The 169,417-nt window shown below is 70.0% G+C and carries 172 protein-coding genes, 4 tRNA genes, 4 pseudogenes and 1 riboswitch (1 of these 181 running past the window's edge); of the genes and pseudogenes, 133 read left to right on the plus strand and 47 right to left on the minus strand.

Going from position 1 to position 169,417, the window contains the following annotated elements; all coding sequences use genetic code 11:
- The 4 genes from mqnE to AQI88_RS10045 form a co-directional block, all read left to right on the plus strand.
- Positions 1-377 carry the end of an aminofutalosine synthase MqnE gene (gene mqnE, locus AQI88_RS10030; RefSeq protein ID WP_066995368.1) on the plus strand. It extends 787 nt beyond the left edge of the window, so the window shows 377 of its 1,164 coding nt (coding positions 788-1,164); its start codon lies beyond the left edge, outside the window; the stop codon is at positions 375-377.
- A gap of 4 nt (positions 378-381) precedes the next feature.
- Positions 382-906, plus strand: a complete 525-nt coding sequence (locus AQI88_RS10035; protein WP_066995370.1) for a GNAT family N-acetyltransferase — start codon at positions 382-384, stop codon at positions 904-906.
- Between the two features lie 75 nt (positions 907-981).
- Positions 982-1,281, plus strand: a complete 300-nt coding sequence (locus AQI88_RS10040; protein ID WP_066995371.1) for a DUF4229 domain-containing protein — start codon at positions 982-984, stop codon at positions 1,279-1,281.
- Positions 1,282-1,307: 26 nt separating this feature from the next.
- Positions 1,308-1,958 (plus strand): TetR/AcrR family transcriptional regulator, encoded by a 651-nt coding sequence (locus tag AQI88_RS10045; protein WP_066995372.1) that lies wholly within the window; start codon positions 1,308-1,310, stop codon positions 1,956-1,958.
- 161 nt (positions 1,959-2,119) lie between these two features.
- Here AQI88_RS10045 and AQI88_RS10050 read toward each other — a convergent pair whose 3' ends face one another.
- Complete coding sequence (locus AQI88_RS10050) at positions 2,120-2,986, minus strand: MaoC family dehydratase (protein WP_066995378.1); 867 nt, start codon at positions 2,984-2,986, stop codon at positions 2,120-2,122.
- Positions 2,987-3,237: 251 nt separating this feature from the next.
- Between AQI88_RS10050 and AQI88_RS10055 the strand changes: the two genes are divergently transcribed.
- From AQI88_RS10055 to AQI88_RS10075, 5 genes are all read left to right on the plus strand, one after another.
- Positions 3,238-5,196: an AMP-dependent synthetase/ligase gene (locus AQI88_RS10055; protein WP_079057498.1), complete on the plus strand. Its 1,959-nt coding sequence runs from the start codon at positions 3,238-3,240 to the stop codon at positions 5,194-5,196.
- A gap of 139 nt (positions 5,197-5,335) precedes the next feature.
- Positions 5,336-6,295 carry a LysR family transcriptional regulator gene (locus AQI88_RS10060; RefSeq protein WP_066995383.1) on the plus strand — a complete coding sequence of 320 codons (960 nt, stop codon included), beginning with the start codon at positions 5,336-5,338 and terminating at the stop codon, positions 6,293-6,295.
- Between the two features lie 195 nt (positions 6,296-6,490).
- A complete protein-coding gene (locus tag AQI88_RS10065; RefSeq protein WP_066995386.1) occupies positions 6,491-7,309 on the plus strand; it encodes an ATP-grasp domain-containing protein in 819 nt (272 codons plus the stop codon).
- Between the two features lie 112 nt (positions 7,310-7,421).
- Positions 7,422-8,216 carry an AfsR/SARP family transcriptional regulator gene (locus AQI88_RS10070; RefSeq protein ID WP_066995387.1) on the plus strand — a complete coding sequence of 265 codons (795 nt, stop codon included), beginning with the start codon at positions 7,422-7,424 and terminating at the stop codon, positions 8,214-8,216.
- 140 nt (positions 8,217-8,356) lie between these two features.
- Complete coding sequence (locus AQI88_RS10075) at positions 8,357-11,404, plus strand: AfsR/SARP family transcriptional regulator (RefSeq protein WP_317933601.1); 3,048 nt, start codon at positions 8,357-8,359, stop codon at positions 11,402-11,404.
- 118 nt (positions 11,405-11,522) lie between these two features.
- Here the strand turns inward: AQI88_RS10075 and AQI88_RS47025 are convergent, their stop codons facing one another.
- The 4 genes and pseudogenes from AQI88_RS47025 to AQI88_RS10095 form a co-directional block, all read right to left on the minus strand.
- Positions 11,523-11,726: a hypothetical protein gene (locus AQI88_RS47025; protein ID WP_066995389.1), complete on the minus strand. Its 204-nt coding sequence runs from the start codon at positions 11,724-11,726 to the stop codon at positions 11,523-11,525.
- Positions 11,727-11,897: 171 nt separating this feature from the next.
- Positions 11,898-12,216 (minus strand): annotated as a pseudogene (locus AQI88_RS47030) (class I SAM-dependent methyltransferase); the annotation flags it as partial.
- Positions 12,217-12,389: 173 nt separating this feature from the next.
- Positions 12,390-12,704 carry an AzlD domain-containing protein gene (locus AQI88_RS10090; protein ID WP_066995394.1) on the minus strand — a complete coding sequence of 105 codons (315 nt, stop codon included), beginning with the start codon at positions 12,702-12,704 and terminating at the stop codon, positions 12,390-12,392.
- Positions 12,701-13,387 carry an AzlC family ABC transporter permease gene (locus tag AQI88_RS10095; protein WP_066995396.1) on the minus strand — a complete coding sequence of 229 codons (687 nt, stop codon included), beginning with the start codon at positions 13,385-13,387 and terminating at the stop codon, positions 12,701-12,703. The genes AQI88_RS10090 and AQI88_RS10095 overlap by 4 nt, the downstream gene beginning before the upstream one ends.
- A gap of 68 nt (positions 13,388-13,455) precedes the next feature.
- Here AQI88_RS10095 and AQI88_RS10100 point away from each other — a divergent pair, with 68 nt between their 5' ends.
- Positions 13,456-14,019, plus strand: coding sequence for a helix-turn-helix domain-containing protein (locus tag AQI88_RS10100; RefSeq protein WP_066995398.1), 564 nt, complete (start codon positions 13,456-13,458; stop codon positions 14,017-14,019).
- 93 nt (positions 14,020-14,112) lie between these two features.
- On the opposite strand, the gene AQI88_RS10105 is transcribed toward AQI88_RS10100, so the two are convergent.
- Positions 14,113-14,316, minus strand: coding sequence for a cold-shock protein (locus AQI88_RS10105; protein WP_003992177.1), 204 nt, complete (start codon positions 14,314-14,316; stop codon positions 14,113-14,115).
- 286 nt (positions 14,317-14,602) lie between these two features.
- On the opposite strand from AQI88_RS10105, the gene AQI88_RS10110 reads away from it, so the two are divergent.
- Genes AQI88_RS10110 through AQI88_RS10125 form a run of 4 tightly spaced genes read left to right on the plus strand, consistent with a single transcriptional unit; the run spans position 14,603 to position 18,480 of the window.
- Complete coding sequence (locus AQI88_RS10110; protein ID WP_066995401.1) at positions 14,603-15,451, plus strand: menaquinone biosynthetic enzyme MqnA/MqnD family protein; 849 nt, start codon at positions 14,603-14,605, stop codon at positions 15,449-15,451.
- Between the two features lie 56 nt (positions 15,452-15,507).
- Positions 15,508-17,436, plus strand: a complete 1,929-nt coding sequence (locus AQI88_RS10115; RefSeq protein WP_066996081.1) for a serine/threonine-protein kinase — start codon at positions 15,508-15,510, stop codon at positions 17,434-17,436.
- Positions 17,437-17,449: 13 nt separating this feature from the next.
- Entirely contained in the window at positions 17,450-17,713 is a 264-nt protein-coding gene (locus AQI88_RS10120) for a hypothetical protein (RefSeq protein WP_066995404.1), read from the plus strand.
- A 41-nt stretch (positions 17,714-17,754) separates the two neighbouring features.
- Complete coding sequence (locus AQI88_RS10125; protein WP_066995407.1) at positions 17,755-18,480, plus strand: prepilin peptidase; 726 nt, start codon at positions 17,755-17,757, stop codon at positions 18,478-18,480.
- A gap of 116 nt (positions 18,481-18,596) precedes the next feature.
- On the opposite strand, the gene AQI88_RS45870 is transcribed toward AQI88_RS10125, so the two are convergent.
- Positions 18,597-19,553: a hypothetical protein gene (locus AQI88_RS45870; RefSeq protein WP_159050330.1), complete on the minus strand. Its 957-nt coding sequence runs from the start codon at positions 19,551-19,553 to the stop codon at positions 18,597-18,599.
- A 487-nt stretch (positions 19,554-20,040) separates the two neighbouring features.
- Between AQI88_RS45870 and AQI88_RS10140 the strand changes: the two genes are divergently transcribed.
- The 3 genes from AQI88_RS10140 to AQI88_RS10150 all read left to right on the plus strand — a co-directional run bounded on the left by AQI88_RS10140 (position 20,041) and on the right by AQI88_RS10150 (position 24,685).
- Complete coding sequence (locus AQI88_RS10140) at positions 20,041-22,800, plus strand: WD40 repeat domain-containing protein (RefSeq protein WP_066995414.1); 2,760 nt, start codon at positions 20,041-20,043, stop codon at positions 22,798-22,800.
- A gap of 78 nt (positions 22,801-22,878) precedes the next feature.
- Positions 22,879-24,078, plus strand: coding sequence for a cyclic dehypoxanthinyl futalosine synthase (gene mqnC, locus AQI88_RS10145; RefSeq protein ID WP_066995416.1), 1,200 nt, complete (start codon positions 22,879-22,881; stop codon positions 24,076-24,078).
- Between the two features lie 7 nt (positions 24,079-24,085).
- On the plus strand, positions 24,086-24,685 hold the full coding sequence (locus AQI88_RS10150; protein WP_066995418.1) for an imidazolonepropionase-like domain-containing protein: 600 nt from the start codon (positions 24,086-24,088) through the stop codon (positions 24,683-24,685).
- Between the two features lie 136 nt (positions 24,686-24,821).
- Here AQI88_RS10150 and AQI88_RS42890 read toward each other — a convergent pair.
- Positions 24,822-25,330: pseudogene (locus AQI88_RS42890) on the minus strand (hydrolase); the annotation flags it as partial.
- A 173-nt stretch (positions 25,331-25,503) separates the two neighbouring features.
- Between AQI88_RS42890 and AQI88_RS10155 the strand changes: the two are divergent.
- Both AQI88_RS10155 and AQI88_RS10160 read left to right on the plus strand, forming a co-directional pair.
- Positions 25,504-25,803, plus strand: a pseudogene (locus AQI88_RS10155) (acyltransferase family protein); the annotation flags it as partial.
- A complete protein-coding gene (locus AQI88_RS10160) occupies positions 25,800-26,495 on the plus strand; it encodes a demethylmenaquinone methyltransferase (protein WP_066995434.1) in 696 nt (231 codons plus the stop codon). The pseudogene AQI88_RS10155 and the gene AQI88_RS10160, both read left to right, overlap by 4 nt.
- Before the next feature lie 24 nt (positions 26,496-26,519).
- On the opposite strand, the gene AQI88_RS10165 is transcribed toward AQI88_RS10160, so the two are convergent.
- Together AQI88_RS10165 and AQI88_RS10170 are read right to left on the minus strand one after the other, a co-directional pair.
- The gene (locus AQI88_RS10165) at positions 26,520-26,828 is read right to left on the minus strand and encodes a PASTA domain-containing protein (protein WP_079057500.1); all 309 of its coding nucleotides are present in this window, start codon (positions 26,826-26,828) and stop codon (positions 26,520-26,522) included.
- Positions 26,829-26,947: 119 nt separating this feature from the next.
- Positions 26,948-27,454, minus strand: coding sequence for a GNAT family N-acetyltransferase (locus AQI88_RS10170; RefSeq protein ID WP_066995440.1), 507 nt, complete (start codon positions 27,452-27,454; stop codon positions 26,948-26,950).
- A gap of 46 nt (positions 27,455-27,500) precedes the next feature.
- Between AQI88_RS10170 and AQI88_RS10175 the strand changes: the two genes are divergently transcribed.
- Complete coding sequence (locus AQI88_RS10175; protein WP_066995444.1) at positions 27,501-28,835, plus strand: geranylgeranyl reductase family protein; 1,335 nt, start codon at positions 27,501-27,503, stop codon at positions 28,833-28,835.
- Positions 28,836-28,842: 7 nt separating this feature from the next.
- On the opposite strand, the gene def is transcribed toward AQI88_RS10175, so the two are convergent.
- Together def and AQI88_RS10185 are read right to left on the minus strand one after the other, a co-directional pair.
- The gene (def, locus tag AQI88_RS10180; protein ID WP_066995447.1) at positions 28,843-29,469 is read right to left on the minus strand and encodes a peptide deformylase; all 627 of its coding nucleotides are present in this window, start codon (positions 29,467-29,469) and stop codon (positions 28,843-28,845) included.
- Between the two features lie 128 nt (positions 29,470-29,597).
- Positions 29,598-30,419, minus strand: coding sequence for a C40 family peptidase (locus AQI88_RS10185; RefSeq protein WP_107118521.1), 822 nt, complete (start codon positions 30,417-30,419; stop codon positions 29,598-29,600).
- A 744-nt stretch (positions 30,420-31,163) separates the two neighbouring features.
- On the opposite strand from AQI88_RS10185, the gene AQI88_RS10190 reads away from it, so the two are divergent.
- The 14 genes from AQI88_RS10190 to nuoN are packed head-to-tail and all read left to right on the plus strand — an operon-like array spanning position 31,164 to position 47,132.
- Positions 31,164-31,523: an NADH-quinone oxidoreductase subunit A gene (locus AQI88_RS10190; RefSeq protein WP_003992243.1), complete on the plus strand. Its 360-nt coding sequence runs from the start codon at positions 31,164-31,166 to the stop codon at positions 31,521-31,523.
- A 15-nt stretch (positions 31,524-31,538) separates the two neighbouring features.
- On the plus strand, positions 31,539-32,093 hold the full coding sequence (locus AQI88_RS10195; RefSeq protein WP_062151585.1) for a NuoB/complex I 20 kDa subunit family protein: 555 nt from the start codon (positions 31,539-31,541) through the stop codon (positions 32,091-32,093).
- Complete coding sequence (locus tag AQI88_RS10200; RefSeq protein WP_066995450.1) at positions 32,090-32,833, plus strand: NADH-quinone oxidoreductase subunit C; 744 nt, start codon at positions 32,090-32,092, stop codon at positions 32,831-32,833. The genes AQI88_RS10195 and AQI88_RS10200 overlap by 4 nt, the downstream gene beginning before the upstream one ends.
- Positions 32,830-34,170, plus strand: a complete 1,341-nt coding sequence (locus tag AQI88_RS10205) for an NADH-quinone oxidoreductase subunit D (protein ID WP_066995453.1) — start codon at positions 32,830-32,832, stop codon at positions 34,168-34,170. The genes AQI88_RS10200 and AQI88_RS10205 overlap by 4 nt, the downstream gene beginning before the upstream one ends.
- Positions 34,167-35,039 carry an NADH-quinone oxidoreductase subunit NuoE gene (gene nuoE, locus AQI88_RS10210; protein WP_066995462.1) on the plus strand — a complete coding sequence of 291 codons (873 nt, stop codon included), beginning with the start codon at positions 34,167-34,169 and terminating at the stop codon, positions 35,037-35,039. The genes AQI88_RS10205 and nuoE overlap by 4 nt, the downstream gene beginning before the upstream one ends.
- Positions 35,036-36,385, plus strand: a complete 1,350-nt coding sequence (nuoF, locus tag AQI88_RS10215; RefSeq protein ID WP_107118522.1) for an NADH-quinone oxidoreductase subunit NuoF — start codon at positions 35,036-35,038, stop codon at positions 36,383-36,385. Before nuoE ends, nuoF begins: the two co-directional genes overlap by 4 nt.
- The gene (locus AQI88_RS10220) at positions 36,382-38,886 is read left to right on the plus strand and encodes an NADH-quinone oxidoreductase subunit G (protein ID WP_066995468.1); all 2,505 of its coding nucleotides are present in this window, start codon (positions 36,382-36,384) and stop codon (positions 38,884-38,886) included. The genes nuoF and AQI88_RS10220 overlap by 4 nt, the downstream gene beginning before the upstream one ends.
- Positions 38,883-40,247: an NADH-quinone oxidoreductase subunit NuoH gene (gene nuoH, locus AQI88_RS10225; RefSeq protein WP_066995471.1), complete on the plus strand. Its 1,365-nt coding sequence runs from the start codon at positions 38,883-38,885 to the stop codon at positions 40,245-40,247. Before AQI88_RS10220 ends, nuoH begins: the two co-directional genes overlap by 4 nt.
- The gene (gene nuoI / locus AQI88_RS10230) at positions 40,240-40,863 is read left to right on the plus strand and encodes an NADH-quinone oxidoreductase subunit NuoI (RefSeq protein WP_066995474.1); all 624 of its coding nucleotides are present in this window, start codon (positions 40,240-40,242) and stop codon (positions 40,861-40,863) included. The genes nuoH and nuoI overlap by 8 nt, the downstream gene beginning before the upstream one ends.
- Positions 40,860-41,702 (plus strand): NADH-quinone oxidoreductase subunit J, encoded by an 843-nt coding sequence (locus tag AQI88_RS10235; protein WP_066995476.1) that lies wholly within the window; start codon positions 40,860-40,862, stop codon positions 41,700-41,702. The genes nuoI and AQI88_RS10235 overlap by 4 nt, the downstream gene beginning before the upstream one ends.
- Positions 41,699-41,998: an NADH-quinone oxidoreductase subunit NuoK gene (nuoK, locus tag AQI88_RS10240; protein ID WP_066995480.1), complete on the plus strand. Its 300-nt coding sequence runs from the start codon at positions 41,699-41,701 to the stop codon at positions 41,996-41,998. The genes AQI88_RS10235 and nuoK (AQI88_RS10240) overlap by 4 nt, the downstream gene beginning before the upstream one ends.
- Positions 41,999-42,013: 15 nt before the next feature.
- A complete protein-coding gene (gene nuoL, locus AQI88_RS10245) occupies positions 42,014-43,909 on the plus strand; it encodes an NADH-quinone oxidoreductase subunit L (RefSeq protein WP_066995482.1) in 1,896 nt (631 codons plus the stop codon).
- Between the two features lie 5 nt (positions 43,910-43,914).
- Positions 43,915-45,486 (plus strand): NADH-quinone oxidoreductase subunit M, encoded by a 1,572-nt coding sequence (locus AQI88_RS10250; protein ID WP_066995483.1) that lies wholly within the window; start codon positions 43,915-43,917, stop codon positions 45,484-45,486.
- Positions 45,483-47,132, plus strand: a complete 1,650-nt coding sequence (gene nuoN, locus AQI88_RS10255) for an NADH-quinone oxidoreductase subunit NuoN (RefSeq protein ID WP_066995487.1) — start codon at positions 45,483-45,485, stop codon at positions 47,130-47,132. The genes AQI88_RS10250 and nuoN overlap by 4 nt, the downstream gene beginning before the upstream one ends.
- A 61-nt stretch (positions 47,133-47,193) precedes the next feature.
- Here the strand turns inward: nuoN and AQI88_RS10260 are convergent, their stop codons facing one another.
- Entirely contained in the window at positions 47,194-47,757 is a 564-nt protein-coding gene (locus AQI88_RS10260) for a hypothetical protein (protein ID WP_066995490.1), read from the minus strand.
- 340 nt (positions 47,758-48,097) lie between these two features.
- Here AQI88_RS10260 and recQ point away from each other — a divergent pair, with 340 nt between their 5' ends.
- On the plus strand, positions 48,098-50,119 hold the full coding sequence (gene recQ, locus AQI88_RS10265; RefSeq protein WP_066995493.1) for a DNA helicase RecQ: 2,022 nt from the start codon (positions 48,098-48,100) through the stop codon (positions 50,117-50,119).
- Between the two features lie 63 nt (positions 50,120-50,182).
- Here recQ and AQI88_RS10270 read toward each other — a convergent pair whose 3' ends face one another.
- From AQI88_RS10270 to fahA, 10 genes are all read right to left on the minus strand, one after another.
- Positions 50,183-52,966, minus strand: a complete 2,784-nt coding sequence (locus tag AQI88_RS10270) for a fumarate reductase/succinate dehydrogenase flavoprotein subunit (RefSeq protein WP_066995496.1) — start codon at positions 52,964-52,966, stop codon at positions 50,183-50,185.
- A gap of 11 nt (positions 52,967-52,977) precedes the next feature.
- Entirely contained in the window at positions 52,978-53,775 is a 798-nt protein-coding gene (locus AQI88_RS10275) for an ABC transporter ATP-binding protein (protein WP_079057502.1), read from the minus strand.
- Positions 53,759-54,685 carry an ABC transporter permease gene (locus AQI88_RS10280; protein ID WP_066995499.1) on the minus strand — a complete coding sequence of 309 codons (927 nt, stop codon included), beginning with the start codon at positions 54,683-54,685 and terminating at the stop codon, positions 53,759-53,761. The genes AQI88_RS10275 and AQI88_RS10280 overlap by 17 nt, the downstream gene beginning before the upstream one ends.
- Positions 54,682-56,025 (minus strand): ABC transporter substrate-binding protein, encoded by a 1,344-nt coding sequence (locus AQI88_RS10285; protein WP_066995502.1) that lies wholly within the window; start codon positions 56,023-56,025, stop codon positions 54,682-54,684. Before AQI88_RS10285 ends, AQI88_RS10280 begins: the two co-directional genes overlap by 4 nt.
- Positions 56,026-56,039: 14 nt before the next feature.
- The gene (locus AQI88_RS10290; RefSeq protein ID WP_066995505.1) at positions 56,040-56,267 is read right to left on the minus strand and encodes a 4Fe-4S dicluster domain-containing protein; all 228 of its coding nucleotides are present in this window, start codon (positions 56,265-56,267) and stop codon (positions 56,040-56,042) included.
- 50 nt (positions 56,268-56,317) lie between these two features.
- Entirely contained in the window at positions 56,318-57,109 is a 792-nt protein-coding gene (locus tag AQI88_RS10295; protein ID WP_066995509.1) for a GntR family transcriptional regulator, read from the minus strand.
- Positions 57,110-57,262: 153 nt separating this feature from the next.
- A complete protein-coding gene (locus AQI88_RS10300; protein ID WP_066995511.1) occupies positions 57,263-58,201 on the minus strand; it encodes a M56 family metallopeptidase in 939 nt (312 codons plus the stop codon).
- Between the two features lie 197 nt (positions 58,202-58,398).
- Positions 58,399-58,776, minus strand: a complete 378-nt coding sequence (locus AQI88_RS10305) for a GntR family transcriptional regulator (RefSeq protein WP_066996090.1) — start codon at positions 58,774-58,776, stop codon at positions 58,399-58,401.
- On the minus strand, positions 58,773-59,552 hold the full coding sequence (locus tag AQI88_RS10310; protein ID WP_066995513.1) for a hypothetical protein: 780 nt from the start codon (positions 59,550-59,552) through the stop codon (positions 58,773-58,775). The genes AQI88_RS10305 and AQI88_RS10310 overlap by 4 nt, the downstream gene beginning before the upstream one ends.
- 111 nt (positions 59,553-59,663) lie before the next feature.
- Positions 59,664-60,881 (minus strand): fumarylacetoacetase, encoded by a 1,218-nt coding sequence (fahA, locus tag AQI88_RS10315; protein ID WP_066995515.1) that lies wholly within the window; start codon positions 60,879-60,881, stop codon positions 59,664-59,666.
- Between the two features lie 271 nt (positions 60,882-61,152).
- On the opposite strand from fahA, the gene AQI88_RS10320 reads away from it, so the two are divergent.
- The 4 genes from AQI88_RS10320 (at position 61,153) to AQI88_RS10335 (ending at position 65,495) form a co-directional block, all read left to right on the plus strand.
- The gene (locus AQI88_RS10320) at positions 61,153-62,403 is read left to right on the plus strand and encodes a carboxylate--amine ligase (RefSeq protein WP_066996093.1); all 1,251 of its coding nucleotides are present in this window, start codon (positions 61,153-61,155) and stop codon (positions 62,401-62,403) included.
- A 45-nt stretch (positions 62,404-62,448) separates the two neighbouring features.
- Positions 62,449-63,651, plus strand: a complete 1,203-nt coding sequence (locus AQI88_RS10325) for an FAD-dependent oxidoreductase (protein WP_066995516.1) — start codon at positions 62,449-62,451, stop codon at positions 63,649-63,651.
- Positions 63,652-64,156: 505 nt separating this feature from the next.
- Positions 64,157-64,618 carry a carboxymuconolactone decarboxylase family protein gene (locus AQI88_RS10330; RefSeq protein WP_066995519.1) on the plus strand — a complete coding sequence of 154 codons (462 nt, stop codon included), beginning with the start codon at positions 64,157-64,159 and terminating at the stop codon, positions 64,616-64,618.
- Between the two features lie 64 nt (positions 64,619-64,682).
- The gene (locus AQI88_RS10335) at positions 64,683-65,495 is read left to right on the plus strand and encodes a Cof-type HAD-IIB family hydrolase (RefSeq protein WP_066995520.1); all 813 of its coding nucleotides are present in this window, start codon (positions 64,683-64,685) and stop codon (positions 65,493-65,495) included.
- A gap of 35 nt (positions 65,496-65,530) precedes the next feature.
- On the opposite strand, the gene AQI88_RS10340 is transcribed toward AQI88_RS10335, so the two are convergent.
- A complete protein-coding gene (locus AQI88_RS10340) occupies positions 65,531-66,019 on the minus strand; it encodes a transglycosylase SLT domain-containing protein (protein ID WP_066995521.1) in 489 nt (162 codons plus the stop codon).
- Positions 66,020-66,022: 3 nt separating this feature from the next.
- Positions 66,023-66,219, minus strand: a riboswitch (cyclic di-AMP (ydaO/yuaA leader).
- A gap of 528 nt (positions 66,220-66,747) precedes the next feature.
- On the opposite strand from AQI88_RS10340, the gene AQI88_RS10345 reads away from it, so the two are divergent.
- The 4 genes from AQI88_RS10345 (at position 66,748) to AQI88_RS10360 (ending at position 71,154) form a co-directional block, all read left to right on the plus strand.
- Positions 66,748-67,758, plus strand: coding sequence for a polyprenyl synthetase family protein (locus tag AQI88_RS10345; RefSeq protein WP_066995522.1), 1,011 nt, complete (start codon positions 66,748-66,750; stop codon positions 67,756-67,758).
- A gap of 247 nt (positions 67,759-68,005) precedes the next feature.
- On the plus strand, positions 68,006-69,205 hold the full coding sequence (locus AQI88_RS10350) for a LolA family protein (protein ID WP_066995523.1): 1,200 nt from the start codon (positions 68,006-68,008) through the stop codon (positions 69,203-69,205).
- Between the two features lie 79 nt (positions 69,206-69,284).
- A complete protein-coding gene (locus AQI88_RS10355; protein ID WP_066995526.1) occupies positions 69,285-70,283 on the plus strand; it encodes an ABC transporter ATP-binding protein in 999 nt (332 codons plus the stop codon).
- Positions 70,270-71,154 (plus strand): ABC transporter permease, encoded by an 885-nt coding sequence (locus AQI88_RS10360; RefSeq protein WP_066995528.1) that lies wholly within the window; start codon positions 70,270-70,272, stop codon positions 71,152-71,154. The genes AQI88_RS10355 and AQI88_RS10360 overlap by 14 nt, the downstream gene beginning before the upstream one ends.
- A gap of 42 nt (positions 71,155-71,196) precedes the next feature.
- Here AQI88_RS10360 and AQI88_RS10365 read toward each other — a convergent pair whose 3' ends face one another.
- Complete coding sequence (locus AQI88_RS10365) at positions 71,197-71,784, minus strand: flavodoxin family protein (protein WP_066995530.1); 588 nt, start codon at positions 71,782-71,784, stop codon at positions 71,197-71,199.
- Positions 71,785-71,979: 195 nt separating this feature from the next.
- Between AQI88_RS10365 and AQI88_RS10370 the strand changes: the two genes are divergently transcribed.
- A complete protein-coding gene (locus AQI88_RS10370) occupies positions 71,980-73,077 on the plus strand; it encodes a hypothetical protein (protein ID WP_244184098.1) in 1,098 nt (365 codons plus the stop codon).
- A gap of 23 nt (positions 73,078-73,100) precedes the next feature.
- Here the strand turns inward: AQI88_RS10370 and AQI88_RS10375 are convergent, their stop codons facing one another.
- The 3 genes from AQI88_RS10375 to AQI88_RS10385 all read right to left on the minus strand — a co-directional run bounded on the left by AQI88_RS10375 (position 73,101) and on the right by AQI88_RS10385 (position 75,552).
- A complete protein-coding gene (locus AQI88_RS10375) occupies positions 73,101-73,568 on the minus strand; it encodes a VOC family protein (protein ID WP_066995533.1) in 468 nt (155 codons plus the stop codon).
- A gap of 42 nt (positions 73,569-73,610) precedes the next feature.
- A complete protein-coding gene (gene rarD / locus AQI88_RS10380; protein ID WP_066995536.1) occupies positions 73,611-74,561 on the minus strand; it encodes an EamA family transporter RarD in 951 nt (316 codons plus the stop codon).
- A 136-nt stretch (positions 74,562-74,697) separates the two neighbouring features.
- Positions 74,698-75,552, minus strand: coding sequence for an SDR family oxidoreductase (locus AQI88_RS10385; RefSeq protein ID WP_066995539.1), 855 nt, complete (start codon positions 75,550-75,552; stop codon positions 74,698-74,700).
- 93 nt (positions 75,553-75,645) lie between these two features.
- Between AQI88_RS10385 and AQI88_RS10390 the strand changes: the two genes are divergently transcribed.
- Entirely contained in the window at positions 75,646-76,056 is a 411-nt protein-coding gene (locus AQI88_RS10390) for a winged helix-turn-helix transcriptional regulator (RefSeq protein ID WP_066995542.1), read from the plus strand.
- A 16-nt stretch (positions 76,057-76,072) separates the two neighbouring features.
- On the opposite strand, the gene AQI88_RS10395 is transcribed toward AQI88_RS10390, so the two are convergent.
- The 5 genes from AQI88_RS10395 to AQI88_RS10415 form a co-directional block, all read right to left on the minus strand.
- Positions 76,073-77,134 (minus strand): 2-oxoacid:ferredoxin oxidoreductase subunit beta, encoded by a 1,062-nt coding sequence (locus tag AQI88_RS10395; RefSeq protein ID WP_066995545.1) that lies wholly within the window; start codon positions 77,132-77,134, stop codon positions 76,073-76,075.
- On the minus strand, positions 77,127-79,055 hold the full coding sequence (locus AQI88_RS10400; RefSeq protein ID WP_066995547.1) for a 2-oxoacid:acceptor oxidoreductase subunit alpha: 1,929 nt from the start codon (positions 79,053-79,055) through the stop codon (positions 77,127-77,129). The genes AQI88_RS10395 and AQI88_RS10400 overlap by 8 nt, the downstream gene beginning before the upstream one ends.
- 293 nt (positions 79,056-79,348) lie before the next feature.
- The gene (locus AQI88_RS10405) at positions 79,349-80,008 is read right to left on the minus strand and encodes a LuxR C-terminal-related transcriptional regulator (RefSeq protein ID WP_279616537.1); all 660 of its coding nucleotides are present in this window, start codon (positions 80,006-80,008) and stop codon (positions 79,349-79,351) included.
- 153 nt (positions 80,009-80,161) lie between these two features.
- On the minus strand, positions 80,162-81,526 hold the full coding sequence (locus AQI88_RS10410) for a sensor histidine kinase (protein WP_066996102.1): 1,365 nt from the start codon (positions 81,524-81,526) through the stop codon (positions 80,162-80,164).
- A 188-nt stretch (positions 81,527-81,714) separates the two neighbouring features.
- Complete coding sequence (locus tag AQI88_RS10415) at positions 81,715-82,896, minus strand: sensor histidine kinase (RefSeq protein ID WP_066995549.1); 1,182 nt, start codon at positions 82,894-82,896, stop codon at positions 81,715-81,717.
- A 220-nt stretch (positions 82,897-83,116) separates the two neighbouring features.
- Between AQI88_RS10415 and AQI88_RS10420 the strand changes: the two genes are divergently transcribed.
- The 12 genes from AQI88_RS10420 to AQI88_RS10475 all read left to right on the plus strand — a co-directional run bounded on the left by AQI88_RS10420 (position 83,117) and on the right by AQI88_RS10475 (position 94,426).
- Positions 83,117-83,533, plus strand: coding sequence for an NADH-quinone oxidoreductase subunit A (locus tag AQI88_RS10420; RefSeq protein ID WP_066995551.1), 417 nt, complete (start codon positions 83,117-83,119; stop codon positions 83,531-83,533).
- Entirely contained in the window at positions 83,524-84,129 is a 606-nt protein-coding gene (locus AQI88_RS10425) for an NADH-quinone oxidoreductase subunit B (RefSeq protein ID WP_066995552.1), read from the plus strand. The genes AQI88_RS10420 and AQI88_RS10425 overlap by 10 nt, the downstream gene beginning before the upstream one ends.
- Positions 84,126-85,349, plus strand: coding sequence for an NADH-quinone oxidoreductase subunit C (locus tag AQI88_RS10430; protein WP_066995554.1), 1,224 nt, complete (start codon positions 84,126-84,128; stop codon positions 85,347-85,349). The genes AQI88_RS10425 and AQI88_RS10430 overlap by 4 nt, the downstream gene beginning before the upstream one ends.
- Positions 85,346-86,314: a complex I subunit 1/NuoH family protein gene (locus AQI88_RS10435; RefSeq protein WP_066995556.1), complete on the plus strand. Its 969-nt coding sequence runs from the start codon at positions 85,346-85,348 to the stop codon at positions 86,312-86,314. Before AQI88_RS10430 ends, AQI88_RS10435 begins: the two co-directional genes overlap by 4 nt.
- Positions 86,314-86,865, plus strand: a complete 552-nt coding sequence (locus tag AQI88_RS10440) for a NuoI/complex I 23 kDa subunit family protein (RefSeq protein ID WP_066995562.1) — start codon at positions 86,314-86,316, stop codon at positions 86,863-86,865. Before AQI88_RS10435 ends, AQI88_RS10440 begins: the two co-directional genes overlap by 1 nt.
- Complete coding sequence (locus AQI88_RS10445; protein ID WP_066995564.1) at positions 86,862-87,473, plus strand: NADH-quinone oxidoreductase subunit J family protein; 612 nt, start codon at positions 86,862-86,864, stop codon at positions 87,471-87,473. The genes AQI88_RS10440 and AQI88_RS10445 overlap by 4 nt, the downstream gene beginning before the upstream one ends.
- Positions 87,473-87,847, plus strand: coding sequence for an NADH-quinone oxidoreductase subunit NuoK (gene nuoK, locus AQI88_RS10450; protein WP_066995567.1), 375 nt, complete (start codon positions 87,473-87,475; stop codon positions 87,845-87,847). Before AQI88_RS10445 ends, nuoK (AQI88_RS10450) begins: the two co-directional genes overlap by 1 nt.
- Entirely contained in the window at positions 87,844-89,838 is a 1,995-nt protein-coding gene (locus AQI88_RS10455; protein WP_066995570.1) for an NADH-quinone oxidoreductase subunit 5 family protein, read from the plus strand. Before nuoK (AQI88_RS10450) ends, AQI88_RS10455 begins: the two co-directional genes overlap by 4 nt.
- A 6-nt stretch (positions 89,839-89,844) precedes the next feature.
- Positions 89,845-91,419 carry an NADH-quinone oxidoreductase subunit M gene (locus AQI88_RS10460; RefSeq protein ID WP_066995572.1) on the plus strand — a complete coding sequence of 525 codons (1,575 nt, stop codon included), beginning with the start codon at positions 89,845-89,847 and terminating at the stop codon, positions 91,417-91,419.
- Positions 91,416-92,939 (plus strand): NADH-quinone oxidoreductase subunit N, encoded by a 1,524-nt coding sequence (locus tag AQI88_RS10465; RefSeq protein WP_066995574.1) that lies wholly within the window; start codon positions 91,416-91,418, stop codon positions 92,937-92,939. Before AQI88_RS10460 ends, AQI88_RS10465 begins: the two co-directional genes overlap by 4 nt.
- 234 nt (positions 92,940-93,173) lie before the next feature.
- Entirely contained in the window at positions 93,174-94,037 is an 864-nt protein-coding gene (htpX, locus tag AQI88_RS10470) for a zinc metalloprotease HtpX (RefSeq protein WP_066995577.1), read from the plus strand.
- Complete coding sequence (locus AQI88_RS10475; protein ID WP_066995583.1) at positions 94,034-94,426, plus strand: YccF domain-containing protein; 393 nt, start codon at positions 94,034-94,036, stop codon at positions 94,424-94,426. Before htpX ends, AQI88_RS10475 begins: the two co-directional genes overlap by 4 nt.
- Before the next feature lie 14 nt (positions 94,427-94,440).
- Here AQI88_RS10475 and AQI88_RS10480 read toward each other — a convergent pair whose 3' ends face one another.
- Complete coding sequence (locus tag AQI88_RS10480) at positions 94,441-95,709, minus strand: APC family permease (RefSeq protein WP_066995586.1); 1,269 nt, start codon at positions 95,707-95,709, stop codon at positions 94,441-94,443.
- Between the two features lie 155 nt (positions 95,710-95,864).
- Between AQI88_RS10480 and AQI88_RS10485 the strand changes: the two genes are divergently transcribed.
- Positions 95,865-96,131, plus strand: coding sequence for a GlsB/YeaQ/YmgE family stress response membrane protein (locus AQI88_RS10485; RefSeq protein WP_066995588.1), 267 nt, complete (start codon positions 95,865-95,867; stop codon positions 96,129-96,131).
- 70 nt (positions 96,132-96,201) lie between these two features.
- Here the strand turns inward: AQI88_RS10485 and AQI88_RS10490 are convergent, their stop codons facing one another.
- A complete protein-coding gene (locus AQI88_RS10490; RefSeq protein WP_066995592.1) occupies positions 96,202-96,690 on the minus strand; it encodes a YajQ family cyclic di-GMP-binding protein in 489 nt (162 codons plus the stop codon).
- A gap of 213 nt (positions 96,691-96,903) precedes the next feature.
- Here AQI88_RS10490 and AQI88_RS10495 point away from each other — a divergent pair.
- Both AQI88_RS10495 and AQI88_RS10500 read left to right on the plus strand, forming a co-directional pair.
- Positions 96,904-96,985 (plus strand) — tRNA-Tyr (locus AQI88_RS10495).
- 88 nt (positions 96,986-97,073) lie between these two features.
- A complete protein-coding gene (locus AQI88_RS10500; protein ID WP_066995595.1) occupies positions 97,074-97,286 on the plus strand; it encodes a hypothetical protein in 213 nt (70 codons plus the stop codon).
- A gap of 24 nt (positions 97,287-97,310) precedes the next feature.
- Here the strand turns inward: AQI88_RS10500 and AQI88_RS10505 are convergent, their stop codons facing one another.
- Both AQI88_RS10505 and AQI88_RS10510 read right to left on the minus strand, forming a co-directional pair.
- Entirely contained in the window at positions 97,311-97,967 is a 657-nt protein-coding gene (locus tag AQI88_RS10505; RefSeq protein ID WP_066996105.1) for an NAD(P)H-binding protein, read from the minus strand.
- 329 nt (positions 97,968-98,296) lie between these two features.
- Positions 98,297-99,565, minus strand: coding sequence for an amidohydrolase family protein (locus AQI88_RS10510; RefSeq protein WP_066995598.1), 1,269 nt, complete (start codon positions 99,563-99,565; stop codon positions 98,297-98,299).
- Positions 99,566-99,970: 405 nt separating this feature from the next.
- On the opposite strand from AQI88_RS10510, the gene AQI88_RS10515 reads away from it, so the two are divergent.
- The 8 genes from AQI88_RS10515 to AQI88_RS10550 all read left to right on the plus strand — a co-directional run bounded on the left by AQI88_RS10515 (position 99,971) and on the right by AQI88_RS10550 (position 104,867).
- A tRNA-Thr gene (locus AQI88_RS10515) sits at positions 99,971-100,043 on the plus strand.
- Positions 100,044-100,089: 46 nt separating this feature from the next.
- Positions 100,090-100,162 (plus strand) — tRNA-Met (locus tag AQI88_RS10520).
- A 91-nt stretch (positions 100,163-100,253) separates the two neighbouring features.
- Positions 100,254-100,418, plus strand: a complete 165-nt coding sequence (gene rpmG, locus AQI88_RS10525; protein WP_003948671.1) for a 50S ribosomal protein L33 — start codon at positions 100,254-100,256, stop codon at positions 100,416-100,418.
- Positions 100,419-100,542: 124 nt separating this feature from the next.
- On the plus strand, positions 100,543-100,995 hold the full coding sequence (locus AQI88_RS10530; protein ID WP_066995609.1) for a MaoC family dehydratase N-terminal domain-containing protein: 453 nt from the start codon (positions 100,543-100,545) through the stop codon (positions 100,993-100,995).
- 7 nt (positions 100,996-101,002) lie between these two features.
- On the plus strand, positions 101,003-101,431 hold the full coding sequence (locus AQI88_RS10535) for a MaoC family dehydratase (protein ID WP_066995612.1): 429 nt from the start codon (positions 101,003-101,005) through the stop codon (positions 101,429-101,431).
- Between the two features lie 138 nt (positions 101,432-101,569).
- Positions 101,570-102,139, plus strand: coding sequence for a TetR/AcrR family transcriptional regulator (locus AQI88_RS10540; protein ID WP_208615755.1), 570 nt, complete (start codon positions 101,570-101,572; stop codon positions 102,137-102,139).
- Between the two features lie 93 nt (positions 102,140-102,232).
- Complete coding sequence (locus tag AQI88_RS10545) at positions 102,233-103,669, plus strand: DHA2 family efflux MFS transporter permease subunit (RefSeq protein WP_066995615.1); 1,437 nt, start codon at positions 102,233-102,235, stop codon at positions 103,667-103,669.
- A 142-nt stretch (positions 103,670-103,811) separates the two neighbouring features.
- Complete coding sequence (locus tag AQI88_RS10550; RefSeq protein ID WP_066995623.1) at positions 103,812-104,867, plus strand: UDP-N-acetylmuramate dehydrogenase; 1,056 nt, start codon at positions 103,812-103,814, stop codon at positions 104,865-104,867.
- Between the two features lie 10 nt (positions 104,868-104,877).
- Here AQI88_RS10550 and AQI88_RS10555 read toward each other — a convergent pair whose 3' ends face one another.
- A complete protein-coding gene (locus AQI88_RS10555) occupies positions 104,878-105,510 on the minus strand; it encodes an NAD(P)-dependent oxidoreductase (protein ID WP_066995629.1) in 633 nt (210 codons plus the stop codon).
- 103 nt (positions 105,511-105,613) lie between these two features.
- Between AQI88_RS10555 and AQI88_RS10560 the strand changes: the two genes are divergently transcribed.
- Together AQI88_RS10560 and AQI88_RS10565 are read left to right on the plus strand one after the other, a co-directional pair.
- Positions 105,614-106,249, plus strand: a complete 636-nt coding sequence (locus AQI88_RS10560; RefSeq protein ID WP_066995632.1) for a TetR/AcrR family transcriptional regulator — start codon at positions 105,614-105,616, stop codon at positions 106,247-106,249.
- An 18-nt stretch (positions 106,250-106,267) separates the two neighbouring features.
- A complete protein-coding gene (locus AQI88_RS10565; RefSeq protein WP_066995635.1) occupies positions 106,268-106,972 on the plus strand; it encodes a hypothetical protein in 705 nt (234 codons plus the stop codon).
- Here the strand turns inward: AQI88_RS10565 and AQI88_RS10570 are convergent.
- Together AQI88_RS10570 and AQI88_RS10575 are read right to left on the minus strand one after the other, a co-directional pair.
- Positions 106,917-107,957, minus strand: a complete 1,041-nt coding sequence (locus tag AQI88_RS10570) for an adenosine deaminase (protein WP_066995639.1) — start codon at positions 107,955-107,957, stop codon at positions 106,917-106,919. The genes AQI88_RS10565 and AQI88_RS10570 overlap by 56 nt on opposite strands.
- 143 nt (positions 107,958-108,100) lie before the next feature.
- On the minus strand, positions 108,101-109,327 hold the full coding sequence (locus AQI88_RS10575; protein ID WP_066995642.1) for a pyridoxal phosphate-dependent aminotransferase: 1,227 nt from the start codon (positions 109,325-109,327) through the stop codon (positions 108,101-108,103).
- Positions 109,328-109,587: 260 nt separating this feature from the next.
- On the opposite strand from AQI88_RS10575, the gene AQI88_RS10580 reads away from it, so the two are divergent.
- The 11 genes from AQI88_RS10580 to AQI88_RS10630 all read left to right on the plus strand — a co-directional run bounded on the left by AQI88_RS10580 (position 109,588) and on the right by AQI88_RS10630 (position 123,937).
- A tRNA-Trp gene (locus AQI88_RS10580) sits at positions 109,588-109,660 on the plus strand.
- A 107-nt stretch (positions 109,661-109,767) separates the two neighbouring features.
- Positions 109,768-110,055, plus strand: a complete 288-nt coding sequence (gene secE, locus AQI88_RS10585) for a preprotein translocase subunit SecE (protein WP_066995645.1) — start codon at positions 109,768-109,770, stop codon at positions 110,053-110,055.
- 80 nt (positions 110,056-110,135) lie between these two features.
- Positions 110,136-111,011 carry a transcription termination/antitermination protein NusG gene (gene nusG, locus AQI88_RS10590; RefSeq protein ID WP_066995647.1) on the plus strand — a complete coding sequence of 292 codons (876 nt, stop codon included), beginning with the start codon at positions 110,136-110,138 and terminating at the stop codon, positions 111,009-111,011.
- 367 nt (positions 111,012-111,378) lie between these two features.
- On the plus strand, positions 111,379-111,813 hold the full coding sequence (gene rplK, locus AQI88_RS10595; RefSeq protein WP_031167035.1) for a 50S ribosomal protein L11: 435 nt from the start codon (positions 111,379-111,381) through the stop codon (positions 111,811-111,813).
- Between the two features lie 100 nt (positions 111,814-111,913).
- The gene (gene rplA / locus AQI88_RS10600) at positions 111,914-112,639 is read left to right on the plus strand and encodes a 50S ribosomal protein L1 (RefSeq protein WP_066995649.1); all 726 of its coding nucleotides are present in this window, start codon (positions 111,914-111,916) and stop codon (positions 112,637-112,639) included.
- Between the two features lie 160 nt (positions 112,640-112,799).
- Entirely contained in the window at positions 112,800-113,711 is a 912-nt protein-coding gene (locus tag AQI88_RS10605; RefSeq protein ID WP_066995651.1) for an SCO4651 family lipoprotein, read from the plus strand.
- Between the two features lie 314 nt (positions 113,712-114,025).
- Complete coding sequence (rplJ, locus tag AQI88_RS10610) at positions 114,026-114,556, plus strand: 50S ribosomal protein L10 (protein ID WP_066995653.1); 531 nt, start codon at positions 114,026-114,028, stop codon at positions 114,554-114,556.
- A gap of 116 nt (positions 114,557-114,672) precedes the next feature.
- Positions 114,673-115,056, plus strand: coding sequence for a 50S ribosomal protein L7/L12 (rplL, locus tag AQI88_RS10615; protein ID WP_066995656.1), 384 nt, complete (start codon positions 114,673-114,675; stop codon positions 115,054-115,056).
- Positions 115,057-115,627: 571 nt separating this feature from the next.
- Positions 115,628-119,113, plus strand: a complete 3,486-nt coding sequence (gene rpoB / locus AQI88_RS10620; protein ID WP_066995658.1) for a DNA-directed RNA polymerase subunit beta — start codon at positions 115,628-115,630, stop codon at positions 119,111-119,113.
- A gap of 97 nt (positions 119,114-119,210) precedes the next feature.
- Entirely contained in the window at positions 119,211-123,110 is a 3,900-nt protein-coding gene (locus tag AQI88_RS10625; protein WP_066995662.1) for a DNA-directed RNA polymerase subunit beta', read from the plus strand.
- A 173-nt stretch (positions 123,111-123,283) separates the two neighbouring features.
- The gene (locus AQI88_RS10630) at positions 123,284-123,937 is read left to right on the plus strand and encodes a hypothetical protein (RefSeq protein ID WP_159050331.1); all 654 of its coding nucleotides are present in this window, start codon (positions 123,284-123,286) and stop codon (positions 123,935-123,937) included.
- Positions 123,938-123,953: 16 nt separating this feature from the next.
- Here the strand turns inward: AQI88_RS10630 and AQI88_RS10635 are convergent, their stop codons facing one another.
- Positions 123,954-124,883: a hypothetical protein gene (locus tag AQI88_RS10635; RefSeq protein ID WP_066995668.1), complete on the minus strand. Its 930-nt coding sequence runs from the start codon at positions 124,881-124,883 to the stop codon at positions 123,954-123,956.
- A gap of 395 nt (positions 124,884-125,278) precedes the next feature.
- Here AQI88_RS10635 and rpsL point away from each other — a divergent pair, with 395 nt between their 5' ends.
- From rpsL to pqqE, 12 genes are all read left to right on the plus strand, one after another.
- Positions 125,279-125,650 (plus strand): 30S ribosomal protein S12, encoded by a 372-nt coding sequence (gene rpsL, locus AQI88_RS10640; RefSeq protein WP_003948652.1) that lies wholly within the window; start codon positions 125,279-125,281, stop codon positions 125,648-125,650.
- A 2-nt stretch (positions 125,651-125,652) separates the two neighbouring features.
- Entirely contained in the window at positions 125,653-126,123 is a 471-nt protein-coding gene (gene rpsG, locus AQI88_RS10645; RefSeq protein WP_003992340.1) for a 30S ribosomal protein S7, read from the plus strand.
- A 39-nt stretch (positions 126,124-126,162) separates the two neighbouring features.
- Positions 126,163-128,289 (plus strand): elongation factor G, encoded by a 2,127-nt coding sequence (gene fusA, locus AQI88_RS10650; protein WP_066995671.1) that lies wholly within the window; start codon positions 126,163-126,165, stop codon positions 128,287-128,289.
- 154 nt (positions 128,290-128,443) lie between these two features.
- A complete protein-coding gene (tuf, locus tag AQI88_RS10655) occupies positions 128,444-129,637 on the plus strand; it encodes an elongation factor Tu (RefSeq protein WP_066995674.1) in 1,194 nt (397 codons plus the stop codon).
- A gap of 200 nt (positions 129,638-129,837) precedes the next feature.
- Positions 129,838-132,855 carry a glycosyl hydrolase 115 family protein gene (locus AQI88_RS10660; protein WP_066995677.1) on the plus strand — a complete coding sequence of 1,006 codons (3,018 nt, stop codon included), beginning with the start codon at positions 129,838-129,840 and terminating at the stop codon, positions 132,853-132,855.
- Between the two features lie 51 nt (positions 132,856-132,906).
- Positions 132,907-133,401 (plus strand): serine/arginine repetitive matrix protein 2, encoded by a 495-nt coding sequence (locus tag AQI88_RS10665; protein WP_159050332.1) that lies wholly within the window; start codon positions 132,907-132,909, stop codon positions 133,399-133,401.
- Between the two features lie 347 nt (positions 133,402-133,748).
- Positions 133,749-134,864 (plus strand): PQQ-dependent sugar dehydrogenase, encoded by a 1,116-nt coding sequence (locus AQI88_RS10670; RefSeq protein WP_208615756.1) that lies wholly within the window; start codon positions 133,749-133,751, stop codon positions 134,862-134,864.
- A gap of 27 nt (positions 134,865-134,891) precedes the next feature.
- Complete coding sequence (gene pqqA, locus AQI88_RS10675; protein ID WP_066995683.1) at positions 134,892-135,032, plus strand: pyrroloquinoline quinone precursor peptide PqqA; 141 nt, start codon at positions 134,892-134,894, stop codon at positions 135,030-135,032.
- 8 nt (positions 135,033-135,040) lie between these two features.
- On the plus strand, positions 135,041-135,988 hold the full coding sequence (gene pqqB, locus AQI88_RS10680) for a pyrroloquinoline quinone biosynthesis protein PqqB (RefSeq protein WP_066995686.1): 948 nt from the start codon (positions 135,041-135,043) through the stop codon (positions 135,986-135,988).
- On the plus strand, positions 135,985-136,707 hold the full coding sequence (gene pqqC, locus AQI88_RS10685) for a pyrroloquinoline-quinone synthase PqqC (RefSeq protein ID WP_066995689.1): 723 nt from the start codon (positions 135,985-135,987) through the stop codon (positions 136,705-136,707). The genes pqqB and pqqC overlap by 4 nt, the downstream gene beginning before the upstream one ends.
- Complete coding sequence (pqqD, locus tag AQI88_RS10690) at positions 136,704-136,976, plus strand: pyrroloquinoline quinone biosynthesis peptide chaperone PqqD (protein ID WP_066995692.1); 273 nt, start codon at positions 136,704-136,706, stop codon at positions 136,974-136,976. The genes pqqC and pqqD overlap by 4 nt, the downstream gene beginning before the upstream one ends.
- Positions 136,973-138,100 carry a pyrroloquinoline quinone biosynthesis protein PqqE gene (pqqE, locus tag AQI88_RS10695; protein ID WP_066995695.1) on the plus strand — a complete coding sequence of 376 codons (1,128 nt, stop codon included), beginning with the start codon at positions 136,973-136,975 and terminating at the stop codon, positions 138,098-138,100. Before pqqD ends, pqqE begins: the two co-directional genes overlap by 4 nt.
- Here pqqE and AQI88_RS47590 read toward each other — a convergent pair.
- Positions 138,069-138,328 (minus strand): annotated as a pseudogene (locus AQI88_RS47590) (ATP-binding protein); the annotation flags it as partial. The gene pqqE and the pseudogene AQI88_RS47590 sit on opposite strands and share 32 nt — an antisense overlap.
- 149 nt (positions 138,329-138,477) lie before the next feature.
- Between AQI88_RS47590 and AQI88_RS10700 the strand changes: the two are divergent.
- The 32 genes from AQI88_RS10700 to truA all read left to right on the plus strand — a co-directional run bounded on the left by AQI88_RS10700 (position 138,478) and on the right by truA (position 156,399).
- A complete protein-coding gene (locus tag AQI88_RS10700; protein ID WP_066995698.1) occupies positions 138,478-138,735 on the plus strand; it encodes a helix-turn-helix domain-containing protein in 258 nt (85 codons plus the stop codon).
- 485 nt (positions 138,736-139,220) lie between these two features.
- Entirely contained in the window at positions 139,221-139,529 is a 309-nt protein-coding gene (gene rpsJ, locus AQI88_RS10705) for a 30S ribosomal protein S10 (protein ID WP_003948644.1), read from the plus strand.
- 17 nt (positions 139,530-139,546) lie between these two features.
- The gene (gene rplC / locus AQI88_RS10710; RefSeq protein WP_020135811.1) at positions 139,547-140,191 is read left to right on the plus strand and encodes a 50S ribosomal protein L3; all 645 of its coding nucleotides are present in this window, start codon (positions 139,547-139,549) and stop codon (positions 140,189-140,191) included.
- An 8-nt stretch (positions 140,192-140,199) separates the two neighbouring features.
- Positions 140,200-140,856, plus strand: a complete 657-nt coding sequence (gene rplD, locus AQI88_RS10715) for a 50S ribosomal protein L4 (protein ID WP_066995701.1) — start codon at positions 140,200-140,202, stop codon at positions 140,854-140,856.
- Complete coding sequence (gene rplW / locus AQI88_RS10720) at positions 140,856-141,275, plus strand: 50S ribosomal protein L23 (RefSeq protein WP_066995705.1); 420 nt, start codon at positions 140,856-140,858, stop codon at positions 141,273-141,275. Before rplD ends, rplW begins: the two co-directional genes overlap by 1 nt.
- 40 nt (positions 141,276-141,315) lie before the next feature.
- On the plus strand, positions 141,316-142,152 hold the full coding sequence (rplB, locus tag AQI88_RS10725) for a 50S ribosomal protein L2 (protein WP_066995708.1): 837 nt from the start codon (positions 141,316-141,318) through the stop codon (positions 142,150-142,152).
- A gap of 12 nt (positions 142,153-142,164) precedes the next feature.
- Positions 142,165-142,446, plus strand: a complete 282-nt coding sequence (gene rpsS / locus AQI88_RS10730; RefSeq protein ID WP_030619138.1) for a 30S ribosomal protein S19 — start codon at positions 142,165-142,167, stop codon at positions 142,444-142,446.
- Between the two features lie 42 nt (positions 142,447-142,488).
- The gene (gene rplV / locus AQI88_RS10735; protein WP_003974262.1) at positions 142,489-142,836 is read left to right on the plus strand and encodes a 50S ribosomal protein L22; all 348 of its coding nucleotides are present in this window, start codon (positions 142,489-142,491) and stop codon (positions 142,834-142,836) included.
- Positions 142,836-143,657, plus strand: coding sequence for a 30S ribosomal protein S3 (rpsC, locus tag AQI88_RS10740; RefSeq protein WP_066995710.1), 822 nt, complete (start codon positions 142,836-142,838; stop codon positions 143,655-143,657). Before rplV ends, rpsC begins: the two co-directional genes overlap by 1 nt.
- Positions 143,658-143,662: 5 nt before the next feature.
- Positions 143,663-144,082, plus strand: a complete 420-nt coding sequence (rplP, locus tag AQI88_RS10745) for a 50S ribosomal protein L16 (protein ID WP_007443989.1) — start codon at positions 143,663-143,665, stop codon at positions 144,080-144,082.
- Positions 144,082-144,306 carry a 50S ribosomal protein L29 gene (gene rpmC, locus AQI88_RS10750; protein ID WP_055632347.1) on the plus strand — a complete coding sequence of 75 codons (225 nt, stop codon included), beginning with the start codon at positions 144,082-144,084 and terminating at the stop codon, positions 144,304-144,306. The genes rplP and rpmC overlap by 1 nt, the downstream gene beginning before the upstream one ends.
- Positions 144,306-144,590, plus strand: a complete 285-nt coding sequence (rpsQ, locus tag AQI88_RS10755) for a 30S ribosomal protein S17 (RefSeq protein ID WP_004984524.1) — start codon at positions 144,306-144,308, stop codon at positions 144,588-144,590. The genes rpmC and rpsQ overlap by 1 nt, the downstream gene beginning before the upstream one ends.
- 99 nt (positions 144,591-144,689) lie before the next feature.
- A complete protein-coding gene (gene rplN / locus AQI88_RS10760; RefSeq protein WP_003998823.1) occupies positions 144,690-145,058 on the plus strand; it encodes a 50S ribosomal protein L14 in 369 nt (122 codons plus the stop codon).
- A 2-nt stretch (positions 145,059-145,060) separates the two neighbouring features.
- Positions 145,061-145,384 (plus strand): 50S ribosomal protein L24, encoded by a 324-nt coding sequence (gene rplX, locus AQI88_RS10765; protein WP_033272457.1) that lies wholly within the window; start codon positions 145,061-145,063, stop codon positions 145,382-145,384.
- A complete protein-coding gene (gene rplE / locus AQI88_RS10770; protein WP_066995712.1) occupies positions 145,384-145,941 on the plus strand; it encodes a 50S ribosomal protein L5 in 558 nt (185 codons plus the stop codon). Before rplX ends, rplE begins: the two co-directional genes overlap by 1 nt.
- 5 nt (positions 145,942-145,946) lie before the next feature.
- The gene (locus tag AQI88_RS10775) at positions 145,947-146,132 is read left to right on the plus strand and encodes a type Z 30S ribosomal protein S14 (protein WP_003948630.1); all 186 of its coding nucleotides are present in this window, start codon (positions 145,947-145,949) and stop codon (positions 146,130-146,132) included.
- Between the two features lie 212 nt (positions 146,133-146,344).
- Positions 146,345-146,743: a 30S ribosomal protein S8 gene (rpsH, locus tag AQI88_RS10780; RefSeq protein WP_007384075.1), complete on the plus strand. Its 399-nt coding sequence runs from the start codon at positions 146,345-146,347 to the stop codon at positions 146,741-146,743.
- A 24-nt stretch (positions 146,744-146,767) separates the two neighbouring features.
- Positions 146,768-147,307, plus strand: a complete 540-nt coding sequence (gene rplF, locus AQI88_RS10785; RefSeq protein WP_066995714.1) for a 50S ribosomal protein L6 — start codon at positions 146,768-146,770, stop codon at positions 147,305-147,307.
- A 3-nt stretch (positions 147,308-147,310) separates the two neighbouring features.
- Positions 147,311-147,694: a 50S ribosomal protein L18 gene (gene rplR / locus AQI88_RS10790; RefSeq protein ID WP_066995715.1), complete on the plus strand. Its 384-nt coding sequence runs from the start codon at positions 147,311-147,313 to the stop codon at positions 147,692-147,694.
- A gap of 39 nt (positions 147,695-147,733) precedes the next feature.
- Positions 147,734-148,339 carry a 30S ribosomal protein S5 gene (gene rpsE / locus AQI88_RS10795; protein ID WP_003998815.1) on the plus strand — a complete coding sequence of 202 codons (606 nt, stop codon included), beginning with the start codon at positions 147,734-147,736 and terminating at the stop codon, positions 148,337-148,339.
- A complete protein-coding gene (gene rpmD / locus AQI88_RS10800; protein WP_003974250.1) occupies positions 148,339-148,521 on the plus strand; it encodes a 50S ribosomal protein L30 in 183 nt (60 codons plus the stop codon). Before rpsE ends, rpmD begins: the two co-directional genes overlap by 1 nt.
- A gap of 2 nt (positions 148,522-148,523) precedes the next feature.
- Positions 148,524-148,979, plus strand: a complete 456-nt coding sequence (gene rplO / locus AQI88_RS10805) for a 50S ribosomal protein L15 (protein ID WP_023547373.1) — start codon at positions 148,524-148,526, stop codon at positions 148,977-148,979.
- A 187-nt stretch (positions 148,980-149,166) separates the two neighbouring features.
- On the plus strand, positions 149,167-150,480 hold the full coding sequence (secY, locus tag AQI88_RS10810; protein WP_066995717.1) for a preprotein translocase subunit SecY: 1,314 nt from the start codon (positions 149,167-149,169) through the stop codon (positions 150,478-150,480).
- Entirely contained in the window at positions 150,480-151,145 is a 666-nt protein-coding gene (locus tag AQI88_RS10815) for an adenylate kinase (protein WP_066995719.1), read from the plus strand. The genes secY and AQI88_RS10815 overlap by 1 nt, the downstream gene beginning before the upstream one ends.
- Positions 151,146-151,244: 99 nt before the next feature.
- Positions 151,245-152,081, plus strand: coding sequence for a type I methionyl aminopeptidase (gene map, locus AQI88_RS10820; protein WP_066995721.1), 837 nt, complete (start codon positions 151,245-151,247; stop codon positions 152,079-152,081).
- 163 nt (positions 152,082-152,244) lie between these two features.
- Positions 152,245-152,466, plus strand: a complete 222-nt coding sequence (infA, locus tag AQI88_RS10825) for a translation initiation factor IF-1 (protein ID WP_003948620.1) — start codon at positions 152,245-152,247, stop codon at positions 152,464-152,466.
- Positions 152,467-152,526: 60 nt separating this feature from the next.
- Positions 152,527-152,640 (plus strand): 50S ribosomal protein L36, encoded by a 114-nt coding sequence (rpmJ, locus tag AQI88_RS10830; RefSeq protein WP_003998809.1) that lies wholly within the window; start codon positions 152,527-152,529, stop codon positions 152,638-152,640.
- A gap of 191 nt (positions 152,641-152,831) precedes the next feature.
- Complete coding sequence (gene rpsM / locus AQI88_RS10835; protein WP_031167100.1) at positions 152,832-153,212, plus strand: 30S ribosomal protein S13; 381 nt, start codon at positions 152,832-152,834, stop codon at positions 153,210-153,212.
- A gap of 66 nt (positions 153,213-153,278) precedes the next feature.
- Positions 153,279-153,683: a 30S ribosomal protein S11 gene (gene rpsK / locus AQI88_RS10840; RefSeq protein WP_003956432.1), complete on the plus strand. Its 405-nt coding sequence runs from the start codon at positions 153,279-153,281 to the stop codon at positions 153,681-153,683.
- Between the two features lie 143 nt (positions 153,684-153,826).
- Positions 153,827-154,849 (plus strand): DNA-directed RNA polymerase subunit alpha, encoded by a 1,023-nt coding sequence (locus tag AQI88_RS10845; RefSeq protein ID WP_003966937.1) that lies wholly within the window; start codon positions 153,827-153,829, stop codon positions 154,847-154,849.
- 85 nt (positions 154,850-154,934) lie between these two features.
- Positions 154,935-155,420, plus strand: coding sequence for a 50S ribosomal protein L17 (gene rplQ / locus AQI88_RS10850; protein ID WP_066995724.1), 486 nt, complete (start codon positions 154,935-154,937; stop codon positions 155,418-155,420).
- Between the two features lie 124 nt (positions 155,421-155,544).
- Entirely contained in the window at positions 155,545-156,399 is an 855-nt protein-coding gene (gene truA, locus AQI88_RS10855) for a tRNA pseudouridine(38-40) synthase TruA (protein ID WP_066995727.1), read from the plus strand.
- Between the two features lie 3 nt (positions 156,400-156,402).
- Here truA and AQI88_RS10860 read toward each other — a convergent pair whose 3' ends face one another.
- The gene (locus AQI88_RS10860; protein WP_066995730.1) at positions 156,403-157,278 is read right to left on the minus strand and encodes a hypothetical protein; all 876 of its coding nucleotides are present in this window, start codon (positions 157,276-157,278) and stop codon (positions 156,403-156,405) included.
- Between the two features lie 298 nt (positions 157,279-157,576).
- Here AQI88_RS10860 and rplM point away from each other — a divergent pair, with 298 nt between their 5' ends.
- From rplM to AQI88_RS10880, 4 genes are all read left to right on the plus strand, one after another.
- A complete protein-coding gene (gene rplM / locus AQI88_RS10865; protein ID WP_037680366.1) occupies positions 157,577-158,020 on the plus strand; it encodes a 50S ribosomal protein L13 in 444 nt (147 codons plus the stop codon).
- A 42-nt stretch (positions 158,021-158,062) separates the two neighbouring features.
- Positions 158,063-158,584 (plus strand): 30S ribosomal protein S9, encoded by a 522-nt coding sequence (gene rpsI / locus AQI88_RS10870; RefSeq protein WP_066995736.1) that lies wholly within the window; start codon positions 158,063-158,065, stop codon positions 158,582-158,584.
- A gap of 179 nt (positions 158,585-158,763) precedes the next feature.
- Positions 158,764-160,122, plus strand: a complete 1,359-nt coding sequence (gene glmM, locus AQI88_RS10875; protein ID WP_066995739.1) for a phosphoglucosamine mutase — start codon at positions 158,764-158,766, stop codon at positions 160,120-160,122.
- A 132-nt stretch (positions 160,123-160,254) separates the two neighbouring features.
- Positions 160,255-160,788 (plus strand): hypothetical protein, encoded by a 534-nt coding sequence (locus tag AQI88_RS10880; RefSeq protein WP_159050333.1) that lies wholly within the window; start codon positions 160,255-160,257, stop codon positions 160,786-160,788.
- Here the strand turns inward: AQI88_RS10880 and AQI88_RS10885 are convergent.
- The gene (locus tag AQI88_RS10885) at positions 160,785-161,732 is read right to left on the minus strand and encodes a DUF389 domain-containing protein (RefSeq protein WP_066995746.1); all 948 of its coding nucleotides are present in this window, start codon (positions 161,730-161,732) and stop codon (positions 160,785-160,787) included. The genes AQI88_RS10880 and AQI88_RS10885 overlap by 4 nt on opposite strands.
- Positions 161,733-161,767: 35 nt before the next feature.
- Positions 161,768-162,736 (minus strand): type I pantothenate kinase, encoded by a 969-nt coding sequence (gene coaA, locus AQI88_RS10890; protein ID WP_066995748.1) that lies wholly within the window; start codon positions 162,734-162,736, stop codon positions 161,768-161,770.
- Between the two features lie 176 nt (positions 162,737-162,912).
- Here coaA and glmS point away from each other — a divergent pair, with 176 nt between their 5' ends.
- From glmS to AQI88_RS10910, 4 genes are all read left to right on the plus strand, one after another.
- Positions 162,913-164,760 (plus strand): glutamine--fructose-6-phosphate transaminase (isomerizing), encoded by a 1,848-nt coding sequence (glmS, locus tag AQI88_RS10895; protein WP_066995751.1) that lies wholly within the window; start codon positions 162,913-162,915, stop codon positions 164,758-164,760.
- Positions 164,761-164,835: 75 nt separating this feature from the next.
- Positions 164,836-165,540, plus strand: coding sequence for a nucleotidyltransferase domain-containing protein (locus tag AQI88_RS10900; protein WP_066995754.1), 705 nt, complete (start codon positions 164,836-164,838; stop codon positions 165,538-165,540).
- 81 nt (positions 165,541-165,621) lie between these two features.
- Positions 165,622-165,993, plus strand: a complete 372-nt coding sequence (locus AQI88_RS10905) for a holo-ACP synthase (protein WP_066995757.1) — start codon at positions 165,622-165,624, stop codon at positions 165,991-165,993.
- A gap of 46 nt (positions 165,994-166,039) precedes the next feature.
- A complete protein-coding gene (locus AQI88_RS10910; RefSeq protein WP_079057505.1) occupies positions 166,040-167,470 on the plus strand; it encodes an NAD(P)H-hydrate dehydratase in 1,431 nt (476 codons plus the stop codon).
- A 10-nt stretch (positions 167,471-167,480) separates the two neighbouring features.
- On the opposite strand, the gene AQI88_RS10915 is transcribed toward AQI88_RS10910, so the two are convergent.
- Entirely contained in the window at positions 167,481-168,125 is a 645-nt protein-coding gene (locus tag AQI88_RS10915; RefSeq protein WP_066995760.1) for a response regulator transcription factor, read from the minus strand.
- Positions 168,077-169,300, minus strand: a complete 1,224-nt coding sequence (locus tag AQI88_RS10920) for a sensor histidine kinase (RefSeq protein WP_244184099.1) — start codon at positions 169,298-169,300, stop codon at positions 168,077-168,079. The genes AQI88_RS10915 and AQI88_RS10920 overlap by 49 nt, the downstream gene beginning before the upstream one ends.
- Between the last annotated feature and the right edge of the window lie 117 nt (positions 169,301-169,417).

The following is a 169,417-nucleotide window of genomic DNA, read 5'->3' on the forward strand; positions in this document are numbered from 1 at the left end:
AGGTGCGTAACCGCCTTCAGGCGCGCACCCAGATGGCGACCGGCGCCGAGGCGCTGAAGACCTTCGCCGTCTCCCGTCTCCTCTTCGACAACGTCCCGCACGTGAAGGTCTTCTGGGTGATGCACGGCGTGCAGACCGCCCAGCTCGCCCTCCAGCACGGCGCCGACGACATGGACGGCTCGGTCGTCGAGTACAAGATCACGCACGACGCGGACAACTACGGCACCCCGAACAAGCTGACCCGTGAGGACCTGCTGGACCTGATCCGCGACGCCGGCTTCCGTCCGGTGGAGCGCAACACCCGCTACGAGATCATCCGCGAGTACGACGGCCCGGACCCGCTGCGCCGGGAGTCGCCGCAGCCGATGCGGGTGTGAGCCGGTGACGTTGTCGTTCGAGCTGGACCCGGCGGTTTCGCCTGCCCTCAGGGACGACGTGCTCACGCTGTGGGCGGACGTGTCGAACGCGGGCGGCTCGGTCGGCTTCGTGCCGCCGGTGACCGCGGACGAGATACGCCCCGAGCTGGTGAAGCACCTCGTCGCGATGGCCGAGGGCCGCACCCGGCTGCTCGTCGGCCGGGACGGTACGGGAGCGGTCGCGGCAACCGCGTTCCTCACGTACAACACGCACCCGCTGATGAGGCACTGGGTGTGGCTGTACACGGTGATGGTGCATCCCCGGCACCAGGGCAAGGGGTACGGGCGCGACCTGCTGGAGGCGGCCGCGGACGCCGCCCGCGCCCTCGAAGGAATCGAGGCCGTACGGCTCACCTGCCGGGGCGGCCTCGGCCTGGAACGGTTCTACGGCTCCTGCGGGTACAAGGAGGTCGGGCGGATACCCGAGGCGATCCGGGTCGCGTCCGGCGACGACCGGGACGAGATCTTCATGCTGCTCCCCCTGGCCTGACCCCCGTACAAGATCGGGGCCGCACCGTGCTTCACTGGACGGTGCCCCCTTTTGGAATCGGAAGACTGGATTGAGATGCTTCGCTACACGCTGATGCGCCTCGGCATCTTCGCCGGCTGCCTCGTCGTCGTCTGGGGAGCCGTCTACTCCGGCATCTTCCCGCGCGGCTTCGGCGACTCCAACTTCCTGTGGGTGCTCCTGCTCTCGCTGGTGCTCTCGGCGCCGATCAGCTGGGTGGTGCTGCGCAAGGAGCGGGACCGGGCCTCCGTGCAGATCGTCGGCAAGGTCGACCGGATGAAGGCCAACCTGGAGGCCAACCGCAGCCACGAGGACGCGGTCGACGACACCGCCCGGGCGCAGGGGCAGCCTTCCTGACCCAGGGCCCAACTAGGCTTTGCCCCATGGGTGCCGTGAAGACCAAACGGATGCCGAGGGCGGTCCGTGAGCAGCAGATGCTCGACGCTGCCGTACAGATCTTCGGCCGGCGCGGCTACATGGCTGCCTCGATGGACGAGATAGCGGAACTCGCGGGCGTCTCCAAACCGTTGGTCTACCTGTACCTCAACTCGAAGGAAGACCTCTTCACGGCCTGCATCCGCCGTGAGGCCACCGCCCTCACCGAGGCCGTCCGCGCCGGAGTCCGCCCCGGTCTGCCGGCCGACCGCCAGCTGTGGGACGGGCTCCAGGCCTTCTTCGCGCACACCGCCGAGCACCCCGACGGCTGGTCCGTGCTGCACCTCCAGGCCCGCACCCACGGCGAGACCTTCGCCGCCGAGGTCACGGCGATGCGCGAGGAGATCGTCGCGTTCGTCACCCAGCTGATCGCGGTCACGGCCCGTGAGGCGCACCGTGATCCCGACCTTCCCGAGCGCGAGGTCGCCGGGCTTGCGGTGGCGCTGGTCGGCGCTGCGGAGTCGCTGGCCGCTTGGGCCAACGCGACACCTGGAGTCACGGCACGGCAGGCGGCGGCCACACTGATGAACTTCGCGTGGGCGGGGTTGGGCAATCTGATGGAGGGCCGGCACTGGACTCCGTCGGCGGGGGAGGCCTAGCGCCGTTCGGGTGCCTCGCCGTCGCCCGGTGCGGGTAGTTCGTGGCTGGTCGCGCAGTTCCCCGCACCCCTTGACCAAGCTGCAGCTTGCCTACCCAAGTGGGCGGGGGGAACTGCGCGAACAACTCCCACGTACCCGCACCCGGCGACGGCGAGGCACCCCTACGGCGCCTGGCCCGGCAGCCGCTGGACCTCTCCGGACACGTGCAGCCGCCCCCCGTTCCCCCGCAGCTCGAAACGGCCGGTGCCATCCGCGCCGTACCTCACCGTCCCCGGCAACAGCACCGGCGCCCGGAACTCGGCCCGCACCACGGCGGAGCCGCTCGTGCCGTGGGCGGCCAGGCAGCGGGCCACGGTCCACATGCCGTGCGCGATGGCGCGCGGGAAGCCGAACAGGCGGGCGGTGAGGGGGTGCAGGTGGATGGGGTTGCGGTCGCCGGAGGCGGCGCCGTACCGGCGGCCGACGTCCTGGGCGATCCGCCACTCGGCCACGGGAGGCAGCGGGGCCGGCTCTGCTGCGCGGGGCTCACGGGGCCCCTCGGTCCGGTGCCGGGCGAGATAGGTGCTCCGCGACTCCCATACGGCGTCCCCGCCCGCCCGCAGCTCCGTGACCACGGTGGCTTCGGTGCCGCGCCGGTGCGGGGCCAGCCCCTCGATGTGCACGGCCAGTTCGTACTCGCCGGTGGCCGGCAGACCGGAGCGGCGGACGATCTCGATCGAGGTGTGGACCAGGCCGAGCAGCGGCAGCGGGAAGTCCCGGCCGCTCATCAGACGCATGGCCAGCGGAAAGCCGAGGACGTGCGGGTAGGTGACGGGCAGCGCGTCCTCGCCCGCGGCCGTGCCGGTGGCGAAGCCGCACACCCGCTCGTAGGCGGCCAGCCGGTCCAGGTCCACGCGCAGGCCGGGCAGTACCAGGCGGGTGCGCGGGAAGTCCGCCTGCGGGGACGGGCGCTTGAAGGGGGAACGCAGGGCACCGCGGGCCAGCAGCGGGGCCAGCGCGGGGGCGCAGGCCAGGGTGACGGCGGTCATGTCCAACTCCCACGGTCCTAAGTCCTTACTCTGGAGTAAGGTTACCGGGGGTAATGCCATGTGCCCACCCGGCCGCCGAAGTTGAACGGATGTCACGAAATTTCCGAGGCTGCACACCCCTGGCCCCGGACCACCCCCGAACCCGCACAAGCTCCCCACAGCGGCCCCGTACGATCACCTGCCTAACCGCCGGTAACCCCTTTCCATGGCCCACCGCCGGTGAACACCTCGGCCCACGAGGTACGTACGTCATGCAGCAAGCAGTTCGCCGCTGCACGCCCCAGGAGCCGCCCGTGTCCACTGCTCATGTAGTCCACCCCACCGACTACGACGGCGTCCCGGTCCTCGTGGAGCCCGAGATCCGGCGGCTGGACGGCGCCGTACGGGAGGCGTACGTCCCGCCGTTCGCGCCGCCCGTGCGGCACGGCTCGCTCGCGGACCTGCCGTTCGACAACGCCGAGACGGCCCCGGGTGCCGTCGTGCTCAGCCGCAGACTCGCCGACGGCCGCTGGACGGACGTGACGGCGGCGGACTTCGCCGAGCAGGTGCTCGCGGTCGCGAAGGGGCTGATCGCGGAGGGCCTGGTGCCGGGTGACCGGATCGCCGTGATGGCCCGGACGACGTACGAGTGGACGCTCCTCGACTTCGCCGCCTGGGCGGCCGGCCTGGTCACGGTCCCCGTCTACCCCACCTCCTCGGTCTTCCAGACCCGCTGGATCCTGCACGACTCCGGCGCGGTGGCCCTGGTCACGGAGACCGCCGGCCAGGCCGCCGCGATCGGCCCCGAGCTGGAGCGCATGCCGGACCTCAGGCACCTGTGGGTGATGGAGAAGGGGCATGTGGAGCGGTTGGGGGAGCTGGGCGCCCAGGTGCCCGACGGGGAAGTGGGCGTGCGCCGGGGCATGCTGGGGCCCGACACCCTCGCCACCCTCATCTACACGTCCGGCACGACCGGCCGCCCCAAGGGCTGCGCCCTCTCGCACGGCAACTTCTTCGCCGAGGTCGACAACGCCATCGAACTCCTCTACCCGATCTTCAAGGCGAAGTCGGGCGAAGAGGTGTCGGTGCTGCTCTTCCTGCCGATGTCCCACGTCTTCGGGCGGATGGTGGCGATCGCCTGTGTGCGGGCCCGGGTGCGGCTCGGGCACGCGCCCAGCCTGAAGGCGGAGGACCTGCTGCCCGACCTGGCCGCCTTCAAGCCGACCTGTCTGCTGACCATCCCGTACATGCTGGAGAAAGTCTTCAACTCCGCGCGCGCGAAAGCGGAGGCGGGCGGCCGGGTGTCCGTCTTCGACCGGGCGACCACGGTGGCCGTACGGTACGGGGAGGCGCTGGAGGCCCGGCAGACCGGCACCGGCGGCGGCCCCGGCCGGGCCCTGAAGACGGCCCGTTCCTTCTACGACCCGCTCGTCTACCGGCGCATCCGCACCGCCATGGGCGGCAAGGTCAAGCACGCCATCTGCGGCGGCTCACCGCTCGGCCGGCGCCTGGCCGCGTTCTATGCCGGTGCGGGCATCGAGATCTTCGAGGGGTACGGCCTGACCGAGACCACCGCCGCCTCGACCGTGACCCCGCCGCTCAAGCCCCGCCTCGGCACGGTCGGCTGGCCGATGCCCGGCACCCGGGTGCGGATCGCCGCCGACGGGGAGATCCTGATCGCGGGCGACCACGTCCTGCGCGGCTACTGGGACCCGCAGGCGGGCGGAGTCGTCCCCGCGACCCGGGACGGCTGGCTGCCCACCGGCGACCTCGGCGAGCTGGACGACGAGGGCTATCTGACCATCACCGGCCGCAAGAAGGAGCTGCTGATCACCGCGGGCGGCAAGTCGGTGGCGCCGGCCCCGCTGGAGAACTGGCTGCGCCAGCATCCGCTGATCTCCCAGTGCATGCTCGTCGGCGACGGGCGGCCGTACGTCGCCGCCCTCATCACCCTCGACCCCGACGGCATCACCCACTGGCGCCAGATGAACGGCAAGCATCCGGTGCCGCCGGAACTCCTCGTCGGCGACCCGGAGTTGGAGGCCGTGCTGCAACGGGCGCTGGACGAGGCCAACAAGCTGGTGTCCCGGCCCGAGTCCATCCGCCGCTTCGCCGTCCTGCCCGTCGACTTCACCGAGGAGGCGGGCCATCTGACGCCCTCGATGAAGCTGCGGCGCGAGCAGATCATGCGGGACTTCGCACGCGAGGTGGAGAGCCTCTACGACAGCTGAGACGGTCGGCACCCGCTCCTCGCGCGCGGAGCGGGTTGCCGCCTGGGTCGGCCGTGTCCCGGTACCGATCCTCATACGGCCTTTACGGCTAGTCAATCCTTGGGTTTCCTCAGCAAACCCAAGTGTTAGCTTGGAGGTTGTGACTCTCGATGACCTCCGCGTGTTCGTCGCCGTGTGCCGGGCGGGCAGCCTCAGTTCCGTCGCACGGGAGGTGGGCTGCACCCAGTCCGCGGTCAGCCAGCACGTCAAACGGCTGGAGCGGGAGACCGGCGTGGCCCTGCTCGAGCGGCTGCCCCGCGGGGTGGTCCCCACCCGGGCCGGCCGCATACTGGAGGCGGCGGCCGCCGAGGGAATCTCCGGCCTGGACCTGGCCGTACGGCAGCTCCGCGACCTCCGCGACGGCCACAGCGGGTACGTCCGCGTCGCCACCGGCGCCACCACCGTCCGGCACTTCATGTCCGACGCCGTCGTCACCTTCCGGCGCCGCCACCCCCAGGTCAACCTCGAATTCAGGACCGTCAGTTCGGGACGCGGCAGCTTCGACGCGCTCACCGACGGCACCCTGGACCTCGCATGGATCACGCTCGGCCCTCAGGTGCGCGGCATCGAGCAGCGGGCCGTGGTCGAGCTGCCCTGGGTGCTCGCCGTCCACGCCGACGACCCGCTGGCCGCCCGCCCCCGCCTGGATGCGGCCGACCTGGCCGACGTACGGCTCATCCGGCTGCCGCCGAACTCCGCCTCCGCGGCCCATCTGGACGCCGCCTGCGCCGACTCGGGCGTCCGGTTCGCCTACGACACCAGCGTCGCCGACTGGGACACCGCCCTGCTGCTGGCCGAGCTGGGGGCGGGACGGGCCGTCGTCCCCGCCGTACCGGGGCTGCCCGTACCCGGCGAGGGCGCGCTCAGGCTCGTACCGCTGCCGGGTCTGCGGCCGCTGCCGGTCGGCTGGGCGGTGCGCCGCTGGGACGCGCTCAGCCCGCCGGCCCGGGCCTTCGCGGACACCGTTGTCGAACGTTGCGGCCGGCCCGGCAGCAAACCGCCCCTGTCCGGCGAAGCAGCCGGACAGCAGGGCAAACCGGCTGTTCTGTCTTTGCTGTGAATCCGCCCGCGGCAAGTGACGGAGAGCGGGTAGCGTACGTGGGTGACGATCCACTCGTGTCCATGGTTTGTCACGCACGCGGAAGAAGTGAACGTCTTGGGTCAACGCCCTCGGGAACCGGCCGGGATCGGATCGGTAACGCCCACTCGTAGCCTGCCTTTCCACCCTCGCCGACTCCGTCCCCCGAGCAGAGGCATGAAAGAAGACAACGACGTCCGCCGGATCTTCCTGCTGAACCCGGACCCGCGCCTCGTCCGCGAGGCCGCGCTCGCGGGTGTCCAAGTGCGCTCCGTCCGGGTCGACGTGACGGACGAGTCGGCGCTGCGCGTACCGCTCGCCCAGGCCGCCGAGGCCGGGCTGTGCGTCAACCCCGCCCGCGCCCTCAGGGTGCTGTCCGATCCGGCGGCCGTACAGCGCCTGGTCCGTGACAACCGCCTGTCCCCGGGCGGCACCGAGGCGGCGCCCGGCGATCTGCGGCTGACCGTGGAGACGCTGAGCGTGCACGGCATGCACCAGGCCGTCGGCATCACCGCCCGGATGCCCTACGGCCTGCTCCACCCCGCCCCGCTCACGGACGACACCGCCGCCGAGGTGCGCGCGGTGGTGACCGCGCTGCTGGACCTGGCCGGATACCAGTACGGGCCGGCCCACGCGGAGGTCACCCTCACCCCGGGCGGGCCGGTGATCACCGGCTGCCGGGCGGGTCTCGGGGACGACCCGGTGCCGGAACTGCTCAAGGCGGCCGGCGGGTTCGACCTGGCGGCCGGAGCCATCGAGGTACTGGCCGGACGGCTGGTCCACGCGGCCCGGCCGAATCGGTTCGCCGCCGCGGCCGTGCTGGCCCCGCCCTGGCTGCTGGAGACCGCCGAGGTGGGCGTCCTGCCGCACGTCCGGTTCGTCGCGCCGCCCGAGGCACCGCGCCCCGGGCACTTCGTCGTACACGCCGACTCGCCCGAGGTGGCGGCCCGGCGGGTGGCCTCCCTGCGCACGCTGGTCGTCGGCGACGACCGCTGACCGCCGGCCGGGAACGGATCGGGAACGATTCGGTACGGGACGACCGCACTGTTGATACGTCGCCGGGAGAAGGACGACGACGCCAGCGACATCAACGGGAGGCGGAGTCAGGATGCTGAAGTTCTCGATCCTCGGGGCACTGCAGATCCGTACCGTGTCCGGTCCTGCGGAGATCTCCGGTGACCTGCAGCGCACCCTGGTGCAGGCCCTGCTGATCAGCGAGGGCCAGCCGGTCTCCGGAGAGAGCCTGGTCGAGGAGATGTGGGGCGACGCCGTCCCCGACAACCAGGCCAACGCCCTGCAGGCACACGTCAGCCGGCTGCGCCGCAAACTGCGCGGCCTGGAGCCGGGCCGCGCGGACTCCAGGGTGACCATGCACCCCTCCGGCTACCGGCTGACCGTGGCGGAGGGCGAGCTGGACGCCGAGGAGTTCGTCCGGACCGTACGGCAGGCCGAGGCGGCCTCCCCCGGGGACGCGGCCCGCACCGCGCGGCTGCTCGGCGAGGCCCTGGCGCTGTGGCGCGGTCCGGTCTTCGGCGGGTTCGCGGCGGGCACCCTGTGCCAGCTGGCGGGCGCCCGCTACGAGGAGTACCGGATGCGGGCCATGGAGCTGCGCTTCGACGCCGAACTGCGGCTCGGCCGGCACGCCGCCGTCCTCGCGGAACTGGCCGAGGCACACACCAACCACCCCCTGCGGGAGCGGTTCTGCGAGCAGCTGATGGTCGCCCTGTACTGCTCGGGACGGCAGGCCGACGCCCTCGACGTCTTCCGCCGGATGCGCCGCCATCTCGACGACGAGCTCGGTATCCAGCCATCTCCGGCGCTGCGCCAAGTGGAAAACGCCATCCTGTGCCACGACCCGGCCCTGGCAGGTGATGTGCGATCTACGCTGCTACAGCTCGCGTAACCATGGTTAGCTGTGTGCGCGGACGACACGCACCACGGGTAACGTGAAGTCGCCTTCCCGTGTGGCTCGTTCGGGTACAACCTAGGATTGGCCCGAATATCTTCGGGCTGGGCTGGGCAACGGGGCGGGGGGACGGGTTTGTGGAGTCGGCGGCATCCGGTCTGCCTGTCGTACGGTTCAACATCCTCGGCTCGCTGGAAGGCTGGCATGGCGAGCGACGGCTGAGACTCGGCAGCCCGACCCAGGAACGCGTGCTGGTCACGCTGTTACTGGAGCCGGGACGCATGGTCCCGATGACCCGGCTGGTGGCCGCCGCCTGGGACGACGAGCCACCGCAGACCGCCGGCCACCAGATCCGCAAGGCCGTCGCCGCGCTGCGCACCCGCATCCCGGGCGGCTCCTCGCTGATCGTCACCGACGGCGCCGGATACCGGGCCGTGCCGGTGGACGACCAGCTGGACCTCCACGAGTTCACCCGGCGCTCGCAGGAGGCCCGGCAGGCGGTGGCCGCCGGGCAGACGGCCGAGGCGGTCGGGCATCTGCGGGCCTGTCTGGACCTGTGGCGGGGCCCGGTCATGGCCGGCACCGGCGGCGCGGTGATCTCCGCGGCCTCCGCGGCCCTAGAGGAACGGCACATGGCGGTCGCCGAGCAGTACTTCGAGCTCCAGCTCGAACTCGGCCAGTCCGGCGAACTCATCGGTCCTCTACGCGAGTTGATCACGGCGCACCCGCTGCGGGAGACCCTGCGCGGACGCCTGATGCTCGCCCTGTACCGGGCGGGCCGGCAGGCGGAGGCGCTGGAGGAGTTCGGCCGGGTGCGCGAACTGCTCGTGGAGGAGCTGGGCATCGACCCGGGCGCCGAGCTGACCCGGCTGTACGAGGCCATCCTGCGCGACAGCCCCGAGGTGGCCCCGCGCGTGCCGCAGTCCGTGGCCGACCGCGCCGCCCTCCTCGTACCGGCGCCCCTCGACCGGCCGTCCGAGACCGACCCGGCACCCTGCACCCTGCCCTACGACCTGCCGGACTTCACCGGCCGGGACGCGGAGCTGGCCCGGCTGCTGGAGGTGGGCCGGGACCCGGCCGGCGGCAGCACCCGGATCGTCGGCGTGGACGGCATGGGCGGCAGCGGCAAGACCGCCCTCGCCGTGCACGCCGCCCATCTGCTCGCGCCCGACTACCCCGACGGCCAGCTCTTCGTCGACCTGCGCGGATTCAGCCCCGGCGAGAAGGCGCAGGAGCCGAGTGTCGTGCTGCACTCCCTGCTGCGCACCCTCGGCGTCCCGGACGACCGGATACCGGACGACCTGGAACGACGCACCACCCTCTGGCGAACCGTTTCGGCTCAGCGGAAGCTCCTGCTGCTCCTCGACAACGCCGCCGACGTCGCCCAGGTACGGCCGCTGCTGCCCGCCTCCGAGGACTGCCTGGCGATCCTCACCGGCCGGGTCCGCATGCTCGAACTCGACTGCGCCGAGTGGCTCTCCCTCGGCCTGCTCTCCGCCGACGACAGCACCACGCTGCTCACCCGGATGCTCGGCGTCGACCGCACCGCGGCCGAACCCCAGGCCGTCGACCACCTGGCCCGGCTGTGCTGCGGCCTGCCGCTCGCCCTGCGCATCACCACCGCGCGGCTGCGCAACCGGCCCCGCTGGACCGTGCAGTACCTGGTCGACCGGCTCGCCGACGAGACCCGGCGGCTACGGGAACTGAGCGCCGGGGAACGCAGCGTCGAGGCCACGCTCCGGCTGTCGTACCAGGCGATGGAGGAGGACCAGCGCGCGGCGTTCCGGCTGCTTGGTCTGCATCCGGGGAGTGCGATCGATGCCCATTCGGCTGCGGCGCTGCTCGGCACCGATGTCCATGACGCCGAGGATCTCCTGGAACAACTGCTCGACGCGCATCTGCTGGAAATGCATGAGGCGGGGCTGTACGGGATCCATGACCTGGTGCGCACCTACGCGATGAGCGTGCGGGAGGCCGAGGACGACGAGGAGGGGGCGGTCGGGCGGCTGGTCTCGTATTACACACTGGCCGCTGACCATGCCTGCGACGTGCTCTTCCCTGGTCGCGAGCGCTTCGGTGATCCGTCCGAGTGGGTTGCGTCCGAACTGCCCCGGCTGGACGGGGACGATCAGGCGCTGCGCTGGTTCGACCGGGAACACGAGGCGTTGCTCGGGGTCGTCGCGCAGGCGGGCGCCCAGGGCCTGCACCGCTCCGCCGCGCTGCTTGCCCGCGACATGCTGTTCTACCTGGACCTGCGAGGCCACTACGAGGAGTTCCGGGTGGTCGGCCGCATCGGCGTCGACGCCTGTCGGCAGATTGGCGACCAGACGCTGCTGGGCGTCAGCCTGGGCAACCTCGCCGTGGCCCACTGGTGGCTCGGCGACTTCCAGGACGGGATCGCGACTGCCCAGGAGGCCCTGGAGCTGGCTTCCGCCAACGATCGACGGGGCGAGGCGATGTGCACCGACGTGCTCGGCCTGCTGCACGGGGCGCTCGGCAACTTCGAGGAGGCCCGCAGATACCTGGACCAAGGGATAGCTCTGCACCGGGAGCTGGGCACGCCTCGGGCGGAGGCGCAGGCGCTGACCAACCTCAGCACCGTGGAGACATGGGCGGGCCATTACGCCGAGGCTGCCCGGTATGCGGCCAGGGCTACCGAGCTGAACCGGCGCCTGGGCGAGCGCAGCAACGAGATCTCTTCGCTGACCTGGCTTGCGCTGGCCCACCTCGGCACCGGCGAGGACGAGCGGGCGCGCGCCTGTCTCGCCCAGGCCCTCGAACTGTGCGACGAGTCCCGGAAACCCGCGAACGTGGCCTTCGCCCTCGCCCACTGGGCGCGGGTCTGCCAGCGCCTCGGCGAAGTGCGCTCGGCCGTCGAACACGCCGAGCGCGCCCTGGACCTGGTCTCCACCGAGGGCACGGCCCTGCGCCAGGCGTCCGTGGTGAACGTGGTCGGCCTTGTCCACCTGCATCGCGGTGCACCCGACCGGGCCATGGAACTACACCGCCATGCCCATGAGTTGGCCTCCCGCCTCGGGTACCGCTTCGAAACCGCCCGCGCCCTGCACGGCATGGCGGCGGCGGCGCAGGTACTGGGTGACGAACCGACGGCGCGTCAGCACCGACAGGCAGCGGAAGCGCTGTACGACGCGATGGAGGTGACGGAGGCGGGGCGGTGTCTGTAGGCACAGGCTCTGCGGGCGGCGGTACTTGCAGGAGCCGACGGTCATGAAGAACGGCACCGGTAGGGCGCAAGCCCTTGACCGGTGCCGTCGATGTCGCGGTGTGCGAGATGCGGCGCGGTCAGCCGCGGACTTCGCGGGGGCCGCGCTCGTCCGCCAGGACCGCCCCGGAGTGCACCTGGTGGCCCGACACGTCGGAGGTGACGCGCACCAGGGCATCCTGCACTCCGCTAGCCGGAACGGCCGCCGCCGTGCCGAGTGCCAGGACACCGGCGCCGGTGAGCGCGGCCAGAACCGTCTTCGTACGCAGTGCGATGGTGCGCATGTGTGAACCCCCAGGAAGAGACGGATCGTGCTCCGGTCGCCGGGCCCCTCCCCGACGCCGCAACCGATGCTCCGGGGAAGCGGTCCCCATGCCGTCCCCACCGGTTACCGGACCGGGGCGGTCCCCCGGTACTCCTGCTTTCAACCGCTGTTGCGGCTCCTGGGGCCGGGCGGGCTTCAGGGCGAACAGGAAGGCCTGGGGGACCGATTCGCCGAGGTGGCCGTCGGGTCCGCGCACCGTGCGGGAGCCGAGCGTGAACCCGGCGTCCGTGAGCAGCTCGGCCATGTGCTCGGGGCGGCGCCGGTCCCCGGCCTTGGAAGTCGAGCAGGAGATGGCTGCCGGGGGCCAGGACCCGGTGGAACTCGGCGAAGAGCGCGGGCAGCCGGTCCACCGGGGTGTGGCTGGCGGAGTACCAGGAGACGACGCCGGCCAGCTCGCCGTCGGCGAGGGGGAGGTCCAGCATGGAGCCGTGCTCGAAGCGCAGCCGAGGTCGGCCACCGTCCCGCGTACGCCGACCGGTTCGGCGTACGCGGCGAGCAGGGCCAGGTCCTGGGGCAGCGACCGTAGCCGGGGGTACTGACAGCCGTGGCGGCCGCTTTCCGGCTGACAGGGGCGGGTGATGGGTGGGCATAGGCCGGGGGTCCAGGGGGCGGAGCCCCCTGGTTACGCCACTCCGGCCAGCCGCAGCACCGCCGTCGTCGCGGCAGCGCCCAGCACCACCACCGCGAACGGCGCCCGCCGCCACGCCAGGACACCGCCCACCAGCACCCCGGCCGGGCGGGCCCACCCCGCGAAGCCCCCGCCCTCGGTCAGCGCGCCCGTGGCCAGCAGGGCGACGAGCAGGACGACCGCCCCCGCCGACGCCAGCTCCTGCACCCGGGCCGGGACCGTCACCCGGCCGTGCAGCAGCGGGCCCACCAGCCGGAAGGCGTACGTGCCGACCGCCAGGGCCAGGATCACCGCGACCGTGGCGTTCATACGGCGGCCCCCTGCGGGCGGCGGTGCAGGACCAGCCCGGCCAGCGCGAGCAGCACCGGTACCCCGGCCGGTACCGCGGGTGTCGCGGCCAGGGCCAGGGCGCCGCCGAGCAGCGCGCACCGGAGCAGCGTCGCGTCCGCGCGGACGGCGGGGAGCACCAGGGCCACGAGGACGGCGGGGAAGGCCGCGTCGAGGCCGTAGCGGGCGGTGTCGCCCAGGGCGCTCCCGGCGAGCGCTCCGGCCAGGACGCCGGTGTTCCACACGGCGAACAGGCCGATCCCGGAGATCCAGAACGCCCTGCGGCGCCGTACCGGGTCGCTCTGGGCGAGGGCGAAGGCGACCGTTTCGTCGGTGACGAGATGCGCGCCCAGGAAACGGGTCGCTCGACCGGTATCGAGGAGGTCCGCCACCGCCAGGCCGAAGGCCGCCGTCCGGGTGTTGAGGAGCAGCCCGGTGGCCGCGGCGGCGAGCGGCCCACCCCCGGCGAGCAGCACGCCGACCGCGCTGAACTGGGCCGATCCGGCGTACACCACCAGCGACATCACCACCGGCACCCACACCGGCAGCCCGCCGGCGACGGAGACCGCGCCGAAGGAGACGCCGACGATCCCGCTGGCCAGCCAGACCAGAGAGCTGTCGCGGACGAGTGAGCGGGTATCGGGTGTTCGGAGAAGCGAACGCATGTTTTTTATAATGGACAGCAGGCATTCTGTCCGTCAAGGCGAACGATCGTACCGATGGAGCGAACGGCATGACCGAGACCCCCGCCCGGCTCCCGCTGGAGTGGATCGCCGCGTCCCTGAAGCGCGAGCGCACCCGCACCGGGCTGTCCCTGTCCGAGCTGGCCAAGCGCGCCGGGATCGCGAAGTCCACGCTGTCCCAGCTGGAAGCGGCGAGCGGGAATCCGAGCATGGAGACGATCTGGGCGCTGGCGGTGGCCCTCGGGGTGCCCTTCAGTGCGCTCGTGGAGCCGCCCACGTCCGCCGTCCAGGTGATCCGGGCCGGCGAGGGGCCCACGGTGCACTCCGAGCAGTCCAGCTATCTGGCCTCGCTGCTGTCTGCGAGCCCGCCGGGCGCACGGAGGGACATCTATTACGTCTGGCTGGAACCCGGGTCCGTCCGGGATTCCGAACCGCACATTCCCGGGACCACGGAGCACATCGTGGTTGCCGAGGGGAGGGTGAAGGCGGGGCCGCGCGGGGAAGCGGTCGAGCTGGGACCCGGGGATTACCTGTCGTATCGCGGGGACGTGCCGCACGCGTACGAGGCGCTCGCCGCCGGAACGAAGTTCGTGCTGATCATGCAGCACATGTGAACGGGGAATGAACGGAAAAAGGCAGGAGCCCCGTCGCCGGATGGCGTGGGGCTCCTTGGGTACTGCACTCAGGTTCTGCGATCAGGCAGAGATTCAGACGGGGGTGACGTTCTCCGCCTGCGGACCCTTCGGGCCCTGCGTCACGTCGAAGCTCACCTGCTGGTTCTCCTCAAGGGAGCGGAAGCCGGAGGCGTTGATCGCGGAGTAGTGAACGAAGACGTCGGGGCCGCCGCCCTCCTGGGCGATGAAGCCAAAGCCCTTTTCGGCGTTGAACCACTTAACGGTTCCGGTAGCCATAAGCCCTCCTTGGGCTCAAAAGGGTTGCCCTGCTCCAGAACCTGCACGTGCGAAACGGTGCTGCACAACTGCATTCGTCTGAAAACGACGAGAGCCCGCGGTTACATGCTCCGCAGGCTCTGTACTGCAAGGGAAACCAAACTGCAACTTGCGGCGAGCCTAGCACGAGGGCAGCCGAAAGCAATAGAGGTCAAGATCACGTCACCCGAATGTTTGAATCTTCGGAGAGGCGGCTTGACGTGGGGTCGGTCCCAGCACCGTACAACAAGGGGTCTAGTCTCGCGATGTGGACAATTCCCGCACCCGGCCGCGCGTCGGTCACATCCAGTTCCTGAACTGCCTGCCCCTCTACTGGGGGCTCGCGAGAACCGGCACGCTCCTCGACTTCGAGCTGACCAAGGACACCCCGGACAAGCTCAACGAGTTGCTGGTGCAGGGTGAACTCGACATCGCGCCCATCACCCTGGTCGAGTTCCTGAAGCACGCCGACGACCTGGTCGCCTTCCCGGACATCGCCGTCGGCTGCGACGGCCCGGTGATGTCCTGCGTGATCGTCTCTCAGGTCCCGCTCGACCGGCTGGACGGCGCCCGGGTCGCCCTCGGCTCGACCTCGCGCACCTCGGTCCGCCTCGCCCAGCTGCTGCTGGCCGAGCGGTACGGCGTGCAGCCCGACTACTACACCTGCCCGCCCGACCTCGGCCTGATGATGCAGGAGGCGGAGGCCGCCGTCCTCATCGGCGACGCGGCGCTGCGGGCCAACCTGCACTACGGGCCCAAGCTCGGCCTGGACGTGCACGACCTGGGCGCGATGTGGAAGGAGTGGACGGGCCTGCCGTTCGTCTTCGCGGTGTGGGCGGCCCGGCGGGACTACCTGGAGCGCGAGCCGCTGCTCACCCGGCAGGTCCACGAGGCCTTCCTCTCCTCCCGAGACCTCTCCCTGGAGGAGGTCGCCAAGGTTGCCGAGCAGGCGTCCCGTTGGGAGGCCTTCGACCAGCAGGTTCTGGAGCAGTACTTCACGACGCTCGACTTCCGCTTCGCCGGGCCGCAGCTGGCGGCGGTCGCCGAGTTCGCGCGCCGGGTCGGCCCGACCACCGGGTTCCCGGCGGATGTGAAGGTGGATCTGCTCCAGCCCTAGTCACTACGCTTCCGGGCAGTGAGGCGTACCGGGGGACCGGGGGAGGGGTGGACGCCATGCAGCCGCTCGGAGCCGATGAACCGGCCGCCGTCGGGCCCTACCGGCTGCTCGGCCGGCTCGGCTCCGGCGGCATGGGCCGGGTCTACCTGGGGCGCAGCGCGGGCGGCCGTACGGTCGCGGTGAAGATCGTGCACCCGCACTTCGCGCTGGACGAGGAGTTCCGGGCCCGTTTCCGGCGGGAGGTCGAGGCCGCCCGCCGGGTCGGCGGCGCCTGGACCGCGCCCGTCCTCGACGCGGACCCGGAGGCCGCCGTGCCCTGGGTCGCCACGGCCTATGCGGCCGGACCCTCCCTCACCGCGGCCGTCGGGGACGGCGGCCCGCTGCCCCCGCACACCGTACGGGCGCTGGGCGCGGGCCTCGCCGAGGCGCTGGCGGCGGTGCACGAGCTGGGCCTGGTCCACCGGGACGTGAAGCCCTCCAACATCCTGCTGACGCTGGACGGCCCGCTCCTCATCGACTTCGGCATCGCCCGCGCCACGGACGGCACGGCATCCCTGACCTCGACCGGCGTCTCCGTCGGCTCGCCCGGCTACATGTCCCCCGAGCAGATCCTCGGCAAGGGCGTCACCGGCGCGGCCGACGTCTTCTCCCTCGGCGCGGTGCTGGCCTACGCGGCGACCGGTGAGCCCCCCTTCCCCAGCGACTCCTCGGCCGCGCTGCTCTACAAGGTCGTCCACGAGGAGCCCGAACTGGGGCACCTCACGGGTGAGTTGCGCCAGGCGGCGGCCGCCTGCCTGGCCAAGGACCCGGCCGCCCGCCCGGCCCCCGCCGAACTGGCCCGCCGGCTCGCCCCCGAGGGCGCCGCCCGTCTGGTCGCCGGCGGCTGGCTGCCGGGCGCGCTGGTGGAGCAGGTCAGCCGCGGCGCCGTACACCTGCTCAACCTGGAGACGACGGAGACGGCACCCTCCGGACTGGTGGAGTTCAGCAGCCCTGCGGTGGGCGGGGATGCGCGGGAGGCCGCAGCGGTCGCGGGGGAGTCCGGGGCGGTTTCGGGAGAGTTCGGGGCTGTTCCGGGAGAGTTCGGACCGGCTCCGGTCATGACTCCGCCTGGCGGGCTGGGCTTTCCGGCGGGGGTTTCTCCGGCCGTGCCGTCCGGGACTCCGGCCGTGCCGTCCGGGACTCCGGCCGTGCCGTCCGGGACTCCGGCCGTGCCGTCCGGGACTCCGGCCGTGCCGTCCGGGACTCCGGCCGTGCCGTCCGGGACTCCGGCCGTGCCGTCCGGGGCTCCGGCGGTGGAGGCGGCTGTCGTGCCCGGACCGCGGGATGCTGCGCCGGCTCCCGGCAAGGTCAGTGTCAGCGTGGCCGCGACCTCCGCGCCGGGGGAGAACGGGCGTGGGCGGCGAGTGAGTTGCACCGTGGCGCTGGCCGTGGCGGGGGCGCTGGCCGGTGGGGTGGTGGGGCTCGGGGCCCTGCTGCGGCCCTGGGCCGGTGGTGCCGACGACACGGCGGGCAGCGCCCCGTCCGCCTCCCACACGGCCGAGGCGACACCGCCCGGCGACGCCTACTCGCAGGAGCCGGGCAACCCGGCGGCCGGCGACACCCCGGCCCCCAGTGCGAGCGGCGGCACGGCGGCCGCTATCCCGGCCCGCTACCTCGGCACCTGGGAGGGCCAGGCCACCGGACTCGGCGGCAGCCTGCCCATGGGCACCTTCCGGCTCACCGTCCACCAGGCGGGCGTAGGCGAGGAACTGGGCCGGCTCACCCAGACCGACCAGCTCGGCGCCACCTGCACCGACATCCTCACCCTGAAGAAGGTGACCAAGACGCGCATCGTGGCGACGTCGACGGGCGCCAAGAACAACCACCCCGGCTGCGACCCCACACCACACCCGGTGGAGTTGACCCCGACCGGCGACGACCTGGCGTACACATCGGACAGTTCGGCGGAAGGGAACCCGGTCTCGCGGATGTCGAAGGTGGACTAGGGGCATCTGGGCCGTGAACGCCAAGGACGGCAAGCGGATCTGGCTCTGCGAGGAGGGCAACCGTGCGACGAGGGACTCGTTCCTGAAGGCCGGGACGACGCTGTACGCGGCCGCCGGCGCGCTGGGCGGCGGCATCGCCCTGGAGGCCAGGACCGGCAAGGTCCGCTGGACCTGGGTCGACAACACGGACGCCACCGACAACTGGCAGATCGCCCTGTCGGGCAACCGGCTGCTGGTGACCGGCGGCCAGGAGGTCTACGCGATGCCGGCCGTTTGAGACCGGCCTCACCCCTCGGCCTCACTCCCTAGGATCTCCCCATGAGTACGGGCGTGTTGGTCCTCGTCGCCGCGCTGTGGGGAGCGGCGGCAGGTGCGCTGCTGCCCCGCGCCGCCTATCGCTTCGCCGTCCCGGAGGAGGAGCCGTGGCGGGAGCGGTGTGCGGACGGGCATCCGATCCGCGGGTGGCTCGGACGGGCCCGCTGCGGGCAGTGCGCGCGGACGTCGTACACCGCGTCTGCTGTCCTCGCCACCGCCACCGCCCTCACCTGCGCCGCCCTCGCCGTCGCCACCGGCACCCGGCCCGAGCTGGGTGTCTGGCTCCTGCTCGCGCCGGTCGGGGTGCTGCTGGCAGCCGTGGACTTCCGGGTGCAGCGGCTGCCCGACCCGCTGACCCTGCCGCTCGCGGCCGCCGCCCTCGGCCTGCTGGGCCTCGTCACGCTGCTGCCCGAGCACGCCGGTGACTGGCCGACCGCGCTGTACGGCGCCCTCGCGCTCGGCGGCGGCTATTACGTGCTGTGGCTGATCAACCCGGGCGGCATGGGCTTCGGCGACGTGAAGCTGGCGCTCGGCATGGGCGCCGTCCTCGGCTGGTACGGCTGGCCGACGGTCGTGCTCGGCGCCTTCGCCGGCTTCCTCCTGGGGGCGGTGTACGGCGGTGTGCTCGTCGTCGTACGGCGGGCCGGGCGCAAGACGGCGATCGCGTTCGGGCCGTTCCTGATCGCGGGAGCGTTCCTGGGGCTCCTGGCGGGGGCGTACGCGGCGTAGTTCGGCCGGAAGTTCGACCGTTCGCCCGGCACGGTGCTTGTGCCTCACCCGCGCGGATCGCGATGCTGGTGCGGGAAAGCCGCAGTGGGCGCGATCGGGGGAGAGCCGCAGTGGGCTTACGCAAGATCGAGCAGGTCGTATCCCGGTACCACCCCGGCTTCGATGTGCGGGCCCTGCACCTGGGGCTGGGACGGGACGGGAACGTCTATCTGGTCAGCGGCGGCCGGCCCGAAGGCCGCGCGCTCAGGCTGCGGCCGGACGGTTCGCAGCAGCGCTTCGCCCGGGCCGGGTACTCGGCGCTGGCCGTCACGGCCGACGCGGCCGGGGTGATCGCGATCGCGGAGGCCCACTTCCCGCACCGGGTCGTCTTCTACGACGCCGACTTCGAAGAGCTCGGCCACTACGACGACTTCACGGCCGACAACACGGTCGGCTACTACGCGCCAGGGGCCGTCGAGGCCGCCGAGTCCGGCTCGTTCTACGCCATCGACCAGAACGTGCGACGGGTGCTCAGGCTGAACCCCGGCGGCCTGGAGCGGGAGATCCTCCTCACTGGGCTTCCGGACGCGGCCGTCCCGGCGGGCAACCCCGTCGGCCTGCGGGTGTCCGAGAGGGCCGGGCTGCTCTACACCGCCTGGCCGTCGGCCGAAGGACCCCTGTCCGGGTTCGTCTGCGCCACCGATCTCGACGGACGGCACCGCTGGAGCAAGGAGGTCAAGGCCTCCGGCACCGCATTCGCCGGTTTCGACGTGTCCGAGGACGGCCACCTCCATGTGATCCTCGCCGGCCACGGCAAGCAGAAACTGGCGATCTACGAACCCACGCAGGGGCAGGACGTGACGGGCGACTTCACGCTCGCGCTGCCCGATGACGAGTACGTGGTGCAGGGGCTGCGGCTCCAGGGCGACAGGTACTACGTGAAGCGGGACGACCCCCGGTATCTGTTCGAGGTGTACGACCGCACCAGCGGGGCACGCCTCGACCCGGTGGCCGCCGATGTCGAGCTGCTGGCCGTCCAGTACGACTCGGACGTGTGGACCGCGGGCGAGCGGATGCCGCTGAGCGTCACCCACACCCCGGGCAGGTGGGCGGACCGGCCGCGGTTCCGGGTCTGGCTGCGCCCGCTCGGCGTGCCGGAGCCCGTCGAACTCCCGCTGTCCGGCGGCGCGGTCACCCCGCCCGCCGACGCCCGGGGGCTGTACCACCTACGGGTCTCGACGGACGTCGAGGGACGGCTGTCCGAGTACGTCGTGGACGGCATCGTGGAGATCCGCCCGCCCGGGGCCGACCAAGGCTCGCTGTCCCTGATGAGCTGCCGGATCGCCCACGACGACAAGGGCAATCCCAAGCCGCCGGTCAACCTCAACCGCCTCCACTACGGCCGGGGCGAGCCGGTCACCGTCGCGGTCGCGGCGCGCGTGGCCCCGGGGGTGGCGCTGCCGGGTGCCGTACGGGTCATGCTGACGCGGGACGGTGCCGAGGTCCGGGACTGGAGCGTGCCCCTGGACGCCGGGGGCGGCGGGCAACTGCGGCCCTCCGCTGCCCCCGGGCAAGGTCCCGGTGTACGCCGACGCCACCTGCCACCCGGAGCACCTCGCCGCGTTCCACCCGCTGGGCGTCGCCTTCGACCACGTCAACCCCACGCTGGAACGGGCCCTGCAGAACGACGACACCGCCTACTACCGCCTGCGCCGCGTCTTCCTCGCGCAGGGCGCCGCCGTCGGCGAAGCCCTGCGCGCCGTCACCCCGGTCGCCGAGTGCGACAACCCCGAGGTCCTGCTCAGCGAATGGACGGCCAAGAACATCACGTACATCTGGGCCGTCAACAACACCATGCCCGACTGGGAGCCGGACCTCGCCTGGCGGGTGGGGCTGCTGTGCGCCCAGCGCCTGCCCGTCCAGGCCAGGCTGAAGGTGCGGCTGCCCGCGCTGCACCAGGTCGTCGACGTGCTCAACGGCAAGCCGGTCTCCCTGCTCGGCGGCGCCTTCACCGCGGATCTGCGCACCGTGCCCGCGCGCCTCTACGCGATCGTCCCGCTCCTGCACGCCCCGCTGCCGTCCGCCTCCGAGGAGGGGTTCGGCCCGCACGTACGGGACATCGCGGTCTCGGCGGACGGCCGTACGGCCGCGCTCAACACCTTCAACTGGGACCACAACCTCTACGGCCTCGACCTCGCCACCGGCAGGACCCGCTGGCGCCGGCGCCTCGGTCACCACTTCGCCTACGCCCCCACGGCCCGCCCCGGCGGCTTCGCCGCACAGGGCTACGACCTGCACGCCCCCGAGGGCTACCACCTCTACCTGCTGGATTCCGCCGGGCGGCCGCAGCGCCGGTTCGCCCTGTTCGGCCTGCCCAAGAAGGCCACCGACTGGTCGAAGAGCGAGTGGGGCCACGACTACGGCCTGAACAACTTCGCGGTGGCGCCCGGCGGTTCCTGGATCGCCACCTCCGGCGACCTGGGCCTCGCGGTGTGGGACGGCGAGGGACACGAGAAGTGGGCGCACGCGTGGTGGGCGGACAACCGCCGCACCCCGCTCCGGCTGCTCGCCCTGGACGACGACACCCTGATCACCTTCGCCGACAACACCGTCACCGGCCTCTCGGCGACGGACGGCACCACCCTGTGGACCATCCCCACCGCCGTGGGAGCGAGCTTCGGCGGGGCCTTCGGCGGCGGGGTCGTCAGCGGGGACCGCCGTACGGCCGTGATCGCGTCGGAGGCCGACGGCGGGCGGGTGTACGTGATCCGGGGCGGCACTCTCGTCCACACGATCCCCACGGCGGCCAGTGAGGTGTCCGTCTCCGCCGACGGGTCGTTCCTCGCGGTCACCACCGGCAACCAATTACGGGCCTTCGACACCGAGGGCGGGCTGCTGTGGACGTACACCGGGGACGACCTGCTGCGCCGCCCGCGCGTCTCGCCCGACGGCACCCGGGTCGCCGTCGGCAGCGAACTCGGCACCCTGTCCGTGCTGGAGCGAGACGGCACCCCGCTGTCCGCCGTCGACCTGCGCGCACTCCCGGTGTCCGCCTGGCTGCCGGGCGGCGACCTGCTCGTGGCCACCTGGATGGGCACGGTGATCCGCTACGGCGCCGATCTCGAGGAGCGCTGGCGGACCCGGCTGATCCCGGACGAGCCGGACAGCAGGACCAAACTGCTGGCGCCGGATCCGGTGCCGGCGGTACGCAGGACGGATTGGGGCAACGCCCGCGAACAGCCCTACCCGCTGACCCCCAACCTTCTGGCGGACATCCACGCCTTCTTCACCATGAGGATGGTCGATCCGGACTATGACATGGGCCCGGAACCGGAGCAGGGTTTCGCGCTCCTGACCGACGGCAGCGCGGACCCACCACCTGTGCCGTGGCTGAACTGGACGCTCCTGAGCAGCCTGGGCAGCGGCGGCTCGAACCACCGGTTCGTGTTCACCGTGGACACGTTCCGCAGCCGGCTGGAGCTGACCGCCGTCACGATCGCCGAGGACCCCGCGCACCCCGCGTCATGGATGCGTGACGTCCTGCTCCAGTGGTGGGACACCCGGGCGGGCGTCTGGCGCGACGGCCCGATGTTGCTGTCCGACCGGGCCCTGCACAGCCATGACATCGAACCGCCCCTCGCGTCGTCACGCTTCCGGTTCGTCACGACCGGCGGCGGCACCTGGCCGCAGGGCAATCTCCGGCTCGGTGAACTCGTCTTCCACGGCAGGGTGCTGGGCAACTCCCACCGGGACGTGGTGGACGGCAACGGGCTCGCCGTCCTCTTCGACGACCGCGAGGACGACGTACAGGACCTCCTGCTCGGCGGCCGGGGCGTCGACATCCAGCAGGGCGGCGCGTACTCCGGCACCAGGTGCCTGAGGGTGTCCGGACCGCTGCCGGGCGCCCAGTACCCGGCCTTCCGCGGCCTCTTCTTCCATGAGGCGATGCACGACTGGGAATTCGAGGTCGCTCAGGAGCCGAGCCGTCCGGGCCAGTACCGCTACCTCCAGTTCGCCTGGAAGGCGCTCGGTCCCGGGACCAGCGGGATCGGCCTGCGGCTCGGGGCCGCCTCGCCGCTGGACGGCAACGGCCGGGTCTTCGGCGTGAACGCCGGGACCTCCCACTGGCCGGCCAGCACCCTGTTGACCGAGCACGGCATCGAGGAGTTCCCCGTCGACTGGCGGTGCGTGCGCCTGGACCTGTGGACGCTGGGCGGCGGCCTGACGAAGATCACCCAGCTCGCCGTGCGCACGGACGGCGGCGGCGCCCTCTTCGACCAGATCGTCCTCGGCCGCACCGAGGCCGACCTGCCGCAGCCGCTCCCGCACCCGGAGGCGTGATCCGGCTCCGCGGCGGCGAACGCGCTGGCGTAGGCTGGTTCAGTCCGTCCACAACCCTTGACGAAAGGGACGCCACCGGTGACCGAGAAGGCCGACCTCCAGTCTGTCCTCGACCGTGCCGCAGGGGGCGGACGCATCACGCCCGAGGAGGCGCTCGTCCTCTACCGCGACGCCCCGCTGCACGCGCTGGGCGCCGCCGCCGACGCCGTACGCCGCCGCAAGTACGCCGGCATCGAGCACATCGCGACGTACATCATCGAGCGCAACATCAACTACACGAACGTGTGCGTCACGGCGTGCAAGTTCTGCGCCTTCTACGCGGCCCCCAAGGACACCGCCAAGGGCTGGACCCGCGACCTCGACGACATCCTGCGCCGCTGCGCGGAGACCGTGGAGCTGGGCGGCACCCAGATCATGTTCCAGGGCGGCCACCACCCGGACTACGGCGTCGAGTACTACGAGAAGCACTTCAAGGCCATCAAGGACGCCTACCCCCAGCTGGTCATCCACTCCCTCGGCGCCTCCGAGGTCGAGCACATGGCCCGGATCTCCGGCGTGTCGGTCGAGGAGGCCATCACCCGTATCCACGAGGCGGGCCTCGACTCCTTCGCGGGCGCCGGCGCGGAACTCCTCCCCGAGCGCCCCCGCAAGGCCATCGCGCCCCTGAAGGAGTCCGGCGAGCGCTGGCTGGAGATCATGGAGGCCGCGCACAAGCTGGGCGTGGAGTCGACGTCCACGATGCTCATGGGCACGGGCGAGACCAACGCCGAGCGCATCGAGCACCTGCGCATGATCCGGGACGTGCAGGACCGCACGGGCGGCTTCCGCGCCTTCATCCCGTACACCTACCAGCCCGAGAACAACCACCTGAAGGGCCGCACCCAGGCCACCCTCTTCGAGTACCTGCGGATGATCGCGATCGCCCGCCTCTTCCTGGACAACGTCCAGCACATCCAGGGCTCGTGGCTCACCACCGGCAAGGAGGTCGGCCAGCTGTCCCTGCACTACGGCGCGGACGACCTCGGCTCGATCATGCTGGAGGAGAACGTGGTCTCCTCGGCCGGCGCCAAGCACCGCTCCAACCGGCTCGAGATCATCGACCTCATCCGCAAGGCGGGCCGCGTCCCGGCCCAGCGTGCCACGACCTACGAGCATCTTCTCGTGCACGACGACCCGGCGAACGACCCCGTCGACGACCGCGTGGTCTCCCACATCTCCTCCACGGCGATCGAGGGCGGGACCGCGCATCCCGAGCTGAAGCTGCTGACCTCCAACTGAGCCTGCCGTGCTGACCCTTCACCTCGCCGATCGGTCTCCGGAGGCCGCTGTTCTGGTCGACGGGGCGTCCATCGCCGCCGTCGGCCCGTACGAGGAACTGGCCGCCGCCGAGCCCCGGGCGAGGGTCCGGCGCTGGCCCGGCATCCTCACCCCGGGGCTGCTGAACCCGTACGGCCCGGAGCTGCTGGAGGCCACCTACCATCCCGACCCGCGCGAGGCCGATGTGCTCGGCACCGAGCCCATCGTCGGGGCGCGGGCGCGGGAGATCTTCCGTGCCGACCCCGCACGCCTCGGTGCGAGCGCGCGGCGCGGGGTGCAGCGGATGCTGGCGCACGGCACGGTGGCGGTGGCCGGTGAGCTGCGGTCGCGGGCCGCGGTCGACGCGGTGCGCAGAGCCGGGCTCGCGATGGGACAGCGGCCGGACCGCCTCCCGGGCCCGCCGGTGCTGTCCCCGACCCCGCTGATCCTGCTGCCGAGGCTGGTGCCGGGCGGTCCCGCCCGGTTCGCCGTGTTCGACGTCGCGGACCGCGCCGAACTGGTCCGACGCGGCGCCGGGACCTGCGTGGCGACCGTGATCGGCGGGCGGCTCGTCTACCGCGGCCGCTGACCGGGCTCAACCGGAGAACCTCTCCCCGAACGCCCCCGAACTACGCGGCTCAGAAGGAGATCGCCTGGGTGTCCATGTGGTCGAGCTTCCGTGACCGGCAGTGCGAGGACGGTGAGTCGTCGCAGGACGACGCGGCGACCGACTGCAGCGGGGCGAGCGCCATGCCCCGCCAGGCACCCGCGTCAGCCCGAACACCTTCTTCAGCTGGGTGTGGGCCGCCTTGGCGGAGGTGAGGGCGTAGCCGCCCATGTCGCCGGTGCACGACTCGCCGTAGTTCATCGTCATGAGGTTGACGGTGGAGACCTGGACGTCGTACATGTTCGCGGACTCCAGCAGTGCGAGGAGCCGGCCGCGTCCAGTGCCTCGGCGTAGGCGGCGGCCAGCGCGGGGGCGCCGTCGCAGGTGGCGGCCAGTTCCTTGCCGGAGGCCCCGCCGAAGGAGACACGGACCGAGGCGCCGTCCTGCGAAGGCGAGGTTGTACGTCGCCGGGGATCCCGCGGAATCGGTGGCGGCGGCCTCGGTGGCACTGACGTAGGGGGCGTAGTCCGGGGAGTACGGACTGCTTTCCGAGCCCGTGGCGCAGCCCGTCACAGCGAGTGCAAACACGCAGGTGAACCCCGCCATGGGCGCCAGAAATCTCCTCATCACTTACGTACCCGCTCTCGTGATTTCTGTCTCAGGACGGAAACAGAATTCGTTTCCCCGGGAGGAAATGTCTCACATGGGTGGCTCGCAAGAATTCCCGAGAAAAGGTCACATAAAGGCTGCCTAATATCCGGGGAATGCATTTCCGAACCCGCCATCGAAAGTCGCGCCGCGCCTGGCTCACCTGCTTCCGACGCCTCGACCGGACGGTCACCGTCTTCAACGCGCGCGTGGTGACGATCCACCTCTGGCACGAGATCGCGCTGATCCTGGCGGTCCCGCTGATCGACCAGTTCTGGAACGTGCCCGCCTTCGAGAAGTACCTGCCTCTGGACAGCCAGTGGTTCATGTTCGGCACCGGCTGGGTCCTGATCGCCGTCTTCGTCCTGGCGTGCGGCTGGGTGGAGGACGTGGCCGCGAAGAAGAAGCCGCGACTGATCCCGGGAGGCCGTGCTGCAAGAATGGGCGGGTGACCCGCGCTTCCCTGAACAAGCAGCCGCACGAAGTCGCCTCGATGTTCGACGACGTGGCGGAACGGTACGACCTGACGAACGACGTGCTGTCGCTCGGCCAGGACCGGCGCTGGCGCAAGGAGGTGGCGAAGGCGGTCGACGCGCGCCCCGCGCAGAAGATCCTTGACCTCGCGGCCGGTACGGCGACCTCCTCGCTGCCCTTCGCGCAGACGGGCGCGTACGTGGTCCCCTGCGACTTCTCGATCGGGATGCTCCAGGTCGGCAAGAAGAAGCACGCCTGGCTGCCACTCACGGCGGGCGACGCGACGCGGCTGCCGTTCAAGGACGACACCTTCGACGCCGTCACGATCTCCTTCGGGCTGCGCAACGTGCAGGACACGGACGCGGCCCTGCGCGAGATGTACCGGGTGACGCGGCCCGGCGGCCGGGTGGTGATCTGCGAGTTCTCGCACCCCACGTGGGCACCCTTCCGCACCGTCTACACCGAGTACCTGATGCGGGCCCTGCCGCCGGTCGCGCGCGCGGTGTCCTCGAACCCGGACGCGTACGTCTACCTCGCCGAGTCCATCCGTGCCTGGCCCGACCAGCCCGCCCTCGCCGAACGGCTGCGCAAGGCGGGCTGGTCCAAGGTGGCGTGGCGCAACCTCACCGGCGGTGTGGTCGCGCTGCACCGGGGCTTCAAGGAGAGCTGAGCCCCTCCGGAGGGTGCCGGTGTCTCACCGGTTGATCATCTCGAAGGCGTCGCCGGGCTCGCCCAGTTCGCGTTGCATTCCGCCCGTGGGCGGCCGTGGGATGCGTGGCTCGCGCACGCCCCCGCCGCCCTCGCCCTCACCGAAGTCGAACCACACGTACACCATGGAGTCCGGCGGCACCTCGGCACCGGGCTGCGGATACTGGCGTACGACGTAGTCGACGACCGTGTGGTGGAAGTCCGGGCGGTCCGGCGCATTGAGGAACAGACCCCGCGCCCGGGCCGTTTCGCGCGCGTCCACGGCCATCAGGCCGACCAGACGAGGAACGCGCACGTCGGGTGTTTTGGGTGTTATACGCACAGATGTCACCCCCAGCGGTACTGGCAGGGTAACTCGGTCACGTGCCACCCGGAAGCTTCATGTGGCTTTCTGTAACAGTTGATTACTCTTAGTCACAGATCAAGTCGGTAGCAGTGCCCCTCCCGTTCCGAGGACGGAGTCGTGAACGTCTCCTTGAGCCGCATGCCCAGCCGCCGCGTCACCGCGATGGAGCGTGCGTTGCGCGCGTCGACCATCGCCACCACGTGCGGCACCCCCGCCGCCCGCAGCCGCTCGAGGGTCTCCTCCGCAGCCGCGGTGGCGTACCCCCTGCCCCAGTGCGCCCGGCCGAGCCGCCAGCCGATCTCGATCTCGCCCGCCGGCCCCCACGCGTGCGGCCAGGGCTGGGCCCCGGTGAAGCCGACGACGTCACCGGAGTCGTCCACGATCGACCACAGGCAGAACCCCCGCTCCGCGTCGTGCCGGCGCTGGCGCGCGGTGAGCTCCTCGTAGGCCGAGAGCTCGGCGGCGTTGCCTCCGTGGAACTCCATGACCTCGGGGTCGGCGAATACCCGGTGCCAGGCGAACGCGTCCTCGTCGGTGGGCACACGCAGCCGTACTGCGGGGAGAGCTCTGTTCACGGGGCAGCCCTTCAGCCGGTGATCAATTCTGCTGAATAGACTGCCCATGTCCAGTGCCGGTCGGCACGCAGATTTTGAACCTTGGGGAGATCCCGCCGTGACCGAGCCCCTCTCCGACAACACCGCCGATGTGATCGTCGTGGGCGCGGGGCCAGCCGGCTCCACCACCGCCTACCACCTCGCCAAGGCCGGACTCGACGTCCTCCTGCTGGAGAAGACCGAGTTCCCACGGGAGAAGGTCTGCGGCGACGGCCTCACCCCGCGCGCGGTCAAGCAGCTCGTGGCCATGGGCATCGACATCTCCGAAGAGGCCGGCTGGCTGCGCAACAAGGGCCTGCGCATCATCGGCGGCGGCTCCCGCCTCCAGCTGGACTGGCCGGATCTCGCCTCCTTCCCCGACTACGGCCTCGTCCGCAAGCGAGACGACTTCGACGAGCAGCTCGCCCGCAACGCCCAGAAGGCCGGGGCCCGCCTGTACGAGCGCTGCAACGTCTCCGGCCCCGTCATCGACGACCGCACCGGCCGCATCACCGGCGTGACGGCCAAACTCGGCGAGGAGAAGCGCGAGGTCACCTTCCACGCCCCGCTCGTCGTCGCCGCCGACGGCAACTCCACCCGCCTGTCCCTCGCCATGGGCCTGCACCGCCGCGAGGACCGCCCGATGGGCGTCGCGGTGCGCACGTACTTCACCTCGCCGCGCCACGACGACGACTACCTGGAGTCCTGGCTGGAGCTGTGGGACCGTCGCGGCCCCCAGGACCGCCTGCTGCCCGGCTACGGCTGGATCTTCGGCATGGGCGACGGCACCTCCAACGTGGGCCTCGGCGTGCTCAACACCTCGGCCGCCTTCAAGGAGCTGGACTGGCGCGAGATCCTCAAGGCCTGGTGCGCGTCCATGCCCGAGGACTGGGGCTACACCCCGGAGAACATGACGGGCCCGATCCGCGGCGCCGCCCTGCCCATGGCCTTCAACCGCCAGCCGCACTACACCAAGGGCCTGTTGCTCGTCGGCGACGCCGGCGGCCTGGTGAACCCCTTCAACGGCGAGGGCATCGCCTACGCCATGGAGTCCGGCCAGATCGCCGCCGACGTTATCGTCCAGGCCCACGCGCGGGCCACGCCCGCCCAGCGCGAGATCGCCCTCCAGCGCTACCCGCGCGTCCTCAAGGACACCTACGGCGGCTACTACACGCTCGGCCGCGCCTTCGTGAAGCTCATCGGCAACCCGAAGGTCATGCAGATCGCCAGCCAGCGCGGTCTGACCCACCCGGTGCTGATGAAGTTCACCCTGAAGCTGCTGGCGAACCTCACCGACCCGACGGGCGGCGACGCGATGGACCGCATCATCAACGGCCTGAGCAAGGTGGCCCCGAAGGCGTGAGCCCCCGCTAGGCCCGGCTCAGTTCCTCGGCCCTGGTGGCCCGGCGGGCGAATACCTCGTCCCGCCGGTCCGCCATCTGGCGCAGCGCGTCCTTTTTCTCCCGCTTGGCGAGCCGGTCCAGGTAGATGTGCCCGTGGGTGTGGTCGGTCTCGTGCGCGAGGCAGCGGGCGAAGTACCCCGTGCCCTCGATGACGAGCGGATTGCCGTCCTTGTCCTGCCCGCGCACGACGGCCCGGTCCGGCCGCGGCAGGGCCATCACGGCGCCCGGCACCGACAGGCACCCCTCGTCCTCGTCGATCAGCCGGCGCCCGGCCGAGGCGGACTCCAGTACGGGATTGATGATGTGTCCGACATGCCGGATTCCGTCGTCATCGGGGCAGTCGTACACGAACAGGCGCAGATCGACACCGACCTGATTCGCCGCCAGTCCGGCCCCCTCGGCGACATACATGGTCAGGAACATGTCGTCGATGAGCGCGGCGAGGTCGGGCCCGAACTCCGTGACGTCCCGGCACGGCTTGTGCAGGACCTCCTCGCCGACCTCGGTGATCCGCCGCACGGCACCGCGCCCGGCCTCGGGGGCGTAACGCGGGTAGTAGTCGGCGGGGCTTCCCTGGACGAACACGCGTGGCATCGCGCTGTCTCCTTCGCTCGTGGACGGACCGCCGAACGGCGGCCCGGACAGAGCATGTCAGGGAAGACGCAAGGGCCGCTGCCCCCGAGCGGCTGCGGCCCTACGCGCGTGAGAGTCGTGCTGGGCGCTCAGAGCACCCGCACGGCGCCGGTCGGCGGGTCGTACGACAGCGGGTGCTCCCCGACGCCGCTGGACGGGTTCTGCGCGCCGACGAACATGCCGTCGCCCACGTACACCGCGACGTGGTACGCGCTGCCCGCGCTGCCCCAGTACAGGACGTCGCCCGGCTGCAGGTTGCTCAGCGACACCTGGGTGCCGGCCGTCGACTGGTCCTGGGAGACGCGCGGAAGGCTGATGCCCACCTGCTTGAAGGCCGTCTGCACCAGGCCGGAGCAGTCGTAGGCGGAGGGGCCGGTGGCACCGGAGACGTACGCCTTGCCGATCTGCGCCTTCACGAAGGAGATCACGGCCGCGGCCGAACCGGTCGCCGTGGACGTGCTCGTGGAGGTGCTCGTGGAGGTGTCGGTGCCCGCCGTGGTGGAGAGCGTCGTCCGCTCCGCGTTGCGCGAGGCACGCGCGGCAGCGGCCTTGCGGGCGGCCTCCTGGGCCTTCTTCTTGGCCTCCGCCGCCTTCTGCTTCGCGTCCGCGAGGTCCGCCTTCGCCTGCTTCGCGGCGTTTGCGGCGGCCTGGTCACGCTCGGCCTGCAGCTGGTAGTTCGCGGCGGCCTGCTGCGTGGCGTCCGCGGACTGGGCGACCTGAGCGGCCAGGTCGGCCGTCAGGGTGGGCAGTTCGAGGGTCTGCGTCACCGGCTCGGCCGCGTTCGCCGAACCGGACGCCCCGGCGACTGCCAGGGTGCTGAGGACGCCACCGGCAACTCCGGCCCGCATCGCGATGGTCGACGCGCTGCGGCGGGGCTTCCGGTGGCTGCGTATGTGAGCGGTGTGGGACATGAGAACAACGGGTACCAGGGGCTCCTTCATATCTTCAAGAAACGTGTGCTGCGCCACAGTTGTTCAATCGAGACCTCGAAGCCCGGGCGTGTCGCTCTTTATTGACGCCGTAACGGACATTGCGGACGACCGTGATCAAGCCCTTGATCACGGTCTTTGATCATTACGTCCGAATTGCCCCGCACCTACCACTGGTTCGGGTGGATGGCCAAGCCCGCTTCTCAGGCCGCCCTTACGGGTGTGGCGGAGGTCACGGAACGGTTACCGGAAGGGCGGCGTCCCGCGCGGGCGGGAGCTCGTGAACGCGTGCACGCGCCGCCCGGCGTCCACACCCCGCCCAGGGGCTACCCCTGATGTGTGAACGCGCCCCTCTATCAGGGCGCAGCATCCAGCGCCAATTTGCATGCAGCGGAACTCTCTTGATATTGAGACGCACCGTCCGGCCTGCGGCGACGAGCGAAAATGTCACTTCTGGTGATTACCTGAACGCTTCGCGTATGAAGATCACCCATCATCCGACTTCATGATCCTTCGTCAGGTGGTGGAGATCACAAAGCTTGTGTAATACCCCGTGTCGCAGATCACAGAGCGGCGGGCATAAGATGCGAGGCAGTTGGGCTTGTGACCTGCTTCACATGTTCTCGATCTTCGCCCGGGACGAGCGGGGCTCGTGGGACCGGTGAAGCGGATGTGAGCCCAGTGCAACCGCCACCAGTCAGTGCCGACTGAGAGGAGCGAGGAGCGGTGAACGCGTATGCGCCCATCCTCGTACTGGGAGCCCTCGGGGCAGGCTTTGCGATCTTCTCCGTGGTCATGGCCACGCTGATCGGTCCGAAGCGGTACAACCGCGCCAAACTCGAGGCCTACGAGTGCGGTATCGAGCCGACCCCCACGCCGGCCGGCGGCGGGCGCTTCCCCATCAAGTACTACCTGACGGCGATGCTCTTCATCGTCTTCGACATCGAGATCGTCTTCCTCTACCCCTGGGCCGTCACGTTCGACGCCCTGGGGATCTTCGGGCTCGTGGAGATGCTGCTCTTCGTGCTCACCGTCTTCGTCGCGTACGCGTACGTATGGCGGCGCGGCGGCCTGGAATGGGACTGAGGGGCCTTTAGAGACATGGGACTCGAAGAAAAGCTGCCGAGCGGCTTCCTGCTGACCACCGTCGAGCAGGCCGCGGGCTGGGTGCGCAAGGCGTCCGTCTTCCCGGCCACCTTCGGCCTGGCCTGCTGTGCCATCGAGATGATGACCACCGGCGCCGGGCGCTACGACCTCGCCCGCTTCGGCATGGAGGTCTTCCGCGGCTCGCCACGCCAGGCGGACCTGATGATCGTCGCCGGCCGGGTCAGCCAGAAGATGGCGCCGGTACTGAGGCAGGTCTACGACCAGATGCCCAACCCGAAGTGGGTGATCTCCATGGGCGTCTGCGCCTCCTCGGGCGGCATGTTCAACAACTACGCGATCGTCCAGGGCGTCGACCACATCGTCCCGGTCGACATCTATCTCCCCGGCTGTCCGCCCCGGCCCGAGATGCTGATGGACGCGATCCTCAAGCTCCACCAGAAGATCCAGACCTCCAAGCTCGGCGTGAACGCCGAGGAAGCGGCCCGCGAGGCGGAGGAGGCGGCGCTCAAGGCCCTGCCCACGATCGAGATGAAGGGGCTGCTGCAGTGAGCGACGCGAACGGCACGGGCGGCGTGAACCCCGAGAAGGACCTCGCCGCCTCCAACCTCCCCGGCCAGCGCGGCCAGGGCGGCGAGGAGATCCGCGTCCAGCGCGGCATGTTCGGCGCCAACAACGGCGGCGACACCTCCGGCTACGGCGGTCTCGTCCGCTCGGTCCGGCTTCCGGGACCGGCGAACCGGCCCTACGGCGGCTGGTTCGACGAAGTTGCCGACGAGCTGGAGGGCGCCCTGGAGGAACAAGGACTCCTCCCCGAGAACGCCATCGAGAAGACGGTCGTCGACCGCGGTGAGATCACCTTCCACATCGAACGCGAGCACCTGCGCCGCGTCGCCCGCACCCTGCGCGACGACCCGGCCTTGCGCTTCGAGCTGTGTACCGGCGTCAGCGGTGTGCACCACCCGCAGGACAAGGGCCGCGAGCTGCACGCCGTCTACCACCTGCGCTCGATCACCCACAACCGGCTGATCCGCATCGAGGTCAGCGCCCCCGACAGCGACCCGCACATCCCGTCCCTGGTCTCCGTGTATCCGACCAACGACTGGCACGAGCGCGAGACCTACGACTTCTTCGGCATCGTCTTCGACGATCACCCGGCCCTGACGCGGATCATGATGCCGGACGACTGGCAGGGCCATCCGCAGCGCAAGGACTACCCCCTCGGCGGCATCCCCGTCGAGTACAAGGGCGCCCAGATCCCGGCTCCGGACCAGCGGAGGTCGTACTCGTGAGCACACAGTCAGCATCCGCGGCCTCCGCCGCTTCGGCGCGCGAGACCACCGAGGGCACCGTATATACGGTCACCGGTGGCGACTGGGACGAGGTCGTCCAGTCCGCGGCCCGCGCCGACGACGAGCGCATCGTCGTCAACATGGGGCCCCAGCACCCCTCCACCCACGGGGTGCTCCGCCTGATCCTGGAGATCGAGGGCGAGACGGTCACCGAGGCCCGCTGCGGCATCGGCTATCTGCACACAGGCATCGAGAAGAACCTCGAGTTCCGCACGTGGACGCAGGGCACCACCTTCGTCACGCGCATGGACTACCTCACGTCCTTCTTCAACGAGACCGCCTACTGCCTCGCCGTCGAGAAGCTCCTCGGCATCGAGGACCAGATCACCGAACGCGCCAAGATCATCCGGGTGCTCCTGATGGAGCTGAACCGGATGTCCTCCCACCTGGTGTGCATCGCCACCGGCGGTATGGAACTGGGCGCCACCACGATCATGATCTACGGATTCCGTGATCGTGAAATGATTCTCGACATCTACGAGCTCATCACGGGCCTGCGCATGAACCATGCGTACATCCGGCCCGGCGGACTCGCCCAGGACCTGCCGCCCGGCGCGGTGGACCAGATCCGCGAGTTCGTGAAGAAGATGAAGAAGAACCTCCCGGAGTACGACAAGCTCGCCACCGGGAACCCCATCTTCAAGGCCCGTATGCAGGACATCGGCTACCTCGACCTGGCCGGCTGCCTGGCCCTCGGCGCGACGGGCCCGATCCTGCGCTCCACCGGCCTGCCGCACGACCTGCGCAAGGCACAGCCGTACTGCGACTACGAGACGTACGACTTCGACGTCCCGACCGCCGACAGCTGCGATGCCTACGGCCGCTTCCTGGTCCGCCTGGAGGAGATGCGCCAGTCGCTCAGGATCGTCGAGCAGTGCCTGGACCGGCTCCAGCCGGGACCGGTCATGGTCGCCGACAAGAAGATCGCCTGGCCCGCCCAGCTCGCCCTGGGGCCGGACGGACTCGGCAACTCCCTCGACCACATCAAGAAGATCATGGGCACCTCCATGGAGGCTCTGATCCACCACTTCAAGCTGGTCACCGAGGGCTTCCGGGTACCCCCGGGACAGGCGTACGCGGCCGTCGAGTCGCCCAAGGGCGAACTCGGAGTGCACGCAGTCTCCGACGGCGGCACTCGCCCCTACCGGGTCCATTTCCGCGACCCGTCCTTCACCAACCTGCAGGCCATGGCGGCGATGTGCGAGGGCGGCCAGGTCGCCGACGTCATCGTCGCCGTCGCGTCCATCGACCCCGTGATGGGAGGCGTCGACCGGTGACCACCTCTTCTTCGGAGCGGGGCGTCAGCCTGGGCATGCCCGAACTGCCCGCGCCGGCGTATCCGGACGATGTCCGGGCCCGGCTGGAGGCGGACGCGCGCGAGGTGATCGCGCGCTACCCGGACTCCCGGTCCGCCCTGCTGCCGCTGCTCCACCTCGTTCAGTCCGAGGAGGGCCATGTCACGCGCACCGGCATGCGGTTCTGCGCGGACATGCTGGGCCTGACCACGGCCGAGGTCACCGCGGTGGCCACCTTCTACACCATGTACCGGCGCAAGCCGTCCGGTGACTACCAGGTCGGGGTGTGCACCAACACGCTGTGCGCGGTGATGGGCGGAGACGCGATCTTCGAGACCCTCCAGGAGCACCTGGGCGTCGGCAACGGGGAGACCACCGACGACGGCAAGGTCACCCTGGAGCACATCGAGTGCAACGCGGCCTGCGACTTCGCGCCGGTCGTGATGGTCAACTGGGAGTTCTTCGACAACCAGACGCCCGGCAGCGCCAAGCGCCTGGTCGACGACCTGCGCGCGGGACGGCCTGTCGAGCCCACGCGCGGGGCGCGGATGTGCACCTTCAAGGAAACCGCGCGGATCCTGGCGGGCTTCCCCGACGAGCGGCCAGGGGCCGTCGAGGAGAGCGGCAGCGCGGGACCCGCTTCGCTGGTGGGCCTTCGCCTGGCAAGGGGAGAGGCCGCACCCGCGCGTGTGGTCCATCCGCGTGACGGCGGCCCGCACCAGGAACCGCAGGATTCCGCGGTGCACGAGCCGTCGCCGACCGAGCACCTCAGCTCGCACGACGCGCCGCTGGAGACATCGGCCTCCGACCCGGCCCACCCGGCAGGGCCTACCGCCGAGGAGGGGGAGTGATGACCGTGGCACCCGAACTCAAGGGAACGAGCCCCGAGAAGCTGCTCGCACCCGTGCTGTCGGCCTTCTGGGACGAGGACCGGTCCTGGACTCTGGACGTCTACCGGAGGCACGAGGGGTACGAGGGGCTCCGCAAGGCGCTCGCCATGTCACCGGACGACTTGATCGCGTATGTCAAGGACTCCGGTCTGCGCGGGCGCGGTGGCGCGGGATTCCCGACCGGAATGAAATGGCAGTTCATTCCGCAGGGTGATGGAAAACCGCACTATCTAGTTGTCAACGCCGACGAATCGGAGCCCGGGACCTGCAAGGACATCCCGCTCCTCTTCGCGAACCCGCATAGCCTCATCGAGGGCATGGTGATCGCGTGCTATGCCATCAGGTCGTCGCATGCCTTCATCTATCTGCGTGGTGAAGTCGTTCCCGTTCTGCGGCGGTTGCACGAGGCCGTGCGCGAGGCCTACGCGGCGGGCTACCTCGGCGAGAACATCCTGGGCAGCGGACTCGACCTCGAACTCACCGTGCACGCCGGCGCCGGTGCGTACATCTGCGGTGAGGAGACCGCACTGCTCGACTCGCTCGAAGGCCGCCGTGGTCAACCGCGGCTCCGTCCCCCCTTCCCTGCGGTGGAAGGCCTCTACGCCTGTCCGACTGTGGTGAATAACGTCGAATCGATCGCGTCAGTTCCCGCCATCCTGAAAAACGGCAAGGAATGGTTCAGGTCGATGGGGAGCGAGAGGTCGCCCGGCTTCACGCTCTACTCGCTCAGCGGCCACGTCGCGAGCCCCGGCCAGTACGAGGCGCCGCTCGGCATCACACTCCGCCAGCTCCTCGACATGAGCGGCGGCATGCGGCCCGGGCATCGCCTCAAGTTCTGGACGCCGGGCGGCTCCTCGACGCCGATGTTCACCGACGAGCACCTCGACGTCCCTCTTGATTACGAAGGAGTGGGCGCCGCGGGTTCCATGCTCGGCACGAAAGCCCTGCAGTGCTTCGACGAGACGACCTGCGTGGTGCGGGCGGTGACCCGCTGGACCGAGTTCTACGCCCACGAGTCCTGCGGCAAGTGCACGCCCTGCCGCGAAGGGACGTACTGGCTCGTGCAGTTGCTGCGGGACATCGAGGCCGGCAAGGGCGTCATGTCCGACCTCGACAAGCTGAACGACATCGCCGACAACATCAACGGCAAGTCCTTCTGCGCCCTCGGCGACGGCGCCGCATCCCCGATCTTCTCCTCGCTCAAGTACTTCCGCGAGGAGTACGAGCAGCACATCACGGGCCGGGGCTGCCCCTTCGACCCGGCCAAGTCGACGGCCTGGGCGGACCGCCCGGAGGTGAACGCATGACCGTGACCACCAGCGCCCCCAAGGGAGGGGGAGAGGCGGCGGTCCCGCCGGAGGACCTCGTCACGCTGACGATCGACGGCGTCGAGATCAGCGTGCCCAAGGGCACCCTGGTCATCCGGGCCGCCGAGCAGCTCGGCATCGAGATCCCTCGCTTCTGCGACCACCCCCTCCTCGACCCGGCCGGCGCCTGCCGCCAGTGCATCGTCGAGGTCGAGGGCCAGCGCAAGCCGATGGCGTCCTGCACGATCACATGTACGGACGGGATGGTGGTGAAGACTCACCTCACGTCCCCCGTCGCCGAAAAGGCCCAGCACGGTGTGATGGAGCTGCTGCTCATCAACCATCCGCTGGACTGCCCCGTCTGCGACAAGGGCGGCGAGTGCCCGCTGCAGAACCAAGCCATGTCGCACGGCAACGCCGAGTCCCGCTTCGAGGGCCGCAAGCGGACGTACGAGAAGCCCGTCCCGATCTCCACCCAGGTGCTGCTCGACCGCGAGCGGTGCGTGCTGTGCGCCCGCTGCACCCGCTTCTCCAACCAGATCGCGGGCGACCCGATGATCGAGCTGCTCGAGCGGGGCGCGCTCCAGCAGGTCGGCACCGGCGAGGGCGACCCCTTCGAGTCGTACTTCTCCGGCAACACCATCCAGATCTGCCCGGTCGGCGCGCTCACCTCGGCGGCCTATCGTTTCCGTTCCCGCCCCTTCGACCTCGTCTCCTCTCCGTCGGTGTGCGAGCACTGCTCCGGCGGCTGCGCCACCCGCACCGACCACCGGCGCGGCAAGGTCATGCGGCGGCTCGCCGCCAACGACCCCGAGGTCAACGAGGAGTGGATCTGCGACAAGGGACGCTTCGCGTTCCGGTACGCGCAGCTGAAGGACCGCCTCGACACCCCGCTCGTGCGAGGCGCCGAGGGAGTCCTGGAGCCCGCCTCCTGGCCGGAGGCCCTGGAAGCGGCCGCGCGCGGGCTGACCGCCGCCCGCTCCCGGGCCGGTGTCCTCATCGGCGGCCGGCTGACCGTCGAGGACGCCTACGCGTACAGCAAGTTCGCGCGCGTGGCGCTCGACACCAACGACATCGACTTCCGCGCGCGCGTGCACAGCGGCGAGGAGGCCGACTTCCTGGCGGCCCGGGTGGCCGGCCGCGGCCGCGACCTCGACGGCACGGGCGTCACGTACACCTCCCTGGAGAAGGCCCCCGCCGTTCTGCTGGCCGGGCTCGAGTCCGAGGAGGAGGCGCCCGGTGTCTTCCTGCGGCTGCGCAAGGCCTGGCGCAAGCACAAGCAGCAGGTGTTTGCGCTGGGCACGCATGCCACCCGGGGCCTGGAGAAGGCGGGCGGCACGCTGCTGCCGGCCGCTCCCGGCACCGAGACCGAGTGGCTGGACGCCCTCGCGAGCGGCGTCGGCCTGGAGGGGCCCGGCGCGAAGGCCGCCGAGGCCCTGCGGTCCGAGGGCGCGGTGATCGTCGTAGGAGAGCGGCTCGCCGGAGTGCCCGGCGGTCTCACCGCCGCCGTATGCGCGGCCGACGCGACCGGCGCCCAGCTGGTGTGGATCCCGCGACGGGCCGGGGAGCGCGGCGCCCTCGAGGCGGGCGCGCTACCGTCCCTGCTGCCGGGCGGGCGCCCGGCGATCCACCCGCGCGCGCGGGAGGAGGTCGCCGCCGCCTGGGGGCTCTCCGAACTGCCCTTGCGCTACGGCCGCGACACCCAGCAGATCATCGAGTCCGCCGCCACCGGTGAACTGTCGGCGCTCGTGGTCGCCGGTGTGGAGGTCGCCGACCTGCCCGACCCGGCACGCGCGCGTGAGGCGCTCGACCGCGTCGGCTTCCTGGTGTCGCTGGAGCTGCGGCCCAGCGAGGTCACCGAGCACGCGGACGTCGTCCTGCCGGTCGCCGCGGTCGCCGAGAAGGCGGGCACCTTCCTCAACTGGGAAGGCAGGGTCCGCTTCTTCGAGACCGCGCTCAAGCCCGACCAGATGACCCGCCGCCTCGCCCCGACCGACGGACGCGTGCTGCAGATGCTGGCCGACGCCATGGACGTCCACCTGGGCCTGCCGGACCTGCGTACCGCGCGCGCGGAGATCGACCGCCTCGGCGCCTGGGACGGCCCGCGGGCCACCGAGCCCATGGAGTCCGCGGGCGTGCTGCCCCGCCCCGCCGCCGGTGAGGCCGTACTCGCCGGGCACCGGCTGCTGCTGGACCAGGGCGTCCTGCAGGAGGGCGACGAGGCGCTCGCCGGCACGCGGCACGCGGCACGCGCGCGCGTGTCGGCCGCCACGGCTGCCGAGGCGGGCGTCAAGAACGGCGGCGTCCTCGCCGTCACCGGACCGGCCGGCACGACCGAACTCCCGCTCCAGATCACCGAGATGCCCGACCGGGTGGTCTGGCTCCCGCTGAACTCCGTCGGCACCGGCGTCGCCTCCGACACCGGCGCACAGCCCGGCACCCTCGTCCGCATCGGCCCGGCGGCACTTGCCGAAGAGGCCCCCAAGGAGGTGGAGGCATGAGCCCGTACCTCGCCGCTGAAGACCTCTCGATGTTCGGCCGCGACCCCTGGTGGCTGGTCGTCATCAAGGCCGTCTTCTGCTTCGCCTTCCTGATGGTGACCGTGCTGTTCTCCATCGTCTGGGAGCGCAAGGTCGTCGCCTGGATGCAGCTGCGCATCGGCCCCAACCGGCACGGCCCCTGGGGCATGCTCCAGTCGCTCGCCGACGGCGTGAAGCTGATGCTCAAGGAAGACCTCATCGTCAAACGCGCGGACAAGGTCGTCTACGTCCTCGCGCCGATCGTCGCGGCCATCCCGGCCTTCATGGCGATCGCGGTGATCCCCTTCGGCCCGGCCGACAACGAGATCTCGATCTTCGGCCACCGCACCACGATGCAGCTCACCGACCTGCCGATCGCGATGCTCTACATCCTCGCGGTCGCCTCGGTCGGCATCTACGGCATCGTCCTGGCGGGTTGGAGTTCCGGATCCACCTACCCGCTCCTCGGCGGCCTCCGCTCCTGCGCGCAGATGATCTCCTACGAGATCGCCATGGGCGCCGCGTTCGCCTCCGTGTTCCTCTACTCGGGGTCGATGTCGACCTCCACGATCGTGGAACAGCAGCACGACCGCTGGTACATCCTGCTGCTGCCGGTCTCCTTCATCCTCTACATCGTCACGATGGTCGGCGAGACCAACCGCGCCCCCTTCGACATGCCGGAGTCCGAGGGCGACCTGGTCGGCGGCTTCAACACCGAGTACTCCTCGATCAAGTTCGCGATGTTCATGCTCGCCGAGTACGTGAACATGGTGACGGTCTCGGCCGTCTCGGCCACCCTGTTCCTCGGCGGCTGGCGCGCCCCGTGGCCGATCAGCTCCTTCTGGGAAGGCGCGAACCACGGCTGGTGGCCCATGCTCTGGTTCGTCATCAAGGTCCAGCTGCTGCTGTTCTTCTTCATCTGGCTGCGCGGCACGCTCCCGCGCGTCCGGTACGACCAGCTGATGAAGCTCGGCTGGAAGGTGCTCATCCCGGTCTCCGTGACCTGGCTGATGCTCGTCGCGACCGTGCGGGCGCTGCGCAACGAGCACTACGACTTCGCCGACATCGCCCTCTACGTCGGCGGCGGTGTCCTCGCCCTGCTGCTGATCTCCTTCGTCGCCGACATGTTCCGCGAGAAGGCCAAGACGGCAGGGCAGCCCGCCGCCCAGCCGGCCGGATTCGACCCGATGGCGGGCGGATTCCCCGTACCGCCGCTGCCCGGGCAGGAGTTGCCGCCGGTGCCGAGGCGCAGCCCGCGCCGCGAGCGGCAGCTGATTGTCAGTGGTGGGTCGGACACTGTCAGTGACGGATCTTCGGATGGAAAGGAGGCGTCCGATGGCTGAGGAGCCCAAGGAGACCAAGCCCGGTTTCCAGAACCCCGTGGCCGGCTTCGGCGTGACCTTCAAGGCCATGTTCAAGAAGCGGCTGACCGAGCAGTACCCGGAGCAGAAGAAGACCACGGCTCCGCGGTTCCACGGACGGCACCAGCTCAACCGCCATCCGGACGGCCTGGAGAAGTGCGTCGGCTGCGAGCTGTGCGCCTGGGCCTGCCCCGCCGACGCCATCTATGTGGAGGGCGCCGACAACACCGACGAGGAGCGCTACTCGCCGGGCGAGCGGTACGGCCGCGTCTACCAGATCAACTACGCACGCTGCATCCTGTGCGGTCTGTGCATCGAGGCGTGCCCCACGCGCGCGCTGACGATGACCAACGAGTTCGAACTGGCCGACTCCAGCCGCGCCAACCTCATCTACACCAAGGAGCAGCTGCTCGCCGGCCTCGAAGAGGGCATGGTCGACACACCCCACGCGATCTTCCCCGGGACCGACGAACAGGACTACTACCGGGGCCTGGTGACGGAGGCCGCGCCCGGGACCGTACGGCAGGTCGCGGTCTCCAAGGGAGAACAGTCGGCAGGTCCTTCGGGCGCGGCCGAGGACCAGGAGGTGGACGCATGAGCGCGCAGCTCGCCGCCTACGCCACCTCCACCGGTGAGGCCTTCCAGTTCTGGGTTCTCGGCGCGATCGCGGTGATGGGCGCCCTGGGCACCGTCTTCATGAAGAAGTCCGTGCACAGTGCGCTCTCCCTCGCCGGGACCATGATCGTCCTGGCGGTGTTCTACCTCGCCAATGGCGCCTACTTCCTCGGGATCGTACAGATCGTCGTCTACACCGGCGCGATCATGATGCTGTTCCTGTTCGTGGTGATGCTCGTCGGCGTGACGGCCGCGGACTCGCTGAAAGAGACCATCAAGGGCCAGCGCTGGCTGGCCCTTCTGTGCGGTGTCGGCTTCGGCGTCCTGCTGTTCGCCGGCATCGGGAACGCCTCCCTGAAGGAGTTCGACGGCACCGGCCAGGCGAACGCGAACGGCAACGTGGAGGGCCTCGCGTCCCTCATCTTCACGAAGTACGTGTTCGCCTTCGAAATCACCGGCGCCCTGCTGATCACGGCCGCCGTAGGCGCCATGGTGCTCACCCACCGCGAGCGCACCGAGCGGGCCAAGACGCAGCGGGAGCTGTCCGAGCAGCGCGTCCGCGAGGGCAAGCACCTACCGCCGCTGCCCGCCCCCGGCGTCTACGCCCGGCACAACGCGGTGGACATCGCGGGCCTGCTGCCCGACGGCACTCCGTCCGAGCTGAGCGTCAACAGGACGCTGCGCGAGCGCGGCCAGATCCGTGACGTGTCCGCGCAGGCGCTGGGCGACCTGCGGGCGCTGGAGCAGCGCTCGGAGGAGCGCCTGGAGCGCACGGAGACCGATCCGGCGCACTTCAAGCGGGCCGAGGAGGCGTCGAAGTGAACCCCGTCAACTACCTCTATCTCTCCGCCTTGCTGTTCACGATCGGCGCCACCGGCGTGCTGATCAGGCGGAACGCGATCGTCGTGTTCATGTGCATCGAGCTGATGCTCAACGCCTGCAACCTCGCGTTCGTCGTCTTCTCCCGGATGCACGGCAACCTCGACGGCCAGATCATCGCCTTCTTCACGATGGTCGTCGCCGCCGCGGAGGTCGTGGTGGGCCTCGCGATCATCGTGTCGCTGTTCCGTACCCGCCACTCGGCCTCGGTCGACGACGCCAGCCTGATGAAGCTGTAAGGGGTCGGAAGAATCGTGGAGAACCTGATCGCGCTGCTCATCGCGGCGCCCCTGCTCGGAGCGGCCGTCCTCCTGGTCGGCGGCCGGCGGCTGGACGCCGTCGGCCACTGGATCGGCACCCTGTTGTCGACCGTCTCCTTCGTGTTCGGCCTCATCCTCTTCGTCGACCTGCTCGGCAAGGGAGCCGAACACCGCACCTTGATCAAGCACCTGTACAGCTGGGTGCCGGTGGCCGGCTTCCAGGCGGACGTCACCTTCCGCCTCGACCAGTTGTCGATGACGTTCGTGCTGCTGATCACCGGCGTCGGCTCGCTGATCCACCTGTACTCGGTCGGGTACATGGAGCACGACGAGCGGCGCCGCCGCTTCTTCGGCTACTTGAACCTGTTCCTCGCGGCGATGCTGCTGCTCGTCCTCGCCGACAACTACCTGCTGTTGTACGTCGGCTGGGAGGGCGTCGGCCTCGCCTCCTACCTGCTGATCGGCTTCTGGCAGCACAAACCCAGCGCCGCGACGGCCGCGAAGAAGGCCTTCCTGGTCAACCGCGTCGGCGACATGGGCCTGTCGATCGCGATCATGCTGATGTTCACCACCTTCGGCAGCTTCGCCTTCGGCCCGGTCCTCAACCACGCCGGTGACGCCTCCGAGGGCAAGCTCACCGCGATCGGCCTGATGCTCCTGCTCGCCGCCTGCGGCAAGTCGGCCCAGGTGCCGCTGCAATCCTGGCTCGGGGACGCCATGGAGGGCCCCACCCCGGTCTCGGCCCTGATCCACGCCGCGACGATGGTGACCGCGGGCGTCTACCTGATCGTCCGCTCCGGAGCCGTCTTCAACGCCGCCCCCGACGCGCAGTTGGCCGTCACAGTGGTCGGCGCCGTCACGCTCCTGTTCGGTGCGATCGTCGGTTGTGCGAAGGACGACATCAAGAAGGCACTGGCCGGCTCGACCATGTCTCAGATCGGCTACATGATCCTCGCCGCGGGCCTCGGCCCCATCGGCTACGTCTTCGCGATCATGCACCTGGTGACGCACGGCTTCTTCAAGGCCGGGCTGTTCCTCGGCGCGGGTTCCGTCATGCACGGCATGAACGACGAGGTCGACATGCGCAAGTACGGTGGCCTGCGCACGTACATGCCGGTCACCTTCATCACCTTCGGCCTCGGCTACCTCGCCATCATCGGCTTCCCGGGCTTGTCCGGCTTCTTCTCCAAGGACAAGATCATCGAGGCGGCCTTCGCCAAGGGCGGCACCGAAGGCTGGATCCTCGGCGGCGCGGCCCTGCTGGGCGCGGCCATCACCGCCTTCTACATGACGCGCGTGATGCTGATGACCTTCTTCGGCGAGAAGCGCTGGCAGCCCGACGAGAACGGGCACGAGCCGCATCCGCACGAGTCGCCCAGGGTCATGACGATCCCGATGATCCTGCTCGCGGTCGGGTCGGTATGCGCCGGTGGCCTGTTCAGCATCGGCGACCGCTTCCTGCACTGGCTGGAGCCGATCACGGGACACAGCGAGGGCAACTCGCCGCTCAGTGCGGCGGCGGTCACCGGCGCGACCATGGTGTGCCTGGTCATCGGCGTCGGCATCGCCTGGGCGCAGTACGGCCGGGGGCCCGTACCGGTCGTCGCCCCGCGCGGCTCGCTGCTCACCCGGGCCGCCCGGCGCGACCTGCTCCAGGACGACTTCAACCATGTCGTCCTGGTGCGCGGCGGCGAGCACCTCACGCGCTCCCTGGTGTACGTCGACCACACCCTGGTCGACGGCGTCGTCAACGGCACGGCGGCCGGCTTCGGCGGCCTGTCCGGGCGGCTGCGCCGGATCCAGAACGGCTTCGCCCGCTCCTATGCGGTCTCGATGTTCGGCGGTGCGGCACTCCTGGTCGCCGCGACCCTGCTGATGAGGGCGGTCTGATACCGATGTCCTTTCCTCTGCTGACAGCGACGGCGGCGCTCCCGGCCATCGGGGCCGTCGCCACGGCCGCCGTACCGGCCGCGCAGCGCACTGCCGCCAAGTGGCTGGCGCTGCTGGTCTCGCTCGCCACGCTCGCCCTGGCGATCACCGTCCTGGTCCGCTTCGACCCGGACGGCGCCCGCTACCAGCTCACCGAATCCCACGCTTGGATCAAGGACTTCGGGGTCAGGTACGACCTGGGCGTCGACGGCATCGCGGTCGCCCTCCTCGCGCTGACCGCCCTGCTGATCCCGTTCATCGTCCTCGCGGGCTGGCACGACGCCGACCCGCTGGAGACGGGGAGCAAGAGGTGGCGGCCGACGCAGGGTTTCTTCGCCCTGATCCTGGCTGTCGAGGCGATGGTGATCATTTCCTTCGAGGCCACCGACGTCTTCGTCTTCTACATCTTCTTCGAAGTCATGCTCATCCCGATGTACTTTCTCATCGGCGGCTTCGGGGACCGTGCCCACGAGCACGGCGAGAAGGCGGCCTCGACGCAACGGTCGTACGCGGCCGTGAAATTCCTCCTCTACAACCTGGTCGGCGGTCTGATCATGCTGGCCGCGGTGATCGGCCTCTACGTGGTCGCCGGGAACTTCAGCCTCCCGGAGATCGTGCAGGCCCGTGCCAACGGCTCGCTGCACATGGCGACCAGCACCGAACGCTGGCTGTTCCTCGGCTTCTTCTTCGCCTTCGCTGTGAAGGCTCCGCTGTGGCCGTTGCACACCTGGCTGCCCAACGCCATGCAGGAGGCCACCGCCCCGGTGGCCGTCCTCATCACCGCGGTCGTCGACAAGGTGGGCACCTTCGCGATGCTCCGCTTCTGCCTCCAGCTGTTCCCGGAGGCCAGCAAGTGGGCGACGCCCGCCATCCTCGTCCTGTCCCTGATCAGCATCGTCTACGGCGCACTGCTCGCCGTGGGCCAGCGGGACATCAAGCGGCTGGTGGCTTACGCGTCGATCTCGCACTTCGGCTTCATCATCATGGGCATCTTCGCGATGACCAGCCAGGGCCAGTCCGGCGCCACGCTCTACATGGTCAACCACGGCATCTCCACGGCCGCGCTGATGCTGGTCGCCGGCTTCCTGATCTCCCGGCGCGGCTCGCGGCTCATCGCCGACTACGGAGGCGTGCAGAAGGTCGCCCCGCTGCTCGCCGGCACCTTCCTGATCGGCGGCCTCGCCACTCTCTCGCTGCCCGGCCTGGCGCCGTTCGTGAGTGAGTTCCTGGTCCTGGTCGGCACGTTCGCGCGCTACCCGGCGATCGGCGTCATCGCCACCTTCGGCATCGTCCTCGCCGCGCTCTACACCCTCGTGCTGTACCAGCGGACGATGACGGGCCCGGTGAAGCCCGAGGTCTCGGCGATGCCCGACCTCCGCGCGCGCGAGTTGGTGGTCGTCGCCCCGCTGATCGTGTTGCTGATCTTCCTGGGCGTCTACCCGAAGCCCGTCACGGACATCGTCAACCCGGCGGTCAAGCAGACCATGACCGACGTACACAAGACCGACCCCAAGCCCTCGGTGGAGGCGGCCAAGTGAGCGCAACAGTCGTCCACAGCCTGTGGACAACCGCGGCCGACCCGATCTCGAAGATCCCGGCGCCGAAGATCGAATACGGGCAATTGTCGCCGACTTTGATCGTCGTCGGTGCGGCGCTGGTCGGCGTGCTGGTCGAGGCGTTCGTCCCGCGCAAGTCCCGCTACTACGCGCAGGTGTTCGTGTCCGTCGTAGCCCTGTGCGCCGCGTTCGCCGCGGTGGTCGCGCTCGCGGCCGACGGGTACGGCACCACGAAGGCGCACATCGCGGCCATGGGGGCGATCGCGGTCGACGGACCGTCCCTGTTCCTGCAGGGCACGATCCTGCTGGCCGGTCTGGTCGGCCTGTTCACCTTCGCCGAGCGGCGCCTGGACCCGGCGGCGCACGGCAACCGGGTCGACTCCTTCGCCGCGCAGGCCGCGTCCGTGCCGGGCGGCGACAGCGAGAAGGCCGCCGTGAAGGCCGGGTTCACCACCACCGAGGTCTTCCCGCTGCTGCTCTTCGCGATCGCCGGCATGCTGGTGTTCCCCTCGGCCAACGACCTGCTGACGCTGTTCGTGGCCCTGGAGGTCTTCTCCCTCCCGCTGTACCTGCTGTGCGCGCTGGCCCGCCGCAAGCGGCTGATGTCGCAGGAGGCTGCGGTCAAGTACTTCCTGCTCGGCGCGTTCGCCTCGGCGTTCACGCTGTTCGGCATCGCGCTGCTGTACGGCTATGCGGGCTCGGTGTCGTACGCGCGCATCGCGCAGGTCGTCGACGGCACGGTCACCAACGTCGATCCGGCACTGGCCAACACCATGGGCAACGACGCGCTGCTGCTGCTCGGCAGCGCCCTGATCGTGATGGGCCTGCTCTTCAAGGTGGGCGCGGTGCCGTTCCACATGTGGACGCCGGATGTGTACCAGGGGGCGCCGACCCCGGTGACCGGGTTCATGGCGGCGGCGACGAAGGTGGCGGCGTTCGGCGCGCTGCTGCGCCTGCTGTATGTCGTCCTGCCCGGGATGCGCTGGGACTGGCGGCCGGTCATGTGGGCGGTGGCGATCATCACCATGCTGGGCGGTGCGATCGTCGCGATCACGCAGACCGACATCAAGCGGCTGCTGGCGTACTCGTCCATCGCGCACGCCGGATTCATCCTTGCGGGTGTCATCGCGACCTCGAAGGACGGCGTGTCGTCCGTCCTGTTCTACCTGGCCGGGTACTCGTTCGTGACGATCGGAGCCTTCGCGGTGGTCACGCTGGTGCGCGACGCGGGCGGCGAGGCGACGCACCTGTCCAAGTGGGCCGGGCTCGGCCGCCGCTCCCCGTTGGTGGCGGCGGTGTTCGCGGTGTTCCTGCTGGCCTTCGCCGGTATCCCGCTGACCTCCGGTTTCGCCGGGAAGTTCGCCGTGTTCAAGGCGGCCGCCGACGGCGGGGCGGCCCCGCTGGTCGTGGTCGGTGTCATCTCCTCGGCGATCGCCGCGTTCTTCTACATCCGCGTGATCGTGCTGATGTTCTTCAGCGAGCCGAAGCCCGAGGGCCCGACCGTGGCCGTGCCGTCGCCGCTGACGATGGCGGCGATCGGTATGGGTGTGGCGGTGACGCTGGTGCTCGGTGTGGCGCCGCAGTACTTCCTGAACCTGGCGAGCCAGGCGGGCGTCTTCGTGCGCTGAGGCAGGCGGTACGGCTGTGCGGCCCCGGTCCCTCCGAGCGAGGAGCCGGGGCCGTCGCGCATCAGTGGCCCGCCATGGCCTTCGTGCTCTGCGTGCTCTGTGTGCCCTGCGTGCCCGAGGAAGGGCACTTCACGTTCGGGTTCCACTGGGCGAACAGGCCGCTGGGGTTCTTCTTGTAGAGCCACACGTGCAGGTCGTAGTGGGTCGGCATGCCCGGGTAGTGGCCGGCCATCGGGCCTTGGAAGTCGTGTCCGAACAAGCGGGGCCGTTGCATGTTCTTGCCGGTGACCGGGACGACCCACTCCACGCCGACGAGCCGGAGCGTGCCGTGGCCGGCGTCCTCGTAGAGCAGGGCGCCGGGCTTCTCCGGGTCGAGGGAGCCGAAGTGGGACTCGTTGAAGTAGTGGAATCCCATGCCACCCTGGGGGCGGGCCAGACACAGGTGGGGCTCGTAGCCGTCAGCGGTTGCGAGCGGCACGTAGCGGTACTGCGCGGTCGCCGCGTACGCCGCGACCAGCTGCGGGTCGGTGAAAGGGTCCTGGTCGGTGGCATGGGCGGGCGCGGATGCGGGCAGGGTGAGGGCCGAGACGAGGGTGAGGGCGGCTCCGGCGAGACGAGCGATCATGAGGTGGGGCTCCTTGGGGCAGGCGCGGGTGGATCGGGGCACGCGTGCGATCGGGCGCGAAGCGTGATCCGCGGGCTGGAGCGGGCCTCCTCCCGGCCCGCTCCAGCAGCCTGTCCCCGGGTGAGGGGAGGCGGCCATCCAGAGACACCCAATGGGTTGAGCGGCTGTGCACGGCTATCCGATGCGCGGAGCGACGGCCGGCGGCCAGCACCCGATGGATTCGTATGACAAGCACACCCCTGCCTGTGGACAACTTCCAGCACTGTCGGCGCGGGCGCCTATCGTGGACGCAGCGGTCGAGGAGAGACGCACGGGGGACAGGACGCGGGGGGACAGGACGATGGGCGCGACGGGTGAGATCAGCGAGATGCCAAGGATGACCGAGGGGCCGGGCGCGGCCGAGAGCGAGGCGCTGGCCACGCTGCACCGGGTCTTCGGATACGAGGCCTTCCGCGGCGAACAGGAAGCGATCATCGAGCATGTGGTGGCGGGCGGCGACGCCCTCGTCCTCATGCCCACAGGTGGCGGCAAGTCGCTGTGCTACCAGATCCCGGCCCTGGTCAGACCAGGTACGGGCATCGTGGTCTCGCCGCTGATCGCACTGATGCAGGACCAGGTGGACGCCCTGCGGGCCCTCGGCGTGCGGGCCGGCTTCATCAACTCAACGCAGGACTTCGACGAGCGCCGCGTGGTCGAGGCCGAGTTCCTCGCGGGCGAGCTGGACCTGCTGTACCTGGCGCCGGAGCGGCTGCGGGTGGAGTCCACGCTCGACCTGCTCTCCCGCGGCAAGATCTCCGTCTTCGCGATCGACGAGGCGCACTGTGTGTCCCAGTGGGGCCACGACTTCCGCCCCGACTACCTGACCCTCTCGCTGCTCGGTGAGCGCTGGCCGGACGTCCCGCGGATCGCCCTCACGGCGACGGCCACGCGCGCCACCCACCAGGAGATCACCCAGCGGCTGGGCCTGCCGACGGCCCGCCACTTCGTGGCCAGCTTCGACCGGCCCAACATCCAGTACCGCATCGTGCCCAAGGCCGACCCCAAGAGGCAGCTGCTCGCCTTCCTGCGGGAGGAGCACGCGGGTGACGCGGGCATCGTGTACTGCCTCTCCCGCAACTCGGTGGAGAAGACGGCCGAGTTTCTGAGCAGCAACGGCGTCGAGGCGGTGCCGTACCACGCGGGCCTGGACGCGGGCATGCGCGCGGCCCACCAGTCCCGGTTCCTGCGCGAGGAGGGCCTGGTCGTGGTCGCGACCATCGCCTTCGGCATGGGCATCGACAAGCCGGACGTGCGTTTCGTCGCCCACCTGGACCTGCCCAAGTCGATCGAGGGCTACTACCAGGAGACGGGCCGCGCGGGCCGTGACGGACTGCCGTCCACCGCCTGGATGGCATACGGCCTCAACGACGTCATACAGCAGCGCAAACTGATCCAGTCCGGCGAGGGCGACGAGGCGTTCCGCCGCCGGGCCGCCGCCCACCTCGACGCGATGCTCGCCCTGTGCGAGACCGCCCTGTGCCGGCGTGGCCAGCTCCTGGCCTACTTCGGCCAAGACCCCTCCGCCGATGGCTGTGGCAACTGCGACACCTGTCTCACCCCGCCGGAGACCTGGGACGGCACGATCGCCGCGCAGAAGGTGCTGTCGACGGTGGTACGGCTGCAGCGGGAGCGCGGGCAGAAGTTCGGTGCCGTGCAGATCGTCGACATCCTGCTCGGCAAGCGCACCGGCAAGGTGATCCAGTTCGACCACGACCAGCTGTCCGTCTTCGGCATCGGCCAGGACCTCACCGAGGGCGAATGGCGGGGCGTCGTCCGGCAGCTGCTCGCCCAGGGGCTGCTCGCGGTCGAGGGGGAGTACGGCACGCTGGTGCTCACCGAGGCGAGCGGTTCGGTACTGCGGCGGGACCGCGAGGTGCCCCTGCGCAAGGAACCGGTGAAGCCGGCCGCCTCCCGGTCGGGCTCGGGCACCTCCTCCGGCCGCGGCGACCGCAAGGCCAAGGTCGCAGCGGCGGAGCTGCCCGACGAGCTGCTCCCCGCTTTCGAGGCCCTGCGCGCCTGGCGTGCCGAGCAGGCCCGGGAGCAGGGTGTCCCGGCGTACGTCATCTTCCATGACGCCACCTTGCGGGAGATCGTCACCCAGCGGCCCGGATCGGTGCGGGAGCTGGGCACGATCAGCGGCGTCGGCGAGAAGAAGCTGGCGACGTACGGGGAAGCAGTGCTCGGTGTGCTGTCCGCACTGGACGGTGCGAGCCCGGCCCCCGAAATCGGCCCGGCAGCTGACGCCGCGCCCGCACCCGGTGAGTCCCTGCAGGACGACTGGCCCGAGCTGGCGGACGAGCCGGAGCCGGACGACTGGATATAACGCGCAGATCTTGGAGGCCCGTCTTCTCCTCGGGCGCCGCGCCTGAGGAGATGCGGGGGATCGTCACAACCCCCGCGCCGCATACGCCCTGACGTCTGCGTCCGAGTCGGCCGTGGCCGTGGCCAGGGCCGCGCGGGCCTCCTTGGCGGCGTTGTGCCGGGTCAGAGCCAGGACCGCCGCCTTGCGCACATCGGCGTTGGGATCGGCGAGGGCCTTGGCGAGAGCGGCGACGGCCGGGCCGGCGGGTGCGACCGACAGCGCGGTGGCGGCCCCCGACCTGACCTGCCAGGCAGGGTCGGACAGAGCGGTCACGGCTCGGGCGGCCAGCGGCGCCGGGCAGCCGGCCGTGGCCAGCGCCCCCAGCGCGGCACCGCGCACCAGCGGGTCGGCGTCCTCGGTGAGCCGGTCCAGCGCGCCGGTGAGCAGCCCCCGGGCCTGCGGGTCCAGGGGCGCCGAGCTGACGGCGGCCAGCGCCTTGGCCACGGTGACGCGGACCTCCCGGGAGGGATCGTTCGCCGCACCCGCCAGCGCTCCGGCCGCGTCGACCGAGACGAGGGCTCGCACGGCTTGGATGCGCACGGTGATGTCGGGGTCGGCCAGGGCGGAAGCGAACACGCCGGCTTCGCCCAGCCGCAGGGCGCGGAGCACATCGAGGGCGGCGGCGCGGACCACAGGGTCGGCCTCGGTGAGCGCGCCGGTGAGCGCGGCACCCAGGGCGGGGTCGGACGGCAGGGTCTCGACCAGCTCGCGCAGTGAGGCCGCGGCAGCCACGCGGACCTCGGCGTCGGGGTCGGCGAGGGCACCGGCCAGGGCCTGCCCGGTGCCGGGCGGCACGCTCTCGGTGAGCACCGAGACGGCCGTACGCCGGACTGCCGGGTCGAGGTCGGACAAGTAGGGCTTCAGGAAAGCCAGTTCGGGCTCCTCCTCGGCCAGCTCCAGCAGCTCCAGGAGCCGTGGCGAGGCGGTGTCCCGGGCGCGGCCCGGATCCGTGGGCCCGGCGGCGCGGGTGGACGTCGGTCCGGCGGCGCCCGGTGCCACGTTGCGCGGGCCGGCCGTGGCGACGTCCTCGGCGCGGACCTCGCCCAGTTGCCGGGAGCGACCGCCGACCGGGGCGAAGCCTCCGACCGGGACCAGATAGGGAGCCACGGGACGGGCCGTGAACTCCATCGCACCAGAGGGGGACTTGTGCAGATCGAGATGGTGGAACCAGGAGGCGTCGTCGCGCCGGGGGTGATCGATGCGATCGTGATAGAGCCCCCAGCGGGACTCGGTGCGGGCAAGGGAGGCCCGGGCGGCCATCTCCGCGCAGTCGCGGATGAAGGTGACCTCGGCGCAGCGCATCAGCTCGTGCGCGGTGCGGGCGCCCATCGCGGCGATGTCCGCGCGCATCCGCTCGAACGCCTCCAGGGCGAGGGAGAGGCGGGCGCCGGACTTGGGCGGTGCCACGTAGTCGTTCACGAAGCGGCGCAGTTTGTACTCGACCTGGGTCTGCGGCGGGCCGTCCGGGTTGCGCAGCGGGCGGTAGATCAGCTCGTGCGCCTCGCGCAGCTGGTCCGCGGGAAGTGCTCCGTCGTACGCCGTGTACTGGGCGGCGTCCGCGCCCGCGAGGTCGCCGAAGACGAAGGCGCCGATCATGTAGTTGTGCGGGACGCAGGCCAGGTCGCCCGCGGCGTACAGACGGGCGACGGTCGTACGGGCGTGGTCGTCGACGCGGACGCCGGAGGCGGAGTGGCCGCCGCACAGGCCGATCTCGGAGATGTGCATCTCGACGTCGTGGGTGCGGTAGTCGTGCCCTCGGCCGGCGTGGAAGGTGCCCCGGGTGGGGCGCTCGGTGGAGTGCAGGATCGACTCCAGGGCCGAGACCGACTCCTCGGGAAGATGGCTCAGCTTCAGGTAGACCGGGCCGCGGTCGCTCGCCACCTCCGCCGCGAACTCCGCCATCATCTGCCCGGACCAGTAGTCGGAGTCGACGAAGCGCTCCCCGTTCCGGTTGACCTGGTAGCCGCCGAAGGGGTTGGCGACGTAGGCGCAGGCCGGACCGTTGTAGTCCTTGATCAGCGGGTTGATCTGGAAGCACTCGATACCGGTCAGCTCGGCCCCCGCGTGGTAGGCCATGGCGTAACCGTCGCCGGCGTTGGTCGGGTTCTCGTAGGTGCCGTAGAGGTATCCGGAGGCGGGCAGGCCGAGGCGGCCACAGGCACCGGTCGCGAGGATCACCGCGCCCGCGCGGACGGTGACGAAGGCGCCGGTGCGGGTGTGGAAGCCGACGGCACCCACGGCCCGCCCGTCATCGGGCGCGGTCAGCACGCGCACGGGCATGACCCGGTTCTCGATGCGGATCCGCTCCCGCATCTCCCGCCGCCGCAACTGCCGGTACAGGACCTTCTTGACGTCCTTGCCCTCCGGCATCGGAAGCACGTACGAGCCCGAACGGTGGACCTGGCGGACCGCGTAGTCGCCGTGTTCGTCCTTCTCGAACTTGACCCCGTACGACTCCAGCCGCTGGACCATCGCGAAGCCGCGGGTGGCGGTCTGGCGGACGGTGGACTGGTCGACGATGCCGTCGTTGGCGCGGGTGATCTCGGCGACGTAGCCGTCGGGCTCGGCGCGGCCCGGGACGACCGCGTTGTTGACGCCGTCCATGCCCATGGCGAGCGCGCCGGAGTGACGGACGTGGGCCTTCTCCAGGAGCAGGACGTTCGCACCGCGCTCGGCGGCGGTCAGGGCGGCCATGGTTCCGGCGGTGCCGCCGCCGATGACGAGTACGTCGCAGGTCAGCGTCTCGGCGTCGGTGACAGCGGGGATCTCCGAGAGGGTCTGTGCGGGGGTGTTCGCGGGGGTGGTCACCGGGGTGCCTTTCAGGTGCCGAGCGAGGAGAGGACGGCGCGGCGCAGGGTCACGCGGGCCGGGTCGTCGAGGGCGCCGCGGTCACGCGGGCGCGGTACGTCGCGTACGGCGGCCACGCGGCCGGCGCTGAGGAGGGCGACGCGGTCGCCGAGGAAGAGCGCCTCGTCGACGTCGTGGGTGACGAAGACGACGGTCGCACCTGTGCCGCGCAACACCTCCACCAGTAGGTCCTGCATGCCGGAGCGGGTCTGCGCGTCGAGGGCACCGAAGGGTTCGTCCATGAGGACCACGCGCGGGCTGTCGGCCAAGGCGCGGGCCAACTGGGCGCGTTGGCGCTGCCCGCCGGAAACACGGTGCGGCAACTGCCCTGCCTGTGCGCTGAGGCCGACACGGCCGAGCCAGGACTCGGCCCGGGCACGGCGTTCCGGGCGCGGTACGCCACTGATGGCGAGCGGGAGTTTGACGTTTCCGCGCAGGGTGCGCCAGGGCAGCAGCGCGTCCTCCTGGAAGACCAGCGCACGGTCGGCGGACGGTCCGGTCAGCGGGCGGCCGTCCTGCTCCGCCGCCCCGGCCAGCGGGGACAGCAGCCCGGCGAGCGTGCGCAGCAGCGTCGACTTGCCGCAGCCGGAGGGGCCGACGACGGCGAGGATCTCGCCGGGCGCGACGTCCAGGCCGACGTCGTGCAGGACCGGGGCGCCCGGCCGCCCGAGGACCGCGGCGCGCAGGGTGAGCCGGGTGCCGCGTTCGCCCTCCCGTGCCGGCGCGGCCGAAGGTGCGGCGGTCTCGACCGCCTCAGACGAGGTGCTCATCGCGCGCCTCCTGCTCGGTGTCGTCGTGGCCCTGGTGCTGGGCCTCGGCCTGGTTCTCGGGGTCGCTGCCTGCCCTCACGCCGACCGGGGCGGCGACCCGGGGCACCGGGGTGCGGGGCCGGCCGCCGGGGGTGTACGAGGTGCGGGGCAGCCAGCGGGTCAGGCGCCGGCCGAGCACTTCCACGGCCGTGGAGGTGACCCAGCCGAGCACGCCGATCGTGACCATGCCGACGAAGACGCCCGGGTAGTTCACAACGGTGTAGTCCTGCCAGGTGCGGTAACCGACGCCGTACTGACCGGAGATCATCTCGGCGGAGATCACACAGATCCACGAGACGCCGATGCCGACCGACAGGCCGCCGAAGATGCCGGGCAGCGCGCCCGGCAGGACCACCGAGCCGAGGATTCGCAGCCGGCCGCCACCGAGGGTGCGCACCGCCTCCTCCCAGGCCGGGGTGAGCGCGCGGACCGCGTGCCGGGTCGAGACCAGCACGGGGAAGAAGGCCGCGGTGCAGGTGATGAAGACGATGCCTTGTTCGTTGGAGGGGAAGAGGAGGATCGCGACGGGGACGAGGGCGATGGCCGGGATCGGGCGGATGACCTCAAGGACTGGGCCGAGCAGGTCCTCGGCGAGGCGCGAGCGGGCCACGAGCACGCCCGTTGCCACGCCCAGGACGGCTGCCAGCGCGAAGCCGGTGAGGATCCGGGTGAGGCTGTCGGTGAGGTCGGTCCAGTAGTCGGTCCCGGTGAGACGCTCGGCGAAGGCTCCGGCCACGTCGGTGACCGTCGGGAACTGCGAGAAGTGCAGCCACAGATCGACGTCCAGGCCGGTCAGCAGCTGCCACAGGCCGAGCGCGGCGGCCAGCGAAGCCACCCGCAGCGCATACCGGGCGAGCGGCCGCGGGGTCATGAGGACCGTCCCAGCGCGTAGCTGTACGAGACCGTACGGGCGCCGCCGTGAGCCGCGATGTACGCCTGTGCGGTCGCCGGGGCCACGAAGGGCAGCAACCGGTCGCCGTCGGTCACCCAGACCGCCTTGTCGGCGAACCAGAGGGTGCCGATGGTGGCGTCGGGGACGTAGGCGGCGCGGATGCCGTTCCGGTGCCCGGCCACGTAAGCCAGCAGCCCCTTCGGGGACGTGAAGGAGACGGTCTTCTCGCTGCCCTTGGCCCAGACCTCGCTCGCGGCCGGTGTGGGTGCGGCGGCTAGCCGCTGGGCGTAGGCGGCGCCGAGTGCCTTCTTCACGTACTGGTCGTCGACGAAGGAGTCCACGTCGATGTCGCCGGTCAGCTTGGCGGCCTTCAGCACGGAGACGTCCTGCTTCAGCGCCGAGACGAGCCGGGGTTTGACGGCCGGGCCGAAAGTGGCGATGCCGTGGGCGCCGTTGTAGAGGTAGACGACCTCGGCGGGCAGGCCGGTGGCCTTGGCGACCTTCTCCGCGGCGGCCACGGGATGGTCGTTGAGGTAGTCCGTGGCCTGCGCCTGGGCCTTGAGGAAGGCCTCCAGGGCGGCCGGGTGCTTCTGGGTGAAGTCCTCGCGGGCGGTGACGCCGTGGAAGGTGGGAAGGTTCAGCTGAGCGCCGTCGTACAGCGCCTTCGCCTTGCCCTGGTAGGCGAGCAGGCCCGGCCAGGCGACGAACTGTGACAGCGCGTCCACGCTGCCGGCCGAGAGGGCCGAAGCGCCCACGGCGGGCTGCTGGTTGAGCTTCGAGATGCCGGTGTTCGGATCGATGCCGACGCGCTGCAGGGCCCGTACGAGGGTGCCGTCGGCGGCGGAGCCGACGCTCGTGGAGACCCTCTTGCCCTTGAGGTCTTCCAGCGAGGAGAGCTTGGAGTCCGGGGCGGTGACCACGGTGTTGAGGCCGCCACGCAGGTTGTAGCCGGTGACCGACACCAGGTGGGTGGGGCGGCCGAGCTGCTTGCCGCGGGCCGCGTTCAGCAGCAGCGGGAAGTCGCCCATCGAGCCGATGTCGATCTTCCCGGCGGTCATCTGGGCGGTGATCGGGGCGCCGGTGGCGTAGTCCTGCCAGTCGACCTTGTAGGTGTGGCCGTCGTGGAGGGAGTTCAGCTGCTTCTCGAAGTAACCCAGGGCGCGGAGCAGGGTTCCCGCGGTGACCGTGTTGATGGTCTTGGACTGGTAGCCGACGGTCACGGTGACCGTCGAGCCGCTGCCCGCCTCGGCGCTGCCGCCGCAGGCGGACAGGGGCAGGAGGAGCGTGGTGGCGGACAGGGCAACTGCCATGCGTTTCATGGTGGTTCGGCCTCTCACCGGAGTAGATAGGGCATGTTGACCGTGACGGCTCCGGTGGGACAGCGGGCCGCGCACGGGCCGCAGTACCAACACTCGTCGACGTGCATGTACGCCGTGCCGCTGCTCTCGTCGATGGCGAGGGAGTCCAGCGGGCACATGTCCACGCAGAGCGTGCAGCCGTCGATGCACTTCGACTCGTCGATGGTCACGGGCACGTCGGCCCGCTGGGGCGCCAAGGGCATGGCTGTCTCCAGGAAACGGGGTCAGGCAGGGGGTTACAGGGAGGCGGGCGCTACACAGCGCGGTGCAGGAGGCCGCTCATGGTGATGCGGTCGCCGCGGAAGCGGATGAACTCCAGGTCGACGGGGCGGCCGTCGGCGAGGTGCGTGAGGCGTTCCAGCATCAGCACGGCGGCGCCGCGCGGGGCCTGGAGCACGGCGGCGGAGTGGGCGTCCGCGTTCACCGCCTCCAGGGTGATCTCGGCATGGCCGAGGTGCCGGCCGGTGATGGCTTCCAGGAGGCGGAAGACGTCGGTGTTCTCCAGGTCGGCGCCGAGCAGGGCGATGCCGATGTCGAGCGGGATGTAGGTGAGGTCGAGGGAGAGGGGGAGGCCGTTCAGGCGGCGCAGGCGTTCGATGTAGAGGACGTCGGCGCCGGGCGGGACGCGGAGGCGTTCGGCCACCGGAGCGGGGGCGGGGGCGGGGCCCATGGTGCGGACCTCGTTGGTGACACGGCCGTGTTCGCGGAGGGTTTCCGCGAGGCCCATCAGGCGGTCGAGCCCGTGCGGGTACTTCCGGGCGACGACTACGGTGCCGACACCGGGCAGCCGCTCCACCAGACCTTCCGCCCGGAGCAGGTCCAGGGCTTGGCGGACGGTGTTGCGGGAGGCGCGGTAGTCGGTGGCGAGGGTGGACTCGTGGGGGAGGCTGCCGTTCGTGTAGGCGCCGGTGAGGAGTTGGTGGCGCAGCAGGTCGGCGAGCTGCCGGGCCCGGTCCGCACGCAGCCGGCGACGCGTGCGGTGGGCGGCGACGGTGGTCGCGGCGCCCTGACCGGCATGGTCTCGGGGGCGGTCGGTGGGTGGCATGGCTGGAACCATACCGACGGGGTGGGGAATGGGGTGTTGCTGGAGTGTTGCGCCAGGTGAGGGGGCGTTGGGCGGGGCGCTGAGCTGGGCCTTTGCTCGGGGGCGGGGAAGATCTGCCACTCGGCCGACAGCCCTGTGTGCACGTCCGGCGGGTCAGGTCAGGGCCGTCAGTCCGGGAGCGAACGTGATCAGGAGCGGCAGCAACGGCACCAGCGCGGCCACCGTTGTCGTCAGTGCCCGGTGCCGGAGCAGCAGCCGCGGCGGGGGCTCCAGGAGGCGGTCCACGCGTTCGCCGAGCAGGCGACGGCTGGAGGCACAGGACAGTACGCCGCGGTGCTGGTTCAGCTCGATCAGGGCCAGGGCGGTGGTGAGGTGGCCGCAGCGCCGGGACGCTGTGTCGTCGGCAGCCAGTTCGACCAGCCGGTGCGTCTGGTCGCAGAAGTGGGCGAAGAGCGGGACGCGCGGGAAGCCCGTGGCGAGCGCGGTGGACAGGTGGAGCAGCCAGTCGTGGTGGGCGCGGGCGTGACCGCGCTCATGGGTGAGGACCGCATCCAGTTGATGGTCGGTGAGGCGGTGCAGCGCCCCGGTGGTCACGACCAGCTGGGGCGGGTGGCCGGGCATCCACCAGGCGTCCGGATACTCGTCCTCCAGCACCAGCATCGGTCCGCGCGCCGCCGGCAGCCCCGGGGGCAGGTCGGGGGCGCGTTCGCGCAGATGCGCCCGGGTCTGGCCACGGCGGCGGCGCACCTCGGCGAGTTCCCGGGCCAGCATCGCCGTCGTCCAGGCGGCCCCGCACGCCAGCAGCATGGTGAGGGCGACGGCCCAGACCGGGGCGGCGGACAGGTCGTACGCGGCGGTGACGGCGGGCGGCGCGGGAGCGAACACGTGATCGCGGACGGTGTGGAAGACGGCCGCCGCGCCCAGGACCAGCGCGGTCAGACAGCACAGCAGGACCGTGGCGACCAGGCACTGCCACACCCACAACGCGACCACGGGTTCCCGCTCGGGCCAGGCGGCCCGGGTCAGCGCGCGCGGCGCCGGTACGGCTGCCGTCAGGGCGACGACGCTCATGAGGAGCAGGCAGACGGTCATGCCGGGGCTCCGGTTCCTGGTCGGAGTGGTGTGCGGGTGTCAGGTGGTGCGGGGTGATGCGCCGGGGCGCGTCGCGTGGTGCGTGTCCCCGTCAGTATGACGGTGGGAGACGGCACGAGTCAGGTGTCGACGGCGATCCGGCCGCCTTCGTTCGAGTCCGGCTCGCCTTGCTCCGCCTTCGGCTGTCCTCCTTCTCCCTACTCCTGCAACGCTCGCCGCACCGCCTCCAGCACCTCTCCCTCCCCGAACCCCAGAGCCCGCGTCCACGTCACGAAATCCCGGGTCACCTCAGCGAGTTCCGCTGCTTCGCGGCGGCGCGCCCCCGGCGGCAGCGGAGCCACCCGCGTCCCCGCGCCCCGCCGGGTCAGGATCAAAGACGCGGCCTCCAGTTCGCGGTAGGCCCGGGCGACCGTGCCGGCGGCCAGTCCCAGGTCGGCCGCCAGTTGCCGTACGGTCGGCAGGCGCTCGCCCTCCGGCAGGCGGCCGGTGGTGATCAGGGCGGCGAGCTGGGCGCGGATCTGTTCGTACGGCGGGACGGGGCTCGTCGTGTCGACCCGTACGACGGCGCCGCTCACCGGCGCACCCCAGGGGCCGCGGGGCGTCGCCACGCTGTCCGGGGCGAGCAGATGGTGAAGAGCATCCACGGCCCGGTCACCAGCGAGACCAGCGCGAGTGGCACCAGCACCACGTTGGCGACGGTCCCTACGGGGCCGTCGCACGACACGCTCAGCAGCGAGGCCGACGCGGTCGTGGCCGCGCCGAGCAGGGAGACCGAGACGACGAGCCCCCATGCCGCGACGATCGCCAACGCGCGGTCGCGGCGGGACTGCTCGTCGCCGGGCCGGGTGGCGATCCGCCGCAGCGACCAGCCGCAGGCGACCGTGGCGACGGCGAGGGAGGCCAGCATCGGCAGGCCGTAGTACAGCCCGGGCCAGGGGCCGTGCGACTGGGTCACGTTCCGGCAGGTCAGGGTGAGTGAACGGCTCGCCCGCCCCAGGTCGTCCGGTGAGGCCACCGCGCCCGCGACCGTCAGCAGCACCACCAGCGCGCCCGCGAGGGCGACCAGAAGCCAGGTCATCCGGGGCGGCACGTAGTCGCGGACCCGGCGCGGCGCGAGCCCGGCCGTGCGGACGGCACCCCGGGCCGGCGGGGTCAGCGCGTCGCCCACCAGCACGCCGGCCACAGCACACAGGCCGAACGCCGGGATGGCGTACAGCACCCCGTCCCCGTGGCCGAATGTGGACAGCGAGCAGGCCGCGAGGGCGCCCGTGGCCAGGCCCGTCAAGCGGGCGTAGCGGTCGACGGGCGCCCGGGACACCGGATCAGTCGTACCAAGGGCGGGCTCGGACATGAGAAGACCCCCGTGAAAGCGCATGGCTTGTACTCACCGCTTGTATCAAGCAGTGAGTACAAGATGCTTGCCGCGAGGGACTTGTGTCAACTCCTTGCCACAAGGGGTCGCTCACCCCGACACGACGCGCCCGCTGACCTCCCCCAGCCCGACCCGGCCCCCGTCCGCTCCCGGCGCCCACGCCGACAGCGTCACGACGTCCCCGTCCTCCAGGAACGCCCGCTTGCCGTCCGGGAGATCGAGGGGGTCCCGGCCGTTCCAGGTCAGCTCCAGCAGCGAGCCGCGCTGGCCCTCCTGGGGGCCGCTCACCGTGCCGGAGCCGTACAGGTCTCCGGTGCGCAGCGAGGCCCCGTTCACGGTCATGTGGGCGAGCTGCTGGGCGGCGGTCCAGTACATGGAGGAGAACGGCGGCTCGGACACCACATGGCCGTTGATCGCGACGGAGATGCGCAGGTCGTAGCCGCCGGGCTCGACCTCCGGCGCCGAGTCGTCCAGGTAGGGCAGCAGCGGGTGCGTGCGCTCGGGAGGCGCCACGCGCGCGTGCTCCAGCGCCTCCAGCGGGGTGATCCACGCCGACACCGAGGTGGCGAAGGACTTGCCGAGGAACGGGCCGAGGGGGACGTACTCCCAGGCCTGGATGTCCCGCGCCGACCAGTCGTTCAGCAGGCACAGCCCGAAGACGTGCTCCCGGAAGTCGTCCAGCGCCACCGGCCTGCCCTGCTCGGAGGGCACGCCGACCACGAAGCCGACCTCGGCCTCGATGTCCAGGCGGATCGACGGGCCGAAGACGGGTGCCGGGTCGCCGGGGCCCTTGCGCTGCCCGGACGGCCGTACGACGTCCTTGCCCGAGACCACCACCGTGCCGGAGCGGCCGTGGTAACCGATCGGCAGGTGCTTCCAGTTGGGGGTCAGCGAGTCCTCGGCGTCCGGGCGGAAGATCTGGCCGACGTTCCGGGCGTGGTTCTCGGAGGCGTAGAAGTCGACGTAGTCCGCGACCTCGAAGGGCAGGTGGAGGGTCACCGACGAGAGGGGGTGGAAGAGTGGTTCGATCGTCGAGCGGTTGGAGGGCACCGTCACCCAGGCCGTCAGCGCGCGCCGCACGTCCGACCAGGCCGTGCGCCCCGCGGCCAGCAGGGGGTTGAGGGTGGGCTGCGCGAGCAGGGAGACGTACGGCGAGCCGAGCGCGGCGGCAGCGGCGCCCGCGTCGAGGACATGGTCACCCAGCCGGACGCCGACCCTCCGCTCCTGGCTGTCGGCGGGCGAGAACACGCCATAGGGAAGGTTGTGCGGGCCGAAGGGGTCGCCCTCGGGGACGTCGAAGGGGGGCATGGGGTGCTGCCTCGCTCTCATCCGGGCCATGCATGGCACTGCGTTCCATGTGGTCGCACCACACGTTACGGCTGAGTTGCGTGTCTTGGGCAGTGCCGCAAGGTGTGCCCGGAAGGTTGCCCGGGCAGTGTCTAAAGAGTTCGCAATGTCCGAATAGGCCTTGTGGGAGGCGGCAATTCCGGCTTAGCGTCCTTTGGGGGACACGGACGGGGTGGGTCCGGTCCGTAGGGGGGGACACGTGGGGGGACCCGTGGCCGGAAACGCCGTCAGTGTGCCTTTCGAGGCGGACCGTGACGTGCCGGGCCTGATCGTCAAGTTCGGCGACTACCCGCTGCACCACGGCGGTGTCGGCGCGATCCGCAGCCTGGGCCGTCTCGGCATCCCCATGTATGCGATCACCGAGGATCCCTACACTCCCGCCGCCGCCTCCCGGTATCTCAAACGGGCGTTCGTCTGGCCGACGACCGGTGCCGAGGAGCCGGGCCTCCTGGTCGAGGGCCTGCTGCGCATCGGCCGCCGGATCGGCCGCCCGGCCGTCCTGATCCCGACGGACGAGGAGGCCGCCGTCCTCATCGCCGAGCACCAAGGCGATCTGGCCGGTTCCTTTCTCTTCCCGCCCGTCGACCCCGCACTGCCCCGCCGCCTGGCCAGCAAGCAGGGCCTGCACGAGCTGTGCGTGGAACACGGCATCGCGAGCCCCTCGGCCGCGTTCCCGGAGTCGTACGACGAGATCGTCGCCTTCGCCGACACGGCGCGCTTCCCGGTCGTGGCCAAGAACCGGGAGGCCTTCGTACGGCGCAGACGGCCCGCCGTCAACGGCACCACGAGGATCGCCACCCGCGAGGGCCTGCTCACCCTCGCCCGCGACTGGGGCGAGCAGCCCGGAGTGATCCTCCAGGAGTACCTGCCGAGGGAGGAGGCCGAGGACTGGATCGTGCACGCCGCCTTCGACGCGGACTCCGTCCCGCTCGCCCTCTTCACCGGCGTCAAGGTCCGCTCCTGGCCGCCGCACGCGGGCATGACGGCGAACGCGTACGTCGTCGACAATCCGGAACTCGCGGACCTCGCCGCGCGTTTCATCAAACAGATCGGCTTCAGCGGCATCGTCGACCTGGACCTGCGCTTCGACCGGCGCGACGGACAGTACAAACTCCTCGACTTCAACCCGCGCATGGGCGCCCAGTTCCGGCTCTTCGAGAACGAGTCGGGCGTGGACGTCGTCCGCGCCATGCACCTGAACCTGACCGGTCGGCCCGTGCCGGAGGGCGAACAGCGCGCCGGTCACCGCTACATCGTGGAGAACATCGACCTGCCCGCCCTGCTCGCCTACCGCCGCAGCGGCTATACGACGCCGCACGCGCCGGCGAAGGCGAGCGGGACGGAGCTGGCCTGGCTCGCGGGTGACGACCCGCTGCCGTTCCTCACGATGCTCGCCCGCTTCGTGCGCCCGGGCGCGAAGCACCTCTATCAGCTGTGGCGGACCAACCGCCGCGGCAGCAGTACCACCACCGCCACGAAGTAGGCAAGGCCACCAAGGTGGCGCACCGTGTCTCTGGGGAGGGACTTCGTGATTCGACCGGTTGCAGTGATCGGGGCGGGGCCGTTCGGCCTGTCCACCGCCGCCCATCTACGGGCGCGTGGCATCCCCGTCCGCGTCTTCGGCGACCCCATGGTCAGCTGGCGCGACCACATGCCCGAGGGCATGATTCTCAAGTCGACCCCCGCCGCCTCCAACCTCGACTGCCCGCAGCGCGGGCACACCCTCGCCGACTACTGCGATGCGGCCGGTATCCGCCGGCTGGTCACCGACGAGGACATCATCCCGGTGGAGACCTTCATCGCCTACGGCGAGTGGTTCCAGCAGAAGCTGCTGCCCGACCTGGAGCAGGTCCGCGTCGTCTCCGTCGACCGCGACAAGACCGGCGGATTCGAACTCAAGCTGGATTCGGGTGAGTTGTTCACCGCCCGCGCGGTCGTGGTCGCTACCGGCCTGTCGGGACTCGCCCACCTCCCGGCAGAGCTGGCGGGAGCCGCGGCCGACGGACCCGCGCCCACCGGCCCGGTCTCCCACAGCTCCCAGCACCACGACCTCACCCGCTTCGCCGGTAAGGAGCTGATCGTCGTCGGCGCCGGCCAGTCGGCACTGGAGACGGCGGCCCTCGCCGCCGAGGCCGGGGCCCAGGTGCGCATCGTCTCGCGCGGCCGCGGCCGGGTCGCCTTCGGCGCCCCGCCCTGGGAACAGCCGAAGTTCCGCCCCGAGTCCCCCTTCGGCCGTGCCTGGTCCCTGTGGGCGCTCAGCTACTACCCCCAGCCGTACCGCTTCCTGCCCGCACGGACCCGCCACTACCTGGTCCGCCGGGTCCTCGGCCCGCTCGGCGCCTGGTGGCTGCGCGACCGCTTCGCGGACAAGGTCCAGGTCCAGGAGGTCGAGCGGGTGCTGGGCACCGACGCCCCGGACGGCAGCCCGGTCCTCACCGTGCGGACGCACGGCGGACACACCGAGCAGCTGTCCGCCGACCATGTCATCGCGGCCACCGGCTACCACGTGAACATCGCCGCGATGGACTTCCTCGGCCATGAACTGCGCACCCGCCTCGCGGTGAGCCGGGGCACCCCCAGGCTCGGTGCCGGCTACGTCTCCTCCGTCCCCGGCCTGTACTTCACCGGCCTCCCCGCGGCGTCCTCCTACGGTCCGGTGATGCGCTTCGTCTGCGGCACCGCGTTCGCCTCGCCGCGCCTGGCCCAGCATCTGGCGGCGGCGTACGGATGAGGGCCGGAACCAGCCCCTGCGCGGCCTCGGCCGCCTGCTGCCACTGAAGGACCCCCTCGATCAGCCCGGGCGGGCCGGCGGCCCCGGTGGCCGCCACCTCCCGGCCCGGGCGGTACATGCCGAAGATCACGACGGGCAGCGGGCGGCCGAAGAGCTTCTCGACCCGGCCGTCCGCATGCAGCCGGCGGGCCGGCTCGACGCAGACACCCGCGAAGTGCTCCCGGAGCAGCTCGCGGCGGGTGTCCTGCTCGTTCGTCACCGCCGCCGTCCTCCTCGGACCACAGCCCGAGATCCTCGACCTCCGCCACGTACAGCCGGGCACCGACCGGGTCCTCGGGAACGTTCCCGAGCGTCTCGAAGCCGTCCCGCAGCCAGCGTGGTCTCGGTGGTGTGGCCGACGGCCGCATACGGACTTTCGCGCCGGTCTGTCACAACGTCCGCCCCCGCTCCGTCAGTGCAGTGAAAGCAACCCGGCGAGCACCACTGACACACAGGAGGCAGCACCATGCAGGCACGGATGACGAACCCGGCGTACGTCCTCCCGGCCGCCCTGAAGGGCATCGGCTCGGTCTTCCAGGGCATCGGCGAGGGCGGGCTGCCGCAGGAGCTGGCGGAGATCGTCGGGCTGCGGGCCAGCCAGATCAACGGGTGCAGCGCCTGTGTGCACGGCCACACGGTCAACCTGCGCAAGGCCGGCGCGAGCGAGGAGCGGATCGCCGCCGTCGGCGCCTGGCGCGAGGCGCCCTTCTTCAGCGACGCGGAGCGTGCGGCGCTTCAGCTGGCCGAGCGGGTCACGCGGCTCGCCGACCGTTCCGAGGAGTCGGTGCCGGACGCGCTGTGGGACGAGGTGGCCGATCACTTCGACGAGAAGCAGCTCTCCGCGCTGATCCTCACCATCTCGCTCACCAACATGTTCAACCGCATCAACACCACCATCAAGGAGCCCGCGGGCACCACTTGGGGCTGAGCAGTACACAAGTCCGGGAACATCAGGGTGAGTCGGCGGGGCGCGCTGTCCGTATTCTCTGATCATGGCCGCACCCCCCGCATTTGCATTGATCGCCACCGACCTGGACGGGACACTGCTGCGCGGTGACGACACCGTCTCCGACCGGTCGCTCGCCGCGCTCGCGAGGGCGACGCGGGCCGGTGCCCGGCATCTGGTGGTGACGGGCCGCCCGGCGCCCCGGGTGCGGCCCCTCCTGGACGGCCTCGGCTGCACGGGGCTCGCGGTGTGCGGGCAGGGCGCGCAGGTCTACGACGCCGGAGCCGACCGCATGCTGTGGTCGGTGCGCCTGGACCGGGAGCTCGCCGAGACCGCGCTCGGCAAGATCGAGGCCGAGGTGGGGCAGGTCTACGCGGCCGTCGACCAGGACGGCGTGGACGGGCTCACGCTGATCGAACCGGGGTATCTGATGCCGCACCCGACCCTGCCCGCCGTGCGGGTCGGCCGGCGCGACGACCTGTGGTGCGAGCCCATCAGCAAGGTGCTGCTGCGCCACCACACGCTGTCCGACGACGAGTTGGCGGCGATCGCGCGCTCGGCGGTGGGCTCGCTGGCGACGGTCACGATGTCGGGGCCGGGGACCGTGGAACTCCAGCCGTGCGGTGTCACCAAGGCGACGGGTCTGGCGCTGGCCGCCGACCACCTCGGGATCGCCGCCGGCCAGGCCCTCGCCTTCGGCGACATGCCCAACGACATCCCCATGTTCGACTGGGCCGGCCGTGGTGTCGCCATGGCCAACGCCCACCCCGAACTCAAGGCTGTAGCCGACGAGATCACCACGTCGAACGAGGACGACGGCATCGCCGTCGTCCTCGAAAGACTGTTCCCGACCGACTGACCGGGATATCAGCAGGGGTCTGCCGCGGGCGCCGGTCAGTAGGCGCTGAAGACGTTGTCGATCGACCCGTAGCGCGCGGCCGCGTAGTTGCAGGCGGCCGTGATGTTCGCGACCGGGTCGTAGATGTTGAACGACGTTCCGGCCACGTGGTAGGCGTTGAACGTCGGGTCGATGACCTGGAGCAGGCCCTTGGACGGGATGCCCGCGGCCGCGTTGGAGTCCCAGAGGTTGATGGCCGCCGGGTTGCCCGACGACTCGCGGATGATGTTGCGGTAGATGCCGTTGTAGCTGCCCGGGATGCCCTTCTGGGCCATGATCGCCAGCGACTCACGGATCCAGCCGTCGAGGGTGTTCGGGTACCCGGCGGGGGTGGTGGAGACCGTCGTGGCGGTGGGGGTGGCCGCGGAGGCGCTGGTCGCACCGATGAGCGGAAGGGCGAGCACGGCGGCGCCGGTGCCGACGACGGCGAGCTTGCGGACGAGGCGGTTGGTGCGAACGCGGCGAGGCTGAGCGGCAGCAGGCATGGCGAAGTTCCTCTCCGTCGCCTGCGAGGTGAGCTGTCGGGTTCGGGCTGGGGAGTGCCCGGCCGCGCCGCCGAGGCGGCACGACTTCACCCCTAGCCGTTCCGGTGACACATGTGCGTCTGCGACGTGTGCCGTCCGGTCCGGCGACTTACCTGGGTCCCCCGCTCCTGCCGTACGAATGAGTTCGTCGATGGGTGGTGTCAGGCGCGGCAGGATTCGGCGTTCGCCTGACTGGCCCGGAAGCTATGCGAGAGCACATGTCCGGAACAAGTACCGGATTCACCCAACGCGCCGGTTGACCTTGTTCTGCACCGTATGGGGTGCTTGATCCTTTGCGGTTGCCAATCCTCAACTGGCCGATACGGCAAGGGGGAACGGTGGGGGCGCCGGATGGGTGGGGGCAGGGGTGTGAGTGACCCAATTCACGAAATGGCAAAGCGTATCAAATCAGACATGGGGGATTCAGGAGGTTCGCTGGCCATAGTGCAAAAGGAGTAATCCGTTCACGGCTTGTTCGCGACAAAACGGACTAGTTCCTGTTAATCAATAGATGTCAGACCTTATTAGATGATCGAGAACTTACCGGCCGTGATCCGATACCGCCCGGGCTGGACCGGTGGGCGCTATCGGTGATCGAAAGAGGACCGGATACGCTGACTTGAGTGATGGCAGCGACCTATCGACAAACCGTGTAACGCCAGCAGACACCAGCAGACAGGAGACCCCCCGTGACCGTCGTCGGGCCGTTCGGGCTGAGCGTGCGGGACCAGGCTCTGGAAGCCGATGTCCAGGCCGGATTGGCGGCTGTCGAGGAAGGCTTGCTCGAAGCCACCAAGAGCGAGGTCCCGTTCATCACAGGGGCCGCGCAGCACCTCGTACGGGCCGGTGGGAAGCGGTTCCGGCCGCTGCTCGTGATGCTCGCGGCACAGTTCGGCGACCCGTACGCGCCGGGCGTCGTACCGTCGGCCGTCGTCGTGGAGCTGACCCACCTGGCCACGCTGTACCACGACGACGTCATGGACGAGGCCTCCGTGCGGCGCGGCGTGGACAGCGCCAACACCCGGTGGGGCAACTCCGTCGCGGTCCTGACCGGCGACTTCCTCTTCGCCCGCGCCTCCCAGATCCTCGCCGACCTCGGCCCCGAGGCGGTCCGGGTGCAGGCCCTCGCGTTCGAGCGGCTGGTCACCGGGCAGATCCTGGAGACCGCGGGACCCTCGGACGGCCGCGATCCGGTCGAGCACTACCTGGACGTGCTCGGCGGCAAGACGGGATCGCTGGTGGCGGTGTCGTGCCGGTTCGGCGCGATGATGTCCGGCGCCGACGAGACGGTCGTCGACGTGCTCACCCAGTACGGCGAACGGCTCGGGGTCGCCTTCCAGCTCGCGGACGACGTCCTGGACATCGCCTCCGACTCGCACGAGTCCGGCAAGACCCCGGGGACCGACCTGCGCGAGGGCATCCCGACGCTGCCCGTGCTCCGGCTGCGCGAGCGGGCCGCCCGCCTCGGCCTGCCCGAGGACCTCGCGCTGTGCGAGCTGCTGGACTCCGACCTCAGCGACGACGCCCGGCACGCCGAGGCGCTGACCGCGCTCCGTGCCCACCCCGCCCTCGAGCAGGCCCGCCGGGACACCGTCCGGTACGCCGAGGAGGCGCGCTCCGCGCTGGCCCCGCTGCCGGAGTGCGACGCCAAGGCGGCGCTGATCGAGCTGTGCGACGCGGTGGTGCACCGGGCCGGCTAGCCGCTGGTGCACCTGGCGTGAGGGCGGTGTCTCCCGCACGACCCCTACGGGTCGGGGGAGGCACCGCCCTCGCGTGTCATACCGCAGGCGTACACGGAGTTGGCCCCGAGGTCTGACGCTTCCGCACGGCCGATTTGGTCAGATGGAAACCACGGAAATCACCACTCCTCACCGATTCGGGTGAGAATGGCGGCTCAGGTGTACCAGCGTGAGGACAGCCGCCGCCGACGACGGAGGTAAGGCACAGATGGCACCGTACGAATCCGACGACGCAACGGCCGCCGCGCAGGACGAGGACCTGCGCTCCGGACGCCGTAAGGCCGCCCGGTACGTGGTCCCGGTCGCGGTGGTGGGGGTGGCGGCGGCCACGATCGGGCTGGTACCGGCCCTCGCCGACTCCGGCAACCCCGACCTGCCCAAGATCACCGCTCAGCAGCTCATCGAGAAGATCGCCAAGTCGGACGTGCAGCAGCTGTCCGGCACGGTGAAGGTCAGCACCGACCTCGGCCTGCCGAACCTCGGCGGCCTGGAGAGCAGCCTGGTCTCGGGGGCGGCCCAGGGCGGCGGCGACGGCTCCTCCGCGGACCCGAAGTCCAAGCTCACCGAGCTGGTCACCGGCACGCACACCCTGCGCGTGGCCGCCGACGGCCCGGACCGGCAGAAGCTGTCGCTGCTGGAGAGCGGCGCCGAGTACAGCCTCGTCCACGACGGCAAGGACGTCTGGGGCTACGACAGCAAGAGCAACGAGGTCTACCACGGCACCGCCGCCGACTCCGGCAAGGAGCACCGGGCCGAGCCGCCGGCCACGCCCAAGGACTTCGCCGACGAGGCCCTGAAGTCGGTCGACGACACCACGTCCGTGACCGTCGACGGCACCGTGCAGGTCGCCGGACGCGACGCCTACAAGCTGCTGATCAAGCCCAAGCAGTCCGGCACCACGGTCGGCGCGATCAGCATCGCCGTGGACGCGAAGACGGGTCAGCCGCTGAAGTTCACGCTGACGCCGAAGAGCGGCGGCGCCGCCGTGCTCGACGCGGGCTTCACCCAGGTCTCCTTCGCCAAGCCGGCCGCCTCCACCTTCGACTTCACCCCGCCCAAGGGCGCGAAGGTCACCGAGGACAAGCAGGAGTCCAAGGCGCCGGGGCACGCCCCGAAGCCCGGCGAGGACTTCGCCAAGGGCATGGACGGGGCCACCGTGCTCGGTAAGGGCTGGACGTCCATCGCCACCTTCGACACCGGCTCCAAGGGCGGCCTGCCGTCCGGCTCCAAGGGCGGCGCCTTCGGTGGCTTCCTCGGCTCGCTGGGCGACCAGGTCTCCGGCAAGTTCGGCAAGGGCACGGTCTTCTCCACCCGCTTGGTCAATGCCCTGATCACCGACGACGGCAAGGTGTACGCCGGTGCGGTCACCAAGGACGCGCTGGTGAAGGCGGCGAACGAAGCGAAGTAACCCTCCGGGGCCTGCGGGGTGGGTGTCCGGGACACCCACCCCGCAGGCACTCCCGGGACACGACGAAATCGAGGGAACGATGGACGAACCGTCCGCCAGGGAGCGGGACTCGGGGGACGCGGCGGAGCGGGACCCGCAGGACGCGCGGGCGCACGTCATCGCCACGCGCGGCCTCACCAAGCGCTACCGCGGCGGACAGCTCGCCGTCGACGGCCTCGATCTGACCGTCCCGGCAGGCAGCGTCTTCGGTTTCCTCGGCCCCAATGGCTCCGGCAAGACCACCACCATCCGCATGCTGATGGGCCTGATCGAGCCGACCTCGGGCACGGCCCGGGTGCTGGGCCGCCCCATGCCCCGGGCCACCCGCGCCGTCCTCCCGCAGGTCGGCGCGCTGATCGAGGGGCCGGCCCTGTACGGCTTCCTCTCCGGCCGGGACAACCTGCTGCGCTACGACGCCGCCGACCCGACCGCCGACCCGCGCACCCGGCGCGCCCGCGTCGCCGCCGCCCTGGACCGGGTGGGCCTCGCGGCCGCCGCCGGCAAGAAGGCGAGGGCGTACTCGCTCGGCATGAAACAGCGCCTGGGCCTGGCCGCGGCTCTGCTCCAGCCGCGCAGACTGCTCGTCCTGGACGAGCCGACCAACGGCCTCGACCCGCAGGGCATGCGGGAAATCCGCGCCCTGATCAGGGAGTTGGCCTCCGACGGTACGACCGTCTTCCTCTCCTCCCACCTCCTCGACGAGATCGAGCAGGTGTGCACGCACGCGGCGGTGATGACACAGGGCCGCCTCGTCACACAGGGCGCGGTGGCCGACCTGGCGGCCGGGGCGCGCGGCCGGCTGGCGGTGACCACGCCGGACCCGGGCGAGGCGGCCCGGGTGCTGAAGGAGCAGGGCGTCGGGGATGTCACCGTGGACGGCGACCGGGTGACCGGCGAGCCGCCCGCGCAGGACCTCGCCGAGGTGAACGCGGCCTTGGTCGCGGCGGGCGTCCGGGTCCGGGGCTTCACGCTCGAACAGGCCTCGCTGGAGGACGCGTTCGTGGCACTGACGGGGGAGGGCTTCGATGTCGCGGGCTGAGGCGCTTCAGACCCGGGCCGGACGCAGGCCGAGCCCGCTGTGGACGTTCGGGCTGTTGCGCAGCGAGTTGGTCACGACCCTCCGCCGCTGGCGCACGCTCGCGCTGCTCGCAGTGCTGGCGGCGGTGCCGGTGCTGGTCGGGATCGCGGTGAAGCTCGAGACGCGGGGCGGCTCGACGGCGGGCCCGGGCGGCGGCGACGGGCCGGCGTTCATCGCGCAGATCACCAACAACGGCCTGTTCCTGGTGTTCACGGCCCTGGCCGCGACCCTGCCGTTCTTCCTGCCGATGGCGGTCGGCGTCGTCGCGGGCGACGCGATCGCGGGCGAGGCGGGCAGCGGCACCCTGCGCTATCTGCTGGTCGCCCCGGCCGGCCGCACCCGTCTGCTGCTCACCAAGTACACGACGGTCATGGCCTTCTGTGTGCTGGCCACCCTGGTCGTGGCCGTCTCCGCACTGATCGTCGGTGCGCTGCTGTTCCCGCTCGGTGAGCTGACCACCATCTCCGGCACCCGGATCAGCTTCGCCGAGGGCCTCGGCCGGGCGCTGCTGATCGCCCTGGTCGTCGCTGCCTCACTGGTCGGTGTCGCGGCCCTCGGCCTGTTCGTGTCGACGCTGACCAACAGCGGCATCGCGGCGATGGCGACCACCGTGGGCCTGCTCATCACCGTTCAGATCCTCGACCAGATACCCCAGTTGCACGCGCTCCAGCCGTACCTCTTCTCCCACTACTGGCTGTCCTTCGCCGACCTGGTGCGCGACCCCGTCTACTGGGACGACCTGGTGAAGAACCTCGGCCTCCAGGCGCTGTACGCGGCCGTGTTCGGCTCGGCGGCCTGGGCGCGGTTCACGACGAAGGACATCAGCGCGTAGAAGGACACCAGCGCGTAGGGCGGGTGGGGTGCGCAGGGCGTCTCAGGCGTCCTGGTGCGGGAAGCGGGCGAGCGGTGCCTCCTGTGCGAAGAACGTCTTCGCGCGGGCCAGCGCCTCGGTGTCCTTGCGTACGTCCCCGGGCGCGGTGCCGTTGCCCAGCAGCACCCCGCCGAAGCGCATCCCCATGTAGGCGGCCGAGTTGTTGAGGGTGCCGGCCAAGGGGTCGGCGACCGACGGCTCCCGGTCCGCGAGCGCCGTGACACCCCACAGCGTGCGTCCGGCCAGGGTGGCCTTGAAGCCGAGGTCCGGCACGCGCAGCCAGCCCGACCAGTAGTCCAGGTAGCGCTTGGTGAGGCCGGACACCGAGTACCAGTACAGCGGCGAGGCGATCACGATGTCGGTCGCCGCGAGGGTGGCGTCGAGCAGCAGGCCGGTGGCGGTGTCCGAGGGCGGCCGTAGGTGGTCGCTGTCGTGGCGCAGGTCCACGAAGTCGGGCAGCGGGTGCTCGGCGAGGCGGATCCATTCCTGCTCTACCTCCCCGGGCAGTTGTTCGGCGGCCTCGCGGGCCAGCAGTTCGGTGTTGCCGTCGAGGCGGGCGCTGCCCAGGACGAACAGGAAGCGGCGGCTCATGGGTCCCCCAGAGTGAGCGTTGTCGTACCACGAATGCAGGTGTGTGCATTATATGCACACACAACAATCATGGGCCAGGGGGGCGGCTGGTGCGAGGCTGTGACGTCGCGGTGACGCGGGAGCCGAGCTGAGCCGACACACTGGTTGGCAGGACGCGTACGACCGGAGCGCGACGCCGGGGGAGTGAGGAAACCGATGTCTCGACTCAGCTTCGAGAAGAAGCGGGTGCAGCAGCCCGTGGCACACCCTGCGGTGGTGCATGTCCGGGTGTCCGGCGCGGGCAGCGCGTCGGTGGGCGGGACGGCGGTCGTGGCCGCACCGGGCGAGGAGATCCAGCAGGCCGTGCTGAACCACCTCCAGCGCCTGGCCATCAGTCTGGGCGCCCCCATACGCGCCACGATCCATGACGACCGCACCGGCTGCATGGTCCCCCTGGAGGTCTTGGCCGACGGTTCCAGCAGGGTGACGGGGGACCCCGTGCGGGTCGCTCCGCGGGTTGCGCCCGCTGAGGCGAAGGTGCGGGCGGCTGCGCCCGGCCCGTTGGGTACGGTGCAGGCGCCCACGGGGCAGTTCGGACCGGCGCCCGTCATGGACTCGCCGTCGACTCCGGCTGCCGCACCGGCCGCCGTGGACGCGCGCCCCGCCGCCGTCGCCGTGTCCGAGCCGGCCCCCGTACCCGCACGCACCCCGGAGCCTGCCCCCGAGCCGGCCCCGGAGGTCATCCCGGAGCCCGCCCCGGCCACGACCTCCGCCCCCACCCCCGCCCGTGGCTTCGACGCCGTCGCCGAGGAGGTGCTCGGGGACGAACCCGTGACGGAGACCGCGGAGGGGGCCGAGCTGCTCACCGGGCCGATGACGCGGATCAACGAGGCCGTTCGGGACGGTCGTATCGAGGCGGCGGCGGAACTCGCCGACCGCACGGTCGTCGAGGCCTCCGGTGTGCTGGGCCCGTCCCACCCCGAGGTGCTGCACCTGCGTGAACTGACCTCCTACATCGCCTACTTGGCGGGTGAGCCGGTCCGCTCCTTCCGGCTCTCCCTGGACCTTGCCCGCCTGCGCCGTCAGGCTCGGGACGCGGAGGCGGCCTACGGCAACGTGCAGAGCGCGGCCACCGCCTGGCGTGCGGTGCGCGACCCGGAGGAGGGCCTGCGGCTCGGCCGTGACCTGATCGACCTGTGGACGGATCTCACGGCGGAGCCGGGACCCGCCGCCGAGGACCTGCGGCCGCTGGAGTCCGCCCGCGCCCGTATGGTCCGCCTGACCGACCGCGCGGCCAGGGCGGCGCAGGTGTAACCGGCCGTACGACCCTGCGGCGGCTACTGAACGCAGAACTCGTTGCCCTCGGGGTCCGCCATCACCACCCATGCACCCGCGGGCTCCTGCACCTCACGCAGGACCCGCGCCCCCAGTGCCTCCAGCCGTGCCACCTCGTCCGCGCGCCGCCCCTGGCCGGCGTGCAGGTCGAGGTGGAGCCGGTTCTTGACGGTCTTGGCCTCCGGGACGCGCTGGAACAGCAGCCGACGCCCCAGCCCGGTGCCGGTGTCCGGGTCACAGGGATCGTCGGGGTGCCGTACGGCGATCAGGTCACGGAAGGCGGGGCGGCCGTGGTACTCGACGGCGGCCTCCCCGGGCAGCGCGCCGAGCGACAGCAGCCGTTCGACCAGGGCGCTGTTGTCCTCGGCCTCGTAGTGCAGCGCGGTGGCCCAGAAGTCGGCCTGCGCATGCGGGTCGGCCGCGTCGATGACGAGCTTCCAGTGCAGCGGGGCTGGTGTGTGTGTCGGCATGGGCACCACTTATAGCGCCCACGACTGACAACCGGCCCTCGGTCAGACGTCCACCGGAGCGGAGTCGGGCGTGTCGACGCGGGGCGGTACGACCATCGCCCGCGGCCTGCGCGCAGAGCGCAGGGCGTTCCAGGTGAGCAGGGTCAGCGCCAGCCAGACCAGCGCGAAACCGGCCCAGCGCTCGGGCGGCATGGCCTCGTGGAAGTAGAGGATGCCGAGCAGGAACTGGAAGACGGGGGCCAGGTACTGGAGCAGCCCCAGGGTGGACAGCGGCACACGGATCGCCGCCGCGCCGAAGCAGACCAGCGGCAGCGCGGTGACGATGCCGGTCGACGCGAGCAGGGCGGAGTGGCCAGTGCTGACGGTGGTGAAGGTGGAATCGCTGTGCGCCGTGAGCCAGAGCAGATAGCCGAGCGCGGGCAGGAACTGGATCGCGGTCTCGGCCGCCAGCGACTCGATGCCGCCGAGAGCGACCTTCTTCTTCACCAGCCCGTAGGTGGCGAACGAGAAGGCGAGACAGAGGGAGATCCACGGCGGACGGCCGTAGCCGACGGTCAGGACGACCACGGCGGCGAAGCCGACCCCGACCGCCGCCCACTGCACGGGCCGCAGCCGTTCCTTCAGGAGCAGCACGCCCATCGCGATGGTCACCAGCGGGTTGATGAAGTACCCGAGGGAGGCCTCGACCACATGGCCGGAGTTCACGGCCCAGATGTAGACGCCCCAGTTCACGGTGATGACGGCCGCGGCCAGCGCGACGAGCGCCAGCCGCCGCGGCTGCCGCAGCAGCTCCCCGGCCCAGGCCCAGCGCCGTATGACGAGCAGGGCGGCCGCGACGAAGGCGAGGGACCACACCATGCGGTGGGCCAGGATCTCCATCGCTCCCGCGGGCTTCAGCAGGGGCCAGAACAGGGGGACCAGCCCCCACATGCCGTACGCGGCGAAGCCGTTCAGCAGGCCTATCCGGTGCTCACTCCTGGACATCCCGGCCACGGGCCCCTCCCTCTCACTTCGTCCGCGCACGCGAGAACGAAGGTAGCGCCGAGCACCCCCTGCTGTCATGCCCGTTTCGCCATACGGTCATGACAGCAGGGGGGTGGTGGCGCTCACGGGGTCACCAGGGAAGCGGTCAGTCCTTGAGCGCGGCGGTGACCGCCTCGGCGAGCGGGGTGGTCGGGCGGCCCGCCAGGCGGGACAGGTCGCCGGTGGAGACGACCAGCTCGCCCTTCGCGATCGACGCGTCGACGCCGACGAGGATCTCGGCGAAGGGGGCGGGCAGCCCGGCGCCGGCCAGGATGTCCTTCAGGACCTCGCCGGTGACGGCGTTGTAGCCGATCTCCTTGCCGGTCTGCCGGCTCAGCTCGGCCGCGTACTCGGCGAAGCTCCACGCCTCGTCGCCGCCCAGCTCGTACGTCTTGTTCTCGTGGCCCTCACCGGTCAGTACGGCGACCGCGGCGGCGGCGTAGTCGGCGCGCGAGGCCGAGGAGACCCGGCCCTCGCCGGCCGCCGCGACGACCGCGTTGTGCTCCAGCACCGGGGCCAGGTTCTCGGTGTAGTTCTCGTGGTACCAGCCGTTGCGCAGCAGCGTGTACGGCAGGCCGGAGGCGAGCAGTGCCTCCTCGGTGGCGCGGTGGTCGTCGGCGAGCGCGGCCTTCAGGCTGCCCGGGGCGCTGGTGTACGCGAGCAGCGCCACGCCCGCCGCCCTGGCGGCGTCGATGACGACCCGGTGCTGCTGCACCCGGCCCTTGTCGAACTCGTTGCCGGAGATCAGCAGGACCTTGTCGCCGGCCGCGAACAGGGCGTCGAAGGTCTCGGGCGCGTTGTAGTCGGCGACGGCGAGCTTCACTCCGCGGGCCGCGAAGTCGGCGGCCTTGGCCTCGTCGCGCACGACGGCGGTGATCTGCTCCGCCGGAACCTTCTCCAGCAGCTGCTCCACGACGTGCCGGCCGAGGTGTCCGGTGGCTCCGGTGACGACGATGCTCATGGTGTCAGAACTCCTTGTGGGGGTGCCTAGGTCACTCACCCTAGGAGCTGCACTAACCAAGCGAAAGTACCCACTTTGAAGTAAGGTACTGGCATGGCAGTAAGTAACGCGCGGGCACGCACCGGAGCCGAGGCCGAGGCCCTGTGCCCCTACCGGCTCGTCCTGGAGCACGTCACCAGCCGCTGGGGCGTCCTCGTCCTGATCGAACTGCTGGAGGGCTCGCGGCGGTTCAGCGAGCTGCGCCGGGCGATCGACCAGGTGGGCCGCATCAGCGAGAAGATGCTCACCCAGACCCTCCAGACCCTGGAGCGCGACGGCCTGGTCCACCGGGACGCCAAGCCGGTCATCCCGCCCCGCGTCGACTACTCGCTCACCGGTCTCGGCCGCGAGGCCGCCGAGCAGGTGCGGTCCCTGGCCCAGTGGACGCACGACCGCATCGGCGAGGTGGAGAAGGCCCGCCAGGCCTACGACGAGGCCCGGGAACTCCGCTCCCGGGCCTCGTGATCGAAAAGCGGCGGTGTCAGCCGACGACCGTCCAGGTGTCCCCGCCCGCCAGCAGCGCGGCCAGATCGCCCTTGCCGTGCTGCTCGATGGCCGTGTCCAGCTGGTCGGACATCTGGACGTCGTAGACCGGCCGTTCGACGTTGCGGAACACCCCGACCGGGGTGTGGTGCAGCGTCTCGGGGTCGGCCAGCCGGGAGAGGGCGAAGGCCGTGGTGGGAGACGCGGCGCGCGCGTCGTGCACCAGGATGTCCGCCTCGTTCTGCGGGGTCACCGTCACCACCGACAGGTCGCCGGTCTGCCGGTCCCGTACGACCCCCCGCGTGCCGTCGGCGCCGAAGCGGATCGGCTGCCCGTGCTCCAGCCGGATCAGCGCCTCCTCGGCCTGCTGCTTGTCCTTCAGATGGTCGAAGGCGCCGTCGTTGAAGATGTTGCAGTTCTGGTAGATCTCGATCAGGGCCGTGCCCGGGTGGTCGGCGGCCGCGCGCAGCACCTCGGTCAGGTGCTTGCGGTCGGAGTCGATCGTCCGGGCGACGAAGGACGCCTCCGCGCCGATCGCCAGCGACACCGGGTTGAAGGGCGCGTCGAGAGAGCCCATCGGGGTCGACTTGGTGATCTTGCCGACCTCGGAGGTCGGGGAGTACTGGCCCTTGGTCAGGCCGTAGATCCGGTTGTTGAACAGCAGGATCTTCAGGTTCACATTGCGGCGCAGCGCGTGGATCAGGTGGTTGCCGCCGATCGACAGGGCGTCGCCGTCGCCGGTGACCACCCACACGCTCAGGTCCCGCCGCGAGGTCGCGAGGCCGGTGGCGATCGCCGGGGCGCGGCCGTGGATGGAGTGCATCCCGTAGGTGTTCATGTAGTACGGGAACCGGGAGGAGCAGCCGATGCCGGAGACGAAGACGATGTTCTCCTTCGCCAGGCCCAGCTCCGGCATGAAGCCCTGGACGGCGGCGAGGATCGCGTAGTCGCCGCAGCCCGGGCACCAGCGCACTTCCTGGTCGGACTTGAAGTCCTTCATCGACTGCTTGGCCTCGGCCTTGGGGACGAGCTGCAGCAGCCCGTTGCTGGCGTCAGTCATCGATGGCCTCCTTCAGCGCGGCGGCGAGCTGTTCCGCCTTGAACGGCATGCCGTTGACCTGGTTGTAGGAGTGGGCGTCGACCAGGTACTTCGCCCGGATCAGGGTGGCGAGCTGGCCGAGGTTCATCTCGGGGATCACCACCTTGTCGTACGACTTGACCACCGCTTCGAGATTGCGCGGGAACGGGTTGAGGTGGCGCAGATGGGCCTGTGCGATCGACTCGCCGGCCGCGCGCAGCCGCCGTACCGCCGCGGTGATCGGGCCGTACGTCGAGCCCCAGCCCAGGACCAGCGTCTTCGCCTCGTGCGGGTCGTCGACCTCGAGGTCCGGGACCTGGATGCCGTCGATCTTGGCCTGGCGGGTGCGGACCATGAAGTCGTGGTTGGCCGGGTCGTAGGAGATGTTGCCCGTGCCGTCCTGCTTCTCGATGCCGCCGATGCGGTGCTCCAGGCCCGGTGTGCCCGGGATCGCCCACGGGCGGGCCAGCGTCTGCGGGTCCCGCTGGTAGGGCCAGAAGACCTCGGTGCCGTCCTCCAGGGTGTGGTTCGGGCCGGAGGCGAACTGCACGCGCAGGTCCGGCAGCTCGTCCAGGTCCGGGATCCGCCACGGCTCGGAGCCGTTGGCCAGGTAGCCGTCCGAGAGCAGGAAGACGGGGGTGCGGTAGGTCAGCGCGATCCGGGCCGCCTCCAGCGCCGCGTCGAAGCAGTCCGCCGGGGTCTTCGGCGCGACGATCGGGACCGGTGCCTCGCCGTTGCGCCCGAACATCGCCTGCAGCAGGTCCGCCTGCTCCGTCTTGGTCGGCAGACCGGTCGACGGGCCGCCGCGCTGGATGTCCACGACCAGCAGCGGCAGCTCCAGGGAGACCGCCAGGCCGATCGTCTCGCTCTTGAGCGCCACACCGGGACCGGACGTCGTCGTCACCGCGAGCGAGCCGCCGAAGGCCGCGCCCAGCGCCGCGCCGATGCCGGCGATCTCGTCCTCCGCCTGGAAGGTGCGCACGCCGAAGTTCTTGTGCTTGCTCAGCTCGTGCAGGATGTCCGAGGCCGGCGTGATCGGGTACGAGCCCAGGAACAGCGGCAGATCCGCCTGCTGGGAGGCGCTGACCAGGCCGTAGGCCAGGGCCAGGTTGCCGGAGATGTTGCGGTAGGTGCCGACCGGGAAGGCCTTGGCGGCCGGGGCGACCTCGTAGGAGACGGCGAAGTCCTCGGTCGTCTCGCCGAAGTTCCAGCCCGCCCGGAACGCCGCGATGTTCGCCGCCATGATTTCCGGCTTCTTCGCGAACTTCGACTTCAGGAACTTCTCGGTGCCCTCGGTGGGCCGGTGGTACATCCAGCTCAGCAGGCCCAGCGCGAACATGTTCTTGCTGCGCTCGGCCTCCTTGCGGGAGAGGTCGAACTCCTTCAGCGCCTCCACCGTGAGGGTGGTCAGCGGCACCGGGTGCAGGTTGTAGCCGTCCAGCGAGCCGTCCTCCAGCGGGGAGGCGGGGTAGCCGACCTTCTGCAGGGCGCGCTTGGTGAACTCGTCCGTGTTGACGATGATCTCGGCGCCGCGCGGCAGATCGCCGATGTTCGCCTTCAGGGCGGCCGGGTTCATCGCGACGAGCACGTTCGGTGCGTCGCCGGGGGTGAGGATGTCGTGGTCGGCGAAGTGGAGCTGGAAGCTGGAGACGCCGGGCAGGGTGCCGGCGGGGGCGCGGATCTCGGCGGGGAAGTTCGGCAGGGTGGAGAGGTCGTTGCCGAAGGACGCGGTCTCCGAGGTGAACCGGTCACCGGTGAGCTGCATGCCGTCACCCGAGTCCCCCGCGAACCGGATGATGACCCGGTCCAGACGCTGGACATCCTTAGCTCCGCCCGGTTTGCGCTGCTCTCCCACGACGGTTCCGTCGGCCTGCTCCGCTGGGCTGCTGACCTGGCTGGTCACTGAACTGGACCTCCTTCGAGGCGGCTGTCCGGGGATGGTCGTCCCACGGACCATCCCAGGATCAACCCTACGTCGGTTAGGGTCGCCTTCCCGGGGCCATCCGTAGATTGGACGGCGTTTCGAGACGGCCTGTCGCGCTGGCTTCTCATGATTTCCCGCACCACTGGAGCGTCGATGGAGACGCTCTCAGCGCATTCCGCGCTTTTCTCGGGTTACCGCCCGCCTTCCACCCGGGTGTCCGGCTTCCACAGAAGCCGGACGGACTGACGCGGTGCTGACACAGTGTCAGGCCGTTACGAGTTCAGGTAGGTCAGGACGGCCAGAACACGCCGGTGATCACCGTCGCTCTGGGACAGGCCGAGCTTCTGGAAGATGTTGCTGACGTGCTTCTCCACGGCTCCGTCGCTGACCACCAGCTGGCGGGCTACGGCCGAGTTCGTCCGGCCCTCGGCCATCAGCCCCAGCACCTCGCGCTCACGCGGGGTGAGCCCCGCCAGGACGTCCTGCTTGCGGCTGCGGCCCAGCAGCTGCGCGACGACCTCCGGGTCCAGCGCCGTACCGCCCTCGGCCACCCGCACCACCGCGTCGACGAACTCCCGCACCTCGGCGACCCGGTCCTTGAGCAGATAGCCCACGCCCCGGCTGGATCCGGCCAGCAGTTCGGTGGCGTAGCGCTCCTCCACGTACTGCGACAGCACCAGCACCCCGAGCCCCGGGTGCGCCTTGCGCAGCCGTACGGCCGCCCGCACGCCCTCGTCGGTGTGCGTCGGCGGCATCCGTACGTCCGCCACCACCACGTCGGGCAGCGCGCCCTGCGCATCCAGGTCGGCGATGGTCTTGACCAGCGCCTCCGCGTCCCCGACACCGGCCACGACGTCATGCCCACGGTCGGTCAGCAACCGGGTCAGGCCCTCCCTGAGCAGCACTGAATCCTCGGCGATGACCACCCGCACCCTGTCCTCCACGATCTCCCGGCCCCCCACAGCCCGACCCTCCGACGACTGTCTGTTCGTACGGAAGTCCAGCATTCCAGCAATCGGGCCGCTTTGCTCAGGGGCCGGGAATTCGGGGCCGGGGTGTCGGGGCGCGAACGCGGGCGAGGGCGCTCAGGCCCGCCAGGGCAGTTCGGCGATCACGCGGGTGGGGCCGCCCGCCGGCGAGTCCACGACCAGGACTCCGTCCACCGCGTCCAGACGGCCGGCCAGACCCGCCAGGCCCGAGCCCCGGGAGGCGTCCGCGCCGCCCGCCCCGTCGTCCATCACCTGGATGAGCAGCCGGTCCTCGGAACGCCACACGTCGACCGAGGCGGTGCGGGCCCGGCTGTGCTTGCTGATGTTCTGCAGCAGCTCGGAGACGGTGAAGTAGGCGATGCCCTCGATGGCCGGCGCCGGCCGGGCCGGCAGGTCGACCTCCACCCGCACCGGCACGGTGCAGCGGGAGGCGACCGAGGACAGGGCCGCGTCCAGGCCGCGGTCGGTCAGCACGGCCGGATGGATCCCGCGCGCCAGGTCGCGCAGCTCCTGCAGGGCCGTCTTCACCTCGCCATGGGCGTCGTCCACCATCCGGGCCGCCGCCTGCGGGTCCTCCTGGAGCTTCTCCTTCGCCAGACCCAGATCCATGGCCAGGCTCACCAGCCGGGCCTGCGCCCCGTCGTGCAGGTCCCGTTCGATACGGCGCAGATCGGCGGCCGCCGTGTCCACCACGACCCCCCGGTCCGACTCCAGCTCCACGACCCGCGCCGACAGCCGCGAGGGCCCGAGCAGTCCGCGCACCAGCAGCCCGTCCACCGTCGTCAGCGCCCGTACGATCCACGGCGTGGCCAGCGTGAACAGCAGCCCGACCAGCGCGGTCACGGTGATCTCGAACGGGTTGTCGAGGTAGACGCTGTGGTGCTCGTCGCCGTACAGCTGCAGGCCGCCCTGGCCGCCGTACATCGGGAACAGCCAGAACCACAGCGGGTACGTCAGCAGCGCCCAGCCGTACACCCAGAAGTTCACCGCCACGACGAACGAGAACACCGCCCAGGGGAACTGCAGCAGCGCGTACAGCAGGTGCCGCCACGATGTGCCGCTCTTCAGTACCGCGCCCATCCACGCGAACACCCCGGGCTTGCGCATCCGCAGCGGTTCCGGGTCGGCCACCTCCAGGCGCAGCAGCGCGCGCGCCCGCGTGCGCTCCAGCGCGCCGAAGCCCCGGCAGCTCGCGAGCGCCCCCGCCAGCACCGGGATCCCGAGGAAGGTCACCAGCAGGCCCGCGCCGAGCGCCACCATGGTGACCGTCCAGCTGAACAGCACCACCGCGATCGGCAGGCTCAGCAGCACATACCCGAACTCGCGGCAGCTGCGCGCCTCGATCGGCGCCCGCAGTGCGGCGGGCAGCAGGTGGCGCCGTTCCCCGTCGGGGGCGGGGTGGCCGGATCCGGCCGGGTGCCCGTGTCCGTGCCCGTACCCCTGTCCGTACTCCGTGGCCATCGGTGTCGTCCCGTTCTGCTCGTCCTGCTTCTCGTCCTGACGGCGGTGCTGCCGTATCCCCAAGCCTGGTACGCCGCGGCTTCGCGGGCCATGGAGTCCGTCGGCGTCTTGGACCGGGGGTTTTCCCCACCCTGGGCACCTGGGGAGCGTGCCGTGGCGGCCGAGACGGTGCGGCCGCGGGGGTGCGGCTACTCCGTGCGGTCCCGCCAGGGCAGCTCTGCGGTGACCACCGTCGGGCCGCCGGCCGGGGAGTCGACGACGAACAGGCCGTCCACGGCGCCCAGCCGCTCCGCCAGGCCCTGCATGCCGCTGCCGCCCTCCAGCCGGGCGCCGCCGCGACCGTCGTCCCGGACCTGGATGAGCAGCCGGTCCGCCGAGCGCCACACCTCCACCGAGGCGGACCGCGCCCCACTGTGCTTGCTGACGTTCTGCAGCAGCTCGGAGACGGTGAAGTAGGCGATGCCCTCGATGGCCGGCGCCGGCCGGGCCGGCAGGTCCGCCGTCACCTTCACCGGCACGGTGCAGCGGGAGGCGACCGAGGACAGGGCGGCGTCCAGGCCGCGGTCGGTCAGCACGGCCGGATGGATGCCCCGGGCCAGGTCGCGCAGCTCCTGCAGTGCGAGCTTCACCTCGCCGTGCGCCTCCGACACCATCACCGCCGCCGCATCCGGGTCCTCCAGCAGCTTCTCCTTGGCCAGGCCGAGACCCATGGCCAGGTTCACCAGCCGGGCCTGCGCCCCGTCGTGCAGGTCCCGCTCGATACGGCGCAGATCGGCGGCCGCCGTGTCCACCACGACCCCCCGGTCCGACTCCAGCTCGGCGATACGGCGTTCCAGCTCGTCCGAGGGCGACAGCAGCCCGCGCACCATCGCCCGGTCCACGTTGGCCAGCCCCCGCGCGAGGAACGGCAGCACCGGCCACAACACGAACAGCGAGGTCAGCACGGTGCAGAAGGTGAGGATGCCCCAGGGCAGCCGGATGAAGTCGTACAGCAGCGTCCGCCAGCCCACCGGGTCCTTCAGCGCCAGCCACAGCCGCTGCACCGGCCCCCCGCCCCGGGCGATCGGCAGCGGCGTCGGTTCCTCGACCTGCACCCCGAGCAGCGCCCGGGACCGGGTCCGCTCCAGCTTGCCCAGCTGCCGGGCGCCCAGCAGAGCGAGGGCCAGCAGCGGCAGTCCGATCACCGTGAGGCTGAGCAGTCCGCCGACGAACACCACTGTGTACACGTAGGTGAAGCCGAACAGCGACACCGGCAGATTCAGAAGGAGATGCGCGATCTCCTTCCAGGTGTGCCGGTCGTAGGCGAACCGGACCGGAGGAAGGCGGTCGGGGCCGTCGGGCCGGCCGGCGGCGGAGGCGGGAGCGGTCATAGCGGCCAGCCTGCCGTGCCCGGCACCTCCTGCGCCATGCGGTCCGCCGCCTCTGCGCCCTGGGGAAAACCCCACCCCTCACACGGTCCACGCGTCTCATGCCGTGACGGGCCGCTTACCGTGTCTTTATCAGGGCCTAGACTCCCGTGCGTACAGATCCTCGAATCACGATGCAGCACAGGGTCACCAAGGTCACGAGGTCAGGGAGCGAGGGCGGACGGTGCGGGAGACGTTGGGGGACACGACGGTCGCCGCGGCGGACGTCGCTGCGGGCTACTTCCGGTCCTATTCGGTCGTGGGACTGCTCGCCGTCGTGGGCGTGCTCTTCGTCGCGGTCGCGTTCGGCGCCGGCCGCCTGCTGCGCCCGGTCGTGCCCACCCCCGAGAAGCTTCTGACGTACGAATGCGGCGTCGACCCCGTCGGCGAGGGCTGGGCCCACACCCAGGTCCGCTACTACGTCTACGCCTTCCTCTACGTGATCTTCGCGGTCGACTCGATCTTCCTGTTCCCCTGGGCGACGGTCTTCGCCGCCCCCGGCTACGGCGCGACGACCCTGGTGGAGATGTTCATCTTCCTCGGCTTCCTCGCCGTGGGCCTGCTGTACGCCTACAAGAAGGGGGTCCTGGCATGGACGTGAACCCGTCTGGTGCGGAGCCTCTCCTGCTTCCCGAGCCGAAGCGGCTGGGCGCGCTCGCCCGGCTCGCACCCGAGCCCATGAAGGTGGTCCTGAACTGGGGCCGCCGCTACTCGCTGTGGGTGTTCAACTTCGGCCTCGCCTGCTGCGCGATCGAGTTCATCGCCGCCTCGATGGCCCGCCACGACTTCATCCGCCTCGGCGTGATCCCCTTCGCGCCGGGCCCCCGCCAGGCCGACCTGATGGTCGTCTCCGGCACGGTCACGGACAAGATGGCGCCGGCCGTGAAGCGCCTGTACGAGCAGATGCCGGAACCCAAGTACGTCATCTCCTTCGGCGCCTGCTCCAACTGCGGCGGCCCGTACTGGGACTCGTACTCCGTCACCAAGGGCGTCGACCAGATCATCCCCGTCGACGTCTACGTCCCCGGGTGCCCGCCGCGCCCCGAGGCGCTGCTCCAGGGCATCCTCAAGCTCCAGGAGAAGATCGCCCGCGAGTCGCTGGAGGAGCGGTACAGGACTGCTGGGCCGTCCGCGGCTGCTTTGCAGAGCGGCCTGGTGAAGCCCCCGGCGCCCGCCCTGGAAGGGGACGCGCGATGAGCACGGCCGGCTGGCTGCCCGCCCCCGCCGAGGAACTCTTCGGCGCGGAGGCCACGGCCGAGGAGTCGTACGAGGTCCTGACGGTGGACGTCCCGCCGTCCTCCTGGCTCACCGCCCTGGAGACGGCTTGCACGACCCTGTCCTGCACCTACTTCGACTGGCTGAGCGCGGTCGACGAACCGGGCACGGGCTTCCGCGTCTGTGCCCACGTCGTCGCCCTCGCGCCGGTCCGCCGCCTGCTCCTGCGGACCACGGTCCCGCACGAGGCGCCGACGCTGCCCTCCGCCGTCGGCGTCTACGCGGGCGCCGCCTGGCACGAGCGCGAGACCCACGAGATGTTCGGGGTCGACTTCGAGGGCCACCCGCACCTGGAGCACCTCCTCCTCCCGGAGACCTTCGAGGGCCACCCCCTGCGCAAGGACTTCGTCCTGGCCGCCCGTGTGGCCAAAGCCTGGCCCGGAGCCAAGGAGCCGGGCGAATCCGAACACGGCGGCCCCAAGCGCCGCCAGATGCTGCCGCCCGGTGTCCCGGACCCGAACGAGTGGGGCCCGCTGAAGGGCCAGCTGCCTCCCGCCCCGGCCCGCCCGGCCCGGGCTGCGGGGCGCGCGGCGGGCGAACGTCCGGTACGCGCGGCCGGGGAGGGCGCCGCGGCCGCGGGCGAGCGTCCGGTACGGCGGGCCCGTACGGCGGCACAGGGCTCGGCCGGCCAGGCCGCCGGTGAGGCTGCTGCCGGAGCTCCCGAAGCTGCTGGGGCTGGTGCCCGGCCCCGTCGGATGAGGAGCGCGAGTGAAGGCTCGGTGAGCCAGGCGGCGGCGGAACCGGCCGCCGAGACCCCGGCGGCACCCGAGCCCGGCGCGGCGCCGACCGGTCCGCGCCGCGCGCGCAGCGCCTCGGCGGGCTCGGCCTCGCAGCGCGCCCAGGCACCGGAACCGCAGTCGCCCACCGAGCCCTCGGCACCGGACAGCTCCGCCCCCCGGAGCACGGCCCCGCGCAGCTCGGACGCCCCGTGGCACCACGCACGCCCGGCGTTCGACGAGCAGCAGGAGCCCGCGCAGGCACCGAAGCCGGAGCCGGAGCAGGCACCGAAGCCGAAGCCGGAGCAGGCACCGAAGCCGGAGCAGGCGCCGGAAGAGAACCGAGCACCCGAGCCGCAGCCCGAAGCACCCAAGGCAGCCGAAGACCACAGCACCCCCGACGACCCCACTGGAGGCCCGCAGTGAACGACGCGCTGGACGTCGCCCTGCGACTCCTGGTCGTGTTCGTCGTCTTCCTCACCTTCCCCCTCATCGTCGGCCAGACCGAGCACAAGGTGATGGCCCACATGCAGGGCCGCCTCGGCCCGATGTACGCGGGTGGCTTCCACGGCTGGGCCCAGCTCATCGCCGACGGCGTGAAGTTCGCGCAGAAGGAGGACGTGGTCCCGGCGGGCGCCGACCGCCGCGTCTTCCAGCTGGCCCCCGCCGTGGCCCTGCTGCCGTACCTGCTCGTCCTGCTCGCCATCCCGATCGGGCCGAGCGAGGGCGCAGTCGGCCAGGTGCTGGACGCGGGCATCTTCTTCGTGCTCGCGGTGATGGGCGTCGGCGTCCTCGGCTCGCTGATGGCCGGCTGGGCCAGCGCCAACAAGTTCTCGCTGCTCGGCGGCCTGCGCACGGCCGCCCAGCTGCTCGCCTACGAACTCCCGATGCTGCTCGCCGCGGCCTCCGTCGCCATGGCGGCCGGAACGGTCTCCCTCCCGGGCATCCTGCACGCCTTCCACTGGTGGTGGCTGCCCTGGCAGATCGTGGGCGCGATCGTGTTCTTCGTGGCCGGCCTCGCCGAGCTGCAGCGCCCGCCCTTCGACATGCCCGTCGCCGACTCGGAGATCATCTTCGGCGCGTACACCGAGTACACCGGCCTGCGTTTCGCGCTGTTCCTGCTCGCCGAGTACGCCGGAATCATCGTCCTGTGCGGTCTGACCACCGTCCTCTTCCTGGGCGGCTGGCACGGCCCGTGGGGCGCCGACGGCCTGGGCTGGCTGTGGACGCTGCTGAAGACCGCGCTCCTCGCCTTCGTCGTCATCTGGCTCCGCGTGACCTATCCCCGGCTGCGCGAGGACCAGCTCCAGAAACTCTCCTGGACCCTCCTCGTCCCCCTCTCCCTCGCCCAGATCGCCCTCACCGGCATCGTCAAGGTGGTGATCTCGTAATGGCTCCCTTCCCTGGCTCCGGTCTGGCCAAGGGCCTGGCCGTCACCCTCCGCACGATGATGAGGAAGTCCGTCACCGAGCAGTACCCGGACGCCCAGCCCGAGCTGCCGCCCCGTACCCGCGGTGTGATCGGCCTGTTCGAGGAGAACTGCACGGTCTGCATGCTGTGCGCCCGCGAGTGCCCCGACTGGTGCATCTACATCGACTCCCACAAGGAGACGGTCCCGCCCGCCGCGCCCGGCGGCCGCGAGCGCAGCCGCAACGTCCTCGACCGGTTCGCCATCGACTTCTCCCTGTGCATGTACTGCGGTATCTGCATCGAGGTCTGTCCTTTCGACGCGCTGTTCTGGTCCCCGGAGTTCGAGTACGCGGAGACCGACATCCGCGAGCTCACCCACGAGCGCGACAAGCTCCGCGAGTGGATGTGGACCGTGCTGGCCCCGCCCGCCCTGGACGCCGGCGCCGAGGAGCCGAAGGAGATCGCAGCCGCCCGCAAGACCGCCGAGAAGCTGGCCGCCGCGCAGGCCGAACCCGAGGAGGGAGAGTCGTGAGCCTCGCCGCAGCACAGCACGGCTTCCTGTCCCCGGCCGGCGTCGAGATCGCCTTCCTGCTCGTCGGCCTGGCCACCTTCGGCGCGGCCCTGGTCACCGTCACCACCCGGCAGCTGGTGCACGCCGCCCTGTGGCTGGTGGTCGCCCTCGGCGGCCTCGCCGTCGAGTACCTCCTGCTCACCGCCGAGTTCATCGCCTGGGTGCAGGTCCTCATCTACGTCGGTTCCGTCGTCGTCCTCCTCCTGTTCGGTCTGATGCTCACCAAGGCCCCCATCGGCCGCTCCCCGGATGCCGACTCCGGCAACCGCTGGGCCGCCCTGGCCGTCGCGGTCGCCGCCGCCGGCGCCCTGGTGTGGGTGGTCGTCGACGCCTTCCGTACGACCTGGATCGACCTGAAGGGCCCGGCCGCCGGCAGCACCCGCGTCACCGGCGAGAGCCTCTTCCAGAACTGGGTTCTTCCCTTCGAGGCCCTCTCCGTCCTCCTCCTTGCGGCCCTGGTCGGCGCGATCGTCCTGTCCCGCAAGGCGAAGGCGGACGAGGCCTTCGGCACATCGGCCACCGCGGACACTCCCGTGGCCCTCCCCGGCGAGAAGGAAGGCGCCCGCTGATGCACCTCGTCTATCCCGCCGTCCTCTCCGCCCTCCTGTTCTGCACCGGCCTGTACGGCGTGCTCGCCCGCCGCAACGCGATCCTGGTCCTGATGTCGGTCGAGCTGATGCTCAACGCCGTCAACCTCAACCTGGTCGCCTTCGACGTCTGGCTCAGCCGGGCCGCCGAGGAGACCCTGCATTCCGGTCAGGCGCTGACCCTGTTCACCATCGCCATCGCCGCCGCCGAGATCGGCATCGGTCTCGCGATCGTGCTCGCCGTCTACCGCAACCGCGGAACCTCCGACATCGACAAGCTCCGCGACACCGCCGAGGGTCCCGAGACCGAAGGCCCCGACACCTCCGCGGCCGAGAAGGCTGAGGCCACCGCGTGACCACGACCACCCTCGCCGTCCTCGTCCCCCTCCTGCCGTTCCTGGGCGCCGCGGCCGGCCTGCTCCTGGGCCGTACCGCCCCCGGTTTCGTCCGCCCGCTCGCCGTCCTGCCCACCCTGGCCGCGCTCGCGGCGGCCGCGCTGGTCGCCGTACGCCAGGGCGGTGACCAGGCCATCGACGCCCACACCGAGCTGACACCCACCGGCTCGGTGCCGATCGAGTTCGCCCTGCACATCGACGGCTTCGCCGCGCTCGTCGCCGTCCTGGTCGCCTTCGTCGCCGCCTGCGTGCAGATCTACTCGACGGGCTACCTGCGCGAGGACCCGCGCTACCCCTCGTACGCGGCCCTCGTCTCCCTGTTCACCTCCGCGATGCTCCTGGTCGTCTACTCCGGCGACCTGATCGTGCTGCTGGTCGGCTGGGAAGTCATGGGCATCTGCTCCTACTTCCTCGTCGGCCACTACTGGGAGACCCCGGAGGCCCGCGCCGCCTCCCTCAAGGCCTTCCTGGTCACCAAGCTCGGTGACGTGCCGTTCCTCATCGGCCTGTTCGCCCTGGGCACGGATGCCGGATCGTTCCGCATCACCCGCGTCCTCGGCGCCGTGGCGAGCGGCGGCATCGACCACCCGACCCTGATCGCCCTGCTGCTGCTCGCGGGCGTGGCCGGCAAGTCGGCGCAGTTCCCGCTGCACACCTGGCTCCCGGACGCGATGGCGGGCCCGACGCCCGTCTCGGCGCTGATCCACGCCGCGACGATGGTGGCCGCCGGTGTCTACTTCATCGCCCGTCTCCTCCCGGTGTTCGAGGCGTCCCAGGCCGCGATGGTGGTCCTCGCCGTGATGGCGGCCGTGACGATGACCGGCTCCGGCCTCGCCGCGCTCGCCCAGGACGACATCAAGCGCGTCCTTGCCTATTCGACGATCGGCCAGCTCGGCTACATGACCGGCGCCCTCGCCGTCGGTGACCGCGGTGCCGCCGTCTTCCACCTCCTGTCGCACGGCGCCTTCAAGGCGCTGCTGTTCCTCGCCGCCGGCGTGATCATCCACGCCGCCGGCACCAACTCGCTGGCCGCCATGTCCCGGATGAGCCACCTGCGCGACCGCGTCCCGGACGCCTACTGGACGATGACGGTGGCGCTCCTCGCGCTCGCCGCGATCCCTCCCTTCAGCGGCTTCTTCTCCAAGGAGTCCGTCCTCGGCGCCGCCGAGCACGTCGCCACCGGCCACACCGATCACGCCCCCGGCGCGGCGGGCTGGATCGTCCTCGTCGCCGGCCTGCTCACCGCCCTGCTCACCGCGGCCTACGCCACCCGGCTGTGGCTGCTGGCCTTCCGCGGCCGGGGCGCCGAGGCTCCCGACCACGGCCGCCAGCCGCTGACGATGACCGCGGTGCTCTGGGTCCTCGCCGTGCCGTCCCTCGCCTTCGGCGGGCTGGCCTACCGCTCGCTGCCCGGCTGGTTCGACGGTCGTGACCTGACCCCGACGCTCCTCACCTCCATCCTCGGCACCGGCCTCGCGCTGGTCGGCGGACTCCTCACCTACGGCGCCTGGCAGCGCACCAGCGCGCTCGCCGCCCGCATCCCGCTGGGCGCGGTTGCGGCCCATCCCGAGGACGGCGCGGGTCTGGTCGAGGCCGAGGCCATCGCCAGCCACGAGCCGGTCTACGGCAACATCGCCTACGCGCCCGACGCGGCGGACCCCGGGCGGCTGCTGCTCGGCCCGCTGTACCGGCACGCGGCCGTCGGCTTCCACCTGGACGCCCTGTACTCGGCGCTGTTCGTCCGCCCGGTCCAGGCCGGAGCGAGTCTCGTCCGGTTCCTCGACCGCGAGGTCGTCGACACCTACGTCCAGGGCGCTGCCGCCCTGCCCCGGCTGCTCGGGGCCGCCGTGCGGCGCGCGCAGACCGGCAATGTGCAGACCTATGTGAGCGCGCTGCTCGCCGGCACCGTCGTCCTGGCGGTCGCCGTCCTCCTCGTCGCCACGGGAGCGTGAGCAGGCGTGATCGATATCAACGAGTCCGTGATGCAGTTCCTTCTGGCATTCGTCGTCGCCGGCCCGCTCCTCGGTGCCGTCGCCGCCCTCCTGCCGGCCCCGCCCGGGCTGAAGGGGAAGTCGCCCGAGCAGGCCGTGCTGCGGCACGGTGTGACCGTCACCGGCGTGATCCTCATCGCCGCGATCGTCCTGGCGCTCGGCTTCGACCACGACCATCCGTCGAAGATGCAGGCCACGACCGACATCAGCTGGATCCCCGCACTCGACGTGCGGATCCACCTCGGCATCGACGGCATCTCCCTCCCCCTTCTGGTCCTGACCGCGCTGCTGACCTTCCTCTGCGCGCTCTACTCGTACTTCAAGCTGCCGTCGGGCCCGTCCCCGAAGGCGTTCGTCGCGCTGCTGCTCCTGCTCGAGTCGGGCACCCTCGCGACCTTCGCCGTCCTCGACCTGCTGCTGTTCTTCCTCGCGTTCGAGATGGTGCTCATCCCGATGTACTTCCTCATCGCCCGCTGGGGCGGCGAGGGCCGGACCCGGGCGGCGTGGAAGTTCATCCTGTTCACGCTGCTCGGCTCCGTCGTCATGCTGCTCGGCCTGCTCCTGATCGGAATCAAGGCGGGCACGTTCGACATGGTGGCACTCGCTACTGACAACGGCCGGTCGCTGACCACATCTGTGCAGGTCATCGCCGTTTTGGCGATCGGGATCGGGCTCGCGGTCAAGACGCCGATGTGGCCGCTGCACAGCTGGCTGCCCGACGCCCACACCGCCGCGCCGACCGTCGGCTCGGTGCTGCTGGCCGGTGTCCTGCTGAAGGTGGGAACGTACGGGTTCGTCCGCATCCTGTTGCCGATCGCGCCGGACGGCTTCCACACCTTCGCGCCCTACCTCGCCGCGTTCGCCGTCGTCGGGATCATCTACGGGTCCCTGGCCTGTCTGGCCCTCGCCAAGCAGGGTGCGAAAGGCGATCTGAAGCGGCTGATCGCCTACTCCTCCGTCGGGCACATGGGCTTCGTCCTGCTGGGCATCGCCACCATGACCCCGACCGGTGTGAACGGCGCCCTCTTCGCCAACATCGCCCACGGCCTCATCACCGGCCTCCTCTTCTTCCTGGTCGGCGCGCTGAAGGACCGCACCGGCAGCACCGACCTCGACACCCTCGCCGAGGAGAGCGGCGCCGCCCTGTACGGCAAGGCCCCGCGCCTCGGCGGTCTGCTCGCCTTCGGCGCCGTCGCCTCGCTCGGCCTGCCCGGACTCGCCGGGTTCTGGGGCGAGATGCTGGCCCTGTTCGGCGCGTTCAACCCCGCCGCCGACCTCAGCCGGCCCGCGTTCCTCACCTTCATGGCGATCGGCGCGTTCGGCACCCTGCTGACGGCCGCGTACATGCTGATCGTGGTCCGCCGGGTGTGCATGGGCGCCGTACCGCAGGACATGCCGAAGCTGGCGGACGTCCACGGCTACGAGTTCGCGGCCTGGACCCCGCTCGTCGCCCTCACCGTCGTCGCCGGACTGTGGCCGAGGGCCCTGCTCGGTCTGACCGACCCGGCCGTGCAGCAGTTGCTCGCAGGAGGCACCCGATGAGCGCCCTGGCCCAGCCGCTGGCCCAGTCCGCGGTCCAGTCCGTCGACTGGCTCGCCATCGCCCCGCCCACCATCGCCGCGGTGGTCGCACTCGCGGTGCTCGTCGCCGACCTGTTCGTGCCCGAGGCGCGCAAGCCCCTCCTGGGCTGGGCCTCCGTGGCGGGCCTCGCCGCCGCCGCGCTGATGCTGCTGCCCCTCCTGGACGGCGACCGCAGCACCTTCTGCCTGACCGGCCACGCGCGCGTGTGCAGCTACACCGCCGACCACTTCACCCTCGTCATCCAGTTCCTCGTCCTCGGCGGCGCCCTGCTGGCGGCCCTGCTGTCGGTCACGAACCTCAAGGACGAGCAGCGGCGCGTCCCGGCGGGGGAGTTCTGGTTCCTGCTGCTGTCCTCCGCGGCCGGCGCCGCCCTGCTGCCCGCCTCCCGCGACCTGGCCACCCTGATCGTCGCCCTGGAGGTCGCCTCCCTGCCCGCCTTCGCCCTCGTCGGCATCCGGCACGGCGACAAGAGGTCCTCCGAGGCGGCCCTGAAGTTCTTCCTGTCCTCGGTCACCGCCACCGCGGTGAGCCTGATGGGCATCAGCTTCGTCTACGCCTCCACCGGCACCCTCTACCTCATCCAGGTCGCCCAGCGCATCCAGCACGTCGACGGGCAGCTGCACACCCTCGCCCAGACCGGTGTCGTCCTGACCCTCGTCGGCTTCGCCTTCAAGACGGCCGCCGTCCCGTTCCACTTCTGGGTGCCCGACACGTACGTGGGCGCGCCCCTGCCGGTCGCCGCCTACCTCTCGGTCGTCGGCAAGGCGGTCGGTTTCTCCGGCCTGATCCTCGTCACCGTCGTCGCCCTCCCGTCGTACGCCGACGTCTGGGGGCCCGCGCTCGCCGCCCTGGCCGCCCTCACCATGACCGTCGGCAACGTCGGTGCCCTGCGCCAGCAGGCCACGCGCGCGTACAGCGCCGTACGGCTGCTCGCCTGGTCGTCCGTCGGACAGGCCGGCTACCTCCTCGTACCGATCGCCGCCGCCGGGTACGCCAAGGACGCCCAGAAGGCCATCGGCTCCACCGTCGCGTACGCCCTCATGTACGCCGCCGTGAACCTCGGCGCCTTCGCGGTGGCCGCCCTGGTGGGCCGTACGAAGTCCCTCAACCGGATCAGCGACTACCGGGGCCTGTACGCGTCCAACCCGGCCGCGGCGCTTCTGCTGGCCTTCTTCCTGCTGTGCCTCGCCGGGCTGCCGCCGGGCGTGATCGGCCTGTTCGCCAAGGTCACCGTGTTCTCGGCGGCCGTCGACGCCGGACTGGGCTGGCTCGCGGTGGTGATGGCCGTCAACGTGGTGATCGCCCTCTTCTACTACCTCCAGTGGACGGCCCTGCTGTTCCGCGCCCCCGAGGGCGAACCCGCCCGGCACCGGGTCCCGGCACCCGTGACCGCAGCGCTCGCCCTCACCGGCGTCCTCGGTGTGGCCCTCTCCGGCGCGCCCCAGCTGGTCCTGCGGTTCGCGGCCACCGGCCTGTTCTGAGGACCCGCCACGCGCGCGTGAGGCACGGCTGCGCGCGCGTGGGGCACCCGTGCTCCCCCGCGCGCGCAAGGCCGTAAGAACGCGCGCGCAAGGCCGTAAGAGCACGTCACCCGTACGGCAGACGCGCGCCGCCGCCTGCACAAGGGAACTTGCGGTGGCCACCTGGCGTTGACCAGAGCGGGAGGGTCCACTGGACCAAAGGGTTCCCCTGCTGCACGACTTGGAGGGCGTACCGTGCACCGCCGGCACAACGGGCTAAGGACCGCAGTACTCCTCGGGGGACTGTCCGCGCTCATCATCGTCATCGGCAGCTTCTTCGGCCGTATGGGGCTGATCGTGGCGGTCCTGATCGCGCTGGGTACGAACGCCTACGCGTACTGGAACAGCGACAAGCTGGCGCTACGCGCGATGCGTGCCCGCCCGGTGAGCGAGTTCGAGGCCCCCGCGCTGTACCGGATGGTCCGTGAGCTGTCCACGCAGGCCCGCCAGCCCATGCCCCGCCTGTACATCTCCCCGACGGAGGCGCCCAATGCCTTCGCCACGGGCCGCAACCCGCGCAACGCGGCGGTGTGCTGCACGGAGGGCATCCTGCGCCTGCTGGACGAGCGTGAGCTGCGCGGTGTCATCGGCCACGAACTGAGCCACGTCTACAACCGCGACATCCTGATCTCCTCCGTGGCCGGCGCCCTCGCCTCGGTGATCATGTTCCTGGTCAACTTCGCCTGGCTGATCCCGGTCGGCCGCTCGGACGACGACGACGGCCCGGGCCTGCTCGGCATGCTGCTGATCATGATCCTGGGCCCCATCGCCGCCAGCCTCATCCAACTGGCCATCAGCCGCTCTCGGGAGTACGAGGCCGACGCCTCGGGCGCCCAGCTCACCGGCGACCCGCTGGCCCTCGCCAGTGCCCTGCGCAAGCTGGAGACCGGCACCCAGCAGCTCCCGCTGCCCCCCGAGCCCAGGATCGAGACCGCGAGCCATATGATGATCGCGAATCCCTTCCGCCCGGGCCAGGGACTGTCCAAGATGTTCTCCACGCACCCGCCCATGGCGGAGCGCATCGCCCGGCTCGAGAAGATGGCAGGTCGCAACCAGTGAAGACCATCCTGAACATCATCTGGCTCGTCCTGAGCGGTTTCTGGCTGTTCCTCGCCTACCTGCTCGCGGGCGTGCTGCTGTGCATCACGATCATCGGCATCCCCTTCGGCATCGCCGCCTTCCGCATCGGCGTCTACGCCCTGTGGCCCTTCGGGTACACCACGGTCGAGCGCCGGGACGCGGGCGCGCCCTCCTGCGTCGGCAACGTGCTGTGGCTGGTGCTGGCCGGCTGGTGGCTGGCCCTCGCCCACATCACCACCGGTATCGCCCTGTGCCTGACGATCATCGGCATCCCGTTCGGCATCGCCAACTTCAAGCTGATCCCGGTCTCCCTGCTGCCGCTGGGCCGCGAGATCGTCCCCACGGACCAGCCGTTCGCGACCCGCTGACGGGGCGTCGGCCGCTAGGGACGCGAAGACCCGTCCGCGCCGCGTCCCGCCCACCACTGTCGTACGCCGTAGGCCACCACACCGACGGCCAGCACGCCCGCCCCCACGGCGACCGAGACCGCCGGCAGTGCGAACGCCAGCGTCGCGCAGCCCAGCAGCCCCACCGCCGGTACCGCCCGCGCCGAAAAGGCCGGGCTCAGCGTCCAGGCGGAGACGTTGGCCACGGCGTAGTAGGCCAGCACGCCGAACGAGGAGAAGCCGATCGCGCCTCGTACGTCCACCGTGGCGGCCAGTACGGCGACCGCCGCGCCCACGGCCAGCTCCGCCCGGTGCGGGACCTGGAAGCGCGGATGCACGACGGCCAGCGCGCCGGGCAGATGGCCGTCGCGGGCCATGGCGAGCGTCGTCCGGGACACACCGAGGATCAGCGCGAGCAGCGACCCCAGCGCGGCCACCGCCGCGCCCACCCGCACGACGGGCGCGAGACCCGGCACCCCGGCCGCCCGCACCGCCTCGGCCAGCGGCGCCGCCGCCTGCCCCAGCCGGTCTGCGCCGAGGACGCCGAGAACGGCCACGGCCACGCACACGTACACGACCAGAGCGATGCCGAGGGCCAGCGGGACGGCCCGCGGAATGGTGCGCTCCGGGTCCCGCACCTCCTCGCCCAGGGTCGCGATCCGCGCATACCCGGCGAACGCGAAGAACAGCAGACCGGCCGCCTGAAGCACCCCGCCCACGCCCGAGGACAGCCCGATGCCCAGCCGTCCGGCATCGGCCTGCCCGGAGGCCAGGCACACGACCACCACGGAAGCGAGGACGGCCAGCACCACGGCCACGATCACTCGCGTCAGCCAAGCCGACTTCTGGATGCCGCCGTAGTTCACGGCGGTCAGCGCCACCACGGCCGCCACCGCCACCGCGTGCGCCTGCCCCGGCCACACGTACGACCCCACCGTCAGCGCCATGGCCGCGCAGGAAGCCGTCTTGCCCACCACGAACGCCCAGCCCGCGAGATACCCCCAGAACGCGCCCAGCCGCTCCCTGCCGTACACGTACGTCCCGCCCGACGCCGGATAGCGGGCGGCCAGGCGGGCCGAGGACATGGCGTTGCAGTAGGCCACCACGGCCGCGACGGCCAGCCCCAGCAGCAGCCCCGGCCCGGCGGCGCGGGCGGCCGGGCCCAGGGCGGAGAAGACGCCGGCGCCGACCATCGAGCCGAGGCCGACGACCACGGCGTCCCGTACGCCCAGGGTGCGTCGCAGGCCGGTGCCGGAAGGTGTCATGCGCCGCACCCTACTGATCGCCGCAACCGGGCGGCGGACCCGTGGCGTCCTCTTCATCGACACGGCACGAACACGCGCGCGAGGGTCAGCCGATCCTCACCGGATTCTCAGAAGACGCACCGTGCGACCCCAGCGCGGAAGGGCAGGTTCACGGCATGAGCATCATCGGTTGGATCATCCTGGGACTGCTGGCCGGAGCCATCGCCAAGGTCCTGCTGCCGGGCCGTGACCCAGGCGGCTTCATCGGTACGACCCTCATCGGCATCGCGGGCGCGTTCATCGGGGGCTGGATCTCGGCCCGCTGGCTGCACCACCCGATCACCAAGAACTTCTACGACGGCGCGACCTGGGCCGCCGCCATCGGCGGCTCGCTCGTCCTGCTGATCGTCTACCGCCTCCTGTTCGGCAACTCGCGCAACTGAGGCACCTCGCGCAACTGAAGGGTGAGCACCGCCGGGTGCCCACCCTTCCTGCTCAGGTCCTGCCGGCGTTCTACCGGTAGTTCACGAACTGCAGCGCGAAGTCGAAGTCCTTGCCCTTCAGGAGGGCGATCACGGCCTGCAGGTCGTCGCGGCTCTTGGAGGTGACCCGCAGCTCCTCGCCCTGGACCTGGGCCTTCACGCCCTTGGGGCCCTCGTCGCGGATGATCTTCGCCACCTTCTTCGCGTTCTCCTGGGAGATGCCCTCCTGGATCGACGCGAAGATCTTGTACTCCTTGCCGGAGAGCTGGGGCTCGCCCGCGTCCAGCGCCTTCAGCGAGATACCGCGCTTGATCAGCTTGGACTGGAAGACGTCGAGGACAGCGTTGACCCGGTCCTCGGAGTTCGCCTCCATGAGGATCTTGTCACCGGACCACGAGATCGAGGCACCCACGCCCTTGAAGTCGTAGCGCTGCGAGATCTCCTTGGCGGCCTGGTTGAGGGCGTTGTCGACCTCCTGCCGCTCGACCTTCGAGACGATGTCGAAACTGGAGTCGGCCATGTCCTGTGGCTCCTTGTATCCGGGTGCGTATCGGGTGCGTGGCGGCGGCCGCCGAGCCCGGCACGGCGCCGGACCGCATCCGCACCAGCCTAGCCACCTCGCGACCCTAGGGGTGGAGATCAATCGGGTGGCGAAGCACCCCCCGGCATCGGGTATTGTTTACGTCGTTGCCAGGGAGCACCGCCGAAAGGCGGTTCGAACGGCAGCAAACCCGGCGGTGTGCCCGAGCGGCCAAAGGGAGCAGACTGTAAATCTGCCGGCTCAGCCTTCCCAGGTTCGAATCCTGGCGCCGCCACTTGGGGAAGACCCCCTTCGACTGTGGAAACACAGCGGAGGGGGTCTCTTCGTATGGGCTTCGCCCCGGCGCGGGGCACACTGACGGCATGTCCTCCCGTCGTAGAACCTGTCCCGTGTGCCGCCGTGAAATCGCCGTCGTCGCGGGGCGCTTCGCGCGGCACGATCCGCCCGGGGCGCGGGAGAACGCGGAACTCGTCTCTTGTTCCGGGTCCCGGCAGCAGGCGCAACTCGGGGCGGTCCAGCCGTCGTTGGACGGGTACGCCGTGCCGGACTTCCCCGGGCAGCTGCCACTCTTCTGACGGGTGAACGGCAGGAGGCCGGGCTCAGTTCCCCGCGACCGACTTCACGGCGACCGACACCGGCGTCGATCCGCTGATCAGCTCCAGCGTCAGGCCGGCCGTCGCCGAGGTGTCCACCAGCTCCGCCAGTACGGCCGCGACGTCGTCCCGAGGGATCGAGCCGCGCCCGGTGTGCGCCTCCAGGCGGACCAGGCCGGTGCCCGGCTCGTCCGTCAGCGTGCCGGGCCGCAGGATCGTCCAGTCGAGCGCCTCCTGGCGGGTGACGTATGCGTCGGCCTCGCCCTTGGCGCGCAGGTACACGTCGAAGACGTCGTCGCCCTGGTGCGTGGGGTCCGCGCCCGTCGAGGAGACCACCACGAAGCGGCGTACGCGCGCGCGGACGGCCGCGTCCGCGAACAGCACCGCCGCGGCCTTGTCCACCGTCTCCTTGCGGGCCGTGCCGCTGCCCGGGCCCGCACCGGCCGCGAAGACCGCGGCGTCCGCGCCCTGCAGGTGTGCCGCGACTTCCTCCACCGAGGCGGACTCCAGGTCGAGCAGGACCGGTTCGGCGCCGGCCGCCCGCAGCCCGTCGCCCTGCTCAGCCTTGCGGATGATCCCCGCGACCTCGTCCCCGCGCGCGGAGAGCAGCCGCTCCAGCCGCAACGCGATCTGACCATGACCACCAGCGATGACAATGCGCATGATTCCGACCGTACGCCCGAAGAGCCGCATTCGCCGCACAGGTTCAGGGCGGGTGGGGGAGTGGGTGAGGGTGGTGCGGGGTGGTGGTGTGGGGTGGGCTCTCTGCCGCCTCGGGCGTGCACTTCCGGACCCGCGCGCCGTGGACCTGCTGCTGGTGTGCGTGCCGGGCGTGAGTCCCTGGCGTGCACCGTGGGCCCCGCGCACCGGGCCGGTCATCCCGGGGTGCGCCCTGGACTGTGCGCTCGGGGAGGCCTCCCGGGTGTGCATGCATCTCGCGCTGTGCGCGCCGGGCCGCGCCGCGAGCCGTGCGCCCCGGACCGCGCGTCCCCTCACGACAACTCCCCCCGCCCCTGCCGCGGCAGCCCCAGTTCCGCCGCTGCTGCTGAGTTGCAGTACTCGCGGACCGCGCTCGTGCGGGCCACCACGCGCCCCCGGTGCACCACGATGCGGCTGTAGGCCAGGGAGAGGGCGCCGGCCAGGCGGTCGCCGCGTACGGCCAGGAGTTCGGCGGGGAAACCGGCCTCCACGCGCACCTCGGGGAGGCCGAGGACGGCGCGGGCCGAGGCGCTCACCGTGTCGTACGCGGCCTCGGGGCGCAGGCCTTGGGCGGAGGCGAGGAGGTAGGCCGCCTCCAGGGGGTCGCCGCGGCCGACGGGGTTCGAGACGTCCCGCAGGGCGCCGCTGCCGGCCGCCACCCGTACCCCGGCCGCGCGCAGCAGCCGTACCGGGGCCGTGCCCCGCCGGTCCGCGCTCCCGCAGCCGCCCTGGGGCAGGCACACCACCGTCACACCGGCCGCCGCGAGCTGGTCCGCGAGCCGGGAGACGGCCTCGGCGGGCAGGCGCGCGAGACCGGCGCACGGGCCGATGGCCACGCCGGGGCGCAGGCCGCCCGCCATGGCCGCGAGCCGGGACAGCCGGGCCGGGTCGGCGGCGTCCGTGTGCAGGTCCACCGGGCAGCCGTGCTCGGAGGCCACCTCCAGGACGGCCTCGACATAGCCCGTCGGATCCGGGTCCAGGTCCGGGCAGCCGCCCACCACGGAGGCGCCCATCTTCACCGCGTCCCGCAGTATCGCGAGCCCGTCGGCCCCGGCCGCCCCGGTCAGCAGGCGCGGCACCGCCACCGTGGTCAGCTCCGCGAGCCCCCGTAGGGAGCGGCGGGCCTGCAGCACGGCGCCGAGCGCACCCAGGCCCTGGACGTCGCCCACGCGCACGTGCGCGCGTGCCGCCGTCGCACCGTGCCCGAGCTGGAGCAGGGCCGCCTCCGTGGACCGGCGCTGGACGTCCTCGGCGGCGTACGAAACCGGTCCCGGGTACTCGGCGGACAGCGCGGTGTCGCCGTGGGCGTGCGGTTCGGCCGGAGCCGGCAGCAGCAGATAGCCGCTGAGGTCGACGCGCGTGGCGCCCGGCCGGGCCGGACCCGGCGTCAGGCTGCCGGCCGTCCCGACCGCCTCGATGCGCCCGCCGCCCAGCCGCACGTCCACGGTCCGGCCGTCGGTGAGCCGCGCCCCGCACAGCAGCAGCGGGCTCGGGTCGGGCTGTCCGGAGGACCCGGACGAGTTCGACGACGAGGGGGGCGGCTGCGGCTGGCTGTCGGGCATCGGACTCCAGGGGTCGGGCCGGGGGCTCGGGGCAGGGCCGCGTGAGGGGCTCAAGGCCGCTACGGACTCAAGATCACGCAGAGTGAGTCGAGCCTAGGCTGGCGAGCCGTGCCGGGCGCGGAGGAGCGCAATAGTCGTACCGGTGTGGCCCGCCCATGGCGGTACGCGCCTCCCCCGCCCGCATGACCCGCGCGCCGGCCGCACCCCCACATGGCTGCTGCCCGCCCCCTCACGCGTGCGTGGGACGCTCGCCCGAGCCGTGTCCTGTCCGCGTCGTCCACGCGTGCGTGGCCGCGTCGCGCGGGGCTCGCGAGACTGCCGGGAGGGGCGGGAAGAGGCCTGCGGCGGGGGCCCGGATACGGATTTGGGTGAACGGCGGCGGACCGTGTAATGTCTTCATCGCTCGCCCCAATAGCTCAGTCGGCAGAGCGTCTCCATGGTAAGGAGAAGGTCAACGGTTCGATTCCGTTTTGGGGCTCTGGTGTGAGAGGTTCCCGCCGCAAGGCGGGGGCTGATCTCATCAAAGCGGTGTAGCTCAGTCGGTAGAGCAAGCGGCTCATAATCGCTGTGTCACCGGTTCAAGTCCGGTCACCGCTACTGACAGTAGCCGATTGCGGGGTCGGTCCTTCGATCGGCTACTCTTTCTTGCGTTGAAGTTAGTCCATCCGTTCGTCTTAGGAGCACTCACGTGGCTGCCACCGACGTCCGCCCGAAGATCACGCTGGCCTGCGTGGAGTGCAAGGAGCGGAACTACATCACCAAGAAGAACCGGCGTAACAACCCGGATCGTCTTGAGATGAAGAAGCACTGCCCGCGTTGCAACGCGCACACCGCGCACCGCGAAACGCGATAAATCAGGCTCGTTCGTGAGGCCGCCCCCGCAGGTTGGGGGGCGGCCTCACGTCGTTTCACACGCTGCTGAGAGCAGAAGTGCTGCTGAGAGCAGACACGTTGCTGAGACCAGGAGGTGCCGGGCCATGGCGCTCGACCAGTCCTTCGTGGGGCGGACCTACCCGCCCACCGCGCCCTACGAGGTGGGCCGGGAGAAGATCCGCGAGTTCGCCGAGGCGGTCGGGGAGAGCAATCCGGTGTACACGGACCCGGAGGCCGCCAAGGCGTTCGGTCACCCCGATGTGATCGCCCCGCCGACCTTCGTGTTCTCCATCACCTTCCGGGACGCCGGACAGGTCGTCGCGGACCCGCAGCTCGGCCTCGACTACAGCCGCGTGGTGCACGGCGACCAGAAGTTCGCCTACAGCCGCCCGGTGCGCGCGGGCGACCGGCTCACGGTGACCTCCGTCATCGAGGCGGTCAAGTCCATGGCGGGCAACGACATCCTGGACATCCGCGGCGAGGTACACGACGAGGCCGGCGAGCACGTGGTGACCGCCTGGACCAAGCTCGTGGCCCGCGCGGCCGAGGAGGCCTGAGGAAGCGATGACGGCGAAGATCGCGTACGACGACGTCGAGGTCGGCACCGAGCTGCCGGCGCAGACCTTCCCTGTGACCCGCGCCACCCTGGTGCGGTACGCGGGCGCCTCCGGGGACTTCAACCCGATCCACTGGAACGAGAAGTTCGCCAAGGAGGTGGGCCTGCCGGACGTCATCGCGCACGGCATGTTCACCATGGCCGAGGCGATCCGCGTGGTCACCGACTGGACCGGTGACCCGGGCGCGGTCGTCGAGTACGGCGTCCGCTTCACCAAGCCGGTCGTCGTCCCGAATGACGACACGGGCGCGGAGATCGAGGTCAGCGGCAAGGTCGCGGCGAAGCTCGACGACAACACCGTGCGCGTGGACCTGACCGCGAAGAGCGGCGGCCAGAAGGTGCTGGGCATGTCCCGGGCGGTCGTACGACTGGCCTGACGGCCGCATGAAGTGCTGAGGTAAGGGGCGTCCGCCACTGCGGGGCGCCCCTTACGCGTGTGCGCGGCCGGCCGGGTGCGGGCCGTAGCCGCCCGCCCCGCCCTTGCCAAGTTAGTGATTGAGCACTAACTTTGTTGCATGCCCAGGATGAGTGCAGACGAGCGGCGCGAGAGCGTCATTCGCGCGGCGACGACCGAGTTCGCGCGGGGCGGCTATTACGGCACGTCCACCGAGGCCATCGCCAAGCGGGTCGGTGTCTCACAGCCCTATCTCTTCCGGCTCTTCCCGGGCAAGAAGGCGATCTTCCTGGCCGTGGCCGAGCGGTGCATGGCGGACACCATCCGCACCTTCGAGGAGGCCTCCGAGGGGCTAGAGGGTGAAGAGGCGCTGTGTGCCATGGGGAACGCGTACACCAAGGTCATTGCGGAGCAGCCCGAGCGGCTGATGATGCAGATGCAGATGTACGTCGCGGTGGCCGCCGCAGAACAGGCGGGCGATCGCGAGTTCGGTGAGGCTGTGCGGGCCGGGTGGATGCGGCTGTGGGACGCCGTGCATCTGCCGCTCGGAGCCGACGTCGGTGAGACGACGACCTTCATGGCGCACGGGATGCTCATCAACTGTTTGGTGGCCATGGGGTTCCCTCCGGAGCACCGGGTCTGGGAGGGGCTCTATCCGTCGGCGCGGATCGACAGCCGGCTGGAGAAGTAGGCGCAGGGAAGGCGGAACCTCGCCTTTTCATGGGCGCAAAAGTTAGTAAGCAATAACTAATGATCGATTCGCGATCAACGCTCTGGGGGAGCGATGTCACAGCAGACCGCACGTCGCGGGGGCGCCGTCTGGGCCCTCGTCATCACCAGCGTCGCCGGATTCATGGCGGCCCTCGACAACCTCGTCGTCACCACCGCCCTGCCCTCCATCCGCAAGGACCTCGGCGGCGCGCTGGACGACCTGGAGTGGACGGTGAGCGCCTACACGCTGACCTTCGCCGTCCTGCTGATGTTCGGTGCCGCGCTCGGCGACCGCTTCGGGCGCCGCCGGCTCTTCCTCGCCGGACTCGCCGTCTTCACGGGCGCCTCGGCCGCCGCGGCCATGGCCCCCGGCATCGGCTCCCTCATCGCCGCCCGCGCGGTCCAGGGCGTCGGCGCGGCCGTGATGATGCCGCTGACGCTCACCCTGCTGACCGCGGCCGTGCCCGCCGCCAGGCGCGGTATGGCGTACGGCATCTGGGGTGCGGTCAACGGCCTCGCGGTCGCCTCCGGGCCGCTCATCGGAGGCACCCTCACCGAGCACATCTCCTGGCACTGGATCTTCTGGCTGAACGTCCCCCTCGGCGTGGCCCTGCTGCCGCTCGCCCGCCTGCGCCTCGCCGAGTCCTACGGCGCAGGCGCCCGGCTCGACCTCCCCGGCACGGTGCTCGTCAGCGGCGGGCTCTTCGGGATCGTCTACGGACTGGTGCGCGGCCCGGTCGACGGCTGGACCGGCTCCCCCGTGCTGACCGGCCTGATAGCCGGCACCGCGCTGCTCGCCGGCTTCGTGCACCACGGCATCCGCAACAAGAACCCCATGCTGCCGATGCGGCTGTTCCGCTCCCGCGCCTTCTCCGGGATCAACGCCGCGAGCCTGCTGATGTTCCTCGGGATGTTCGGCTCGATCTTCCTGCTCAGCCAGTACATGCAGGGCGTGCTCGGCTACTCGCCCACCGAGGCGGGCCTCAGGATGCTGCCGTGGACCGGCATGCCGATGCTCGTCGCGCCGATCGCCGGCATCCTCTCCGACCGCATCGGAGGCCGCCCGGTCGTCGCCGCCGGCCTGTTCCTGCAGGCCGCCGGCCTCGGCTACCTGGCCTCCGTGGTCACCGCGGACGTCTCCTACGTGACCCAACTGCCCGGCCTGATCATCAGCGGCATCGGCATGGCCCTGTTCTTCGCGCCCGCCTCCAACCTGGTCATGTCCAGCGTCCTCCCCGAGGAGCAGGGCATCGCCTCCGGCGCCAACAACGCCCTGCGCGAGGTGGGCGGCGCGCTCGGCATCGCGGTCATGTCGTCGATCTTCTCCGCGCAGGGCGGCTACGAGAGCGCACAGAACTTCGTGGACGGTCTGCGGCCCGCGCTGGTCGTCGGCTCCGCGGCGGTCGCCCTCGCCGGGATCGCGGCCCTGCTGATCCCGGCCCGGCGCCGGACCGTCCAGGCCGCCGGCGGGACCGAGCCCGCGCCGGTCCTGGAGACCGTCGCCCGCTGAGCGGATGCCCCACTGAGCACACATCGCCCGGCACGCGCGCGTGCGGCCCCGTTCCCGCCGACGGGGCCGTACGCGCGCGCGTGCCCGGCGAGGTCACGGCCGCCGGGCTGGGCTGTCCGTGCCGTCTCGTAGTCTTGAGCGCGTGCAGGAACTCCACGACGCCCCCCTCGCCCCGCTGACCACCTTCCGGCTGGGCGGCCCCGCCACCCGGCTCGTCACCGCGACGACCGACGCCGAGGTGATCGCCGCCGTCCGCGATGCCGACGACACGGGGACACCGCTGCTGGTCATCGGCGGCGGGTCGAACCTGGTCATCGGCGACAAGGGCTTCGACGGCACCGCCCTGCGCATCGCCACGCGCGGCGTCGAACTGCGTGGCACCACGCTGGAGCTGGCGGCCGGCGAGGTGTGGACGGACGCCGTGGCCCGCACCGTCGAGGCCGGGCTCGCCGGGATCGAGTGCCTGGCCGGGATCCCGGGCTCCGCGGGCGCCACCCCGATCCAGAACGTGGGCGCCTACGGCCAGGAGGTCTCCTCGACGATCACCGAGGTGATCGCGTACGACCGCCGGGCCGGCCAGACCGTCACGCTGACGAACGAGGAGTGCGCCTTCTCGTACCGGCACAGCCGCTTCAAGGCCGACCCGGAGCGCTATGTCGTGCTGCGGGTCCGCTTCGAGCTGGAGGACGCCGACGGGCTGTCGGCGCCGGTCAAGTACGCCGAGGCGGCCCGTGCGCTCGGCGTGGAACCGGGCGAGCGGGTGCCGCTCGCCGCGGCCCGCGAGACCGTGCTGAAGCTGCGTGCCGGGAAAGGCATGGTCCTCGACGCCGAGGACCACGACACGTGGTCCGCCGGGTCCTTCTTCACGAACCCGATCGTCAGCGACGAGCAGTTCGCCGCCTTCTGCGCGCGCGTGCGGGAGCGGCTGGGCGACGGCGTCGAGCCGCCCGCGTACCCCGCGGGGGAGGGGCGCACCAAGACGTCGGCCGCCTGGCTGATCGACAAGGCGGGCTTCACCAAGGGCTACGGCACCGGGCCCGCCCGTATCTCCACCAAGCACACCCTCGCCCTCACCAACCGGGGCGACGCCACCACCGAGGACCTGCTGGCACTGGCCCGCGAGGTGGTCGCCGGAGTCCGCGAGGCCTTCGGAATCACTTTGGTCAACGAGCCGGTGACGGTCGGCGTGAGCCTGTAGCCGCGACGGTTCAGTACGCCACGCCCACCCCCTGCTTCACCGTCCCCGCGTCGTCGATCATCGCCAGCATCGCGTGCGCGACGTCCGCGCGCGCGATGAAGCGGCCCCGTCGCGGAAAGCCGCCGACGACCGTGCGGTAGCGGCCGGTGAGCGGCTTGTCCTGGAGGCGCGGCGGCCGTACGGACGTCCAGTCCGTGCCGCTGCGCGCCAGTTCGGCCTCCATCTCCCGCAGGTCGGCGTAGACGTCCTTGAGGATCGCCGACACCAGTCCCCGCATCCCGCGGTCCAGGAAGCCGTCGTCCTCGGGGGCCGGCCCGACCGGGCCCGCGCTGACCACCAGCAGCCGCCGTACCCCCTCCGCCTCCATGGCGCCGAGGACCGAACGCGTGAGCCGGGCGGCCACCCCGGCGTCCTTGCGGCTGCGCGCGCCCAGGCCGGACAGCACCGCGTCCCGGCCGCTGACCGCCGAGCGCAGCTCCTCCGGGCCGGTGAGGCCGGCGCGTACGACGTCCAGCCGATCGCCGGTGACGGTGAGCCGGGCCGGGTCCCGCACGACGGCCGTGACCTCGTGGCCGGCGTCCAGGGCCTGACGGACGATCTCCCGACCGATCCCGCCGGTGGCCCCGAAAACGGTGAGCTTCATGGCGATTCCCCTGTTCCCATGAGGTGGGTGAGCATTTACTCACCCCGCTGTCCTCTAGAGTGGGTAAGCACTCACCCACCCGTCAAGCCCGATTGGACGTCCCATGGAGACGAAGCCGGCGCGTGTCCGCATCCTCGACGCCGCCCACGAGCTGATGCTCACCGTCGGACTCGCCCGTGCCACCACCAAGGAGATCGCGAGGGCGGCCGGCTGTTCCGAGGCGGCGCTCTACAAGTACTTCGACAGCAAGGAGGAGCTGTTCGTCCGGGTGCTCGCCGAGCGTCTGCCCCGGCTCACCCCCCTGCTGAGCAGCCTGGAGGCCGAGCCGGGACAGGGCACCCTGGAGGAGAACCTCACCGAGATCGCCCGTCAGGCGGCTCTCTTCTACGAGCAGAGCTTCCCGATCGCCGCCTCCCTGTACGCCGAGACACAGCTCAAGCGGCGGCACTACGAGGCGCTGCGGAAGATCGGCTCCGGGCCGCACACGCCGATCGAGAGCCTGGACGCCTACCTGCGCGCCGAGCAGGCCGCCGGCCGCGTCCGCGCCGATGCCGACACCTTCGCGGCAGCCTCCCTCCTCCTCGGCGCCTGTGCCCAGCGTGCGTTCGCCTACGACGCCACCGCGAGCGGCGTACGACCGCCCGTGGACCCGTTCGCCGCCCGTCTCGCCCGGACCCTGCTGGGCGGCATCGCCCCGGAAAACTCCGTTGCCCAGGACGGCGACCGGCCGCGACCCTGAGGCCATGAGGCATCGCACATGCGGTTGAGGCTGCGTGAATCCAGGCCCAGGACAGGGCCGTACGAGCACCGCGTCGTCCAGCCCCGGTGGCCCCTGCGCCACACCTCACTGACCGCGCCCGACCCCATCGGCATGCTGCGCGGCGACCACGACGGCCTGAACCGGCTGGCGGGCCTGTTCTCCTTCGCCGCCTACTCGCGGCACACGGTCGTCCACATTCCGCTGCGTGACGGGGTCCCGCCCGACGAGGGCTGGGGCGAGCGGGTCGACCTCGTCCTGGCCCACCACACGCTCGGCCTGCGCCCCAGCCAGTGGCCCGAACTGCGCCGGAAGCTGCGTCAGGGCACCCCGCTGACCGTTCGCACCGACGAGGCCCGCACCGCGCGGGACGCCGGGTCCTGGCGCGAGCGGTGCGGGCGGGCGGACTTCCGGGACGAGCTGCGGCACATCACGCGCGCCCGCACGTTCTTCCTGTTCGGCAGCCGGGACGTGTTCGCCGAGACCGCCACGAGCTTCGCCCACGCGGCAGGCTGGGGGCCGCGCCAGAAAGGGGCCGCCAAAGGGCACTCGGTGCTGATGGCGGGGCTGCCGCTGGTCCAGCCGCCCGGCGGCGGGCATCCCGTCGAGGTGCTGATCTGCTTCAAGCCCTATCCGCCCTACGCCCACTTCAGACGGCCGGGCGAGCCAGCCAGTCGTCCACGCCGGCCAGCAGCCGCGTCTTGACCTCCTCCGGCGCCGCCGAGGCCCGCACCGATTGCCGGGCCAGTTCCGCCAGCTCCGCGTCCGAGAATCCGTGCTGGTGGCGGGCGATCTCGTACTGGGCGGCCAGCCGGGAGCCGAAGAGCAGCGGGTCGTCGGCGCCGAGCGCCATCGGGACGCCCGCCTCGAAGAGGGTGCGCAGCGGTACGTCCTCCGGCTTGTCGTACACGCCGAGGGCCACGTTCGACGCCGGGCACACCTCGCAGGTCACCCCCCGGTCAGCGAGCCGCTTCAGCAGCCGTGGGTCCTCCGCCGCCCGCACCCCGTGGCCGATCCGGGAGGCGTGCAGGTCGTCCAGGCAGTCCCGGACCGACGCCGCACCGGTCAGCTCGCCGCCGTGCGGGGCCGAGAGGAGACCGCCGTCGCGTGCGATGGCGAAGGCCCGGTCGAAATCCCGCGCCATGCCCCGCCGTTCGTCGTTCGACAGCCCGAAGCCGACCACCCCCCGGTCGGCGTACCGCACGGCCAGCCGGGCCAGCGTGCGCGCGTCCAGCGGGTGCTTCATACGGTTCGCGGCGACCAGGACACGCATCCCGAGCCCCGTCTCCCGCACCGCCGTGTCCACCGCGTCCAGGATGATCTCCAGGGCCGGGATCAGACCGCCCAGCCGGGGCGCGTACGAGGTCGGGTCCACCTGGATCTCCAGCCAGCCCGAGCCGTCGTTGAGGTCCTCCTCCGCGGCCTCCCGGACCAGCCGCTGGATGTCCTCAGGCTCCCGGAGGCAGGAGCGCGCCGCGTCGTACAGCCGCTGGAAGCGGAACCAGCCGCGCTCGTCCGTCGCGCGCAGCTTCGGCGGCTCGCCGCTGGTCAGGGCTTCGGTCAGCGTCTCGGGCAGGCGCACGCCGTGCTTGTCGGCCAGCTCCAGAACGGTTCCCGGCCGCATCGAGCCGGTGAAGTGCAGGTGCAGATGGGCTTTCGGCAGCTCAGAGAGATCACGTACACGCTCCATTCCCAGATCCTGCCGTACGTCCCCGCCGCCCCGGTAGCTCTTTCCCCGAACGTGGCCTTGCTCGCACGCGCGAACGGGCCGCCTCCCCGAAGGGAAACGGCCCGCACGCGCGCGTAGAGAGTGAATTTACCCCCAAGTGGACCTCAGTCCCGTGCCTCCGCCAGCAGCTTCTGCATCCGGCTGACGCCCTCGACGAGATCCTCGTCACCGAGCGCGTACGACAGCCGCAGGTACCCCGGCGTGCCGAAGGCCTCGCCCGGGACGACCGCGACCTCGGCCTCCTCCAGGATCAGCGCGGCCAGCTCGACGGTGTCCTGCGGGCGCTTGCCGCGGATCTCCTTGCCGAGCAGCCCCTTGACCGACGGGTAGGCGTAGAAGGCGCCCTCGGGCTCCGGGCAGACCACGCCGTCGATCTCGTTGAGCATCCGCACGATGGTCTTGCGGCGCCGGTCGAAGGCCTCGCGCATCTTCGCCACGGCCTCCAGGTCGCCGGAGACGGCGGCCAGCGCGGCCACCTGGGCCACGTTGGAGACGTTCGAGGTGGCGTGCGACTGCAGGTTGGTCGCGGCCTTGACGACGTCCTTGGGGCCGATGACCCAGCCCACGCGCCAGCCGGTCATGGCGTACGTCTTCGCCACGCCGTTGACCACGATGCACTTGTCGCGCAGCTCGGGCAGGAGCGCCGGCAGGGACACGGAGGCCGCGTCGCCGTAGACGAGGTGCTCGTAGATCTCGTCGGTGAGCACCCACAGGCCGTGCTCGACGGCCCAGCGGCCGATCGCCTCGGTCTCCGCCTCGGAGTACACCGCACCGGTCGGGTTGGACGGGGAGACGAAGAGCACGACCTTCGTCTTCTCCGTGCGCGCGGCCTCCAGCTGCTCGACCGAGACGCGGTAGCCGGTCGTCTCGTCGGCGACGACCTCCACCGGGACGCCGCCGGCCAGGCGGATCGACTCGGGGTACGTCGTCCAGTACGGCGCCGGGACGATGACCTCGTCGCCCGGGTCGAGGATCGCGGCGAACGCCTCGTAGATGGCCTGCTTGCCGCCGTTGGTGATCAGGATCTGCGAGACGTCGGGCTCCCAGCCGGAGTCGCGCAGCGTCTTCGCGGCGATCGCGGACTTCAGCTCGGGCAGACCGCCGGCCGGGGTGTAGCGGTGGTACTTCGGGTTCTTGCAGGCCTCGATCGCGGCCTCGACGATGTAGTCCGGAGTCGGGAAGTCCGGCTCACCGGCGCCGAAGCCGATCACCGGACGCCCGGCGGCCTTCAGGGCCTTGGCCTTGGCGTCCACGGCGAGGGTGGCGGACTCGGAGATCGCGCCGACTCGGGCGGAGACCCGGCGCTCGGTGGGAGGGTTTGCAGCGCTCATGGGCCCATCGTTCCAGACCGGAAATGTCCCCGGCACGCGGGTTTCACGGACTGAACAGCAAGGGGTCGAGGCGTGAACAAGGATCCGAATCCGGCCTCCGGCCAGGACGATCTTCGGTCCGGCGACTGCGGTCAGGCACTTTCTGTTCGACGCCGGGCCACGGACCACGTACACTCTCACCTCGTTGGCCTTCAGCAGCCGCAGCACAACCGGTGCACACCGAGCACTCGGTCGGATGCGGTACGTTGGGGGACACACAAAGGGTCGTAGCTCAATTGGTAGAGCACTGGTCTCCAAAACCAGCGGTTGGGGGTTCAAGTCCCTCCGGCCCTGCTACACACACCGCCAGGATGTGTGCGCATGTACGTACAGCAATGCACCGCCGTGCGGCTCAGAAACCGGGCGCGGCACGGCCACGACCCGGGATCAGGTGAGGAAGAATGACGGACGCCGTGGGCTCCATCGACACTCCTGATGCCCAGGACGAGGTGCCCGAGTCCAAGAAGAAGGCCCGCAAGGGCGGCAAGCGTGCCAAGAAGGGCCCGCTGAAGCGCCTCGCCATCTTCTACCGCCAGATCGTCGCGGAGCTCCGCAAGGTCGTCTGGCCGACGCGCAACCAGCTGACGTCGTACACCACTGTGGTGATCTTCTTCGTCGCGATCATGATTGCCCTGGTGACCGTGATTGACTATGGGCTCAACCACGCGGCCAAGTACGTCTTCGGCTGAGCCAAGAGCGAAGGGCGCCGTGGTACCGGCGCCCGTTTTCGCATGTTCCACCCCTATGTATCCAGGAAGAAGCAGCCATCGTGTCTGACCCGAACCTGAACGACGCCATCGAGCCGGACGAGACGGTGGACGACGAGCTCGACATCGTCGAGGGCGCGGACGAGCAGGACGAGTTCGAGGCTGCCGAGGCCGAGTCGGGCGAGCCGGCCGAGGAGGCCGCGCTGCACGTCGAGAACGAGGAAGAGGAAGGCGAGGACGTCGAGGACGCCGAGCCCGTCATCCTGGCCGACGAAGCCGAAGAAGCCGAAGAAGCCGCCGAGGAAGAGCCCGCCGCGCCCGTCGACCCGGTCGAGGCCCTGCGCGACGAACTGCGTTCCCTGCCCGGCGAGTGGTACGTCATCCACACCTACGCCGGCTACGAGAACCGCGTGAAGACCAACCTGGAGCAGCGCGCCGTCTCGCTGAACGTCGAGGACTACATCTTCCAGGCCGAGGTGCCGCAGGAAGAGGTCGTCCAGATCAAGAACGGCGACCGCAAGACGATCAAGCAGAACAAGCTGCCGGGTTACGTCCTGGTCCGCATGGACCTGACCAACGAGTCCTGGGGCGTCGTCCGCAACACCCCGGGTGTCACCGGCTTCGTCGGCAACGCCTACGACCCCTACCCGCTGACCCTGGACGAGATCGTCAAGATGCTCGCCCCGGAGGCCGAGGAGAAGGCCGCCCGCGAGGCCGCCGAGGCCGAGGGCAAGCCCGCCCCGCAGCGCAAGGTCGAGGTCCAGGTGCTGGACTTCGAGGTCGGCGACTCGGTCACCGTCACCGACGGCCCGTTCGCCACGCTCCAGGCGACCATCAACGAGATCAACCCCGACTCCAAGAAGGTCAAGGGCCTGGTGGAGATCTTCGGCCGCGAGACGCCGGTCGAGCTCTCCTTCGACCAGATCCAGAAGAACTGAGGCCTGTCGGCCGAGTTACGCAGCGAGGACGCTCCGCCGGTGGACATCGGCGGAGCGTCTTCGGCGTTCCGTGGGCGGGGGTGCCTGGGGCTGGGGTAGGTTTCTCGCTTCCCCGCGCCCCAGGGGCGCGGGGAACTGCGCGACCAGCCATGGACCACCCGCAGCCCGGCGGCGGCCTGCACCCCTACGTCGTCACCGCCCGGCCCAGCCAGCCGCAGGTATCCGCAAGCCCTCTGACCTGGACGATTTCTTGTCCTGGGGTGACAGCGGCTATCGTTGTGCGGTATGCCATCTGCAGGATCATGCAACGTCATGCTTCCGCTGACGCAGGTGGTAACCAACCTCTCAGTAAGGACCCGGAGAGAGCATGCCTCCCAAGAAGAAGAAGGTCACGGGGCTCATCAAGCTCCAGATCAACGCCGGTGCGGCGAACCCGGCCCCGCCGGTCGGCCCCGCGCTCGGTCAGCACGGCGTCAACATCATGGAGTTCTGCAAGGCCTACAACGCCGCGACCGAGTCGCAGCGTGGCTGGGTGATCCCGGTGGAGATCACGGTCTACGAAGACCGCTCCTTCACCTTCGTCACCAAGACTCCGCCGGCCGCGAAGATGATCCTCAAGGCTGCTGGTGTCGAGAAGGGCTCCGGCGAGCCGCACAAGACCAAGGTCGCCAAGATCACCGAGGCGCAGGTCCGCGAGATCGCCCAGACCAAGATGCCCGACCTGAACGCCAACGACCTGGACGCCGCGTCGAAGATCATCGCCGGCACCGCCCGCTCCATGGGCATCACGGTCGAGGGCTGACAGCCCCCTCTCGTAGCAGTCATGCGGCCGTAGCCGGTCGCGCGTGGCAGGGCCTGCTCGGCCCGTACCACGACTCCTTTCAGAACACACAGGAGCAGTTGTGAGCAAGCGCAGCAAGGCTCTCCGCGCTGCGGACGCCAAGGTCGACCGGGAGAAGCAGTACGCCCCGCTCGAGGCCGTCCGTCTCGCCAAGGAGACCTCCACGACCAAGTTCGACGGCACCGTCGAGGTCGCCTTCCGTCTGGGTGTCGACCCGCGCAAGGCCGACCAGATGGTCCGTGGCACCGTGAACCTTCCGCACGGCACCGGTAAGACCGCCCGGGTCCTGGTCTTCGCGACCGGTGACCGTGCCGAGGCCGCGCGTGCCGCGGGCGCCGACATCGTCGGCTCCGACGAGCTGATCGACGAGGTGGCGAAGGGCCGTCTGGACTTCGACGCCGTCGTCGCCACCCCGGACCTCATGGGCAAGGTCGGCCGCCTCGGCCGCGTCCTCGGCCCGCGTGGTCTGATGCCGAACCCGAAGACCGGCACCGTCACCCCGGACACGGCCAAGGCCGTGACCGAGATCAAGGGCGGCAAGATCGAGTTCCGCGTCGACAAGCACTCGAACCTGCACTTCATCATCGGCAAGACGTCCTTCGAGGACGCCCAGCTGGTGGAGAACTACGGCGCCGCGCTGGAGGAGATCCTCCGTCTGAAGCCGTCCGCCGCCAAGGGTCGCTACATCAAGAAGGCCGCCATCAGCACCACGATGGGCCCCGGCATTCCGGTCGACTCGAACCGCACCCGCAACCTCCTCGTCGAGGAGGACCCGGCCGCCGTCTGAGCCCCGCGCTCACCCCGGTAGCCGCGTCAGGTACGCGTCATTAGAGACGGGCCCTGCAACCTTCCAGGTGCAGGGCCCGTCCTATGTTTGTGCGACCTTTCGTACAACTGTCAGTGGCCTGGGTTAGCGTGCAGGCACAGGACACGCATAGGGGTGGGACATGAAGAGCACGACCGTACGCCGGGTGACCCTTTCCGTCGCGGTGGTGACCGCGCTGGCCGGGGTGGCCGCCTGTGGTTCCAAGGACTCCGCCAAGGGCGACAAGGCGGTCGGCAAGAGCGTCACGCACGTCAGCCCCCTCGCCGCCCTGCGCTCCGCCGAGAAGTCCACGGACAAGGCCGAGTCGGCCAAGGTCCGCTCGACCACGTCCATCGGCGACACCATGTCGATGACGGCGGACGGCGCCCTCGCCTGGGGCGACGGTCTCAAGGGCAACCTCACCATCACGTACACCGGCGGCAAGATGGCCGACGCGATGCGCAAGGCCGGCACCACGTCGATGGAGGCCCGCTATCTGCCGGACGCCTACTACGCGAAGATGAGCGAGAAGTTCGCCCAGCAGTTCGGCGGCAAGCACTGGATCAGGTACGCGTACGACGACCTCGCCAAGCTCGGCGGCGGCTCCGGCGCGTACCTGCAGGACCAGATGAAGAACACCACGCCGAACCAGTCGGTGAAGCTGCTGCTGGCCTCCGGTGACGTGAAGAAGGTCGGCGAGGAGAAGATCTCCGGGGTCGACGCCACGCACTACTCGGGCACGGTCAACGTCGCCGACCTCGCCGACAAGAACAGCAACCTCACCGCCGACCAGCTGGCCGGCCTGAAGAAGCAGCTCAGCCAGGCGGGCGTCACCACGGAGACCGTCGACATCTGGGTCAACGGCCAGGACCTGCTGGTCAAGAAGGTCGAGAAGGCGGACATGGCGACCGGCGCCATGACCAGCACGGCCTACTACAGCGACTACGGCGTGAAGGTCTCCGCCGAGGCGCCCCCGGCCGCCGACACCAAGGACTTCAAGGACCTCATGAAGTCCAGCGGGACCGTGGCGGGCAGCAGCACGACTACCTCCTGAGCCCAGGACGCTGAAGGACCGGGGCAGCCCCGTAGAGCCCGATTTGCTCGACGGCACCCCGGTCCTGTACTTTCCTAAAGAAGCCAAAGACCGCTGGTCGTTGCCGTGCGCTCGAATGAGGGTGCGGTGGCCGAAGGATCCGCTGCAAAGTGGACGACCCGCGCAGGTGACTGTGGAAGAACTCCCGGGGCACACGTTCACTCGTGTGTGGCCGGTCGAGTCCGCCCCGTGCGCCTGCGCCGGGGCGTTTCGTTTTCCCCAGTCCTCCTTCGGGTCCGCGCGGTCAGAATCACCCGGAAGGAGGCCGAGGCTCTATGGCGAGGCCCGACAAGGCTGCCGCAGTGGCCGAGTTGACGGAGCAGTTCCGCAACTCCAACGCTGCCGTGCTGACCGAGTACCGCGGTCTCACCGTGGCGCAGCTCAAGACGCTGCGCCGGTCGCTCGGTGAGAACGCCCAGTACGCCGTGGTGAAGAACACGCTGACCAAGATTGCGGCCAACGAGGCCGGGATCACGACGCTGGACGACCTGTTCAACGGTCCGACGGCTGTCGCCTTCGTCACCGGTGACCCGGTGGAGTCGGCGAAGGGTCTCCGTGACTTCGCCAAGGACAACCCGAATCTCGTCATCAAGGGCGGTGTCCTTGACGGCAAGGCGCTGTCCGCCGACGAGATCAAGAAGCTTGCGGACCTCGAGTCCCGCGAGGTTCTGCTCTCCAAGCTGGCGGGTGCCTTCAAGGGCAAGCAGTCTCAGGCTGCTCAGCTCTTCCAGGCGCTCCCCTCGAAGCTCGTTCGCACCGTGGACGCTCTTCGTGCCAAGCGGGACGAGCAGGGCGGTGCCGAGTAACTCGGCTCGCTTTCTGACCTTGGCCGCCTAGGCGGCACGGGTCGCAGCGGGCCGACGTACGCCCGCCTCACCCAGTACATCCGGCACCTGCCGAATTAGTGGAAGGATCGCCCATCATGGCGAAGCTCAGCCAGGAAGACCTGCTCGCGCAGTTCGAGGAGATGACCCTCATCGAGCTCTCCGAGTTCGTGAAGGCCTTCGAGGAGAAGTTCGACGTCACCGCCGCCGCCGCGGTCGCCGTTGCCGGCCCCGCCGGCCCGGGCGTCGTTGCCGAGGCCGAGGAGGAGAAGGACGAGTTCGACGTCATCCTCACCGGCGCCGGCGACAAGAAGATCCAGGTCATCAAGGTCGTGCGCGAGCTCACCTCCCTGGGCCTCAAGGAGGCCAAGGACCTGGTCGACGGCACCCCGAAGCCGGTCCTCGAGAAGGTCAACAAGGAGGCCGCGGACAAGGCTGCCGAGTCCCTCAAGGCCGCCGGCGCCTCCGTCGAGGTCAAGTAAGACCTCTCGGAGTCTCCGCGACTCTCTCCGCGCGCTGAGTACGGCCTCCTAGGGCTGTAACGCGAACGCACCGAAGAGCGATCATCCATCCGGGTGGTCGCTCTTCGGCGTATCCGGAGGTCCGACCTCGGTTACCTTGCACTCGCGGTGGCGGCGGGTATGGTGATCTTCGTTGTGTCTCCGGACAGTCCCGTTTGGGCTGGGGGGCCTTGACGAACCGCACGCAGCGCGCAATTCTCAGGACGCGTCGTCACAAGGATCCGAATCCGAGGCATGGATCGACGGCGAAGAGGGCAGTATCAACGTGCGTTGAGGGCAGGCATGCCGAGGGCATTGACGAGGGCGTTGAGAACAACGAGGGTCCCGCAAAACCCGCACTGGACATCAGTGTGCCAAGTGGCTACACTGACCCTTTGCGCTGCCTGTTAGCTGTCCCCTGCCCGTCACCAGGGGTCTGCCCTCACTCGAGCACCGATGACCGTAGCCCCCCTGACCTGGGGTTTCCGTCTCTGTGCGTGGGAGAGGGGCCGGCACGCGCGTAGTGAGTCCGAGCCCTCGGAAGGACCCCCTCTTGGCCGCCTCGCGCAATGCCTCGACCGCGAATACGAACAACGGCGCCAGCACCGCCCCGCTGCGCATCTCCTTTGCAAAGATCAAGGAGCCTCTCGAGGTTCCGAACCTGCTCGCGCTGCAGACCGAGAGCTTCGACTGGCTGCTCGGCAACACCGCCTGGCAGAGTCGGGTCGAGGAGGCTCTTGAGAACGGTCAGGACGTCCCCACCAAGTCCGGTCTGGAGGAGATCTTCGAGGAGATCTCCCCGATCGAGGACTTCTCCGGGTCGATGTCCCTGACGTTCCGGGACCACCGCTTCGAGCCGCCCAAGAACTCCATCGACGAGTGCAAGGAGCGCGACTTCACGTACGCGGCCCCGCTCTTCGTCACCGCTGAGTTCACCAACAACGAGACCGGCGAGATCAAGTCCCAGACCGTCTTCATGGGCGACTTCCCGCTCATGACGAACAAGGGCACTTTCGTCATCAACGGCACCGAGCGTGTCGTGGTGTCGCAGCTGGTCCGTTCCCCCGGTGTCTACTTCGACTCCAGCATCGACAAGACGTCCGACAAGGACATCTTCTCCGCCAAGATCATCCCGTCCCGGGGTGCCTGGCTGGAGATGGAGATCGACAAGCGCGACATGGTCGGTGTCCGTATCGACCGCAAGCGCAAGCAGTCGGTCACCGTGCTGCTCAAGGCGCTCGGCTGGACGACCGAGCAGATCCTCGAGGAGTTCGGCGACTACGAGTCGATGCGCGCCACCCTGGAGAAGGACCACACCCAGGGCCAGGACGACGCGCTGCTCGACATCTACCGCAAGCTGCGTCCGGGCGAGCCCCCCACGCGTGAGGCCGCGCAGACGCTCCTTGAGAACCTGTACTTCAACCCGAAGCGCTACGACCTGGCGAAGGTCGGCCGCTACAAGGTGAACAAGAAGCTCGGCGCGGACGAGCCGCTGGACGCCGGCGTGCTCACCACCGACGACATCATCGCCACCATCAAGTACCTGGTGCAGCTGCACGCCGGTGAGACCGAGACGGTCGCCGAGTCCGGTCGCTCGATCATGGTCGAGACCGACGACATCGACCACTTCGGCAACCGTCGTATCCGCAACGTCGGCGAGCTGATCCAGAACCAGGTCCGTACGGGTCTCGCCCGTATGGAGCGCGTCGTGCGCGAGCGCATGACCACCCAGGACGTCGAGGCGATCACGCCGCAGACCCTGATCAACATCCGGCCGGTCGTCGCCTCCATCAAGGAGTTCTTCGGCACCAGCCAGCTGTCCCAGTTCATGGACCAGAACAACCCGCTGTCGGGCCTGACGCACAAGCGTCGTCTCAACGCCCTCGGCCCGGGTGGTCTCTCCCGTGAGCGGGCCGGCTTCGAGGTCCGTGACGTGCACCCGTCGCACTACGGCCGCATGTGCCCGATCGAGACGCCGGAAGGCCCGAACATCGGTCTGATCGGCTCGCTGGCCTCCTACGGCCGGATCAACCCCTTCGGCTTCATCGAGACGCCGTACCGCAAGGTCGTCGACGGCCAGGTCACCGACGAGGTCGACTACCTGACGGCCGACGAGGAGGACCGCTTCGTCATCGCGCAGGCCAACGCGCCGCTGACGGACGAGTTCCGCTTCGCCGAGGCCCGCGTCCTGGTTCGCCGCCGTGGCGGCGAGGTCGACTACGTCCCCGGTGACGACGTCAACTACATGGACGTCTCGCCGCGCCAGATGGTGTCGGTCGCGACCGCCATGATCCCGTTCCTCGAGCACGACGACGCCAACCGTGCCCTCATGGGCGCGAACATGATGCGTCAGGCCGTGCCGCTGATTAAGTCCGAGGCGCCGCTCGTCGGCACCGGCATGGAGTACCGCTCCGCGGTCGACGCCGGCGACGTGGTCAAGGCCGAGAAGGCGGGTGTGGTCCAGGAGGTCTCCGCGGACTACGTCACCACCGCGAACGACGACGGCACGTACATCACGTACCGCCTGCACAAGTTCTCCCGGTCCAACCAGGGCACCTCGGTCAACCAGAAGGTCATCGTCAACGAGGGTGACCGCGTCATCGAGGGTCAGGTCCTCGCCGACGGTCCGGCCACCGAGAACGGTGAGATGGCCCTCGGCAAGAACCTGCTCGTGGCGTTCATGCCGTGGGAGGGTCACAACTACGAGGACGCGATCATCCTGTCGCAGCGCCTCGTGCAGGACGACGTCCTCTCCTCGATCCACATCGAGGAGCACGAGGTCGACGCCCGTGACACCAAGCTCGGCCCCGAGGAGATCACCCGGGACATCCCGAACGTCTCCGAGGAGGTCCTCGCCGACCTCGACGAGCGCGGCATCATCCGCATCGGTGCCGAGGTCATCGCCGGCGACATCCTCGTCGGCAAGGTGACCCCGAAGGGTGAGACCGAGCTGACCCCCGAGGAGCGCCTGCTGCGCGCGATCTTCGGTGAGAAGGCCCGTGAGGTCCGTGACACCTCGCTGAAGGTGCCGCACGGCGAGACCGGCAAGGTCATCGGCGTGCGCGTCTTCGACCGCGAGGAGGGCGACGAGCTTCCCCCCGGTGTGAACCAGCTGGTGCGCGTGTACGTGGCGCAGAAGCGCAAGATCACCGACGGTGACAAGCTCGCCGGCCGTCACGGCAACAAGGGTGTCATCTCGAAGATCCTGCCCATCGAGGACATGCCGTTCCTCGAGGACGGAACTCCGGTCGACATCATCCTCAACCCGCTCGGTGTCCCGTCCCGAATGAACCCGGGACAGGTCCTGGAGATCCACCTCGGCTGGCTCGCCAGCCGCGGCTGGGACGTCTCCGGCCTGGCCGACGAGTGGGCCCAGCGCCTGCAGAACATCGGCGCCGACCAGGTCGCCCCGCGCACCAACGTCGCCACCCCGGTCTTCGACGGTGCCCGCGAGGACGAGCTGGCGGGTCTGCTGCAGCACACCATCCCGAACCGTGACGGCGAGCGCATGGTGCAGCCGTCCGGCAAGGCGCGGCTGTTCGACGGCCGCTCCGGTGAGCCGTTCCCGGACCCGATCTCGATCGGGTACATGTACATCCTGAAGCTGCACCACCTGGTCGACGACAAGCTGCACGCCCGCTCGACCGGCCCGTACTCGATGATCACCCAGCAGCCGCTGGGTGGTAAGGCCCAGTTCGGTGGCCAGCGATTCGGTGAGATGGAGGTGTGGGCGCTGGAGGCTTACGGCGCCGCGTACGCCCTCCAGGAGCTGCTGACCATCAAGTCCGACGACGTCACCGGCCGCGTGAAGGTCTACGAGGCCATCGTCAAGGGCGAGAACATCCCCGAGCCCGGCATCCCCGAGTCCTTCAAGGTGCTCATCAAGGAGATGCAGTCGCTCTGCCTGAACGTGGAGGTGCTGTCCAGCGACGGTATGTCCATCGAGATGCGTGACACCGACGAGGATGTCTTCCGCGCTGCGGAGGAGCTCGGTATCGACCTGTCCCGGCGCGAGCCGAGCAGCGTCGAAGAGGTCTGACGGGAGTCCGGCGGGGCCCTCACCCACAGGGCCCCGCCGACCCCCAGGCCCCCGTTTCAGACCAAAGACTTTCGACCCTGAGAGGGATTGACGCATAGTGCTCGACGTCAACTTCTTCGACGAGCTCCGGATCGGCCTGGCCACCGCTGACGACATCCGTCAGTGGAGCCACGGCGAGGTCAAGAAGCCCGAGACCATCAACTACCGCACCCTCAAGCCCGAAAAGGACGGACTCTTCTGCGAGAAGATCTTCGGTCCGACCCGGGACTGGGAGTGCTACTGCGGCAAGTACAAGCGCGTCCGCTTCAAGGGCATCATCTGTGAGCGCTGTGGCGTCGAGGTCACGCGCGCCAAGGTGCGCCGTGAGCGGATGGGCCACATCGAGCTTGCCGCTCCCGTCACGCACATCTGGTACTTCAAGGGTGTGCCTTCGCGCCTCGGCTACCTGCTGGACCTGGCGCCGAAGGACCTCGAGAAGGTCATCTACTTCGCGGCGTACATGATCACGTACGTCGACGAGGAGCGCCGCACCCGCGACCTGCCCTCCCTGGAGGCGCACGTCTCCGTCGAGCGCCAGCAGGTCGAGAACCGCCGCGACTCCGACCTGGAGGCCCGCGCCAAGAAGCTCGAGGCCGACCTGGCCGAGCTGGAGGCCGAGGGTGCCAAGGCCGACGTGCGCCGCAAGGTGCGCGAGGGTGCCGAGCGCGAGATGAAGCAGCTGCGCGACCGTGCGCAGCGCGAGATCGACCGCCTGGACGAGGTGTGGACCCGGTTCAAGAACCTCAAGGTCCAGGACCTCGAGGGCGACGAGCTGCTCTACCGCGAGCTGCGTGACCGCTTCGGCACGTACTTCGACGGTTCGATGGGTGCTGCGGCGCTGCAGAAGCGCCTGGAGTCCTTCGACCTCGAGGAGGAGGCCGAGCGTCTCCGCGAGATCATCCGTACCGGCAAGGGCCAGAAGAAGACCCGTGCGCTGAAGCGGCTGAAGGTCGTGTCTGCCTTCCTGCAGACCTCCAACAGCCCCAAGGGCATGGTCCTCGACTGCGTGCCGGTCATCCCGCCGGACCTGCGTCCGATGGTGCAGCTGGACGGTGGCCGCTTCGCGACCTCCGACCTGAACGACCTGTACCGCCGTGTGATCAACCGCAACAACCGTCTGAAGCGACTCCTTGACCTCGGTGCCCCCGAGATCATCGTGAACAACGAGAAGCGCATGCTTCAGGAGGCCGTCGACGCGCTCTTCGACAACGGCCGTCGTGGTCGCCCGGTCACGGGCCCCGGCAACCGTCCGCTGAAGTCCCTCAGCGACATGCTGAAGGGTAAGCAGGGTCGATTCCGTCAGAACCTGCTCGGTAAGCGTGTGGACTACTCCGCGCGTTCCGTGATCGTCGTCGGTCCGCAGCTGAAGCTGCACCAGTGCGGTCTGCCCAAGGCCATGGCGCTGGAGCTCTTCAAGCCGTTCGTGATGAAGCGCCTGGTCGACCTGAACCACGCGCAGAACATCAAGAGCGCCAAGCGCATGGTGGAGCGCGGCCGCACCGTCGTGTACGACGTCCTCGAAGAGGTCATCGCCGAGCACCCGGTGCTGCTGAACCGTGCTCCCACCCTGCACCGCCTCGGCATCCAGGCCTTCGAGCCGCAGCTGGTCGAGGGCAAGGCCATCCAGATCCACCCGCTCGTCTGCACCGCGTTCAACGCGGACTTCGACGGTGACCAGATGGCCGTGCACCTGCCGCTGTCCGCGGAGGCGCAGGCCGAGGCCCGCATCCTGATGCTGTCCTCGAACAACATCCTCAAGCCGGCCGACGGCCGTCCGGTGACGATGCCGACCCAGGACATGGTCCTCGGTCTGTTCTTCCTCACCACGGACGGCGAGCTGCGTGACACCAAGGGCGAGGGCCGCGCGTTCGGCTCCACGGCCGAGGCGATCATGGCGTTCGACGCCGGCGAGCTCGCGCTGCAGTCGCCGGTCGACATCCGCTTCCCGGTGGGCACCATCCCGCCGCGCGGCTGGACCCCGCCGGCGCGCGAGGAGGGTGAGCCGGAGTGGCAGCAGGGTGACAGCTTCCGCCTGAACACCACCCTGGGCCGTGCGCTCTTCAACGAGCTGCTGCCCGAGGACTACCCGTTCGTCGACTACTCGGTGGGCAAGAAGCAGCTCTCCGAGATCGTCAACGACCTCGCCGAGCGCTACCCCAAGGTCATCGTGGCGGCGACGCTCGACAACCTGAAGGCGTCCGGCTTCTACTGGGCGACCCGTTCCGGTGTCACCGTGGCCATCTCCGACGTCGTCGTTCCCGAGGCGAAGAAGGAGATCGTTCGCGGCTACGAGGCGCAGGACGAGAAGGTCCAGAAGCAGTACGAGCGCGGTCTGATCACCAAGGAAGAGCGCACTCAGGAGCTCATCGCGATCTGGACCAAGGCGACCAACGAGGTCGCCGAGGCGATGAACGCGAACTTCCCCAAGACGAACCCCATCTTCATGATGGTTGACTCGGGTGCCCGAGGAAACATGATGCAGATGCGGCAGATCGCCGGTATGCGTGGTCTGGTGTCGAACGCGAAGAACGAGACCATCCCGCGTCCGATCAAGGCGTCGTTCCGCGAGGGCCTGTCCGTGCTGGAGTACTTCATCTCCACGCACGGTGCCCGTAAGGGTCTGGCGGACACCGCTCTGCGTACCGCCGACTCGGGTTACCTCACCCGTCGTCTGGTCGACGTCTCCCAGGACGTCATCATCCGTGAGGAGGACTGCGGCACCGACCGCGGCCTCAAGCTCAAGATCGCGGAGCGGGGCGCGGACGGTGTGCTGCGCAAGACGGACGACGTCGAGACGTCGGTGTACGCGCGCTGCCTCGCCGAGGACATCGTGGTCGACGGCCAGGTGCTGGCCCCGGCCGGCACCGACCTGGGCGACGTCCTCATCGAGGAGCTCGTCGGCCGTGGCGTCGAGGAGGTCAAGACCCGCTCGGTCCTGACCTGCGAGTCCGCCGTCGGCACCTGCGCGATGTGCTACGGCCGTTCGCTCGCCACCGGCAAGCTGGTCGACATCGGTGAGGCGGTCGGCATCATCGCCGCCCAGTCCATCGGTGAGCCCGGTACCCAGCTGACGATGCGTACCTTCCACACCGGTGGTGTGGCCGGTGACGACATCACCCAGGGTCTGCCCCGTGTCGTCGAGCTCTTCGAGGCCCGTACCCCGAAGGGTGTCGCCCCGATCTCCGAGGCCCAGGGCCGCGTGCGGATCGAGGAGACGGAGAAGACCAAGAAGATCGTCATCACGCCGGACGACGGCAGCGACGAGACGGCGTTCCCGATCTCGAAGCGCGCCAAGGTCCTGGTCCGCGAGGGCGACCACGTCGAGGTGGGCCAGCAGCTCACCGTGGGTGCCACCAACCCGCACGACGTGCTGCGCATCCTGGGTCAGCGTGCCGTCCAGGTCCACCTGGTCGGCGAGGTCCAGAAGGTGTACAACTCGCAGGGTGTGTCGATCCACGACAAGCACATCGAGATCATCATCCGGCAGATGCTGCGCCGTGTGACGATCATCGAGTCCGGCGACGCCGAGCTGCTGCCCGGCGAGCTGGTCGAGCGCTCGAAGTTCGAGACCGAGAACCGTCGTGTGGTCCAGGAGGGCGGTCACCCGGCCTCCGGTCGTCCGCAGCTGATGGGTATCACCAAGGCCTCGCTGGCGACGGAATCCTGGCTGTCGGCCGCCTCCTTCCAGGAGACGACCCGAGTCCTGACGGATGCGGCGATCAACGCCAAGTCCGACAGCCTCATCGGCCTCAAGGAGAACGTCATCATCGGTAAGCTCATCCCGGCCGGTACGGGCCTGTCCCGCTACCGCAACATCCGGGTCGAGCCGACCGAGGAGGCCAAGGCCGCGATGTACTCGGCCGTCGGCTACGACGACATCGACTACTCGCCGTTCGGCACCGGCTCCGGCCAGGCCGTTCCGCTGGAGGACTACGACTACGGTCCGTACAACCAGTAAGCGAGCTGTTTGAACTGAAGGGCGGTCACCCTGTGGGGTGACCGCCCTTCGGCTTGTTCGGGTCTGGCGTTCGAGTGATCGCTCCGTGTCGGCGACGGCCGCCCGTGCCTTCCCGGCTGCCGGTGTGCGAGGTTGTGCCGGACCGGCCGAGCGGACGCGGAGGTGCCGACGTCATGACTTCAGCGATGGCCCGGCGTCTCGCCGAGGCGGCGGCGCTGACCGCGCTGGCGGCGACGGCGGCGTGCGGGGGCGGCGACAACGACGGGCATCCGTCTCCCGAGCCCACCGAGACCGTGTCCACCGGATCGGAGGAGGACGGGACCGAGACGCCGACCCCGGACGAGTCCGGGACGACCTCGGACGGGGACGAGACGGACGGCCAGATCTTCCTGGGCAGTGACTCCGAGGAGCCCTCCGCGTCGGACATCGAGCTTCCGCCGACGCAGGTGGGCAAGCCGGTCCAGGGGGACGTGGACCTCCAGGTATCGAAGCAGGAGCGCACCACGCCCCTGCAGGACGTCAAGGGCACGATCGAGGGCGAAGAAGCCGAGATGATCGAGAAGTGTCTGGGCGAGGTCCCCCCGGAGGGCTGCAACCTGATCTTCCAGTACACGCCGACGCAACCGGGCCCGTACACCGGTGAGTTGACGCTCATGCTGGCCGACGGCTCCACCATCACCGCCGCCATCCACGGCGAAGCGACCGAGGGTCCGACGCCGGACACGGGCCCGACCACCCCGGAGTCCACGACCGACGAGCCGACGACCGACGAGCCCATCACCACCGAGCCGCCGACCTCGTCCGAAGACGAAACGCCGGCGCCGTAGACGTAGCACCGGCGTTTCAGCCAGGGCTGCGGATCTCCAGCCAGGCCGTGCGGTCGTCGGGCAGCACCACCACACGGCGGTCCTTCCAGCGCGAGGCGTAGGAGACCAGGTAGAAGCGGGTCGGTGACTTCGCGAGGAGGCGGAAGCCCAGGTACTCGTACCGGTACGGCCCGCTCGTGCTGCCGTGGTCGTTGAACTTGATGTTCTTGGCGTGGTGGGTGAGGGGCACCCGCGAATGGATCACCACGAACGGGCTGTCCTGGTATCCCCTCCTCGCGTCCAGCCTGGCATCGCTGCGACCGGCGACCACCGCGTACTGCGCCATGTCGAAGAACAGGCTCACCGTCAGCAATCCGATGAGCAGCGTGCCGACGGCCAGCCACACACGGTCACCGGCGGGGTCCTGCCGGACCGCGACCCCGGTGCTCCGGCTCAGCCGCAGATGGGCGGCGCAGACGGCCAGCGTGGACCCCACGGCCACCACCAGGGCCGGCATGAAGATGCGCGGCCAGCCCGCCGGGAAAGGGAGCACCAGGTACGAGAACAAGCCCGGGAGGCCCACCAGCACCATGGCCACTCCGACGGCAAGCAGCACGGTGATCGCCGTGCGGCGGTGCACGTCATGCTCCGGCCCGGCCAGCGCCCGTCCCAGCCAGCCGAACACCAGGAACACGATCAGCCCGCCCGCCAGCAGGACACACAGGGGAAAGAAGATCGCGCTCGTGCTGCTGGCCACCACGTTCTGGACGGACATCCCGAGATCCTCGGGCACCACGCCGAGGGCGGAGTAGTAGGACCTGACGTACACGCTGCCGAAGTAGTAGAGCAGAGCGAAGGCGACGGTCCCCGGCGCCGCGAAGTACGCCACCTTCTCCCCGAACGTCGACAGGGGGGAGCGCGGAGGCGGGGGCTCGGGGCCGGCCGGCGGTCCCTGTGGCGCGGGCATGGCCCTCAGTCTGTTCGCGCGCTGCCGGACCCGCACGCGGAGTCCCTCCGCTTGGCTGACCGCGCCCGGCACTCAGGGTGTCGTGAGAGGCACCGATCGCCGATTCGAAGATCATGTAGCGTACAGCGGCTTGACATGGTTCGCAGGCCGAGGCCGTCGGGTTCCATTTGTTTTGACCACAGCGAATGAGCTAGGTACGCTCAGACCTTGTGCCTGGGGTGTGCCCTGGCTCCCGTGCGTGCCTTCGACCGCACGGCGAGTCGTCACCGGCCACCGTAATCTGCGCCCTTTTTCGCCTGGCGGCAAAGGTCCGCGGGATTCGACACACCCGACCGCGTGGGTCGGCGAAGTTCCAGGTTAGCTTCACCATTCGGCACACAGAAACCGGAGAAGTAGTGCCTACGATCCAGCAGCTGGTCCGTAAGGGCCGGCAGGACAAGGTCGAGAAGAACAAGACGCCCGCACTCGAGGGTTCCCCTCAGCGTCGTGGCGTCTGCACGCGTGTGTTCACGACCACCCCGAAGAAGCCGAACTCGGCCCTGCGTAAGGTCGCGCGTGTGCGTCTGACCAGCGGGATCGAGGTCACCGCTTACATTCCGGGTGAGGGACACAACCTGCAGGAGCACTCCATCGTGCTCGTGCGCGGCGGCCGTGTGAAGGACCTGCCGGGTGTTCGCTACAAGATCATCCGTGGTTCGCTCGACACCCAGGGTGTCAAGAACCGCAAGCAGGCCCGCAGCCGCTACGGCGCCAAGAAGGAGAAGTAAGAATGCCTCGTAAGGGCCCCGCCCCGAAGCGCCCGGTCATCATCGACCCGGTCTACGGTTCTCCTCTGGTGACCTCCCTCATCAACAAGGTGCTGCTCAACGGCAAGCGCTCCACCGCCGAGCGCATCGTCTACGGCGCCATGGAGGGTCTGCGTGAGAAGACGGGCAACGACCCGATCATCACGCTGAAGCGCGCGCTGGAGAACATCAAGCCGACCCTCGAGGTCAAGTCCCGCCGTGTCGGTGGTGCGACGTACCAGGTTCCGATCGAGGTCAAGCCCGGTCGTGCCAACACGCTCGCGCTGCGCTGGCTGGTCGGTTACTCCCGCGCCCGTCGCGAGAAGACCATGACCGAGCGTCTGCTCAACGAGCTTCTCGACGCCTCCAACGGCCTTGGTGCCGCTGTGAAGAAGCGCGAGGACACCCACAAGATGGCCGAGTCCAACAAGGCCTTCGCGCACTACCGCTGGTAGTCGCTACCCACATCGAGACCGAGAGAAGACTGAAGCCTTATGGCTACCACTTCACTTGACCTGGCCAAGGTGCGCAACATCGGCATCATGGCTCACATCGACGCGGGCAAGACGACCACCACCGAGCGGATCCTGTTCTACACCGGTGTGTCTTACAAGATCGGTGAGGTCCACGACGGCGCTGCCACCATGGACTGGATGGAGCAGGAGCAGGAGCGTGGCATCACGATCACCTCTGCTGCCACCACCTGTCACTGGCCGCTGGAAGACGTCGACCACACCATCAACATCATCGACACCCCGGGCCACGTCGACTTCACCGTCGAGGTGGAGCGTTCCCTGCGCGTGCTCGACGGTGCCGTGACGGTGTTCGACGGCGTCGCCGGCGTTGAGCCCCAGTCCGAGACGGTGTGGCGTCAGGCGGACCGCTACGGCGTTCCGCGTATCTGCTTCGTCAACAAGCTCGACCGGACCGGTGCCGAGTTCCACCGCTGCGTCGACATGATCTCTGACCGCCTCGGCGCTCAGCCGATCGTCATGCAGCTCCCGATCGGTGCCGAGGCCGACTTCAAGGGCGTCGTCGACCTCGTGACGATGAAGGCCCTGGTCTGGTCCGCCGAGGCCACCAAGGGCGAGATGTACGACGTCGTCGACATCCCGGACACGCACACCGAGGCTGCCGAGGAGTACCGCGGCAAGCTGCTCGAGGCCGTGGCCGAGAACGACGAAGAGATCATGGAGCTGTACCTGGAGGGCACCGAGCCCTCCGTGGAGCAGCTGTACGCCGCGATCCGTCGCATCACCATCGCGTCCGGCAAGTCCAAGGACACCACGGTCACCCCGGTGTTCTGCGGCACCGCGTTCAAGAACAAGGGCGTTCAGCCCCTGCTCGACGCGGTCGTGCGCTACCTCCCCTCCCCCCTGGACGTCGAGGCCATCGAGGGCCACGACGTCAAGGACCCGGAGACGGTCGTCAAGCGCAAGCCGTCCGAGGACGAGCCCCTGTCCGCGCTGGCGTTCAAGATCATGAGCGACCCGCACCTCGGCAAGCTCACCTTCGTCCGGGTCTACTCGGGCCGCCTGGAGTCCGGCACCTCGGTGCTGAACTCCGTCAAGGGCAAGAAGGAGCGCATCGGCAAGATCTACCGCATGCACGCGAACAAGCGTGAGGAGATCGAGTCGGTGGGCGCCGGCGACATCATCGCCGTCATGGGTCTGAAGCAGACCACGACCGGTGAGACGCTGTGCGACGACAAGCAGCCGGTGATCCTGGAGTCCATGGACTTCCCGGCTCCGGTCATCCAGGTCGCCATCGAGCCCAAGTCGAAGGGCGACCAGGAGAAGCTGGGCGTCGCGATCCAGCGCCTGGCCGAGGAGGACCCGTCCTTCCAGGTCCACTCGGACGAGGAGACCGGCCAGACCATCATCGGTGGTATGGGCGAGCTGCACCTCGAGGTGCTGGTCGACCGTATGCGCCGTGAGTTCAAGGTCGAGGCCAACGTCGGCAAGCCGCAGGTCGCGTACCGCGAGACGATCCGCAAGGCCGTCGAGCGCGTGGACTACACCCACAAGAAGCAGACCGGTGGTACCGGTCAGTTCGCCAAGGTGCAGATCGCGATCGAGCCCATCGAGGGCGGCGACGCCTCGTACGAGTTCGTGAACAAGGTGACCGGTGGTCGCATCCCGAAGGAGTACATCCCTTCGGTCGACGCCGGTGCGCAGGAGGCCATGCAGTTCGGCATCCTCGCCGGTTACGAGATGACCGGCGTGCGCGTCATCCTGATCGACGGTGGCTACCACGAGGTCGACTCCTCCGAGCTCGCCTTCAAGATCGCCGGTTCGCAGGCCTTCAAGGAGGCCGCGCGCAAGGCCAGCCCCGTGCTGCTCGAGCCGATGATGGCCGTCGAGGTCACCACGCCCGAGGACTACATGGGTGAGGTCATCGGCGACATCAACTCCCGCCGTGGCCAGATCCAGGCCATGGAGGAGCGGGCTGGTGCCCGCGTCGTGAAGGGCCTCGTGCCCCTGTCGGAGATGTTCGGCTACGTCGGCGACCTCCGCAGCAAGACGTCGGGTCGCGCAAGCTACTCGATGCAGTTCGACTCCTACGCCGAGGTTCCGCGGAACGTCGCCGAGGAGATCATCGCGAAGGCCAAGGGCGAGTAACGCACCGCGTTCGCACGCTTTAGGCTTGACTCCGGAGCCCGGAGGGGCATTCACCAGCATGTGCGGGGGAATGCCCCCGGGCCCGGGCTTTCCAGCAAAGATCACCTGGCGCCGATGAAGCAAGGCGTTCAGAACCACTCCACAGGAGGACCCCGTGGCGAAGGCGAAGTTCGAGCGGACTAAGCCCCACGTCAACATCGGCACCATCGGTCACATCGACCACGGTAAGACGACCCTCACGGCCGCCATTACCAAGGTGCTGCACGACAAGTACCCGGACCTGAACGAGGCCTCGGCCTTCGACCAGATCGACAAGGCTCCTGAGGAGCGCCAGCGCGGTATCACCATCTCCATCGCGCACGTCGAGTACCAGACCGAGGCGCGTCACTACGCCCACGTCGACTGCCCGGGTCACGCGGACTACATCAAGAACATGATCACCGGTGCCGCGCAGATGGACGGCGCGATCCTCGTGGTCGCCGCCACCGACGGCCCGATGCCGCAGACCAAGGAGCACGTGCTCCTGGCCCGCCAGGTCGGCGTTCCGTACATCGTCGTCGCCCTGAACAAGGCCGACATGGTGGACGACGAGGAGATCCTGGAGCTCGTCGAGCTCGAGGTCCGTGAGCTCCTCTCCGAGTACGAGTTCCCGGGCGACGACGTCCCGGTCGTCAAGGTCTCGGCGCTCAAGGCGCTCGAGGGCGACGCCGAGTGGGGCAAGTCCGTCCTGGACCTGATGGACGCCGTCGACTCCGCCATCCCGGAGCCGGAGCGTGACGTCGACAAGCCGTTCCTCATGCCCATCGAGGACGTCTTCACGATCACCGGTCGCGGTACGGTCGTCACCGGCCGTATCGAGCGTGGTGTCCTGAAGGTCAACGAGACCGTCGACATCATCGGCATCAAGACCGAGAAGACCACCACCACGGTCACCGGTATCGAGATGTTCCGCAAGCTGCTCGACGAGGGCCAGGCCGGTGAGAACGTCGGTCTGCTGCTCCGCGGCATCAAGCGCGAGGACGTCGAGCGCGGCCAGGTCATCATCAAGCCGGGCTCGGTCACCCCGCACACCGAGTTCGAGGCGCAGGCCTACATCCTGTCCAAGGACGAGGGTGGCCGTCACACGCCGTTCTTCAACAACTACCGTCCGCAGTTCTACTTCCGTACGACGGACGTGACCGGCGTGGTGACCCTCCCCGAGGGCACCGAGATGGTCATGCCGGGTGACAACACCGAGATGAAGGTGGAGCTCATCCAGCCCATCGCCATGGAAGAGGGCCTGAAGTTCGCCATCCGTGAGGGTGGCCGGACCGTGGGCGCCGGCCAGGTCATCAAGATCACCAAGTGATCTTGAACTGACCAGGACCGGGTCTTCGACCTGGTAGCTGTCGGAGGGGCCCGTACGACTTCGGTCGTGCGGGCCCCTTCGCGTTGCCCGGTTACGAAAGTATTCGGCGCGCACGACCGGTTCCCCGGCCTCCTCACCCCCTCCAGTATTTGTCATGCCGCTGACTAAATTCGGGTGGAGTTCGGGTGGAGGGGTGAGGCATGTCTGTCCGTCGCAGGACCGTGCTGGGTGCAGGGCTCGCCGTCGTGCCGGTGCTGGCATCGGGGGTCGCACGGGCCGGGGGTGAGGGTGATCTCCGGGCGACGGACCCGGGGTCGTACATCTCCTTCACGGGCGGCGCGTTCTCGCTGGTGGGCGCCCCCGTGGTCGTGAGCGCCGAGGATCACCCCGGGGTCGTACGGGTCGCGGGGGACCTCCGGGACGACATCGAGCGGGTGACGGGCGTCCGGCCCGGCTCGACGATCGCCCCCTCCCCGGTCCTGGTCGGCACCATCGGCCGCAGCCCGCTGATCGACGGGCTGATCGAGGCGGGCAAGCTGGACGTCTCCGGTGTGCGGGGACGCTGGGAGACCTCCCTCCAGACGGTCGTGGACCACCCCATGCCCGGGGTGGAGCGGGCGTTCGTCGTCGCGGGCAGCGACCCGCGGGGCACGATCTTCGGGGCGTACGACGTCTCGTACGGCATCGGCGTCTCGCCCTGGTACTGGTGGGACGACGTGCCGCCGGTGCACCGCGACGCGGTGTGGGTGCGCCCCGGCAGATACACGCAGGGCACCCCGGCGGTGAAGTACCGGGGCATCTTCATCAACGACGAGAACCCCGCGCTGGGGACGTGGGCGCCGGCGTACTTCGGGCCGGGGAAGGCGACGGGTTACCCGGGTGGCTTCAACGCGGACTTCTACGCGAGGGTGTTCGAGGTCCTGCTGCGCCTGAAGGGCAATTACCTGTGGCCGGCGGTGTGGGGCCGGGCCTTCGCGGAGGACGACCCGGAGAACCACCGGCGTGCCGCGGAGTACGGCATTGTCATGGGCACGTCCCATGAGGCGCCGATGATGCGGGGGATCGAGGAGTGGAACCGGCATGCGGGTGCCGGCAGGGATCCGTTCGGCGGGACCGGGGAGTGGTCGTACCGCCGTAACGCGGCGGCGATCCGGGCGTACTGGCGAGCCGGCATCCAGCGCATGGTGGACGAGGGCTTCGAGGGCGTGGTGACCCTCGGGATGCGCGGGAACGGCGACACCGGTCTCCCGGACGGCGACGGCATCGAGCTGATGCAGGAGATCATCGCGGCGCAGCGGCAGATCATCGAGGAGGTCACCGGGAAGCCGGCAGCCGAGACCCCCCAGGTGTGGACGCTGTACAAGGAGGTGCAGCGGTACTGGGACCGGGGGCTGAGGGCGCCGGACGACGTCACGGTCGTGCTGACGGACGACAACTGGGGCAACATCCGCAAGCACCCGGACGGAGCCCGGACCGGAGGCTACGGCCTGTACTACCACTTCGACTACGTGGGGGCGGGCCGCAACTACAAGTGGGTCGACACGGCCCATCTGTGCAACGTCTGGGACCAGCTCCACCAGGCGCACGCGTACGGCAACCACGGCCTGTGGGTGGCGAACGCAGGGGACCTGAAGGGCAACGAACTGCCGACGGAGTTCTTCCTGAACTACGCCTGGAATCCGTCGGGTTGGCCGCTGGAGCGGTTGGGGGAGTGGGAGCGGAGGTATGCGCGCCAGAACTTCGGGCCGGTCCGGGAGGCGGAGATCGCGTCGGTGCTGGCGGAGTACGGGAGCCTGCAGGCCCGCCGCAAACCCGAGCTGCTGAACCGCCGGATCACGTCGGCCGACGGCAAGGTGGTGTACGACGACCGGCAGACCCCGTTCTCCTTCGGGCACCGGGAGCTGGAGCGGGTCACGCAGGAGTGGCGGGAGCTGGGCAGCCGGGCGGAACGCATCGCGCGGCGGCTTCCGTCCCGGTTGCAGGACGCATGGTTCGAACTGGCCGGCTACGAGGTGACGGCGACCGCGAACCTGTACGCCCTGCGGGAGGCGGAGTTCACCAACCTCCTCTACGCGAAGCAGGGCAGAGCGGCGACGAACGACCGCGCGGCGCAGGCGGAGGCCGCCCTGGCAAGGGACTTCACCCTGGCGGACCGCTTCAACTCCTCGGTGGCGAACGGCAAATGGAAGGGCTTCCAGACCCAGCCGCACATCGACTACGGGGATGTGGACCGGTACGGCCCCAACGCGGGCTGGCAGCAGCCGGAGAAGGACAACGTGGCACTGCCCGACGTGCTCTTCCCGGCGGTACGCCGCATCGAGCTGCCGGAGGCGGCGGAGCTGGGCGTGTCGGTGGACGGTGCGGAGGATGCGGGGCAGTGGTGGCCGGGGGGTGCGACGGGCGAGGCATCCCTCCCCGCGTTCAGCCCGTACCAGACCTGCCCACAGCAGTACGTGGAGATCTTCAACCGGGGGCGTACGCCCTTCGACTACCGGGTGGAGAGCTCGGTGCCCTGGCTGGTGGTGGACTGCCCGCGGGGCCGGGTGGAGCAGCAGGTCAGGCTGGAGGTCCGCGTGGACTGGACGCGGGCACCGGCGGGCCGCGCGGAGGGTTCGCTGACGGTGACCGGAGCCGGGACGTCGGTGCAGGTGGGGTGCACGGCACAGAACCCGCCCCGGCGGGGCCTGCGGGGCTTCGTGGAGGCGGGCGGGTACGTGGCGATCGACGCGGAGCACCACGACCGCGCGGTGGGGCAGTGGCGCCGGATCGACGGCATCGGGCGTACGGGCGCGGGAATGACTCCGTGGCCGGTGACCTCACCTCGGCAGACGCCCGGCGGCTCCTCGTCCCCCCGCCTGGAGTACGAGGTGAGCCTGCTGACAGGGCCGGGTGAGGTGACGGTGTGGGCGTACGTGTCCCCACGGAACCCGGCACTGCCGACGGGAGGCCTGCGCTACGCGGTGTCGTTCGACGAAGCGGCTCCCCAGGCGGTGGACATCAACGAAGGCGCCGACGACGGGCTCATGAACACGACCTGGGCGCGGCACACGTCGGACAACATCAACGCGACGGCCACGACACACACCCTCACGAAGACCGGCGTGCACCGGTTGAAGTTCTGGATGGTGGATCCGACGGTGGTGCTGCAACGGCTCCTGATCGACACGGGAGGGCTGCCTGCGCTGTACCTGGGTCCGCTGGAGAGCCGCAGGATATGAGGAGCAGCACTGCTGGGGCTCGTACTGGCCGGTGTCGGTACCGCCTTCATCGTGGTGACGGTGAAGAACGCGGTGGACTCGATCGACACCGCCCGGAGCTTCTCCAGCGGCGACGCGCAGACCTTCGGCTTCGTCCAGGGGAAGACCAAGGCGATCTACGTCTCCCAGCCCGGGAAGGGCCAGGTCGACTGCCGGATTCCGGGGATGCAGTCCGGGGCGGTGACCCAGCCGGACAGGACCTTCCGCATCACCGTCGGGTCCCGGACCTGGGAGCGCGTCTTCGAGGTGAAGCCCGGCCGCAGCGGCGACTACACGCTCACCTGCACCTCGGAGTTGCCGGCCGAGTTCGCGCTGGGAGACAAGCCCCGGGTGGGGGCCGCGATCGGCAGCATCGCCGCGGGGGTCGGCTGCTTCCTCGCCGCGTTTGCCGCAGCCGTGACCATCGTCGTCGTCACCGCCGTCCGCCGCAGCCGCCACCGCCGCCGGCTCACCGCCGCGTTGGCCCCTCCACCGCAGTGGGGGCCGCCGCCTGGCCCGCTGTATTAGTGCGTGGTGGCAAACGGAACCCCCTGCTCGACGAGCGGGGGGCTGGACCGGTACTGACGGGGCGCGGACGATCAGCACGTCCTTCGGGGGAGTGTGCCGAGGGGGGCGACTTCGTCTGTGTCTTCTGTGGTGCCGATCTGCCCGTGGACTGGAACGCCGACCCCTCGGCCCCCTGAAAGCCCTGCGCGTTTCCTCACCCCCGTGGCTCATCCGGGTGGCAGTTCGGTTGCCCTTCGTAAAGATTGCATTGCAGAGCGTGGCGGCCCCTGAGAACTCCGCTGCTCTTCGCGGGCGTGTGGACATGCCGCGCCGCGACGGCTCACTCGAGAACGACGAAGGGTGTCGACATGACAGATCCAGGCCGCTCAGTGCGGCATCCATCCCGGCTCGGTATAGCCTCGCTCGCCGCCGTGGCCGCGCTGCTGGCGGCCGGACTGTCGCAGCCGGCGCCCGCGGCTGCGGTGTCGTCCAGCGCCGCGGCCACGGCTGCCTCCGTCGACGTCACCACGTTCTCGCAGGGCTGGACCAACCCCTGGGCCATCTCGTTCCTGCCGGACGGACGCTCGGCGCTGGTCACCGAGAACGAGACCGCCCGTGTCTACCGCCTCCGCGACGACGGCTCCAAGACCCTGGTCGGCACGGTGCCGAAGGTGGTCGTCTTCGCGCCCGGCGACGCCGCCGTAGGCGGGCTGCTGGGGGTCGCTCCGTCTCCGACGTGGGACGGAGTCAGGGACAAGAGCGTGTTCTTCATGCACACCACGGCGACCGAGACCCGGGTCGTGCGGATGAACTACGACGGCAAGTCGCTGAGCGGCTACACCGTGGTGCTCGGCGGCATCAGACGAGGCTCGAACCACCACGGCGGCAAGATCGCCTTCGGACCCGACGGGTACCTCTACGTCGCGACCGGCGAGGCCACACAGGCGGACCTCGCGCAGGACGTGAACTCGATCAACGGAAAGATCCTCCGGATCACCAAGACCGGCGCCCCGGCCCCCGGCAACCCGTTCGGCAACCACATCTACAGCTACGGTCATCGCAATCCGCAGGGCCTGGCCTGGGACAGCAAGGGCCGGCTGTGGTCGGCGGAAATAGGCCAGGAAGCAACCGACGAACTCAACCTGATCCAGCCGGGCGCCAACTACGGCTGGCCGCGCTGCGAGGGTTACTGCGACGTCAAGGGCATGACCAACCCGAAGGCCACCTGGGATCACACCGCCGCCACCGCCCAGATCGCTGTCGTGGGCGACAGCCTCTACGCGTCGACGCTGCGCGGCTTCCAGCTGTGGCGCGTCCCGATCGACGCTGCACTCGGGGGTACGGGCGACAGCGCGAAAGCCGCCGTCTTCGCCGGCCGCGCGCTGCGTGCCCTCACGAAGGTCCCCGGCAAGAACGAGCTGTGGCTGGGCACCACGAGAAACGGGGACGGCAAGGACGAGATCCTCCGCGTGACCATCCACTGATTCCCCTCACAGAAAGGCAGTTACCCCATGAACGAAACCAGGGCAGAGACGAAGGCAGTCGAGGAGACGCCGTTGCAGAAGCCGGACCCGGCCACCTGGCAGGCGCCCGCCTACGAGGTCGTCGACACCGCGCTCGAGGTCACCGCCTACTCCCTCAGCTCCCGCTAGCCGGTGCCATGCTGCTGCTGGTACTCGGCACCGCCGCCGGCGGCGGCATCCCCCAGTGGAACTGCGCGTGCTCCGGGTGCTCCGGAGCACGCGCCCATCCGCACCGGCGCCGCCGTCACGCCTCCCTCGCCGTGCGCAGCGGCGACGGCCGCTGGTACGTCGTCAACGCGACCCCCGACATCGGCGACCAGATCGAAGACCGGCCCGAACTCCACCCGGGTCCCGGCCGCCGGCAGACACCGGTCGCCGGAGTGGTCCTCACCGACGCCGAACTCGACCACACCCTGGGCATCGCCCGGCTGCGCGAGGCCGACCGCCTCCAGGTGATCGCGACGGCCCCGGTCCGCCAGGCGCTCCTGGACCGCCTGCACCTCGGCGCTGTGCTGGCGCCGTACACCTGCGTGACCTGGCGCGAGCTGCCGCGGCGCGGCACCGAGCCGCTGGCGGGCGACATGCCCGGTCTGCCGGACGCCGACACGTCCGTTCTGCCGACGGGCGACACGTCCGGTCTGCGGATCAGCGGCATCCCGGTGTCGGGCAAGCGCCCGCGGTACGCCGCCGACGCCCCGGACGACGACGCATGGGTCGTCGCGCTGCGTCTGTACGACCCCTCCTCCGGCGCGACCGCGCTCTACGCTCCCGCCCTGGCCGCCTGGCCGGACCGCCTCCAGCAGGCGGCCGCCGAGGCCGACTGCGTCATCGTGGACGGCACCTTCTGGGACGACGAGGAGCCCCGCCGCACCGGCATCTCCGCCCGCACTGCCACCGGCATGGGCCACCTGCCCATCGAGGGAGAGAACGGCACCGCCGAACGCCTGGCCCGCCTCTCCGCCCGGTGCCTCTACACGCACCTCAACAACACCAACCCCCTCGTCGACCCGGCGGCGTCCGAGCACAAGAAGCTCGCACGGCTGGGCATCGAGGTGGCGTACGACGGGATGGTGATCGAGCTGTGACCACGGCACTCGCCCCGCTCGCGGAGCCCTGGAGCCCCGCGGAGTTCGAGGCACGACTTCGCGCGGTGGGGGAGGAGCGGTATCACGACCGCCATCCCTTCAACCTCCGGATGCACAGCGGCGATCTCAGCCCCGAGGAGCTGCGCCGCTGGATCGTCAACCGCTTCCACTACCAGCGCCACATCCCCGTCAAGGACGCCCTGATCACCGCGAAACTGGACACGCCCGCGCTGCGCCGGATGTGGCTGCGCCGCATCCAGGACCACGACGGGCAGCAGCAGGGCGAGGGCGGCATCGAGCGCTGGCTGCGGCTCGGTGAGGCGGCCGGCCTGAACCGCGAGACGCTGCTGCGCGCCGACACCGTGCTGCCGGGCGTACGGCTGGCGGTCGAGGGATACGTCAACTTCTGCCGGCTGCGCCCGTCCCTCGAAGCCGTCGCCGCGTCGCTGACCGAACTCGCCGCCCCGGACCTGATGCGCACCCGCATCGACGCCTTCGAACGCCACTACCCATGGATCGAACCCCATGGCCTCGCCTACTTCCGCTCCCGGGTCTCCCAGGGGCGGCGCGACAGCCGTGAGGCACTCGACCTCGTGCTGAGCTGGGGCCGTACCCGGGACGACCAGGAACGCGCCGTGGCCGCGCTGCGCTTCAAATGCGATGTCCTGTGGTCGCTGCTGGACGCCGTGGACCGGGCGGGCCACCGGGAGCAGGCGTGAAGGCGGCGCCCGGAACCGACTGGCGGCCCGTGCCGGCCCCCGCCATCGTGCGGCGGCACGACCCCGTACGCGACGCGGACCTGCTGATCCTCCCCGAACGCGTCGTCGTCCTGACCGGCCGGGCCGAAACCGTCCTCGCCCTGTGCGACGGCACCCGCAGCGTCCGCGGCATCGTCGACGAGCTGGCCGAACGCTTCCCCGGCGCCCCCGTGGCCACCGACGTCCCCCCTTTCCTCGAACGGCTGCGTACGGAGGGCTGGCTGCGATGACCCCCGCCGACCCGACGCCCCCCACCGCCCCATCGTCCGCGCCCGCCCGCCCCTGGGCCCTGCTGGCCGAACTCACCCATGCCTGCCCGCTCCACTGCGGGTACTGCTCCAACCCGCTGGAGCTGACCCGGCGCTCGCGCGAGCTGACCGGCGAGCAGTGGACGGACGTGATGCGTCAGGCGGGCGAGTTCGGCGTGGTCCACACCCATCTCTCGGGCGGTGAGCCGCTGCTGCGCCGGGACCTGGCCGAGATCGTCACCGCGGCCGAGGCCGCCGGGATCTACACCCAGCTGGTCACCAGCGGCGTGGGCCTGGACCGTGACCGGCTGTCCACGCTCGCCGCCGCCGGGCTGCGCAGCGTCCAGCTGTCCGTCCAGCACGCCGACCCGCGCGCCTCCGACCGGATCGCCGGACGCCGTTCCTTCGCCGAGAAGGAACGGGCCGCCGGGCTCGTACGGGCCGCCGGCCTCCCCCTGGGCCTCAACGTCGTCCTGCACCGGGAGAACCTCGACGCCATCGACGCCCTCATCGAGCTGGGCCTGACCTGGGGCGTGGACCGCATCGAACTCGCCAACACACAGTTCTACGGCTGGGGCCTGCTCAACCGCGCCGCACTCCTGCCCACCCGCGACCAGCTCGCCCGGGCACGGGACGCCGTCGAGCGGTGGCGCGAGCGGCTCACGCCGGACGGCCCCGACCTGGTCTGGGTCGTCCCCGACTACTTCGACGGCGTCGCCAAGCCGTGCATGGGCGGGTGGGGGGCGGTCTCGCTCACCGTCACCCCGGACGGCACCGTCCTGCCGTGCCCGGCCGCGGCCTCCCTGCCGGACCTGGACCCCCCGAACATCCGCGACCACCCGCTGGCCTGGATCTGGGACCACTCCGAGGCGTTCACCCGCTACCGCGGAACCGACTGGATGGCCGACCCCTGCCGCACCTGCTCCCGCCGCGACGAGGACTTCGGCGGCTGCCGCTGCCAGGCGTACGCCCTGACCGGCGACGCCACCCGCACGGACCCCGCATGCCGACTCTCCCCGGACCACGGCCTGATCCGGTCACTGGCCGACGACAGCACGAAGGGGAGGGGGGTGATCAGGCGCCGGGTCCCGGTGCGGGGAGGGTGATTTCGGCCCAGACGGTCTTGCGCGGGTGCCGTTCCCCGGTGACGCCCCAGCGGTCCGCGAGGGCGTCGACGAGGATGGGTCCGCGTCTCTTACGGGTCGTTGGAGCCGGGGGAGGCGGTCACCGCGCGTGTCGGTGACCTCGATACGGAGCGTGTCGGCGACGACGTAGAGCAGCAACTGGAAGTCGCGGCCGGGGACGCGTCCGTGGGTGGCGGCGTTGGCGGCCAGGCAGTCATTTCTTGATTCACATCACTCAGCGTGGCGGCACCTGCTTCCCTAAGTGAGTGACAACGCTTGTACGTACAGTGACTGTCCCTGCTTTGTCTCGGCTGTCTCGGGCGTTGTCACGGGTACGAGTGCGCGTCGGAGGAGGAGCCATGGGCGAGGGTGTGGACGAGGCCGGTTGGGACGTCGAGCCGGGCGACGAGATCGAGCCGGTGGTCCAGGCGGTGGGGCGCCTGCTCAAGGTCTGCCGGGAGGCGGCTGGGGTGACGGTGTCCGAGCTGAGCGAGGCCATGGGCTACGGCGAGGACATGATCCGCAAGATGGAGCGCGGGGCCCGTATCCCCCGGCCGGAGTTCCTGGACAGGGCGGACCAGATCCTGAAGGCACCTGGCACGAGAGCGGCCGCCTGAGGGGAGGGCGCAAGGCGCCCACAGCGGCTCCCCGGGATCTCCACGGCCCAGGCCCGGCCGGGCCCGCTGCGTCGCCTGTTTGACCTACGTCACCTTCGGGGTATTCTCTCCGCCCCGATTGGCCAGCCCCCCGCCCCATATGGCAGACTGTCGGAGTTGCTCGGTCGAGTGTTGATGCTGCGCGCCTCCCGCCGGGAGGACCGGAAGCGAGTCCCACAGTACTCGTCGTCCTAACTGCCTTTTGGCAGCACTGGGGCGGACGTACGGGAATCTTCCGGGAAGTGTGGTGCGGCACCGGCTAGGCGCCCGGTGGGCCTTCCGCCCTCGGCTTGCGGTTCCGGAAGGGCCGTGTGCATTCCCCGCAGGGATGTTCGAACAAGGGACATCTTTGTCAGCGGGAGCGCGACACGCCCGACCGCGTGGGTCGGAGAAGGAAGTCAGGAACACCGGGATCCAGAGCGAAGAGACAGGACTACTGAGTAGCCATGGCGGGACAGAAGATCCGCATCCGGCTCAAGGCCTACGACCACGAGGTCATCGACTCCTCGGCGAAGAAGATCGTCGAGACGGTGACCCGCACTGGTGCGTCGGTCGCGGGCCCGGTGCCGCTGCCCACTGAGAAGAACGTGTACTGCGTCATCAAGTCGCCGCACAAGTACAAGGACTCGCGCGAGCACTTCGAGATGCGCACGCACAAGCGCCTGATCGACATTCTCGACCCGACCCCCAAGACCGTTGACTCTCTGATGCGACTCGACCTCCCGGCCGGTGTCGACATCGAGATCAAGCTCTGAGGGCTGGTGATCTGAGAATGGCTAAGCAGATCAAGGGCATCCTGGGCGAGAAGCTCGGCATGACGCAGGTGTGGGACGAGAACAACCGTGTTGTTCCGGTCACCGTCGTCAAGGCCGGCCCCAACGTCGTCACCCAGGTCCGTACGAACGATGTCGACGGCTACGAGTCCGTCCAGATCGCTTTCGGCGAGATCGACCCGCGCAAGGTGAACAAGCCCCTCAAGGGCCACTTCGCCAAGGCCGACGTCACTCCCCGCCGCCACCTCGTCGAGATCCGTACCGCTGACGCCAGCGAGTACACCCTCGGCCAGGAGATCACCGCCGAGGTGTTCGAGGCCGGCATCAAGGTCGACGTGACCGGCAAGAGCAAGGGCAAGGGCTTCGCCGGTGTCATGAAGCGTCACAACTTCAAGGGCCTCGGCGCCGGACACGGCACCCAGCGCAAGCACCGCTCGCCCGGTTCCATCGGTGGCTGCGCCACCCCGGGCCGCGTGTTCAAGGGCCTCCGCATGGCGGGTCGCATGGGCAACGAGCGGGTCACCACCCAGAACCTGACCGTCCACGCCGTTGACGCGGAGAAGGGTCTGCTGCTCATCAAGGGCGCGGTTCCCGGTCCGAACGGCGGCCTCGTCCTGGTCCGCACCGCGGCCAAGGGGGCCTGAGGTAACCGATGAGCACTGTTGACATCCTTTCGCCGGCGGGCGACAAGGCCGGTACCGTCGAGCTCCCCGCGGAGATCTTCGACGTAGAGAAGATCAGCGTTCCGCTGCTTCACCAGGTCGTCGTCGCGCAGCTGGCCGCGGCCCGTCAGGGCACGCACAAGACCAAGACTCGTGGCGAGGTTCGCGGTGGCGGCAAGAAGCCGTACCGCCAGAAGGGCACCGGCCGCGCCCGTCAGGGCTCGACCCGTGCGCCGCAGTTCGCCGGTGGTGGCGTCGTGCACGGTCCCGTGCCGCGTGACTACTCGCAGCGGACCCCGAAGAAGATGAAGGCCGCGGCCCTGCGCCACGCCCTCACCGACCGGGCCCGCCACAACCGCATCCACGTCGTCTCCGGCGTGGTCGAGGGCGCGAACCCGTCCACGAAGGCCGCGAAGAGCCTGTTCGGCAAGATCTCGGAGCGCAAGAACCTGCTCCTGGTCGTCGAGCGCGCCGACGAGGCCGCGTGGCTGTCCGCCCGCAACCTGCCCCAGGTCCACATCCTGGAGCCGGGCCAGCTGAACACGTACGACGTTCTCGTCTCGGACGACGTGGTCTTCACCCAGGCCGCTTTCGAGTCCTTCGTGTCTGGCCCCAAGGCCGCTGACACCGAAGGGAGCGAGGCCTGATGGCTACGCGTCACCCGAGCATTGCCTCGAAGGCCGCCAAGGCCGCCAAGGCCGCGCGCGTCGCCAAGGCGCGTCGCCACGCCACCGAGGGCAAGAACACCGTCGAGACCCCGCTGAGCAAGTCCTTCACGGACCCCCGTGACGTGCTGCTCAAGCCGGTCGTCTCCGAGAAGAGCTACGCGCTCCTCGACGAGAACAAGTACACGTTCATCGTCGCCCCGGGCGCCAACAAGACCCAGATCAAGCAGGCCGTCCAGGCGGTCTTCTCGGTCAAGGTCACCGGGGTCAACACGATCAACCGCCAGGGCAAGCGCAAGCGCACGAAGACCGGTTTCGGTCAGCGTGCCGGCAGCAAGCGCGCGATCGTGACCCTCGCCGAGGGCGACCGTATCGACATCTTCGGCGGTCCGACCGCCTAAGGGCGGTCCGGATCGTCCGATATCGGACGAGGACTGAGAAATGGGAATCCGCAAGTACAAGCCGACTACGCCGGGCCGTCGTGGCGCCAGCGTCGCCGACTTCGTCGAGGTCACGCGGTCCACGCCGGAGAAGTCGCTGGTCCGCCCCCTGCACAGCAAGGGCGGCCGTAACAACACCGGTCGTGTGACCGTGCGCCACCAAGGTGGCGGACACAAGCGCGCCTACCGCGTGATCGACTTCCGTCGTCACGACAAGGACGGCGTGCCGGCGAAGGTCGCGCACATCGAGTACGACCCCAACCGCACCGCGCGCATCGCGCTGCTGCACTACGCCGACGGCGAGAAGCGCTACATCCTCGCCCCGCGCAACCTGCAGCAGGGTGACCGCGTCGAGAACGGTCCCGGGGCCGACATCAAGCCGGGCAACAACCTGGCCATCCGCAACATCCCGGTCGGTACGACGCTCCACGCGATCGAGCTCCGTCCCGGTGGCGGTGCCAAGTTCGCCCGCTCCGCCGGTGCCTCCGTGCAGCTGCTCGCGAAGGAGGGCTCGATGGCCCACCTGCGCATGCCGTCCGGTGAGATCCGCCTGGTCGACGTCCGCTGCCGTGCCACCATCGGTGAGGTCGGCAACGCCGAGCAGAGCAACATCAACTGGGGTAAGGCCGGCCGTAAGCGGTGGCTGGGCGTTCGCCCGACCGTCCGTGGTGTCGTGATGAACCCGGTTGACCACCCGCACGGTGGTGGTGAGGGCCGGACCTCCGGTGGTCGCCACCCTGTGTCCCCGTGGGGCAAGAAGGAAGGCCGTACTCGTTCGCCCAAGAAGGCGTCGAACAAGTACATCGTCCGCCGCCGCAAGACGAACAAGAAGCGCTAAGGACGGGTTGAGATGCCTCGTAGCTTGAAGAAGGGACCCTTCGTCGACGACCACCTGATCAAGAAGGTGGATGTCCAGAACGAAGCCGGTTCCAAGAACGTCATCAAGACCTGGTCCCGTCGCTCGATGATCGTCCCGGCCATGCTCGGCCACACGATCGCGGTGCACAACGGCAAGACCCACATCCCGGTGTTCGTCACCGAGTCGATGGTCGGCCACAAGCTCGGCGAGTTCTCGCCGACGCGCACCTTCCGGGGCCACGTCAAGGACGACCGGAAGTCGAAGCGCCGCTAGGCGCGGATCGCAACAGACACGTAAGTAACTGGAAGGACAACCATGGAAGCCAGGGCCCAGGCGCGGTACATCCGCGTCACGCCCATGAAGGCCCGCCGCGTGGTGGACCTCATCCGTGGCATGGACGCCACGGAGGCCCAGGCCGTCCTGCGATTCGCTCCGCAGGCCGCCTCCGTGCCGGTCGGCAAGGTGCTCGACAGCGCCATTGCCAACGCCGCGCACAACTACGACCACACCGACGCCGACAGCCTCTTCATTTCCGAGGCCTACGTCGACGAGGGCCCGACCCTGAAGCGGTTCCGTCCGCGCGCCCAGGGCCGTGCCTACCGGATCCGCAAGCGGACCAGCCACATCACCGTGGTCGTCAGCAGCAAGGAAGGAACCCGGTAATGGGCCAGAAGGTAAACCCGCACGGGTTCCGGCTCGGCATCACCACCGACTTCAAGTCGCGTTGGTACGCCGACAAGCTGTACAAGGACTACGTCAAGGAAGACGTCGCCATCCGTCGGATGATGACGTCCGGCATGGAGCGCGCCGGCATCTCGAAGGTTGAGATCGAGCGCACCCGTGACCGCGTGCGGGTGGACATCCACACCGCTCGTCCGGGCATCGTCATCGGCCGCCGCGGCGCCGAGGCCGACCGCATCCGCGGCGACCTCGAGAAGCTCACGGGCAAGCAGGTCCAGCTGAACATCCTCGAGGTCAAGAACCCCGAGACGGACGCTCAGCTGGTTGCTCAGGCCGTCGCCGAGCAGCTCTCCTCCCGCGTCTCCTTCCGCCGCGCCATGCGTAAGAGCATGCAGTCGGCGATGAAGGCCGGCGCCAAGGGCATCAAGATCCAGTGCGGTGGCCGCCTCGGCGGCGCCGAGATGTCCCGCTCGGAGTTCTACCGCGAGGGCCGTGTGCCCCTGCACACGCTCCGCGCGAACGTGGACTACGGCTTCTTCGAGGCCAAGACGACCTTCGGCCGCATCGGTGTGAAGGTCTGGATCTACAAGGGCGACGTCAAGAACATCGCCGAGGTCCGCGCCGAGAACGCTGCGGCCCGTGCGGGTAACCGCCCGGCCCGTGGCGGTGCCGACCGCCCGGCCCGTGGTGGCCGCGGTGGCGAGCGGCGCGGTCGCAAGCCGCAGCAGGCTGCCGGCGCCGAGGCCCCCAAGGCCGAGGCTCCCGCGTCCGCTCCGGCTGAGAGCACCGGAACGGAGGCCTGACCGACATGCTGATCCCCCGTAGGGTCAAGCACCGCAAGCAGCACCACCCGAAGCGCCGTGGTATGGCCAAGGGCGGTACGACGGTTGCGTTCGGCGAGTACGGCATCCAGGCCCTCACGCCGGCGTACGTGACCAACCGCCAGATCGAGGCGGCTCGTATCGCGATGACCCGCCACATCAAGCGTGGCGGCAAGGTCTGGATCAACATCTACCCGGACCGTCCGCTGACCAAGAAGCCTGCCGAGACCCGCATGGGTTCCGGTAAGGGTTCGCCGGAGTGGTGGATCGCGAACGTTCACCCGGGCCGGGTGATGTTCGAGCTGTCCTACCCGAACGAGAAGATTGCGCGTGAGGCCCTCACTCGTGCGGCTCACAAGCTGCCGATGAAGTGCCGCATCGTCAAGCGCGAGGCAGGTGAAGCGTGATGTCGGTCGGTACCAAGGCGTCCGAGCTGCGCGAGCTGGGCAACGAGGAGCTTCTGGGCAAGCTCCGCGAGGCCAAGGAAGAGCTGTTCAACCTCCGCTTCCAGGCGGCGACTGGTCAGCTTGAGAACCATGGCCGTCTGAAGGCGGTCCGCAAGGACATCGCGCGGATCTACACCCTGATGCGCGAGCGTGAGCTGGGCATCGAAACGGTGGAGAACGCCTGATGAGCGAGAACAACGTGACTGAGAACACCGAGGCGCGCGGCTTCCGCAAGACCCGTGAGGGTCTCGTCGTCAGCGACAAGATGGACAAGACCGTCGTCGTCGCCGTCGAGGACCGCGTCAAGCACGCGCTGTACGGCAAGGTCATCCGCCGTACGAACAAGCTCAAGGCGCACGACGAGCAGAACGCCGCGGGTGTCGGCGACCGCGTCCTCCTCATGGAGACCCGGCCGCTGTCCGCGACGAAGCGCTGGCGCGTCGTCGAGATCCTCGAGAAGGCCAAGTAATTCCTGCGGGGCTAACCCCGCAGGTCAGTTCCGCCAGGCTCGGCAGGGGTTCCGTGAAGGAACCCCTGCCGGGAACCGGCAGACGATCAGGAGATAGACGTGATCCAGCAGGAGTCGCGACTGCGCGTCGCCGACAACACTGGTGCGAAGGAAATCCTTTGCATCCGTGTGCTCGGTGGCTCCGGTCGCCGCTACGCGGGCATCGGTGACGTCATCGTCGCCACCGTCAAGGACGCGATCCCCGGTGGCAACGTGAAGAAGGGTGACGTCGTCAAGGCGGTCATCGTTCGCACCGTCAAGGAGCGCCGCCGTCCGGACGGCTCGTACATCCGCTTCGACGAGAACGCCGCCGTCATTCTGAAGAACGACGGCGACCCTCGCGGCACCCGCATCTTCGGCCCGGTCGGGCGTGAGCTGCGCGAGAAGAAGTTCATGAAGATCATCTCGCTGGCTCCGGAGGTGCTGTAAGCATGAAGATCAAGAAGGGCGACCTGGTCCAGGTCATCACCGGTAAGGACAAGGGCAAGCAGGGCAAGGTCATCGCGGCCTTCCCCCGCGAGGACCGTGTCCTGGTCGAGGGTGTCAACCGGGTCAAGAAGCACACCAAGGCCGGCCCGACCGCGAGCGGTTCGCAGGCCGGTGGCATCGTCACGACCGAGGCGCCGATCCACGTCTCCAACGTCCAGCTGGTCGTTGAGAAGGACGGCAACAAGGTCGTCACGCGTGTCGGTTACCGCTTCGACGACGAGGGCAACAAGATCCGCGTTGCCAAGCGGACGGGTGAGGACATCTGATGGCTACCACCACCACTCCGCGTCTGAAGCAGAAGTACCGCGAGGAGATCGCGGGCAAGCTGCGTGACGAGTTCAAGTACGAGAACGTCATGCAGATCCCCGGCCTCGTCAAGATCGTGGTCAACATGGGTGTGGGCGACGCCGCCCGCGACTCCAAGCTGATCGAGGGCGCCATCCGCGACCTCTCCACGATCACCGGCCAGAAGCCGCAGGTCACCAAGGCCCGCAAGTCCATCGCGCAGTTCAAGCTGCGTGAGGGCCAGCCGATCGGTGCCCACGTCACGCTCCGTGGCGACCGCATGTGGGAGTTCCTGGACCGCACCCTGTCGCTCGCGCTGCCGCGCATCCGCGACTTCCGCGGCCTGTCCCCCAAGCAGTTCGACGGCCGTGGCAACTACACCTTCGGTCTCACGGAGCAGGTCATGTTCCACGAGATCGACCAGGACAAGATCGACCGCACCCGGGGTATGGACATCACCGTGGTGACCACGGCGACCAACGACGCTGAGGGCCGCGCGCTCCTTCGTCACCTCGGCTTCCCCTTCAAGGAGGCGTGAGCGAGATGGCGAAGAAGGCTCTGATCGCTAAGGCTGCTCGCAAGCCCAAGTTCGGTGTGCGTGGCTACACCCGCTGCCAGCGCTGCGGCCGTCCGCACTCCGTGTACCGCAAGTTCGGCCTGTGCCGCGTGTGCCTTCGTGAGATGGCTCACCGTGGCGAGCTGCCGGGCGTGACCAAGAGCTCCTGGTAATCCCTGCTTTTTAGGGATTCCTGAAGCTCTCGGTAAGCATCTGGGTCGGCAGGGGCCCTTCTCCACATGCCGTAGGCTTGTGGGGTTGGGCGTCTGCCGCGCCCGTACGACTTACTACGCCGTAGGTCCACCGCACCGCACCCGCCTCGTCTCGGATCGAGGAGAGGGATGGGCACCTGGAAACCCCGGCGAGAGAGGCCGAAGGCCAATTCATGACCATGACTGATCCGATCGCAGACATGCTTACGCGTCTGCGTAACGCGAACTCGGCATACCACGACTCCGTGACGATGCCGGCATCGAAGATCAAGTCGCACATCGCGGAGATCCTCCAGCAGGAGGGCTTCATCACGGGCTGGAAGGTCGAGGACGCCGAGGTCGGTAAGAACCTCGTTCTCGAGCTGAAGTTCGGCCCGAACCGTGAGCGCTCCATCGCGGGCATCAAGCGGATCTCCAAGCCCGGTCTCCGGGTGTACGCGAAGTCCACCAACCTGCCGAAGGTGCTCGGCGGCCTCGGCGTGGCGATCATCTCCACGTCGCACGGGCTCCTCACCGACAAGCAGGCCGGCAAGAAGGGCGTGGGTGGGGAAGTCCTCGCCTACGTCTGGTAGCAGAAGGGAACGGAGGAAACAGCTATGTCGCGTATTGGCAAGCTCCCCATCACGGTTCCCGCCGGCGTGGACGTCACCATCGACGGCCGTACGGTCTCGGTCAAGGGCCCCAAGGGCGCACTGACCCACACCGTCGTGGCACCGATCGAGATCGTCAAGGGTGAGGACGGCGTTCTGAACGTCACCCGCCCGAACGACGAGCGTCAGAACAAGGCCCTGCACGGCCTGTCCCGCACGCTGGTGGCGAACATGATCACCGGCGTGACCCAGGGTTACGTGAAGAAGCTCGAGATCAGCGGTGTCGGTTACCGCGTGACCGCCAAGGGTTCGAACCTCGAGTTCGCTCTGGGCTACAGCCACCCGATCGTCGTCGAGGCGCCCGAGGGCATCACCTTCAAGGTCGAGGCCCCGACTCGTTTCTCGGTCGAGGGCATCGACAAGCAGAAGGTCGGCGAGGTTGCGGCCAACATCCGCAAGCTGCGCAAGCCTGACCCGTACAAGGCCAAGGGCGTCAAGTACGAGGGCGAAGTCATCCGCCGCAAGGTCGGAAAGGCGGGTAAGTAAGCCATGGCATACGGGCAGAAGATCCTCAAGGGCGACGCCTACAAGCGCGCCGCGATCAAGCGCCGTCACATCCGGATCCGCAAGCGGATCGCCGGTACGGCGGAGCGTCCCCGTCTGGTCGTGACCCGCTCCAACCGCCACATCGTGGCGCAGGTGATCGACGACCTCAAGGGCCACACCCTGGCTTCCGCGTCCACGCTGGACGTGTCGGTCCGTGGTGGCGAGGGCGACAAGTCCGCGCAGGCCAAGCAGGTCGGCGCCCTGGTCGCCGAGCGTGCCAAGGCCGCCGGTGTCGAGGCTGTCGTGTTCGACCGTGGTGGCAACCAGTACGCCGGGCGCATCGCCGCCCTGGCGGACGCCGCCCGCGAAGCCGGGCTCAAGTTCTGAGCCTGCCGTAGCTAGCGGAAACAGAGAGAGGTAATTCCAATGGCTGGACCCCAGCGCCGCGGTGGCGGTGCCGGTGGCGGCGAGCGGCGGGACCGGAAGGGCCGTGACGGCGGCGCTGCTGCCGCCGAGAAGACCGCGTACGTTGAGCGCGTTGTCGCGATCAACCGCGTCGCCAAGGTTGTGAAGGGTGGTCGTCGCTTCAGCTTCACCGCGCTGGTCGTGGTGGGCGACGGTGACGGCACCGTGGGTGTCGGTTACGGCAAGGCCAAGGAGGTGCCGGCCGCCATCGCCAAGGGTGTTGAGGAGGCCAAGAAGCACTTCTTCAAGGTCCCCCGTATCCAGGGCACCATCCCGCACCCCATCCAGGGTGAGAAGGCTGCCGGCGTCGTGCTGCTCAAGCCCGCGTCCCCGGGTACCGGTGTTATCGCCGGTGGTCCGGTGCGTGCCGTGCTCGAGTGCGCCGGTATCCACGACGTGCTGTCGAAGTCGCTCGGCTCCGACAACGCGATCAACATCGTGCACGCGACCGTGGAGGCCCTGAAGGGCCTGCAGCGTCCCGAGGAGATCGCGGCCCGCCGTGGTCTGCCGCTCGAGGACGTCGCGCCCGCGGCTCTGCTGCGTGCCCGTGCCGGAGTGGGTGCGTGATGGCGCAGCTGAAGATCACGCAGGTCAAGTCCTACATCGGCAGCAAGCAGAACCACCGCGACACCCTGCGTTCCCTTGGTCTCAAGGGCATCAACACGCAGGTCGTCAAGGAGGACCGCCCCGAGTTCCGCGGCATGGTGCACACCGTCCGCCACCTCGTGACGGTCGAGGAGGTCGACTGATCATGGCGGAGCAGAACCCGCTCAAGATCCACAACCTCCGTCCCGCCCCGGGCGCCAAGACCGCCAAGACCCGTGTCGGTCGTGGTGAGGCGTCGAAGGGTAAGACGGCCGGTCGTGGTACCAAGGGTACGAAGGCTCGTTACCAGGTTCCGGAGCGCTTCGAGGGTGGCCAGATGCCCCTCCACATGCGCCTCCCGAAGCTGAAGGGCTTCAAGAACCCGTTCAAGACCGAGTTCCAGGTCGTGAACCTCGACAAGCTGGCCGCGCTCTACCCCGAGGGTGGCGAAGTCACCGTCGAGGGTCTGGTGGCCAAGGGTGCCGTTCGCAAGAACAGCCTCGTCAAGGTCCTCGGCCAGGGCGAGATCTCCGTGGCGCTGCAGGTGACGGTCGACGCCGTCTCCGGCTCCGCCAAGGAGAAGATCACCGCCGCCGGCGGTACGGTCACCGAGCTCGTCTGAATCCTTCAGGCGCCTCGATGACGTGAGCGATCCCGACCGGGGATACCCCACAATGGGGTATCCCCGGTTGGTCGTTCCACGGGGGCAGTGTCGCCGGTAAGGTGGCCTGCACTGTTACTTTTTCGTATTCGTCGAACCTCAAGACCGTCACCCTTGACGCAGTTGCGCGGGGGTCGCAGGAGGCACCGTGCTCACCGCGTTCGCCCGGGCGTTCAGGACGCCCGACCTGCGCAAGAAGCTGCTCTTCACGCTGGGCATCATCGTGGTCTACCGGGTCGGTACCCACATCCCGATCCCTGGCGTCAACTACAAGGCCGTCCAGCAGTGTGTGAGCGAGGCGGGGGCCAACCAGGGTCTGTTCGGCCTCGTGAACATGTTCAGCGGCGGTGCGCTGCTGCAGATCACGATCTTCGCGCTCGGCATCATGCCGTACATCACGGCCAGCATCATCCTTCAGCTGCTGACCGTGGTCATCCCGCGCCTGGAAGCCCTGAAGAAGGAGGGCCAGGCCGGCACGGCGAAGATCACGCAGTACACCCGCTACCTGACCGTGGCGCTCGCCATCCTGCAGGGCACCGGCCTGGTCGCCACCGCCCGCAGCGGCGCGCTCTTCAACGGCTGCTCGGTCGCCACGAGCATCGTCCCGGACCAGGCGATCTTCACGACGATCACGATGGTCATCTGCATGACCGCCGGTACGGCCGTCGTGATGTGGCTCGGTGAGCTGATCACCGACCGCGGCATCGGCAACGGCATGTCGATCCTGATGTTCATCTCGATCGCCGCGACCTTCCCGTCCGCGCTGTGGGCCATCAAGAAGCAGGGTTCGCTGGCCGGCGGCTGGATCGAGTTCGGCACGGTCATCCTGGTCGGCCTGGTCATGGTCGCGCTCGTCGTCTTCGTGGAGCAGGCCCAGCGCCGCGTTCCCGTGCAGTACGCGAAGCGCATGATCGGCCGCCGTTCCTACGGTGGTACGTCCACGTACATCCCGCTCAAGGTGAACCAGGCGGGTGTGATTCCCGTCATCTTCGCCTCGTCGCTGCTCTACATCCCGGCACTGGTGGCGCAGTTCGCGGGCGGGAACTCGAGCTGGAAAGCGTGGATCCAGAACAACCTGACCAAGGGTGACCACCCGCTTTACATCAGTCTGTACTTCTTGCTCATCGTTTTCTTCGCGTTCTTCTACGTGGCGATCTCCTTCAACCCCGAGGAAGTCGCCGACAACATGAAGAAGTATGGTGGCTTCATCCCGGGCATCCGGGCTGGCCGACCGACCGCTGAGTACCTGAGCTACGTGCTCAACCGGATCACCTGGCCGGGTTCGCTGTATCTGGGACTGATCGCTCTCGTACCGACAATGGCGTTGGTTGGGTTCGGGGCGACGAACAACTTCCCGTTCGGCGGGACCAGCATCCTGATCATCGTGGGTGTCGGTCTCGAGACGGTGAAGCAGATCGAGAGCCAGCTCCAGCAGCGCAATTACGAAGGGTTCCTCCGCTGATGCGTATCGTCCTCGTCGGGCCGCCGGGTGCCGGTAAGGGAACGCAAGCCGTCCGGCTCGCAGAGAAGCTGGCCATCCCGCACATCTCCACCGGCGACCTGTTCCGGGCCAACATCAGCCGGCAGACCGAGCTGGGCAAGCTCGCGAAGTCCTACATGGACGCCGGCAACCTCGTACCCGACGAGGTCACCATCGCGATGGCCAAGGACCGCATGGAGCAGCCGGACGCGGAGAACGGCTTCCTGCTGGACGGCTTCCCGCGCAACGTCTCGCAGGCCGAGGCCCTGGACGCGCTGCTGGAATCCGAGAGCATCACGCTGGACGCCGTCCTGGACCTGGAGGTCCCGGAGGAGGAGGTCGTCAAGCGGATCGCCGGCCGGCGCATCTGCCGTAACGACTCGTCCCACGTCTTCCACGTGACGTACAGCCCGGCGAAGCAGGAGGGCGTGTGCGACGTCTGCGGCGGTGAGCTCTACCAGCGCGACGACGACTCCGAGGAGACCGTCCGCAAGCGGCTGGAGGTCTACCACACGCAGACCGAGCCGATCATCGACTACTACAAGGCGCAGGGCCTGGTCGTGACGATCTCCTCCCTGGGCCCGGTGGACGAGATCACGCAGCGGGCGCTGGAGGCGCTCAAGCGCGAGAAGGCCGAGAACAAGTAGATCGCGGTCCTTCCGGCCGCGGCTCCCTCCCGGGTGCCGCGGCCGTAGTGTTGTGTAGGTAACCCAGCCGACGTGAGTGACGGAGAGCGCAGGCCCCCCATGGTGCAGATCAAGACCCCCGAGCAGATCGCCAAGATGCGTGCGGCGGGCCTGGTCGTCGCCGCGATCCACGCGGCCACCCGGGAGGCGGCGGTGCCGGGTGCCAGCACCAGGGACCTGGACGAGGTCGCCCGCAAGGTGCTCGCGGAGCACGGCGCCAAGTCGAACTTCCTGGGGTACGGCGGTTTCCCCGCGACGATCTGCACCTCGGTCAACGAGGTGGTCGTCCACGGCATCCCCGCGGAGGACGTCGTCCTGAAGGACGGCGACATCATCTCCATCGACTGCGGCGCGATCATCGACGGCTGGCACGGTGACGCGGCCTACACGGCTTTCGTGGGCTCCGGTCACGCCCCGGAGCTGATCGAGCTGTCCCGGGTGACCGAGGAATCGATGTGGGCCGGCATCGCGGCCATGAAGCAGGGCAACCGCCTGGTCGACATCTCCCGGGCCGTCGAGACGTACATCCGCCGCCAGCCGAAGCCCGGCGGCGGCAAGTACGGGATCATCGAGGACTACGGCGGCCACGGCATCGGCACCGAGATGCACATGGACCCGCACCTGCTGAACTACGTCGACCGCCGCCGCGGCAAGGGCCCCAAGCTGGTCCCCGGCTTCTGCCTCGCGATCGAGCCGATGGTCTCCCTCGGCACCCCCCGCACCGAGGTCCTCAAGGACGACTGGACGGTCATCACCACCGACGGCACCTGGTCCTCCCACTGGGAGCACTCGGTCGCACTGACCGCGGACGGCCCGCTCGTGCTGACGGCTCCGGACGGCGGCAGGGCAAAGCTGGCCGAGTACGGCGTGACGGCCGCCCCCGACCCCCTGGCATAGAGATCAGGGGCATGGGGCAGACTCCCTCGATTCGTGTTTCCGGGTGCGCTGACGTAGACTGACTCGTCGGCTCTCGTGCACCCGCATGTCTGCATGCGCTCGCACTTTGTCCCTCGGGACAAGCCAGAGAGTCGATCAAGGTAGTCGATTCGAAGGGCGAAGCGTGGCCAAGAAGCAAGGTGCCATCGAGATCGAGGGCACTGTCGTCGAGTCTCTGCCGAACGCCATGTTCAAGGTCGAGCTCCAGAACGGCCACCAGGTCCTGGCACACATCAGCGGCAAGATGCGTATGCACTACATCCGCATCCTCCCTGACGACCGGGTCGTGGTGGAGCTGTCTCCGTACGACCTGACGCGTGGCCGGATCGTCTACCGCTACAAGTAGATCTTGCCCGCGCCCCGGGCCCGCCCGGTGCGATGGCACTGACCCGGAGAACCTCACCCAATGAAGGTCAAGCCGAGCGTCAAGAAGATCTGCGACAAGTGCAGGGTGATCCGCCGTCACGGTCGGGTCATGGTCATCTGCGAGAACCCGCGCCACAAGCAGCGCCAGGGCTGACGCACGACCGATCCCTCTGCATTCATCGCAGAGTTTCGCGCGACGCAAGCTGAATATGTTCATACGCAGGACCCAGGCACCGCAGGTGTCTGACACCCCCGGTTCGGAGGCCGGGGACCCAGTTCGTACCTGGTACGGCGGCTGGGAGCCGGTTCTGCGGAAGACCTCCGAAGATCACCAGGAGCCATTGAATGGCACGCGTTTCCGGTGTTGACATCCCGCGCGAAAAGCGTGTGGAGGTCGCCCTCACCTACGTGTTCGGCATCGGCCGGACGCTCTCGCAGCAGACGCTGGCCGAGACCGGTATCGACCCGAACACCCGCGTTCGTGACCTGACCGAAGAGCAGCTGGTCGCGATCCGCGAGTACGTCGACAACAACATCAAGACCGAGGGTGACCTCCGTCGCGAGATCCAGGCCGACATCCGCCGCAAGGTCGAGATCGGCTGCTACCAGGGTCTCCGTCACCGTCGTGGTCTGCCCGTCCGTGGTCAGCGCACCAGCACGAACGCCCGCACCCGCAAGGGCCCGCGTCGCGCCATCGCCGGCAAGAAGAAGCCGGGCAAGAAGTAGTCCGCAGCGGACTCGCCGTCCAGCGGTCTTCGCTGTAGGACCGACCACCTCCCGTAGGAGTTATAGATGCCCCCCAAGGGTCGTCAGGGCGCTGCCAAGAAGGTGCGCCGCAAGGAAAAGAAGAACGTCGCTCACGGCCACGCGCACATCAAGAGCACGTTCAACAACACGATCGTTTCGATCACGGACCCGTCCGGCAACGTGATCTCCTGGGCCTCCGCCGGCCACGTCGGCTTCAAGGGCTCCCGGAAGTCCACGCCGTTCGCCGCGCAGATGGCCGCCGAGTCGGCTGCCCGCCGCGCCCAGGAGCACGGCATGCGCAAGGTCGACGTGTTCGTCAAGGGCCCGGGCTCCGGTCGTGAGACCGCGATCCGCTCCCTGCAGGCCACGGGCCTCGAGGTCGGCTCCATCCAGGACGTCACCCCGACCCCGCACAACGGCTGCCGTCCGCCGAAGCGTCGTCGCGTCTGACCTCGCTTCACCGGGCTTTTCGGGCGGTACGGCTCCTTCGGGTCGTGCCGCCCGTACCCTTGCAGTACCCGCGCTTTTCACGGGCGCGGTTTCCGTCGGGCGTCAAATAGCGGGCGTCCACGAATGAAGGATCTGATCCACACATGCTGATCGCTCAGCGTCCCTCGTTGACCGAAGAGGTCGTCGACGAGTTCCGCTCCCGGTTCGTGATCGAGCCGCTGGAGCCGGGCTTCGGCTACACCCTCGGCAACTCCCTCCGCCGTACCCTCCTGTCCTCGATCCCGGGTGCCGCTGTCACCAGCATCCGCATCGACGGCGTGCTGCACGAGTTCACCACCGTGCCGGGCGTCAAGGAGGACGTCACCGACCTGATCCTCAACATCAAGCAGCTGGTCGTCTCCTCGGAGCACGACGAGCCGGTCGTGATGTACCTGCGCAAGCAGGGCCCGGGTCTGGTCACCGCCGCCGACATCGCGCCCCCGGCCGGTGTCGAGGTGCACAACCCCGACCTGGTCCTCGCCACGCTCAACGGCAAGGGCAAGCTGGAGATGGAGCTGACCGTCGAGCGCGGTCGCGGCTACGTCTCCGCCGTGCAGAACAAGCAGGTGGGCCAGGAGATCGGCCGTATCCCGGTCGACTCCATCTACAGCCCCGTGCTGAAGGTCACGTACAAGGTCGAGGCGACCCGTGTCGAGCAGCGCACCGACTTCGACAAGCTGATCGTCGACGTCGAGACGAAGCAGGCCATGCGTCCGCGTGACGCCATGGCGTCGGCCGGTAAGACCCTGGTCGAGCTGTTCGGTCTCGCCCGCGAGCTGAACATCGACGCCGAGGGCATCGACATGGGCCCGTCCCCCACGGACGCTGCCCTTGCCGCCGACCTGGCGCTGCCGATCGAGGAGCTGGAGCTCACCGTTCGGTCGTACAACTGCCTCAAGCGTGAGGGCATCCACTCCGTGGGTGAGCTCGTCGCCCGCTCCGAGGCCGACCTCCTGGACATCCGCAACTTCGGTGCGAAGTCCATCGACGAGGTCAAGGCGAAGCTGGCCGGCATGGGCCTGGCCCTGAAGGACAGCCCGCCCGGATTCGACCCGACCGCCGCCGCCGACGCCTTCGGTGCCGACGACGACGCGGACGCGGGTTTCGTGGAGACCGAGCAGTACTGATCGGTCTTTGCCGGTGAGCATCCGCTCATCGGGTTCCTGACCCCGGTACCTGATACGGCCGGGGCAGACACACAGGAGAAGAACAATGCCGAAGCCCACCAAGGGTGCCCGTCTGGGCGGCAGCGCCGCGCACGAGAAGCTGCTCCTCGCGAACCTCGCGAAGTCGCTGTTCGAGCACGGCCGTATCACCACCACCGAGGCGAAGGCGCGCAAGCTGCGTCCGTACGCCGAGCGTCTGGTCACCAAGGCGAAGAAGGGCGACCTTCACAACCGCCGCCAGGTGCTCCAGGTCATCACGGACAAGAGCATCGTCCACACGCTCTTCACCGAGATCGGCCCGCGGTACGAGAACCGTCCGGGTGGCTACACCCGTATCACCAAGATCGGTAACCGCCGTGGCGACAACGCGCCCATGGCTGTCATCGAGCTGGTCGAGGCGCTGACGGTTGCGCAGCAGGCCACCGGTGAGGCCGAGGCCGCCACCAAGCGTGCGGTCAAGGAGGCCGAGGAGGCCAAGGTCGAGGAGACCAAGGTCGAGGACGCCGCCGAGGCTCCGGCCGAGGAGGCCTGAGTCCTTTCTCCGCATGAGCGGAGGTGACCCGGACGCCTGAGGCTCTGCCTGACGCTGAAAGCGGGTCGAAGCGGGTCCGCCCTTCGGGGCGGGCCCGCTTTCGCGTAGCTGAGAGGATCTGTTTGTGAGTGAAGTACAGCCCGGTCACGTCCGTATCCGCCTCGACCTGTCGTACGACGGCACCGACTTCCACGGCTGGGCCAAGCAGGCCGGCGGCAAGCGGACCGTGCAGGGGGAGATCGAGGACGCCCTGCGCACGGTGACGCGCACGAAGGACACGACGTACGAGCTGACGGTGGCCGGACGGACCGACGCGGGCGTGCACGCGCGCGGCCAGGTGGCCCATGTCGACCTGCCGGCCGAGCTGTGGGCGGAGCACCGCGAGAAGCTGCTCAAGCGGCTCGCCGGGCGGCTGTCCAAGGACGTGCGGGTGTGGAGCCTGACGGAGGCCCCGCGGGGCTTCAACGCCCGTTTCTCGGCCGTCTGGCGGCGTTACGCGTACCGCGTCACCGACAATCCCGGGGGAGTGGACCCCCTGCTGCGGGGCCACGTCCTCTGGCACGACTGGCCGCTCGACGTGGACGCCATGAACGAGGCCGCGCGGGCGCTGCTCGGCGAGCACGACTTCGCCGCGTACTGCAAGCGGCGTGAGGGCGCGACCACGATCCGTACGCTCCAGGAGCTGAGCCTTGCGCGGGGCGCCGACGGGATCATCACCGCGACCGTCCGGGCCGACGCCTTCTGCCACAACATGGTGCGCTCGCTGATCGGCGCGCTGCTGTTCGTCGGGGACGGGCACCGCGGGCCGGAGTGGCCCGGGAAGGTGCTGGCCGCCGGCGTGCGTGACTCGGCCGTGCATGTCGTACGACCGCACGGGCTGACCCTGGAGGAGGTCGGCTACCCCGCCGACGAGCTGCTGGCCGCGCGGAACCTGGAGGCGCGGAACAAGCGCTCGCTTCCGTCGGCGGGGTGCTGCTGAGCGCTACTGGGCGGCCGCCGAGGCCTGGGCCTCGCCGCGGCGCCAGATCTGGCGGAAGGCGAACTCCTGCAGGTCGTTCCCGGCGGAGAAGGCCTTCGTGTCCTTCTTGGTGACGTTCTTGCCGTTGGTGAAGCCGGTGATCGTGAAGTAGGCGTAGCGGCCGACGGCGTTGCGGGTCGAGAAGCAGATCGCACCGTTGCAGGAGGGCTTGACGCCCTTGCCGGACAGCGCGCGCACGATGCTCTTGTCGTCGGTCTGGCCCTTGGCCTTCGCCGCCTGGGCCTTGGTGTCGAAGACGGCGACGCCGACGGTGATCGCGAGGCCGCCCTCGGCGTAGCTGGCGCGGATCAGGCGGGTGCAGCCGTTCGCGGTGAGGACCTTGTTCAGGGTGCCGTCGGCGGCGGAGGCGCAGTTCTTGGTGTCGGCCGTGGCGCCCTTCTTGTACACCGTCTCGCCCATGGTCAGCTGGGTGCCCGGGAAGAGCGTCTCGGGGCTCAGCGGGGCGGTGTCCTTCTGCGCGCTGGAGATGAAGTCCTTCGGGTCCAGCGGGGGCGGAGCGCTGGTGGGGGCGAAGGACGGCGCCGTGGCCGAGCCGCTCGGCAGGGCGGCGCTGGCGGGCAGCTTGGTGGGGTGGCCGGAGGCGTCGTTGTCGCTGTTCGCGGAGACGACGGCCATGGCGACGGCCGTGCCTATCGCGACCGTGGCCAGCGCGCCGCCGCCGATGAACAGCAGCCTGCGGCGCTTGTTCCGCGTCTCCGAGGCCTCGGCGAGCGCGGCCCAGTCCGGAGTCCCGTCGTCACCGCCGCTGCTCCAGGGCTGCTGGGAATGCGGTTTCCAGGGATCCCACTGAGACTGGGGTCCCCCCTGCCCGTAACTCATGGGGCGCATCTTAGACGGGGGCCGGGGGATGCTGGAGTGCGTCGGTCGGCATGCCTCGTTTGTCCGGCGTGTGTCCGTCGGCATGCCTCGTTTTGACCCGTCCAGGGGCGTCCAGGTATTCTGCTTCTTCGTTGTGTATTGGCTTGCTCATTCTCACGGGACGGGCCCTTACACCGGTCCGCCGGGCCGATGACCAGCGATCAGCACGCGGTTTGCGTCACCGCGGTGCGGTCAAGGCTGTCGTGATCGTTTCGGTGACCTGTTCAGGACCATTCACTCGAAGCGAAGGCTACGAACCGTGCGTACGTACAGCCCCAAGCCCGGCGATGTGACGCGCCAGTGGCACGTCATCGACGCTCAGGACGTTGTCCTGGGTCGTCTCGCCAGCACCGCCGCCTCCATCCTGCGGGGCAAGCACAAGCCGATCTACGCGCCCCACGTCGACACCGGTGACTTCGTCATCATCATCAACGCCGACAAGGTGCACCTGTCCGGCAACAAGCGGACCCAGAAGATGGCGTACCGCCACTCCGGCTACCCGGGTGGTCTGCGCTCCGTCCGCTACGACGAGCTGCTCGACAAGAACCCCGAGAAGGCCATCGAGAAGGCCGTCAAGGGCATGCTCCCCAAGAACACGCTGGGCCGTCAGATGCTCTCGAAGCTGAAGGTCTACAAGGGTGACCAGCACCCGCACGCTGCCCAGCAGCCGGTGCCGTTCGAGATCACCCAGGTCGCGCAGTAAGTCCGGCCACCCCCTAAGACTGAAGAGAATCTGAGGAGAATCGTGGCCGAGACCACTGCCGAGCAGCCGCTCGAAGAGACCGAGCTCGTCGACATCGACAGCTACACCACCGAGTCCGAGGTCCCCGTCGAGGGTGAGTACACCTCGGAGTCCCTGGCCTCCCGCTTCGGCGAGCCCCAGCCGGCCGCCGGCCTGGGCCGTCGCAAGAACGCCATCGCCCGCGTCCGGATCGTTCCGGGCACCGGCAAGTGGAAGATCAACGGTCGCACCCTCGAGGACTACTTCCCGAACAAGGTGCACCAGCAGGAAGTCAACGAGCCCTTCAAGGTGCTCGAGCTCGACGGCCGTTACGACGTCATCGCCCGCATCGCGGGTGGCGGTGTCTCCGGTCAGGCCGGTGCGCTCCGTCTCGGTGTCGCCCGTGCGCTGAACGAGGCCGACGTCGACAACAACCGCGGCCCGCTCAAGAAGGCCGGCTTCCTCAAGCGCGACGACCGTGCGGTCGAGCGCAAGAAGGCCGGTCTGAAGAAGGCCCGCAAGGCCCCGCAGTACAGCAAGCGCTAATCAGCAGCTGCCTGCTCGTACTCCGAACGCCCCGGCGGCACGCCACATGTGCCGTCGGGGCGTTCGTTTATCCCGGTCAAGGGCGTATAACGACACAAGACGCTCAAAGGCTGGTGTGATCGGATGTTCAGCCGCCTGCCAACATTCCTGGCAGCAAGGACGCTTCCTCAGGAGGACAAGTGGGACGACTCTTCGGCACGGACGGCGTGCGCGGTGTCGCCAACGCGGACCTGACGGCAGAGATGGCCCTGGGCCTCTCCGTCGCGGCGGCGCACGTGCTGGCCGAGGCGGGCACCTTTGAGGGCCACCGTCCGACGGCGGTGGTCGGACGGGACCCGCGCGCGTCCGGGGAGTTCCTTCAGGCGGCCGTGGTCGCGGGTCTGGCCAGCGCCGGCGTGGACGTGCTGACCGTGGGCGTGCTGCCGACCCCCGCGGTCGCGTTCCTGACCGGCGCGCTCGGCGCCGACCTCGGCGTGATGCTGTCCGCCAGCCACAACGCCATGCCGGACAACGGCATCAAGTTCTTTGCCCGCGGCGGCCACAAGCTCGCCGACGAGCTCGAGGACAAGATCGAGGCCGTCTACGAGTCCCACCGCCACGGCGAGCCCTGGGAGCGTCCCACCGGTGCCGGGGTCGGGCGTGTGCGGTCGTACGACGAGGGCTTCGAGCAGTACGTCGGCCATCTGCTGTCGGTCCTGCCGAACCGTCTCGACGGGCTGACGATCGTCCTGGACGAGGCGCACGGCGCGGCCTCGGGCGTCTCGCCGGAGGTGTTCTCGCGGGCCGGCGCGCAGATCGTGACGATCGGTGCCGAGCCGGACGGGCTCAACATCAACGACGGCTGCGGCTCCACCCACCTGGACCAGCTGAAGGCCGCGGTCATCGAGCACGGCGCGGACTTCGGTATCGCGCACGACGGGGACGCCGACCGCTGCCTGGCCGTGGACCACACCGGCGAGGAGGTGGACGGCGACCAGATCCTGTCCGTGATCGCGCTGGCGCTGCGGGAGCGGGGCGAGCTGCGCTCCGACACCGTGGTCGCCACGGTCATGTCCAACCTGGGCTTCAAGCTGGCCATGGAGCGGGCCGGGATCCGGCTGGTCCAGACGGCCGTCGGTGACCGGTATGTGCTCGAGGAGATGAAGGAGCACGACTTCGCCCTGGGCGGCGAGCAGTCCGGGCACGTGATCATCCTCGACCACGCGACCACCGGTGACGGCACGCTGACCGGTCTGCTGCTGGCGGCGCGGGTCGCGGAGAGCGGCCGCACGCTGCGGGATCTCGCCGCGGTCATGGAGCGGCTGCCGCAGGTCCTGATCAACGTGCCGGATGTGGACAAGTCGCGGGTGAAGACGTCCGCCGACCTTGCTGCCGCTGTCGCCGAGGCGGAGCGGGAACTGGGGTCGACGGGGCGGGTGTTGCTGCGGTCATCGGGTACCGAACCGCTGGTGCGGGTGATGGTCGAGGCCGCGGACATCGATCAGGCCAGGTCCGTCGCCGGGCGTCTGGCCGATGCGGTGAAGTCGGCGCTGGGTTAGTGCCCCCGTACGTACGTCACTCGAACGTACGTAACAAAGAGTGCATACCCGGCAACTGATTGTTTCACTTTCGTCGAGGGAGCCCGCCCGGCGCCCTGCCTCGACGAAAGTGGGAAACACCGTATGAAGATCGTGAGCAGCACCCTGAAGCGAGCGGCCGGTCCGTCCCTGGTCGCGGGTCTCGTCGTCGTCTCGCTCGCCACCCCGGCCGCCGCCCAGACACCGGGCTCCACGGCGTTCCGCATCTTCGGCGGCCTCGCCGGGGTCCAGGCACGGTCCGGCGTGAACAACCAGGTCACGGCCACCGTTTCCGGTGGCCGTCTGATCCTCTCGGACACGACGGGTATCGCGGTCGGCCCGGGCTGCACCCGGGTGACCGGTAACCCCAACAGTGCCGACTGCGGCAGCGTCCTCACGGTCACCCGGCTCGCGATAGCGCTGGGCGACGGGGATGACACCTTCGATGGTTCCGCCGTTTTCATCAACACCACCGTCGATGCCGGTACAGGCACCGACAGTGTGAAGACCAACGGCCGCAACGACCTGGTCGGCGTGCAGGACAACGCCGGCGGTGACTCGGTGGACTGCGGCGGCGGCACCGACACGGTGTTCGCCGACCCCGGCGACACCAACATCACCAACTGCGAAGTGCGGTACAACTCCTAGCAGCCGCCGGCCTTCGCCGTACGCTCACGCTGTCTGGCCCACAGCCACTTCTGGGCCAGCAGCGTCAGGGTTCCGGCCAGGACGATGCCCAGCAGGTTCAGCAGGAGCTGGGCCGTGGATCCCCAGGCCTGGCGGTACTCGGTGTAGGTGAAGGCGACCGCGGCGTTGGCGGCTGCCGGGACCGTGGTCACGGAGATCGCCACGCCCACCAGGGCGCCCGACTTCGCCGAGGTCAGGGAGAGGGTGCCGGCGATGCCGGCCAGGACCGCCACGACGAAGGAGAAGGCGTCGGGGCGGTAGATGAAGTTGGTGTTGGGGCGTTGCGCCTCCAACTGGACCTTGGTGAACAGGTCGACGCCGTCCATGAGACAGCTGAAGCCGACCGTCACCGCCATCGCCACCGCGAAGCCCACGAGGAGCGCCGTCAGTGAGCGCAGGGCCAGTCGTGGGTGGCGCTGCACCAGGGCCGTGCTGAACCCGGCCAGCGGTCCGAACTCGGGGCCGACGGCCATCGCGCCGACAATCAGGACGGCGTTGTCCAGCACGACACCGCAGGCCGCGATCATCGTGGCGATGGTGAGAAAGGCGACGTAGGTGACCGACAGCGTCGACTCCTCGTGCGTGGCCTCGGCCAGGTGCTCCCAGATCACCGCGTCCGCGCCCTCGCCGGGCGCCTCCTGCTCGGCCTTGTCGGCCCGCCGGGACAGCGAGAGGTCGATGTTCTCGACGGCGATCGAGCCGGTGTCGTCCAGGCCCAGGCGCCGTAGCCCGCCGATGAGTTCATCGCCTGCCTCGCGGGCCACGTCGCACATCACCACGTCCCCGGCGGGGTTGCGGGCGGCCCCCGGCATCACGACGAGGTGCGTGGTGCCGACGGTCTTCTCGATCAGTCGGACCACGTCCTCGGTCCGGTCGGCCGGGGTGATCAGGCGCAGATGCAGCATGGCGCCTTTTTAACAGGCGGATTCAACAGGCGGGCTCACAGCTTCCGCAGCCGCAGTCGCTGCACCTTGTGGTCCGGGCCCTTGCGGACGATCAGGGTGGCGCGGCCGCGGGTGGGGGCGATGTTCTCGGTCAGGTTCGGCTTGTTGATCGTGCGCCAGAGCGTGCGGGCGTAGTCGAGGGCCTCCTCCTCGGAGACCTGGGTGTACTTGCGGAAGTACGAGTCCGGCTTCTGGAAGGCGGTCTGGCGCAGCTTCTTGAAGCGGTTGAGGTACCAGCGCTCGATGTCCTCGCCGCTCGCGTCGACGTACACGCTGAAGTCGAAGTAGTCGGCGAGTCCGACCCGGGTGCGGCCGTCCTTGCCGGGCAGGGCGGGCTGAAGGACGTTCAGGCCCTCGACGATCAGGATGTCCGGGCGGCGGACGGTGAGCCGCTGGTCGGGGACGATGTCGTAGATGAGGTGGGAGTAGACGGGTGCCGTCACCTCGTCCTTGCCCGCCTTGATGTCGGCGACGAACCGGGTCAGCGCCCGGCGGTCGTACGACTCGGGGAATCCCTTCCGCGACATCAGGCCGCGGGCCTCCAACTCCTGGGTGGACAGCAGGAAGCCGTCCGTGGTGACCAGCTCCACGCGCGGGTGCTCGGGCCAGCGGGAGAGCAGGGCCTGGAGAAGGCGGGCGACGGTGGACTTGCCCACGGCCACCGAGCCCGCCACCCCTATGACGAACGGGGTGCCGGACTGGGAGCCCTGCTCGCCGAGGAAGGTGTTCAGGGCGCCGCGCAGGCCGTCCGTGGCGCCGACGTAGAGGTTGAGGAGGCGGGAGAGCGGGAGGTAGATGTCCCGCACCTCGTCGAGGTCGATGACATCGCCGAGGCCGCGCAGCTTCTCGACCTCCTCGGCGGTGAGCGGCAGCGGCGTCTTGTCGCGCAGCGCGCTCCACTCGGCTCGGGTGAGGTCGACGTAGGGAGTCGCCTCCGGCCTTGACCGGTGGGCGCTCCGGGGCATCGGGGAGACCGGAGAGATCACAGTCCATTGTTAACGGAGTTTGAACGGGTCGGGGGGGTGGGGTGCGTCACGCAGCCGCGGTGGCCGGTCCGGGACCTTCGTAACGCGGTGAGAATTTCCGATTTCGGGCACGCGGCGGCCCTTTCGGGGCGCTCGTGGCCCGTAGGCTGCCGCTCATGTGCGGAATCGTGGGATACGTAGGGTCGCAGTCGGCGCTCGATGTCGTGATGGCCGGGCTGAAGCGACTGGAGTACCGGGGTTACGACTCGGCGGGCGTCGCCGTGCCGGCGGACGGCGGGCTCGCCGCGGCGAAGAAGGCCGGCAAGCTGGTCAATCTGGAGAAGGAACTGGTCGACCGGCCGCTGCCGGCGGGCTCGACCGGCATCGGCCACACCCGCTGGGCCACCCACGGCGGCCCGACGGATGCGAACGCGCACCCGCACCTGGACAACGCGGGCCGGGTGGCCGTCGTCCACAACGGCATCATCGAGAACTTCGCGGTGCTGCGGGCGGAACTGGCGGAGCGGGGCCACGAGCTGACCTCCGAGACGGACACCGAGGTCGTCGCCCATCTGCTGGCCGAGGAGTTCTCCGTCTGCGCCGACCTGGCGGAGGCGATGCGGTTGGCGTGCCGGCGCCTGGAGGGCGCGTTCACGCTGGTCGCCGTACACGCCGACACACCCGACGTGGTCGTGGGCGCGCGCCGCAACTCCCCGCTCGTGGTGGGCGTCGGCGAGGGCGAGGCATTCCTGGCCTCCGACGTCGCCGCGTTCATCGCCCACACGCGCTCGGCGATCGAGCTGGGCCAGGACCAGGTGGTGGAGCTGCGCCGGGACGGCGTGACGGTGACCGGCTTCGACGGCCGCCCCGCCGACGTCCGCCCCTACCACGTCGACTGGGACGCCTCGGCCGCGGAGAAGGGCGGCTACGACTACTTCATGCTCAAGGAGATCGCCGAGCAGCCCAAGGCGGTCGCCGACACGCTGCTGGGGCGGATCGACGCGGCCGGTTCACTGACCCTGGACGAGGTCCGGATCTCGCCGTCCGAGCTGCGCGAGGTGGACAAGGTCGTCATCGTCGCGTGCGGTACGGCCTTCCACGCCGGTCTGATCGCCAAGTACGCCATCGAGCACTGGACGCGGATCCCCTGCGAGGTGGAGCTGGCCAGCGAGTTCCGCTACCGGGACCCCATCCTCGACGGCCGCTCCCTGGTGATCGCCATCTCCCAGTCCGGCGAGACCATGGACACCCTGATGGCGCTGCGGCACGCCCGGGAGCAGGGCTCGAAGGTCCTGGCCATCTGCAACACGAACGGTTCGACGATCCCTCGCGAGTCGGACGCTGTGCTGTACACGCACGCCGGCCCGGAGGTCGCTGTCGCCTCCACCAAGGCGTTCCTGACCCAGCTGGTGGCCTGCTACCTGGTGGCCCTGTACCTGGGCCAGGTGCGGGGCACCAAGTGGGGTGACGAGATCGGGGCGGTGATCCGCGACCTGTCGCAGATCTCCGGCGAGGTCGAGCGCGTCCTGGACACGATGGAGCCGGTACGGTCGCTCGCGCGCTCCCTGGCCGACAAGAACACGGTGCTGTTCCTGGGGCGGCACGTGGGCTACCCGGTCGCCCTGGAGGGCGCCCTCAAGCTCAAGGAGCTCGCCTACATGCACGCCGAGGGCTTCGCGGCGGGCGAGCTGAAGCACGGGCCGATCGCCCTGATCGAGGAGGACCTGCCGGTGGTCGTGGTCGTGCCCTCGCCCCGGGGCCGGTCCGTCCTCCACGACAAGATCGTGTCCAACATCCAGGAGATCCGGGCGCGGGGTGCGCGGACGATCGTGATCGCGGAGGAGGGCGACGAGGCGGTGGTCCCGTACGCCGACCACCTGATCCGGATCCCGGCGACTCCGACCTTGCTGCAGCCGCTGGTGGCGACGGTGCCGTTGCAGGTGTTCGCGTGCGAGTTGGCCACCGCCCGGGGCAACGAGGTGGACCAGCCGCGGAACCTGGCGAAGTCGGTGACGGTGGAGTGAGTCTTCGGGCTGGTGGCCTCGTCGGGCTTTCAAATGACGGTCGGGCCGCCCGCTTCGTGGCGTCAGACTGTGGCAATGGATCATGTGGAAGTCGCCGGGCAGCTGGTGCGTGACCGTTTCCCTGAGGCGCGGGCCGCTTTCCTTGCCGGAAGCGTGCTGACTCATCGTCGTACAGCCACCTCCGATCTGGACATCGTGGTGCTGCTGGCGGGGCCGCCCGCGCCGTTCCGGGAGAGCCTGGTGTACGAGGGCTGGCCGGTGGAGTTGTTCGTGCAGACCGAGGGCGACTGGCGTTCCTTCGCCGAGCGGGAGACGGCCGCCCGCAGCTCGCCGCTGCTGGCCATGTGCGCCGAGGGCGTCCTGCTGGCCGATGCCGACGGACTCGGGGCCGCGCTGCAGGCCGAGGCCCGGGAACGGCTCGCGGCGGGGCCTCCTGCGGCCTCGGTGACGGAGTTGGAGGACCGGCGGTACGCGCTCACCGACACCCTGGACGATCTGCGCGGCTGCACCGACCCGCAGGAGCGGACGTATCTCGTGGCCCACCTGCTCCAGCGGGCCTCCGAACTGGCGTTGCTGGCGGGCGGGCACTGGCTGGGCGGGGGCAAGTGGCTCTCACGGCGACTCGCCGCAGCCGACCCGGGCTTGCACGGGCGGCTGGTGGCAGGTGCTGCTGCGGCGATCTCCGGCGGGGATGAGGGGCCGGGGCGCTTCGTGGATGTGGTGAACGAGGTTCTGGAGCGGGGCGGTGGGCCCTTGTGGGCCGGGTACAGCCGGGGATGAGACAGGGCCTCAGTGAGGTTCCGGTGCATGCGGCGCGGAAGAACACCGGGTGGGAGCCTGCCTGACCGTAGGGTGCTGCGTATGAGCATCATCGGGGTCGGAATCGACGTTGCCGAGATCGACCGGTTCCGGGTGTCGCTGGATCGGACGCCTGGGCTGGCCGATCGGCTGTTCCTGGAGAGTGAGTTGCTGCTGCCCAGTGGGGAGCGGCGCGGTATCGCCTCCCTCGCGGTGCGGTTCGCCGCCAAGGAGGCGCTGGCCAAGGCGCTGGGTGCACCGCCCGGGCTGCACTGGACCGACGCCGAGGTGTACGTCGAGGACAGTGGACAGCCCCGGCTGCGGGTGAAGGGGACCGTGGCCGCGCGGGCGGCGGAACTCGGGGTGCGGTCCTGGCATGTGTCGCTCAGTCATGACGCCGGGGTGGCGTCGGCCGTGGTGATCGCCGAGGGGTGAGCGAGCCGGGTGCGGCCGCCGGCGTTTCCGGGGCAGACTCGACGTCATGCGTACTGCGTACAGCGTGGAGACGGTAAGGGCGGCCGAGCGGGAGTTGATGGCACGGCTGCCGGACGGGGCGCTGATGCAGCGGGCCGCCGCCGGGCTGGCCGCTGCCTGCGCGGAGTTGCTCGGGCGGGTGTACGGCAGCCGGGTGGTGCTGCTCGTCGGGAGCGGGGACAACGGCGGGGACGCGCTGTATGCGGGGGCGCGGCTGGCGCGGCGGGGAGCCGGGGTCACGGCCGTACTGCTCGCCCCCGAGCGTACCCACTCCGGTGGCCTCGCGGCCCTGCGCCGGGCGGGGGGTTCGGTCGTGGCTTCCGGTTCCGTCGAGGAAGTGATCGGGCGGGCCGATCTCGTTGTGGACGGCATTGTCGGGATCGGGGGGAAGGGCGGGCTGCGGCCGGATGCCGAGGCGCTGGCCGGTGTGGTCGAGCGGGCGCGGGCCGCTGTCGTCGCCGTCGATCTGCCGAGCGGGGTCGAGGCGGACACCGGGGAGGTGCGGGGGGCCGCGATCCGGGCCGACCTCACCGTCACCTTCGGGACCCACAAGCCGGGGCTGCTGATCGATCCGGCGCGGGAGTACGCCGGGTCCGTGCGGCTGGTCGACATCGGGCTCGAACTGCCGCCCACCGCCGAGCTGGAGGCGTTGCAGCACGCTGACGTGGCGCGGCTGCTGCCGGTGCCCGCGGCCGAGAGCGACAAGTACCGGCGGGGGGTTGTGGGCATCGCCGCCGGGTCCTCGCGGTATCCGGGGGCCGCCGTGCTCGCCGTCTTTGGGGCGCTGCGGGGCGGGGCCGGGGCCGTGCGGTACGTCGGGCCCGCGAAGGGCTCCGTCATCGCTCGCTTCCCGGAGACGCTGGTCTCCGACGAAGGGCCTGCCAGGGCCGGGCGGGTGCAGGCCTGGGTGGTGGGCCCCGGCGCCGGGGACGACGCGGCCACCGTGGCTCAGGTGCTGGACATCGACGTACCGGTGCTGCTGGACGCCGACGGGCTGCGGCTGGCCGAGCGGGACGCGGTGCGGCGGCGTACGGCGCCGACGCTGATGACCCCGCACGCCGGGGAGGCGGCCGCGCTGCTCGGGGTACGGCGGGAGGAGGTCGAGGGGGCTCGGCTGGCCGCGGTGCGGGAGTTGGCGGCGGTGTACCGGGCGACCGTGCTGCTGAAGGGGTCCACGACGCTGGTCGCGGACTTCGGGGGAGGGGCGGTGCGGGTCAACGCCACCGGGACGGGGTGGCTGGCCACGGCCGGGAGCGGGGACGTGTTGTCGGGGCTGGCGGGGTCACTGCTGGCGGCGGGGCTGTCCGCGCTGGACGCGGGGAGTGCGGCGGCGTATCTGCACGGGCTCGCGGGGCGGTTCGCGGCGGAGGGGGCGCCGGTGGGGGCGCATGATGTTGCCGAGGAGTTGCCTTCGGCCTGGCGGGATGTCTACCGGTAAGTCCTGGAACTCACCCCTTCAAATACGCCAGCACCGCCAGCACCCGCCGGTTGTCCTCCGGAGACTGCTCGATCTCCAGCTTGCCGAAGATCGACGCGATGTGTTTCGCCACCGCGCTCTCGCTGATGTGCAGGGCCTGGGCGACGGCCGTGTTGGAGCGGCCCTCGGCCATGAGGGTGAGGACCTCGTGTTCGCGGGGGGTCAGGGAGTCGGTGCGGCCCCGCTTCTCGCTGCGGGTCAGGAGCTTGGCGATGACCTGGGGGTCCATCACCGTGCCGCCGGTGGCGACCGTGCGCAGGGCGTCGATGAACTGGGCGGTGTGGGTGACGCGGTCCTTGAGCAGGTAGCCGACGGCGCCCTCGCCGGAGGCGAGGAGTTCATGGGCGTAGAGCTGGTCGACGTACTGGGAGAGGATCAGGACCGGCAGGCCCGGACGGCTGCGGCGGGCCTCCAGGGCCGCCTTCAGGCCCTCGTCCGTGTGCGTCGGCGGCAGGCGGATGTCGATCACCGCCACGTCCAGGTCCGTCTGCGCCAGTGCCCGGACCAGCGCAGGGCCGTTGTCCACCGAGGCGACGACCTCGCAGCCGTGTTCGCGCAGGGTGCGGGTCAGGCCGTCGCGGAGGAGGAAGAGGTCTTCGGCGAGGACGACGCGCACGGGATCTCCAGGGTCGCGGTGGTCGGTCCGCCCGGCGGGCTGTGCAGGGCGAGCGTGCCGTCGAAGGTATCCAATCGGCGCCGCACGCCGAGCAGTCCGGTCCCGGCGGACGTGTCCGCGCCGCCGTGGCCGTCGTCCGTGACGCTCACGCGCAGGCGAGTGCCGTCGTGGGTGAGGGTGATGTCCACTCTCGTCGCGTCCGCGTGCTTGGCCGCGTTGGTGAGGAGCTCGGACACCGCGAAGTAGGCCGCCGATGCGACGGGCGCGGGGAGGCGGGCCGGTGGCAGGCGGGCGTCCACCGCCACGTCCAGATGGCTGTCCAGAGCCAGGGAGCGGACCGCGTCGGCGAGGCCCCGGTCGGCCAGCACCGGAGGGTGGATGCCGTGCACGAGGTCGCGCAGGTCCTGCAACGCCCGCTCGGAGGTGGCCCGGACGTCCAGGAGGAGGGTGCGGGCCCGGTGCGGGTCGGTCCCCAGCAGGCGGGTCGCCTCGTCCAGGGTGAGGCCCAGGGCGACCAGGCGGGCCTGGGCGCCGTCGTGCAGGTCGCGTTCGATACGGGTGAGTTCGGCCGCGTGTACGTCCTGGGCGGCGGCCCGGGTGTCGGTGAGGCGGGCCACGCGCCGGGTCAGTTCGGTGCTGCGCGGGGCGGAGAGCAGGCGGTGGGTGAGGCGGGCGTGCAGGGCCGTCATGACCGGGGCCAGGCGAAGGCCCGCCGCGATGAGGGCCAGGCCCAGCAGCAGTGCCGTGACCATGGTCGGCGTGGAGGTGACCGGTACGAAGGCGTACCAGTTGCCGTCGCCCAGCCGGCGCCAGACGAAGGGCTGGACGAGGGCGCCGAACGCCCCGTACTCGACCAGCGCGAGCGGAACGGCCGCCAGCAGCCCGCCCGTCCACGGCTCCAGCCAGGCCCAGCGCAGGTCGTGCCAGAAGCCGTCGTCCCCGAGGATCGCGGCGCTGCCACGGCGGGCCGAGGTGCCGTGGGGGAGGGGGTCGGGCGGGCTGAGGGGGCGCCCGGTCCAGCGGGTTGCGCGGGCCCGGTACCGGTCCGACACGCGGCGCAGCAGCCCTGCGGCCGGAGGCAGCAGCCAGAAGCCGACCCCGAGCGGTACCAGCGCCAGCGCCCCACCGACCAGCACCCCGGCGCCGACCACGAGAAACCCGCTCAGCCCAAGCACCTGACACCGCCCGAGGTGAACCCAGCCACCGCGTGTCTGTGCCGGTGTCGCGGTCATGGTGTGGCTCCGGTGGGTCTGAGCACGTGGCATCGGCCGGGGTGTGCTCGGCGACCGTGC

Source organism: Streptomyces cellostaticus, from assembly GCF_001513965.1.
Taxonomy (GTDB): domain Bacteria; phylum Actinomycetota; class Actinomycetes; order Streptomycetales; family Streptomycetaceae; genus Streptomyces; species Streptomyces cellostaticus.

Bases quoted from the DNA above. Each gene is read 5' to 3' on its own strand.
- fusA (WP_066995671.1), top strand. From the start codon at position 126,163: ATGGCTACCACTTCACTTGACCTGGCCAAGGTGCGCAACATCGGCATC.
- AQI88_RS10815 (WP_066995719.1), top strand. From the start codon at position 150,480: ATGCGTATCGTCCTCGTCGGGCCGCCGGGTGCCGGTAAGGGAACGCAA.
- AQI88_RS10300 (WP_066995511.1), bottom strand. From the start codon at position 58,201: ATGACCGTCTGCCTGCTCCTCATGAGCGTCGTCGCCCTGACGGCAGCC.
- AQI88_RS10775 (WP_003948630.1), top strand. From the start codon at position 145,947: ATGGCGAAGAAGGCTCTGATCGCTAAGGCTGCTCGCAAGCCCAAGTTC.
- rpsJ (WP_003948644.1), top strand. From the start codon at position 139,221: ATGGCGGGACAGAAGATCCGCATCCGGCTCAAGGCCTACGACCACGAG.
- rplC (WP_020135811.1), top strand. From the start codon at position 139,547: ATGGCTAAGCAGATCAAGGGCATCCTGGGCGAGAAGCTCGGCATGACG.
- AQI88_RS10570 (WP_066995639.1), bottom strand. From the start codon at position 107,957: ATGGAGCGTGTACGTGATCTCTCTGAGCTGCCGAAAGCCCATCTGCAC.
- AQI88_RS10545 (WP_066995615.1), top strand. From the start codon at position 102,233: ATGTCACAGCAGACCGCACGTCGCGGGGGCGCCGTCTGGGCCCTCGTC.
- fahA (WP_066995515.1), bottom strand. From the start codon at position 60,881: ATGCCCCCCTTCGACGTCCCCGAGGGCGACCCCTTCGGCCCGCACAAC.
- AQI88_RS10335 (WP_066995520.1), top strand. From the start codon at position 64,683: ATGGCCGCACCCCCCGCATTTGCATTGATCGCCACCGACCTGGACGGG.
- nuoH (WP_066995471.1), top strand. From the start codon at position 38,883: ATGAGCCCGTACCTCGCCGCTGAAGACCTCTCGATGTTCGGCCGCGAC.
- AQI88_RS10185 (WP_107118521.1), bottom strand. From the start codon at position 30,419: ATGTCCCACACCGCTCACATACGCAGCCACCGGAAGCCCCGCCGCAGC.
- rplE (WP_066995712.1), top strand. From the start codon at position 145,384: ATGGCTACCACCACCACTCCGCGTCTGAAGCAGAAGTACCGCGAGGAG.
- glmS (WP_066995751.1), top strand. From the start codon at position 162,913: ATGTGCGGAATCGTGGGATACGTAGGGTCGCAGTCGGCGCTCGATGTC.
- AQI88_RS10555 (WP_066995629.1), bottom strand. From the start codon at position 105,510: ATGAAGCTCACCGTTTTCGGGGCCACCGGCGGGATCGGTCGGGAGATC.
- AQI88_RS10070 (WP_066995387.1), top strand. From the start codon at position 7,422: ATGCTGAAGTTCTCGATCCTCGGGGCACTGCAGATCCGTACCGTGTCC.
- rplO (WP_023547373.1), top strand. From the start codon at position 148,524: ATGGCGGAGCAGAACCCGCTCAAGATCCACAACCTCCGTCCCGCCCCG.
- AQI88_RS10540 (WP_208615755.1), top strand. From the start codon at position 101,570: ATGCCCAGGATGAGTGCAGACGAGCGGCGCGAGAGCGTCATTCGCGCG.
- AQI88_RS10065 (WP_066995386.1), top strand. From the start codon at position 6,491: ATGAAAGAAGACAACGACGTCCGCCGGATCTTCCTGCTGAACCCGGAC.
- AQI88_RS10090 (WP_066995394.1), bottom strand. From the start codon at position 12,704: ATGAACGCCACGGTCGCGGTGATCCTGGCCCTGGCGGTCGGCACGTAC.
- AQI88_RS10055 (WP_079057498.1), top strand. From the start codon at position 3,238: ATGCAGCAAGCAGTTCGCCGCTGCACGCCCCAGGAGCCGCCCGTGTCC.
- AQI88_RS10105 (WP_003992177.1), bottom strand. From the start codon at position 14,316: ATGGCTACCGGAACCGTTAAGTGGTTCAACGCCGAAAAGGGCTTTGGC.
- AQI88_RS10310 (WP_066995513.1), bottom strand. From the start codon at position 59,552: ATGTCCGAGCCCGCCCTTGGTACGACTGATCCGGTGTCCCGGGCGCCC.
- AQI88_RS10910 (WP_079057505.1), top strand. From the start codon at position 166,040: ATGCGTACTGCGTACAGCGTGGAGACGGTAAGGGCGGCCGAGCGGGAG.
- AQI88_RS10290 (WP_066995505.1), bottom strand. From the start codon at position 56,267: ATGCCCTTGGCGCCCCAGCGGGCCGACGTGCCCGTGACCATCGACGAG.
- AQI88_RS10565 (WP_066995635.1), top strand. From the start codon at position 106,268: ATGCGGTTGAGGCTGCGTGAATCCAGGCCCAGGACAGGGCCGTACGAG.
- coaA (WP_066995748.1), bottom strand. From the start codon at position 162,736: ATGCCCCGGAGCGCCCACCGGTCAAGGCCGGAGGCGACTCCCTACGTC.
- AQI88_RS10250 (WP_066995483.1), top strand. From the start codon at position 43,915: ATGTCCTTTCCTCTGCTGACAGCGACGGCGGCGCTCCCGGCCATCGGG.
- rplD (WP_066995701.1), top strand. From the start codon at position 140,200: ATGAGCACTGTTGACATCCTTTCGCCGGCGGGCGACAAGGCCGGTACC.
- AQI88_RS10670 (WP_208615756.1), top strand. From the start codon at position 133,749: ATGACAGATCCAGGCCGCTCAGTGCGGCATCCATCCCGGCTCGGTATA.
- rpmC (WP_055632347.1), top strand. From the start codon at position 144,082: ATGTCGGTCGGTACCAAGGCGTCCGAGCTGCGCGAGCTGGGCAACGAG.
- map (WP_066995721.1), top strand. From the start codon at position 151,245: ATGGTGCAGATCAAGACCCCCGAGCAGATCGCCAAGATGCGTGCGGCG.
- AQI88_RS10280 (WP_066995499.1), bottom strand. From the start codon at position 54,685: ATGACCCCGCGGCCGCTCGCCCGGTATGCGCTGCGGGTGGCTTCGCTG.
- AQI88_RS10500 (WP_066995595.1), top strand. From the start codon at position 97,074: ATGTCCTCCCGTCGTAGAACCTGTCCCGTGTGCCGCCGTGAAATCGCC.
- AQI88_RS10295 (WP_066995509.1), bottom strand. From the start codon at position 57,109: ATGCCACCCACCGACCGCCCCCGAGACCATGCCGGTCAGGGCGCCGCG.
- AQI88_RS10235 (WP_066995476.1), top strand. From the start codon at position 40,860: ATGAGCGCGCAGCTCGCCGCCTACGCCACCTCCACCGGTGAGGCCTTC.
- AQI88_RS10410 (WP_066996102.1), bottom strand. From the start codon at position 81,526: ATGGCCACGGAGTACGGACAGGGGTACGGGCACGGACACGGGCACCCG.
- AQI88_RS10905 (WP_066995757.1), top strand. From the start codon at position 165,622: ATGAGCATCATCGGGGTCGGAATCGACGTTGCCGAGATCGACCGGTTC.
- AQI88_RS10260 (WP_066995490.1), bottom strand. From the start codon at position 47,757: ATGATCGCTCGTCTCGCCGGAGCCGCCCTCACCCTCGTCTCGGCCCTC.
- AQI88_RS10505 (WP_066996105.1), bottom strand. From the start codon at position 97,967: ATGCGCATTGTCATCGCTGGTGGTCATGGTCAGATCGCGTTGCGGCTG.
- rpsE (WP_003998815.1), top strand. From the start codon at position 147,734: ATGGCTGGACCCCAGCGCCGCGGTGGCGGTGCCGGTGGCGGCGAGCGG.
- rplP (WP_007443989.1), top strand. From the start codon at position 143,663: ATGCTGATCCCCCGTAGGGTCAAGCACCGCAAGCAGCACCACCCGAAG.
- AQI88_RS10700 (WP_066995698.1), top strand. From the start codon at position 138,478: ATGGGCGAGGGTGTGGACGAGGCCGGTTGGGACGTCGAGCCGGGCGAC.
- AQI88_RS10535 (WP_066995612.1), top strand. From the start codon at position 101,003: ATGACGGCGAAGATCGCGTACGACGACGTCGAGGTCGGCACCGAGCTG.
- pqqA (WP_066995683.1), top strand. From the start codon at position 134,892: ATGAACGAAACCAGGGCAGAGACGAAGGCAGTCGAGGAGACGCCGTTG.
- recQ (WP_066995493.1), top strand. From the start codon at position 48,098: ATGGGCGCGACGGGTGAGATCAGCGAGATGCCAAGGATGACCGAGGGG.
- AQI88_RS10360 (WP_066995528.1), top strand. From the start codon at position 70,270: ATGTCGCGGGCTGAGGCGCTTCAGACCCGGGCCGGACGCAGGCCGAGC.
- AQI88_RS10040 (WP_066995371.1), top strand. From the start codon at position 982: ATGCTTCGCTACACGCTGATGCGCCTCGGCATCTTCGCCGGCTGCCTC.
- AQI88_RS10560 (WP_066995632.1), top strand. From the start codon at position 105,614: ATGGAGACGAAGCCGGCGCGTGTCCGCATCCTCGACGCCGCCCACGAG.
- AQI88_RS10395 (WP_066995545.1), bottom strand. From the start codon at position 77,134: ATGACTGACGCCAGCAACGGGCTGCTGCAGCTCGTCCCCAAGGCCGAG.
- AQI88_RS10425 (WP_066995552.1), top strand. From the start codon at position 83,524: ATGGACGTGAACCCGTCTGGTGCGGAGCCTCTCCTGCTTCCCGAGCCG.
- rpsG (WP_003992340.1), top strand. From the start codon at position 125,653: ATGCCTCGTAAGGGCCCCGCCCCGAAGCGCCCGGTCATCATCGACCCG.
- AQI88_RS10575 (WP_066995642.1), bottom strand. From the start codon at position 109,327: ATGAGCGCTGCAAACCCTCCCACCGAGCGCCGGGTCTCCGCCCGAGTC.
- AQI88_RS10350 (WP_066995523.1), top strand. From the start codon at position 68,006: ATGGCACCGTACGAATCCGACGACGCAACGGCCGCCGCGCAGGACGAG.
- rplR (WP_066995715.1), top strand. From the start codon at position 147,311: ATGGCATACGGGCAGAAGATCCTCAAGGGCGACGCCTACAAGCGCGCC.
- rplB (WP_066995708.1), top strand. From the start codon at position 141,316: ATGGGAATCCGCAAGTACAAGCCGACTACGCCGGGCCGTCGTGGCGCC.
- rplV (WP_003974262.1), top strand. From the start codon at position 142,489: ATGGAAGCCAGGGCCCAGGCGCGGTACATCCGCGTCACGCCCATGAAG.
- rpmJ (WP_003998809.1), top strand. From the start codon at position 152,527: ATGAAGGTCAAGCCGAGCGTCAAGAAGATCTGCGACAAGTGCAGGGTG.
- AQI88_RS10465 (WP_066995574.1), top strand. From the start codon at position 91,416: ATGAGCGCCCTGGCCCAGCCGCTGGCCCAGTCCGCGGTCCAGTCCGTC.
- AQI88_RS10375 (WP_066995533.1), bottom strand. From the start codon at position 73,568: ATGCCGACACACACACCAGCCCCGCTGCACTGGAAGCTCGTCATCGAC.
- AQI88_RS10175 (WP_066995444.1), top strand. From the start codon at position 27,501: ATGTCCAGTGCCGGTCGGCACGCAGATTTTGAACCTTGGGGAGATCCC.
- AQI88_RS10385 (WP_066995539.1), bottom strand. From the start codon at position 75,552: ATGAGCATCGTCGTCACCGGAGCCACCGGACACCTCGGCCGGCACGTC.
- rplX (WP_033272457.1), top strand. From the start codon at position 145,061: ATGAAGATCAAGAAGGGCGACCTGGTCCAGGTCATCACCGGTAAGGAC.
- AQI88_RS10660 (WP_066995677.1), top strand. From the start codon at position 129,838: ATGTCTGTCCGTCGCAGGACCGTGCTGGGTGCAGGGCTCGCCGTCGTG.
- AQI88_RS10440 (WP_066995562.1), top strand. From the start codon at position 86,314: ATGGCTCCCTTCCCTGGCTCCGGTCTGGCCAAGGGCCTGGCCGTCACC.
- rpsQ (WP_004984524.1), top strand. From the start codon at position 144,306: ATGAGCGAGAACAACGTGACTGAGAACACCGAGGCGCGCGGCTTCCGC.
- AQI88_RS10635 (WP_066995668.1), bottom strand. From the start codon at position 124,883: ATGCCCGCGCCACAGGGACCGCCGGCCGGCCCCGAGCCCCCGCCTCCG.
- AQI88_RS10415 (WP_066995549.1), bottom strand. From the start codon at position 82,896: ATGACCGCTCCCGCCTCCGCCGCCGGCCGGCCCGACGGCCCCGACCGC.
- rpsS (WP_030619138.1), top strand. From the start codon at position 142,165: ATGCCTCGTAGCTTGAAGAAGGGACCCTTCGTCGACGACCACCTGATC.
- AQI88_RS10285 (WP_066995502.1), bottom strand. From the start codon at position 56,025: ATGAAACGCATGGCAGTTGCCCTGTCCGCCACCACGCTCCTCCTGCCC.
- AQI88_RS10490 (WP_066995592.1), bottom strand. From the start codon at position 96,690: ATGGCCGACTCCAGTTTCGACATCGTCTCGAAGGTCGAGCGGCAGGAG.
- secE (WP_066995645.1), top strand. From the start codon at position 109,768: ATGACGGACGCCGTGGGCTCCATCGACACTCCTGATGCCCAGGACGAG.
- rpmD (WP_003974250.1), top strand. From the start codon at position 148,339: ATGGCGCAGCTGAAGATCACGCAGGTCAAGTCCTACATCGGCAGCAAG.
- AQI88_RS10365 (WP_066995530.1), bottom strand. From the start codon at position 71,784: ATGAGCCGCCGCTTCCTGTTCGTCCTGGGCAGCGCCCGCCTCGACGGC.
- rpsC (WP_066995710.1), top strand. From the start codon at position 142,836: ATGGGCCAGAAGGTAAACCCGCACGGGTTCCGGCTCGGCATCACCACC.
- AQI88_RS10430 (WP_066995554.1), top strand. From the start codon at position 84,126: ATGAGCACGGCCGGCTGGCTGCCCGCCCCCGCCGAGGAACTCTTCGGC.
- pqqE (WP_066995695.1), top strand. From the start codon at position 136,973: ATGACCCCCGCCGACCCGACGCCCCCCACCGCCCCATCGTCCGCGCCC.
- nuoK (WP_066995567.1), top strand. From the start codon at position 87,473: ATGCACCTCGTCTATCCCGCCGTCCTCTCCGCCCTCCTGTTCTGCACC.
- AQI88_RS10050 (WP_066995378.1), bottom strand. From the start codon at position 2,986: ATGACCGCCGTCACCCTGGCCTGCGCCCCCGCGCTGGCCCCGCTGCTG.
- AQI88_RS10220 (WP_066995468.1), top strand. From the start codon at position 36,382: ATGACCGTGACCACCAGCGCCCCCAAGGGAGGGGGAGAGGCGGCGGTC.
- rplK (WP_031167035.1), top strand. From the start codon at position 111,379: ATGCCTCCCAAGAAGAAGAAGGTCACGGGGCTCATCAAGCTCCAGATC.
- AQI88_RS10045 (WP_066995372.1), top strand. From the start codon at position 1,308: ATGGGTGCCGTGAAGACCAAACGGATGCCGAGGGCGGTCCGTGAGCAG.
- AQI88_RS10860 (WP_066995730.1), bottom strand. From the start codon at position 157,278: ATGAGTTACGGGCAGGGGGGACCCCAGTCTCAGTGGGATCCCTGGAAA.
- AQI88_RS10900 (WP_066995754.1), top strand. From the start codon at position 164,836: ATGGATCATGTGGAAGTCGCCGGGCAGCTGGTGCGTGACCGTTTCCCT.
- rplJ (WP_066995653.1), top strand. From the start codon at position 114,026: ATGGCGAGGCCCGACAAGGCTGCCGCAGTGGCCGAGTTGACGGAGCAG.
- nuoI (WP_066995474.1), top strand. From the start codon at position 40,240: ATGGCTGAGGAGCCCAAGGAGACCAAGCCCGGTTTCCAGAACCCCGTG.
- AQI88_RS10125 (WP_066995407.1), top strand. From the start codon at position 17,755: ATGAGTACGGGCGTGTTGGTCCTCGTCGCCGCGCTGTGGGGAGCGGCG.
- AQI88_RS10605 (WP_066995651.1), top strand. From the start codon at position 112,800: ATGAAGAGCACGACCGTACGCCGGGTGACCCTTTCCGTCGCGGTGGTG.
- rplF (WP_066995714.1), top strand. From the start codon at position 146,768: ATGTCGCGTATTGGCAAGCTCCCCATCACGGTTCCCGCCGGCGTGGAC.
- rpsH (WP_007384075.1), top strand. From the start codon at position 146,345: ATGACCATGACTGATCCGATCGCAGACATGCTTACGCGTCTGCGTAAC.
- AQI88_RS10330 (WP_066995519.1), top strand. From the start codon at position 64,157: ATGCAGGCACGGATGACGAACCCGGCGTACGTCCTCCCGGCCGCCCTG.
- rpsK (WP_003956432.1), top strand. From the start codon at position 153,279: ATGCCCCCCAAGGGTCGTCAGGGCGCTGCCAAGAAGGTGCGCCGCAAG.
- AQI88_RS10195 (WP_062151585.1), top strand. From the start codon at position 31,539: ATGGGACTCGAAGAAAAGCTGCCGAGCGGCTTCCTGCTGACCACCGTC.
- rplL (WP_066995656.1), top strand. From the start codon at position 114,673: ATGGCGAAGCTCAGCCAGGAAGACCTGCTCGCGCAGTTCGAGGAGATG.
- AQI88_RS10530 (WP_066995609.1), top strand. From the start codon at position 100,543: ATGGCGCTCGACCAGTCCTTCGTGGGGCGGACCTACCCGCCCACCGCG.
- AQI88_RS10370 (WP_244184098.1), top strand. From the start codon at position 71,980: ATGTCTCGACTCAGCTTCGAGAAGAAGCGGGTGCAGCAGCCCGTGGCA.
- AQI88_RS10275 (WP_079057502.1), bottom strand. From the start codon at position 53,775: ATGAGCACCTCGTCTGAGGCGGTCGAGACCGCCGCACCTTCGGCCGCG.
- rpsM (WP_031167100.1), top strand. From the start codon at position 152,832: ATGGCACGCGTTTCCGGTGTTGACATCCCGCGCGAAAAGCGTGTGGAG.
- AQI88_RS10390 (WP_066995542.1), top strand. From the start codon at position 75,646: ATGGCAGTAAGTAACGCGCGGGCACGCACCGGAGCCGAGGCCGAGGCC.
- AQI88_RS10630 (WP_159050331.1), top strand. From the start codon at position 123,284: ATGACTTCAGCGATGGCCCGGCGTCTCGCCGAGGCGGCGGCGCTGACC.
- AQI88_RS10885 (WP_066995746.1), bottom strand. From the start codon at position 161,732: ATGCTGCATCTGCGCCTGATCACCCCGGCCGACCGGACCGAGGACGTG.
- AQI88_RS47025 (WP_066995389.1), bottom strand. From the start codon at position 11,726: ATGCGCACCATCGCACTGCGTACGAAGACGGTTCTGGCCGCGCTCACC.
- pqqB (WP_066995686.1), top strand. From the start codon at position 135,041: ATGCTGCTGCTGGTACTCGGCACCGCCGCCGGCGGCGGCATCCCCCAG.
- AQI88_RS10100 (WP_066995398.1), top strand. From the start codon at position 13,456: ATGACCGAGACCCCCGCCCGGCTCCCGCTGGAGTGGATCGCCGCGTCC.
- AQI88_RS10485 (WP_066995588.1), top strand. From the start codon at position 95,865: ATGAGCATCATCGGTTGGATCATCCTGGGACTGCTGGCCGGAGCCATC.
- rplW (WP_066995705.1), top strand. From the start codon at position 140,856: ATGGCTACGCGTCACCCGAGCATTGCCTCGAAGGCCGCCAAGGCCGCC.
- AQI88_RS10115 (WP_066996081.1), top strand. From the start codon at position 15,508: ATGCAGCCGCTCGGAGCCGATGAACCGGCCGCCGTCGGGCCCTACCGG.
- AQI88_RS10510 (WP_066995598.1), bottom strand. From the start codon at position 99,565: ATGCCCGACAGCCAGCCGCAGCCGCCCCCCTCGTCGTCGAACTCGTCC.
- AQI88_RS10340 (WP_066995521.1), bottom strand. From the start codon at position 66,019: ATGCCTGCTGCCGCTCAGCCTCGCCGCGTTCGCACCAACCGCCTCGTC.
- rplQ (WP_066995724.1), top strand. From the start codon at position 154,935: ATGCCGAAGCCCACCAAGGGTGCCCGTCTGGGCGGCAGCGCCGCGCAC.
- AQI88_RS10845 (WP_003966937.1), top strand. From the start codon at position 153,827: ATGCTGATCGCTCAGCGTCCCTCGTTGACCGAAGAGGTCGTCGACGAG.
- AQI88_RS10095 (WP_066995396.1), bottom strand. From the start codon at position 13,387: ATGCGTTCGCTTCTCCGAACACCCGATACCCGCTCACTCGTCCGCGAC.
- AQI88_RS10355 (WP_066995526.1), top strand. From the start codon at position 69,285: ATGGACGAACCGTCCGCCAGGGAGCGGGACTCGGGGGACGCGGCGGAG.
- AQI88_RS10480 (WP_066995586.1), bottom strand. From the start codon at position 95,709: ATGACACCTTCCGGCACCGGCCTGCGACGCACCCTGGGCGTACGGGAC.
- def (WP_066995447.1), bottom strand. From the start codon at position 29,469: ATGCCACGCGTGTTCGTCCAGGGAAGCCCCGCCGACTACTACCCGCGT.